The sequence below is a fragment of the Pseudonocardia sp. Ae717_Ps2 genome (genome assembly GCF_001932475.1).
In the GTDB taxonomy this organism is placed as follows: Bacteria; Actinomycetota; Actinomycetes; order Mycobacteriales; family Pseudonocardiaceae; genus Pseudonocardia.
The window spans coordinates 278958-500965 of sequence record NZ_MCIS01000001.1; the positions used below are offsets into that span (position 1 = coordinate 278958).

Sequence of the window (222008 nt, forward strand, 5' to 3'; positions counted from 1 at the left end):
GCTGGAGCTCGGCGTGAGCCCGCTGCTCGGGACCCGGGCCGGGCCGCTCTTCGGGGTCGGCCCGGTGCTGCCCGCGCCGGTCTGGCTCGCACTCGGCGCGGTGATGGGGCTGGCGGCGCTGGCCCTCGTCGTCGGGTGGAACGCGCGGGTGGCGGCCCTGGTGGTCGCGTCGTGCACCGCGGGCTTCGTCTGGGGCGCGGGCTACTACTCCAACCACACCTACCTGCTGTTCACCGTGGCTGTGCTGCTGTCGTTCACCGACTCCGACGCGGCCTGGTCGGTCCGCTCGTGGCGTGACCAGGGGACCTGCCGGGTGTGGGCGGCGCCGGTGCTGGTGCTCCGGGCGCAGATCACGATCGTCTACGTCTACGCCGCGCTCTCGAAGATCCGCCCGGACTTCCTGTCCGGCAACGGGCTGGCGTCCTGGGCGTGGGACTCGGTGCTGGTCCCGGCGGCGATCCTGACCCCGCTGTTCCTGGTGCCGATGGCCTTCGGTGCGGTGCTCACCGAGCTGTTCGTGGCGTTCGGCCTGTGGTCGTCGCGGCTGCGGCCGGTCGCCGTCGTCGCCGGGCTCGGGCTGCACCTCGGCATGATCGTGATGCTGTCCGACGGGGTGCACGCCGCGGTCGAGCTCGGGCTGTTCGCCACCCTCACCTGCGGCGGCTACCTGCTGTTCGTCGACCGTGTCCCGGTCGTCGACGGGCTCACCGGCCCGGTCGTGGTGCCCCGGCAGCGCCGGTCGGAACCGGCGCTGCCGAGCACGGTCACCCGGCGCTGACGCCCATCGCCTCGGCCAGCCGCAGGTGCGGTGCGGCCTCGTCGTGACGCGAACGGCGCTGCAGGGTGCGCCCCAGGAGCAGGTGGGCGTAACCGTCGGCGGGCTCGCGCTCCACCAGCTCGCGGAGCTCGGTCTCGGCCCGGCCGAGCTGCGCGGAGTGGTAGTACGCGCGGGCCAGCAGCAGCCGGACCGCGGTGGCCTCGGGCTGCTCGGCGACGAGCTCGGCGAGCACCGTCGCGGCCCCCGCGGGGTCGCCGGAGTCGAACAGGTACCCGGCGTGCTCCCACCGGTCGGCAGGCCCTGCTTCCGTCCCGGTCATCCAGGACAGCGCGTCGATCCTCATCGGTGCGGCCTCCTTCCGGCCCGTTCGGTTGATACGTCAACCACAACCGCGGCGCCGGTCGTTCTGTTCCCGGCTCAGGCCAGGGAGGCGCGGACCAGCTCGGGCATCCCGGTCGCCGGACGGCCGAGCAGCGCCGCGAGGTCGTCCGACGGCTCGGCGAACAGCCCCGACGAGATGAGTCCGCCCAGGAACGCGAGGTCGCCGGCCTCGTCGAGCGGGATCCGGCGGTGGGTCACCGGCCGCCCGGACTCCGCGGCGATGGTCGCGGCCAGCTCGTCGTAGGTCCACAGCGGACCGCGCAGCTCGTAGGCGCGCCCGGCGTGCTCGCCCGGCCCACCCGCCACGACGACGGCGGCCGCCCGCGCCAGGTCCGCGATCGTGGCCGTGTTCAGCGCCCGGCCGCCGTCCGCGGCGACCGTCTCCCCGGCCTCGATCGCCGCTCCGACCACGGCCGGGTTGACGAACATGTCGGAGTAGAAGGTGTTGCGCAGCGGTGTCGCCGGCAGCCCGGAGTCGCGCAGCAGGCCCTCGGTGACGGTGTGGTCGGCGAGGAAGCCGGGCGCGTCGGGCCGGTCGGCCCCGACGGCGCTGGTGTAGACGACGTGCCCGACGCCGGCCTCGGCCGCGGCCCGGACCACGTTGCCGTGCTGGCGCTCGCGCACCCCGGGGGTCACGTCCGAGCCGGACACGAAGAGCAGACCGTCGGCACCGGCGAACGCCGCCTTCAGCGAGGCCGGGTCCTCGTAGTCGCCGACATGCACCCGGACCCCGGCCGCTGCCAGGTCGGCGACCTTCTCCGCGGACCGGGCGAGCACGCCCACCTGCTCCGTCGGCACGGTCTCCAGCAGCGCCCGCACGGCCGCGCCCCCCAGCTTCCCGCTCGCCCCGGTCACGATGATCATTGCTGTCTCCCCATCTCGTTGTGGACGGTGGCCACACTGCCGGATAAGCTTTCGATCGGTAAGTACGTACCTAGGGGTAAGTAGGTGGTTGCACGGTGAGCACGCAGGTGGAACGGCGCACGGGGCTGTTCTCGGGTGACGCGTTCAACAGCAGCTGCCCGTCGCGGTCCGTCCTCGACCACGTGACGTCGAAGTGGGCGGTGCTCGTCCTCGTCGTCCTGTCCCGTGGGGACCACCGGTTCTCCGCGCTCCGCCGGGCCGTCGGCGGGATCAGCGAGAAGATGCTGGCGCAGACCCTGCGCACCCTGGAGAGCGACGGGTTCGTGCACCGTGAGGTCGTGCCGACCACCCCGCCGCAGGTCAGCTACGGCCTGACCGAGCTCGGCCACGGCGTGACCGGTCACCTCGCGGGGCTCGTCGGCTGGATCGAGGACCGGATCCCCGAGGTGCTGGCGGCGCGCGGGCGCTCCTAGGCCCCGGCCTCGGGGCTCGTGGCGGGTCTGCGGCACCGGGCGGGGCCCCGTCCGGGGTGGCGCGCCCCACACTCCGTGGTCCCCACAGGTCGGTCTCAGCGTCGTCACAGCGACGGTGAGCAGGATGGGGCTCATGGCGACGACTCCCGACGTACCGACCTGGGTGGGTGAGCTCGACCGGCTCGCCCCGGCCCGCGACCTCGAGGTCGATCCGCGGTTCGCCGCGGCACGGCTGCTGGTCACCGTCGGCGGCACCCCGCAGGGCCAGGTCACGGTGCCGCTGAGCGGCGGCCGGGCGACGGCCGCGGAGCTCGCGCTCGCCGTGGGCGGGCTGCCCGCGGCCGACACCGTCGCCGCCGCGCCGTCCGCGACCGACCCGGTCACCGTGGTCGTCGCGACGCGCAACCGCCCCGAGTCGCTGGCCCGCTGCTTGCGCGCGGTCCTCGCCTCCGATCACCCGGCGCTGTCAGTCGTCGTCGTCGACAACGACCCGGACGACGAGCGGACCGAGCTGGTCGTGCGTACCGCGGGCTCCGACCGGGTCCGCTACGTCCGCGAGCCGCGTCGCGGCGCGTCCATCGGGCGCAACCGGGGTCTGGCCGAGGCGCGCACCGAGATCGTCGCCTTCACCGACGACGACACCGAGGTCGACCCCGCCTGGGCCTCCCGCATCGCCGGCGCCTTCGCCGCCGACCCCGAACTCGCCTGCGTCTCCGGCCCCGTCCTGGCCGCCCGCCTCGCCAGCCCCGAGGAACGCGCCGCCGACGTCGCCCTGGCCTGGAACAAGGGCTTCACCCCGCGCCGGTTCACCCTCGCCGAACCCCCCGCGGACTCCCCGATCTTCCCCTTCGCCCCCGGCCTGTTCGGCATCGGCGCCAACCTCGCCGTCCGCGCCAGCGCCGCCCGCGCCGTCGGCGGCTTCGACGAGGCCATGGGCCCCGGCACCCCCACCCACGGCGGCGAGGACTGCGAGTTCCTCGTCCGCATGATCCTCGCCGGCCACGTCCTGGGCTACGCACCCGGCGCCTACCTGTGGCACCACCACCGACCCGACCAGGCGGCGCTGACCGCCCAGCTCGAGGGCTACGCGATCGGGCTGGGCAGCTTCCTGGCGAAGGTGGCGCTGTCCCCGCAGGGCCGGTCGGTCGCACTGCGCCGACTCCCCGCCGCGGTCGCCCGGCTGCGCCACATCTCCGACCGCGAGGCCGGTGCCGGCGACGCGATGCCCGACAGCGGGTTGGTCGAGCGCGGCAGCCGGCTCGCCCGTGGCGGCTGGGCCTACCTGCAGCGGTCCCGTGAGGTGCGCCGCAACGGTGGCGCGGTGCCGCCGATGCGGCTGCCCGAGCGGTCTGCGCTCGTCCCGGCGCACATCCGCCGTGCCGCCGAGGCCGCGCGGGTACGCGCCGAGGCGGCCGCCCACGTCGGCCCGACGGCCGTCCCCGCCCCGCGCCCCGACCAGCAGGCCGAGGCGGACGACGACCGCGGGGCCGCGGAGCTCACCCGGAACTCCGCGGCCTGAGGCCTACAGCCCGTAGGACTTGCCGATGATGTCGCGTTGGATCTCGCTGGTCCCGCCGTACACCGTCGAGACCACGCTCTGGCGCAGCAGCCGCTCCATGCCGTACTCGGTGGCGTAGCCGTAGCCGCCGAGCATCTGCATTCCCTCCAGGGACAGGTGCTTGGCGAGTTCGGTGGCCTTGAGCTTGGCCATCGAGGCCTCGCGCGGGAACAGCGCTCCGGCCGGGGCCTCGTCGATCACCCGCGCGGTGTCGTGCACCAGGAGCCGGGTCGCCTCCAGCTCGGTGGCGTTGTCGGCGATGCGGTGGCGCAGCGCCTGGAAGGTGCCGACCGGACGGCCGAACTGCTTGCGCTCCTTGACGTAGGCGACGGTGTCGTCGAAGGCGCGGCGGGCGAGCCCGAGCATCAGCCCGGCGAGCATCATCCGCTCCAGGTTCAGGCCGGCCATGAGCTGGCGCCAGCCCTGCCCCTCGGTGCCGACGACGGCGTCGGCGGGCAGCTCACAGGCGTCGAAGTAGAGGTCGTTGACCTCCTTGCCGCCCATCGTCTCGATACCGCGCACGGTCAGCCCCGCGGCGTCGGCGGGGACGACGAACATGGTGAGGCCGTCGTGCTTGCCGCCCTCGGTGGAGGTGCGGGCGACCAGCAGGATGTGCGACGCGATGTGCGCGTTGGAGCACCAGGTCTTCTGCCCGTCGATCCGCCAGCCGGTCTCGGTCTTGGTCGCCTTGCACTTCAGACCGCCGACGTCGGAGCCGGCCTCGGGCTCGGACATCGAGATCGCCAGGACGTTGCCCCGGCACATCCCGCCGAGCAGCTCCTGCTTCTGGTCCTCGGTGCCGAACTTCTCGATCGCGGCCGCGGTGATGGCGGTCGTGCCGAACCCGGCGATGGGGGCCTGGCCGTAGGCGGTCTCCTCCAGGAACACGAGCAGCTCCCGCATGCCCTGGCCCGCGCCGCCGTAGGCCTCCGGGGCCGCGATGCCGACCCAGCCCAGCTCGGCCATCTTCCGGTACAGCTCGTCGGAGTGGGCGTGCCGGCCGCCGTCGGTCAGCTCGTCGCGGCGCTCCTTGGAGCCGACCTCGCGGCGGCAGAACTCACCGATCGCGGTGGCCAGGGCGGCCTGCTCCTCGGTCAGGGTGACGGGCATCAGATGACTCCTTCGTCGTGGTGGGTCCACATTCCGGTGCGGTCCAGGTGTGCGAGCAACAGGTCGCGGCCGTCGAGGACGTGGCGGCGCATCGCAGCCCGTGCCGCGTCCGGGTCGGCGGCGCCCAGTGCGTCCAGCAGGACGACGTGCGCGTCGACCGCGCCGGTCCGCCAGGCGGGCGAACCGGTGTAGAAGTGCGCCGGTAGGTAGTGCGACGAGCGCCCCACCAGCCAGGCGAGCTTGCGCGACCCCGCCGACCGGTTGATCTCGGCGTGCAGCCGGTGCTCGGCGGACACGAGCGGGTCCAGCTCGGCCGGGTCGTGGGTCTCGGGGGTGTGTTCGCACAGCCGGGCGATCCGGTCGGCGAGCTCGCGCAGCGGTGCGAGGTCGGCGGGGGACAGCCGCTGCGCGGCACGCGCGGCCAGCGTCCCGGTCAGGTCGGCCTGCACCTCGAACAAATCCGCGACGTCGTCGCGGGTCAGCTCGGCGACGACGAACCCGCGCCGCGGCACCGCGTGGACCATGTCCTCGGCGCGCAGCGACTGGAGCGCCTCGCGGACCGGGGTGTGGCTGACGCCGAGGTCGGCGGCGATCCGGTCCATCCGCAGGAAGGTGCCCGGTCGGAGCTCGCCGGACAGGATGCGGTCCCGCAGGACGAGCGCGATCCGGTCGGGCAGCTGGGGGGGGCGACCCGGTGAGAGGTCGAGCACGGAGTCGGCCGTCGACACGGCGACTATCATATACGATTCCGTCGAACCTGCGTCACCGACGACCGAGGGAGAACGACGTGCCAGGTCAGAGCTCTGCCGAGGACTTCCGGCTCACCGACATCCTGGCCGATCCGGCCCGCGCGGACCTCGTCGCGCTGTCGGTCGACGGCGTCGCCACGACCTACGGTGAGCTGGAGCAGCGGGCCGGGCGGACCGCGGCGGCGCTGCGCGACCTCGGTCTCGGCGCGGGGGACCGCGTCGTGTGGATCGGGAAGAACCGGCCGGAGTTCCTGGAGCTGCTCTTCGCCGCCCCGCGGATCGGCGCCGTGTCGGTCCCGCTCAACACCCGGCTCACCGAGGCCGACCTGCTGGCGCTGGTCGACGACGCCCGCGCCGGGCTGGTGGTGCTCGGCCCGGACTTCGCCGGGCTGCGCGCGGCGTTCGGAGAGCGGCCGGTCGTCGTCGTGGGGGAGGACCACGCGGCCTGGCGCGATGCCGCGACCACCGTCCTGCCGCCGTCGCCGCCTGCCGGATCCGGCCCGGACGACACGGTGCTGCAGCTCTACACGTCCGGCACCACCGGCCTGCCCAAGGGTGTGCTGCTCGCGCACCGGCAGTTCAGCGCGCTGCTGCTCGCCGCCGGGCACTGGTCGATCGACCACACGTCGTCGGCGCTGGTCGCGATGCCGCTGTTCCACATCGGCGGGGTCGGCTATGCGCTGGTGTGCCTGGCCGCCGGCGCGCGCTGTGTGCTGGTCGCCGACATCGTCCCCGGCCCGCTGCTCGACACGATGACCGACGAGCGTGTCACGAACGCCTTCCTCGTCCCCGCCGTGCTGCAGATGTTGTCCGCGGTGCCCGGTGCCGCCGACCGGGACTGGTCGGCGCTGCGGTCGATCGCCTACGGCGCCTCGCCGATCACGGTCGGCGCGCTGCGTGCGGTCGTCGAGACCTTCCGGGCGCCGCTGTTCCAGGTCTACGGCGCGACGGAGACCACCGGTGCGATCACCCAGCTCGACCCGGCCGACCACGACCCGGACGGCCCGCGGGCACACCTCATGCGCTCGGCCGGGCGGCCCTACCCGTGGGTCGAGCTGACGATCGTCGACCCGGCGACCGGCCGCGTACTCGGCCCGGGCGAGGTGGGGGAGGTACGGATCCGCTCCGACCAGGTCACCGCCGGCTACTGGAACCGGCCGGAGGACACCGCGGCCGCACTCGGCGACGACGCCACGCTGCGCACCGGCGACGGTGGCTACCTCGACGCCGAGGGTTACCTGTTCCTCACCGACCGGATCAAGGACATGATCGTCACCGGCGCGGAGAACGTGTACCCGATCGAGGTGGAGAACGTGCTGTCTGAGCATCCCGACGTCGCCGACGTCGCGGTGATCGGGGTGCCCGACGAACGCTGGGGCGAGGCGGTGAAGGCCGTCGTCGTGCCGCGGCCGGGGGCGACGGTCGATCCGCAGGAGATCATCGAATGGTTGCGCCCACGGATCGCGGGCTTCAAACGGCCCCGCTCGGTCGACGTCGTGGAGGCGTTGCCGCGCAACCCCAGCGGCAAGATCCTCAAGCGCGAGCTGCGCGAGACCTACCGCAAGGCCTTCACCTGACCGAGATCATCGGTTAGCCTCGCCTCAGTCCCGGTGAGGGAGGGCTTCATGTCTCTGCGTCTGCCGACCGGCAGCATCACGGTGCTGCTCGGACCGTCGGTGCAGCGTCGCCGCACGATGAACCGGCTCGACGACGCGAGTGGTCGGTGCGCGGACGGGCACGATGCCGTGGTGCGCAGGCTCGGCGCGCGGGCGACCGAGTCGGCGGCCGACCGGCTGGCGTCGGTGGAGGCGGTCCGGCGGGGTCCGACCGCGATGGTCCTCGCCGACCGCCTGACCGACGGCCTCGACGCGCACGACCGCAGCACGGTGCTCTTCGCACTGCGGGCGGTCGCCGCGGACGGGGTCGCCGTCCTCGTCGACGACATCGACCCCGTCGCGGCCCTCGCCGTCGCCGACGGCGCGTTGCGCGTCGACGAGCGCGGCGAGGTCCGGATGGAGGAGCTGGCCTACTTGGCCTCGTAGGTGAGGCAGTCGGCGGCGTCGGCGCCCGCGCCGATGTTCACCGACGACGCGGTGCACTCGAGCTTCTCGTTGAACCGACAGTCCGAGCGGTGACAGGCACCGACGAGACCGTTGCCGCTGCCGCCGCGGAACGAGATCTCGACGAAGGTGCCGCAGTGGGCGTGCTCACCGGAGATCGTGATCGCCCCCGCACCGCAGCTGGAGTCGGAGTTGTAGGAGCAGCTGGTGGCGGCGCACTGCTGAACCTGGGGCATGTCCTGAGCCGTGGTCATGGCGCTCAGGTTGTCGGGGTCGCGTGACGCGCGCCAGGCAACAGAGGCTCGCCTGACCGGCGGTGCGGGCCGCCTCACTTGCGCCCCCGACCTGGGCGTCTGTTGCGGCACACCTCTCAGTTGAGTGGTGTGAATCACATTGCGCACCCGTCGGATGGGTGATTCGCGGTGGTCGTGAAGATGGCCGGGCGATGGCGCGCGCCTGTCGGCCGGCCTGCGCCGATCCACGGACGCGACACCGTGGCGCGGCGCCGACCGCGGTCAGGCTGTCGCCGGGCGTGGAGCGGTCCGTCCGGTGCCGTAGGTGAGGCGGCGCAGGAGGGCCTCGGCGGGGCCTCGTCGGCCGGCGCGGTCCAGGGCAGCGGCGATGACCACGGTGGCCACCCACGTGGCGACGGCGACGGCGGCGGCCGTCGCGGCGCCGAGCCGGCCGCCGAGGTCGAGCAGTGCCGGCTCGGTGGCGACGAACCAGACCGGTGACTGCGCGATGTAGAAGGTCATCGACCGGCGACCGCAGGCGACCAGTGCGTTCGTGATCGGTCCGCGCCGCTGGCCGAGCCGGTCCGCGACGAGGGCGACCGCGGCCATGTAGGCGAGCCCCCCGGCGATCCCGGTCGCCGCGAACGTGGCCTCGGCCAGTGCGCCGGCCGCGCTCGAGTCCGGGGTCCACACGCCCACCGCCTGCAGCGCGACCGGCTGTGCGCCCAGAACCGCGATCGGGAAGCCGAGCAGTACGACCCGGGTCAGGAGCCGCCGGTAGCGGGCGGGTTGCTCGAGCAGTCGCATCCGGCCGGCCCAGACCCCGATCAGTACCGCGGGTGCGACGCTCAACCCGGCCAGGGGCAGCACGGCGAGTGCGGACGTGCGCAGCGCCATGCTGTCGAGCAGGGTCGGCCCGACTGCGAGCGGGGCATCCGCGGTGACCAGCTGCAGGGCGGTGGCTGCGGCGATCCCGAATGCGAGCGTGATCGCGAACACGGTCCACAGTCGGCCGCTCGACCAGGTCACCACCCCGGCGAACAGCAGGGCGAACACGCCGTAGGAGCCGATGATGTCCCCGCTGTAGAGCAGGACGACGTGGGCGATGCCGAACACGATCAGCCAGGCACCGCGGCGGCGGATCAGCCGTCGTGCGTTGGCCGGGTCTGCGCCGGGTCCGGTCTGTCGTCGGGTCATCTGCACGAGGCCGTAGCCGAACAGGAGTCCGAAAAGGGGTGCGGCCCGCCCGTCGACGAAGGAGGTCAGGAGCCACTGGACGGCGACGTCCACCGGGCCGCCACCGGCAGGTCTGGCGAGCAGGTTGCCGCCCGCGTGCAGCATCCGGGAGTGGGCGAGGGCGATGAGCAGCAACATCACCCCCCGCGCCAGGTCCGGCGCCAGCAGGCGCTCGGAGACCGGTGTCGGCGAGACCCCACCGACCGCGGGCCGACCACGTCGCGACATGGAACGGAACGGTATGCACCCGGCCGGTTCCGCACATCGGTCCGCAGGAGGGCTCCGCTCCTCCGGAGGGCGGAGCCGCGTCACCGTTCGACCCGTCCTCCGGAGGACGGAGCCGTGCGCGACGGTCGAGCGGTGGTGGGCGATGATCCTGTCTCCGGACCCGGTGGACCGGGCCCGGAGAGGGAGGCGACGTGGACGAGGACCTGATGGGCCGGCTGATCCGGTTCGCCGACCTGACCGCCTGGCCGGCGTTCGCGGCGCTCGGGGTGCAGGAGGAGTCGATCGACCGGTTGCTCGCGACGACCGCGGGCCTGGACCCGTCGGCCGTCGCCGGGGTGCGTGCCGGGCTCGCTGCACGGGTCCGGTCCGCGGCGCGGGCACTGCGGAACGAGCCGCCGGTCGCCGACGGGCTGCACCGGATGGGGCTGCGTCCGGGCGAGCGGGTCGTGGTCGTCGGGGACTCCCTGTCCGCCGACCGGCTGAGCTGGGCACGATTGCTCGCCGAGCTGGTCCCGATGGTCGAACCGGAGACGACGGTCGAGGTGCTCGCGCTGTCCGGCCGGACCAGCTCCGAGGCGCTCGCGCTCGGCCCGGTCCTGGTCTCCCGGGTACCGACCCGGGTGCTGGTCATGCTGGGCACGAACGACATCCGCCGGGAGGGCACGACCACCGGGATCCGGATGGTGTCGATCAGCGAGACGGCACGGAACCTGCGGGCGCTGCGCCTGCTGCTGGAGACCGAGAGCGGCGCCCGGGTGCGGTTCGTCGTCCCGCCGCCGGTCGACCCCCGTCGGGTGGCCGCCACCCGCGAGCTCACCGGCGAGTGGTGGGACCCGGCCGACGTCCCCGGACTCGTCGCGACGGTCCTGGAGGTCGACCCGGATGCGGTCGACCTGTCCGGGATGCCGGTGCGGCCCGACTTCTGGGAGGACGACGGCCTGCACCCCAGCCCGATCGGCCAGGTCGCGATCCTGCGGGCGGTGCTCGCCCGGATCTGACCGGCGCGCCCGGCCGCGGTGCCGCCCTGGCCCCGACCCCGGCCGGACCTCGGTGTCCGGCCGGGTCGGGTGCGCCGTCGGATCAGCCGCGCAGCGCGGCGACGGCGGCGCGGGCCGCGGCGGCGACGGCGGCCTCCCCGCGCGGCTTGTCGGCCGGGTCGGCCGGGACGGTGAACACCGTCAGGACCAGCGGTGCGCCGTCCGGCGGGTAGAGCACCCCGGAGTCGTTGCGTTCCCCGAGCGGTCCGGAGCCGGTCTTGTCGCCCACGACCCAGCCCGCCGGGACCGCCGCGCGGATCTGCCGGTCGCCGGTGGTGTTCGCGCGCAGCCAGCCGGCCAGCCGGTCGCGCTGCGGGGCCGGGAGCGCGTCGCCGAGGACCAGGGCGCGCAGCGTGGATGCCAGCGCGGCCGGGGTCGAGGTGTCACGCTCGCCGTCGCGGTCGTTCAGCGCGGTCTCCGCGCGGTCGGAGCGGGTGACGGTGTCGCCGGTGGTGCGGAGCCAGGCGGTCAGCTCGGCGGGGGAGCCGACCTCGCGCAGCAGCAGGTTGTGGGCGGTGTTGTCCGAGACGGTGACGGCGGCCTCGCACAGCTGGGCCACCGTCATCCCGGTCGCGAGGTTCCGAGTGGTGACGGGCGCGTACTCCAGCAGGTCCGCGCGTCCGTAGCGGACCGGGCGGGCGAGCAGGCCGGGGTCGGACAGCGAGCGGTGCAGCGTGAACCCGGCCATGAGCGCCTTGGTCACCGAGCACATCAGGAAGCGGTCGCCGTCGCGGTGTCCGGCGCTGCGGCCGGTGCCGGTGTCGAGCACGTGCACCCCGATCGTGCGGGCGTAGGTGCGCTCGACGTCGGCCATCGCGGGGATCGGCGCGGTCCCGGTGTCCGGGACCGGCGGAGCGGCTGCGGGAGGAACGGGTGCGGGCGGTGCACAACCGGTCAGCGCGGTGCCGCCGAGTGCGGTGCCGCCGAGTGCTGCGCCGGCGAGGAGCAGGGAGCGACGGGAGATCGTCATGGGCGCACCGTGGCCGATCCGCGGCGATAGCGCGAATACAATCGAGCTGCGCGTGTGATACCCGTTCGATATGAGGCGAGGCCGGTGGACCTGCTACGGCACCTGAGCTTCTTCGTCGCCGTCGCCGAGGAACGGCACTTCGGCCGCGCGGCCGCCCGGCTCGGCATGGCGCAGCCGCCGCTGTCGCAGGGACTGCGCCGGCTCGAGATCCGGCTCGGGGTGGTGCTGTTCGACCGCGGACCCGGTGGCGTCGCGCCGACGGCGGCCGGGCGCGACCTGCTGCCCCGCGCCCGTGCGCTGCTGGAGGACTCCGATGCGCTCGTCCTGGCCGCCGTCCGACACGCCGAGGCCGCCCGGGTGCTGCGGCTCGGGGCCGTCGCCGACCTCGGGCCGGCCGCGACCGCACGGCTGGCGGCCCGCGCGGCGGCGGTGACCGGGTTGCGGGTCGCGCCCACCGTCGCCACCACGGTGGCCCTGGTCGACGCGGTGTCGGACGGGACGCTCGACGTCGCCGTCGTCGCGCACCCGGCGGTGCTGGAGTCCGCGCGCGCCGGTCCGGTCGTGGCGTTGCCGACCACGCTGCTGCTGCCCGCCGGGCACCCGGCCGCCGCGGGGCCCGGGCCGGTCGTGCTGCGGACGCTGCGCGGCCTGGAGCTCGCGACCACACCGCGGGCGCACGCCCCGGCCGCCCACGACCTGCTGCTCGACACCCTCGACGTCCGTGGCTGCCCGGTCACCGCGGCCGGGGCCGCGTCGCCGTCGGAGGCGCTCGCGCTGGTCGCGACGGGTGCCGCGTTCGCGCTCACCCCCGATCCCGGCCTGGGTGCCGAGGGCGTCGCTCGCCGGTCGACGGCGGGGGAGCCGGTGCCGTTCCGGGTCCGGGTGGTGCACCGCACCGAGACACCGGAGGGCGTCGTCGACGCGCTCGTCGCCGCGTTGCGGGAGCCCGGGTGAGCCCCGCCGACGAGGTCCGCGCGGTGTTCCGCGACGCCGGGGTGCGCGGCTGGCTGCACGCCCGCCCGGTCTCCGGGGACGGCCCGCACCACTCCGCCCGCGACGTCGACGCCGGTGCCCACGCCCCTGTCGTGATGGCCTCGGTCTACAAGCTGTTCGTGCTGGTCGCCTACTGCCGGGAGGTCGACGCGGGCACGGTCGACCCGCGGGAGCCTGTCGTCGTCCCGGTGCCGCGCACGCCAGGGCTCACCGGCATCTCCGCCCTCGCCGACCCGGTGACGATGAGCTGGCGGGACCTGGTCACGTCGATGGTGACGGCCTCGGACAACGCCGCGGCCGACGTCGTGCACAGCCGGGTCGGCCGGGACCGGGTCGCCGCGCTGCCCGCCGAGCTGGGCCTGTCCGGGACCCGCATCCGCGGCGGCACCGACGACGTGTTCGCCGACCTGCTCGCCGACACCGGCACCGACGACGTCGCCGCGGCCTTCGGGGTGCTCGCCGACAACGACGTCCCGGTCGAGGTCCGCGCGCTCAGCCCGGTCTACGGGTCGGCGACCACCGCCGCGGACGTCACCGCGCTGCTCGCGCTGCTGTGGCGGGGCGAGCTCGCGTCCGAGGCGTCGACGGCGTTCGCCCGCCTGCTGCTCGGGGCCCAGATCTGGCCGCACCGGTTGCGTGCCGGGTTCCCCGCACCGACGCAGGTGGCGGGCAAGACGGGCACGGTCGGCGCGGTGCGCAACGACGTCGGGGTGGTGACCTACCCGGGCGAGCACCCGGTCGCCGTCGCCGTGTTCACCCACTCCGCCCGCAGCGACACCACCGTGCCGCGCGCGGACGCCGCGATCGGCGCCGCCGCGCGGGTCGCGGTGCACGCGCTGCGGGCCCCCGCGCTCTGAGCCGCCGCCTCAGTTCACCGGCAGCCACTCCCGCGCCGCCGCGACCAGCGCCGCGACCCCGACCGACAACGTCGGCTCGATCACCGGCGCGTAGCGGGGGGAGTGGTTCGACGGCAGCGATGCGCTCCGCTCCCGGATCTCCGCGACGCCGGCCGCGCCCTCGAACGCGCCCGGGTCGGCCCCGCCGAGCAGCCAGAACACGCACGGGACCCCGGCGGCGACGGCGAACCGCCCGACGTCCTCGCTCCCGGTCACCGGCCCCGGGTCGACGACCGGGAGCGGGGTGACGGTGGCCAGCGCGGCCCGGGTGCGTTCCGCCGCGTCGGCGTCGTTGACCACCGGCGGGAACGACTCCAGCAGCCGGACCTCGGGGTCCCTCGGTGCCCCGGAGGCCGCGGCCTCGCCGCGCACGGTCCGCTCGATCCCGGCGAGCACCCGCCCGCGCACCGACGGGGTGTACGAGCGCACGGTCAGCCCCAGCTCGGCGGAGTCGGGGATGACGTTATCCTTGGTGCCCGCCCGCAGCATCCCGACGCTGAGCACCGCGGTCTCGGTCGCGGCGATCTCGCGCGGGACGACGGTGTGCAGCCGCAGCGTCGTCGCGGCGGCGAGCAGCACCGGGTCGACGGTGGTCTCCGGGCGCGCCCCGTGCCCGCCCACGCCGTGCAGGGTGATCCGCAGGCTGTCGCTGCCCGCGAAGGCCGGCCCGGCGGCGACGGCGAGGAGCCCGGCGGGCAGCGGCGCGACGTGCTGGCCGAGCACGACGTCGGGTGTGCCGAACCGGTCGTAGAGGCCGTCGTCGAGCATCGCGTCGGCCCCGGCGCCGAACTCCTCGGCGGGCTGGAACACCACGAGCAGCGTGCCCCGCCAGGTGTCGCGGGCCGCGGCGAGCTCGGCGGCGGCACCGACCAGACAGGTCACGTGCATGTCGTGCCCGCAGGCGTGCGCGACGGCGGTCTCCTCACCGTCGCGGCCGACGGCGCGGACGGTGCTGGCGTAGTCGAGGCCGGTGTCCTCGGCGACGGGCAGTGCGTCCATGTCGGCGCGCAGCAGCGCGGTGGGGCCGTCGCCGTTGCGCAGCACGCCGACGACGCCGGTCCGCCCCACGCCCTCGGTCACCTCGTAGCCGCACCGGCGCAGCCGTTCCGCGGCGATCCCCGCGGTGCGGGTCTCGGCGAAGGAGAGCTCGGGATGGCGGTGGAGGTCGCGGTACAGGTCGGCGAGGTCGTCGAGGTTGGCGAGGTCGTCGTCGAGGTCGTCGAGGCCGGCGCCGGGGTGACTGTCGCTCACACCCGGCGAACGTAGTCCGGAACCCGTTCGAGCGACACGGGCGGCGCAGTGGAGTGATGGCGACACCCTCACCCGATGTGGTGAAACCGCCATCCCGGGGACAACCGGATGACCGGTCGGGTTAACGGTTTGTTCAAGTTCGCCCTAGGATCAGCCCATGACGCAACCGGCTGGAGCGCCTCGATGACCCTGGAACAGGTCCGTCCGACCGGTCCGGACACCGGTGACCGGTGGCGCGGCCTGGCCGTGTTCGTGGTCCGCTCCGCGGCCGCTCCGCTGCTCGACGAGGCCGTCGCGGGGGTGGCCCGCGGGCTGGAGATCCTCGACGTCGTCGTCCTCGACGACCAGCAGGTCACCCGGGTCCGGGGCCAGGTGCCCGCACCGCCCGCCCGGCCGGTCCCGGCCGGCGCGCCGTACGCGCTCGTGGTCGCCTGCGACGTGGTCGCCCCGGTCGGCACCTCCGGGGTGCGGGCCACCCAGGACCGGGTCGCCGCCGTCCTCGACTACACCGAGAAGCGGGTGCTGCGCCGCGTCCCGCCGCGCGAGCACTACCTGCCGGTGCAGGCGTCGTCGTCGCCGGAGCACGCCCTCGCCCTGCTCGACGCGCTCGGGGACCCGGGGATCCTGCACCGCATCGCCGGCCCGGTCGCCGATCTCGGCCGCCGGTGCGCGATGCCCTTCCCGGTCGTGCGGATGCTCGGCGGCACCTCGCCCGGGTTCCGCGCCCGTGTCGCACTGGTCCGCCACCCGGTGCACGGGCCGTCGGTGTGCAAGGTGTTCCGTCCCGGGGCGCGCGAGGCGTTCGAGCGCGAGCTGCGTGCCCGCCTCGAGCTCGGTGACCTCCCGGAGGTCCCGGAGCTGCTCGAGCGCGGGGAGAACTGGCTGCTCACCCCGTTCTACGGCGACACCGGCCGGCACGTCGTGCGCCGGCTGCCGGGCGAGCTCGCACAGCTGCGCCCGGAGGTCGTGCGGACGCTGCTGCGGTTCTGCCGCGACCTGCACGAGCGCGGCCGTTTCGTGCTCGACCTGTCCCCGCACAACCTGGTGTGGGACGAGCGCGCCGGGCTGAAGGTCCTCGACCTGGAGTTCGTCCTCGACTACCCGGGCGAGCCGCCGTCGTGGTCGGACTGCTGGAGCCTGCGCGGCGTGCCCGCGGAGTACCGCGCGTCGGTGGAGGGACTGCCCGACCTGGTGCTGACCCGCGGCGTCGGGAACTCGGTGTTCCATCCGGCGATCTCCGGGATGAACCGCGCCCGGCTGCTCGCCGAGCCCCCTCGCGGCGACGCCGCGCACAGCGGGGCCACCCAGCTCGCCTGGTACAGCGCGCTCGGTACCGTCGGCCGGTTGCATCCCGCACTCCGCGGGAAGCGGCACTGACGGCGCGCCCTCCGACGCGCCGACCCGCCCCGACGACCGGAGGACCCGCGTGACCGGACCCGGCGGCGACCTGCCCGACGACCCGACCCGGCCCCTGCGGCCCGTCCCGGCCGACCCACCGCCCCCGGGCGGTCCGCCGTCGTCGCCGGACCGGGCGACGGGCGGACCCTCGCTCACGACGCGGACCGCGCGCGGCTTCGCCTGGGCGTTCACCGGCACCGTCGGCCAGGCGGTCCTGCAGATCGGCGCCACCGTCGCGCTCGCCCGGCTGCTGACCCCGGACGAGTTCGGTGCCGCCGCGGCCGCGCTGCTCGTCGTCGGGCTGACCCAGCTCGGCGTCGCCGCGTCGCTGGTGCACCGCGAACGTCTCGACGACCGCGACGTGACGGCCGCGTTCTGGTTCTCGGTGCTGGTCGCCGCGGTGTTCGCGGCCGTGCTCGCGGCCGGCTCTCCAGTGCTCAGCCCGCTCGTCGGGCTGCCCGCCGACTCCGGGCTGCTGCCGCTGCTGTCGGTGGCGCTGTTGTTCGCAGGTGCCGCCGCGACGCCGCTCGGGCTGCTGCAACGCGACCTGCGGTTCCGCTCGATGGCCACCGTCGACCTCGTCGCGGCCGGGCCGGCGCTGATCGGGGTGAGCGTGGCGCTGGCCGCGGCCGGGTTCGGTGCCACCGCGCTCGCCTACGGCGAGATCGCCGCCGCCGTCGCCAAGTGCGTCGGCTACCTGGTGCTGACCCGGCCCCGGTTCCGGCCCGAGGGCCCTGCCGCGAGCTGGGCCCGGCTGCGTCCGCTGCTCGGCTACGGCGCCGGTTTCTCCCTCGCCCAGCTCGGCAACTGGTTCGCGCTCAACGCCGACAAGCTCGTCGTCGCCAACGCCCTGGGCACCGGCCCGCTGGGTGTCTACGGCCGTGCCTACAACCTGCTCTCCGAGCCGGCCAACATCATCGGCGGGGCCGCGGACAAGGCGCTGTTCCCGGCGATGGCCCGGGTCCGCGACGACGGCCCCCGGCTGCGCGCCGCCTACGTCCGCAGCGCCAGCCTCGTCGCGCTGGTCACCGTCCCGGCCGCGGTCCTGCTGTGCGTGCTCGCGCCCGAGGTCGTGCACGTGCTGCTCGGCGACCAGTGGGACGCCGTCGTGCCGCTCGTGCAGCTGTTCGCGCTGGTGCTGCTGCCGCGCACCTCCTACAAGATCAGCACCTCGCTGACCCGGGCCACCGGCGCGGTCTACCGGGCGGCCTGGCGGCAGTGGCTCTACGCCGGCTACGTCGTCGTGCTGACCGTGACGGGTGGGCTGCTGTGGGGCCTGGTCGGCGTCGCGGCGGGGGCCTCGCTCGCCATCGTGATCCACTTCCTGGTGATGCTGCAGTTCTCCGCACGGGTCTCACCCGGCCTGATGGGCGCGGTCCTGCGGATGTACCTCAAGCACGTCCCGGCGCTGGTGCTGACCGTCGCGGCGACCTGGGGCGTCGCGACGCTGGTCCGCCCGCTCGGGATCGACCTGGTCACGCTCGCCGTCGCCGCCCTGGCCGGCGGGATCGCCACGCTCGGGACGCTGGTCGTGCTGCGCGGACGGTTCGCCGCCGAGCTCGGCGTGGTGCGCAGCCTGCGCGGGGGCGGGGCTCCCCGCGGGCCGCGCCCGGCCGGCTCCGGATCCGGCCCCGTCGTTCCCACAGCCCCCACAGCCCCCGCGGTGCCTGCCGGACCCGCGCTCCCGACCGGGCCCGCCGCTCCCGCGGCCCCGGTGGACGACTCCACCGTGCAGCTGCCCGCCGTCGGCCGCGGTGACGCGCCGCGGACGGTCGGGACGCCCGCCGACCGCCGCTGAGCCGACGCCCCGCGTGCGCCCGGACACGCCCTGCGGGCAGGGTTGTGCACGGTCCGACGACGACGGAGGTCGTCGACCGTCGGTGTCCCGGAGATCCCGGGACGCGTGCGAGGGAACGAGGTGCTCATGGAGCGCGTAGGCGTCGTCGGCTGCGGCCAGATGGGATCCGGGATCGCGGAGGTCGCGGCACGGGCCGGGTACGGCGTGCGGGTCGTGGAGACCTCCGCCGCCGCCGTGGAGGCCGGCCGGGCGCGGCTGGAGTCGTCGCTGGCCCGGGCGGAGAAGCGCGGCCGGATCGACTCGGCGGAGGAGGTCCTGGCCCGCATCGAGGTGATCGAGGGCCTGGACGCGCTGGCCGACCGGGAGCTCGTCGTCGAGGCGATCGCCGAGGACGAGGCCCTCAAGACCGGCGTCTTCCGGGAGCTGGACCGGCTCGTCACCGACACCGGCGCGGTGCTGGCGTCGAACACGTCGTCCATCCCGATCATGAAGCTGGCAGTGGCGACGAAGCGGCCGGAGAAGGTCGTCGGCATCCACTTCTTCAACCCGGTGCCGGTGCTGTCGCTGGTCGAGCTCGTCCCGAGCCTGATGACCGCCGACGACACGCTCGCCGCCGCCCGCACCTTCGTCGAGGAGGGGCTCGGCAAGAAGGCGATCGACTGCCAGGACCGCGCCGGGTTCGTCGTCAACGCGCTGCTGGTGCCGTTCCTGCTGTCGGCGATCCGGATGATGGAGTCCGGCTTCGCCACCGCCGAGGACATCGACGAGGGACTGGTCCGCGGCTGCGCGCACCCGCAGGGCCCGCTCGCGCTGTCCGACCTGATCGGCCTGGACACCGTGCAGGCCGTCGCCGAGTCGATGTACGCGGAGTTCAAGGAGCCGCTGTACGCGCCGCCGCCGCTGCTGGCCCGCATGGTCGACGCCGGGCTGCTCGGCAAGAAGGCCGGGCGCGGCTTCTACACCTACTCCTGAGCCACCTGCTCCACAGCCCCGGACCCGGGGAGCGCGGTTGTGCTCCCCGGGACAACGGGTGTGCTCCCCGGGCCAAGACCGCAGGTCGTCGGACGGCCAGTCTCGTGGGCGACGCCATCCCACCACGAGGCGAGGAGCATCCATGACCGCGACGCACGAGGCCCCGGCGACCACCGTGACGGAGAAGGTGGTCAAGGCCGCCTGTCCGCAGGACTGCCCGGACACCTGCGCGATGCTGGTGACCGTCGACCGCGAGGGGAAGGCCACCTCGGTCGTCGGAGACCCGGACCACCCGTACACCAACGGCGGTCTGTGCGTGAAGGTCAACAACTACCTGGACCGGGTCTACGACCCGGGCCGCGTGCTGTTCCCGATGCGCAGGACCGGACCGAAGGGCAGCGGCCGCTTCGAGCGGATCAGCTGGGACGACGCCGTCACCGAGATCGCGACCCGGTTCCGGGCGATCGCCGACGAGCACGGCCCCGAGGCCATCATGCCGGTGAGCTACCTGGGCACCCAGGGCATCCTCAACGGCCTGAACGTCGGTGACCCGTTCTTCGCCAAGCTGGGTGCCACCGTCGCCGAGCGCACCTACTGCGACTCCGGCTCCTGCACCGCCTACGCCATGACCATCGGCGACACCGCCGGCGTGGACCCGGAGAGCCTCGTGCACTCCAAGTTCATCCTGGTGTGGGCGTGCAACATCATGAGCACCAACCTGCACCTGTGGCCCTACATCGCGAAGGCGAAGAAGAACGGGGCGAAGGTCGTCGTCGTCGACCCGGTCCGCACCCGCACCGCGGCCGCCGCCGACCAGCACATCGCGATCCGCCCCGGCACCGACGGCGCCCTCGCACTGGCCATGGCGAACGTGATCATCGCCGAGGGCCTGACCGACGACGACTACATCGCGAACCACACCGTCGGCTACGACGAGTTCGCCGAGCGCGTGTCCCGCTACACCCCCGAGTGGGCCGAGTCCGAGACCGGCGTGCCCGCCGAGACGATCCGCACGCTGGCCCGCGAGTACGCCGGCGCCCAGCCGTCGGTGATCCGGATCGGCGTCGCCGTCGAGCGGCACGCGGGCGGCGGCCAGACCGTGCGCGCGCTGTCCTGCCTGCCCGGCCTCGTCGGCGCCTGGCGCAAGCCCGGCGGTGGGATCCTGCAGCTGCCGCTGTGGGCGTTCCCGGTCAACTGGGGCGCCTTCATGCACCCGGAGATGCTGACCCCGGGCACCCGCGTCATCAACCAGTACCGGCTCGGTGCCGCGCTGTCCGGTGACCTGCCGGCCGGGCCGCCGATCAAGGGCCTGTTCGTCTACAACTCCAACCCGGTCGTCACCACCCCCGACCAGGACCGGTTGATCGCGGGGCTGCAGCGCGAGGACCTGTTCACGGTGGTGTCGGAGCAGTTCATGACCGACACCGCGGAGTACGCCGACATCGTCCTGCCGGCCACGACGCAGCTCGAGCAGGACGACATCATGTTCTCCTGGGGCCACCTCTACGTGACCTACAACCACCAGTCGATCGAGCCGCTCGGCGAGGCCGTCCCGAACACCGAGATGTTCCGCCGGATCGCGGCCGCGATGGGCTTCGACGACCCGGTCTTCCGCCGCACCGACGCCGAGATGATCGCCGAGGCGTTCGACTGGTCCCACCCGCACATGGAGGGGATCACCGTCGAGTCGCTGAAGGAGCAGGGCTGGCAGCGGCTCAACGTCCCCGCCCCGGACGCCTACGCCCCGCACGCGGAGGGCGGTTTCCCGACGCCGTCGGGCAAGGTCGAGTTCGTCTCCTCCGCCGCGGCGGGCGGCAACTTCGTCGTCCCGCTGTTCCGGCAGGGCTCCAACGACCACCAGCCCGGCGAGCCGGTCGACCCGCTGCCGCACTACATCCCGCCGCGCGAGTCCGCCGCGGCGGACCCGGAGCTGGCGGCGCGCTACCCGCTGAACCTGCTCACGCCCAAGTCGCACGCGTTCGTGAACTCCAGCTTCGGCAGCCACGAGTTCCACCGCCGCGTCGCGAACGAGCACACCCTGATCGTGCACCCGGACGACGCCGCCGCCCGCGGCATCACCGACGGCTCCCCGGTGCGGGTGTTCAACGACCGCGGTGAGTTCACCGTCCTCGCGTCGCTGCAGGACACCGTGTCCCCCGGCGTGGTCGTCAGCCCGATGGGCGGCTGGCGGAAGAACTCCAAGGCGGGTTCCACCCTGGCCGCCGTCAACCCGACGGTGTTCGGCGACCTGGGCAACGCGCCCACGTTCTCCGACACCCTCGTCGAGGTCGAGACCGCCTGAGCCACGCGGCCCGGCCGGAGCCCCCCTCTCCGGCCGGGTCGCCCACCCACCTGCCACCACCGTCCACATCGGAGGAAAGACCCCGTGGCCTACGTCGTCACCGAAGCCTGCATCGACGTGCAGGACCGTGCCTGCATGGAGGAGTGCCCGGTCGATTGCATCTACCCGGGGGAGCGGATGATGTACATCCATCCCGACGAGTGCGTCGACTGCGGCAAGTGCATGCCCGCCTGCCCCAGCGAGGCCATCCACTGGGAGCACAAGATGCCCGCCGAACAGCTCGACTTCGTCGAGGCGAACGCGCTGTTCGTACGCGAGCAGGGCTTCTCCGGCGGTGGCGAGGACGCCGACGCCGCCGACGGCGACCACCCGATCGTCGCTGCGCGGAAGCCCCGGTGAGCGGCGAGCTCAGCGCGGACCTGGTCGTCGTCGGTGCCGGACCGACCGGGCTCTACGCCACCTACTACGCCGGCTTCCGCGGGCTGTCGGTGGTCGTGGTCGACGCCCTGGACCAGCTCGGCGGGCAGATGTCGGTGCTCTACCCGGAGAAGCCGGTCTTCGACGTCGCCGGCTTCCCCCGGGTCCGCGCCCAGGACCTGGTCGACTCCCTGATCGAGCAGGCCGCCCTGGCCGATCCGACCTACCTGCTCGGGCACGACGCCGTCGGGCTGGAGCAGTTCGACGACGGCGTCGCCGTCACCACCGACCGCGGCGTGCGGATCCGGGCGGGCGCGTTGCTGGTCACCGGCGGGATGGGCCGGTTCACGCCGCGCCCGCTGCCCGCGGGCGGCGACTACGTCGGACGCGGGCTGCGCTACGCGGTGCCGCGCCCGGCCGAGCTGACCGGCAGGGACGTGCTGATCGTCGGCGGCGGGGACTCCGCGGTCGACTGGGCGCTGTGCCTGGAGCCGCTGGCCGCGTCGGTCACCCTGGTGCACCGGCGCGACGCCTTCCGCGCGCACGAGCGCAGTGTCACCGAGCTGCGTGCCTCCTCGGTGCGGATCCTGACCCCCTACGAGGTCGCCGACGTCCGCGGCGACGACCGGGTGGCCGAGGTCGACGTCGCCGGCCCGGACGGCGTCGAGACGCTGGAGGTCGACGAGCTCGTGGCCGCGCTCGGCTTCAAGGCCGACCTGGCCGCGCTGTCGAGCTGGGGGATCGGGATGAGCCGGCGCCACATCGCCGTCGACCGGTCCATGCGCACCACGCTGCCGCGGGTGTTCGCGGCCGGGGACATCACCGACTTCGAGGGCAAGGTCCGGCTCATCTCGGTCGGGTTCGGCGAGGCCGCGCTGGCGGTCAACAACCTCGTCCCGCTGGTGCGACCGGACCTGCCGGTCGTGCCCGGCCACTCGAGCGACGCGGCATGAGCGCCCCGGTCGCGGGGCCCGGCGGCGGGTGGTCGCCGGGCACGGTCGGGCGGGCGATGATCGGCTGCCCGAAGACCTGCGGGCGCACCACCACGGTGCACCAGGCACGCGAGGCCCTGCGCGACGGACACGTGCACGCGCTGCTCGTCGTCGACCGGGGGGTGCTGCTCACCGTCGTCGAGCGGGCCGACCTGGAGGGGCGCCCCGCCGCCGCGCCGGTGCGCTGGCTCGGTGGGCTCTCCGGCCGGACCGTCGCCCCGGCCGCCGACGCCGAGTCCGTACGGGGCGCGATGGCCGCGGCCGGCCGGCGGCGCCTGGCCGTCGTCGACGACCGGGGCCGGCTGCTGGGCCTGCTCTGTCTCAAGCGCTCCGGGGCCGGGTTCTGCACGGAGGAAGGGGTTCGGGCGCGCGCCGCGGAACGCGTTCCTCACATCGGAGCTACACGATCGTGACGTGCGCGTGCGATGCTCGGGTATGGCTTTGGTCACGCTCGACACCACCACCGTGGCCGAGACCGACCGGTTGGACTTCTGGCGCTCGACGGTCTGCGACCAGTTCGTGCCCCTCGACGTCAGGCCCTCCACCGGCGGCCTGGTCTCCGGACGAGTGACGGCGGCGTCCGTCGCGGGTACTCACCTGCGGCGGATAGCCTCGGTTCCGCACCGCTTCGACAGGACTGTACGGCAAGTTCGTTCCGCAGACGAGGACTTCCTCCAGATCGCGCTCGCCCGCCGTGGACGCACCCTGGTCGTCCAGGACGGGCGGGAGGCGGTGATCGGCCCCGGCGAGTTCGTGATCTACGACAGCAGCCGGCCGTTCACCTTCGTCACCTCGGACTGCTTCGAGTACCAGGTCTGCCTGCACCCGAAGGGCGCCCTGCCGCTGTCGGCCGCCGAGACCGCCGCCGTCACCGCGATCACCTTCGACGGCCGGCGCGGCATCGGCGCGATGCTCCCGCCGCTGCTGTCGTCGCTGAACCGCGCGATCGGCGACGACGTGCCCGAGGCCGCCCAGGAGGCCGTCGCCCGCACCATCGGGGATGTGTTCGTCGCGCTGGTGCGCAGCACCGTACCGGCGGCCGCCCCGGAGAACCTGCACGTCACCCGGGCCCGCGGGTTCATCCGCGAGCACATCGCCGACCGGGACCTCGACCCCGCCGGGGTGGCGGCCGCCTGTGCGATCTCGGTCAGCTACCTGCACAAGCTGTTCGCCGAGGAGGGGACCACGGTGGCCGGGGCGATCCGGGAGGAAAGGCTCCAGGGCGCCTGGGCCGACCTGCGCCGCCCCGAGCTCGCGCACGTCGGGGTCGGCGCGATCGGCGCCCGATGGGGCATGCCGGACCCGGCGGCGTTCAGCCGGGCCTTCCGGACCCGGTTCGGGCGGTCCCCGAAGGCGCACCGCGAGTCCTGAGGGCAGGCCGGGCGGGGAGGCCCGCCCGGCCGCTCCGCTCAGATCCGCTGTTCGCCGAGGAACCCGGTGACCAGCTTCGTCAGGTCCTCGGGCCGCTCCAGGTGCATGCAGTGGCTGGACCCCGGCCCGGTCACCAGCTCGAAGCGGGCGCCCGGGATGCGCTCGGCCACCGCACGGGACTGCCATGGCGGGGTCAGCAGGTCCTGCTCGCCCACCGCGACCAGCGTCGGTGCCGTGATCGCGTCCAGCCGGTCGAGGGTGTCGTGGCCGAGGTCGGCGGCCCACTGCTCGACGGTCACCTGCATCTGTGCTTCGTCCTGCGGGAACGCCGGCAGCAGGGCCTCCAGCAGCGCGCCCACGTTCGGGTCGTCGAGTGCCTGCGGGGAGAACGCGAGCCCCGACGCGGTCAGCGCGGACTCCATGTCGCGGTGCACGTAGGGCAGGCGCAGCGCGCTCAGCACCGCGCGCTGGAAGCCGTCGGTGCGGCCCCAGGTGCCGTAGAGGACCTGCGCGGCGACCTGCCCGGGGCGGGTCAGCGCGATCTCCTGCGCGACGGCCGAGCCCAGCGACCAGCCGAGCAGGTGCGCGCGCGGGATCTCCAGGGCGTCGAGCAGCGCGGAGGTATCGGCGGCCATCGACCCGACCGTGATCGGCCCGGACCCGCGGTCGCTGCCGCCCAGCCCCCGGTTGTCGAAGGTGATGACCCGGTGGGTCTGGGCCAGCCGGTGCGCGAGTTCGCCCCAGAGCGGGATCGCGCCGGACGTCCCCATGATCATGAGCAGCGGGTCGCCGTCGCCTGCGGTCTCGTAGTGCAGCTCGACGCCGGTGGACACGGTGATGCGGGGCACGGTGGGTCTCCTCGGGGGTGTGCGGTCGGGTCGGCGGTGCTCAGGGGTGCTCGGCGGTGCTCAGCGGTGCTCAGCGGTACTGGAGGCCGTCGTCGAGGTCGGCCTTCGGCAGCTCGACCCGGTCGACGTCGTGCTCGTGCATGTGGGTCCACGGTTCGCGGTCGCCCTGGCCGAACATCCGGTGCGCGGACCGCCCGATGTAGCCGGGGTTGAAGTTCTCCTCCGAGACCCACGGCAGGCGCGGCATGTCGGCGTCCTGTGGTGCGACGGTGGGGACGACGACCTGGTGGCCGCGCTCGTCCATGCGCGCGAGGATGCGGCCGATCAGGTCGTTGACCAGGTCGATCCGCAGCGTCCAGCTGTGCCGGAAGTAGCCGAAGGCGTAGGCCATGTTCGGGATGCCCTCGATCATCAGCCCGCGCCAGGTGACATGGCGGGTGAAGTCGACCGGCTCGCCGTCGACGGTGAAGGGGATGTCGCCGAACACGGCCAGGTCGAACCCGGTCGCGGTGACGACGACGTCGGCCTCGATGACCTCCCCGGAGTCCAGCTCGACGCCCTTCTCGGTGAACCGGGCGATGGTGTCGGTGACGACCGACGCCTTCCCCTCGCGCATCGCGGCGAAGAAGTCGCCGTCGGGTACGAACGCGATGCGCTGCTGCCAGGGGCGGTAGCGGGGGACGAAGTGCTTCTCGATGTCGGTGCCCTCGGGGAGCAGTGGCCGGATCGACTCGATCAGGAACTCGTGCAGCGCGTCCGGGTCGTCGCGGCCGGTGGTGGCCAGCCAGTCGAGCTGCTGGACGTAGGTGCGGCGCAGGATCTCGTGGGTCCACTCGGCGGGCAGGTCGAGGGGCTCCAGCATCGTCGCGAGGTCGTGCACGGTCGGCGCGGGGAACCAGTACGACGGCGAGCGCTGCAGCATCGTCACGTGCTCGGCGGTCGCCGCCGTCGCCGGGACGACCGTCGCCGCGGTGGCGCCGGACCCGATGACCAGCACCTTCTTGCCCGTGACGTCGAGGTCCGACGGCCAGGACTGCGGGTGCACGACGGTCCCCGCGTACTGCTCGAGGCCGGGCCACTGCGGGGTGTAGGGCTCGTCGTGGTTGTAGTAGCCCTGGCACATCCACAGGAACGACGCGGTCATCGACAGGGTCTCGCCGGTGTCGGTGCGCGTCACCTCCGCGGTCCACCGGTTCTCCGCCGACGACCAGCTCAGCGCGGTGACGCGGTGGTGGTACCGGATGTGCCCGGCCAGGTCGTCCTCATCGATGACCTCGTCGAGGTAGGCCAGGATCTCTGCGCCCGCAGCGATCGACGGCCCCGTCCACGGCTTGTGCCGGTAGCCGTAGGTGAACAGGTCGCTGTCGGAGCGGGCCCCGGGGAAGCGGTGGGTCCACCAGGTCCCACCGGGGGCGTCCTGGGCCTCCAGCAGCACGAAGCTCCGGTCCGGGAACTCCTCGCGGAGCCGGTGGGCGGCGCCGATGCCGGACACCCCGGCCCCGACGATCAGGACGTCGACGTGCTCGCTGGTCGTGGCGGCCATGGGTCCTCCGGGTGCAGGTGTGACGGCGGTCTCTCGACGCTAGGGCGGCCGGCCCGGTCCCCGGGTGTCCGAACTTCGGACACCGGGGGGTGTTGACCGGTGCCGCATCATGTGATGACGAGCACAGAGAGGTGCGTCGATGGGGGATCTGCTCGCACGCCGTCGCGAGCTCGTGTCCGCGCGGGCCGAGCTGCTCGACCGGCCCGACGCCGCACCGCCCGGCGTGCCCGGTCACGTCGTCGCGTCCTGGCGGCGCAGCATCGCGGGTGGGGTGGACCCCGCGACGATCGCGAACCGCTTCCACCCCGACCTCGACACCGGTTCCCGGCTGGTCCGGTGCGCGCGCCCGGTCATGGAGCAGCTGGCCGAGCAGGTCGCCGGGATCGGGGTGTGCGTCGCGCTCACCGACGACCGTGCCCGGCTGCTGGTGCGCCTCGACACCGACGCGGTGATCGCGCGGTCCGCGGACGTCAACGCGTTCGCCGCGGGCTTCGGCTACGCCGAGGGCGCGGTCGGGACCAACGGGGTCGGGACCGTGCTGGAGTCCGGCCGGCCGGTGCACATCGTCGGCGCCGAGCACTTCGTCGAGCAGCTGCACGACTACGCCTGCGCCGGCGCCCCCGTTCGTGACCCGGCGACCGGGCGGGTCGAGGCGGTGCTGGACCTGTCCTGCCGCGCGGAGTACTCCTCGCCGCTGCTGCTGTCGCTGGTGCGCTCCGCGGCCGCCCGCATCTCCGACGCCCTGCTGCACGACCGCGACCCCGCCCAGCAGGCCCTGTTCGACGCCTACGCCCGCACCGAGTCCCGCACCCGGCGGGCGGTGCTCGCCGTCGGGCGCCGCACGGTGCTGGCGAACACCGCGATGCAGACGTTGCTCGACGCGGACGACCACGCCGCGCTCACCGACCACGCCAGGTTCCTGCTGCTGCGCGGCCCCGGCGTCGACGACCGGGTGGAGCTGCCGTCGGGGACCCGGGCGCGGCTGCGCGGCGCGGTCGTCCCGGCAGGCGGGTCGGTCGCCGGCCTGGTGGCGGTGGTGACGCTGCTGCGCGAGCCCGACGGCGGCGACCCCACCGGACCGGTCCCGGTGACCCCCCGGCCCGCCGCCGACGGGGCGAGCCCGGCCTGGCGGACGGCGCGGGCCGCCGTCGTCGCGGCGCTGGGGGCGGGGGCGCCGCTGCTGGTCACCGGCGAGCCCGGCTCCGGGCGGGCGCGGCTGGTCACCGACTCCTGGCCCGGCCCGGTCGTCGAGGTCGGGCCGGACGACGACGGCGCCGACCTCGACGACCGCGTCGGGCGGGCCGGGGAGCGGGTGCTGGTGCTGCTGCGCGACCTCGACCGGCGCGACGCCGGTGTGCCGCCCGCCGTCGCGCGCGGGGACCTGCCGATCGCCGGCACCCGCGCGGACGCCGCCGTCCCCGATCCCGTCCGGGACGCCGTGCTGGCCCGGTTCCGGGTGTCGGTGCCGGTCCCGCCGCTGCGCGGCCGCCCCGGTGACCTCCCCGGTCTGGTCGCCGCGCTGCTCGCCGAGCTCGCGCCCGGCCGCGACGTGCGGCTGTCCGCCGGGGCGCTGCGGACGGTGAGCAGGCACCCGTGGCCGGGGAACGTGACCGAGCTGCACGACGCGCTGACCGTCGCCCTCGGCCGGCGGCCGGTGGGTGTGGTCGAGGCGACCGACCTGCCCGAGTCCTGCCAGAGCGCGCCGTCCGCGACGCTGCGGGCGGTGGACCGGGCCGAGCGGGACGCGATCGTCGCCGCGCTGCGGGACACCGACGGGAACCGGGCCGCGGCGGCCGCGGTGCTGGGCGTGGCCCGGTCGACGCTCTACCGGAAGATCGCGCAGTACCGGATCACGGACTGACCCCCCGCACCGGTCACCGGGTCAGGAACGCCGCCAGCTCGCGCGCCACCTCCTCCGGCCGCTCCTCGGGGAGGTAGTGGTCGGCGTCCAGGGCCGTCCCACGCACGTCCGTGGCGTAGCCGGCCCACACCGCGGGCACGTCGTAGGACCGCCCGACGAAGGAGTGCGCGCCCCACAGGGCCAACAGCGGTGCGGTGACCCGGCGGCCCGCGTCGGCCTCGTCGTCGACGCGGTCGATCCCGGCCGCGGCCCGGTAGTCGGCGCACGACGCGGCGATCGCGGCCGGGTCGGCGAAGCAGCGGACGTACTCGGCGACGGCACGCTCGTCGAACGGGGTGCCGCCGTGGTGGCGCGACCGCACCCGGGCGGTGACCCAGAACTCCGGGTCGCCCGCGATGAGGCGCTCCGGGATCCCGGCCGGGGCGGTCAGGAAGAACCAGTGCCAGTAGCCGAGCCCGAAGGTGGCGTCGGCGGTGTCGAACGCGTGCCGGGTCGGGACGATGTCGAGCACCGCCAGCGCCGACACCGCGTCCGGCGCGTCCAGGGCCAGCCGGTGCGCGACCCGTCCGCCGCGGTCGTGCCCGGCGACGGCGAACCGGTCGAACCCGAGCACCCGCATGACGGCGAGCTGGTCGGCGGCCATGGCGCGCTTGGCGTAGGCGGCGTCGCCAGGGCCCGGGGCGGGTTTGGCGCTGTCGCCGTAGCCGCGCAGATCGGTCGCGACGACGGTGAACCGGTCGGCGAGCAGCGGGGCGACCCGGTGCCAGATCGCGTGGGTCTGCGGGTAGCCGTGCAGGAGCAGCAGCGGAGGTCCGGCACCGCCGACGACGGTGTGCACCGCGGTCCCCGCGGCGTCGACCGTGCGGGCGGTGAACGGGGCGGGCAGCAGGGTTCGTGGGCTCATCGCGCCGGACCTCCGTGGACTGGGGTAGGACGGATCCCGTGCCGACCGACCCCGTGCGACCCGACGCCGCGCTGCCGGACACCGTCCTGCTCTGGGACGCCGACGAGGTCGCCGACCCGCCCCAGGAGCCCTGCTGCCTGGCCGGGACCGCGCCGGGCGACCGGGCCGTGGTCTACCGGACCGGGCCGGGCGGCGGCGTGACGGCGCTGTTCGCGTTCACCGGTCCCGCCGAGCCGCACCCCGGCGGACGGCACGCGGCGGGCGTCGTCGTGCCGGTCGGACGGCCGGTACCGCGGGCCGAGCTGCTGGCCGACCCGGTGCTCGCGCCGGTGTTCCGGCACCTGCGCGGCCGTCGCAGGCTGCCGCCCGACGCGGCCCGTCGCCTGGTCGCACTCCTCGCAAGCTGAGCCGCGCCGCCCGGTCGCCGGGGCGCGCAGGCCAGGGCCCGACGGGCTCATCCCCGCACGACCGCGGCGATCGCCGCACCCAGCTCGGCGGTCGTCGCGGTGCCGCCCAGGTCCGGGGTGACGGTCGCGCCGCCCCGCCCGACGACGTCCTCGACCGCGGCCAGCACGGCCGCCGCGGCCTCGTGCTCGCCGAGGTGCTCCAGCATCATCGACCCGCACCAGATCTGGCCGACCGGGTTCGCGACGCCCTTCCCGGCGATGTCCGGTGCCGACCCGTGCACGGGTTCGAACAGGCTCGGGAACTCCCGCTCCGGGTTGATGTTCGCGCTCGGCGCGATGCCGATCGTGCCGGTGCAGGCCGGGCCGAGGTCGGACAGGATGTCGCCGAACAGGTTGCTGGCCACGACGACGTCGAAGCGTTCCGGGCTCATCACGAACCGCGCCGCGAGGATGTCGATGTGGGCGGAGTCGACATCGACGTCGGGGTACTGCGCCGCCATCGCGGCCACCCGCTCGTCCCAGTACGGCATGGTGATCGCGATGCCGTTGGACTTGGTCGCCGAGGTGAGGTGCCGGTTCGGGTGGCGGCGCGCGAGCTCGAAGGCGTAGCGCAGGATCCGGTCGACCCCGATACGGGTCATCACGGTCTCCTGGATCACCACCTCCCGGTCGGTGCCGGAGAACATCCGCCCGCCCACCGAGGAGTACTCGCCCTCGGTGTTCTCCCGGACGATCAGCATGTCGATGTCGCCGGGTGCGCGGTCGGCCAGCGGCGCGGCGACGCCCGGCAGCAGCCGGGCCGGGCGCAGGTTGACGTACTGGTCGAAGCGGCGCCGGAACTGCAGCAGGCTGCCCCACAGCGACACGTGGTCGGGCACCACCTCCGGCCACCCGACGGCACCGAAGAACAGCGCGTCGAAACCGGACAGCTGCTCGAACCAGTCCTCGGGCAGCATCGTGCCGTGCTCGAGCCAGTGGTCGGCGCTCGCGAAGCCGAACTCGGTGAACTCCAGCCCGATCCCGAACCGCTCCGCGGCCGCGGTCAGCACCCGGACGCCCTCCGGGACGACCTCCTTGCCGATCCCGTCCCCGGGGATGACGGCGATGCGGTGCGCGGTCATGTCATGTCCTCCTCGACTCGGTTGCTTCTATCCTGATCGGCGAACCGGATGCGGTGAACCGTCGTCCTGGCCGGACAGTCTTTCCGCAGGGGAAAGGAGCAGGTGTGGAGCTGCCCGAGTTCGACGACCTGAGCTTCTTCGCCGGGGTCGCCGCCGCAGGCACACTGACGGAGGTGGCGCGCCAGTGGGGTGTGTCGGTGTCGGCGGTCAGCAAGCGGCTCGCCCGCCTGGAACGACGTCTGGGCGTCCGCCTGGTCAACCGGTCCACCCGCCGGCTCACCCTGACCGACGAGGGCCGCCGCTATGCCGAGGGCGCCCGCGACGTGCTGGGCCGGATCGACGACCTGGAGGACGAGATCGGCCGTCGTCGCTCGGGACTGCACGGACGGATCGCGGTGCACTCGTCGATGGGGTTCGGCCGGGCGCACGTCGCGCCGCTGCTCGGCACCTTCGAGGCGGCCAACCCGGACCTGCGCATCGATCTGGAGCTGTCGCACCTGCCGGTCGCGGTCGGCGGCTCCGGCTACGACTTCGCGGTGCGCGTCGGACCGCTGCCCGACTCGCGGCTGCACGCCCGGGTGCTGCACCGCAACCGGCGCGTGGTGTGCGCGGCGCCGTCGTACCTGGGCCGCCGCGGCGTCCCGCGCACCCCCGCCGACCTGGGCGGACACGACTGCATCGTGATCCGGGAGAACGACACCGCCTATGCCCATTGGCGCTTCGGGACCGACGCCGACGCCGTCGGGGTCCGCGTGACGGGCGCGATGACCTGCAACGACGGCGAGGTCGCGACGGCGTGGTGCCGGGCCGGGCGTGGGCTGGTGATGCGCTCGCTGTGGCAGGTCGCGCCGCTTCTCGTGTCGGGGGAGCTGGTGCAGGTGCTGGCGGACATCCCGACGCCGTCGGCGGACCTGCTGGCCGTGCACGGGGCGGACCCGCCCCGGCGGGTCCGCGCAGTGCTCGACCACCTCGTCGACGGGCTGGCGCGGCGGCTGCCGGTCAGGCCGGCTCCCGCTCCCGCTCCCGCCGCCGCGTCCACGGCCACGTGATCACCGCCCACCCCACCGCCACCAGCACGAACTCGACCACCAGGTAGATCGGCCACGGCCCCAGCAGGTCCAGCGCGGAGGCGTTGGTCGGCTTGTGGGCGAGGAAGCCGTAGTTGGTTCCCGCGGCCAGGTTGAACGGCAGCACCACCGCCGCCCAGGCGATCGTCGCCGCCAGCGTCACGCCCATCCCGCGCCAGCTCGGCCGCACCCCGGCACCCCAGGTCAGGTACACCGCCGCCCAGGTCACCAGCAGGTGCAGCGCCCAGAAGTGCAGGAACGCCACGTGCGGGAAGTCGGGGGAGTCGGTGGCCGGGGTGAGCAGCGCCTGCGGGGTCAGCGTGAGACCCCAGTAGTACAGCGGGCCGCACGCCCACCAGCGACGCGTCCACAGGGCGACGGCGGCGGTGACCCAGGACAGGTCCGACAGCTGCAGCGGCAGCGAGATGTGGACGTCGAAGGTCTGCGGGGTCAGCAGCCGCAGCTGCAGCGGGACCAGCAGCACGACGACCACCACGGCGAACGCCCGGGAGACGCGCAGCTCGGCCGGGGTGCCGCGCAGTCGACGTCCGAGCACCACCAGCGCGACGCCGCCGAGGACGCCGACGGTCAGCGCGGCCCAGTGGGTCGCGCCGTAGGGCACGAAGACGCCGGTGTCTCCCATCGCCCGATGATGACCGACCCCGCCCGACCCCGCCCGATCGTGGCGGACCGGGGATCAGGCGTCGGCGGTCCCGGCGGCGTCGTCCTTCTTCCTCCGCTTCGGGATCAGGTGCGCCACGGCGACGATCACCGCGCCGACCACGACCCCGAGGATCGCCGAGCCGACGGTGTTGGTGAGCCAGCCCAGGAACCCGCCCAGCACGCCGGTCGCGTCGGCGACGGCCACCTCCAGGTGGTGCACCAGGTCGTAGATCGGGGAGAAGCCCAGCTCGTCCGTCCCGACGAGCAGGATGTGCCCACCGACCCACAGCATCGCCGCGACGCCGACGACCGAGAGCGTCGTCAGCACGATCGGCATGGCCTTCACCAGCCCGCGCCCGAACGACGCGACGGGGCCGGACCCGCGTTCGGCCAGTGCCAGGCCCACGTCGTCCATCTTCACGATGAGCGCGACGGCGCCGTAGACGAGCGCGGTGATCGCGACGGCGACCACGGCCAGGATGATCGCCCGGGCCACGATGCCCTCGGACGCCACCTCGTTCAGCGCGATGACCATGATCTCGGCCGAGAGGATGAAGTCGGTGCGCACGGCGCCGGAGACGACCCGGCGCTCGTTCTCCGCCGGGTCCGCGGCGACCTTCTCGTCGCGCTCCTCGGGGTGCTCGGAGTGCCCGGAGAAGTACTCCCAGAGCTTCTCCGCGCCCTCGTAGGCCAGGTAGCAGCCGCCGACCATCAGGATCGGGGTCAGCAGCCACGGCGCGAACTGGGAGAGGATCAGCGCGACCGGCAGGATGAAGACGATCTTGTTGCGCAGCGAGCCCTTGGCGATCCGCCAGATGATCGACAGCTCGCGCTCGGGCTTGAGGCCCTGGACGTAGCGGGGGGTGACGGCGGCGTCGTCGACGACCACGCCGGCGGCCTTGGCCCCGGCCCGCCCGGCCGCGCCCGCGATGTCGTCCAGCGACGCCGTCGTGAGGCGGGCCAGGGCCGCGATGTCGTCGAGCAGGGCGAAGAGTCCGCTCATCGGGTCACCGTCCGTTGCAGGGCCGAATCCGTGCGCACGCGCGGAGCCTACGGCCCGGAGCGGACGAACGGGACCGAACCCGCACCGATGTCGGGCTTGACCGTGCCGCGACGGCACGGTGTCCACTCGGGCGCATGGACGAGGACACCAGCGCCCCCACCAGCGCCCCCACCACCGCCCCGGCCGTCGACCCGGCCGACCCGGTCGCCGCCTTCTCCGGGCTGCGCGAGGTGGCCGCGGTCGTCGACATCCCGCTGGAGGTGCCCGGCCGACCCACCCAGCAGGGGCTGCTCGTGACCCGGGACGCCGAGGTCCGGGCGCTGCTGACCGACGACCGCTTCCGGCTCGACGCGGCCGCGGTGCCGCAGGCCGAGAACTTCCTGCGCAACGCCCAGACCGGGATCATCGGGCTGCCCGAGGACCTGGAGCTGCTGCGTCGCCCGATGCTGTCCCGGGACGGCGAGGACCACGCGCGGCTGCGCCGGCTCGTCTCCCGGGCGTTCACCGTGCGCCGGGTCGCCGGGCTGCGTCCGCGGGTCGAGGCGATCGTGTCCGGTCTGCTCGACGACATCGCCGCCGCCGGCGCCGACGGCAGCCCGGTCGACCTGGTGGAGACGCTGGCCTACCCGGTGCCGATCACCGTGATCTGCGAGCTCGTCGGGGTGCCCGAGGACGACCGCGACCGCTGGCGGGAGTTCGCCCGGCTGCTGATCCAGCCCGACCCCGGACGGATGCCGGACGTCGCGCGGGGGATGGTCGCCCACGTCCGCGCGCTGATCGAGGCCCGTCGCCGCGAGCCCGCCGACGACCTGCTGTCCGCGCTCGTGACCGTGCACGACGACGACGGCGACCGGCTCTCGGAGCAGGAGCTGCTCGACATGACGGTGAACCTCACCGTCGCCGGGTTCGAGACGACCGCGCACGTCCTGGCCAAGGGCACCCTCGCGCTGCTCAGCCGGCCGGACCGGCTCGACGCCCTGCGCGCCGACCCGCAGCTGTGGCCGACGGCGGTGCACGAGCTGGTCCGCACCTGCGGCCCGGTCCCGGCCGGCGCGCCCCGGTACGCGGCCGAGGACACCGAGATCGCCGGTACCCCGGTCCCGGCGGGGACGGCGGTGCTGCCCGGTCTGCTCTCCGCCAACTTCGACCCCCGCGTCGTCGACCGGCCCGACGAGCTCGACGTCCGCCGTCGCCCCGCCCGCGGCGAGGGGCACCTCGGGTTCGGGCACGGCGCGCACTACTGCCTGGGTGCCGCGCTGGCCCGGCAGGAGGTCGAGGTCGTGCTGTCGGCGCTGGTCACGCGCTTTCCGGGCCTGCGGCTCGCTGAGCCGGCGGACGGCCCGTCGCGGCTGGGTTTCGCGCGGCTGCCCGCTCTGCCCGTCCACGTGGACCGCCCGCCGGCGGAGCGGAGCCCCTCAGCGTGCGGCGCGGTTCTCGTAGAGCCGGCGTGACCACAGCAGGCTCCCGACGGTGATCAGCAGGCACCAGCCGACGGCGAGTGCGGCGTCGGTGCCGAGCCCGGCGCCGCTGCCCGGGCCGGCGCCGAGCAGCCCGCGCAGGGTGTCGATGACCGGGGTGAACGGCTGGTACGCCGCGAACCACCGGAGGGCGGTCGGCATCGACTCCACCGGCACGAACCCGCTGCCCAGGAACGGCAGCAGCATCATGAACATCGGGGTGTTGCTCGCCGTCTCCACACTGTCCGCGGCCAGCCCGAGCGCGACGGTCAGCCAGGTCAGCGCGACGGTGAGCAGCGCCAGCATCCCGGCGACGCCGAGCCAGGCCAGCGGCCCGGCGTCGCTGCGGAACCCCAGCGCCAACGCCACGCCGAGCACGACGACCAGGCCCAGCACGGTCTGCACGAACGCCCCGGCGACGTGCCCGGTGAGCACGCTGGAGCGGGCGATCGCCATCGTCCGGAAGCGGGCGACGACGCCCTCGGTCATGTCGGTGGCGACCCCGATGGCGGTGCCCATCGCGACGCTCGCGACGGTCAGCAGCAGCACGGCCGGGGTGACGTAGGCCAGGTAGTCGTCACGGTCCCCGCCCAGCCCGGCGCCCATCGTGCCGCCCAGGACGTAGACGAACAGCAGCAGGAACACCAGCGGCTGGGCGATCAGCATGATCGTCAGCGAGGGGTAGCGGCGCAGGTGCCGGATGCGGCGGCGCAGCATCGTCGTCGAGTCGGCGAACAGCCGGGGGCGGTCGGCCGGGACGAGGGTCGCGGTGCTCATGCCGCCACCTCCGCGGTGCCCGGGTGCCCGGTGAGGGCGAGGAAGACGTCGTCGAGGTCGGGGGTGTGGGTGGTCAGCCCCTCGGGGTCGACGCCGGCGTGGTCGAGCCGGTCGAGCAGCGCCCGCAGGTCGCGCGGACCGGTGGCGGGCAGCTGCAGCGTCAGCACCGCCGGGTCGGCGACGGCGTCGGGCAGCGCGGCGTGCGCGGCGGCCAGGGCGTCCTCGTCGGCGAGGTGCAGCAGCACGTGCCCGCCGGGCACCCGGGCCTTGAGCTGCGCGGGCGTGCCGCGGGCGACCAGGCGTCCGCCGTCGAGGACGGCGACGGAGTCCGCGAGCTGGTCGGCCTCCTCCAGGTACTGGGTGGTCAGCAGCACGGTGACGCCGCGGCCGACGAGCTCGCGCACCGCGGCCCACAGGTCGCGGCGGCTGCGGGGGTCCAGCCCGGTGGTCGGCTCGTCGAGGAACAGCACGTCCGGGTCCGCGACCAGGGTCATGGCCAGGTCGAGGCGGCGCCGCATCCCGCCGGAGTAGGTGCCGGCGCGGCGGTCGGCGGCGTCGGCGAGGTCGAAGCGCTCCAGCAGCTCCCGGGTGCGGGCGCGGCCGGTGCCGCGGGGCAGGTGGTGCAGGTCGGCCATCAGCCGCAGGTTCTCCGCGCCGGTGAGCAGGCCGTCGACGGCGGAGAACTGGCCGGTCACCCCGATCGCGGCCCGGACGCCGTCGGGGTCGGTCGCCGGGTCCCTCCCGGCGATCCGGATGCGTCCCGAGTCCGGCCGCAGCAGGGTGGACAGGATGCGGACCAGCGTCGTCTTGCCGGCGCCGTTCGGGCCGAGCAGGGCGAGCACGGTCCCGGCGGGGACATCGAGGTCGATGCCGCGGAGCACGGCGTGGCCGCCGTAGGACTTGTGCAGGGCGGCGACGGCGATCGCGGGCGGGGGTGTGGGCACGGTGGTTCCTCTCGTGGACGGGATCGCGGACGGTGGGTGTCAGGCGCGGCGGACGACGATGTCGCCCTCGCGGGAGCGGGCGTGGACGGTGACGGTGTCGCCGCCGTCCGGGGCCTCGCGCGGGTCCAGGTCGTTGCCGATCCGGCCGGTGGTGTCGAGGTCGAGCCAGGCGGCGCTGCCCTCGGCGACACCGACCTCCAGGCGGCCGTGCGTGCTGGTCAGCGACAGCTCACCGCGGCGCACCCGGCCGAGGCGGACGTCGCCGTAGGCGGTCCGGACGCGGGCGCCCGCACCGAGCTCGTCGACGTCGATCGGGCCGTGGGTGCTGGTCACCTCGACGTCGCCGGTCAGCTCGTCGGCGCGGACGACGCCGTGCTTGCTGCTCAGCGTCGCGCTGCCGCCGACGCGGTGGATCTGCATGCCGCCGTGGTCGGAGCGGACCGTCGCGTCACCGGTGACGGTGCCACCGATCCGGACGTGGCCGTAGGCGGTGCTCAGGTCGGCGGAGGCCGCGTCGTCGATGCGGATGTCGCCGTAGCGGGTCGTCGCGGTGCACTCGCCGAGGGCGCCTTCGGCGACGACCGAGCCGTGGCCGGTGCTCGCGGTCAGGGCGGAGCCTGCCGGGAGCGCGATCTCGACCTCGACGGTGCGGCCGGGGGTGCCCGGGGTGAACCGTTGCAGCAGCCCGAGTCGCGGGCCGGTGACACGCAGCTCGCGGCCGGTCAGCTCGACCCGGACCTGGTCCGCGTGGGCGCGGTCGGCCGCGGAGCTGTGGACCTCGACGACGGTGTCGGCGCGGTCCGAGGCGGTCACGCGCAGGTCACCGATCGCGAGGTCGACGATCGCGGTGACGGGCTCGGGGGTGTCGTAGCTGGGCATGGGGCATCGCCTCCTCGGCGTCGCGGTGACGCCGTGGGTCAGGTGTGGGTCGGTCAGGTGTGGGTCGGTCAGGTGTGGGTCGGTCGGGTGTGGGAGAAGGGGATCGGTCGCGGCTCAGCCGAACCAGCCGACGCGGCCACGGCGGGCGGCGTCGGGACGGTCGGACGTCGCGGCCGGGCGGTCCAGCGCGGCGGCGGCCACGCGGGTCAGCCAGGTGTTCACACTGAGGCCGTCCCGCCCGGCGGCCTCCTCGATCCGGGTCTTGAGCGTCTCCGGCGGCCGGAAGTTGATCCGGGCTACCGGCCCGGACTCGCCGTCGGTGACCGCCGGCGCCGATGGCGCCACGGGTGGCGCCTCCGTTGCCGCCGGGGGTGCCGACGGCGCGGCAGGTGCCCCGGTGACGACGAACTCGGGATCGCTGCCGCGCAGCCGCACGTGCACCGACCCCGGAGCGAGCTCGAGGGTGATCTCGTCGGCCGCCTCGGCCAGCGCCTCCAGCAGGATCAGGCGGGTCGTCGAGTGCAGGGGGGCGAGCAGCCGCTCCGCGACCGCCCGGGTCTCCTCGCCCGCTGCCTCGCCCAGGGCGGAGAACTCGGTGCGCAGGCGGTCGACATATCCGTCCAACTCCATGGCGCAACTATGGCGCATGATGGCGCCATCGTCAACCGGGTGGCGCCAGTTCTTGACCGTGCCGCGACGGCAGGGTGTCCGCTGGGTCCGGCGAGCCACCCGTCACGAGAGGAGAACGACGTGGACCGGACCACCGAACGCCGCACGACCGGGGAGGGCTGCCCCGTCGCGCGACTGGGGCGGCTGCGGGAGGAGGGACCCGTGGTGCCGTTCGACGACACCCCGATGGGGCCCGCGATGCTGGTCACCCGGCACGACGACGTCCACGCCGCGCTGCTCGACCCGCGCCTGCGCAGCGATCCTGCCGCGGTACCCGGCGCCGGGCGGGGCATCGCGGGGGTGTTCGCGACGCTCGGGTTCCCCGACGAGCTCGCCCACCTCGGGCGGGGTCTGCTCGTCCGTGACGGCGAGGACCACACCCGGCTGCGTCGGCTGGTCTCGCGCGCGTTCACCGTGCGCCGGGTCCGCGAGCTGCGTCCGCGGATCGAGGCGCTCACCGACGGTCTGCTCGACGACATCGCCGCCGCCGGTGCCGACGGCACCCCGGTCGACCTCGTCGCCGCGCTGTGCCACCCGCTGCCGATCGCGGTGATCTGCGAGCTGGTCGGCGTGCCGGAGGAGAGCCGGGAGGTCTGGCGGGCCCTGGCCCGGCTGCTCGTGGCCCCCGACCCCGCGCGGATGCCCGCGGCGGCCCACGCCGTGCACGACCAGGTGCACGAGCTGATCGCGGCCCGGCGCGCGGACCCGGCCGACGACCTGGTCAGCGCCCTGGTCGCGGTGCACGACGACGGCGACCGGCTCGACTCCGACGAGCTCGCGGTTCTGCTGTTCGACCTGGTGCTGGCCGGGTTCGAGACGACCGCGCACGTCCTGTCCCGGGCCGCGCTGGTCCTGCTCACCCGCCCCGAGCAGCTCGCCGTGCTGCGGGACGAGCCGGAGCGCTGGCCGGTCGCGGTGCACGAGATCGTGCGGACCTGCGGCGCGGTGCCGATGTCCACGCCGCGCTTCGCCGCCGCCGACCTCGACATCGGTGGCACGACGGTCCCGGCGGGCAGCACGGTCGTCGCTGGGCTGGTGACGGCCAACTTCGACCCGCGCCGTCACGACCGGCCCGAGGAGTTCGACGTGACCCGCGACCCGGGCCGCGGCGAGGGGCACCTCGGCTTCGGGCAGGGCGCGCACTACTGCCTGGGCGCGGCCCTCGCCCGCACCGAGCTCGAGATCGGGCTGCGGGCACTGGTCACCCGGTTCCCCGCCCTGCGCCTCGCCGAGGTCGTCGAGGGTCCCGCCGACCTGGGGTTCGTGCGGGCGGACGCGGTGGAGGTGCGGGTGGACGCGCTCCCCGCCCACCACCACTCTGCCGGAATGGGCGGTGTGGGCCAGGATGTCCGGTGTGACCCGTGATCGCATCGCCTCCCGTGTCCGCCGCGCCGGGACGGCGGTGGCGGCGGTCGTCCTGATGGGCGTGGCGGGCTGCGGCGCCGCGGCGCCCGCGGCACCGGCCCCCGCACCGCCCGCGCCGTCCCCGGCCCGGACCGGGGACGGCGGTCTGCGGGTCACTCCCGTCGCGGGCGGGTTCTCCCACGTCTGGAGCGTCGGTGTGCTGCCCGACGGGCGCGCGCTGGTCACCGAGCGGTCCGGGCGCCTCTCGCTGCTCGCCTCGCTCGACCCGGGCACCGCGGTCACCCCGGTCGCCGCCGACCTCGGCGACGTGTTCGCCCGCGGCGAGGGCGGGCTGATGGGGCTGGCCGTGCACGCCGACTTCGCGACGTCGAACCGGTTCACCACCTGCCAGACCCACGCCGAGAACGGGAACCCGGTGGACGTCCGGCTGGTCACCTGGACGCTGTCCCCGGACGGCGCCACCGCGACCCGGGTCGCGGACCCGCTGGTCGGCGGGCTGCCGATCGCCTCGGGCGGACGCCACTCGGGCTGCCGGGTCGCCGTCGACGACACCGGGGCGCTCGTCGTGGGGACCGGAGACGCGGCGATGCCCGCCACCCCGCAGGACCTCACCTCGCTCGGCGGCAAGACGCTGCGGGTCGACCCGGCCACCGGTGGGCCCGCGGCGGGCAATCCCTTCGCCGACGCCGCCGACCCGGCCCAGCGGCTCGTCCACACCTCCGGACACCGCAACGTGCAGGGCGTCGCGGTCGAGCCGGGCACCGGGCGGATCTTCACCGCCGAGCACGGCCCCACCCGCGATGACGAGGTGAACCTGCTGCGCCCGGGCGCCAACTACGGCTGGGACCCCTCGCAGGGCGGCACGGTGGCCAGCTACGACGAGTCGGTCCCGATGACCGACCGGGACCGCTTCCCCGACGCCGTCCCCGCCGCGTGGTCCTCCGGCAGTCCGCCCGAGGCCCCGGCCGGCGCCGCGTTCCTCGACGGCGACGCATGGGGTCCGCGGAACGGGATGCTCGCCGTCGCCGCGTTGCGCGGGCAGAAGCTGCTGCTGATGCGCGTCGGCCCGGCGGGCACCGACGGCGCGGTCTCCGACGTCGAGATCCCGACGGAGCTCGACGGGGAGTTCGGGCGGCTGCGCGGGGTCCACTCCGCGCCGGACGGGGCCCTGCTGGTCACGACGTCCAACGGCGACGACGACCGGGTCCTCCGGGTCGACCCGAGCTGACCCGCGCCGGGGCCGGCCCGGTCCGGGGGAGGACGCGACCGGGTCCGAGGTCTGAACCGTCCGGGACCGGGTACGCGGCGCGGATGGTCGTGTTCGAGGAACCCGTCCCGGTGTCGCTCCCGGTATCGCTCCCGGTGGCGGCGGCGCTGTCCGGGCTGTCCGCCTACGACGTCTGGGTCCGCTACGCCGGACTCGGCGGCACCGGCACCGAGCACGACGTCGCCGCCATGCTGGTCGACCCGGCCGTGACCGCCCCGGCCGACCGGGTCCTGCTCGCCCGGGTGCTCGACGCGCACCTGGTGGTGCTCGGGTGCCGTCGCCGGGTCCGTCCGGACACCGGCGACGACGCGGCCCCGCCCGCGGTGCCCTGAACCGGCCGGGTCAGCCGCGCACCGACCGGGCGAAACCGACGACGTCGCGCACGGCGTGGGCGTAGACGTCGGGCATGGCGTCGCGGAACAGGATCATGCCGACGTGGCAGAGCCCGGGGTACACCAGCCCGACCGAGGGGACCCCGGCGGCGAGCAGTCGCCGGTGGTGGGCAAGCCCCTCGTCGCGCAGCGGGTCCAGCTCCGCGCAGGCGATCACGTGCGGCGGGAGCCCGTGCAGGTCCTCGGGCCGGGCGGCCGCGGCCCAGCAGGTCGGGTCCTCGGCGTGCGTGGAACCCGGGTCGTAGACCTCGGCGAGCAGCGGGAACAGCTCCCGGTTGAGCCAGTAGCGGTCGTTCTCCCACAGCGACGCCAGGTCCGCGGGCGCCCGGTCCCAGGACCCCAGTACGTACGGGCACTGGGCGTACACCCCGGCGATCCGCCCGGCCCAGCCTTCGCGGCGGGCCCGGACCGCCAGCCCGAGCGCGAGGTTCGCGCCGCCGGAGTCCCCGGTGACCACGACGTGCGTCCCGCCCAGCTCCGTGAGGTGCTCGTGCACCCAGTGCAGGCCGGTGACGCAGTCGTCGAGACCCGCCGGGAACGGGTGCGACCCGAGCCGCCCGCCGCCGTTGCGGTACTCCACCCCCACGACGACGGCGCCCTCCGCGGCCAGCTCGTCGCGCCACCGCACGTACAGCGGACCCTCGGCGGCCAGCATGACCATCCCGCCGCCGTGCACCTGGTAGATCACCGGCAGCGGCCCGTCCACGCCGGTCGGGCGGTGGACGTGCAGGCTGATCTCGTGGCCGTCGGCCCCGGGCACGGTCCGGGTCGTACGGTCGATGCCCGACATCGGCGCCCAGCCCGTGGACAGCGCGGTGAAGAACCCCTCGAAGCCCTCCTCGGCGGCGTCGACGAAGCCGAGCAGCGCCGGGCGGCCCGCGGTGCGGTCCAGCGGGGCGTCGTCGGCATGCCCGGTCAGTCCGAAGCCCTCCAGTACCGCGACCATCCGCGGGTCGGCCCGCGGGTCGTCGCCGATCGTCATCGACGGGTTCCCGAGCCGGCCGGGTGCGCGGGTGGGGACGACGGCGTCGGTGCTCACGTGGGCTCCTCGGGCGGTGGGTGACGTCGATCGTGTCCTGAGTCACACCCGTCCGTCAACCGAGTCGTCGCTGCGCGCCGGGACCGCAGGTTCGAGCAGGTGGACCTCGCGTTCGAGGTCGCCCATCCGGTCCCGCTTCACCGGCGGCGGCTCGGGCACGGGGCCGCCCTCGCGCAGGACCCGCACGGTGTCGGCGAGCCGGTCCACCCGGCGCAGGATGCCGTTGCGGTGCAGGAACCAGGCCAGGAACCGGGTCAGCACGGCGACCGCGAGCGCGATGCCGACCGACAGGTAGTCGCGGACGCGGATCTGGTTGATCTCGGCGATGCGGTCGTCGAGCAGCTGCCGCTCGCCGGTCCGCATCTGGTCGACGCGGCTGCGGATGCCGTCCATGAGGTTCTTGCCGTAGGCCAGGTCCCCGCGGATCTCGCCGCCGGTGTTCCCGCCGTCGGCGACGACGTCACGCTGGCGGGCCAGGTCGGTCATCTGCTTCGACGTCAGGTCCCGCAGTTCGGCGATCCGGGCCAGCTTGTCCGTGCGCGGCTTCTCGCCGGGCTCCGCCGCGGCCAGCGACTCCAGATGCCCCAGGACCGTCGGGAGCTCCGCCGACGCGTCGGTGAAGGGCTCCAGGTACTCGGTGCGCCCGGTGAGCTGGTAGCCGCGGACGCCGGTCTCGGCGTCGACCATGAGCGTGGTGAGGTCACCGAGCGTGCCGGTCATCTCGAACTTGCGCTGGATGTCGGTCTCGATGTCGACGCGCTGCAGGTTCCCGGTCAGGGCCAGCCCGGCCGAGACCAGCACGGCCAGCAGCGGCAGCCCGATGGTGATGCGGCTCTGCACCCGCATGGGCAGGCCGTCCCAGTACCGCAGGGCGGGTCGCGCCGGAGCGCTCAGGGTGTCGCGAAGGCTCCTGGCCACCGACGGAGTGTACGGAGGGGCCACCCCGGCCTGCCCGTCCGAGCGGTCGCGGCCGGACCGTCGTCCCGAACCAGGTTCGTCGGCCTACGGCTCCGGGGTGCGGTCCACGGCGTCGGGGGCCGGGGTGGCGAGGACGACCGCCAGGACGGCGTCGACCAGCCGCGCGGTGTCGTGCTCGGGGTCGAGGGGCGCGCCGAGCTGGGCCCACAGGTACGCGGGGGCGATCACGAGCTCGACGAGCTGCATCCCGCTCACGCCCGTGACACCGGCCGCCTCCAGCATCGCCCGGAAGTCGTCGACCCGCGGCTGCACGATCGCCATGACGTCGTGCGGGTCCGTCGACGCGCGGGTGGCGGCGAGCAGCGCCCGGAGCATCCCGAGCGCGTGCGGGCCGCTCAGGCTCGTCAGGAGCCCGCCGACGTACTCGGTGAGGTCGGCACGCAGGTCGCCGCTGGCCGGCACCGGCGACGAGGTCCGCACGTCGCCGACCACGACCTCCAGCAGCAGCGACTCGATGGTCCGCCACCGTCGATAGACGGTGGTGGGGTGCACCCCGGCGCGCTGGGCGACCGCGGGGATGGTGAGTTCCGCGCCCGGTTCGCCGAGCGTCTCCCGGACGGCGGCGAGCACGGCCTCCCGGGTCCGCGCGGTGCGTCCACCCGGGCGTATCGATCCTGCGGTCTCGGGCACCCGCACATCTTAACGCATTGATAGTTGCGTTTGTCGACGCCGTCGGCCTACGGTTAACGCAATTCGAGTTGCATGAGTGAGGAGCACGCTGATGGCACACGCACTCGTCGTCGGGGCCGGGATCGCCGGCGAAGCACTGGCGGTCACCCTGGCCAGGGACGGATGGCGGGTCACCGTGGTCGAGGTCGCGCCCGAGCTCCGTACCGGCGGTCAGACGGTCGACCTGCGCGGTGACTCCCGTCAGGTCCTGGTCGATCTGGGGCTGATCGACGAGGTGCTGGCGCACCTCGTGCCGCAGCGGGGGATCGCGTGGATCAGGGCCGACGGCAGCCGGATGGCCGAGATGCCGGTCGAGGCCTTCGGCGGCCGGGGGCTGATCTCGTCCGAGGAGCTGCTCCGGTCCGATCTCGCCCGGGTGCTCCACGGGGCGGCGGGTGCCGCGGGTGTCGAGTACCGGTTCGCCGACACCGTCGAGCAGCTGACCGACACGGCGGAGGGCGTGGAGGTCCGGTTCCGCTCGGGGCCGGTGGAGGTGTTCGACGTCGTCGTCGGGGCGGACGGGTCGCACTCCCGCACCCGTTCCCTGCGGTTCGGCCCGGAGTCCGCCTACCGGAAGCCGCTGGGCCTGGCCCACGCCTGGTTCACCCTGCGGGAGGGTCCCGGGACACCGCCGCTGGACGGGTGGGCGCTGTCGTACAACGAGCCGGGGCGTCGCGGACTGACCGCGCGCCCCGGGCATCCGGGACAGCAGGAGATCGGGATGACGTTCGCCGCCTCGACCGTCCCCCGTGCGCACGACGCGCGCCTCGCCGTGCTCGACGACGCCTTCCACGGCGCCGGGTGGCGTGCCGCGGAGTTCCTCGCCGCGGCGCGCACCGCCCCTGACCTCGCACTCGACACCTACGACCAGATCCACATCGACCGAGGGCGGTCCGACGGGCGGGTCGTGCTCGTGGGCGACGCCGCCTGGTGCGCGAGCCCGCTGAGCGGACTCGGTACCGCGCTGGGGCTGCGGGGAGCCGCGGAGCTCGCGGAGGCGCTGCGACGGCACGGGGTGTCGGCGGAGCCGACCGCGGAGCGGATCCGGGCGGCCTTCTCGAGCTTCGAGCAGGTGATGCGCCCCCGCGCGGCCGCGGCGCAGAAGCTCCTTCCCGGACGGGTCCGCATGGTGGCGCCGAAGACCCGGTGGGGCATCCGGGCCAACGCCGTGGTGATGCGCGTCGTGCAGGCGCCCGCCTTCCTGCGCGTCGTGCGGTTCCTCGCCGGTGGTCGTGGCCACGGCGACGGCGCCGGTCCCGAGCCGTCCCACGCCGAGCGGTCCCGCCAGGCGGGGTGAGGGGTCTCAGACCCGGCGGTCCGCGAACGCCCCCGCGACGAGTGAGACGGCCCGGTCGGGGTCGGCGGCGAGCCGGCGCAGCGCGTCCCGCGGGCCCGGTCCGGGCAGCTCGACCAGTGCCTGCGCGACCCGGATGCGGGTCGCGGGGTCGGTCCCGTCCAGGTCGCCGGTGAGGGCGCCGAGGATCCGGCCTGCGCTCGCCGGGTCCGTGCGCGACAGCTCCGCGAGGACCTCCGCGGCCTCGACGTCGTCGTCCCCCGCCCGCACCATCGTGACCAGCTCCGGGACGGCGGCCACGGCCCCGGCCCGTCCTGCGGCCACCGCGGCGCGGCGGCGGACCCGGGGGTCCGGGTCGGCCAGCGCGTCGAGCAGCGCCGCGGTCGCCGACGGGACCGGTGCGGCGTCGGCGAGCGCGTCGACCGCGCGTCGCCGGACGGCCGGGTCGTCCGAGCCCAGACCGGCCGCGAGCGCGGCCGCGGCCGCGGCGTCCGGGTCGCCCGCCCGATCCAGCGCCGAGCGCAGCGCCCACCGCAGCGCCCCCGCGACGTGCGGGTCGGACTCGGCGAGGAACGAGCGGGCCAGCAGCTCCGCGGGCAGCGCCGGGCCGTCGGCCGTGGCCAGCGCGGCCTGCTGTCGGCGCCCCGCGGCCGGCGACCCGAGTGCCCGCAGCAGCCCGACGACGTCGACGACCTCGGTCCAGGTCCCCGCCCCGGCGGCGTCGACGGCGCGCAGCCGCGCGAGCAGCTCCCGTTCCCCTTCCAGGCGTTGTTCGGTGGCCCGGACCAGGTCCGCGACCAGCCCGGACGGGTCGAACCCCGGGTCGCGCAGGGCGTCGGCGACCTGGGCCAGGGACAGCCCGAGCGTCCGCAGGCCCTCCACGTGGAAGAGCCTGCGGACGTCGTCGGGGGAGTACTCGCGGTAGCCGCCGACGGTCCGCCCGGTCGGCCGGAGCAGACCGACGGCGTCGTAGTGGCGCAGCATCCGCACGCTCACCCCGCTGCGGCGCGCGACCTCACCGATCAGCACGCGGCCGCCTCGTGCCCCGGGCCGAGCGCGACCACCCGGCGCGCCTGTGCCACGGCGTCGTCGAACCCGGTGGTCGGGTCCTCGCGCAGCACCATCGTCGCCCTGGCGTGCGTGGCGACGTCCGGGTCGGGCCCTGCCGCGGCCCGGTCGAGGACGGTGTCGGCCGCCGCGCCGAGGTCGGCCAGCGCCCGGGACAGGCTCAGCCGCACCGCCCGGTCGCCGCGGCCCAGCTGCCGGCCGAGCTCCTCGGCGAGCCCGGCGCGACCGGCCTCGGGAACGAGCACGACGGCGGTGCGCCACGCGGTGCGGGCCACCTCGTCGTCGGGGTCGTGCAGCAGGGCGGGCGTGACCCGGTCCGCGGTCGCCGGGTCGGCGATCTTGGACAGGGTGTGCAGCGCCTGGGCCCTGGCCTGCGACGACGACGAGCCGAGCTCGGCATCGAGCCGGGGCAGCACGTCCGCGGCCGGGAGCCGGGTCAGCGCCCAGGACAGCATGTCCCGGACGAAGAAGTCCGGCTCCTCCCCGCAGCGGCGCACCAGGGTGTCGAGCAGGGCGGGGTCGGGGGCCGACCCGGCGGCGAGCGCGGCCCGCAGCCGGACCGACGGGTCGGCGGCGGACAGGGACGCGGTGATCTCCGGTGGTGTCATGACCACCACCCCAGTGCCTGTCACGGTGTCAGGGTCAAGTCCGTCGCTCCGTGGGCGCAAGGGGTGGCGACGACGACCACCGCGCGGGGCCCCGGCGCGGGCGGGGCCCCGGGAGCGACGTCAGGCCGGGGTGATGACCACCTTGAGCGCCTGGTTGGCCGCGGCGTTCTTGAACACGTCGTAGGCCTCGTCCATCTGGTCGAAGGTGAACGAGTGGGTGCCCATCTTCTCCGCCGGGATCCGCCCGCCCGCGACCATCTTGAGCAGCGTCGGGATGGACACGGTGTCGACCAGGCCCATCGTGAGCGTGACGTTGGAGATCCACATGTCCTGCATCGGCAGCTCCACCGGGGTGCCGTGGACACCCACGTTGGCGATCGTGCCGCCCGGGCGCACCAGCGACGCCGCGGTCAGCAGCGTCTCCGGGTAGCCGACGGCCTCGATCGCGACGTCCACGCCGAGTCCGTCGGTCAGCGCGGTCACGTCCGCGACGGTGCCCGGCCCCACCTCGACGCTGTCGGTGGCGCCGAACTCGATGGCCTTCTCCAACCGGAACTTGTTGGAGTCGATCGCGATGACCTTCGACGCGCCCCACAGGCCGGTCGTGAGGATCGCCGAGAGCCCGACCGCACCCGCGCCGACGACCGCGACGGTGTCGCCCGGCCGCACGTTCCCGGCGAGCACACCGACCTCGTAGCCGGTCGGCAGCGAGTCGGCGAGGAAGATCGCCTGCTCGTCGGTGACCGACTCCGGCACCGCGTAGAGCGAGGTGTCGGCGTAGGGGACCCGTACGTACTCGGCCTGGGTACCGTCGATGAGGTGGCCGAAGATCCAGCCGATCCCGCCGACGGTCTGGCAGTGCGACGGCATGCCGCGCTGGCAGTAGTCGCAGCGGCCGCACTTGGTGATCGCCGGGACGAGGACGCGGTCGCCGACGGCGAAGCCGGACACGGCGTCTCCGACGGCGGTGATCGTGCCGACGGCCTCGTGGCCGAGGATGCGGCCGTCGGTGACGGCCGGGACGTCGCCCTGCAGGATGTGCAGGTCGGTGCCGCAGATCGTGGTGGTGTCGACCTTGACGATCACGTCGGTGGGGTCCTGGATCGTCGGGTCCGGGACCTCCTCCCAGGACTTGGCGTCCGGTCCGTGGTAGACGAGTGCCTTCATCTGCTCACTCCGTTGGTCGCAGGGGGTGCCGAGGGCGTCGGCGGACCCGACGCTAATGCGGGAGTGCGCATGTGACTGTCCCGTTCTGGGACGACTCCGCGGGCGGCACGAGCCCCGGCGACGGCCGTGTGTCCCGCGCCCGGGACACCTCAGCCGATGTAGCTGATCCCGAACGCGTCGATCTTGCGGTAGAGCGAGGACCGGGCGATCCCCAGCAGCTCGGCGGCCTGGTAGCGGTTGCCGCGCGCCTCGTAGAGGGCCTGGATGATCACGTCGCACTGCGCCGCCTCCAGCATCGACATCCGCGGTGCGCCGCCGGTGAAGCACGACGACGGCAGGTCCGGTGCCTGCACGACGCCGACCGGCTTGCGGGCGATGACGTAGCGCAGGACGTCCTCCAGCTCGCGCAGGTTCCCCGGCCAGGCGTAGCCCTCCAGGACCCGCACCACCTGCATGCTCAGGCTCAGCGACCGGCCGCCGGACAGTGAGTGCAGCACCGACCGCGCGAGCTCCCCGAGCTCGTCGGCCCGGTAGCGCAGTGCGGGCACCCGGACCGTGTCGTGGAAGTGCCGCAGCAGCAGCCCGTAGGGCCGGGTGGCGTCGACCGATGGCGTGTCGATGCAGCCGACGACGGTCGGTGCCGCGGGCGTGGACACCAGGAGCCGCAGCGACTCGTCGAGGCGCCGCGCGGCGACCGACCCGAGCATCGCGAGCCGGCGCAGGACGAGCAGCCGTGGCCGGTCCTCGTCGGTGCCGCGGACCGTCGGCAGGAGGGGGCCACCGGACTCCGCGATCCGCGCGCAGTCGAGCACCTGCACCGTCCCGGTCGGGTGGCTGCGGCGGAACTGTTCGACGGCGAGGGTCTGCTTCCCGACGCCCGGCTCGCCGACGAGGAGCAGGTGCCTGGTCCGGGCGGCGACGGCGGTCGCGACGTCGCGGCGGGCGCGCAGGTAGGGGCTGAGGAGCTCCCGGTTCGCGCGTCGCCGCACCTCGGCGGCGGCGCCGTCGGCGTGCGCGTCCCGGAAGTCGGCCGCGAAGTCCCGGCGCGCGGTCGGCGCGACGTGTGACCCCTGGCGACGCATCGCGTCCGTCGTCCGGGAACCGGCCGGTACGCCGACGCAGCGCCGCCCGGCGCTGACGTGGCCCACGACGGCGCCGCCGTCCCGGACGACGGAGGTGGCGACGTCGTCGCGGCGGCCCGACGGCAGGTCGGCGGTGGACCCGGCGGGCGGCGGCTCGGCGAGGGCGGCGTCGGCGAGCGCCCGGTCGAGGAGGTGGTCCCGGTCCTCGCGGGGCAGGGCCCGGAACCCGGGACTGCACAGGGTCGCCCGGCCGTCGGTCGCGACGACCCACTCCGCCCCGGACCGTTCGCAGACGTCGTCGAAGCGGGCGTGCAGCAGCCGCCCGGCCCGGTGCGCGCGGTCCCGGACGTGCTCGCCGATCTGGCGGGCCAGCTCCGCGGCGACGGCCGCGCGCAGCGCCGAGCCGCCGCCCGGCGCCGACAGGTGCGCCACGACCACCACCGTCTGCGGGTCCGCGTCGCTGTCCGACGGCACCGGTGCGGCGGCCTCGGCCAGGCAGGCGAGGTCGGGGTGCAGGTGCTCGGGACCGTCCACCCGGGCGGCGCGACCGGTGGCCCGCACCAGCGCGGACGCCGTCGTCGCCACGTCCTGCTCGGCGATCCGGAAGCCCGGCGCGACCAGGACGGCGTCGAGCAGCGTGGCGAGGTCCGGGCAGGCGTCGCGGCGGACGCGGACCACCCCGTCGCCGTCGACGAGCAGCACCGAGCAGCCCAGGTCGTCGGCGCCGGCGAGGAAGCGGTCGAAGACCTCGTCGGCCTCGGCGACGGCGGCGTGCCCCGGCTCGTGCCCGACGTAGGTCGCGGACCGGGCCAGGTCGACGCCCAGGTCGAGCGCCCGCTGCCAGGACTCCGCGACGACCGGGCGGACGTGGGCGCCCGCGGCACCGACGTGCCGGGTGTGCCGCGCCCGCCGGGCGGCGGCCTCGACCCCGGCGCCGGTATCCACGGATCGAGCCTAGCCAGCCGGCGCCACGCTCCGCGAGGACCGCCGGCAGCCGGCGTCCGTCGGCCACGCTCACCGACCCCGGCAGTACGACCTCGTGGGGCAGCCCGGCTACACAGGGAAATCGGCGCTGCGCGACAGGTCTTCGTTCCTCCGGATCTCGGCCAGATCCTTCTCCAGAGTCTCGACCACGGCGTCGTATCCGCTGTTGCCCAGGACCAGCCGGCGGGGCGGCGGATCCTGCGACATCGCCGTGATCACCGCACGGGCGCCGCGGTGCGGGTCGCCGGGCTGCACGCCGTCCATCCCGACGAAGACGGCCCGGACCTGCTCCAACATCTCGTGGTAGACCGGGATAGCCTCCTCGACGGCTTCGTCGGCGAACCCGGTGTAGGCGTTGGTGCGGAACGCTCCCGGTTCGACGGTCAGTACGGAGACGCCCTGGGCGGCGACCTCGTCGCGCAGCGCGTCGGTGACGGCTTCGACGGCGAACTTCGTCGCGCTGTAGTAGCCGAATCCGGGCGCCGAGACGAGTCCGGCCACCGAGGACACGTTGACGATCCACCCGTCGCCGCGGGCACGCATCCCCGGCAGCACGGCACGCGTCACGGAGAGCACGGCGAAGAAGTTCAGCTCGAACATCGCCCGCATCGCGGACTCGTCCATCGCCTCGATGGATCCGTACCAGCCGCGGCCGGCGTTGTTGACCAGCACGTCGATACCGCCGAAGTGCTCCTCGGCCGTGCGAACGGCGCGCTGCACCTGTGCCGCGTCGGTGAGCTCCAGCGGCACGACGAGAACGCGGTTGCCGTACCGCTCCGCCCAGGTCGCCAACTCCGTGGGGCGGCGGGAGGTCAGCACCACGCGGTCACCGGTGTCGAGCGCGGCCTCGGCGAAGGCCATCCCGAAGTTGCCGGGTGTGCCACCGGTGATGAACCATCGCCGGGTCACGGCTCGATCACCAGCCGACGGATCGCCGCACCGTCGAGGGTGAAGCGGTAGTTCAGGTCGACGACCCCGCCCGGGAAGTCGCCCTCCAGGTGCTGTCCGACGTCGACGCCCGTGGCGGTCGTGGACGCACCGGTGAACTCGGCGGTGTAGGTGTACTCGGTGACCGCGGTCGCCAGCCAGGCCCTGATCTCGTCGGTGCCCGCGTGGTCGTGGCCGTCATCGGTCACCACGGCGTCGGGGGTGAAGGTGGCGAGCGCCCGATCGAACTCCCGGGAGTCGAGTGCGCCCATGAACGTTCTCACGGTCTCGGGGAGTGTTTCCCATTCTGCTGTGGACATGGCGCCACGATGGAGCTTCCCGTGAGGGGAAGGTCAACCCGTGATCGCGGGAATGCCGCGACGTTGACCTTCCCCCAGGGGGAGGGCCCAGGGTTGTCCCGCTCGACGCAGGTGACGCCACGCAGAGGAGGACGCCATGGGAGCCCAGGTCTCGATCGGTGACTTCGCGCTGATGAGCGGCCTGAGCCGCAAGGCGCTACGCCACTACCACGACATCGGGATCCTCGAACCGGCCCACATCGACCCCGACACCGGCTACCGCTTCTACGACACCGGCCAGGTCGACCACGCCCACATCATCCGCCGGTTCCGCTCCCTGGGCATGTCCATTCCGGACATCAAGGCGCTCCTGAGCACCGACGACGCCGGGGCCCGCACCGAGATCATCACCACCCATCTCGAACAGATGGAGGCTGCGCTCGCCCAGACCCGTGACACCGTGGGGGCCCTGCGTGAACTGCTCACCCCGGCGAGACCTCCCACCGACGTCACGTTGCGCCACGAGCCGGCGCTTCCCGTGTGGGCCATCAGCGCCGTCATCGACGTCTCCGAGATCGACGACTGGTTCACAGCGTCGCTGCGGACACTGCACCAGGCCGTCGCCACGGCACCGGGCGCGCCTGACGCGATGGTGCCGGGCGGCCTCTACGAGAGAGCACTGTTCCTCGAACAGCAGGGCCGCGCCACCATGTTCGTCCCCGCGCCACCGTCCATCGATCCGCCCGAAGCGGTCCAGGCCGAGGTCCTCCCCAGGACCGAGTTCGCGGTGCTCACCCATCCCGGCGGGCACGACGGCATCGACCGCAGCTACGCGGCCCTGGGGATCTATGTCAACGAGCATCTGATCAGCAGCCAGGGACCCATCCGCGAACACTACGTCGGCGGCACTCCCACGGATCCGGCCCGATTCACCGCCACCGAGATCTGCTGGCCGATCTTCGGCACCACCGCATCATCGGAATGAGCGGAGACCGCTGAGCGTCGTCCACTCGTACCCGCCGCCGTGAACCACCGGGGTCAGCCGGTGCTCGGCAGGTCCCGCACGAAGGTCAGGACGGCCTGCGCGAGCCGCTCCGGCTGGTCGAACGGGAGACCGTGCCCGGCGTCGTCGACCTGGTGGACCCGCAGGAGCGGGTTGAGCTCGCACAGCTCGGTGGCCACGCCGAGGGTGACCACGGGCTTGTCGCCGATGACGAGCAGCGTCGGCACGTCGAGCGCGCTGACCAGCTCACGGTACGGCGGGTTGGGCGGCGTCAGGACGTCGAACGCGGCCGGGCTCGTGCTCAGTCGCGCGTCCACCTGCAGCTCGACGAGCTCCGGTGAGCGATGTGCGTGCCGCGCGAGCGCGTCGTCCAGGAGCGCCGACCTCCCCTGGTGCAGGGCGTGGCGGTGCTGCTCTGCGACGTCGCTCTCGTACACCTGCTGTTGCCACTCGCTGCTCAGGAAGGTGGGATCCACGAGGACGAGCCCGCGCACCAGGTGACCGATCCGGGTCGCGGCCAGCGCTGCCGTCATGCCGCCCATCGAGTGACCGACGAGCACCGGGCGACGAAGGCCCAGCTCCTGGATCAAGCCGCCCACGTCAGCGGCGAGATCCGGGTAGCGGTAGCCGGAGTCCGGAGCACTCGAGCGCCCGTGTCCGCGCGCGTCGGGCATGATCACGTCCAGCTCCGCCTCGAGCACGCGAGCCACCGGCGTCCAGCCTGCTCCACTGCCCACCAGGCCGTGGAGCAGCAGGGCGGGAGGCTTGTCCTGACCGGTCCGGAGGTAGGAGATCGTCACGCCGTTCACCTCGGCGTCGTAGGTGGGCCAGGACGGCATGACGGGGATGCTACGCAGCGAGTGGCCGGCCCTGCGGCACGAGCTCGCCGAGTGCCTGTGGTGGCTCTTCGTGCTCGCCGACCGGCTCGACGTCGACCTCCCCGAGGCCTACGGCGCCACGATGCAGCGCATCGGGGACGGGCTGTGGCGCGCGGTCGCCGACGGGGCCGGATGACGCCGCGCCCGCGACTGCAGGCGAGGTGCGCGACGGGCCCTCAGCCCCCGGGGCGGCCGAGCCGGTGGTGCCGGATGCGCGCCTTCATCTCGGCGACGCCGTCGGCGAACCGCTGTGCATAGATCACTTCGACGACGGCGGCACCGGCCGCCGTGACCGCACCGTCGGCGTCGATCAGCCCGCGGTCGTGCAGCTGCCGGGCCACCGGGGCCCGCAGCTGGTCGACCCGGGCGTCCCGGCCGTCGAGCAGCTCCAGCGCCCGTGCCTGCTCGGTGGACAGGTACATCGGCTCACCCCCTGCCCTGGGTTCGTACCGGGGCCGGGGCAGGTTCACGCCGAAGCGCCGGACGGTCAGATCAGCCCTGCCGAGCGGGCCGCGATGACCGCCCGCGCCCGGTTCTGGGCGTCGAGCTTGCGCATGGCGCTGTGCAGGTAGGCCTTGACCGTCCCCACGGTGATCCCCAGCTGCGCCGCGATCTCGGCGTTGGTCGCGCCCACCGCGACGTGCTGCAGTGCCTCGATCTCCCGCGGTGAGAGGGCGGGAGCCTCTCCGCCCGTCCGGCCCGGCGCCGGGCGCGCCCCGGCGAGGCCGTCGTGGATCCGGCTCAGCCGTGTGCGCAGCTCCGGGTCGTCGGTGCTCTCGATCAGCGCGGCGAGCTCCAGCAGCGCACCGGCCCGGCTCTCGGCGTCCGCGACGACCGCGACGGTGGGCGGAGAGTGCTGGTCGAGCAAGGCCGTGGCGTCCCGGGCGATGGTGGCGGCCACGATGCCCGCGTTGCGGACCGCGACGTCGCCGATCGGCCGGTGCTCGCGCATCGCCCCGTACACCACGCCACGGACCGAGCCGTGGACGATGATCGGATAGGCCAGGATCGACGCGAGCCGCTCGTTCTCGACGACGACGTGATCGTAGTCGTGGGTGATCCCCGGGGTCGAGGCGTAGTCGCTCACCCGGCACGGGATGCGGCGGGCCATCGCGGCGCCGCCGAGGCCGCGCCCGGACAGGACGCTGAGCAGCCGCAGCGAGTCGCCGAAGGTGCCGATCAGCTGGTTGATCGTGAGCTGCAGGCCGTCGCGCACCGTCCGGGTCGTCCCACCGAAGACGACCGGCAGACCGGTCGTCGAGCTGAGCTCGTGGAGCCGGCGGGGCATGACCCGGTCCAGCGCACGGGCGACCGCGTCGTCGTCCAGCACGAGTGCTCCTCCCTGTCCCGTCGGCGTCCTCGCCGGCCCGGGCGGCCTCGTCGTGTGCAACGAGTCACGACTGGTGGGGTTCTCCCAGAGATCGCCGGGTCCGTCAACCGGATCCGAACACTGACTTCGGTTGGTAGCGGGCGGTGGGCCGGCGCGGCGAGTCTCGGTCCGTCCGCCAGGCCGCGCCCGACGAGGAGCCCGCATGCCCTTCCGTCACGACGTTCGCGGTGGCGTTCTCCGCCCGCCCGGTGACCGCCCCGACGGCGGTCCGACCGCCCCACCGACCCCGAGGACGTCCGCCCCATGGGCAACCACGACATCTACCGCGACGCCCGCGACCGGCTCGTCGCGCTGCACGGCGAGCACGAGAAGGCCGTCGCCGACTTCACCTGGCCGCAGTTCGACGGCGCCTTCCAGTGGGCGCACGACTGGTTCGACGTCATCGCCGACGGCGAGACGCGGACCGCGCTGCGCATCGTGGAGGAGGACGGCGCGGAGGGCGCCTGGACCTTCGACGAGCTGCGCCGCCGCTCCAATCAGGTGGCCCGCTGGCTGGCATCGCACGGGGTCGGGCGCGGGGACAGCGTGCTGGTCATGCTGGGCAACCGCGTCGAGCTGTGGGAGTCGATGCTCGCGGTGATGAAGCTCGGCGCGGTGATCATGCCGACGACCACCGCGCTCGGCGCCGTCGACCTGCCGGACCGGCTGGAGCGCGGCCGCGCCCGGTTCGTGATCGCCGACGCGTCCTGCACGGGCAAGTTCGAGGGACTCCTCGACGGGCGCACCGCGATCTCGGTCGGCGGCACCGCCGAGGGCTGGCTGGACCTCGCCGACTCCCGCGACGTGGACGACGCACCCGTCGAGCACCCGGGCACCACCGCCGACGACCGGCTGCTGCTGTACTTCACCTCCGGCACCACCAGCCGGCCGAAGCTGGTCGAGCACACCCAGGCGTCGTACCCGGTCGGACATCTGTCCACGATGTACTGGCTGGGCATCACCCCTGGCGACGTGCACCTCAACATCAGCTCGCCGGGCTGGGCCAAGCACGCGTGGAGCTGCTTCTTCGCGCCGTGGATCGCCGGGGCGACGATCTTCCTCTACAACTACAGCCGCTTCGACGCGGCGTCGCTGCTCGGCCAGATCCGGGACAAGGGCGTCACCACGTTCTGCGCGCCGCCGACGGTGTGGCGGATGCTGATCAAGGCCGACCTGTCCGGCGGGCCCGGCTCGCTGCGCGAGGTCATCGCGGCGGGCGAGCCGCTCAACCCGGAGATCATCGAGCAGGTCCGGGCGCAGTGGGGACTGACCCTGCGCGACGGGTTCGGCCAGACCGAGACGACGGCGTCGGTGGGCAACACGCCCGGCTCGGTCGTGAAGCCAGGGTCGATGGGCCGCCCGTTGCCCGGCGTCCCGGTGGTGCTGGTCGACGAGCTCACCGGGGAGGTCTCCGACACCGAGGGCGAGATCTGCATCGACCTCGCCCGGCGCCCCACCAGCCTGATGGTCGGGTACCTGGACATGCCGGAGAAGACCGCCGACGCCATGGCAGGCGGCTTCTACCACACCGGCGACACCGCGACCCGCGACTCCGACGGCTACCTGTTCTACGTCGGCCGCACCGACGACGTGTTCAAGGCCAGCGACTACAAGATCTCGCCGTTCGAGCTGGAGAGCGTGCTCGTCGAGCACCCGGCGGTGCTGGAGGCGGCCGTGGTGCCGCAGCCCGACCCGGTGCGGCTCGCCGTGCCGAAGGCCTACATCGCGCTCGCCCCCGGCCACGAGCCGACCCGGGAGACCGCGGTGTCGATCTTCGCCCACGCCCGGGACCACCTCGCGCCCTACCTGCGGGTGCGGCGCATCGAGTTCTTCGAGCTGCCGAAGACGATCTCCGGCAAGATCCGCCGCGTGGAGCTGCGGGCCCGCGAGCGCGACGAGGCGGGGGCGGCTGCGGGCGGGGAGTGGCGTTACGAGGACCTCCCGGAGCTGAGGGCCTGACCGGTCGTCCAGGAGTCCTCCGGACGGATCCGCCGTGCCGCCCGGGACCGGACGGCCGGCCCGTCTCCGGCGCGATGCCGAGACGGGCCGGTCGACTCGTGACCGGGTCGCGCCGCGACGTCACAGGTCCAGCTGCACCTCGGACCCCGCGGCCCGGGAGACGCACACGCAGAGCCGGTCCCCGGCGGCCCGCTCGTCGTCGGTCAGGTAGGTGTCGCGGTGGTCGACTGCGCCCCCGAGCACCGGTGTCACGCAGGTACCGCAGATGCCCTGTTCACACGAGGAGGGCACGTCGACGCCGGCGGCGGTGAGCGCCTCCAGCAGGGTGTGGTCCTCGCCGACCTCGACGGTCCGCCCGCTGCGCCCGAGCACGGCCTTGAACCGCCGGGCGCCCGCCGGGGCGGTCCCGGTGGCGACGAAGCGCTCGTCGTGCACCGTGCCCGCCGGCCAGCCGTGCGCCCGGGCCCGGTCGTGGACCGCGTCGATCAGTCCGGCCGGGCCGCAGACGTAGACGTGGTCCCCGGCTCCCGGTGAGGCCAGCACCCGGTCGAGGACGGCGCCGGTGCCGGCCGGGTCGAGCCCGAGGTGGTGGGTGGTGGCGGGGTCGGCGGAGAGCTCGTCGAGGAACGGCAGGTGCGCCTCGGAGCGGGCGAAGTGGTGCAGCTCGACGGACTCTCCCGCGGCGCGCAGCGCCCGCAGCATGGCGATCAGCGGGGTGACCCCGATGCCACCCGCGACGAGCACGTGCCGGGTCGCCCCGTCGGCGAGCGGGAAGGTGTTGCGGGGTGCGGAGACGGCGACCGGGTCGCCGGGCCGCAGTGCGTGTACCGCGGCCGAACCGCCCCGGGACGGCTCCTCGCGCTGGACTGCCAGCGTGTAGCGGCCGTCGCGGGAGTCGTCGCACAGCGAGTACTGGCGGACGATGCCGCCGGCGAGCCGCAGGTCGACGTGGCCGCCCGGCTCGCCCGGGGGCAGCGGGCTCCCGTCGGCGGCGGCGAGGTGCAGCACCCGGATGCCCACCGCGGCCTCGGTGATCCCGGCGACGACGGCCGGGGCCCACCGGGGCCGGGGCGCCGGGCCCCGGTCCTCGGCGATCAGCCGCTCCATGATCCGCCGCCAGCGTACGACGCCGGAGTCGGTCTCCAGCAGCACCGGCTCCGGCGCGGTGTCCTCGCAGCGGGCGAACGCGGCGATCGTCGCGTGCTGCGCGCGGATCATCGGCTCGTCCTGCTCCTCGAACGCGAACCGGCGCAGGTCGGAGATCTTCAGCCGCATCTGCGGGGTCTCGGTGCCCGGCCGCACGCCCCAGCGCGACGCCGTCGTGAAGTAGTGCGTGGTGCTCGCCGTCTCCGGGGTGAGGATGTGGGTACCGAGGTAGCCGACGCCCTCGGAACGCGGCCGTCCCGGCGTCGTGACGCCGACGTCGAGCAGCAGGTGCGACGGCGCGTTCCACCGGAAGTCGGTCCAGGTGTCGACCGGGGCGCCGTCGTCGTGGAACAGCATGTCGAACATGCCGGGGGGAGGCACCGACGCGGACTCCCGCACGACGTTGACCGTGTCGCCGTCCTGCCGCACGGTTGTCGCGGTGTCCAGCATGGCGCTGTTCCCGAGGATCCCGTCGTGCAGGAAGCTGGTGTGGCTGCAGTCGAGCAGGTTGTCGACGATCAGGTCGTACGGCACGTCCATGACCAGGTGGTCGCGCCGGGTCGTGGTGTCCTCGGCGTCGAGGGTGCCGAAGTCGGGCAGCAGACCGTGATCGGGCTCCCGGTCACCGGCCCACCACCAGACCGCACCGTGCCGCTCCACCACGGTGTGCGCGGTGACCGCGGCGGCCCGCGGGACCACCCCGGCGCCGTGCGGGTTGCGCACGCACGCACCCGAGGTGTCGAACTCCAGGCCGTGGTAGCCGCAGGTGATCGTCCGACCGTCGAAACGGCCGCGCGACAACGGCGCGAACCGGTGCGGACAGCGGTCGTCGAGGGCGACCGGTCGGCCGTCGGCGTCGCGGGTGAGCAGCAGCGGGCGTTCGAGCACCGTCCGCGACAGCATCGTGTCCGGGGTCAGCTCGCACGACCAGGCCACCAGGTACCAGGTGTTGCGCAGGAACTCCACGATGCGTCCGCCCTCTCCGTCGACGACGTTTCTGAACTCACTCGTTCATGAATGTGCGGCGACGGGTGTGCCGGGTCAAGGGGCGCGGCGATCCGGAGGCGATGTGTCCCGGTCCGGATGCGGCGCGTCAGGAGCGGGGGAGGAAACCCGGCAGGACGGCGTCGACGACGTCGGCCGCCCAGGTGTCGTCGAGGTCGCGGCCGGCGAGGTGGTCCGCGTAGAGGTTCCCGACCAGGGTGCTGACCAGCCGTTCGACGTCGACAGTGGGGTCGAGGTCGCCGCGTTCGACCCCGGCCCGGACCACGGCGGCGATGCCCGCCCGGCGGGGCAGCAGCGTGCTCCGCCGGATCGTCGCGAGCAGCTCGCCGGAGACGGGCTCGTCGGCCAGGCAGTTGCCGACGACGGCCATCCCGCCGACGTCGTCGTACTGGCGCCGCATGGCGTCGAGGTGGGCCACGAGATCCTCGCGCAGCAGACCGGTCGACGGCGGCACGTGGTCGACCTGCAGATGCTGCAGTGCTGCGGCGAGCAGCTCGGAGCGGCTGCGCCACCGGGTGTAGACGGTCACCTTCGACACCCCGGCCTCGGCGGCCACCCGGTCCATGGTCATCCGGGCCAGGCCCTCGGCGGCCAGCAGCCGGACCGTCGCCTCCAGCACCGCGACGTCCTTGGAGCGGTCCCGTGGGCGTCCCCGCGGTCGGTCGGTCACCGATTCAGGGTAGGTCCGGACGGGAGCGGTGGATGTCCCGGACGTCACCGTCCCCGTCGCTTGACCTTGATGGTGTCCAGGTCGGTGCAGACGGACCGCAGATCGCGCACGTCGGCGCCGAGGTCGCGGACGGCGGCCGTGGCCAGTTTCTCCGCCGCGACGACGACGTCGTCGATCGTGTCCTCGGCATCGGCCTTCACGACACAACGGAACGTGAAGGTGCGCAGGGACCGTTCGTAGGTGACGGTGCCCTCCTCGGTGAACTTCGACCGGAGCAGATCGTGGTCGTCGGCCATGGCCAGCAGCTCGGCTCGCTGGTCGTCGTCGAGTGTCGCGAACGTGCCATAGACGATGACCTGGTAGTTCTTGCGCGGCAAGGTGTGCTCCTCGGATGTCGGGGGACGGGGACGGTCAGGACGTGCCCGGTCGCCGCGGTTGCCGCGGCAGGAGGAACAGCAGGCAGATCACCGCGGCCGGGCTTGCGGACGCCCAGCAGAGCGCTTCGCTGAAGTGGCGGTGAACCTCGCGGAGTCGATGTCGGCCAGAGCGTTGCCGATTGCCTCCCGCGCGGCGGGGTCATCGGTGCCGGGGGCGCGGCAGGTCTCGGGCGCGCCGGTGAGGTCGGCCTGACTGTGGGCGTCGACGGCCGAGAGTCGCCTCCGCCGTCGTCGGCTTCACGTCCTCGCTCATGGGCTGTGGTCCAGTTCTTCGATGTGGCGGGCCGTCAGGCGGATCCGGCCATCGGCTCAGGGAGTGGTGCCGTTCTCCGGGGCGGGTGGTTCGGCGGGTTCGGCGGCGCTGCTGCGGGCCAGTGCGCTCCACGACCGCATCAGCAGATCCACCACGTCCATGACTCCTCCGGCCGGTCCGGCATCGGCCGAGAGCACGCGCTGGATGGAGAGTCCGTCGTCCAGGGCGTGCACGATCAGGGCGAGCAGCTCCACCGGTGCGGGCGGCGTGACCGACCGGGCGGCGAACCCCTGTGCGAGGGCCTGGGCCATCGCCTCCCGGGAACGGCGCTCGCGGTCGGCCAGTACCGACAGCACAGCCGGATCACGCATGCCGTGGAGCCACAGTTCGGTGCGCAGGGCCAGCCAGCTCGCGAAGTTCTCGTCCCGCTCGCGGTGCCAGTCACGCAGGTTCTCGATCGTCTCCTCGAACGAGCCGGCATCGGCGCTGAGTGCCTGCACCTCGGCCAGCTCGCGCTCGGTGCGCTGCTCCAGGAGGGCCAGGACCAGCTGCTGCTTGCCGTCGAAGTTGCCGTAGAAGGCGCCCCGGGTGTACCCGGCGCGTTCCACGATCTGTTCGACCGAGGTGCCGTTGACGCCGCGTTCGGCGAACAGGTCGGCCGCCGCCTGCAGCAGCTCCTGGCGCGTGATCTCCCGGCGCTCCTGCCGGGTGAGTCGTCTGCTGATGATGGCCTCCTTCCGGGTTCTCAGATACGGTACCGTATCCGGATGCAAGATCGTATCTGAATAGCCCAGGGTCGGCGGGTGGGCGATTCACGCCTCGTCAGCCGGGCCGGGTTGCTTATTTCTAATTCGGTTTCTAATCTGCGAACGTCCGGCCGTTCCCCGGCCCACGCAACGTCGCGGTGAGGAGTCCCGGTGATGCCCCGTCCCGACGGATCACGGCCGGACAGCCCTCGCCAGGGTGCGGCGTGACGGCGCCCCCGGCCCCGCCGGCGTTCACGGGCTGGCTCGGCGACCGCGTCCCCGGGCTCACCCCGCCGTTGCGGCTCGCCCGCGTCGGCGCGGGTCAGTCCAACATCACCTCTCTGGTCACCGACGCCGACGGGCGGGAGTGGGTCCTGCGCCACCCGCCTGCCGGCGCCCCGGCCGGGGCGCACGACGTGCACCGTGAGGCCCGTGTCCTGCGCGCCCTCGCCGGGTCGGGCGTGCCGGTGCCGACGGTGGTCGCCGAGGGAGCCGACGCCGGGGGGATCGACGGCCCGTTCTACGTCATGGACCGGGCGCCGGGCGCCCCACTGGTCGACGAGTCCGACGCCTCGGCCTGCACCGCGCGCCGGCGACGGGAGCTGTCGGTCGAGACGGTCGAGGTGCTCGCCCGCCTGCACGCGCTCGACCCGGCCGCCGTCGGTCTGGAGGGACTCGGCCGTCCGACGGGCTTCCTGGAACGCCAGACCGCCCGGACCGTCCGGAACTGGGCGGCGTGGGGGGAGGGCTCCGCGGCGACGCCCGCGTGGGAGGAGTGCCGCCGTCGCATCACCGCCACGGTGCCTCGCCAGCAGCGCACGGTGATCACCCACGGCGACTACCGGCTGTCCAACCTGCTCGTGCGGGACGGCCGGATCACCGCCGTGCTCGACTGGGAGCTCTGCACCCTCGGCGACCCCCTGGCCGACCTGGCGTGGCTGCTCGACGACTGGCGCTCCCCGCAGGAGCCCGCGATCGTCATCCCCCGTCCCACCCGGGCCGGCGGGTTCGCCACCCGCACCGAGATCGTCGACGCCTACGCGGCCCGTACCGGCCTGGACGTCGGCGACCTCGACCACTACTGCGCCTTCACTCACTGGAAGGCCGCGACCCTGCTGCAGGGGGTCCTCGTCCGCCGACGCTCCGGGAGCATGGGCGAGCACGGGGCCCTCGACCTGCGTTCGCTGCAGGACTCCGTCGAGCACCTGCTCGACGGGGCACTGCGCCTGCTGGGCCGCTGAACCGACACCCGAGACGCGGAGAGGACACCGTGCGCCCCGAGGACGACTACACCCACCCGGTTGGGCCCGAGCCCCACTTCAACGAGTCCATGTACGTGCACTTCAACGACCCGGTGGCGCGCCTCGGCGGCTTCCTGCGGATCGCGAACCGGCCCAACGAGGGCCGGGGCGAGGTCACCGTCTGCCTGTTCCTCCCCGACGGCCGCCTCGGCTTCTCCTACGCCCGCCCCGAGGTGACGTCGAACGAGGCGTTCGACAGCGCCGGGATGGCCTTCCGTGTCCGCGAGCCCTTGCGTCACCTCGACGTCTCCTACGCCGGGCCGCTCACGCTCGTCGCCGATCCGGCGGCGATGGACGACCCGCGCACGGCGCTGGGCGGCAGCCCGACGGTCGAGGCCGTCGTCGAGCTGGCGGTGCACGGCATCGCGCCCGTGTTCGACCACAGCTTCGACACCGACGGGGGCTCCTTCGCCCCCAACCACTACGAGCAGCCGCTGTCGGCGCAGGGCCGGATCGTGGTCGACGGGGTCGAGACCGCGGTCGGCGGCCACGGCCTGCGCGACCACTCGTGGGGCCCGCGGTCCTGGCAGGCACCGTGGTTCTACCGCTGGCTGCACGGAACCACCGACGGGTTCGCGTTCATGGGGGCGTGGTTCGGCAGCCCGGACGGTTCGTCGGTGCACGGCGGCTTCGTCTGGGACGGCGGGACGGTGCACGAGGTCGACGGGATGGAGATCGTCACCGACCGTGACGGCCGGGACGAGCAGACCGGCATCGGCCTGGTCCTGCGTTCCGGCGGGCGGGAGTGGCGCCTGCGCGGCCGCGCGGAGGCGACCGTGCCGCTGCGGAACCGGCGCACCACCGAGGGCGGCGACCCGGCGGTGACCCGGCTCGTGGAGAGCCTGATGACCTGGACCGGTGAGGACGGCCGCACCCTGGGTGGCATGTCGGAGTACCTGGACCAGATGGTCGGGGGCAGGCCGGTCGGCCTGGCGGTCTGACCGGCCACCTGCCGCGGTGCGGCGCCGGACGTGCGGTGCGCAGCGGTCGGGGTCACAGCAGTCGTGGTCACAGCGGCTCTGCGGCATCGGCGTCGAAGGCGTTCCGCAGCCGGCGTACGAACCGTGGGTCAGGGGCGAGCTCCCGGTGCCCGATCCCGGTGATCGGCACGGCGGGCGTCCAGGAGTTCATGACGACGGCGGACAGGCCGCCGAGGTCCGACGGGCGGACCTCCCGCTCGTCCTGCGGGACGCCGGCGAGGTGGAGCTGTCGGCGCACGATCTGCATCGTGGTCCCGACGAGCAGGTCGGCCCGAGGCCAGATCACGGTGTCGCCGTCGGAGAACGCCAGGTTCCAGATGGTGCCCTCGCTGATCCGGCCGGCCCGGTCGAGGAACACGGCGTCGTCGAACCCGCGCTGCCGTGCCCGGCGCAGGTGATGGGTCTTCGCGCCCTCCCCGACGTGCTTGATGTGCGGCAGGAACCGTTCGTGCTCGACGGCGTCGAGCAGGAACGGCCCGCGCGGTCCGTCCGAGGGGGCATCGGTCCGCACGGTCACGTCCAGCGGACGGTCGTCGTCGGCGGGCACGAACTCGCCCTCGGCCGGCCGGATGGTCACCACCATCGACAGGGACCGGGGACCGGCGGCGACCGCCTGACGCATCCGGTCACGGAGAAGCCCGTCGTCGACCGCGCGGCCGAACAGGTCGTGCGAGGCACGCTGCAGGCGGGCCAGGTGCAGGTCGAGCCCGCGCACCGCGCCGTCGGAGTTAGAAGGCCGGCCGTTCCGCCAGAGTCTCGCTGCCATGGACCCGACCGTAGAATCTGACATCGTTGTCAGGTTCAACCCGCGCGACGGAGAGGTGCATCACGTGCGGATCGGGGAGCTGTCCCGTGCGACCGGAGCCAGTCCCCGGTCGCTGCGGTACTACGAGGAGCAGGGACTGCTGCGCCCTCGTCGCGACGACTGCGGGTACGGGCACCGCCGGTACGACGCCGACGCGGTCGACACCGTCCATGCGATCAGAGCCCTTCTCGCCGCGGGAGTGCCGACCGGACTGATCTACGACCTGCTGCCCTGTGCGCAGGGGCCGGGACCGCAGCTGGAGCGGTGCGCCGAGCCGATGGTGCGGGAGCAGCTCGCCCGGGTCGACGCTCAGGTCGCGGCGCTGACCGAGGCCCGCGACCGGCTGCGCGCGGTCCTCGACATGGTCGGATAGCTCATCCCCGGAACCCGCCCGTCGGCCGCAGTACCGCCGCGGCGGCGGTCGCGAGCGTGCCGGCCTCGAACGGGAGGCGCGTCCGGTCGCCCGGCAGAGCGCGTTCGGTCAGCAGGCCGGAGAGCACGGTCAGGAGGAAGCGGGCATGGTGCTCGAGCCCGCCCGGGGCGAGCTGGCCCTCCTCCTGCAGGACGGCCAGCCACTTCTCCATGCGGTGCACGGCGAGCCGCTCGAGGGCCAGGTAGGTGTGGGTGGCGTCCTCGGACGGCGGGGTCGCGATGTAGGCCTCGTACTGGGCGCGCCAGTGTGCTCGCGCCTGTTCGCCCGTCCCGACCTGCGACACCATCAGTTGCAGGCAGGCCACCAGACGTTCGGCGGGCGTCCGGGTGGCGTCCTGCATCGGGTCCTCGGGCAGGTCGATGTCGTGGATCCCGGCGACCACGGTGTCGATCAGCTCGCGCTGGGTCGGGAAGAAGTGCCGCAGCGACCCGGTGCTGACCCCGGCCCGGGCGGCGACCGCCCGCACGCTCAACCTGGCCGTCGGGTCCTCGCCGAGCATGCTCGCCGCTGCGATGAGGATCTTGTCCCGCGTGCTCCGGGCCATCGGCCTCCTCGCTCCGTCCGGTGGTCGTCGACGCTTGTCTATCACACTGTGCTAGCTTCGATCGCGACTAGTACAGCGTGATAGTCGCGAACGGCGGCGATGCAGGAGCTCCCAGCGGGAGCTCCTGGCCCCTCGGCCGGATGTGTCGATCGCGTACCGGACGACGAGGAGTAGACGGATGACCACCCCCGACCGACCCTGGCTGCTCCAGGAGGACCGGCCCGCACCGACTCCCGGCGTGCCGGCCGGGGTCGAGTACCACCGTGTCCACACGGGCGAGAGACGACGCGTCCTGCGCGGGCTCGTCGCGATCGGGCTGCTCGTGGCCGGGTTCGTCGGGTTCGCGGTCCTGTTCCGGAGCCTGTCGGAGATCGTCGACGCGGCGCTGTTCGACCGCTCCGGACCGTCCACCCCGCTGCGCCAGGCCGCCGGTGCGCTGGCGCTGGCGTTGTTGATCCCGTACAGCATGCTGATCGAGCGTGTCCTCTACGGCGTCCCCGCCCGGTCGCTGCACTCGGTGGCGGGGCGATTCCGGTTCGGGGTACTCGGTCGCGCACTGCTGGTGTTCGGTCCGCCGCTGCTGCTCGTGATCGCGCTCGGGATGCCGGCCTCGGTGGACTCCGCGCCGTGGACGACCGCCGATCTGGTCTGGTACTTCGTCATCGGGATGCTGCTGACCCCGCTCGGTGCGGCGGGGGAGGAGTACGGGTTCCGCGGGCTGATGTTCCGGGTGCTCGGGGGCTGGACCCGCGGGGCCCGCTCCGGTGCGGTCCTCGGCATCGTCGTGACCACCGTCCTGTTCTCGCTCGCGCACGGAACGCTCGACCCGTTCCTGTTCGGCTCCTACCTCGTGCTGTTCTCCACGATGGCGATCGTGACCTGGCGGACGGGTGGGCTCGAGGTCGCCGTCGTGCTGCACGGGGTCTACAACGTGACCTTCCTCGTCCTCGGCACGACCTTGCACCTCGACGTCGGGGCGGAGCTCGCGAGCCGGGCGGAGGCGGTCGGCTCATGGGCGAACCTGGTCCCCAGCGCCATGCTGGCCGTCATCACGGCGGTCGTCTGGTGGACGACCCGCAGGGACGGACCCGCGCGGACGCCGGTGACCGGGTGGCCGGCGCGTGGTTCCCGCGCGGTCGAACCGCCCGGAACCCTGCCGGCGGCCACGACCGGGACGCAGCAGCGGTGAGCCCGAGTTGGAACGAACGCCGGCTGACCAGGCGGGCGAAGCCGGGCGACGGGAGACCGCTGAAGCCGTTCCGCTGGTGGCAGATGGTGCGACGCTCGGTGCTGTCGACCACCCTGACCGTCGACGGCCGGCCGGTCGTGCACACCGTCGAGGTCAAGCACGGCGGGGACGCCCACGACGGTGTGGTCCGTGCGCGGCTCTACCTCGACGGCCGTCTCCGGCTGGAGTCCGCGCTCCCGGCGCGCTTTCCCGTCGCGGGCGGTCACATCGAGGTCCGACGGAGCGAGGCGGGGATGCGTCGCTGCCACTTCGTCGGCGACGACGGCACCGTGCAGCGCCTCGTACCCGACCCCCGATCCGCCGAGGGGCGCCGCATGCGGTTCGCGCGGGAACGCCCCGCCGCGAGCGCACTCATCGGAGCCGTGTCCGTCCTGATGCTGCTCATCGGCGTCGGCCTGAACCTGCTGCAGATCGCGGAGCCGATCTCCCGGATCCCACCGATCGCCGCGACCGTCGGCACCTTCGTGTCCCCGGTGCAGCTGCCGCTGTGGCTCAACCTCACCCTCGGCCTCGGCGCGGCCGTCGGCGCCGTCGAACGCGCGATGCGCATGCGTTACCACTGGCTCCTCGACAGCGGCGCCGGCACCTGAGGGCCCACGTGGACGGGGCCGTGGCCCGCACCGCCGGACAACGACACGACGGCCCTCGGGAACAGGAGGAGTCCCGAGGGCCGTCGCCACTGCCGCGGCCTGGTGGCCGGTGCGTCGTGGCTCAGTCGACGCTGTCGCCGGCGCCGCCGGCCTGCGCGCAGGTGTCGGACTGGTCGGTGACCGAGTCGCCGGACTTGGCCTTGGCCTCGCCCAGGATGCCCAGGGCGCCGGTGAGGCCGTTGGCCGCGCCGAGGTCCTCGACCGGGACCTGCACGCCCAGCACGTTGACCGGGATGTTGTTGTTGCAGAACTGGATCGGGACATCGGCGTTGTTGCCGTTCAGGCCCGCGATCAGGCCCTTGGCGTCCTTGTCGATGCCGTCGCCGTGGTGGTGGCCCTCGGCGGCGAACGCCATCGGGGAGATGGCCATCAGGCCCGCCGCGGACGCGGCGACGATGAGCCCAGCCTTCTTCAGCACGTGTTCTCCTGGTGGGTTCGGGCCGCGCCGCCTGTCGTGAGGTCGACGCAACCTGTCCGTGCCGGCACTCGGAAGGGTGGGAGCCCGTACCGGCTACCAGTGAGAATGCGGCACCACGGAAGGTCATCTCAATTCCTGTCACACCATTGTGTGCCGGAACTACGGGGCGTGTGGATACTCGCCAAAACGGCGGAAGAACCGCGATTCGAAACCGGCGACGACGCGCGGCGGCGGTGACGCTGTGCGGCCGCGGACACTCGGCTGGGACGCTGATTGCAGACGCAATGGTGTCTGCGTGCTCGGTGGCGTGAATTCTCGCCGAGAACTGCTACCGACGGTGTTGTAGCCGTATTGCCATATCGGCGGCTATCAGGCGCTCCTCGGCCCGCTGGTAGGTCGCGTCGAACAGGGCCTGTCGCAGGTGGCCGGGCAGGGTGTCGGGAATGCGTGGTGGCCGGTGGAGCCGGTCCATGGCGGATTCCATGGTGTCGCCGGGGTACTCGCGACGCCCGGTGTGGGCTTCGAGCAGGACCAGGGCCAGGGCGTAGACGTCGACGGCGGGTGTGACGGCCTCGCCGGTGACCTGTTCGGGCGCGAGGTAGCTCGCGGCGCCGAGGAGCGTGTTGAGCTGGGTCAGTGCGGTGTAGCCCATGACGCGGGCGCTGCCGAAGTCCGCCAGGCGTGCCCGCCCGGTGCGGGAGCAGAGGAAGATGTTGGCGGGCTTGATGTTGCGGTGTACGACGCCGCGGGCGTGCAGGTGCGCCAGCCCCGACGCGATGTCGACCCCGACCTGTGCCGTCTCCTGCACGGTGAGGGGGCCCTGGTCGAGTCGTGCGGCCAGGGTCCGGCCCTCGACGAGCTCGGAGACCAGGTAGGGGTGGCCGGTGTCGACGCCTCCGTCCAGCAGTCGCACGAGGCTCGGATGGGACAGGTGCTGCATGGCGCGCAGCTCGCGGCGTTGCCGGTTCAACCCGGTGACGTCGCACCTGTCGAGGAGCAGTTTGACCGCGACGGCCCGATTCCCCGGTGGGTCCCAGGCTCGATAGACCGTCGCGGTGGACCCGCTACCGATGTGGGTCGCGAGGATGTAGCGCCCGGCGACCACATCGGTCGCCGGGACCGGTGACTCCGTCACTGCCATGGCACACTGTGCAGGCGACGTGCCCCGCAGTGTCCAGACCCTCGGCAGAAGTTCACGCTAGCGAGCGGAGAACTGCGTCCCGGATTCCAGCGCCGCGGTGCCGGTCTCGGTCACGGTGATCACATGAGTGGTGTCGCATTCGCTGCAGCTCGGTGGTTCGAGAGCGGGGCGGCCCTTTTCCCCGGCTCGGCGGAATGGATCGGGACGTCGACATGGCGAACGACGGCGGGTTCGGCCGCAGGCGGGCTCGACGGGCCAACGCTCCGGCCGGACCGGCTCGGGTCAGACGCGGTGGGCGGTGATGGCGTCGGTGTAGAGCTGCTGAGCGGTCGAGGCCGCGGTGGGGTAGTCGTCGGCGAGGAGCGCGACGAGGATGTCGACGACGGCGAGGTGGACGAGGCGGCTGGCCGTCGCTTCCAGGCCGTGTCGTTCGGGGGCACCGGCGACGACCGCGTGGCGGCAGAGCTCGGTGAACGGGGAACGCAGGTAGCTGGTGACCCCGATGGTGACGGCCCCGCTCTCGGTGGCAGCGCGCAGTGCGGTGAGGGTCTCCTGGGTCTGACCGGTGTGGCTGATCGCGAGACAGCATCCCCGGGGGCCCAGTGTGCGGGCGGCGAGGTGCTGCTGGTGCGGGTCGGTCAGTACTTCCGTGCGCACGCCGAGCATGCGTAGCCGGTATCCGGCATCGGCCGCGATCGGCGCGGACGTGCCCACCCCGGCGACGAGGACCCGCTCGGCCCCGCGCAGCAGGCGGACGATCTCGGCCAGCACGGCGTAGTCGAGGGAGCCGGGCAGCTGCTCGAGCCCTGCGGTCGCCGCGGCGAGGACGGCGCGCACCGTGTCGGTCGGGGTGCCGGGGGCCCGCACGCCTGCGTCGGCACTCGATGCGGTCTCGGCCGCCAGGCGGAGCTTCAGGTCGTGGAAGCCCTTCAGGCCGAGGTTGTCCTGGCAGAACCGCACGACACTCCCGACGGAGGTGTCGGTGCGGTCGGCCAGCTCGCTCACGGTCAGCCCCACGATCTCGGCCGGAGCGGCGAGCACGGCGTCACCGATCCGGGCTCCGGTCGGCGACAGGCTCGGCCGCAGCGCGCGGATGCGGGCCGTGACCGTGCCCACCAGGGCGAGTGCCGGACGCGCGTCGGTGTCCGGGGCGACGGGGGGAGGAACCGGTCGGGCCATGACTCGACCCTATGCGGACCGTCGCCCGACTTCCGCGGGTTCCACCGAAACCGGTGGGAAGTTCCATCCATCGTTCACCTCCGCTGAGGACGGAGTTTCATCGCGGTCCCTAGCTTCGGAGGGCGTGATGACGAGCCGCACAGACCGTGTTCTGACCACCCACACCGGCGGTGGATTCGACCCGATGCACTTCGTCGCGAAGCTGCGCGGTGAGGACCACACGGCACTGCCCGCGTACACCCTCGCCGAGGGTCCCCTGGCCCTGGGAGCGGTCGTGCTCGACATCGACCCCACTGGCGCGACCACGGCGATCACCCGCATCAGCTGAGCCCGCAGGCCGCGGAGCCCCTCGGGGCCGGGTCCGGGGCGGGGTGGAGGTGTGCTCCGGCGCGGGCCGGTCAGCCCACCAGGAGCCTGGGGAGCAGGTACACCACCGAGAACGCCTCGTAGTAGGCCCCGATCACGAGAATGACGATCGTCGGAAGCGCCAGCCAGGCGAGGCGCTGGAGGCCGATCACGTACGCGCGACGACGTGTGTCCACTCCGAGATAGCTCGGACGGATCCACCCGCGACCGAGCTGGTACACCCCGAACATGACGACGGCGTACCCGAGGAGCTCGATGAGGAGGGTCAGCGAGTGCGGGATGAGCACGGTCGCGGTCGTCGCATCGGTCGGTGCGATCGAGACGCCGACGTTGAACATGTACAGCGTGATGACGGGGATGCCGAGGAACGGCACGATCAGCGAGGGGATCACGATGCCGCCGACGGCGGCCACGAAGAGGTTGATCAGAAGGATCGTGGTCCCGAAGAGCCAGGGGTTCGTGATCATCGTGTTGACGAGCTCGTCGGACACCCCGCCGGCGACCAGCGTGGGCAGCTCGAGGCCGGGGAACAGGATTCCGGTTCCCATGCCGAGCAGCAGTGCTGCGAAGATCAGCACGACGAGCAGCGTCAGCCCGCGCGGGTCCGAGCGCAGGATCTCGATCGGTCTGCGGATCAGGTTCATGACGTCCTCTCACAGTGGTGGATGGTGCGATCGCAGCCCGGGCGCGTCTCGGTGCGGTGCCCGGTCCGGCGGAGGCCGATGAGGGGCTAGAAGCGGCGCACCGCGCTGCCCTGGTCCACCGGGAGCACGGCGCCGCTGATCCAGCGCGAGGCCGGGCTCGCAAGATAGAGGACGGCGTCGGCGACATCGGCGGGTTCGACCCAGGGTTCACCCATGGGCATGAGGGCACGGAACACGTCCGTGCAGTCGTCGAGGGACGGGGCGGCCAGGTCGGGCCGGAACACCCGGAGCTGTCCGGTGTTCTCGGTGACCATCGGGGTGTTCACGATCGAGGGGGCGATCACGTTGACCCGGATGTGGTCGGACGCGACCTCGTTGGCGACGGACGCGGCGAACGCGACGACGGCGCCCTTCGTCGCGACGTAGTCCGAGAGGCCGGGAGCGTTCTTCAACGCGGCCGCGGAGCTGGTGATGATCACCGATCCACCGCGTCCTCCGGCCTTCAGATGGGGGAGGGCGGCGGCGACCGTGTGGAAGACCCCGGTGAGGTTGATCCCGATGACGTCCGCCCACCGGTCGTCGGAGATGGACGAGACGTCGCCTGCCGGTGGGGAGACGCCGGCGTTCGCGACCACGATGTCGAGTCGCCCCCACTCCGAGACCGCGCGGGCCAGCAGGGATTCCACACCCGCGCGATCGCGGACGTCGATCGCGGACACCATGACTCGTCGTCCGAGTGCCTCGATCTCGCGACGCACGTCGTCGAGGTCCGCCGTCCCGCTCATCGGGTAGTCCATCGTGTCGACCGGCGCCGCGCGGTCGAGGCCGACGATGTCGGCCCCGTGCGCGGCGAGGGCGAGGGCGTGTGCGCGGCCCTGTCCACGCGCGATCCCGGTCACGAATGCCACGGATCCTGCGAGCATGTCTGTCGTCTCCGTTCATGGGGAGGTCTAGGGGTGTGTGCGGGTGTCCCCGGGCCCGCTCCGCGGGCGATCGCGGACGACGGTGGCCTGGCCACCGTGCTCAGCTGCCGCAGTGCGAGTCCTGCGGCGGGGTCGTGAGGTCGATGAGGTGGTCGGTGACGGCCGTGTCGACGCAGGCGTTGCCGCCGTAGAGGGCGATGCCGTGCTGCGCCGCATCGACGGTCAGCAGGCTGCTGCCCAGTCGGCGGGCCAGAGTGACGCCGCCCTGGTAGGGGGTGCCCGGGTCGTCGGTCAGCGAGACGACCAGCGTGGGTGGCACCCCGGCCGGGTCGGTGAGCCACGGGGTGGGTCGGCTCGGCGGCTCGGGCCACCCCTCGCACTCGTAGTGGGTCGGTCCGCCGGGGCGGCCGGGGTCGAGGAACGGGGCGGCTCGTCGCGCCTGGTCCCGCAGCTCGGTCTGCTCGGCGGGGCTGCGGGGGTTGTCCATGCAGCGGATGGCGAGGTTGGCGTCGATGTGGGTGGATCCGCCGTAGTGGCCGTCGGGGCCGCGCCCGAGTGAGGAGTCCCGCAGGGCGAGCAGCGTGTCGCCGCGGCCCGCGGCCAGTTCACGGAGCCCCTGGAGGATCTGCGGTCGTTGGGCGGGGGAGAACAGCGAGCTGTACACGGCCTGGGTCATGTCGGCGTAGGTGAGCCCGCGGCCGGCGGCGGTGGGGGCGGGTCGGTCGAGCAGGGGGCGGGTGAGGTCATGGAAGACCTCGGTCGCGCGGGCCGGGTCCGTGCCCAGCGGGCAGTCCGGCTCGGTGGCGCAGGCGGCGGCGATGTCGTCGAAGGCCTTCTGCCAGGCCTCGAACTGGGTCAGCCGGAACTGCGGTTCGGACTTCTCGGGGTCGACGGCCCCGTCGATGACCATCGCGCGCAGGTTCTGCGGGAACGCCTGGGCGTACATCGCACCGAGCTCGCTGCCGTAGCTGTAGCCGAGGTAGGTGAGCTTCTCGTCGCCCAGCGCGGCGCGCAGGACGTCCATGTCCTGGACGACGTTGCTGCTCCCGACACTGGTCAGCTTCTCCACACCACCGGTGGCCTCGGTGCACCGGACGGCGATGTCCCGGGCCCTCTCGCTGTCGGGGACGTCGAAGAGGTAGGTCGAGGGCGGTACGCCGCGGTCGGTCTCGGCGTCGGTGAAGCAGTCCACCCGCGGTGTCGACGCGCCGACCCCGCGCGGGTCGAATCCGATGACGTCGAAGCGCTCCCCGACCGGGACGTTGTCCCAGACCGGCCCCAGGGACGCCACGAAACTCGCCCCGGATCCGCCCGGCCCGCCCGGGTTGACCAGCAGTGATCCGATCTTCTCGCCGCGTGCCTTCGCCCGGAGCAGGGCGACCTGTCCGCGCGGGCCGTCGGGGTCGGCGTAGTCCAGCGGGACCTCGACGCGCGCGCAGTCGAAGCGGTCGTTCGCGTAGACGGCCCGGTCGGCCGCCGAGGTCGCGAAGGAGTCGCAGGGCTGCCAGGTGATCTGCTGGTCGTGGAAGGCGGCCAGCTCCGGCGCCGGTGCGGTCGCGGCCGTGGTGGCTGCGCCCGGTGGGGCGGGGGCGCCGCAGGCGGCGAGCGCCGTCAGCGACACGACCCCCAGGGCGAGCCGGAGCAGGTGCGAGCGGAACATGCCGTCTCCTCGGGTCGAGAATGTCGGCTTCCATCGCACCTGCCCACGCGCCGGTGGCACAGTGGCACGAGGTCACCGCAGCACATGACGCCGTGTCACTACCGTTGCCGAGGAGCGTGCCGGACCGTTGACGACCATGAAGCTGCTGGACCTGATCCTCACCGCTCTGACCATCGTCTCCGTGACCGTCGTCGTCGCCTACTTCGGACTGGCCTACGACACCGGGCTGTTCACCGTGCTGCCGGAGTCGATCACCGGGTTCTTCCTGCGTAACGACGCCCTCCAGTGGGTGGCGGTGGTCGTGCTCGTCGTGGGGCTGGTGGGCAAGCTCCTGGTCGGGCGCATCCTGAAGCGCCGCCGCCTGGAGCCGACGCGGGCGTGAGCGACATCAGCACGGGGAGCCCCATGACCGAGCCCGAGACCGAGACCGGCGGGACCGGCCCTGCCGGTGTCGACCCGGCCGGGACCGACAGGGGCGCCGGTGCGGACGTGGGTACCGCGGCCGCCCGGGTGCGGCGGGCCGCGATGTTCACCGCGCTCGCCGCGATCGCTCCGCTGTGCGTCGTCGGTGTCGCGCTCACGGCCAGCACCCGGTTGGAAGGTCTCATCGTCGCCGTCGGGCTGGTCCTGGCCCTCGGCGTGCTCCGGGAGTGGAGCCTCGACGGCTACACGCGCACCGCCGTGTTCACCCTGGCCTTCACGGGTGTGAACTGGCTCGTCGCCGCCCTGACCGCCGCCAGCCCGATCACCTTCGTGCCCTTCGCCCTCATCGGGTCACTGCTGGCGTCCGGCCGCCGGCGACACCGGAAGCTGTGGGTCGGTGCGCTCGCCGTGGTCGTCGCGGCATCGGGTGCCACGGCGCTCCTTCCCCGGCCGCCCACGGTGCCCCTCGTCGGCCAGTACGTGCTCCTGCCTCTGCTCGGCACGCTGTTCGTCGCCGGTGTCATCGTGGTCTGCGAGTACGGGTGGACCGTCGTTCGACGTCTGGAGCGGGCCCGGGAGACCGAGCGCGAGCTGGCGATCGCCCACGAGCGGATGCGCTTCGCAGGCGACCTGCACGACATCCACGGGCACTCGCTGCACGTCATCAAGCTCAAGGCCGCGTACGCGCAGACCCTCGTCCGCAGCGGTGACACCGCGGCGGCCGAGGCCGAGCTCGCCGAGATCCGTGGACTCGCCGCCGACGCCATCACGAGCACCCGCGAGCTCGCCCACGCACGCCACCAGCTCAACCTGCCCGCCGAGCTGGAGAACACCCGCCGCCTCGGCGAGGCCGCCGGCATCGCGGTCGAGATCCGGTACGACCCCGACGCCGACCGGGCCCACCCGCTCCTGGCGCAGGTGCTGCGCGAGGCCACGACCAACCTGCTCCGCCACGCCCACCCGCGCACCGTCGGCATCACCGCATCCAGCACTCGGATCGAGATCACCAACGACGGCCTCACCGCGGACGCGGACCCCGAACCCGAGCTGAGCGGGCTCGCCCGTCTGCGGGACCGTCTCGTCGCCGCCGGCGGCGACCTGCACGTGAGCACCACGCGGACGACGTTCTCCGTCGCCGCCCACCTCGACCGGTCCGCCGTCGGCGACCACCGCGACACGGGCCCGGGGACGGAGTCCCGATGACCGACCCGGCGATCGCCCGCATCGTTCTGGCCGACGACGAGAAGCTGCTGCGCAGCGCGATGGCGGCGCTGCTGCCCCTGGACGGGACGATCACGGTCGTCGCGCAGGCGGAGGACGGCGAGCAGGCGGTGCGCGAGACACTGGACCACCGTCCCGACGTTCTCGTCATCGATCTCGAGATGCCCGGTACCAACGGCCTCGACGCCGTCGCCCGCATCCGGGAGCACCACCCCGACCAGCCCGTCCTGATGCTCACCCGCCACGCCCGCCCGGGAGTCCTGCGCCGTGCGCTCAAGCTCGGGGTGCAGGGGTTCATGAGCAAGAGCGCCGACCCCGAGGACATCGTCCGGGTGATCCACGAACTCCGCGCCGGACGGCGCTGGATCGCCCACGAGGTCCTCGAGGCCTCCGTCATCGACGACTGCCCCCTCACCGACCGCGAGATCGAGGCACTGACCGAGACACGCGAGGGCTACTCCGTCGCGCACATCGCCCGCCGCCTCCACCTCGCCCAGGGGACCGTGCGCAACTATCTGTCCAGCGCGATGCAGAAGACCGGCACCCACACCCGCCACGACGCCGCCCGCCACGCCCATGAACACGGCTGGCTGTGACGGCCGAGGCCCTCGGCCCCGCTGTCGGGGCCGCGTCGGGCAGGCAGACGGTCTGCCGCTGACGGCTCGGTCAGCGAGTGCTCCTACGACCGTCGATCACGCCCCTCGCGGCTCGCGGAGCTCACGCTTGAGGATCTTGCCGGTGGGGTTGCGGGGCAGTGCGTCGATCAGTTCGACGATGGAGGGGCACTTGTAGTGCGCCAGCCTGTCGCGGCAGTAGGCGATGAGCTCGGCGGGATCCGGGGTGCTGCCCGGCTGCGCCACCACCACGGCCTTCACCGTCTCACCCCACTTCTCGTGCGGTGCGCCGATCACGGCGACCTCGGCCACCTGCGGGTGTGTGGCCAGCACCCGCTCGACCTCCGCGGGGTACACGTTCTCCCCGCCGGAGATGATCATGTCCTTGACGCGGTCCTCCAGGAACAGGTACCCGCTCTCGTCGACCCGCCCGGCATCGCCGGTCCGCAGCCAGCCGTCGACGAAGACGTCCGCGGTGGCGTCGGGCTTGTTCCAGTAACCGGCCATCGCCTGGTCCGACCGGACCCAGAACTCTCCGACCTGTCCGTCGTCGACGTCCTCGCCCGTCGCCGGGTCGACCACCCGGACGACGCTGCCCGGCAGCGGGCTGCCGGCCGAGGCGAGCAGGTGGGTGCGCTCGGGATCGCGGTGCTCATCCGGCCCGAGCACGCAGAACACCCCGGACAGCTCCGTCATCCCGTAGACCGAGTACAGGGGAGTGTCGAGCGTGGCGAGGGTCTTCTGCATGAGGGACGCCGGCATCGGCGACCCGCCGTAACCGAGGACCCTCAGCGAGGACAGGGCGGTCCGTGCCCGGTCCGGTTCGGCGAGGAGCATCCCGACCACCGCCGGGACGAAGAAGGCGTGGGTCGCGCGGCGCCGTTCGACGAGGTCGAGAATGGCGTCGGGGATCATCTCGCGTACGACGATCGTGCGGCTGCCCGTGTACATGCTGCCGAGCGCCCAGCTGGTGCCGCCGACGTGGAACAGCGGCATCGCGACGACGTTGACCGTGGACTCGTCCATGTCGTAGGCACGACCGACGGCCACGGTGTGGGCGGTCATGCTGCGCTGGGTGAGCAGGGCGCCCTTCGGCCAGCCGGTCGTCCCCGAGGTGTAGAGCTGCAGGAAGCAGTCGTCGTCGGTCGCGGGATGGCGGTCGGCGTCGGCGAGTGGCGTGGCCGCGGCGAGCCACTGCTCGTACTCGTCGGACTCGCCGCCGAGCACCACGACCGTGGCCAGACGCGGCAGCGTGTCGCGCAGGGCGGCCACCGTGTCGGCGAACTCGGCACCGACGACGGCGAGCACCGCACGCGAGTCGTCCACCACGTAGGCCAGCTCCTCGGGTGCGAGCCGGAAGTTGACGACCGCGTTCGCGGCACCGATCAGGGACGCCGCCAGGGTCAGCTCGAGACAGGCCGGGTGGTTCTTGTCGACCACAGCGATCCGGTCTCCGGGGGCGACCCCGGCCGAGCGCAGCGCGCCCGCGGCCCGGCGGACGCGCTCGTCGAGCTCCGACCACGTCCAGGAGCGGTCACCGAAGGCGAGTGCCTCCGTGTCCGGGGCCTTGGCGAGCCAGCGCTCGACGATGCCGTAGATGTGCGGCAGCTCCGCGGTCATGGGGCCTCCTCGGTGAGGTCAATCGGACGGACCGTACGTGCGGTCGATCTGGCGGTGGGGCAGTGCCACACGACGTCGGGAGCCGAGTCGGCGGCGGAAGGCGGGCACCGGCGCGCTCGTCGCCTGCCCGGATCGGGGCTCGCCGCCGGTCAGGCGGCCGGCCCGAGCATCACGGGCAGCTCGCGGTAGCCGTTGATGAAGTGGGAGCGGAACCGGGTGGGCTCACCGGCCACGCGCAGCTCGGGGAAGCGGGCGAACAGGCGCCCGAGCAGCACCCGCGCCTCCATCCGCGCGAGGCTGCTGCCCAGGCAGAAGTGGGCGCCCACTCCGAAGGCCAGGTGCTGGGTGGGGTTGCGGTCGATGTCGAAGCGCTCCGGGTTCGGGAAGACGGCCTCGTCCCGGTTGGCGGAGGCGTAGAAGATCACGACCTTGTCCCCGGCCGTGATCTCCTGCCCGCCGAGCCGGGCGTCGGCCACCGCCGTGCGCCGGAACTGGATCACCGGCGGATGGAAGCGCAGGATCTCCTCGATCGCCGGCTTGAGCAGGTCGGGCTCCGCGCGCAGCCGGGCCCACTGGTCGGGGTGCGCGTCGAGGGTGAGGACGGCCCCGGTGAGCAGGTTCCGGGTGGTCTCGTTGCCGGCGATCATCAGGAGCTGGAAGAAGCGCTGCAGCTCGTCGAGGGTGAGCCGCTCTCCGTCGACCTCGGCGTTGACGATCAGGCTCCACACGTCGTCGCCCGGATGCGCTCGCCGGATCTCCGTCTGCCTCTCGGCGTAGGCGAACATCTCCATGAACGCGGCGAGGAAGGCCGGCCGCCCGCCGTAGGCCGGGTCGTCCAGGCCGACCATCCGGTTGGTCCAGCTGTAGAGCAGGTGACGATCCTCGGCCGGCACGCCCAGCAGCTCGGCCAGGACGAACAGCGGCAACTCCGACGACACCTGCTCGACGAGGTCGATCTCGGTGTCGGGCGCCAGCCCGTCGACGATCTGCGCGGCGTAGCGGTCCATGGACTCGAACATCCCGTTGACCATTCTCGGGGTGAAGACCTTGCTGACGATCTTGCGCAGCTTCGAGTGGTCCGGCGGGTCGATGTTGAGCATCATCTGCTGCAGCGCAGCGAGATCGCGCGGGCGCTGATCGCGCAGGAACGTGGCGCCGGCGTGCGAGGAGTAGATCTCCGGGTGCCGGGAGACCTCGACGACGTCGGCGTGTCGGGTCACCGCCCAGAAGCCGGGACCGCCGTCGAAGCCCTCGTAGGCGGGCTCTTCGACCCACGCGACCGGTGCCTCGCGCCGGAGTCGGGCGAACTCCGGGTAGGGCAGCCCGGCGGCGTAGGTGTCGGGATGGCCGAGGTCGACATCCGCGGTCGGCACCGCTGTCTTCGTTGACGCCACGTGGTACTCCAGAAATTGACCGTCCGTACGGTCACTTTATGGTGCGACATCGGTGATCGGAAGGCAAGCTGTACCTCGTCGGCGGTTCAGGCGGTCGGTGAATCCCGGTCGGAGTTCGACGCCGGGTGTTCGCGGATCCGGGCCAGGGTGCTGCGCGCAGGTCTCAGGAGGCCTGTGCGGAATCCTCCGGCACGACCGCGTCGCGGACCGCCTCGCGCATGGATCGCGCGGCCGTTCCCTCGGCGGAGGCCAGGTCGGGCAGGGCGCTGCGGTCGACGAGCAGGCCCCCGAGCGCCAGGTCCACCAGGGCCGTCCCGATCTCCTCCACCGACTTGCTGCCCTCCGGGGTGAACCAGGTCCAGGCCCACTGTGCGGACCCGAACATCAGCAGGGCGTCGACTCCGGCGTCCACCGGGCGGAACACCTGGGAGTCGACGCCCGCCTGGATCACCCCGCGCACCCGGGCGAGGTAGCGCTCTCGCAGCTCCCGGCCCTTCGCCATCGCCGGCTCGTCCGCGAGACGGGCGATCTCTCGCTGGAACGCGACCGTCGCTGTCCGGTCCTCCACCTGGTAGTAGACGAAGGCGTGCAGGATCGCCGCGAGTTGGGTCTCCGGCTGGTTCAGGCGCTTCAGGATGAGCTCCAGCTCGGCGATCCTGCGCTCCATGTAGGACTCGTGCAGGGCGGCGAGAATGCGTTCCTTGGTGCGGAAGTGGTGCACGATCGTGCCCTTCGACACCCCGATCTCGGCGGCCACGGTGCCGAAGTTCGTGCCGTCGTACCCGACCTCCGCGATGTGCCGCGTGAAGGCGTCGAGGATCTCCGCGTAGCGGCCTGCGCATCGAGGCATGTGTCGCGTCTCCCGCCGTCATGTGTCGCCGTGCGCAGGGCGCGCTCGGGTCTCCCGAGCTTAACCGTACGAGCGGTCGGGTCGGGTTCGCCGACGTGTCCCGACGACGCGGGCTCGCTGCTCGTCATGCCGCGTGGTCGGTGCGAACCGTGCGCCCGTGCAGGGGCGCACGGCGGGCGTCACGCGACGTCGCCGGACCGGGCGTCGATGCCGGTGAGCAGGGTGACGAGCTGCCCGATGGCGGTGTCGCGGTCCATCGGGTGCCGCAGCGGTACGTCCGGGTGCAGCCGGTAGCGGTTGCCCCGTCCCTGGCGCGTGCGCTCCAGGTAACCCGCCTCGACCAGGTCGGCCACGATGCGCTGCGCCGCCCGCTCGGTGATGCCCACCATGTCGGCCACGTCGCGCAGTCGCGCCTCCGGGTCCCGCACCACGCACAGCAGTACGTGGGCGTGGTTTGTCAGAAACGTCCACCCCTGCATGGCATCCACTGTACCGACCCCGAGGTAACGCTTGTCACGCTTCCCAATACGCGTCATCTGTGTCGTACTAACCATGTCGCGTATTAGAACACGTGTAAACGACAGCGTGCTTGGGAGGTGGGTGTCATGGGCGACGACGAGATGGCGCACCTGTGCGGGACCGTGCCGGGGGCGTCCGGTCGGGTGGCTGACGCCGAGACGGCGCGCTCGGATCGGGAAGGTGCGCGGGGATGACGGGGATGATGCTGCTCGCCGTCGTGGCCGTACCCGCCGTCGCGGCCGCGGCCGGGTCGTTCCGGTGGCTGCGGGGTCGGGCACCCGTGCTGGGCGCCGCAGCGGCGCTGGTGGCCACCGCACTGGCGGGAGTGCTGGCCGTGACGGTGATGGTCGGCGGGCCGGTCGACATGGTGCTGGCCGACCCCGACGGGCAGGCACGGGCCGGGCTGGTCGTCGACCACGTCGGCGCGGTCGTGCTGTTGCTGGTGTGCACGGTCAGCGCCGTGGTCCAGGCCTTCGCCCGCCGCTACCTGCACGGTGACCCGGCTGCGGCCCGCTTCGTCGTCGCGGCGGGGGCACTGACCGCTGCGACCGCGGCGATGGTGACCGCGGCGACCCTGGTCACCCTCGCGGTGGCGTGGACGCTGAGCGGGGCGATCCTGTGCCGGCTGGTGGGCATGTACCGCCCGGCGCCCTCGGCCGTCGAGGCCACCCGCCGCACCGCACGCGCGTTCCTCGTGGGGGACGTCGTGCTGTGGCTCGGGGTCGGTCTCGCGGTCCTGTCGTGGGGGGATCTCGATCTGCGTCACCAGGACGACGCCGCCGTCGGCGGCGTGGTGGGCACGGTGGTGGCCTGTTCGCTGGTGATCGCCGCGGCCGTGCGGTGCGCGCAGATGCCCTGGCACCGCTGGCTGCCCGCGACCCTGGCGGCGCCGACCCCGGTGTCGGCGATGCTGCACGCCGGTGTGGTCAACGCCGGCGGGGTGCTGCTGGTGAAGCTGTCGCCGATCGTCGGCGCGTCGCCGGTCGCGACGCACCTGGCGTTCGCCTTCGGAGCCGTCAGCGTCGTGGCCGCCACCACGATCATGCTCGCTCGCCCCGACATCAAGGGTGCGCTGGTGCACTCCACGATCGGCCAGATGGGGTTCATGCTCGTCACCTGCGGGCTCGGCCTCTACGCCGCGACGGTGGTGCACCTGGTGGCACACGGGCTGTTCAAGGCGGCACTGTTCCTCGGCTCGGGGACCGCGGTGCAGCGCCATGTGACCCACACCCTGGCTCCACCCGCGCCTCGGCTGACTCGTGCGCGGACGGTGCAGGTCGCAGTGGTCGCCGGGGCCGTCGCCGTCGCGGCGGTGGGGGTCGCGGCCTGGTTGCTCCCGCTGCATGCCGGCAGCGCGGCGTTGCTGGTCTTCGCCGCGGTCACCGCCGCGCGGCTGGCGTGGGGCTGGCTGCGTCGTCACCCGACCCCCGGTGCCCTGGTCGCGGCCATGATCGTGGTGCCGGGTGCGGCCGTGGCATACCTGGCCGTGGTGGACGCGGTCACCGTGATCCTCGCGCCGAGCCTGCCCGCGATGGAGCCCGCCGCGGTGTCGGCCTGGGCCCTGGTGGCCGTGCTCGCCGTGCTGGTGACGGCGGCGCTGCTGTTCCAGCTGGCGCCCGCGATCGGTCTCGGCCCCTGGCGCGATCGCCTGTACGTGGCGGCGCTGTCCGCCGGCCAGCAGCGCACGCCGACCACCGCCCCGACGCACCTGCCGCGGCCGGTACCGGTCCCACGACCGGCGCCTCGGCCGGAAGGGGCGCGGGCATGACCCGCCGTTCACCGGCCGCTGGGCGCAGACGGCGCTTCCGGTTCCCCACGCCCGCACAGATCGCCGACGGTCCCGTCGTGCTCGCTCAGAAGGGTTCGCAGCCATGACCACCAGCCCCGCCACCGATCTGGACCTCGATGCGGTGACCGACGTCGTCACGCGGGCGGAAGCAGTGCGTGCCGAGATCGCCGACGCGGCCGCGTTCCTGGCCTCGACCTGGCCATTGGCCGACTTCATCGCCGTCAACCCGTTGTTCGGCCTGCTGGACCGCCCGTTCACCGAGGCGGCCACCCACGCCGGGGACCTGCTGGGCGCGCGAGCCACCCCGGACGAGACCTGGCTGCGGGCCGCGTGGCAGCGCGGCCGGATCACCGACGACGACCTGCGCGCTGCGCTGACCCGCCGCCACCCCGCGGTGCTGCGGCGGAGGCCGCTCACCCTCGGAGACCGTGTCCACGACCCGGTCGACCTGCTGCTGGCCGACCTGCAGCGGGGCATCGCCTGCCCCCCGCCGCACCGGCGGGCACGCACCGCCGCAGAGGCACTGGCCCCCGACCTCGCCGGTCTGCTCGACACCCACACGATCCAGTGGTGCTCGGCCTTCCTGGACGAGGGCCAGGCCACCTGGCGGATGCCGGGCCGTGACCGCGGCTTCTACCCCGCGTGGCGAGCACTGGCCGCCCATGACACGACCCTGCCCCGGCCGGTGCGGGAGCGGCTGCGGCACCTGCCCGAGCGCGCCGAGGAAGCGATCCTGGAGGCGCTGGCCGCGCTCGGTGTCCCGGACGACCGGAGGACCCACTACCTGCAGGCCCACCTGACCCGTCTCCCCGGCTTCGCCGCCCACGTCCGGTGGCGCGGGGAGCAGGCGGACGAGGGCATCGACCTCGTCGACTACCTCGCGCTGCGGTTGAGCGCCGAAGCCGCGATGCTCGCCAGCACCCATTCCCACGGCACCGCCTGGGCCCTGGCCCGCACCGACCGGTCCGAGGTCGGGCAGGCCACCGTCGATCCGCTCGGCCGGGCCCAGCACCTGCTGTCGGCGTTGGAGATCACGGGTACCGACGCCGCCCAGCGCACCGCGCTGGCGGAGCTCCTCGACGAGCTGCCGGTGCGTCAGCGGGCACTCGTCTGGCTGGACGCCTACGAGGACCACTACCGCAGCCGGCTGCTGCGCCTCCTCGACCGCCCCCTGCCCGAGCAGCCCGACGCCCGGCCGCAGGCGCAGGTGGTGTGCTGCATCGACCCTCGTTCCGAAGGGCTGCGCCGGCACCTGGAGACCCTCGGGAACTACCGGACCCTGGGCTTCGCCGGGTTCTTCGCCGTCGCCATGCGGTACCGCGACCTCGCCGGGGGCACCGCGCGGGCCCAGTGCCCCGGCCCGATCGCTCCCCGGCACACCGTCACCGAGCTTCCCTCTCCCGGCCGGCAGCGGGCGGCCGAACGGTCACTGGCCGGGCGGCGGGTCCTCGCCGCGGCCGAGAACTCCCTGCACGCCGCCAAGGACGACCTGGTGGCGCCGTTCGTGCTCGCCGAAGCCGCCGGGTGGCTGGCCGGACCACTGGCCGCGGCCAAGACCTTCGCCCCCGGTGCCGCCGGTGCCGCCCGCTCGTGGTGGGCCCGCCGCATCGCTCCCGCCCCGCAGACCGAGATCTCGGTCGCCGACGACCTCACCGTCGCCGAACGGGCCGCGACCGCCGAGACGATGCTGACGTTGATGGGCCTGACCGGCGGCTTCGCACGGCTGGTGGTGCTCTGCGGGCACGGTGCGCACACCGACAACAACCCGTACCAGGCGGCACTGGACTGCGGCGCCTGCGGCGGCCACCCCGGAGGCCCCAACGCCCGCACCGCCGCAGCCCTGCTGAACGATCCGCAGGTCCGCCTGCACCTGGCCGACCACGGCATCTCCGTCCCCGGTGACACCTGGTTCGTCGCGGCCGAGCACGACACCACCACCGACACCGTCCGCCTGCTCGACACCCACCTCCTGCCCGACACCCACCGCCCCGACGTCGACGCACTCACCGCCGACCTCCGCACGGCCGGTGCCTGGCTGGCCGCGGAACGGTGCGCCGTCCTGCCGGGAGCCCCGGTGCGCGCCCAGCCCCGGCGCGCGGCACGCCACACCCGTGCCAGGGCCCGGGACTGGGCCCAGGTCTTCCCGGAGTGGGGGCTCGCCGACAACGCCGCCTTCATGATCGCGCCCCGCGCTCGCACCCGCGGCGTCGATCTGCGGAGCCGGGTGTTCCTCCACGACTACGACGCCGACCTCGACCCGACCGGCTCCGTCCTGGAGACCATCCTCACCGCGCCGCTGGTCGTCGCGCACTGGATCAACAGCCAGTACTACTTCGCCGCCGTCGACCAGGACGCCTTCGGCGCGGGCAGCAAGGCCCTGCACAACGTCGTCGGCGGTGGCCTGGGGGTGATGTCCGGTCCCACCAGCGACCTCCGCGCCGGCTTGCCCTGGCAGTCCCTGACCGACGGACACCACGTCCGGCACGAGCCGCAACGTCTGCTCGCCCTCGTGCAGGCGCCGTTGTCCAGGCTGGACACCCTCATCGCCCGCCACACGGTGCTGCGCCAGATGTTCGGCAACGACTGGGTCGCCCTCGCCGCACAGGAGCACGCCGACGGCCCGTGGCACCGCTACACCCCCGGTGGGTGGCAGCCCTGGCATCCCGGTACCGACGCCCCGGCCGCGACGCCCCGCGCAGCCCACCCGTAGCCGCCGCGCCCGGGCTCCCTCGGGCCGCGCCGTCCGCGATGCCCGGCGCGGCCCGTCCCGGGGCTCGAGTGACCGAACGACATGAAGGAAGAGAGGGTCCGATGACCGCGCTTCTCCTGATCCCGAGCGTGGCCCATGCGGAGACCGCCGTCGAGCAGGCGAGTGAGTACTGGGTCCACCAGCGGCGCTACCGCGGTGACCCGGCCCGCAACGACGCCCTGCTCGGCATCTGGGTCCGCCGCGAGCTCGACGCCGACCTGCCGGCGCTGTGTCCCGGCGACGACTGCGGGACCGACACCGTCGAGGGCTCCTCGGCAGGGGATCCGTCCGTGGTGCCGGTGGGAATCCGCACGTCCTCCGCGGTGTCGGGGCTGTGGTCGATGTGCTGGCTGGACGGCCCCGCCCTGCGCGATGCGCACGACCCCCATCAGCGACGGCGCCGGATCCTCGATCTCCTGGTGCAGCCGGCCGCAGCCGTGTGCAGCACGCCGGGAGAGTTCTTCCCGGTCTTCGCACGGACCGACTCCCGGGAGTGCATCGACGCCCATCTCACCGAACTCGGCAGCCGCTATCCGTACCTGATCGCGTCGCAGTGGTACGTGGACGACCCGGAGCAGGGCATCAGCGCCCGATGAACCAGTGTGATGCGCTGCCACGACGAGCAGTCATCGGGCCGGCGGCCTGCCAGGAGCTGGTCAGGAGGGGTCTCGCCGATCGGCGAACGCCGTTTCGATCGTCTCCTTCATGAGTGCCACGGTGGTACGCATGGTGCTGGTGGCGTAGTCGACGACCGACGCGGGCGCGAACTCGGTGGTCCAGACGAGATGCACTCCCTCCTCGTCCTCGCGCACGGTCTGTGACCCCAGGTGGTGCGTCAGCGGCCCGCCCTCGGTCGCTCGGTAGGTGAGCCTTCGTGCGCCATCGTCGACCTCGACGATGCGCTCGGTGATCTTCATGTCATCGGCGAACGTCACCGTCCTGCTGTCCGGTTCCCTTTCCACGTGCAGAGCGAATCCCGGGAGGAGCCGGGTGTCCACTGCATAGACATCGCGCACGGCATCCCACGCGAACTCCGCGCTGGCATCGACGACGACATCGACCGTCACCGAACTCACGCCGGCTTCTTCGTAACGAACCTCCATGAGCAAGGTCATGGTGTTCCTCCTTCTCTCTTCTGATCGTCTGCTGCGGTGCGGGCCGTCACCGGCCCGGGTCGGTGCGGCTGGTGCTCCCCGGGGAACGTCAGGGCACCATCACGACCCGGCCGATTCGGCCGCGCTGCTCGGCGTAGCGGTGCGCGGCCGCAGCGTCGGCCAAGGGGAAGACGCGGTCGATCACGGCTTCCAGCTCGCCGTTCGCGATGCGGCGGACGAGGTCCGCCATGTACGCGTGGACCCGGGGCTCATGGAGAAGGGAGGCGAGCCCTACTCCGTGGAGCGTCGTGTTGCTGCGGATCAGGTTCACGACGTCGACCGTGCTCTCTTCGCGGGAAGCCGTGCCCAGCGGGACGATGTGCCCGCCGTGACGGGTGGCCTCGATCAGCTGCTGGAGCAGCGATCCCCCCACACAGTCGACGGCCAGGTCGACACCGCGACCGCCGGTCAGGGCCAGGACACGGTCACGGACGTTCTCGCCTCGGTAGTCGATTCCCTCGTCGAGGCCGTAACGACGCAGCTCCTCGAACCGCGCCGGGTTCGACGCGCTCCCGATCACGCGGGCACCCGCCGTCTTGGCGAGCTGCATCGCTGCCAGCCCGACCCCGCTGGCCGCCCCCTGCACCAGCACGGTGTCGCCGCTCGTGAGACGGCCGCGCTCGAACAGCGCCTCGTAGGCGGTCGAGAAGGTGACCGGCACCACGGCCGCCGCCTTCGGATCGACACCGTCCGGCAGTACCCAGCAGTGCTCGGGACGTACGACGCGCAGTTCGGCGTGGGAACCGGCCGGCAGTCCATGGGCCTGCCCGAAAGCGCAGACCTTCTGGCCGACCTCCAAGCCCGTGACCGCGGAGCCCACCGCCACGACCTCACCGGCACTGCTGTAACCGAGGACGAACCCGTCCGCCGGAGGGGGGACGAGGAGACGGCACATCAGGTCGCCGCCCTCGATGCTGATGGCCTCCGTCCTGACCAGAACCTCGTCGGTGCCGGGGACGGGGTCCGGCACGTCCTCGCAACTGAGCACTTCGGGGCCGCCGTTGCGGCGGTAGACAGCTGCCTTCACTCTTCAGGGCCTCTCTGGGGGTTGGGACGGCCGGCGGCAACGCCCTGCGGCGAATGCCGTGTCGGTCGACTACGGGTGGCCGTGGGCGCGCTCGGAGACGGGGGCCCATGCATCCCAGGTGGACAGGCGCGCGGCGTAGTGGCTGCGGACCTTGGGCAGGGCCGACTTGCCCAGAATCAGCCGGAGCGGGGGCTCGGCGGCATCGACCGCTGCCAGCACGGCCGGCGGCGTGGCGGCGGGGTCGCCGACGGCCGCGGGGTCGAAGTCCGCGTACAGGGCCTGGCGGGCCTCGTCGTAGGCGGGGTTCTCGGGTGACGCCTTGAGGGAGGTGGGGGACGAGAACTCGGTGGCATAGGGCCCGGGTTCGATGATGGTGACCTTGATGCCGAGGTGGGCGACTTCCTTCGACAGGGCCTCCATCATCCCTTCCAGCGCCCACTTGGGGGCGTTGTACAGACCGAGGGTCGCCTCACCCATCAGTCCGCCCTGGCTGGACACCGCCAGGACATGGCCGCCTCCCTGCGCGCGCAGGAAGGGAAGCGCCGCCTGCGTCACCCAGAGCGTCCCGAGCAGGTTGGTGTCGAGCAGCTCCCGCACATCGGCCTCCTGGACCTCCTCGAGGGCACCGCGGAGGCCGTGACCGGCGTTGTTGACGATCACGTCGAGTCGTCCGAAGTGGTCGTGGGCGGCGGCCACGGCGTCGAACACGGCGCCGCGCCGGGTGACGTCCAGCGGCAGGACCAGCAAGGAGCTGGGGTACGCCGCGGCCAGCGCCTCGAGCCTGCTGTCGTCGCGCGCGGTCGCGGCGACCTTGTCGCCCCGCTGTAGCGCGGCCTCTGCCCACAGCCGGCCGAAGCCGCGTGAGCAACCGGTGATGAACCAGACCTTCTCGGTCATGTGTGTCTCCTGTTCTTGTAGCGGGGTCCCGTCGGTGCCGGCCGCGTCGAACCCCTCCGGACCGGTGTTGGCGCTCATGCCGCCGCTCCTCCCAGGACGGACGGGGGGTTCGAGAGGGGCGAGGGCATGGCCGTTCCTCTCCACCGTCGACTAACAGTGTTAGTCGTTCTGCTCGTTAGACTAACACTGTTAACCGAAAGATGTGGAGGGGCATCCTCCCGGCGCTGCGGCGCCGGGCCATACGGCAGGAGCCCGGGCGGGCACATACGGTGCACACGGCGAGGAGGTGGCCATGGAGCAACAGGTCAGACGGGTGCCCAATGTGCGGGGCGAGGGGGAACGGCTACGGCAGGAGATCCTCGACGCGGCGACCCGCATCCTGGAGGAGACGGGACGCGAGGACGCGCTCTCCCTGCGAGGAGTGGCCCGCGAGGTCGGCATCTCAGCGCCCAGCGTCTATCTGCACTTCAAGGACAAGACCGAACTGGTCGCCACCGTGCTCGACGCCGCCTACTGGGCGCTGGCCGCAGCGATGGGCGAGGCGGGGAAAGCGGCCGCCGCGGCCGGCGCCGCCCCGTGGGAGCGGATAGGCGCCACCGCCGCCGCCTACCGCAGATTCGCCATCGACAAGCCCCGTCGGTACCGGCTGATGTTCAGCCTGGAATACGAACCCGAGCGTCAGTCCTCCGCCGACACCCCTCTCGGCACCGTGCTCCAGGCGTGGACCCACGCCGTGGACACCTATCTCGCGGCGATCGCGCCCGGCCGGCGATCGGAGGCGGAGACCATCGGCATCCACCTGTGGACCGCCTCGCACGGCCAACTGGTCCTCTGGCACACCCTGCCAGGTCACCACACCAGCAGCGAGGACATCCTGATCGAACTGGAACAGTCGTTGCTGCACCGGCTGCTGCCCATACCGGCCCCTCAGCCCTCGACCCCGACGCTCGACGCCGCACACAGCCGGCAAGGCAGTTGAGAACGCCGCACCGGACTGCGATGCGGTCCTCGTCACCCGGCGCTCCGGCGTCAGGTGTGATGGGGGAGGGGTACGAGCACGCCTTTCGCCAGCTGGGCGGTCCTCGCAGCGGTCGGAGGATCCCGGGGATGCCGCATCTCGGCGGCCCGGAGTCGGCTTCCGTGCGCAGCCATCAGGCTCGAACGGCAGCCCCGGGTGCTTCGGGCATGGCTACCGGCGTGCGGACGCATGCCACATCGGAACAGGGCTACGCGTCGTTGCTCGGCTTCGGGGGGACGTGGCGGTGCAGGAACTCCACCTGGTCTGCGACGACGGTGCTGAACAGGGGTTCGACGTAGGGGTCGAAATGGCCCCCGTCGTAGATGCGAACGGTCGAGTTCGGGATCCGGGCCGCTGCGCTCTCGGCGACTCGTCGGGGGGTGATCGTGTCCTGCGCGACGATCTGGACCAGGACCGGGCACTCGATGTTCCCGGCCCAGCGCCGGGGCGAGTAGAAGCCGATCTTCAGCGCGATGCGGGCTGCGACGGTGGCCGGGTAGTCGTCCTCGGTCAGCCCCGACTCGCGCAGGAGCGTGAGCATGCCGGGGCGGGCGTCGGGGGAGGTCATCATCGCCGTGTGGCCAGGAGGGCCGACACTGTCGATGAGGACGGGCTCACGACCCAGCCGAGCGGCAACCGCGTCACGGACGCCCGCTGCCGCTGCCCGGAGGGCGGCTCGGGGCTCTGCTGATCTCACCGCTGCCGGGCCGCTGACGTGCGGTACCTGGGCGATCACGGCAGCGAGCGGTTCTCCCCGGCCGGCGATGGTGATGACGTGGCCACCGGCGAACGAGGTCCCCCATGCCACGACGCGGTCGCGGTCGACTCCGTCGAGAGAACGGGCGAAGCGGAGAGCGGCGCGCCAGTCCTCGTGCTGCATGCCGATGTCGAGGAGCTGGCGTGGTTCGCCCCCGCTCTCGCCGAAGCCCCGGTAGTCGAAGACCACGACGACGTACCCGGCGGCGGCGAAGCGTTCGGCGTAGGCGTAGAGGCGCAGCGCGCGTGGTGAACCGAATCCGTGCGCCATGACGACGACGGGCGGTTCGTGGTCGGCGGTGGTCGGCCGGTAGACGCGGGCCGCGCACCGTGTGCCACCGGAGTCGAACCACTCGTCCGACGTTGTGAACGTGGCGCCGAACGGCTCAGTCACGGTGTTCCCCTCGACCGGTCGACAGCCTTGTTGATCAGTGATCACGAACGTAGCCAGCTCGAGAACGCCGTGCAAGATCAGGTGTCCTGTGCCGTGTAGCCGCTGTTCTCGCGATCGTGGGACCAAGCCCTCCGAGATCATCGAAGGAACGGCAGCACCAGACACGATCAGCTCCTCGCCAGGTTGCTCCTGGTGAGGGGCTGGTTCTGCTAGTGCCCCCGGCAGGATTCGAACCTGCGGCACCCGCTTTAGGAGCAGGGGAGCGTGTGCAGCTCCGTTGCTGCTCTGACTTGCGGAGACGGCCTCTCTCGCCCGCCATGGGGTCCTTCGTAGGCACGTATTGGGCACAGATGCTGTCCGGGGCCAGTTCAGTCTGAGTGACTGTCACCCGGCTGTCACTCCGACTGTCACTGCCGTTTCAGCAGGTCAGGTAGGCACTTGTGACATAGTGACAAGAAGAGTGTGGGGGTGAGTCACCGCCACTGGACGTACGCAGCCGTCGCATCATCACTGTTCTTGAGGCGCGGCCACCGCGCACCGTTCGGGTCATCGTGCTCGATCGTGCGAACCGTGTTGATCAGCTCGTCCGGTCCTTTCTCGTGCATGAGGTCGAGTGCTTCACGCCAGGTGCGAGCGTGGAATGTGTCGACGACGCGGCTGGCTCCATCGCTGAGTAGAGCTGCCCGGATTACTGAGTCCGCTGGGACCGAGCCTACGACCGCTTGACTCGCGGCTCGTGGATCCCCACCTGCTATCCAGTAGCCGCCATCGGCGTTACGAAGCGGCTTCTGCGCGGCGATGAGGTTCGATACTGCATGTTTTTGTTCGGGAGACCCCAAGGGGTGTCGCAGCGCCTCCTTGTGCTCTTTTCGAGAGAAGTGATCCACTCTGTCATCTGTGTGAAATTCAATACCTACAGTCGTCTCTATGGCTATCCGAGCGTCGGCCAGTACGAGGAATTGCACTTCCTGTGTGGAGCTGTGGTAGTGAAGTATTGCGACGGTTGCAGAAGGTGAACCGGGATGCTCGGTATTGCACCCTGGATGCCTGGATGCGACGTCAGTAATAGCGATAGAGAGGGCACTTCTCAGGTCGCGCTCGTCACTGCTGACGATTTCGAGCAAGCGGGAGCCAAGCTGATTGACGAACCACGGCGTTCCGTGCTTGCAGCCTGAGCGGGCGCCAGCTGCGGAGCTGAGGCCGTCGAGCAGGACGACGCTGTTCAGCGAAGCGCCCACCCAGTCTTCGTTCTCGCGTCCCGGGTCCCCCTGTTGGGTAGCCATTGACGCGCGCATCAGGCTTGGCCTCGGTCGCCGCGGTACAGGGGTGAGACCTGCTCGCTGGCTGTGATCGCCAGTGTCTTCGGGGCGAAGGTGCATTCGATCAGAGTGGAGAACCGCCCCTTCCTGACTTCGCGGTAGAGCTGAGCCATGTTGTGCTCAAGATAGTGGACAACGCCGGGAGCGCCGACGGCATGGATTCCGGCGATGTAGAGGAAGTGTCCGTTCCCGTCCAGGCGTGGTAGCCGGCCGAGGTAGGCGACATCCCGGGGTTCACCTGAGTCCATTGGTGAGCGATAGGTTTTTCCTGAGGCCAGGTCGACGAGATGCCACCCCTTTTCGTCCTCGCGGAACTTTAGATTCGGGTCAGACTCAAGAAGTTGGTTGATGATCGGCGACAGTCGAGGCCCGCAGACGACAATCAAATTGTCCCGGTTTAGATCGAGGAAGCCGGGCGGCTCGATTACCTCAGACTCTGCGCTCAGCTCCATCCCTGCGGCCATCTTGTGGAGTGCGTTGTATGCCGCAAGGTCTTCCTGGGCTAGAACTCGTCCAGAGCCGCGCTTGTTGGCCTCCTGCTTTCCTCCAAGCGCAATTGTGAGAGGACCGGATCCGAGGAACGCTCGCTCGGCTGGTGGTCCGGCCTTGACGATCTGGCCGATGCGGGCCCGGGTTGTTCCGAGAAGTTCGGCCACCTCCTTCTGGAGCATGCCGCCGGCGAGAAGTTCCTCGACCGCTTCACGCCGAATGCGCCCTGCTTCCTTCTGGGCGTCGTTGAACTCGGTCACGAGTCGACTCGCGACCGTGGCCCGTTCTCTTGGGTCGGCGATCTCGCCGGCCCGAACGACCTCGCTGTGCATCGTGGCCACCTCCGGGGCTAGGGGTCTTGCCTAGCGTAGCGCGAGAGGGGTTGCGCTCGGCGTGGTCGTCCGTCTACCTTCTGTGAGGCAAGTCCTCTTGCCTCGACGTAAGGGGGGTTGCATAAGGCGGAAGCGAGGAGCGGAGCGAGATGACAAAGCGTCCCGTTGAGCTGGCGGACTGCACGGTGCCGCTGGCCGAGGAGGAGGTCAGTGCGCTGCACGCGTACTGGGAGCAGGTTCTGGCGGAGGTATGGGGCGTGTCGCCCGAGGTGCCGGCGGCTCGTCGTTCGGTGGCGCCGGTCGTCGAGCTGCGTAGGCAGTCGATGGCCGGCGCTGTTCTGCGTGGAGGTGAGGCGGCGTGATCACGGTGGTGAATGCGCGGGAGCGGCGGGTTCTGGATCGGGTTCGTTCGGAGGTGCTCTACAGCGGGGTGCTCGCCCTGGTGCTGGCCGGGACGGCCGTGTTGGCGGGACTGGTGGTGGCGTCGGGTTCGGTCTCGTTCGGCTCGTGGGTCGTCGAGTCGTGGGCGTGGCTGGTGCCGGGGTTCCTGCTCGGTGGGGTCTACGACTTCGCTGGTGAGGCGGTCTCTGGGCTGCGGGAGCTGCGCCGGTTGCGTCGGGACTCGGCGTATCTGACGGCGATGGTCGCGGTCGACGCGGTCGACGCGGCCGAGGAGCGGGCGGAGTTCGTCCGCCTCGGCGGCCGGGACGACGAGGACGAGCAGCCGCCGGCGGGTGGTCGGTCGTGACCGGGCGGCTGGACCGCGAGGTCGAGCGGGCGGCGGCGAAGGCGTCGCGTGAGCGTCGGGCCCGGACCGTGCGGCCGGGGTGGTGGGTCTACAGCCCCGCGTTCGTCGGCTGGTCGTGGCGTCAGGTCACGAAGGTCTCGCTGTTCGGTGACCACGAGCGCTTGCAGGTGCGGCTGGACCTGGTCGACCTGGCGGGCAAGACCTCGTACGTGAAGACCTCCGCGAACGCGCCGGCGTGGTGCGTGTCGCCGTCGGTAGCCGAGCGGGTCGGGCTCGTGGCGGGTGAGCGCCGGCGCTGACCGGCCCCCGGTGGGGTGTGGCGGGGTCGTCCCGGTGAGACGTAATCGAAAGATCCACTTTGGACAGACAGGAGAACGGTGATGGGTTGGTTGTCGAGCACGGCGAAGGGCGGCGCCCGGATGGGTCGTGAGGCCGTGCGCCGGGAGGTGGAGGCGGCACAGCACGCCAAGCACCACAAGCGGGGCCGCCACACCGACCGGCCTGCGGGGACGGTCTGGTGCCGGTTCTGCGGGGTCAAGGTCCGTTCGGCGCTGGGCGATGTGTGCTCGCATCGCCGCTGCCAGCAGCGGGCGGCCCTGTGATGGGCGCGCCGGGGATGCGGGTGCGGGCCCGCTGCACCGTCTGCCGGCGGGCGTTCGAGCTGTCGGGCGATGGCGGTCCGGAGCCGCGGACGTGTCACCGGCACGGGTGCCGGCGCCGTTCAGGTGGGTCGCGGTGAGCGCGTTGAGCCGGCCGCCGCGGGCTCGGGCGGCGTACTCGCACCGGTTGTGCCCGGGGCGGGCCTACTACCGGACCCGGGACCAGGCCGACGAGGCCAGGCAGTGGATGGGTGGGGTCCCGACCGCGTGCAGCCGCTGCGGCGGGTTCCACCTGCCGATCCCGCGTCCGGGGCGATAGCTGCGCCTGGCCCGGCGGGACCACTCCGGGAAGAGATCACCCCGCCGGGCCAGGCAGTGCCCCTTCATCCAGCAAGCCAGACGAAAGGAGAGCGTGATGCTAGTCGACCTCGACGACACCGGCCGGTGCCCGACCGCGGCGACGTGCGCCGGGTGCGGTACCGGGCAGGGCGAGTTGACGGTGGTGACCGCCGGGAGCGGGGCCGGGGTGCTGTGCGTGTCACTGTGCCCGGACTGCCTGACCGACGACCTGGCCGTGCCCGGTCCGGCGGCGGCGCGCGGGGTGGCCGAGCACTGCGGCCACCTCGACATCGCCCTGTCCGACATGGACGCCGTGCTGGAGTCGGGGTGGTCGTGGTGAGTCGGGCGACGGCCCGGGACCGGGTGGCGCAGGCCCGGGCCGAGGGGATCAGCAGTGAGGTCTTGGCGGTCGCGGCGCACGAGGTCGGGCACGGGGTCGCGTTCGCTGCTGCCGGCTACGTCGCGGGGCCGGCGCGGATGAGATTCGGTTGGTTGCTCGGCTCGCCCTACGACGCCGGATGCAAGGTCGGGCCTCCGTCGACGACCAAGCGCACCGCGCCGGGGCTGCTGGTCGGCTACGCCGCTGGCAACGCTGCGCAGCGGCTGTTCACTGACCGCTACCTGGGCTGGTTCGGCGGAGCGGGGAACGGTTCGTATGGCGACCGTTCCCTGTTTGCCGAGACCGAGTCCTACTGGGAGAGCGGGCTCTCTTGGGAGCAGGCCGAACGGCGCGCGAAGACGCTGCTGCGGCCCCGCCTGGACCGGATCGCCGTTCTGGCTGTCGACCTCGCCCGCACCGGGCATCTACCCCGCGGCTCGTTCCGCTGACCCTCTGACCAGGGAGGAGACTGATCGTGTCTGGCACCAACGACTACGCACAGCGGCGCCGCGACGACCGCGCCGTGGCCGCCGAGCAGGCCCGTAAGGATGCCGCTGCGGCGGCGGATCGGGCCCTGCGCGCGGAGGCCGTGCGCGCCGAGCTCGCCGAGCGACGCCGCACCGAGCAGGCTGCCCGCCGCGCCGAGGCCAAGGCCGCCGCCGGTGCCCGGGCCGCGGCCCGCCGGGCCGCGGCCGGCGCCTGGATCGCCGCCCACCGGGTGGACCTGCTGATCTACCCGCTTGCTGTCGCGTCGGCGGCGATGGCGATCCCGGCCATGGCCACCTACGGCATGCAGCTCTACGGCGGCCCGACCGGCGCGGTCCTGCCGGTGCTGTCCGAGTTGGGGATGTGGGCGTTCGCTCTGGCCGTCCAGTCGCGGCGCCGGCAGGACCCGGCGGCGCCGGTGTGGTCGTTGCAGGTCGGGGTCTGGTCGTTCGCTGCGGTCGCGGCCGGGTTGAACCTCGCTCACGGCCTGGACGCCGGCCTGTCGGCCGGCCTGGTCATGGGTGTCGTGTCGGTGGCCGGGGTGGTCGCTCACCAGCTCGTCACCGCCGGCCCCCGCCGGCCGCGCCGAGCGCGTCGGACTCGCGAGCAGCGGGCCGCGGACCGTAAGACGCGTCGTGCGCGCCGTGCCGCGCTGGATGCCGCGGTCGCGGAGATCGACGCCGACGGCGGTGCCCGGCTGGTCATTGCTCCGGGCACCTACCGGATCCAGCGCGGCCGGTTTGGGCGGGTGCGGCTGGCCCCGCACACCACCCCCGGGCTCCCGGTCGCTGATGGTGGGGCTGCGGAGGATCTGGCGGCGGAGATCGGTGCCTGGCTCGCCGAGCAGCCGAGCGTCCCGGGCCCGTCGGTTGACGACGCCGCCGGCGGGCCCGGGAACCAGACCGAGGAGCACCGCGAGGACGGCGACCGGCCGGAGGGGCACGGCGTCGGCACGCTCGACCGCCCCGCGGGACGACCCGCCCGGCGCCGTACCCATCGGGTGCCGCGGGCCCGGTCGCTGGATCAGCTCCGCGCGGAGCTGGCCGCCGCGATCGCTTCCGGAGAGGTCGATCCGTCCTCGGCGGAGTCGATCCGCACCACCCTGCGCTGTGCCCCCGCACGGGCTCGCGCACTGCGCGACGAGCACACCACCACCACCACCGACACGACGACCGATCAGGACGGTGACCAGCGATGATCGAGGGGAATCGAGACATGAACACCGACCCGGACCACGACGAGCACGCCGAGGCGATCGAGGGGGTTCGACCCCGCCACACCAGTGCCGATGAGCACGGGCGCCGGCCCCCGGCCGGACGCCGCCGCGGCGCGGACGCCCCGACCGTGGTCGACGGTGAGGTTGTCGACGGCGAGCCCATCGAGCGCGACGACGGTGGTGTTGGGTCGGCTGAGGTGGTCTCGGCCGAGCGGGGTCCGCGGCGGGCGGCTCGTCGGGCTGGCGGGGTGGTGCGCGCCGGGACGCACGTGATCACCACCGCGGCCGGTGGGCCGGTGCGCCGCGTCGGTGCGGCGACGGTCGCGGGGGCGAAGGCCGCGCCGAAGGTGACCGCGCGGGCGGCGGTGACCACGGTGGCCGGGTACGGCTCGTTGACCCGGCGGGCGGTCGCGGCGGCGACCCACGGCGGGGCGCGTGAGCAGATCCGGGCCGCTCGCGCCGCCGGGGACGCCACGGCGGCGGCGGAGTGGATCGAGCGCCTGGACACGCTCAAGGACCACCGTGCGCAGCGGTTGCGGGACCTTCCCCGACAGGTACTGGCCGTGTTGCAGGTGGCCGGGATCGCACTGGCCGTGCTCGGTCTGCTGCTGGTGTCCGGTGGGGTCGTGTCGTGGTTGGCCCCAGGCGGGTTCGGTTGGACCTCGTGGTGGGACATGGTCGGGGCGGTCATCCGGTTCGCCACCGCCGCGGTCACCGTCGCAGCGACGGCCGCGCTGTGGGCGGCGATCCCCGCGCTGGTGCTGGCCGGCTGGTGGGAGGGCCGCCGACACACCGCCGGCCCGACCTGGCTGGCCACTGCCGGCGACGCCGAGGTGGACGCGATGATCGATGAGACCACGATCGCCCGCGCCCTGGACGCGCTGCGCATCGCCCAGATCAGCGCGTACCTCAAGGCCGGCACGCCGTTGCAGTTCCTGACCCCGACCCGGGTGGACGGGCGCGGCACCCACGCGGTGATCCGGTTGCCTGCCGGGGTCCCCGCCGAGCGGATCGCGCGGCGCCGCGCGGACCTGGCCACCGGGTTGCACCGGCTGGCGAAGGAAGTGTGGCCGACCACCGGCGCCGAAGCCGGGATCCTGGACCTGTGGGTCGCCGACAAGGGCGCACTGGCCGAGGGTGCCGGGGCATACCCGCTGCTCGACGACGCCGGCACGGTGGACGTGTTCAAGGGCGTCCCGTTCGGCCGGAACCTGCGTGGCACCCCGGTCGTGGCGCCGCTGATGGAGCGCAACACCCTTACCGGCGGGATGCCCGGACAGGGCAAGTCCTCGGCCGCGCGGGTCATGATGGCCGGCGCCGCCCTGGACCCCACCGCTGAGCTGCGGATCTGGGTGCCCGATGCCAACTTCGACTTCGAGGCGTTCCGCCCCCGCTGCTCGCGCTACGTCATGGGCGCCGAGGACGAGCGCATCGCCGAGATCGCCGAGCACCTGCGCGAGCTGCATGCCGAGGTCCAGACCCGCGGTGAGCTGCTGGTCCGCTACGAGATCCCCGCGGTGACCCGCGAGTACGCCTCCAAGGGCGTCGGTCTGCACCCGCTGTTCTGCCTGCTGGAGGAGGCCCACGTCGCGATCCAGCACCCTACCCACGGGGCGGAGGTGGCGAAGCTGATCGTCGACATCATGCGCCTGGGCCGTAAGCGCGGGATCCACCTGATCCTGTCCACCCAGGCCCCGACGAAGGACTCCATGCCCCGCGACGCGACCCGCAACGCCTCGAACGGCATCGCCTTCGCCGTCGGTGACCACGTCGCCAACGACGCCCTGCTCGGCCAGGGCGCCTACACCGCCGGGCACCGCGCCACCGAGCTGATCCCTGGCGTGGACCGGGGGACGGCGGTGGTCAAGGGGTTCTCCGGGCAGCGCTCGGAGATCGTGCAGGTCTACTTCCTGTCCGTGGACAAGGACACCCCGGTCGGGGACCAGGTCACCCCGCTGATCGAACGCGCCCTCGACGCGATCGAGCGCCGCGGCAAGGGCCTGCCCGGCGCCGGCCGCCCCGGTCCGCAGGTCCAGGTGCAGCAGCCGCGGGACCTGCTCGACGACCTCGACGCTGTCCTCGGTGAGGAGCCCGTGCGCACCGCCGACGTGCCTGCGCTGCTGGCCCGTCACGCACCCGGCCACCAGCCCTACCAGGCCATGACCGGAAAGGCCCTGCGCGAGGCCCTGGCGGCCGAGTTTGGGATCAAGGTGCCCTCCACCGGGAACCGCTGGCCCCTCGATCCCATCACCGTCCGTGATGCCCAGGTGCGGCGGGCGACCGCTGACCTCGACGACGACCAGGACCTCGACCGCAGCCACGAGTGAACCGGGCCCGGTCCGGGCTGACAGCGCCCCAGGCGGGCCACCCGGGCCGGGACACGGACCGGGTTAACCCGGCTAACTCGATAACTCGTCGCAGGTCAGCAGGTCAGAGCTGCATCGTCGGGCAGGAGTGAAAAACCTAACCCGCCGGGCGCCACCTCACCCACCGACCTCACTACCCGATCAGCACCCCGACACCGAGCCATCGGGCCGGTGCCGCGACCCCCTCCATGCCGAGAACAGGAGCACCCATGTCGACGCACAGTAACCGAGGCAACGGGCAGGGCCCGCCCACCACGAGCGAGGTCGTCGCCCTGCTGCGCCGCCTCGACGAGATCAAGGCCGCCGGGCACGACCCCGCCGAGCGGACCCGGTGGCTCGCCGACAAGGCCGACCTGATCGCCCGTATCGAGACCGCCAAGGCGAAGGGGGAGCTGTGAAGTTCCGCGCCCGTAAGACGTTCCAGTTCGGCCCGTTGCGAGCCACGGTCAACCAGTCCGGCCGCTGGTCGTTTGCCATCAAGATCGGCCCGGTCACCCACAACCTGACCCGGCGGACGACCTCGATCGACACCCCCGGCCCCGGCGGGTTCCACCACCAACACGGTCGTGGCCGCCGCCGTCGCCGCGCCGGTGATCAGCAGTGAGCGGGGTGCTGACCGAGCGGTGGGGCTGGCAACCCACCGCCCGCATGCACGAGGGGCTGCCGACGTGGCGGTGGCGTTCCGCCCCGCCCGGGCTGGTCACCCGCCGGCAGATGCGGGCCGCCGGCCGCGCCCCGGCCGGGGCCGTCCCGGTGGGGCGGATCGAGTGCCGGCGCGGTCGGCGGTGGGCGCTGCTGTGGGACCCCGCCGACCTCGGCCCGAAACGGGTTCCGACCCCGGCACAGCGAGCCGCGCTCGCCCGAGCCTTGGCCGCCCGCCGGTGGTGCCCGGTCTGTCGGCGCGACGTCGGCTACTGCATCCCGCGCTCGCTGGGGTGCTGCGTCGACTGCCATGAGGTGGAGCGGTGAACGCCGGGCGGGGTGAGCTGTGCTTGGTGGCGCTCGCGCTGGCTGAGCGGGGGTGGCCGGTGTTCCCGTTGCGTCCGGGCAGCAAGCGCCCGGCCCTGCACGGGCTCACGAGCTGCCGCGGTGTCGGGCCGTGCGCCGACGGGCACCGGGGGTGGGAGCAGCGGGCGACGACCGATCCGGGCCGGATCCGGGCGGCGTGGACGGCGGGTGCGTTCAACGTCGGCGTGCCGACCGGGCGGGCCGGGCTGGTGGTGGTCGACCTCGACACCTGCGACGACGGCGAGAACGCGCCGCCTGAGTGGGCCGTGCGCGGCGTCGTTGACGGCGCCGGGGTGCTGTCCGCGCTGCTCGCCGAGTGGGGCCGGAGGCTCCCGGCGACCTACGGGGTCGCCACGCCCTCGGGCGGCCGGCACCTGTACTTCCGGGCGCCGACCGGGGTCGAGCTGCGCAACACCGCCGGCGACACCGGCCGCGGCCTGGGTTGGAAGATCGACACCCGAGCCCACGGTGGCTACGTCGTCGCGGCCGGTTCACGGGTCCCGGCCGGGCTCTACGAGGCCAGGGGCGAGGCGGAACCGGCCGAGCTGCCGGGGTGGCTGGCCGACCGGCTTACCCCGCCACCACCCCCGGCTGTTCCAGCGGGTCCGATCCGGACCGGGGCGGGCCGCCGTGACCGCTATCTCGACGTCGCACTACGGGCTGAAACAGCACGGGTGACCGGGGCGCCGAAGTCCCAGCGCAACGCGTCGTTGTACGTGGCGGCGGTCGCGCTCGGCCAGCTCGTTGCCGGCGGGGCGCTCCCGGAGAGCGAGGCGTGGTCGACGCTGCGCAGCGCGTGCGCAGGGCATGTCGCGCTCGGCGCCTACAGCGCCGCTCAGGCCGACAAGACGATCACCTCGGGCCTGCGGGCCGGGGCGAAGCGACCCCGACGGATCGAGGACGCCGCATGAACTCCCCACCATCCCCAGCCCCACACACCAGCAGCCCCGCGAACGGGCCGCAGGCGGCGACTCAGGGCCCGCTGAGTGCCCCGCACAGCCCGGCCGACCGGCCCGGGTTCCCGCCGCTCGGGGCGGTGTCGGCGCCGCCACACACGGCCTGGACCGCACAGGAGTTGATGGGCATGGAGTTCCCGACCCCGCGATGGGCTGTGCCCGGGGTGATCTGCGAGGGCGTGACGCTGCTGGCCGGCCCGCCCAAGGTCGGCAAGTCCTGGATGAGCCTGGGTCTGGCGCTCGACATCGCCGCGGGGCGTCCGGCGTTCGGCCGCATCACCACCGAGCCCGGTTCGGTGCTCTACCTCGCGTTGGAGGACACCCCGCGCCGGTTGAAGTCGCGGATGGAGATCGCCCTCGGAGACCGGCCCGCACCGGCCGGGTTGACGTTGTCGATCGCCTGCCCACCGATGCCCTCCGGCGGGGATGTCCAGGTCGCCGAGTGGCTGGAATCCCACCCCGACGCCCGGCTGGTCGTGATCGACGTGTTCGCCAAGGTCCGCGGCACCCCCGCACCCGGGGTGTCGGCCTACGACGCCGACTACGCCGCGATGGCCCGGATCAAGCGCGTCGCCGACCACTACGGCGTGGCCGTGGTGCTGGTCCACCACGTCCGCAAGGCCGCCGCCGAGGACTTCCTGGCCACCGTGTCAGGAACCAACGGCCTCGCCGGCGCCGCCGACGCCGTCCTGGTCCTCGAACGCGCCCGCGCCCAAGCCGACGGGGTCCTGCACGTCACCGGCCGCGACGTCGACGAAACCGACTACCCACTCGCGTTCGACCCGGGCGCGGGCGCGTGGTCGCTGCTCGACGGCAACGCCGCTGACTACCAGATGCGCGACACCCGCTCCCTGGTCATCCGCTACCTGCGCGACTACCCCGGCCGCCGTCCGAAGGAGATCGCCGAAGCGCTGCGCCTCGACGCCGGGACCGTGCGCCAGACCTGCCGCCGGATGCAGAACGACGGCCAGCTCCGAGCCAACGCTGGCGGGGCCTACTGGGCCGCCGACAGCCCCGGGTCCGGTGACACGAGCGACAGCAGTGACATACACGCGACGGAACCGGTGTCACTGCTGTCACTGCGTCACTCCGACCCGGCTGACCTCGGAGAACACCAGTGACCCGGCCAACCAGGCACGGTGACACCCGGGCTCCACCATCACGGTCTCACCACTGTCACTGCGTCACTTCATGCGCTCTGACCTGCATCAACCGCTGTGACACCCCGAGTGACACCACGACCCCGGTGTCACTCCCGCCCCGGATGGAGACCCCATGAGCCGGCCGGCCGCCCGCCTCACCGTCACCGACCTCTGCGCTGAACTCGGCATCTCCCGGTCCACCTTCTACGACTGGCGCGCCAAGGGCCGCGCCCCCCGCTGCATCAAGCTCCCCAACGGCGAGATCCGCATCCGCCGCACCGACTTCGACGACTGGATCACCAGCCTCGAAGAACCGGAGGTCGCCGCCTGATGAACACCACCTACGACGTTCGTATATGGAAGATCAGCACGTACGAGGGCAAGCGTGGAACGACCTACATGGTGCGCTGGCAGATTGCGGGCCGCCGGAAGAAGGAGACGTTCAAGACGAGGGCGCTCGCGGACAGCTACCGCTCCGATCTGGTGAGCGCAGCCCGCCGCGGTGAGGCGTTCGATACCGGCACCGGCCTACCGATCTCCGCCGTCAAGCCCACCCAGGCGGTCAACTGGCTGGATTTTGCCTGTGACTACATCGATATGAAGTGGCCGGCCGCCGCGGCTACCTACCGGCGAGGCCTATCCGAGGCGCTGACGGCCGTAACTGTGGCGATGCTCGATGGCGAGCGGAACCGTCCGACGTCGGCAGCTCTGAGACGGGCCCTGCACCGATGGGCGTTCAACACCGCGCGACGTGGAGGCCCCAGTCAGTCGGCAGAAGTCGTGGAAGCTCTGGCGTGGGCCCGGCGGCACAGCCTGCCGGTCAGTGCACTTACTGATCCGGGGGTCCTCCGGTCGGTCCTGAATACGATCAGTACAAGGCTCGACGGGAAGCCTGCGGCCGCGACGGTGGTCAACCAACGTCGCCGGGTGCTCTACAACGCTGCGGAGTACGCGGTCGAACGGGGGCACCTCTCGGCGAACCCGCTCGTGGGATTGAAGTGGAAGGCCCCTAAGCCATCGGGGGCGGTCGACCGGCGGACTGTGGTGAACCCGATCCAGGCACGGACGCTGCTCGCTGCGGTGCGGGAGACGAGGCGCAGCGGGCCTCGTCTGGTGGCGTTCTTCGGGCTCATGTATTTCGCCGCGCTGCGGCCGGAGGAGGCAGTCAACGTGCGCGCCGTCAACCTGACGCTGCCCAACGGGAACGGGTGGGGTGAGATCCACCTACAAGAAGCGACGCCGCACGCCGGGACCGAGTGGACCGACGACGGGGAGCAACGGGACCGGCGGCAGTTGAAGGGCCGTGCCCGTGGCGAGCACCGTGCTGTTCCAGCGTCTCCCGAACTCGTAGAGCTGCTGAAACAGCATGTGGCGGAGTTCGGGCTAGGAGAAGACGGCAGGCTGTTTCCTGGGGGGCGGGTGGTCGAGCTGCCGAAGATCACCTATATACGAGCCTGGAAGGTCGCGCGGTCCATCGCCTTCACTCCCGAGGTCGTCGCGTCCCCACTCGCCGCGACGCCGTACTCACTGCGACACGCGTGCGTGTCGACCTGGCTCAACGCTGGCGTCCCGGCGACGCAGGTCGCGGAGTGGGCGGGCCACTCGGTCGAGGTGCTGTTGAAGGTCTACGCGAAGTGCATCGAGGGACAGGACTACGAGGCGCGCCGCCGCGTCCTACTGGCTCTGGGCTCTGATCGGTCGAGCTACGCGACGTAGGCACGTATTAGGCACAGAGACCCGCTCACAGCCGCTGACGGCCGGTACGAGTCGGACAGAACAAGATCAGCCCCTCACCGGGTTCTGCCTGGTGAGGGGCTGATTCTGTGGGTGCCCCCGGCAGGATTCGAACCTGCGGCACCCGCTTTAGGAGAGCGGTGCTCTATCCCCTGAGCTACGAGGGCGCGAGTGCAGGTTACCCGGAAGCCCCGGGCTCCACCTCGCCGCCGTCATCGCCCGGGACGGCGCCGGGGTGAGAACGCCGAACCGGAGCGGAGACCCCGTTTCCTTCGGGGGGGCGCGGAATCGCGGCGGCGCCCATTCGTGATATCGGCCACTACGACATCGGAAGGCTCCTGCGAGCGTGCGGCGACAGCGATTCGCTCGCAGCTCGTGCGCCCGTTCATGGGACGCTGACCAGCGGATTCGTGCGCAGTCGACGCGCCGGGCCGCTGTCGCCGAAAAGTCGCAGATCGCGTTGTCCGGCTGATGCTCCGCGCCGGCAACTGCTCCGTGGGGGCGATGGGGAAATCGTTCTAGGGTCCCCGCAGTCGACAGGGGAGGGTCAGTGCGATCGCTGTTCCGGAACACGCGGTTCCGTCGGTTGTTCACGGCCCAGGTCGTCGCGCTGGTCGGGACCGGGCTCACGACGGTCGCGCTCGGGCTCCTCGCCTACGACCTCGCCGGCGAGCGGGCCGCTCTCGTCCTGGGATCGGCGCTGACGATCAAGATGGCGGCCTACGTCGTCGTGGGGCCGGTGGTCGGCGCGGTCGCCGACCGGGCCCCGCGGCGGATGCTGATGGTCGGTGCGGATGTCGTCCGCGCTGCGGTCGTGCTCGTCCTGCCCTGGGTGAGCGAGATCTGGCAGGTGTTCGCCCTGGTCGGGGTGCTGCAGGTCGCCTCGGCGACGTTCACGCCGGTGTTCCAGTCGGTCATCCCCGACGTCGTGCCCGACGAGCAGGACTATGCCGGAGCACTGTCGGCCGCACAGCTCGCGAGTAGCGCGGAGACGGTGCTGAGTCCGTTGCTGGCCGCGGCGGCGGTCGCGGTGACGAGCTACTCGACGTTGTTCGTCGGCACCTGCGCCGGGTTCGTCCTCTCCGCGGTCCTCGTGGCGTCGACGGTCGTCCCGCCGGTTGCGGGTCGTGCCCAGGGTGACTTCGCGACCCGGCTGCTGCTCGGGGTCCGGCTGTTCCGGGCGGTCCCGCAGCTGCGGGGGCTGCTGGCGCTGAACGTCGTCGTCGCCGCGGTCGGGGTGGTGTCGCTCGTGACGACGGTGAACGTCGTCCGCGACCTGCTCGGGGGCACCGAGGCCGACGTCGGGCTGCTGCTCGCGGTGTCCGGCGCGGGGACGGCCGCGGCGGCGCTGACCTCCCCGTGGCTCGCCCGACGGCTGCCGGTCCGGACGGTGATGCTGGCCGGCGCGACGCTCTCCTGCCTGGCGGCCGGGGCGACCCTGCTGCTGGCGGCAACGCCGTCGTGGACGACCGCGACGCTCGCGTGGGCGCTGATCGGCTTCGGCCCGGGGTGGATCATGGTCAACACCGGTCGCCTGCTGCGCACCTCGGCGGGGCCCGGTCAGCGGCCAGCCCTGTTCAGCGCGCAGTTCTCGCTCTCGCACGCCTGCTGGTTGGTCACCTACCCGCTCACCGGCTGGCTGGCGGTCTCGGCCGGCTGGACGGTGACCTGGTCGGTTCTCGCCGCGCTCGCCGTCGTCGCGCTCGGGGTGGCGGTGACGGTCTGGCCGACGGCCGGCGCCGATCTCGTCCGGCACCGTCACGACCACGACGCCGATCGCGCCCATGTCGTCACCGCGCGCCGGTCGGTGCACGGCTGGACGCACGCGCACCGGCTCGTCGTCGACGACCAGCACCCGCACGGACCCGTCCCGGTGTGACCGTTCAGGCCGCCGGGAGCAGACCGTCGGCCACCTCCCGGGCCGCGCGGATCGGCCCCGGCCCGCGCTCGACCACCGCCGTCGCGACCGCGCCCTCCAGGAGGATCATCAGGGTCCCGGCGAGCGCGGCCGGTTCAGCCGTGCCCAGCCGCTCGACCTGGGCCTGCAGGTAGCTGCGCAGCGCGGTCTTGTGGTGCCGGACGACCTCGCGGGCCGGGTGGTCGAGCCGCGGCAGCTCCGAGGCCGCGTTGAGGAACGCGCAGCCGCGGAAGTCCTCCCGGGACTGCCAGGTCTCGTAGGCGTCGAAGACGGCGAGGATCCGGTCCCGCGGCGACGCGTGGTCGGCGGTGATCCGGTCGATGTCGGACTGCCATCGGCGGTCGCGGTCCCGCAGGTAGGCGACGACGAGCCGGTCCTTCGAGCCGAAGTTCGTGTACAGCGCCGTCTTGGTGACGCCCGCCTCCGCGGCGACGGTGTCCACCCCGACCGCGTTGATGCCGTCCCGGTAGAAGAGCCGGGACGCGGCGTCGAGCACCTTGGCCCCGGCGTCGCCACGCCGTGTGCGTGCCATGCGGCCCCCTCGGACAACCGAACGGTCTGTTCTATTCGCCGATCCTACCAGCGGCGACCGCTGCATCGGGCAGTTCGAGTTGCAAACAAACAGACAGGTCTGTTCACTAGCGGCATGACGGCGACCTGCGAACGCTCCGCGCCCACGACCGACCGGCCCTGGTGGACGATCGCGCTGCTCGGCGCGGGGGTGATCGCGCTCTGCTACGGCGTCGCTCGCTACGCCTACGGGCTGTTCGTGCCTCGCTTCACCGAGACGTTCGGCCTGACCCCGGCCGCGGTCGGCGTGCTCGGCGGGCTCTCCACGGCCGGCTACGTCCTCGGGCTGCTCGCCGCTCCGGCGCTGTCGGCGCGGTCGGCGCGCGGTGCCACGGTCGCGGCCGCCGTCTCCGCGACGGTGGGACTGCTGCTCATGGCCCTCGCCCCGGGAGTGGTGGTGTTCGCTGTCGCGATCGTGGTGGCGGGAGCTGGGGCCGGCATCGCCACCCCGGGGGTGGCGCAGCTCGTCGTCGAGACGGTCGGTGTCGCCGCGCGCACCCGGGCGCAGTCCTGGGCGAACACCGGCACCGGGGCGGGGCTCGCGCTGACCGCGTTCACGCCGCTGCTGCCGGGGGACTGGCGGGCCGTCTGGCTCGGGTTCGGCCTGGTCGCGGTCGTCGTCACCGTTGCCGCCGCATGGCTGCTGCCGCGGGGCGTTCCCGAGGCGGCGCCCACGGAGCGGGGGCGCGGCCGGGTGCTCCCGCTGCTGGTCGTCGCCGGGTTGCTGGGGGTGGTCAGCGCGCCGTACTGGACCTTCTCGACCGCGCGGCTCGACGAGGTCGGGGCCGGGCCGGTCCTCGGCACCGTCGCGTGGTGTGCGATCGGTGTGGTCGGCGTGCTCGGCGGCGCGGTGGGACGGGCGGCGCAGCGGCACGGCCTGCGGGCGGTCGGGCTCGTCGTCTGGACCCTGTTCTCGGCCGGGATCGCCCTGCTCGCCCTGCCGGAGCCGGGCCTTCTCGGCGCGGTCGTCTCGGCGGGCCTGTTCGGCGCGGGCTACATCGGGCTGACCGGGCTGTGCATCCTGTGGGCCGCCCACATCGTCCCGGGTGCTCCCGCACGTGCGGTGACCTGGGCGTGCCTCGCCCTGGGTGTCGGTCAGACGGTGGGCTCGCCGCTGGCCGGGGCCCTGGCCGGCCGGATCGGGACGGCGGGGACGCTCGCCGTCGCTGCCGCGCTGGGGCTGCTGGCCTGGGCGCAGCTGCACCCGCGGCTGGCGCCGCCGGACGCGTACCGGGCCTGAACGACGACGTCCCCCGGTGCGGACGTGCCGCACCGGGGGACGGGATCAGGCCGGGATCAGCGACGGCTCGGGGTGCGGCCGTGTGTGACGGCGTTCCAGGTGTCGATGCCCACCCAGATCTCGCGGAGCACGTTCCCGGTGCGCTGGGCGGCGTCCCGCAGGGTCTCGGGCCAGGACGGCGTCGGGGTCTCGTGGGTGGTCATCGGCTACCTCCTCGTAGTGGTCGACTCGGAAGCTGGTCTGTCCGATTCGCACCACGAGAGTAGCGAATGAGACTCCGATGTCTCAAGGGTTACGATCGTGTGTCACGCCTCATCCGCTCGGCGCAGCGGTCTCCACGACCCCGGCCAGCAGGGTCCGCTCGGTGACCCCGACGATCTCCTGCCGGGCGAGCCTGCCGTCGTGGGCGGCGAGCACCGACCGGGTCAGCAGGGCGTAGAGCGCCTCGGTCATCCACGTCGCGGACAGGGTCACGCAGAAGACCCCGCTCCGCTGGCCGCGCTGGAACAGCTCGACGAGCAGGGTGTCCATCTCGGCGTAGCGGGCCAGGACCTCGTCGCTGGACTGGATGCGCTCGGCGAGCACCCACAGGTCCACCGAGGGCAACAGGCCGACGATGACCCGGCGCACCGCCTCGATCGGGTCGCCCTCGTCGGTCCGGGCCTCCCGGATCGCGGTGATCCCGCGCTCCACGCCCATCTCGCTGAGCTCCTCGAGGAGCGCCTCCCGGCCGTCGACGAGCCGGTGCAGGGTCGCCCGGCTGATGCCGGCGCCGGTCGCGATCTCCGACATCGACGCGGCCGGGTTCTGCACGAGCACGGTCGCGGCCGCGAGGAGCACGTCGTTCCGCTCGATGGCCACGCCGGAGACGGTAGACCTCCGTGCGTCAGACCATCGCAGCCGTTCCGACCTGCGGATTCTCCCGGAAGAAGCGGACCATCGCGTCGACGTGCTCCTCGAAGGGCGGGCAGTGCACGCCCAGCGGGCCCAGCATCGCGGTTGTCGCGTCGGTGTCGTAGTGCGACGGGTGGGTCAGGTACTCCAGCGTGCTGGAGGGGACCTTGAACAGCCGTCCGACGCCGGGCACGTGGTCGATGGAGAACGCGGCGAGCCCGACCGGCATCGGCACCACGCGCAGGTGCTTGCCGAGCCGGTCGGCGAACACCTCGCACATCTCGGTCACCGTCGGCGGGGCCGGCTGGGCCAGCGCGAACGTCCGGTTCACCGCCGGACCGTGCCCGGCCAGCGCGGCGATCCCGTCGACGACGTAGTCCGAGGGCACCAGGTTGAACCGGGTCCGCGCCGCCGCCCGGGGGAGCGGGACGAACGCGGTCCGGCCCTGCCGGGCCATCAGCTGCAGCAGGTAGTACGGGCCGTCGAACTTCTGCGTCGCCCCGGTGACCGAGTCCCCGACGACGACCGACGGCCGGTAGATCGACACCGGCAGGCCGGCGTCGCGGGCCTTGACCACGACGCGCTCGGCCTCGTGCTTGGTGTGGTCGTAGTGGTTGGCGAAGGGCTGGCCGAGCTCCAGGTCGGTCTCGGAGAAGATGCCGTCGTAGCGGCCCGAGACGTAGCAGGTCGACACGTACTGCAGCCGGACCAGCTCCGACGCGGCCTCGGCGAACCGCACGACGTGCCGGGTGCCCTCGACGTTCACCGACCACGCGATGTCCGCCGGCACCGAGAGGTCGTAGACCGCGGCCAGGTGGAAGATCTCCAGCGGCCCACCGAGCAGGCGCTCCCGGTCGGCCTGCTCCAGCCCCAGCCCGTCGACGGTGATGTCCCCGACGACGAGGTCGGTGCGCCCGGCGATCTCCGGCGCCTCGCGCTCGATCCGCGCCAGGGTCGTGCGGGCCTGGCCCAGGAACTTGGCCTGCACCAGGGCGACCGCGCGCGAGTCCGGCGCGCGGCGCAGTGTCCGCGGCAGCAGGGCCGACCCGAGGAAACCGGGGAACCCGGTGAACAGCACGACACTCATCCCGGCACCGCCCTTCCGCGCGGCGTCCGTGCCGCGCCGTCGCTCCGCGGGACGGTATCCGGTACCGCCCGTACCAACCGGGTGACTGTGACCGACATCAGCCGACCGGGGCAGCCGACCGGGATATGCCCGCCGGGATCGGCCGTCCGGGATCAGTCGGCCCGGATCAGCGACGCGGCGTGGTCGGGCACGTCGCGCTGCACCTCGCGCGGCGGACGCTCGTAGCCCGTCGACGGCACCCGGTCCGGCAGGGTCAGCACCCGTCGCTCCACCGGCTCCCAGGGGATCGAGCCCAGCAGGTGGTGGATCATGTTGATCCGCGCGTTGCGCTTCTCCTCGGCCTCGACGATCCACCACGGCGCGTGGTCGGTGTCGGTGTGGATCAGCATGTCGTCGCGGGCGCGGGAGTAGTCGTCCCACCGGGTCATGGACTCGAGGTCCATCGGCGAGAGCTTCCACTGCTTGAGCGGGTTCTCCAGTCGCTCCGCGAACCGCCGCGCCTGCTCCTTTGCGCTGACCGAGAACCAGTACTTGCGCAGGTGGATGCCGTCCTCGACGAGCATGTTCTCGAACACCGGCGCCTGGCGCAGGAAGCGGCGGTACTCGGCCTCGGTGCAGAACCCCATCACCCGCTCGACGCCGGCGCGGTTGTACCAGGACCGGTCCATCAGCACGATCTCGCCCGCCGCGGGCAGCTGCTCGACGTAGCGCTGGAAGTACCACTGCCCCTTCTGCCGCTCGGTCGGAGCGGGCAGCGCGACGATCCGCGCGAACCGCGGGTTGAGGTACTGGGTGACGCGCTGGATCGCACCGCCCTTGCCGGCGGCGTCGCGCCCCTCGAAGACCACGACGACCCGTGCGCCCGAGGCCCGGACCCACTCCTGCATCTGCAGCAGCTCGCCCTGCAGGCGGAGGAGCTCGGCGTCGTAGATCTTGCGCGGCAGTTTCCTGGTCGCCATCGGGACACCCAACCAGATCGATGCACCCGTCCCTAGCGACCCGCCCGGCGCAGCGCCTCGGAGAACACCTCGGCGATGGCGGCGTAGCCACGGTCGTTGGGATGGAACCGGTCGGAGGCCAGCTTGCCGCGCCAGTGCCGGGTCCGCGGATCCCGCAGCTCGGCCAGAACGAGCCCACGGTGCCGCACGGCGTCGTCGATCAGGCCGTTGACCTGCAGTGCGGCCGCGAACGTTCCCGGTTGGTTCCCGATGACGGTGCCCGGGGGAAGCCGGTCGACCAGCGCCGCGTACCGGTGCCCGACGCCGTCCTGGTGCCGTGGCTGCATCAGGTCGTTGGACCCGACCAGGCACAGCAGCAGCTCGGGGTGCAGTCCCTCGGCGACGGGGAGCTGGGCGTCGAGGACGTCGTCGACGCGGGCGCCGTACTGGGACAGGTTCACCAGCCGCCACCCGGGCAGCCGCCCGATCAGCTGCCCGGCCCACCCGCGCTCGGGGTGCGAGGCGCCGATGCCCTGGGCCATCGAGTCGCCGAGGACGACGCAGAGCGGGCCGGTCCGGGACAGCTCGGTGCGGTTGCGTTCCTCCCAGTGCGCCGCGTACGGCTCGATCTGCTGCTGCACGCGGCGGATCCCGGGCACGAACCGGGAGACCGCGGTGATGATCCGGCCCGGCGGGCGCCCGGTCCGGTTGGAGAAGACGGGCTCACCCGTGTCGGCCACGGCCCCAGTGAAGCAGGTTCCGCGGCGACGGTGACCCCGGCGGGACCACCGTCGCGGATCTACCGTGGACGCCATGACGACCGTCGCACTGCTGGGGACCGGGATCATGGGCGCCGGGATGGGGCACAACATCCTCGCTGCCGGGCTGGACCTGCGGGTCTGGAACCGGACCGCGGCCAAGGCGCAGCCGCTCGCCGACGCGGGCGCGGCCCTGCACACCGACCCGGCCGACGCCGTCCGCGGCGCCGACGTCGTCGTGACGATGCTGGGGAACGCCGACGACGTGACCGCCGTCCTGGAGCAGGCCGCCGACGGTCTCGCGCCGGGCCAGGTGTGGCTGCAGACCACCACCGTCGGCGTCGAGCCGTTCGACGGGCTCCGCGCGATCGCTGCGCGCCACGGCCTGACCCTGCTCGACGCGCCGGTGCTCGGCACCCGCGCGCCCGCCGAGGCCGGGCAGCTGACCGTGTTCGTCGCCGGCGACCCCGCGGCGCGCCCGGTCGTCGACCCGGTGCTCGACGCCGTCGGCCGGCAGACCGTCTGGGTGGCCGAGGACTGCGGGTCCGCGCAGGCGAGCCGGCTCAAGCTCGTCGCCAACAGCTGGGTGCTGGCGATCACCGCCGCGACCGGGGAGTCCGTCGCGCTCGCCCAGGGGCTCGGGGTGGACCCGCAGGCCTTCCTCGACGCCGTCGCCGGCGGCCCGCTGGACCTGCCCTACCTGCAGAACAAGGCGAGGGCGATCCTCGACGACGACTTCACCCCCAGCTTCACGGTGGACAACGCGGCCAAGGACGCGGGGCTGATCGTCGCCGCGGCCCAGGCCTCGGGCACCCGGCTCGACGTCGCGCCCGCGGTGCGGGACCGGCTGCTGCGGGCGTCGGAGCGCGGCCACGGCGGCGAGGACATGGCCGCCGCCTACAAGGCGTCCTGACCGCCGGGCCCTGATCACCATCCGCCGATCAGGGCCTGCTCAGGTTCCTCTCAGAGCCGTCGGCGAGACTGGCGCCCATGCGCATTCTGGTCGTCGACGACGACAAGGCGGTCCGGGACTCGCTGCGTCGTTCGCTGGCCTTCAACGGCTACCAGGTCGACCTCGCCGAGGACGGCCAGGTCGCGCTGGACAAGATGCTCACCGACCGGCCCGACGCGCTCGTCCTGGACGTGATGATGCCGCGCGTCGACGGTCTGGAGGTGTGCCGGCGGCTGCGCAGTGCCGGTGACGCGCTCCCGATCCTCGTGCTGACCGCCCGCGACGCGGTGTCCGACCGGGTCGCCGGGCTCGACGCCGGCGCCGACGACTACCTGCCCAAGCCGTTCGCGCTGGAGGAGCTGCTGGCCCGGCTGCGCGCGCTGCTGCGCCGCCGCACCCCCGACACCGACGACGACGCCGGCACCAGCCCCGCGCTCACCTTCGGCGACCTGTCGCTGGACCCCGACACCCGTGAGGTGACCCGCGGCGGACGGTCGATCAGCCTCACCCGCACCGAGTTCTCCCTGCTGGAGCTGCTGCTCGCGCACCCGCGCCGGGTGCTGACCCGCGCCCAGATCCTCGAGCAGGTGTGGGGGTACGACTTCCCGACCAGCGGCAACGCCCTGGAGGTCTACGTCGGCTACCTGCGCCGCAAGACCGAGGCCGAGGGCGAGCCGCGGCTGATCCACACGGTGCGCGGCGTCGGCTACGTCCTGCGGGACACCCCGCCGTGACCCAGCCGCTCCCGCTCGACGAGGAGCGGGCCGAGCGCTGGTGGCGCCGCGGGCCCGCGGCCGAGCCGGACCGCGAGCGGTTCACGCTGCGCGCCCGGATCGGGGTGCTGGCCGCACTCGTCGCCGCCGCGATGGTGCTGCTCGTGTCCGCCGCCGCGTTTCTCGTGGTGCGCCAGAACCTCACCAGCTCGCTGGACGAGACGCTGTGCCAGCGTGCCTACGCCGCCGCGCAGAGCGACCTGATCGACCCGCGGCTGCTCGCGGCGCTCCCGCCCGACGTGCTCGGCGCCGCCGACCTGCACATCGCGCTCGTCTACTCCTCCGGCATTGCGACCTCGGCCGACGAGTCGTCGCGGCCGCCGCTGGGGGAGCCGGAGGTCGCCGTCGCCCAGGGCGGGCCGACCCAACCGGGGCGCACCGCCGATCTGGACGGCGTGCCGTACCGGATCGTCGCCGTCCGGGCCGGGGACGGTCGTGCGCTGGTGCTGGCCCAGCGGCTCGACACGATGACCCGGGTGGTGACCCGGATGGGCACCGCGCTGCCGATCGTCGGGCTCGGCGGTGTCGTGCTGGCCGCGCTCGCCGGGGTCGCGGTCGCCCGGACCGGGCTGCGGCCGGTGCTGCGGCTCACCGCGGCGACCGAACGCGTCGCCAAGACCGGTGACCTGCGCCCGATCCCGGTCTCCGGGTCCGACGAGCTGGCCCGGCTCACCCAGTCGTTCAACACGATGCTCGGCGCGCTGGCCGCGTCGCGGGAACAGCAGCGCCGGCTCGTCGCCGACGCCGGGCACGAGCTGCGCACCCCGCTGACCTCGCTGCGCACCAACCTGGAGCTGCTCGCCTCCGCCGACCGGCCGGACACCCCCGACCTGCCGGCCCAGGACCGCACCGAGCTGCTCGACGACGTCCGCGCCCAGGTCGAGGAGCTGTCCCACCTCGTCGGGGACCTCGTCGAGCTCGCCCGCGACGACGCCCCGACCATGACGAGCGAGGCACTGGAGCTCACCGAGATCGTCGACCGCGCCCTGGACCGGGTGAAGCGACGGGCGGGGGAGGTCGAGTTCGAGGTCCACCGGACCCCGTGGATCCTCGACGGCGACGCCAGCGCGCTCGAACGTGCCGTCCTCAACCTGCTCGACAACGCCGTGAAGTGGAGCCCGCCCGGCGGCACCGTGCGGCTGTCGATGGTGCCGATCTCACCGGAGTGGCTGGTCATCGAGGTCGCCGACGAGGGCGACGGGATCGCCGCCGAGGACCTGCCGCACGTGTTCGACCGCTTCTACCGGGCCGACACCTCGCGCACCATGCCCGGCTCCGGGCTGGGGCTGTCCATCGTCGCGCAGGCGGCGGCGCGGCACGGGGGAGAGGTGCGGGCCGGGCGCGCCCCGGAGGGCGGCGCGCTGCTCTCGATGGCCCTGCCGGGCCGGTACGTGGCGGAGCCGGACAGCCCATAACCTGGTGCGACACCCCGTGACGGGGTGGTGCTCCTGTGAGACGACGGACGGTGGACGCATGACCCAGGACAACCCGCCCGACGAGCCGACCCGCACCGGAGCGGGGACGTCCGGCGGGGACTCCGGGGACGGATCCGGCCGCGACGGCAGGGCCCCCGCCCCCGCGGGACCGGCGGGGCCCTCCGGCGACACCGACACCGAGCAGGACCGACCGCGGCCCTCCTCGTCCGGGGCCCCCGGTGACGGATCTGCGTCGGACGGGTCCGCCGACGGCCCGGCCACCGGCTCACCGGGCGCTGCCGGGGAGGGTGCCGACGCGGGCCCGGCCGGTGACATCGCCGCGGCCGGTCCGGGTGAGGAGTCCGCGACGGCACCTGCGGCCGCCGACGGCGGCGCGTCCACCGGCTCCGGCGCGACCGCCGCGTCGACGGCCGGCGCGACCGGTGTCTCCGGGACGGCCCCCGCGTCACCCGGCACCCCGGCCGACGAGGACGCCGGCCCCCAGCCCGACCACGGCCCCGACACCGAGGCCGTCTCCACCCAGGACCCGCCCACCGACCGCTGGGCCGTGCCCGCCAACCCGTGGGCCCGCCCCGGCTCCACCGCCGCCGACGCGCCCGCCGCGGGCTCCGGAGGTGCCGCGCCCGACGCGGACACCCGGGACAGCCCGACGGACACGACGCCGGTGCCGGCGGACGGCACCCGGGAGCTCCCGGCGCACCCGGACGCGACCGGCACACCCGCCCCCGGCGGGCCCACCCCGCCCCCGTGGGCGGTCGGCGCCCCACCCGCCCCGCCGCGTCCGCCCGGCCGCGGACGCCGGGGAGTCGTCCTGGTCGCGGCCGGGCTGCTCATCGCGCTGGTCGCGGGTGCCCTCGGCGGGCTGGTCGGCGCGCGCATCGCGGGCGGGTCCGGGGGTGCGGCACCGGCCGGATCGATCGAGGCCGTCGCCGAGAAGGTGCTGCCCGCCGTCGTCCAGATCAGGGTCGACGGCGGTGCGGGCAACGTCGGTGACCGCGGCGAGGGCTCCGGCATGATCGTCGGCAACGACGGCCTGATCCTCACCAACAACCACGTCGTCGCCCCGGCGTCGCAGGGCGGGACGCTGCGCGTGGTCCTGCAGGACGGCCGCTCCGCCATCGGGTCGATCGTCGGGCAGGACCCGCAGTCCGACATCGCGCTCGTGCGCACCGACCTGCCGGGCCTGAAGACGGTCGAGCTCGGCGACTCCGACCGCGTCCGGGTCGGTCAGCAGGTCACCGCGTTCGGGTCGCCGCTCGGGCTCGGCGGTTCGGTCACCACCGGCATCGTCTCGGCCGTCGACCGGGCCGTCGGCATCCCCGCCGAGTCCGGTGCGCCGGGGGCCAGCGACACGGTGCTGAACGCGATCCAGACCGACGCCGCCATCAACCCCGGCAACTCCGGGGGCCCGCTGGTGGACGCCGACGGCCGGGTCGTCGGCATCAACTCCGCGATCGCGACGGCCGGGCCGGGCGGTGGCTCGATCGGCGTCGGCTTCTCGATCCCGATCAACCAGGCCCGCCGCATCGCCGACCAGCTGCGTTCCGGAGGCAAGGCCACGCACGCCGTGCTCGGCGTGACCGTCGGCAACGACCCGCAGCTGCGCGGCGCGGTGATCCAGGAGGTCACCCCGGACGGCGCGGCCGCGAAGGCCGGGCTGCGGTTGCAGGAGATCGTCGCCCGGCTGGGTGACCAACGGGTCACCACCGGCACGGACCTGCAGGCCGCGGTGCGGTCGCAGCCGCCGGGCAGCGTCGTCCAGCTGGAGGTCCTCGACGCGGGCGGGGCGACCCGGACCGTCGAGGTGACGCTGGGCGAGCAGTGACGGCCCGCCCGGGTGGACGTCGTCCGACCGGACGGGGCCGTGCGGGTGGTGCGAACGGCAGGTCGTTGACGGGTGAAGAACCGTCGTGATGGGGTGGTTCGGCATTCGGTGGTGCCCCATCGAATGCGCCCGGAGTGTCGTGCCGGTGCCGGTCCCCCCTCCCGGCACCGGCACGGCCTCCCCCGGCGTGGCCCCGGGCCGGCGCTAGGGTGACGGCATGGAGATGTCGGGTCCGCAGATCGGCCGTGCTCTCGTGGTGATCGTCGACGACCGGGTCAGCGCGGGTGAGCGGTCCGACGGCACCGGTCCGCTGGTCACCGAGCTGCTGGAGGAGGCCAACTTCCTCGTCGACGGCGTGGTCTCGGCCCCCGGCGACGTGGTGGCCATCCGCAGCGCGCTGAACACCGCCGTGATCGGCGGCGTCGACCTGGTCGTGACCGTCGGCGGAACGGGCGTGTCCCCCCGCGACGTCACCCCGGACGCCACCACCGGTGTGCTCGACCGGCCGGTGCCGGGCATCGCCGAGGCCATCCGCGCCTCCGGTCTCGCCGCCGGAGCGGTCGACGCCGGAGTGTCCCGTGGCGTCGTCGGCGTCTCGGGCAGCACGCTGGTGGTCAACCTGGCCGCGTCCCGCGCGGCCGTCCGCGACGGCATGGCCACACTGACCCCGCTCGTCCCGCACGTCATCTCGGAGCTGTCCGGCCTCGACGACTGACCCGGTCACACGGCCGGTCCCACGACGGGAACGGGCCCCGGCGGATGCCGGGGCCCGTTCGTCGTGTGGTCAGCTCGCCGGGGGCACCGGCGGGACGCCGCCGTCGTCCTTGCGCTCCGGCGGGACCGGCGGCACGGCCGGCGGCTGCTGCGACGCGGCCGGGTTGCCCTGCGGCTTCAACGCGTCACCGCCGGGCGGGGCGGGCGGCACCGGCGGGACGGCGTCGCCGTGCGTGCCGGCGCCGGGAGCGGCCGGGTCGTGGTGCCCGAGCGCGCCCTCGACCTTGCCCTTCACCCCGTCGATCTGCTCCGAGTACTTGCCGCCCGTGGCCTGGTCGACCTTCTCCGCGGCCTTCCCGACGAGCGGGCCCGCCTTCTCCTTGGCCTTCTCCAGGTGCGGGCCCGCCTGCTCCAATGCCTTGTCCAGGTGCGGCTTCGCCTTCTCGATCGCGTTCTCGGCAGCCTCGCGTGCCTTGTCCAGGAACCCCATGAGCGGTCCACCTCTCCTGTCGCCGCCCGGGGACCCCGGGCGGATGCGTACGGCTGCCTCCATGGTGGCACCCGGACGCGTCGTCGTGGGGCCCCGCGAGCCCGGCACGGCACGGTGACGCGGGATCGGTGTCCACCCGCGCCGCCCGCGCACGGCACCATGGAGCCATGAGCGAGCCCGCGGACCGGATGCGCCGACGGATCGAGGAGATCTTCGGCGACGACCCCTCGACCACCGCCGACGAGCGGGCCGACTACGGCGCCGCCGACGAGCGCGACTCCGCGGACCCCGACCGCTGGTTCACCGAGAACCGCCCCCCGCACCACGGCGGCTGACCCGCCGGGCCCGGCGGGTCAGAGACCGAGCGCGGCCCGCACCGCCGGGACGGCGCGGCGCGACACCGGGATCCGTTCGGCACCGGCCCGGTCGGTGGCCACCGTCATGCCGTCCGGTCCGCGGTGCACGCTCCGGATCCGCGCGGCGTTCACCAGGTGTCCACGGTGCACCCGGAGGAACCCGGCGGGCTCCAGCTCGCGGGCCAACCGGTCGATCCCGCGGTGCGCCGCCCGCAGCACGCCGACGTCGGTGACCAGCCAGACGTCGTGGCCGTCGGCGCGGGCGTGCCGGACGTCGTCGCAGGCCAGCAGGTGCAGCCGCCCACCCCGCCCGACCGCGGCGACCCGGTCCGGCGTGTCCCCGGCGGGAGTGGGAGCCGGGACCGGCAGCACGTCGTCGGTGCCCGCCCCGGCGCCGTCGGCGACGGCGACGGCGAGGAAGCCGACCGGACCCGCGTCACCGGGCACCGGGCGCAGCCGGAACACCAGCGGGTCAGCGCCGCCGGCGCCGCCGGCGCCGCCCGTGTCACCCGCGGCGCCGACGACGACCGTCCCCGACCAGGTGTCGCCCCCGCAGGCCCGGACCAGCGCAGGTGCGACGGCCCGGCCGAGCGCCCGGCCACCGTCGGAGCGGGGGAGCAGGCCCCGCCTGCGGGCCGCCGAGTTCGCCGCGACGACCCGGCCGCCGCCGTCGAGCGCGAGCAGCGGTCGCCGTTCGCGCCGGTCCAGGTCGACGAAGGCACCCGCCAGCACGGCGCTGGAGCGGGCCGCGGCGTCGCACAGCACACGGAGCGCGGGGCCGGTGGCGAGGAGCAGGTCGTCGGGGCGGACCGGCAGGCAGTGACCCCGGGTGGAGACGGTCAGCGCCGCCACCGCCGTGCCGAGCACCGGGTCGCACACCGCCGTCGACACACAGCTGTGGTCGTGCAGTGCCGAGCTCCAGTGCTCCGGCCCCCGCACGCAGACCGCCCGCGGGTGGGCGAGCGCCGTCCCGGCACCGTTGGTCCCGGCCCGCGCCTCGGCCCAGACGCTGCCCGGGGCCGGGGCGCACTCGCCCGAACCGCGTGCCGCCCACGAGGCCAGCACCCGGCCGTCGCCGTCGGTGACCGCGGCGACGCACCCGTCGTACCTGCCGGCGATCCCCGCCGCGACGGCGCCGAGCATCGTGAACACCGAGGCGTGCTCCCGGCGGTAGACCACGTCGTCCCGCACGGGGGCCTGCACCGGCGCCAGCGGGTCGAGCCGGTGGCGGTCCCGGCAGCGCAGCCAGGACAGCGCGATCGACAACGGCACGTCCGCGGGCACCTCGTCGCCCGCCGCGAAGCGCTCCCACGCGTCCCGGGTGCGGGTGAAGGCCGATGAGCCGTCCCGGTCGGGCATCAGCGCACCCCCGGAACGGTGCCGATGCCCTCCATGGATCGGGTGAAGGGGAGCGGGTCGCCGTCGGCGAAGACGTCGGGGTCGTAGCCGGGGTCGGCCATGACGCCCCAGGTGCGACGGCGCTGCATGGCCAGGTTGCCGGCGTCGTAGAGGGGGAAGACGGCGGCCTCGCGGTAGAAGCGCTCCATCGGGAACCGGCGGTCCAGGACGTTCACCCCGACCACCCGCATGCAGTCGTTCACCACCTGGCTGACGAGCTCGGTGCAGAACGTCTTCGACATCCCGGCGAGCGCCTGGCCCTGCCCGTCGTGCCGGTCCAGGTAGTGCGCGGCCTTCCAGCACAGGTAGCGGGCCGCCTCGATCCGCGCCGCGACGTCGGCGAGCAGGTTCCCGACCGCCTGGTGCTCGATCACCGGCGCCGAGCCGCCGCCGGTGAAGGTCCGCGCCCACTTGAGCGTGAACTCGAAGGCGGCCCGAGCGACGCCGACCGCGGCGATCCCGGCGATCGGGCCCGACCAGGTGAAGGCCCGGTTGATGAGCAGGTCCCCGTCGCCGTGGGCGAAGACGTTCTCCTCGGGGACACGGACGCCGCGGAAGGTCATCGTCACGTTCTGGCAGGTGCGGTGGGCCATCTTGTCGATCACCTCGAACGACAGCCCCGGCGTGCCCCGCTCGACGACGACGGCGCTCAGCGCCGAGGTCCCGCCCGCGGTGCGGTCGGTCCGCACGATGCAGACGCTCAGGTCGGCGCCCCGCAGGTCCCAGCCGCCCGCGTTGCACGGCCAGTGCTTCTCCCCCTGCAGGACGTACTCGCCGCGGGCGCGGTCGTGGGTGGCGACGAGCTGGATGCCGGCCCGCCGGTCGGGGTGGTCGAAGTTCGCGGTCCCGCCCCGCTCGCTCACCGCCCACCCGGCCAGGAAGCGGCCGGTGGGGTCACCGGTGGCGCGCCGGATCCACCGGTCGCGCAGCTCCTCGGGGGCGGCCCAGAGCAGCGGCTTCAGGGCGAGGCCGTTGACCAGCAGGGTCGTCGCGAAGCCGGGGTCGACCGCGCACAGCTCCTCGACCGCGATCAGGAAGTCCACCTGGGACAGCCCGCCGCCGCCGAGCTCACGGGGCAGGAACAGCGTGGTCAGCCCCGCGGCGTAGGCGGCCTCGTAGGCGGGTCGGGTCGCCCGGAACGCCTCCTGCGGGTCGGGCAGCGACTCGGCCCGCTCGACGACCGGGCGCAGCACCTCCCGGGCGAACTCACGAGCCCGGCGCTTCAGGTCGCGTTGGGAACGGGAGAGCGTGAAGTCGACGGCCATCGGTCACCTCCTGCGGCTCCGGTCACCGGGGGGAGCCGGGTCCGTGGCCGCGGAAGCCGGTCCCGGTGAGCTCGAGGGCTCCGCGCAGCCCGATGTCGTTGTCCGCGATGTCATCGAGGGTCGCGGCGTCGAGCACCGCGAAGTAGGCGTCCAGCGCGTCGGAGAAGACGTTCCGGGCCCCGCACACCCCCGCGATCCGGCAGTAGCGCGCCGGCCCCAGGCACTCGACGACGGCGAAGTCGCTCTCCATCGCCCGCATCACCGCCCCGACCGTGATCGACGACGGCCGCGCGGCCAGTCGCACACCGCCGCCCCGCCCGCGGGAGGTCGCGACGAGCCCGGCGGCGGCGAGCCGCTGGACGACCTTCTCCAGGTGGTGGCGGGAGACGCGGTGGGCGTCGGCCATCTCGCCGACCGAGCCCCGCCCGCCCGGGGCGACCCGGAGGTACATGAGGACACGGAGGGCGTAGTCGGCGTGGCTGGTGTGTTTCACGGGCGCGTGTGCTCCTCGTCGCCGGGGATGAAAGCAGTATTCGATCTACCGGTTACCGCTGTGTTTCCCCAGGTGAAGCTCGTGTGGCGGCCCTCGGACCGGTGCCGTCGACGCCGCCGTGGCACTCCCGGGCGTTGCACGAGGGTGTCGCGACACCGCACGTGACCGGGGTGGCGCCGCTCGTGACACGGACCTTCCGTCGACGGTGCCGCGGGCCCGATGGTCGGCGGCCACCGAGCCAGTTCCGAACCGGTACGCCGGGTACCGGTTCCGGCTCGGTGCCGTCCCCGATCCCGATGCGAAGGGAAGCGCCATGCCTGTCGACTTCACCTTGTCCGACGAGCAGCGCAAGCTGCAGCACGACGTCCGTGCGTTCTCCGAGAACGTCCTTCAGCCGGTCGTCGCGGCGGCGGACGCCGAGCCCGACCCGCTCGAGGGCTTCCGGATGACCAAGGGCGCCTACGTCGAGGCGTACAAGGCGGGCATCGCCATGTGCATGCTGCCCGCCGAGTACGGCGGCGGAGGGGTCTCCTGCGTCGACCTGGTCATCGCCGCCGAGGAGATCTGCGCGGTCGACCCCGGCTTCGCCTGCACCGTGCTCTGCAACGGCCTCGGCCTCATGCCCATCGCCTGGTACGGCAGCGACGAGCAGAAGGAACGCATCCTGCGGGCCGCCACCTCCGACCCGACCGGCACCTACCTGGGCGGGTGGACCGCGAGCGAGCCGCCCGGCAACCCGGCCGGCACCGCGAACTTCGACATCCCGCTGCCGCGCCCGGCCGGCGTCGGACTCACCGCCGTCCGCGACGGCGACCACTTCGTCGTCAACGGGCGCAAGTACTGGCCGTCCTCGGCGGGGTGGGACGAAACCGGCGTGAACGCCGGGACCCTCATCGTCCGGACCGACTCCGAGGCGGGTGGCACCGAGGGACTGTCCGCGCTGATCCTGGAGGGCGGCACGCCGGGCGTCACCTTCCGCCACCTCGACAAGATCGGTCACCGGCTCGCGTCGAACGCCGAGATCGTGTTCACCGACGCCCGGATCCCGGTGGAGAACCTCCTCCCCGGCGCCGAGGGCAACGGCGACCTCGTGATCAACCGGAACTTCGCCTGGTCCGGGCCGGTGGCGGCGATCGCGGCGGTGGGCATGGCCCGCACCGCCTACGAGACTGCCCTGGACTTCGCCCGCAACAACACCGCGGGCGCCCTGAAGCCGATCATCGAGTTCCAGAACGTCGGCTACGTGCTCGGCGACGTCGCGTCGAAGATCGAGATGGCGCGCTACTTCTGCTGGCGGGCCGCCGACTACCTGGACAAGCACGACCAGCACGCCGAGCTGGTCGGCGCGATGAACAAGATCCAGGTGACCGAGATGATGATCGACTGCGTGTACAAGTGCATGCAGATCGTCGGCGTCAACAGCCTGGAGACCGCCAACGGCTTCGGCAAGCTGCTGCGCGAGGTCGCGGTGCTCCCGATCTACGACGGCGGCAACATGGGCATGCAGCGCCGCCGCGTCCACGGCATCCTCGCCGACCCGCTGTTCAACCCCCGGGCGATCATGGACGACGACATGGTCGTCTTCGGCAAGCAGCACGAGTCGATCGGCACGATCGCCGGCTGACCGACCGGGTGCCCGGCCGCGTGCCGGGCACCCGACGCCGGCGGCCCGCGGTGCCGCCGCGGTCATCGCAGGGTCACCGTGACCTCGCCGGTCAGCGTCGCCGCCGCCACCGCGGTCGCCTCCGCCTCGGGCAGCGCGACCAGCACCAGCGGCCCCGGGTCCGCCCGCGCTCCGGCCGCCCCTGCGGCGGGCGGCAGCACCGCCACCACCCCGGCCCGGGCGGCCAGCACACGCGCGCCGTCCGGGCCGCCCGCCACGACGTCCACCCGGGAGCCGGGGGACAACAGCGCGGCCACCGCCGGGTCGGCCGGGCGCAGCGGCACCGCCGAGGCGCCCGGCCCTCCGGTGACGACGGCGAGCGCGGACCCGACCAGCCGCAGCTCACCGATCGGCTCGCCCGCGGCCACCGGTCCGGCGAGCAGCCGCCCGGCCACGGCGGCGGGCGCGGTCAGCGCACCGGCGGGGGCGAGGGCGGGCGGCCAGGCGGCCACGACCACGTCGCCCGGGCCCAGCGCCGTGCCGGGGGCGAGGTCGCGCGCCGCGACCAGCACCGGGACCCGCTCGTCACCCGCGGCGGGGAGCAGCGCCACCACCACGGCCGCGACCGTGAGGGCAGCGGCCAGCACGCGGCGGGCCAGCAACGCCCGTGACCAGGAGGGCCGCCGCAGCAACCGCTCCCACGGGCGGTCCGCCCGCTGTGTCTCCTCCGCCATGACCGTCCCTCCGCCGTCGTGGTTCCGACGCTAGGGCGGGACGCGGCTCAGAACGGGCCGATCCACCGGCCTGTGGACAACTCGGCCGGTTGTGGACGGATCAGGAGGCGGCGGCCTTCGAGGACGAGGCGCTGGACGACGTCGAGGACGACGAGCCGGCCGAGTCCGAGGAGGACGAGGAGCCCGACGAACCCGACGAGGAGGAGTCCGAGGACGAGCTCGACGAGGAGCTGTCGGACTTCGTCGACTCGGAGGAGGACCCGCTGCTGACCGAACCCGAACGGGAGTCGGTGCGGTAGAAGCCGCTGCCCTTGAAGACGATGCCCACCGAGGAGAAGACCTTGCGCAGCTTCCCGCCGCAGTTCGGGCAGGTGCTGAGGGCATCGTCGGAGAACGACTGCACCGCCTCGAAGCGGTGGTCACACGCGGTGCATGCGTACTGGTAGGTCGGCACAACATCCTCCGGACGAACTGGGGCGGTGCCCGCCCATGGGCTGGCACTCGACGAGAGCGAGTGCCAGCATACTCCGCGGCGACGGGCGGGCCGACCCGTCCACACGGTCAGGGCGAGAGATGCACCACCCCGTCACCGGGCAGGACGACCGCTCCCACCGCCACGTCGTGGTCCTCGGCCGGGACCTCGTCGTGCAGCTCGCCGTCGTACAGCGGGACGACCAGCAGGGCGCCGGGCGCGGCGAGCACGAGCGTCCGGTCGTAGAAGCCGCCGCCGCGGCCCAGTCGTCGTCCGCGCCGGTCGACGGCCAGCGCGGGCACCACGACCAGGCCCGCCGTCGCGAGCGCGGCGGGTCCGAGCCGGGGACCGGTCGGTTCGACGACCCCGAGCGGCCCGGGCGCCAGGTCGTCCGGGCCCCGGTAGACGGTCCAGTCCAGCGGCCCCGGCTCGTCCGGCACCACCGGGGCGAGGACCTCGTGGCCGGCGGCGACCAGGGCGTCGGGCAGTGACGGCACCCCCGATCCCGCACCGCCGGGTTCGGTGCCGATCGGCAGGTAGCAGGCCACCGGGCCGGGCGTCGCGGCGGCGAGCGCGCACAGGTGCACCGACAGCGCGGCGGTCGCCGCCGCCCGGTCGGTGACCGGGCGCCCGCGACGCTCCGCCAGCAGCAGCCGCCGCAGTGCCCGCTTGGCCTCACCGGGTCGTCCACCCTGATCAGGCGACGATCCACCCCCGTCCCCCGCGCGAGCCGTCACGGCTCCAGGCTAGAGCTGTGGCTAGGCTCGCCGACCATGAGCGTGCAGACGTCCAGCGGCACCGGGGCCTTCCGCACCGCCGTCGTCCCGGCGGCGGGTCTGGGCACCCGGTTCCTGCCGACGACCAAGGCCGTGCCGAAGGAGCTGCTCCCCGTCGTCGACACGCCCGGGATCGAGCTCGTCGCCGCGGAGGCCGCCGAGGCCGGCGCACAGCGGCTGCTGGTCGTGACCTCTCCGGGCAAGGACTCGGTCGCGGCCTACTTCCGCACCGACGACGAGCTGGTCAAGACTCTGGAGGGCCGGGGCAAGGGCGAGCTGGCCGACAAGGTCCGCCGCGCCCCCGGCCTGCTCGAGGTCGAGTCGGTGTACCAGTACGAGCCGAAGGGCCTCGGCCACGCCGTCGCCCAGGCCGGCCCGGCGCTGGCCGACGACGAGCAGGCCGTCGCCGTCCTCCTGCCCGACGACCTGGTCCTCCCGACCGGGGTCCTCGCCCGGATGGCGCAGGTCCGCGAGGAGCACGGCGGCAGCGTGCTCTGCGCCTTCGACGTGCCGCGCGAGCAGATCTCGGCCTACGGCGTCTTCGAGGTCTCCGACACCGGCGCCGACGACGTCAAGCAGGTCCACGGGATGGTCGAGAAGCCAGCCCCGGACGAGGCGCCGTCGACCCTGGCCGCGGCCGGTCGCTACCTGCTCGACCGCGCGATCTTCGACGCACTGGACCGGATCACCCCCGGCGCGGGCGGTGAGCTGCAGCTGACCGACGCCGTCGCGCTGCTGATCTCCGAGGGGCACCCGGTGCACGTCGTCGTGCACCGCGGCGGGCGCCACGACCTGGGCAACCCCGCCGGGTACGCGCGGGCCTACGTCGACTTCATGCTGCAGCACCCGGAGTACGGCGAGGATCTGCGGACCTGGCTGAACGAGCGACTGAAGGACTGAGAGTGCGCACGGTCACCGATCACCTGTCCCGGATCCTGGACGTGGCGGTGCGCCCGGCCCCGGTGCGCGTCGCGATCACCGACGCGCAGGGGCTGCGCAGCGCCGAGGAGGTCGTCGCGGCGCGTCCGCTGCCGGTCTTCGACCAGGCGGCGATCGACGGCTACGCGGTGCGCAGCGTCGACGTCGCCGGGGCCAGCGACGCCTCCCCGGTCACCGTGCCGGTGGTGGGCGAGATCGCCGCCGGGTCGCGCCAGCCGCTGCGGCTGCAGCCCGGCCAGGCCGTCCGTGTCGCGGCGGGGGCGCCGCTGCCGACCCTCGCCGACGCCGTCGCCCCGCTGGGGTGGACCGATGGCGGTGCCGCGCGCCTCACGATCCGCCGCGGCGTGCCGTCGGCGGGCTTCGTGCGCCGGGTGGGGGAGGACGTCCAGTCCGGTGACGTCGCCGTCCGCGAGGGTGACGTCGTCGGCTCGGCCCAGGTCGCGATGCTCGCCGCCGCGGGCCGGGACAAGCTGCTCGTGCACCCGCGGCCGCGGGTCTCGGTCGTCTCGGTCGGCGACGAGCTGGTGGAGGTGAGCCGCTCGGCGGCGTCCGGGCAGGTCGCCGACGTCTGCTCGCACGCGGTGGTCGCCGCCGCCCGTGAGGCGGGCGCGGAGACCAACCGGCCCCGGACCGTCGGCGGCAGCGCCGCGGAGATCCGCGGTGCGGTCGAGGACCTGCTGCCGGCATCGGAGATCGTCGTGGTCTGCGGGGCGGGCGGCGGGACGACCGCGGCCGAGGCCAAGAGCGGGCTGGCCGACCTCGGCGGCATCGACGACACCCGCGTCGCGATGCACCCCGGTTCCGCGCAGGGCTACGGCCGGCTCGGCCCGGACGCGGTGCCGGTGTTCCTGTTCCCGTCGCACCCGGCGACGGCGCTGGTGCTGTTCGAGGTGTTCGTCCGGCCGCTGATCCGGCTGGCGCTGGGCCAGGAGCCGCTGCGGCGCACCTGGACCGCGCGGCTGACCTCGCCGATCGTCTCGCCGGCCGGGCGGCGGTCCTACATCCCGGCACGGCTGCTGCGGTCCGACGACGACGGCGAGCTGCTCGCCCAGCCGCTCGGCGCGTCGGGTACCCACCTGCTGGCCGTGCTGTCCGAGGTCAACGCCCTGGCGGTCATCGACGAGGACGTCACCGAGATGACCGTCGGTGAGCACGTCGAGCTCGTCCCCCGCGGGCGGAACTGAGCCGAGTGCCGCCGCCCGTCGTCCCCGAACCGCCTGGCGGCCACCCCGGCTGGCCCGCCGTGCTCGGGCCGCTGCGGGTGCGCGGGCACGAGGTGGGGCTGCGCCCGGTCCGGCTGCGCGACGGCGGTGACTGGGCCCGGATCCGGGTGCGGGACGAGCACTTCCTGCGCCCCTGGGAGCCGACGACCTACGGCGGGTGGGCCCGCCGCAACTCCGGTGTGGAGTGGCCCGGCCGGTGGTGGCTGCTGCGTGGGGCCGCCCGGCGCGGGTTGTCGCTGCCGTTCGCGATCACCGTCGACGGGGCGATGGCCGGGCACGTCATGGTCGGCAACGTCGTGCGGGAACCGCTGTTGTCGGGCTACGTCGGCTACTGGCTGGACTCGACGCTGGGCGGGCGCGGGATCACCACCGCGGCCGTCGCGCTCGTCCTGGACCACTGCTTCGGCCCGGTCCGGCTGCACCGCGTCGAGGCCACGGTCCGCCCGGAGAACGCGGCCAGCATCGCCGTGCTCGCCCGGCTCGGGCTGCGCCGCGAGGGACTGCTCCAGCGCTACCTCGACGTCGACGGCGCCTGGCGCGACCACTACGCCTACGCCGTGACCGCCGAGGAGGTCCCGCCGGGCGGTTTCGCGGCCCGGCTGGTGCGCCACGGCCGCGCGTCGCGGTCCTGACCCTGCGCAGCCCCCGCACCTCGTTCGATCACTCACCGGAGTCACACGTGTACCGCACGTCTCTGGTTTCGCACCGTCCGTCCGGGGGACCACGGCGCGTCGCGGCCCGGGTACGGGCACACGCCCGATTACGGTGATCAGTGGTGGCGCGGGTCGGGGCCGTTCCACCGGGTGGACTGCGCCGGTCGGGGAGGAGGCAGCCGTGCCCAGCTCTGTGATCTTCGTGGGTCTGGTCGTGCTCTGGCTGCTGATCCTCGTTCCGACCGTCGCCCGGCGCCAGCAGGAAGTGGCCCGGCTCAGCCCGGCGCTGCTGTCCGGGCGGGTGCTGGAACGTCCCGCGCGGCATCGACACCCGGAGGTTCTTGTGACACAGCGATCCGGTCCGACCACGGTCGGCGAGCTGGCGGAGGCGCGGGACGACGTCCCCGCTCCCCGTGGGCGCTCCGACGAGGCCGACCAGTACGCCTACGACGACGCCGAGGACGTCTACGACGACGCGGAGATCGACGACGACGGCCGGGTCCGCGGGCCCGGGGGCGCCGATCTCGACGACCGCGACCTCGACGACCTCGACGATCGCGATGACGATCTCGACCGCGCCGATCTCGACCACGACCTCGTGGACCACGACGACGCCGGCCTTGACGAGCGGGTCCGGTCGGACCGGGAGCGCGACCCCCGGTCCGACGAGGACCACGCACCCGCCGACCTCGTCGACGCCGACGACGAGCACGGGATCGACGCCGACGGGATCGGCGAGGTCGACGAGGACGGCTGGTCCCGCCCGCCGGCCCGCTACCGGCCCGGCCGCGGGGGCTTCGACCCGGAGGCCGCCGCCGCGGCCGCGCACGCCAAGTACGCGTTCCGCCAGCGCGTCGTCCTCGGTCTGCTCGTGCTGCTGCTCGCCGCCGGCGCGGCCGCGCTGCTGGTCTCGACGGTGTTCTGGTGGGTCACCGGCGCCGTCGGCGTCGGCCTGGTCGGCTACCTGACCTACCTGCGTCGCCAGGTCCGCATCGAGGAGGGCATCCGGGCCCGCCGTGCCGCACGCCTGGCCGGCACCCGGCAGTCCCCGGCCGCCGACGACCCCGAGCTCGACGAGTGGGCCCACCGCGGCCGTGAGGCCTCCACCGGACGGGCCGACGACGAGATCCGCGCGACCGCCGCCCCCGACACCGCGGGCGCCGACGAGGACGACGACTGGACCGCCGACGACGGCGAGCCCACCCGCGTCCGCGGCACCGGCGAGCCGCTGGGCGTGCTCCCGGCCCGCGGACGCACCGTCGAGGGCCCCGTCGGGACCGAGCACGAGTCGTCGCTCCCGCGCCTCGCCGCGGCCCCGCCGCCGCCCGTCCCGGCCGGGACGTCGCTGGTCGACGTGGACGCCGAGGAGGAGCCCGACGAGTTCGACGCGGGTACCCCCCACCGGCGTGCGGTGGGGGAGTAGGGGTCTGTTAGGGTTCTTCAGGTCGGCCCGCGAGGGCGGGCCTGATACACCTGGGGCTGTAGCGCAGTTGGTAGCGCGTCTCGTTCGCATCGAGAAGGTCAGGGGTTCGATTCCCCTCAGCTCCACCAAAGCTAGATTATGCGAACCCTGACCGTCGTCATCCCCGTCCGGATGGCGACGGTTTTCGTTTGCATCTGTTGCCTCTGACACCCAGGTGTCAGACGCCAGCAGCACCCGGAACGGCTCGGTCAGCTCGGCTTTCTCGACGGCACCGTCCTGTCCAATCCAGAGCTTTTCGAAGAAGCCTTGGTTGATCTGTTGCCGCACGAACGGCGGGGCGGCCTCGTAGTGCTGGTAGCAGCTACCGGCCACGATGAGCGCTTGCTCCAGGATCTTCTCGACGTCGGCCAGTTCGGCGTTCGCGAAGGCGACCTCCTGCTCGGTGGCAGAGATGGCTCGGGGGAGCCGGTTCATCTCGGCCTTGAGCATCTCGAGGGAGATGGCCTCGGCGTAGTGGGCCTGCATGAGCTTGGCGCGCACTTCGCCGAGGGCAGCCAGGCGGCGGTTGGCCTGGGCGGCGTGCCGCTGGGAGTCGGCCGACTGTCCGGCCATTTCGGCATGCGCGGCGGTGCGTAGCCGCTGGACCTCGTCGGCCGGGAGTTGGAGGCGGCGGTACAGGTTGGCGATGCCGTCCTCGATCTTGTCCAGCCGCACGATCTTGCTCGCGCAGTTGCGCGAGGCCGGCGCTTCTTGCCACAGCCGTAGTAGCGGTAGCACCCGTCTCGGCCGTTGCGTTGGGTGTAGACGAGCCGCTCGCCGCAGTGTCCGCAGTAGATGGTGCCGCGCAGGTAGTGCGGGTGCTTGCGCTCCTTCCCGCTGCGTAGAGGCTGGGTGTTCGCCAAGTCCGGCGTGGCGTTCGTGTAGGTGCTGGAGGACGAGGTGACACCAGACGCGGGCCAGGAGCGAGGCGCCGCGTAGATGGCCGTCGCCGGAACTGTCGGTGCCGTGCGGGAGGATATCGGGGTAGCCGCGGTCCAGCCCGAGAGGATCTTCGTCTGTGCAGGTCGATTACGTGTCATCGCAGCCCGAGCCGGAACAGGAATTCCTGTCATGTGGGCAGGGGAACACGTCGCGACGCATCTGCCTCGGGATGTCGTGATGCTGGAGCCCACGACGCTAGACGAGCGGCAAGAGCGTGTTGCCAAGTGCCTGGAAGAGCGGGGCTCCAGATTGGCAGGCATGTATCGGTCAGCGCTGCACTTGCTCCGGGGCAAGCCGGAAGTCGGCTTTGAAGTAGCACGGGTATCCATGATTTGCCATTGCATACGCGAACTAATGATCAACCTTCCAGTGCTGATCCTGGACAAGCTTGAGCCGCGACCAGATCCTTCCTCGGGTTCTCTAACTAGGAAGTTGCCGCGCTTGCTTGCGGAGCATCCGGATCTGGATCTGTCTGCGGATCAGGATATTCTCCCCGTCCCAAGGGCCGTCGCGCAGGCGTTTGACTCTCTGATCAAAACTGCGGCGAAAGAGGATGGGCGCAACACGCGAAATGCGGCCGCTCTGCTGGCCGGGGATGAAACCGCCAAGGTACCCGTGCTGAAGCAATGGAATGCTACCTATGGCTTCTTTGTTTCGTGGGCCCATCTCGACCGCGACTCCGAAAATCATCGAGATCTGCCAAGCGATGAGGACCTGCTTACCAAGATTCGCATTGTGGAGGACGTAATCGAGGTGCGGGCGGGTGTGTTCTTTGAGAATGTTCGTACTGTGCGAGATCTTCTTGATGATATTAACTATACCGGTGAGGAGCGCAGCTAAATGGAGAAATACCGAGAACCAACCGACGAGCAACTGAAGGAGGTGCTTCGGCGCATCCCCACCCTCCAGCTCAGACGTGCATTCTTCGAGGGCCTGAAAAATCCTCTATGGGTGAAGGCTCTCGCGAAGCAGGGCGCCTTCGCCAATCCCCCTGAGCCAAAAGTGCTTGACGACGGGAGTGTCCGGGACATCTACTGGCCAGAGATCGACTATCTTGTCCGCGTCTCCAATGAGGTGCCAGTTGATGTCGTCGACGTGCTGGTGAAGCTCACTAAGAGTAATAATGCTTGGGTGAAGCGGGCCGTGTTCGAGGTCGGATCTTCGATCCCGGCCGATCAGGCGGTGAGGCTGCGCCCTCTGATTAATTTCTGGGTGTCGACTGGCTTCGGCTGGAGAACCGACCCGAGACATCTGGTCGGCTTCGCCACGAATCTCCTGAGCGGCGGCCAACGCGAGGCGGGGATATGGTTTGCCAATCTGCTCTTTAAGCCTATGAAGACCAAGCGCCTCGACAAGACTGGCACAGCTTTGGAGGAATATTGGTACGCGCACGAGTTGCCCCGGCTCGTCGAGAAGCTCGGCGGTGGGGGCCTTGCTGTCGTACTGCCCTGGCTCGTGGTGTTCGAGCGTAGCAATGGACACTTTAGTAAGAAGTCGGATATATCCTACTTCGCGAGAGATTCCATACGGGTAAGTGACCGCGAGTACGAAGATGTCGAGCAAGCGCTTATCGATGCAGTTCGCGATTTGGCAATAACGGCAATGAAGCAGGACCCGCAGAAGTCGAGGTCGCTGCTTCTCGATACGAAGATGATTCTGGCTAGAAAGATTGCACTGTTCTCGCTAAGCGAGGCAATCGAGCAGGACGTTGACGAATCCGGCATGGCTCCCCTGTTGGATGTAGCGTACGAGCTTCTCCTAGACGAACCGTCCCTATCTGAAGGATGCCGAATCGACTACGCCGATCTTGCACGGGCATTCGCTAAGCGACGTCCCGACTCTCTTGAGAAGCTTGCCACTGCGCTCGACTTGGCTTGTGCGCGACTAGACGACGAACGTCTCCGTGAGTGGCTCGCACGCGAGACCGACGATCCGGCCGCCATCAACAAGAGCGTCTTGCAGTACCAAGACGCTTGGATGCACCGGTGGCTTGCGGCGATAGGCAGCGACGCATTACCTGCTGAGTTGCGTGACAGGCTAGCTGAGCTGGACGCTCGGCTTGGAGTAATTGAGTCGCCACGAGAGCCGTCGAGCACGATCACTTCTTGGACGGGGCCAAATAGTCCGATCACTCAGGACGAGATGTCGTTAATGAGTCCCAACGAGCTGGTGGCTCATCTGGAAAGCTGGCACGATACTGGCAATGGGTTTGGGCCTGAGCCGTCGCATGAGGGTCAAGGCCGGAGTGTCGCCGCGCTCTTGACTACGAGCCCAGACGCGATCGCTGGCGTTGAGGGTCTCGTAGATCGGCTACGCCCTACGTACCTGCGGAGCATTATGCAGGGCTGGGAAGCGGCAGTTAAAGCGGGTCTGACGCTGAATTGGGAGCAAGTGCTCTTGACGGCGCGCCAGATTCTTGCACACAGTGATGAGTCTGGATTTCCGGCCGAAGGGGGAAGATTTGATGAGGATCTGGACTTTCGGCCAGCGAAGGAAGCCGTTGTGGGGCTTCTTGAGGAGCTCGCAAAGAAGCGAGATGAAGGCAGCAACGTACTGGTACCGGTAAGTATTCTGAATCAGGTTGCTGAGCTTCTTCTTGGGGCCGCCAACGATAAGACGGAATTCTCGCGGTATGTCGTCGGCGCTAAAGACAGCAGCATGGATGCGCTGACCCTATCGCTCAACTGGCGCTGGCCAGTCTGGCTGCGTGGTCTCACTCATCTAATAGCGCATGGGTCTGAGACGGGCTGGTTCGAGGCAGCTCGTTCCGCGTTTGAGGACGAGCTCGCCAGAGATGACCCGTACGGGGCATCCCGCGCCGTGCTGGGTGAGGGGTTGGCCCGACTCTTCATTGCTGACCAGGAGTGGGTCGAGTTGCGGCGCGGGGATTGGTTTGGCGCTGAGGAAGACTCAAGCAGGAATCAGCAATTTGCACTCAGCGTTGCAGTAGCGACTCATCGGCACCACAAGCAGTTGCTCGAATTGCTTGGTCCTGCCATGATCGGAGCAATCAGGTCGACTGAGGCAGTCGCAGTGGGATGGCGAACGGAAACCGATCCGCTTCAGGAAATTGGGGGCTGGCTCGTCGAAGCAGTCATTCGTGGCGAACAGACTCTTGACGATCCAGTAGTGACGGTCTTCTTCTCCGAGGCGCCAGTTGACGTGCGGGGTGGAGCGATGGGACATGTAGCCTGGCGTTTCATGCGTGCAGACGAGGTTTCGTCGGGAATTCGTGACAAATTCGCCACCTTGTGGGACAACAGGCTTGAACATGTGCGGGAGCATCCTGCCGACAAGGAGGAGCTGAGCGGCTTCTACTGGGTGGTCAAGAGCGGGAAGTTTGAAACTGGCTGGTGGCTGCCAAGACTCAAGGAAGTGGCGTCGCTCGATCCTACGCTTGGTAGGCAGCGATACATGATCAGCGAGGAGCTGGGGTCCTCGGCGTCCCTAGATCCCCATGCGGCTTTCGATGTGCTTCGCTTGCTGCTCGCTGTCCAGGACGAGGATGGTCTCACGAGCTATGGTCTTATGCGTGACGCGGTTCCGCAGATATTGGCTGCTGCTATCACATCTGGTGACGCGAACTTGAAAGCGGACGCGGAGCGGTACATGAACCAGCTTGGTGAGCAAGGAAACCTACAGCTCGAATCGGAAGTCCGGGCGTTGACATCGTGAGTACGGATGAGTCCGCCGGGTCTCCGTCTGATCGAAGGCTAAAGGTCTATGGCGTCAACGACTACGGTGCGTATTGTCAGGTGGAAGACCCTGTCGAGCTTCCTGAAGGTTTCGGACGTACTGAAGTAATATCGTCGTGACTGACGTAATTGAGCTCTACAATGCCCAGTAGTTTATCAAGCACGGCCTCTTCCCTGCGTCGTTCACGGAGCGACGTGCAGCACTCCACGCCGCAGTCCCTCAGGTGCGCCAAGTCGTGGCGAAGTTCTTGAACAGCATTGATGATGCCAGCCTTGAGAGCTCGATCATCTGCCGTACGACTACCATTCGGATCTGATCACTGGCTCCCGTCGCTCAAGGCGTACAGCTCGTGGAACGCCGACGGGAGCTCGCGGTGAATCGCGTGTTCCACCGCGGCCACTCGGTCGTGCGGGGCAGGCGGGTTCGGGGCGTGCATGTCATCGCTTGCGGCCCACGCGCTCAGGACGCTGGAAATGCGGAGTGACACGACGAGACCCTAGCTGGTCGTGACCGGACCCCGTCCTGATCGGATGACGACATCGGTGATGCCGACCCGGCCGCCGCGCACCAGGACACGGTGGCGCTCACGAGTCGGGACGGTCTCCCGGTCGGCAACCCGCGAATCGCGTCCTGTCCGTGGCGGCTCGCCCGGTGGTCATCGTCCGGCCGTCGCGGCGCGTTCGCGGTTGGCGCGGATCTCGTCGTGGTGGTCGGCAGCCCAGCCGATCAGCGACGTGACGATCTCGTGGAGGCCGTGCCCCAGCGGGGCGAGGGCGTACTCGACGCGCGGGGGGACCTCGGCGTAGGCGGTGCGGGTGATCAGGCCGTCCTGGTGGAGCTGGCGCAGGGTGAGGGTGAGCATGCGCTGGGAGATGCCGGGGACCTGTCGTTGCAGGTCGGTGTAGCGCAGTGGTCCTGACTGCAGGACCGCGATGATCAGCAGGCTCCACTTGTCGCCGACGCGGTCGAGGGTCTGGCGGATGAAGTCCATGTGTTCGGCAGGAATGGCCGCACACGGCCCGATCGCCGCCGCTCCTGCCGCCGTCTCTCGTTCCGCGGTCGTCTCCATGACGCACATTCCTCTCCGGCACGCACACCGATGTGCCTTTTGTATCGCCTCCCATGCTGGTCCATCATGGCGTTACGCACAAGTCGTAAGTAATGGAGGCGCGTGATGAAGGTGGAGATCTGGTCCGATGTGACCTGCCCGTGGTGCGGGCTGGGGAACCACCGGGTGGCCAGGGCCATCGAGCGGTTCGAACACGCGGACGAGGTGGACCTGGTCCATCACTCGTTCCCGCTCGGCGGCAGCTTCCCGGAGGGGCGCACCTTCTCCGTCCGTGAGGCCCTGCTCCGCCAGCACGGTATCGGCGGCGACCGGGCCGAGGCCTCGACCCGGCGGATCGAGAAGCTCGCCGAGAGCGAGGGCCTGACCCCCTACCGGGTGTTGGACAACGAGGTCGGCAACACCGATCTGGCGCACGAGTTCCTCGCCCACGCCAGCGCCCAGGGCTGCAACCGCGAGGCCTGGGACCTGATCTTCGGGACCTACTTCGGCAGGGCCGAGCCGGTCTTCTCCCTGGAGGACCTGCTGGGTCTGTCCGACGAGCTCGGCCTGGACCGCGAGCAGACCCGCCAGGCCCTGACCGACCGCCGCTACCGCCGGCAGGTCCGCGACGACGCGGCCCGCGCCCAGCGCCTGGGGGCGACCGGTGCGCCGTTCATCGTCGTCGACGGCCGTTACGGCGTGCCCGGCGCCCAGGACAGCGACAGCCTCCTCGAGCTGCTGCGCACGGCCTGGGACGACAGCCACCCCCTGACCCTCGCCACCGCCGGCGGCGATGCCCCGGTCTGCGGGCCGGACGGCTGCGCCGTCCCCGAGCGCGCCTGATCCACCCCTGAACTCCACCCCTGCACTCCTCGAAAGGCACTGCGATCACCATGAGCACCCTGCTGGTCCTCGGCGGCAGCGGCCGCACCGGCGCCCACGTGCTGGAGCACGCGGCCCGGCGCGGCCACCTCGTCCGCGCGCTGGTCCGCAACCCCGACGCGGTGCGGGCGCCGGCCGGCGTCGAGCTGGTCCAGGGCACCCCCGCGAACATCGACGACATCCGCCGGGCCGCGAAAGGCACCGAGGCGGTGATCAGCGTGCTGAACAACGCCCGCGCGTCCGACAACCCGTGGGCCAAGCCGGTCAGCCCGCCGACGTTCATGACCGACGCCGCCCGCGACACCCTCACCGTCATGGGCGAGCAGGGCATCCGCCGCATCGTGCTGACCTCCACCCAGGGCGCGGGCGACGACTGGGCCCGGCTCAACCCGCTGGTCAAGGCGTTCATCACGCTGTCGAACGTCAAGGTGGGCTTCGACGACCACACCGGCGTCGACCAGGTCGTGCGCGCCTCGTCCGACGTCGACTGGACCCTGGCTCGCGCCGTCGCCCTGACCGACAAGCCCGCCTCCGGTCCCGTGCGAGCGGCCGAGGCCGGCACCGAGAAGCCCGGCACGACGATCAACCGCGCCGACCTCGCCCGGTTCCTCGTCCAGACCGTCGAGGACGACGCCTGGATCCGCCAGGCGCCCCTGGTCTGGAACGCACGCCGCTGACCCACTCCGTGATCCACATCCGCCTCATGCGCAACAGCGCTCCGAGCTCGGATGCGCCGTCCGTCGATCGCGACGCCGGACCGGAGTGACCTGACAGCAACCGGCACCCCACCTCCCGAGGACCGCGAGGACACCAGCATGACCAGCACGCTCAGCGGCAAGACCGCCCTCGTCACCGGATCCAGTCGCGGCATCGGCCGGGCCATCGCCCTCGGCCTCGGCCGGGAGGGGGCCCTGGTTCTCCGCGATCGGCTTCAACGCCGTCCTGCTGGTCCTCGCCGTGCTGGTGGCCTGGAGCCGCTTCGGCCCGTACGGCCTCTGAAGCCGCCCGTCACGAGAAAGAGAGTTCCCTGGATGAATGCCGGACGGGTCAACGCCGATCGATCCTCGAAGAAGGCTCGGTTCATCAAGCTCGGGCCGGGCGAGGCCCTGGAGACCCGCGTCGACATCGCACCGCTCTACCTGCTCAAGGCGGGCGCGGCTCACACCGACGGCCAGTACTCGGTCCTCGAGGTGTCGGTGGGTCACGAACTCCCGCTCCACATCCATGAGACCGCCGACGAACTCTTCTTCCTGTTGGACGGCACCCTCCGGGTGACCTTCGACGACGAGCGGCACGAGGTCGGCCCGGGCAGCTTCATGTTCCTGCCGGCCGGGGTTCCCCATGCGATCAAGCCGGTGGGGGAGACCGTGCCGCGTGTTCTGCAGATCTCGGTTCCCGGAGGTTTCGAGCACTTCATCGAAGACATGGTCGAGCTCCAGGCCAAGGGTGACGCGATGGAAATCGATTCCGAGGAGTTCCGGGAGTTCGCGCGCAAGCACGACTGGACCCTGATCGGGTCGACCGGAAGCGCCGATCCCGACCCCGACCGACCGCAGGCCTCGTAGCCGCGGACGACGACCCACCGCCAGAAGGCCGGGCCCGACGGGGTCCGGCCGTACGGCGTCGCGGGCTACGGTCGCCGCATGGTCGCCCCGTCCGCACCCACCGTCCGTGCCGCCGTGCCGGCCGACGCTCCCGGCATCGCCGACGTGTGCACCCGGGCCTACCGGGCCACCTACCGGGACCTGCTGCCGGAGTCGTTCGTCGACGACGTCGTCGCCCGCTTCTACGACGAGGCGCGGGTCCGCGCCGAGACGGTCCCGGCCCCGCCGCACTGGCTGGGCTACGTGGTCGCCGAGGAGACCGGCTCCGTGGTCGGCGCGGCAGGCGGAGCGGTCACGGGCGAGTGGGTCGGCGAGCTCTACGTCCTCTACCTCGACCCGGACCGCCGGGGCGAGGGGATCGGCACCCGGCTGCTCGACCACGTCACCGGGCAGCTGCGCGGCCACGGCGCGACCGAGATGTGGGTGAGCGTCGCCGAGGGCAACGACCTGGGCATCCCGTTCTACCGGGCCCGTGGCTTCGTCGAGCACGACCGCGTCCCGATGCACACCTCCGACGTGGCCGACGGGCTGTGGTCGCTGCGCATGCGCAGGGACATCACCCGCCCGGACTATTGATGAGCCTAACCTCACCTGATGGGGTACGACGGCGCCGGCGAGGGACGCCGCCGTGGAGGTGGCGCAATGGTGCGGGCACGGGCACGACTGGGCGGACTGATCGCGACGGTGCTGGTCGCCGTCGTCCTGGCGGGGTGCGGTGGACCCGCCGCACCCGCCGCGGCACCCACCGGGGCGACGATCGAGCACCGCTACGGCACCACGACGGTTCCGGCGCAGGCCGAGCGCGTCGCCACGGTCGGCTGGAACGACCAGGACTTCGTGCTGGGGCTCGGGGTCGTCCCCGTCATGACCCGCTCGTGGTTCGACGCCTACTGGAGCTTCCCGTGGGTGCGGGCCGTGACGAAGGGGGCCGAGGTCCCGCGGTCCGGTGAGGACGGCATCGACCTGGAGGCCGTCGCCGCGAGCCGGCCGGACGTCATCATCGCGATCTACGAGGACATCGACGAGGACATGTACCGGAAGCTGTCCGCGATCGCGCCGACCGTCGTGCAGTCCTCCGCGTACCCGCCGGAGAAGACCCCGTGGGACGTGCAGCTGCTCACCACGGGCAAGGCCATCGGCCGGGAGGACCTCGCCGAGCGGCGTGCGGCCGGAATTCGTGACCGGATCGCCGCGGTCCGCGCGGCCCACCCGTCGTTCGCCGGGAAGGTGCTCGTCGAGGACTTCGGGCCGGAGAACGGCGGGCACTACCTGATCCCGGCCGGCGACCCGCGGCGCGCGCTGTTCGACGCGCTCGGCTTCGCGACGCAGGAGCACTCCGGGGACGTCAGCGAGGAGCGGCTGGACCTGCTCGACCGCGACGTGCTGTTCGTCAACGGCGCGACCGAGCAGCAGATGACGGCGTCGGTGCCGTTCGCCCGACTCGACGTCGTCCGCGAGGGCCGCACGCTCTACACGACGTTCTCCGACCCGCTGGGCGGCGCGTTGTCCTACGGCGGCCCGGACGCGTTGCTGTACGCGATCGACCAGCTGGAGCCGCAGCTCGCCGCCGCGACGACCCGCTGACCGCTCAGGCGGTGTGGGTGAGCGTGGCGGCCACCCCGGTCGCCCCGGCCAGCACCAGCACCTCCACTGCGGCCCACACCAGCACCGGGAGCCGCCCTGCCCGCAGCCGGGACCGGGTGATGCCACCGAGCGCGGCGGCGACCGCGAGCAACACGACCTTGGTGGCCACGACCGCGCCGTAGGCGGTCGTGACCAGCTCGACGGGTGCGGAGAGCCGTGCGGTGGCGGCCAGCGCCCCGGACACCCCCAACGCCACCACGGCGCCGAGCGCGAGCCGGGAGAACCGCGGCAGCGCGACCGCGAGCACGTCCGTGTCGCGAGCGGTGACCAGCACCGCGCCCAGCCCGCCGAGCCACAGCAGCGCCGCCGCGACGTGCACGACGACCGCGGGCACCGCGAACCAGGCGACCGTGGACGCCGCGGTGTGCCCGGTCGCCACCGGGGCCGCCGCTGCGACGACGACCAGCACCAGCGCGAGCGCGGCGGGCCCCGGCCCGGTGCCCGGCCGCGCGGGCCGCGACCCGGCGACCCCGGCCAACGCCAGCGCCGCGGCCACCGCGACGAGCTGACCGGTCCCGGCGCGGGGCCCGGTCAGGAACTCCAGCACGTCCGGTCCGCGGACCTCGGTGAGCCTCCGACCGGACACCAGCGCGCCGCGGACGAACGTCTCCGCCACCAGCACGGCCGACCACAGCGGGGCGGCGGCGGTCAGCACCCGGTCGGCACCCGGCGTCCGGCCGGGGGCGAGCAGCACGGCCAGTGCCGCCCCCGCCGCGACGACTGCGAGGAGGTCGGCCGCGGCCCGTGCCAGGGTCTGCGCGAGGTCCGCGGCGACCCCGTCCGGCCCGATCCCGCGGGTGACCACGGCGACGACGACCGCAGCCCCGAGCAGCACGGCACCCCACCCGGCGACGGCCGGAGCGGGCTCGCGCACCCGGCCGCCCGGCGTCCCGGCGCCACCGTCGCCCGGCACACCGTCGCCCGGCACACCGTCTGGCGGGATGCCGTCGGCCGGGACGCCGTCGCCGTGGACGGAACCGGCGATGGTCAGCCCCGCGACCGGCGCAGCGCGAACGCCGCCCCGGCCCCGATCACCACGACGGCCGCCACGCCCCACGGCCAGACCGGCGGGCCGCCGTCGTCGGCCGCGGTGGGGACGGTCTGCGGCGCGGCCTCGGGCTCGGCGGCGGTCGCAGCCGCGGAGGTGCGCCCCGGGGTCGCGGCGGCCGCGCCCGGCCCGGGGGAGGTGAGGGTGAACGGCACCGTGCCCGAGACGGGGTGGCCGTCGTCGGAGACCACCCGGTAGGTGATCGTGTAGCCGCCGGCCGCACCGAGCGGGCGCAGCGGCACGGTGAGGGTGGCGCCGTCGCCGGTGGCGGGGCCCGCCGCGTAGTCGGTGCCGCCGGGGCCGGTCACCGAGACGGTGGCGTCGGCGGCCGCGATCTCCTCGGAGAAGGTCAGCGACACCGATGTCGGCGCGGTGCCGACCTGCGCGTTCGCGGCGGGACTGCTGGACTCGAGCTCGGTGTGCGCCCAGGCCGGCGAGGCCCCGACGAGGAGGGCGAGCAGCACGGCGGGGAGGGCGACCGCGAGGCGGCGGAGTACGGGGCTCACGCCGGGTTGGTCGTCGCGCGGTCGGCGCGGGTTCCGGAGGTCACCCGCACGGAGCAGCCGTCAGCGCCAGGACGGGAGCCACAGCTCGGCCTGCCAGTGCGCCGCGGTGATCGGGTCACCGACCAGGATCGGCCACAGCCACACGAAGTTGACCCCGATCAGCGCCACCCACGTCGCGACGACGAGCAACCCGTTCCGCCGCCGGCGTGCGCTCATCCGGGAGTGGCCCAGCATCTGCCCCATCGCCAGCACGACGCCCAGGACCAGGAACGGCACCACCGGCATCATGTAGAAGAAGTACATCTGCCGGTCGAGGTTGAGGAACCACGGGAGGAACCCGGCGCCGTAGCCGACGAGCACCGCCGTCCAGCGCCAGTCGACCCGGGTCACCGCCCGCCACAGCCCCCACAGCAGCACCGGGATCGCCGGCCACCACAGCGCCGGGGTGCCGATCAGCATGACCGCCGAGACGCACTCGGTCTCCCCGCAGCCGGTGGCGTCGTCGGCGTAGCGGTAGAGCATCGGGCGCAGCCCCATCGGCCACGTCCAGGGCTTCGACTCCCAGGGGTGCGCCCCCGCGGACCGGGTCGTCAGGTTCTCGTGGAAGGCCAGGGCCTGGCCGTGGTAGTACCAGAGCGAGCGGAGCGCGTCGGGCACCCAGGCGAACGCGCCGCCGGTCCCGATCTCCCGGCCGACCTGGTGCCGGTCGATCCCGGTCTCGCTGCCGAACCACGCCCACCAGGACCCGACGTAGGTCAGCACCGGGATCAGCACGAGCGCCCACAGCGCAGGGGCGACGTCGCGGACCATCGTGCCCACCCACGGACGGGCGACCCCCGCACGGCGGCGCACCGACACGTCCCACAGCACACAGAGCAGCCCGAACGCGGCGACGTAGTAGGCGCCGTTCCACTTCACCGCCGACGCCAGGCCGAGCGAGACGCCCGCGGCGAGCCGCCACCAGCGCACCCCCCACCGCGGGCCCCAGACGGTCTCGGCGACCCGCCCCTCGGCGACGACCCGCGCCATCCGGGAGCGGACGTCGTCGCGGTCGGCGAGCAGCGCGGCGAACGCGGCCACCACGAACAGCGCGGAGAAGACGTCGAGCATCCCCATCCGCGACTGCACGTGCGACAGCCCGTCCGCGCACAGCAGCAGCCCCGCCAGCCCACCGAGCGCGGTCGAGCGGGTCAGCCGACGGCCTGCGCGGACGACCAGCAGGACCGTGAGCACCCCGGCCAGCGCGGCCGAGACCCGCCAGCCGACGCCGTCGTAGCCGAACACCATCTGACCCAGCGCGATCAGCTGTTTCGCCAGCGGTGGGTGGACGATCTTCTCGTAGCCGGGGTTGCTCTCCACCCCGCCGTTGCGGACCATGTCCCACGCCTGCGGGACGTAGTGCTTCTCGTCGAAGACGGGCGTCCCGCGGTCGGTGGGCTCGCCGAGGTCGTAGAAGCGCAGCAGCGCCGCGACCAGCACGACCCCCGCGGTGACCAGCCATCCACGCAGCCGGTCCGACGGCGGCGGCGCACCGAGCCGCGCGGCCGGGCCGGGATCGGCGCGGCGCAGCGTGGGCGGGGTGCCCCGCGGGATCAGGCCGGGCTCGGGTGCCGCTCCGGCGACCCGGCTCCCGGGATCGGCGCTCGTGGTGGCCATCGCGTCCGATCGTAGGCTGGCCCGCGTGACTCCCGCCCCCGACTCCACGCCCGACACGGCCCCGACGACCGGTCGTCTGGTCCTGGCCGCGACCCCGCTGGGCGATCCGCGGGACGCGTCGCCGCGGCTGCGGGAGCTCATCGCCACCGCGGACGTGATCGCCGCCGAGGACACCCGCCGGTTCCGGCACCTCGCCGCGGCGCTGCCGGTCACCTACACGGGCCGGATCGTGAGCCACTACGACGCCGTCGAGGCCGAGCGGCTGCCCGGCCTGCTGTCCGCGGTCCGCGACGGCGCCACCGTGCTCGTCGTCTCCGACGCCGGGATGCCCGCGGTCTCCGATCCCGGATACCGGCTGGTCGCCGCGGCCGCCGCCGAGGACCTGCCGGTCACCTGCGCCCCCGGACCGTCCGCGGTGACGACGGCGCTGGTGCTGTCCGGGCTGCCGTGCGAGCGGTTCTGCTTCGACGGCTTCCCCCCGCGGCGCTCCGGTGAGCGCCGGCGCTGGCTGGAGACCCTGCGCGACGAGCGCCGTGCGGTGGTGTTCTTCGAGTCGCCGCGGCGCACCGCGGACACCCTCGCCGACGCCGTCGCGGTGCTGGGCGCCGACCGCCGCGCCGCGGTCTGCCGGGAGCTGACCAAGACCCACGAGCAGGTCGTCCGCGGCACGCTGGGCGAGCTGCACGAGTGGGCGGTCTCCGGGGACGTGCTCGGTGAGGTGACCGTGGTGCTGGCCGGTGCCGAGGCCCGCGAGGCCCCGCCGGTGGAGTCCCTGGTCGACGCCGTGCGCGAGCGCACCGACGACGGCGAGCGCCTCAAGGACGCCGTGGCCGCCGTGGCGGAGGCCGCGGGGGTGCCCAAGCGCGACCTCTACAACGCCACCCTCGCCGCACGGGACTGACGCCGCACCCCGCGGGCGGCCGTCGCACCCGTCGCGGCCGGTGCGAGGACGCCCGTCCGGGGTGCGCCGGCGGGCCGGGACGGGCGCGCCGTCAGGCGGTCGCGGGCGTGCGCGTCGGGAGCGCCCGCATGACGGGCTCGACGCAGCGCGCGGCGATCGGGCCCAGCACCGCCATGATCAGCACGTACGCCGTGGCCAGCGCGGACAGCTCGGCGGGCACGGCGGCGTAGCCGACGGCGAGCCCGGCGATGACGATGGAGAACTCCCCGCGCGCGATCAGTGCCGCCCCGGCGCGCGCCCGGCCCATCCGGCCGATCCGCGCCCGCTTCGCCGCCCACCAGCCCGTGGCGTACTTGGTCGCGGTGGTCGAGACGACGAGCACCAGCGCCCAGCCGAGCACCGGCGGGATCGCCCGCGGGTCGGTCGAGAGCCCGAACACCACGAAGAACACCGCGGCGAACAGGTCGCGCAGCGGCTCCAGCAGCTTGGTGGCGTTCTCCGCGGTGGACCCGGAGATCGCGATGCCCAGCAGGAACGCCCCGACCGCGGCGGAGACCTGCATGGCCTGGGCGAACCCGGCGACGAGCAGCGCGGCACCGAGCACCTTGAGCAGGAAGACCTCGCGGTCGTCGGAGTCGACGACCGCCGAGACGTAGCGGCCGTAGCGCAGCGCGACGACGAGCACCACCGAGATCACCGCGAGCGACACCGCGACCGCACCGACCCCGCCCCACAGCGTCACGCCGAGCAGCAGCGCGGTGAGGATCGGCAGGTACAGCGCCATGACGAGGTCCTCGAACACGAGCACCGACAGCACCACCGGCGTCTCCCGGTTGCCGAGCCTGCCCAGGTCGGACAGGACCTTCGCGACGATCCCGGAGGAGGAGATGTAGGTGACTCCGCCCAGCACCATCGCCCCGACCGCGCCCCACCCCAGGACCAGCGCGACCGCGACGCCGGGTGCCGCGTTGAGCACGATGTCGACGATCCCCGCGGTCCAGGACCGGCGCAGCCCGGTGACGAGCTCGACCGCGGAGTACTCCAGCCCGAGCAGCAGGAGCAACAGCACGACGCCGACCTCGCCTGCCAGCGAGGTGAAGTCGCCGATGTCGCCCAGCGGGACGACCCCGCCCGCCCCGAACGCGAGTCCGCCGAGCAGGTAGAGCGGGATGGGGGACAGACCGATCCGCTGGGCGAGCCTGCCGAGCAGTCCGAGCCCGAAGAAGACGGCGCCGAGTTCGAGCAGTTCGAGTGCGGTGTGGTCCACGGCTACCGGGGCGGCCTCAGCCGCGCGCGAGGATGTCGGCGGCCTGCTCCAGCTTCTCGGCCGTCCCGACGGCGATCACGATGTCCCCGGCCGCCAGCACGTGGGCCGGCGTCGGCGACGGGATCACCTGGCCCGCGCGCATGATCGCGACGACCGAGACCTGGGTGCGGGTGCGCAGCGCGGTGTCGCCGAGCGGACGGCCGTCGAACGGGCTGTTGAGCTTGATCGGCATCTTGCGGGTGGTGATGCCCGGCAGGTCCGCGTGCTCGTCCTTGAGCTGGTTGACCAGCTGCGGGGCGCCGAGCAGGTTCGCCAGTGCGCCCGCCTCCTCGGTGGTCAGCGGCAGCTCCGCGACGCAGGCGTCCGGGTCGTCGGCACGGGAGAGGATCAGGTCGATCTTCCCGTCGCGGTGCGCGATGACCCCGACCCGGCGGCCGCTGCGCAGCTCGATCTCCTTCCGCACCCCGATCCCGGGCAGCGGCGTCACGTCGACGTTCACCCCCGCAACGGTACGCCGCGCACGCCTGCCGGTGGAAACACGCTCGTGACCGGCACCGCCGAATGAGCGGGTCCGGCCGGGGGTAGCCGGAGACCATGCCTTCGGACCTGCCCCCGCACGTGATCGTGCTGTTCGGCGCCACCGGCGACCTGGCGAAGCGCAAGCTCTTCCCGGGCCTGCTCCACCTGCGCAACGAGGGACTGCTGCCCGAGGACTTCCGGGTGATCGGGTCCGGGCGGCACTCGCCCGGTTCCGACGACGAGTTCCGCGACCGCATCCGCGACGCCCTGCCCGACGACACCGGCTGGGACGCGTTCGCCCCGCGGCTGAGCTTCGTCGTCTCCGACGCCGAGGACGGTGCCGACCTGGCCGACGCCGTGCGCGCCGCGGAGAAGGAGCTCGGCGGCGACGACGCCGACGTGCGCCGGCTCGTCTACCTCTCCGTCCCGCCGGCCGCGATGACCCCGATGGTCGCGATGCTCGGGGAGACCGGGATCGCCGAGCGCTCCCGGCTGGTGCTGGAGAAGCCGTTCGGCACCGACCTGGAGTCGGCCCGGGAGCTCAACGCGGGCCTCAAGGAGGTCTACGACGAGCAGGACATCTTCCGCATCGACCACTTCCTGGGCAAGGAGTCGCTGCAGAACGTGCTCGCCCTGCGCTTCGCCAACGGCCTGTTCGAGCCGGTGTGGAACCGGCAGAACATCCGCTACGTGCAGATCGACGTGCCCGAGGAGATCGGGATCGAGGGCCGGGCGTCGTTCATAGAGTCCACCGGCACGTTCCGGGACATGATCTCCACCCACCTGTTCCAGATCCTGGGCTTCGTGGCGCTGGAGCCGCCGTACGAGATCGCGCCGGACGCGCTGCACGCGGAGAAGGCGAAGGTCTTCCACTCGATCCGCCCGCTCGACCCGTCGCGGGTGGTGTTCGGCCAGTACGCCTCCTACCGCGACGAGGAGGGCGTCGCCGACGACTCGACCGCCGAGACCTTCGTCGCGCTGGAGACCTACGTGGACAACTGGCGCTGGTTCGGGGTCCCGTTCTTCCTGCGCACCGGGAAGCGGATGGGGGCGACCCGGCGCACCGTCACCATCGGTTTCGACGAGCCGGCGCTGACGATGTTCCCGGGCGGCTCGTTCACCGGCGCCGCCACCGGCAGCGCGCCGACCGAGCTGGTCGTCGAGCTGGCCGACCAGGTCACCGCCGAGCTCGACGTGCGGGCGAAGGTCCCCGGCCCGGAGCTGAAGGTCGGACGCGGGCGGATGCGGCTCGACCTCGACGGGATCGGCGACCCCGACGACGCGCTGGAGGCCTACGAGCGGCTGCTCCTGGACGTCATGAAGGGCGACCGCACGCTGTTCACCTCGACCGAGGAGGTCGAGCGGCTCTGGGAGCTGTGCGACCCGGTGCTCGCCGACCCGCCGCGGACGCAGACCTACGCCGACGGGTCCTGGGGCCCGCAGGACGCGCTCGACCTGCCCGGCCCGCGCGGCTGGCGGGTGCCGGAGTGAGCCCCACCCGTTCCGACGACTACCTGCCGATCGCCGAGCACGGCATCGTCGGGGACCTGCGTTCGGCGGCGCTGGTCGGCACCGACGGCACGGTCGACTGGTTCTGCCCCGGCCGGTTCGACGCACCCAGCGTGTTCGCCTCGCTGCTCGACGCCGGCCGCGGTGGGCACTGGCGGCTCGCGCCGTGCGTCGACGGGACCGAGCTCGCCAGCCAGCAGCAGTTCTACTACCCCGACTCCAACATCCTCATCACCCGCTTCCTCACCTCCGACGGCATCGTCGAGGTGCAGGACTTCATGTCGTTGCTGGGCCCGCACGACCCGGACCACCGCCAGCGCCTGGTCCGCCGGGTCACCGGCGTCCGCGGCTCGGTGCCGATGACGGTCGAGGTCGTGCCCCGGCCCGACTACGCCCGGGAGACACCGAAGGTGGAGACCGCCGGGGCGGGCATCCGGTTCACCGGCAGCGGCGTGACGCTGGACCTGACGTCGTCGGTGGAGCTGGAGGTCACCGACCACGCGGCGGGCGCGGAGTTCCGCACCGCCGAGGGCCGCACCGAGGTGTTCGTGCTGGAGGTCGACGCGACCGACGAGCCCACGGCCTGCGACGACGCCGCGGAGGAGCTGTTCACCGGGACGGTCGCGTTCTGGAAGGACTGGCTGGCGCACTCGTCGTACACGGGGCGGTGGCGCGAACGGGTGCACCGCTCGGCGCTCACCCTGAAGCTGCTCACCCACGAGCCGACCGGGGCGGTGATCGCGTCGCCGACGATGGGGCTGCCCGAGCAGCTCGGCGGCGAGCGCAACTGGGACTACCGCTACGTGTGGATGCGCGACGCCGCGTTCACCCTCTACGCCCTGCTGCGGCTCGGGTTCACCGAGGAGGCCGGGGCGTTCATCGGGTGGCTGTCCGGGCGGTTCGGCTCCACCCGCGACGGTGAGCAGGGCCCGCTGCGCGTGATGTACACGATCGACGGCGACGAGACCCCCGACGAGGTGGAGCTCGACCACCTCGAGGGCTACCGCGGCTCGCGCCCGGTGCTGGCCGGCAACGGCGCGTCCGCGCAGCTGCAGCTCGACATCTACGGCGAGATCATCGACTCGGTCTACCTCTACGACAAGTACGGCGACGGCGTCGGTCACGCGGACTGGTCCCACCTGTGCACGATCCTGGACTGGCTGCGCGAGCACTGGGACTCACCCGACGAGGGGATCTGGGAGACCCGGGCGGGACGCCAGGACCACGTGTTCCCCCGGCTGATGTGCTGGGTCGCGGTCGAGCGGATGATCCGGATGGCGCGCCGGCGGGGACTGCCCGGCGACGTGGGGGCCTGGACCACCACCCGCGACGAGATCTACCACCAGATCATGGACCGCGGCTGGGACCCGGACGTGGGACCGCGCGGGTCGTTCGTGCAGCGCTACGGCGCCCGCACGCTGGACGCGTCGGTCCTGCTCATGCCGATGGTGAAGTTCTGCGCACCCACCGAACCGCGGTTCCTCGCCACCCTGGACGCGATCAACGACGACCTCGTGGTCGACACCCTGGTGTTCCGCTATGACGTCGAGGACTCGCCCGACGGCCTCGACGGCGAGGAGGGGACGTTCTCGATGTGCTCGTTCTGGAACGTCGAGGCGATGACCAGGGCCGGGTGGCTGGAGCAGGCCCGGATCGCGCTGGAGAAGATGTTCTCCTACGGCAACCACCTGGGCCTCTACGCCGAGGAGATCGGCCTGACCGGGGAGCAGCTGGGCAACTTCCCGCAGGCGTTCACGCACCTGTCGCTGATCAGCTCGGCGATCAACCTGGACCGGGCGCTGGGGTGAGGCTCAGCGGGTGAACAGGCACGCCTCGTAGAGCCGGGCCCCGTGCTCCAGGGCCTGCTCCCGGGTGACCGGGCTCTCCGGGTCCAGCCAGGCGAGCACGGTCTCGCCCATCCCACCGAGGCAGAAGTGCCCGGCGACGCGCAGGTCGTCGGGCTCGATCCGGCTGTCGGCGGCGCCGGCGACCATGAGTTCGGCGAAGCCGCGGTTGGCGCTGCGCCGGCGCGCCACCAGCTCCGGGCAGCCGACCGCGTCGATCAGCGCGACCACCCGTCGCGGGTCGCGGTCGACGTCGTCGAACCACGCGGTGAGGGCGGCCCGGATCTGGGCGGCCGGGTTCGGGGCCGCCGACTGCACCGCGGCCATCGTGGCGGCGGCGCGCTCGTCGACGACGTGGTCGAACACCGCACACCCGAGCTCGACGCCCGAGGCGAACTCCGCCGCGGCCGAGGCGGGCAGCCCGGCCCGCTCCGCGGCGGCTCCGGGGTCGACGGCGGACCAGCCGCCGTCCACCCACTGCTGCAGGGCCGCGTCGAGGAGGGCCTCGCGGTCCCGTTCACCCCGCTCCATGGGCGTCACTATGGCACCGGCCGGGCGGGTGGCCCCGGTTTCCGGGCCCTATCACCATCTTTGGTGATGTGCCGCCGCAGAAGGCGTTGGCGGCGATGAATACGCTGGAGGGCATGAGCAAAGCCGTGCTGACCGCCGTGGCGTGGCCCTACGCCAACGGCCCCCGGCACATCGGCCACGTGTCCGGCTTCGGTGTGCCCTCCGACGTGTTCGCCCGGTACCGGCGGATGGCGGGGGACCGGGTGCTGATGGTGTCCGGCACCGACGAGCACGGCACCCCGATCCAGGTCCAGGCCGACGCCGAGGGGCTGACCCCGCGCCAGCTCGCCGACAAGTACAACGACGTGATCACCGACGACCTGCAGGGTCTCGGGCTGAGCTACGACCTGTTCACCCGCACCACGACGTCGAACCACTACCGCGTGGTGCAGGACATGTTCACCGCGCTGTACAAGAACGGCTACGTCGTCCCGAAGACCCAGCTGGGCGCGATCAGCCCGTCCACCGGCCGCACGCTGCCCGACCGCTACATCGAGGGCACCTGCCCGATCTGCGGCTACGACGGCGCCCGCGGCGACCAGTGCGACAACTGCGGCAACCAGCTCGACCCGGCCGACCTCAAGAACCCGCGCTCGCGGATCAACGGGGAGACCCCGAAGTTCGTCGAGACCGAGCACTTCTTCCTCGACCTGCCCGCCTTCTCCGAGGCGCTCGGCAGCTGGCTGTCGACCCGCACCGACTGGCGGCCCAACGTGCTCAGGTTCTCCGCGAACCTGGTGGAGAACCTCAAGCCGCGCGCCATCACGCGGGACCTGGAGTGGGGCGTGCCCGTCCCGCTCGACGTCTGGTCGGACAACCCGCTCAAGAAGATCTACGTCTGGTTCGACGCCGTCATCGGCTACCTGTCCGCCTCGGTGGAGTGGGCCCGCCGCGGCCCGGACCCGGACGCGTGGAAGCAGTGGTGGACCGACCCGGCCGCCGAGGCCTTCTACTTCATGGGCAAGGACAACATCACCTTCCACTCGGTGATGTGGCCGGCGATCCTGCTCGGGCAGAACGGCGCGGGCGACCGCGGCGGCGAGCCCGGGCCCTACGGGACGCTGGACCTGCCCAGCGAGGTCGTGTCCTCGGAGTACCTGACGATGAGCGGGTCGAAGTTCTCGACCAGCCGCGGGACCGTGATCTACGTCGGGGACTTCCTGCGCGAGTTCGGTCCGGACGCATTGCGCTACCACATCGCCGTCGCCGGGCCGGAGAGCCAGGACGTCGACTTCACCTGGGACGAGTTCGTCCGCCGGGTCAACTTCGAACTGGCCAACGAGTGGGGCAACCTGGTCAACCGCTCCATCTCGATGGCCCACAAGAACGTGGGTGCGATCCCGACCCCGACGGCGCCCCGGCAGGCCGACGCCGAGCTGCTCGCGTACTCCCGGGCCGGGTTCGACACCGTCGGCGGGCTGCTCGCCCGGAACCGGTTCAAGCAGGCCGCGGGCGAGGCGATGCGCGTGGTCACCGCGGCGAACCGGTACCTGTCCGACCAGGAGCCGTGGAAGCGCAAGGACGACCCGGAGCGCCGGGACACGATCCTGCACACCGCGCTGCAGGTCGTGCAGGACGCCAACACGCTGCTCACCCCGTTCCTGCCGCACGCCGCGCAGAAGGTGCACGAGGCGCTCGGCGGCACCGGGGTGTGGGCCGCGCAGCCGGAGAAGACGACCGTCGACGACCTCGGCGACGGCCCCGCCTACCCGGTCCTCACCGGTGACTACGCGGCCGAGCAGGCCCACTGGGGCTCCTCGCCGATCGAGGTGGGGCGTCCGCTGGCCAAGCCGTCGCCGATCATCGCCAAGCTCGCGCCCGAGCTGGGGGAGACCGGGCCGGAGTGGGCCCCGGTCCAGAAGTGAGCTCCGCGACGGGCGGGGACGCGGACCGGCCACCGGCGGGCCGGCGTCCCCGCCCCGAGCCGCCCGAACCGCTCGCCGCACCCACGATCGACAGCCACACCCACCTCGACGCCTGCGGCTGCGAGACCGACGCCGACGTCGTCGCCGCGATGGACCGGGCAGCGGCGGTCGGCGTCGTCGGCGCGGTCACCGTCGCCGACGACCTCGACGGCGCCCGGTCCGCGGTCCGGGCCGCGCACGCCGACGACCGGGTGTGGGCGGCCGTCGCGCTGCACCCCACCCGGACGGCGCGGGTCACCGCCGGAGATCTCGCCGAGATCGAGCGGCTGGCCGCCGACGAGCGTGTCGTGTCGATCGGCGAGACCGGCCTGGACTACTACTGGGACCACAGCCCGCCCGCCGCGCAGCAGGACGCGTTCCGCTGGCACATCGGGCTGGCCAAGCGCACCGGCAAGCCGCTGATGATCCACGACCGGGACGCCCACACCGACGTCCTGCGGATCCTGCGCGAGGAGGGCGCCCCGGAGACGGTGGTCTTCCACTGCTTCTCCGGGGACGCCGCGATGGCGCGGGAGTGCGCCGACGCCGGGTACGTCCTGTCCTTCGCCGGCCCGGTCACCTTCAAGCGCAACGACGAGCTGCGCGCCGCGGCGGCCCTCGTCCCCGCCGGTCAGTACCTCGTGGAGACCGACGCGCCGTTCCTCACCCCGCACCCGCACCGCGGCCGGGCCAACGAGCCCTACGTGCTGCCGTGGACCGTGCGCGGGGTCGCCGCGACCCGCGGGGAGCCCGAGGCACTGGTCGCCGAGACGGCCCGCCGCAACGCCGAACGGATCTTCCGGCTGCGCACGACCGATTGACGCCGTCCGCCGTGATGAGCGGCGGGGTTGTCGTCACTCACCGTCGATCCCCGGCCGCTCGTCGCCACGCGCGCGTCGGACACGCTGCTCCGGGTCACGGTCCGCTAACGTCCGTCGTCGTACCCGCCGGGACGGGGTCGCTCCCCCGACCCGCGGGACGACGACCGGTCCGCTCCCCAGCGACGGTTCCGCTCCCCGGCACCGCGCCGGTCGTCGTTCCCGCAGGTCATGACTCCTTCCCGGACAGCCGAGACCCCGGGAAGTCATGTCTTCGCGTCACGCCGCACCGCTCGCCGACGACGAGCTCACGCGACCGTTCCCCGCCGTCGCGCCCGCCGGTCTCGCCGGCGACGAGGCCGGGTTCGTCACCTACGAGGGCCGTCACCGCCCGGCCGCCGCCCGCTCCCGGGCCGGGGTCCGGACCGCCGCCGCGGCCGCGCTGTTCTCGGTCCCGACCGGTGGGCTCGCCGCCGCGGTGCTCTCCGCCCCCGCCGAGCAGCCCGCCCAGGAGCTCCATGCGGGGCTCGCCGCGAACGCCACCGATCTCGGCACGGCGTCGATGAACCTCGACCGGGCGTCCTCCCCGGCGTCGTTCGCCCCGGTCACCGCCCCGACCACCGGCTCGGACATCGTGAACGCCCAGATCGTCGAGTCCCAGAAGCTCCCGGTGCCGGAGCAGGAGGTGCAGGACCCGTCGCTCGACGAGGGCACCCGCACCGTCGTCGACCCGGGCCGCGAGGGCGCCCGCAGCATCATCTGGCGGGTCACCTACGACCAGGGCCGCGAGGTCGCCCGCGAGCGCATCGGCGCCGGTCAGGACACCCCGGCCCTGCCGCGCGTGGTGAAGGTCGGCACCAAGAAGAAGGTCGAGGAGATCGTCGAGAAGGCCGGCGCGAAGGCGACGTCCTCGGCGCCCGCCGTCTCCAACGGCGCGACCTGGGACAAGCTCGCCAAGTGCGAGTCCGGCGGGAACTGGAGCATCAACACCGGCAACGGCTACCAGGGCGGGCTGCAGTTCAACAAGCAGACCTGGCAGGCCTACGGCGGCGGGCAGTACGCCCCGACCGCGGACAAGGCCTCCCGCGAGGAGCAGATCGCGGTCGCCGAGAAGGTCAAGGACGACCGCGGCGGGTACAGCGCCTGGCCGTCCTGCTCGTCCAAGCTCGGCCTGAGCTGATCCCGCACGCATCCCGCCCGGGGTGCCCCGCGAGAATGGTTCCGTGAGCGACCACGGGACCGACGGCGGCCGGAGCCGCAGCATCGACGCCGACGGCGACCGGAGCACCACCACCGCACGCCTGCTGGGCCCGGCCGACGTCCGGGTGCTGGCCGAGCGGCTCGGTCTGCGTCCCACCAAGAAGCTCGGGCAGAACTTCGTCCACGACGCCAACACGGTCCGCCGGATCGTGAAGTCCGCCGGCGTCGACGGTGACGACGTGGTCCTCGAGGTCGGCCCCGGGCTGGGCTCGCTCACCCTGGCGCTGCTGCCGGTCGCGGCCCGGGTGCACGTCGTCGAGATCGACCCGGTGCTGGCGGGGCTGCTGCCCGAGACCGTCGCCGAGCGTGCCCCCGGGCTGGCCGGTCGCCTCACCGTGACCGGGGCCGACGCCATGCGGGTCGGCGCGGACCGGCTGGCGGCCGACGCCGGGCCCGGGGCGTCGCCGCCCACCGCGATCGTCGCGAACCTGCCCTACAACGTCGCGGTGCCGGTGATCCTGCACCTGCTCGCCGAGCTGCCGTCGCTGCGGACCGGGCTGGTCATGGTGCAGGCCGAGGTCGCCGACCGGCTCGCCGCGGGACCCGGCTCGCGCGAGTACGGCGCCCCCAGCGCCAAGCTCGCCTGGTACGCGGCGGCCCGCCGCGCCGGGCCGGTGCCGCGCGCGGTGTTCTGGCCGGTCCCCGGCGTCGACTCCGGACTGCTGGCCTTCACCCGGCACGACCCGCCCGCCGACGCCGACCGGGCGGCGACCTTCGCGGTCGTCGACGCGGCGTTCGCCCAGCGTCGCAAGGTGCTGCGCGGGGCGCTGTCGGGCTGGGCGGGTTCGGCCGCGGCGGCCGAGCAGGCCCTGCGCGCCGCCGGCGTCGACCCGACCGCGCGCGCGGAGACCCTCGCGGTGTCCGACTTCGCCCGGATCGCCCGGAACCGCCCGGCAGGGGACCCTCCCGCCTGAACCGACCGGCCCCGGGGCAGCGCATGATGGCGTGGTGACACGGTCGAGGGAACAGGTGGTCAGCGCCGACGGGACGAGCCCGTGGCCCGCGTTGTGGGCCCTGGTGATCGGGTTCTTCATGATCCTGGTCGACGCCACAATCGTCACCGTCGCGACGCCCGCGCTGCTGACGTCGCTGGACGCCGACGTCAACTCCGTGGTCTGGGTGACCAGCGCCTACCTGCTCGCCTATGTCGTCCCGCTGCTGGTCACCGGCCGGCTGGGGGACCGGTTCGGGCCCAAGCGCGTCTATCTCTGCGGGCTCGCGGTGTTCACCCTGGCCTCGCTGTGGTGCGGGCTCACGTCGACCGTCGGCGCCCTGATCGTCGCGCGGATCGCCCAGGGTCTCGGCGCCGCGATGATGACGCCGCAGACCATGGCCGTCATCACCCGGACCTTCCCGGCGGCCCAGCGCGGACGCGCGATGAGCCTGTGGGGCGCCGTCGCCGGCGTCGCGACCCTCACCGGGCCGATCGTCGGCGGGCTCCTCGTCGGCGGCCTCGGCTGGGAGTGGATCTTCTTCGTGAACGTGCCGGTCGGGGTGATCGCCTTCGTCGCCGCCTGGCGGCTGGTCCCCTCGCTCGAGACCTCGCGCCGCCGGTTCGACGTGGTCGGCGTGGTGTTGTCCGCCGTGGGCATGTTCCTGCTGGTCTTCGGAATCCAGGAGGGGCAGAAGTTCGGCTGGAGCGTCGGCATCTGGGCGCTGATCGGCAGCGGGGTCGTCGTGCTGGTCGCGTTCGTGTGGTGGCAGCGGGTCACCACCAGCGAGCCGCTGGTCACGCTGCGTCTGTTCCGAGACCGGAACTTCTCGCTGGCCAACATCGCGATCTGCACCGTCGGCTTCGCGATCACCGCGCAGGGCTTCCCGCTGATGATCTACGCGCAGAGCGTGCGCGGCTTCAGCCCCACCGAGGCGGCACTGCTGCTCGCACCGCTGGCGATCTTCTCCGGCGCACTCGCCCCGTACACCGGGCGGTTGACCGACCGTGTCCACCCGCGGCTGATCGGCGGATTCGGGATGTCGACGTTCGTCATCGCGCTGGTCTGGCTGGCGGGGGTGATGGGCCCGGACACCCCGGTCTGGCAGCTGCTGCTGCCGCTCACCCTGCTCGGGATCTCCAACTCCTGCGTCTGGGCGCCGATCTCCACCAGCGCCACCCGCAACCTGCCGATGGACCAGGCCGGATCCGGGTCGGGCGTCTACAACACGACCCGTCAGGTCGGCGCGGTGCTCGGCAGCGCGGGCATCGCGGTGCTCATGGAGTCGCGGATCGCCGCGCTCGTCCCGGGCGCGTCGACGACCGGCGGTTCCCCGGAGGTCGCCGCGGCCGGCGGGCCTCTGCCCGAGGCGCTGCGCGATCCCTTCGCGACGGCGATGGCCCAGTCGATGCTGCTGCCCGCGGCCGTGCTGGTCATCGGTGTCGTGGCCGTCGCCTGCTTCGCGACGCCGCGCCACCTGTCCGAGCGCCGCGCCGCCGCCGCGGAGCGTGCTGTCTCGGAGGACTCCCTCACCCGGTAGGCGCAGGCAGCACCGTCGTGCCACTCGCCGGGAACGGGCGTCGGCGTGGGCCGGGCGTCGGTCCTACCGGGTGCCGGTCGTACGGATTCGCTTACCCGGTAAGCGAGTTCGCACGAGAGGCGGTGTCGGTGTCGGCGGCGTCAGGTGGGGCGGTGGCCGGCCTCCCGGTTGTCGCGGGTGCCGGTCGTACGGATTCGCTTACCCGGTAAGCGAGTTCGCACGAGAGGCGGTGTCGGTGTCGGCGGCGTCAGGTGGGGCGGCGGTGGCCGGCCTCCCGGTCGTCGCGGGTGCCGGTCCTCCGAGTTCGCTTACCGGGTAAGCGAGTTCGCCGGAAAGGGGTGCTCGTGGCGGGCCGGCCCGCCCCTGCCGCCGGGTCGGGGGCGCGTCGCCCGGAACCGGTGAGCCCGGCCACCCCGAGCGCCGGGCGGCGGCGGTCCGTCCCGTGCTGCCCGTAGGGTTGAGCAGTGCTGTCCGCCGTGCCGCGACCGGTCACCGTCCGGGTTCCCGCGAAGATCAACCTGCACCTCGCCGTGGGCGGGGTGCGGCCGGACGGCTTCCACGACCTGGTGACGGTCTTCCACGCCGTCAGCCTGTTCGACGAGATCTCGGTCGAGCCGGCGCAGGAGCCCGCGTTGGAGGTGCACGGCGACGGCGTGGCCGAGGTGCCGCTGGACGCCACCAACCTGGCCTGGCGGGCGGTCGAGCTGCTCGCGGAGCGGGCCGGGCGCGCCCCGGACGTGCGGGTGACCCTGCGCAAGGGCATCCCGGTCGCGGGCGGGATGGCGGGCGGCTCCGCCGACGCTGCGGGCACGCTCGTCGCGCTGTCGTCGCTGTGGCGGCTGGAGCTGGGCCGCGACGATCTCTCCGAGCTGGCCGCCGAGCTCGGATCGGACGTCACGTTCGGTCTGCACGGCGGCACCGCGCTCGGCACCGGCCGTGGCGAGAAGATCATCCCGGTGCTCGCCCGGCACCGGCTGCACTGGGTGATCGCGCTGGCCCGCGGTGGGCTGTCCACCCCGGCGGTGTTCGCCGAGCTGGACCGGCTGCGCGGCGACGGCCCGATCACCGAGCGGCCGGTCGAGCCCGTCCTGGAGGCACTGTCCTCGGGTGACCCGCGCCGGCTCGCGCTGAACCTGGGCAACGACCTGCAGGTCGCCGCCGTCTCGATGGCCCCGGACCTGCGCCGCACCCTGCGCGCCGGGGTCAACGCCGGAGCGCTCGCCGGTCTGGTGTCCGGCTCCGGGCCGACGTGCGCGTTCCTGTGCGCCGACGCCGACTCCGCCGTCGAGGTGGCGACCGAGCTCGCCGGCATGGGGGTGTGCCGCACGGTGCGGGTCGCCCACGGCCCGGCCGGCGGCGCCCGCATCGTCGACACCTCGGAGACGGGCGGCGACCACCCCCCCGACCGCGGCGGCCCCTCGAGCTCCGGCTCATGGCCCCCGGTCCGTGCCTGACCTTCCCGACGGTGGAGACGTAGTTGCCCGAGAACCTGCTCAACCTGGAGAACGTCACCGCACACGTGCCCGGTGACGCCTCCCGCGTCCTGCTCGACGGCGTCTCGCTCGGCGTCGAGCGCGGCGACCGGATCGGCGTCGTCGGCCTCAACGGCGGCGGGAAGTCGACCCTGCTCGACGTGATCACCGGCGACCGCCCGGTCGAGGGCGGCCGGGTCAGCCGCCTCGGCGGCCTGCGGATGGCGCACCTGGTGCAGCACGACCGCTCCCCCGCCGGGTCGACGGTGCGTGACATCGTCCTCGCCGAGTACGGCGCCGACCACGAGTGGGCCGCCGACGCCCGGGTCCGCGACGTCCTCGACGGGCTCGCCATCTCCGACATCGAGCGGCCCACCGACGGCCTGTCCGGTGGCGAGAAGCGCCGGGTCGCGCTCGCCGCGGCGCTGATCGGGGAGCTCGACCTCGTCGTCCTCGACGAGCCGACCAACCACCTCGACGTCGAGGGCATCGGCTGGCTCGCGACGCACCTGACGTCGCGGCGGATCGCACTCGTCGTCGTCACCCACGACCGCTGGTTCCTCGACACCGTCTGCACCCGCACCTGGGAGGTCGCGAACGGCCGGGTCGAGTCCTACACCGGTGGCTACGCCGACTGGGTCTACGCCCGCGCCGAGCGCGGCAGGCAGGCCGACGCCGCCGAGCAGCGCCGCCGCAACCTGGCCCGCAAGGAGCTGGCCTGGCTGCGCCGCGGCCCGCCCGCCCGGACGTCGAAGCCCCGGTACCGGATCGAGGCCGCCGAGGCCCTGATCGCCGACGTGCCCGCGCCGCGCGACACCGTCGAGCTGATGGCGTTCGCGACGAACCGGCTCGGCCGCACCGTGCTGGAGCTGGAGGACGTGACCGTCTCCGTCGCCGGGCGCACCCTGCTCGACGGCGTGACCTGGCGGCTCGGCCCGGGCGACCGGGTCGGCATCGTCGGGATCAACGGCTCCGGCAAGACGACGCTGCTGCGCGCACTGTCCGGGGAACGCGCGCTCGACTCGGGCAGGCGCATCCAGGGCAGCACCGTGAAGATGGCGCAGCTGTCCCAGGAGCTCGTCGACCTGCCCGCCGAGATGCGCGTGCTGGAGGCCACCGAGGCCGTCGCCAAGTACGTGCGGTTCGGCAAGCAGGAGATGACCGCGTCGCAGGTGCTGGAGCGGCTCGGCTTCCCCGCGGCCCGCCAGTGGACCCCGGTCGGACGCCTGTCCGGTGGCGAGCGCCGGCGGCTGCAGCTGACCCGGCTGCTGATGGACGAGCCCAACGTCCTGCTGCTCGACGAGCCCACCAACGACCTCGACGTCGACACCCTCGCCGGGCTGGAGGACCTCCTCGACGGCTGGCCGGGCACTCTGGTGGTCGTCAGCCACGACCGGTACCTCACCGAGCGTGTCTGTGACCAGGTCGTCGCCCTGTTCGGCGACGGCCGCCTCACCCACCTGCCCGGCGGGATCGGCGAGTACCTGACCCGCCGCGCCGCCATGGGCCGTGGGCCGGCCGGGGCCGCACCGACCGCGCCGGTGCCGGCGGGAGCGCCCGTCGCGCAGGCGGCCGGGCCGAAGGCGAGCGCCGCGGAACAGCGGGCCGCCCGCAAGGACGCCCAGCGCCTGGAGCGGCGGATGGGGCAGCTCACCGCGCAGGAGGAGAAGCTGCACGCCAAGCTCGCCGAGGCCGCGACCGAGCCCGGCCGGCTGATGGAGCTGGACCGGGAGCTGAAGGCCGTCGTCGCCGAGCGCGAGAGCGTCGAGCTGGAGTGGCTCGAGGCCGCCGAGCGCGCCGAGGGGTGAGGGGTCTCTCCTACCCTGGTAGGAGAGACCCCGGGTAAGAGATCGGTAGTTCGACCGATCCGCGGCCCCTGGCGCGCCGATACCGTCGTACTCGCGTCACGGCGGGCTGGGGAGCCTCGCCGGAGGCGCGGGGGGATGGACGGGCCGGTTCCGTCGCCACGGTCGGGGGGTGGCGACGGGACCGGGCCCGTGCCGACACCACCCGCAGCCCAGGGTCCGCGGCCGTCGCCGCGATGCCACGGTTCTCTGCCGCCGCCTCTCTGCCGCCGACGCGGTGCCACAGCCGTGCCAGCGCCGTGCCAGGGCCGTGTCAGCGCCCGGGCGCACGCTCGGCGGCATGAACACTCCCGCAATCGAGGTCGACGGCCTGGTCCGGACCTTCGGTGAGGTCCGCGCCGTCGACGGGATCTCCTTCTCCGCCGGGCGCGGACAGGTCCTGGGCCTGCTCGGCCCCAACGGCTCCGGCAAGACGACGACCGTCCGCATGCTGGCCACGCTGCTCCCGCCGTCGGCCGGCCGGGCCGCGGTGCTCGGCCGCGACGTCGTCGGCGACGCCGCCGGGGTCCGCTCCCTGATCGGCCTCACCGGCCAGTACGCCGCCGTCGACGAGGCCCTGACCGGCCGCGACAACCTCTACCTGATCGGCAGGCTGCTCGACCTGCCACGGTCGGCCGCCCGGGCCCGCGCCGCCGAGCTGATCGACCGCTTCGGGCTCACCGACGCCGCCGGGCGCCGCGCTGGCACCTACTCCGGCGGCATGCGCCGCCGGCTCGACCTGGCAGCGAGCCTCGTCGGACGCCCCGAGGTGCTGTTCCTCGACGAGCCCACCACCGGGCTGGACCCGCTGCACCGCAACGAGGTCTGGGACGCCGTGCGGCGACTCGCCGAGGACGGTGTCACCGTCCTGCTCACCACCCAGTACCTGGAGGAGGCCGACCAGCTCGCGCACGACCTCGTCGTCCTGGACCAGGGGCGGGTCATCGCCTCCGGCACGGCCGCCCAGCTGAAGTCCCGGGCCGGCGGCCGGCGCCTGCACGTCCGCGCCGAGCTGCCACGCGAGGTGCCGCTGGTCGCCGCCGTCGTCGCCCAGGAGACCGGCGCCGAGCCGACGGTCGAGCCGTCCGGGGAGGTCACCGCGGCCGTTGCCGACCACGGCGCGCTGCGCCGCACCGAGGACCGGCTGGTCGCCGAGGGCGTCGCCGTCGCCGAGATCGGCCTGCGGCTCCCCAGCCTCGACGACGTCTTCCTCTCCCTCACCGGCCACGCGGCCGAGACCACCTCCGGAGGCCCCCGATGACCGCCACCCTCGACACCCCGCCCACCACCCCGAGCTCCGGCCGGGCGTCCACCTCGGCCCCGCTGCTGCCCTCGACGCTGAGGCACGGGCTGTCGCTGGCCCGCCGCGGGATCGTGAAGACGATCCACTCGCCGGAGGCACTGATCGACGTCACCCTGCAGCCGGTGATCTTCCTGCTGCTGTTCGTCTACGTCTTCGGCGGCGCGATCGCCGGCAACAGCACGGAGTACCTGCACTACGCCCTGCCCGGTGTGCTGCTCCAGACGGTGGTGTTCGCCTCCGCGGGCACCGGCGTGGGATTGGCCGAGGACCTCAAGACCGGGATCTTCGACCGTTTCCGCAGCCTGCCGATCTCCCGCGCCGCCCCACTGGTCGGCGCGATCGGCGCGGACCTCGTCCGCTACCTGACCTCGGGGGTGATCATGCTGGCGTTCGGGTTCGCGCTCGGCTACCGCACCCCGGCGGGTCCGCTCGGGATTCTCGCCGCGTTCGGGCTGGTCGTCGCGTTCGCGTTCGGCCTCTGCTGGGTGTTCACCGCACTCGCGATGGTCGTGAAGCAGCCCCGCTCGGTGCAGGGGCTGTCCGCGCTGATCATGCTGCCGCTGACCTTCGCCAGCTCGGTGTTCGTCCCGACGCAGACGATGCCCGGCTGGCTGCAGGGCTTCGTCGCGGTCAACCCGGTCTCGCGGACCGCGGACGCCGTGCGAGCCCTGCTCGACGGCGCGCCGGCGGGAGGCGCGGCGACGGTGTCGCTGCTGACCTCCGCGGGCCTGGTCGTGGTCTTCGCGCCGCTGGCCGTGGCGCTCTACCGGCGCCGCACCTGAGCGCTCACGGCACCGGGGGCGCGTCCCGGCTCCAGGCCCGGCCACGGTCGACCGCAGCGTCGGCCGCGGCCGGGCCCAGCCGCGCGCGGACCCCCTCCAGCGTCGCGACGACCTCGGGCAGCCCCAGGTGCAGCGCCCCACGGCGGGCCAGGGCGACGCCGAGCAGCTCACCGGCCCGCTCCGCGTCCCCCGCGTCCAGGGCCCACCGGGCGGAGGTCTCGGCGACCACGCCGAGGACCGGCCCGTCGTCGGCGGCGACGGCGGCCTTCCCGGCATGCTCCAGCCGCTCGCGGGCCTCGTCCGGGCGGCCGAGGGCCATCAGTGCCGACGCGATGAGCGTGTGGGTCGCGGCCTCCCGCTGGAACCGTCCGGGACCGGGCAGGACCGGCACGTCGCACTCGCGGAGCAGCTCCAGGGCCCCGTCCGGGTTCCCGAGCCGCAGCTCGACCTCGGCCCGTCCCCACCGCAGGGCGAAGCTCGCCCGGAGGTCGTCGGGGATGTCCTGGGCGAAGGCCAGGCGCAGGTGCTCGCGGGCCACGATCTCGTCGCCGCGGCGGGCGGCGAGCCGGGCCAGCTGCAGGTTGAACTGCGGGACGTCGTCGGCGTTGCCGAGCTCCGCGGACAGCGCCACCGCCGCGGACCAGGCCCGGCGAGCGGCATCGGTGTCCCCGGCGTAGTCCTCCAGCTCGCCGAGTGCGAACGTCGTCATCCCGAGCCCGAAGCGGTCCCCGGCCCGGGCGAACAGGTCGCGTGCGGCCCGCAGCCGGACTCGCTGCACCCCGAGGTCGCCGGCGTTCTCGGCGTGCGCGGCGATGATCTGCGACGCCGCCGCCCGCAGCCAGGTGTCGCCGTCGCCGTCGGCGATGGCCGCGAGTGCGGAGCGGTCCCCCTCGCCGAACAGCAGCCCGGTGGGCGGGGCGAGCTCGACCACCGGGTGCCGTGGTTCGGGCAGCTCCGGCCACAGCGCGACGACGGCGTCCAGCTCCGCCTGGGCGGCACCCTGATCGTCGCCGAACCCGATGTGGACCATCGCGCGGATCGTGCGGGTGACCGCGACCGCGGCGGCCGGCGCTGCCGCCGGGACCGTCGCGACCCGGTCGGACCAGGGCTTCAGCGAGCCGAGGTCGCCGCGGACCATCCAGCTCCAGGCCAGGGCCGCGAACAACCGGTGCGCCCGGGGGCCGTCGCCGGCGTCGACGGCGCGGTCCAGCGCGCGGACGGCCTCGCCCTCCACCCGCCGCACGACGGCGAGCTGGTCGAGCTGGTCACCGCCGCGCAGCCGCGGCTCCCCGGGCTCCAGCACCGCGAGCAGGTGGTCGGCGTGCGCCGCGGTCACGGCGTCGTGGTCCGGCGCGTCGGCCAGCCGCGCGGCCGCGTACTCGCGGATCGTCTCCAGCATCCGGTAGCGGGTCGCACCGTCCTCCGCCCCGTCCACGGGGACGACCAGCGACTTCTCCACCAGCGCCGGGAGCAGGTCGAACGCGTCGTCGCCGCAGACGGCCTCGACGGTGGCGGCGTCGACCGGGCCGGCGAACACCCCGAACCGGGTCGCGAGCGCACGCTCGGCGGGGGAGAGCAGGTCCCAGCTCCAGTCGACGACCGCCCGCAGCGTCTGGTGGCGGGGCAGCACGGTCCGGGCACCGGAGACCAGCAACCGGAAGCGGTCGGCGAGCCGGTCGGCGATCTCGGCCGGGCTCATGCTGCGCACCCGGGCCGCCGCGAGCTCGATGGGCAGCGGCTGACCGTCGAGACGACGGCAGATCTCGGCGACGGCCGGGGCGTGGTCGGCCGGGTCGAAGTCCGGCCGGACGGCGACGGCGCGCTCGGCGAACAGCCGCGTCGCCTGCGCCGGATCCAGCGACCCGAGCGGGTGCAGGACCTCGCCCGGTACGCCGAGGGGCTCCCGGCTGGTCGTCAGCACCCGCAGCCCGGGAAGCCGGGCGAGCAGCTCGTGGACCAGGCCCGCGACGTCGTCGACCAGGTGCTCGCAGTTGTCCAGCAGCAGCACCAGCTCGCGACCGGTCAGCGCGGACACCAACCGCGCCAGGGCGTCCGGCCCGTCCCGGTCCGCGACCGACAGCTCCGGCCCGCCGACGGCGTGCAGCGCGGCCGGAACGACCTGGTCACCGCCGGTCAGCGCGGCCAGCTCGACCACGGCGACGGCCGGGCCGACGTCGCGGACGGCCTCCTGCGACAGGCGGGTCTTCCCGGCCCCGCCCGGCCCGACCACGGTGACCAGCCGCGCCGAGCCGAGCAGCGACCGTACCCGGGCCAGGTCCGTCTCGCGGCCGACGAACGAGGTGAGCGCCACCGGCCGGGGCCGGTCCGGCGGGGGAGCCGGTCGCCGTACGGGGATCGCGGTGGCGGGCGGGTCGTCGCGCAGCAGCTCGGTGCGGGTCCGCAGCAGCTCCGGGCCCGGGTCGACGCCGAGCTCCTCGGCCAGCGCGGCCCGGGTCCGGTCCAGCACGGCCAGCGCGTCGGCCCGCCGCCCGGACCCGTGCAGCCCGCGGGCGAGCGCGACGGCGGTGGTCTCCCGCAGCGGCTGCTCGGCGAGGACCGCGGTCAGCGCGTCCAGACCCGCGGTGGGGGTCCCTGCCGCGAGCCCGCGGGCGGCCAGCTCCTCGGCGGCGCCCGCGCGGGCGTCTGCGAGCCGGGTGGCGGCCGGCCCGGTGAACGCGAGCCCGTTCAGCCCGCCCAGCGGCGGACCGTGCCACAGGCCCAGGGCCTCGGTGAGCAGGGCGCCGGCGCGGCCGTCGTCGGGTTCGGCCGCCGCGGCCCGGCGGAGCGCGGCGAACCGCAGCGCGCCGACCTCGTCCGGGTCGACGGCGAGCAGGTAGCCGCCGGTCGCGGTCCGCACCCGCTCGGCGCCGATCGCGCGGCGCAGCCGGGTCGCCAGTGACTGGAGCGCGTTCGCCGTCGACGGTGGGTCGTCGCCCCACAGCGCGTCGACCAGCGTCGCGGTGTCGACGGGGTGCCCGGCGTCGAGCGCGAGCCGGGCGAGCAGACCCCGTACCCGGGCGCCGGCGGGCAGCAGATCACGCCCGCCGGCGTCGGTGACGGAGACGGGGCCGAGCAGCCGGATCGACATCACCGGCCATTCTGCCCCGCGACGGCGACCGGGTCTCCGCCGATCGGGTCAGCTCGACCGCCGGACCACCTGCGCCAGTTCGTCGAGCTTCGTGAGGGTCTCGGACTCCGGCAGGGTCGGGAGCAGGAAGGTGACCCGCTCGACGCCCGCCTCGGCGTACCCGGCGACGACGTCGGGGTCGGGCTTCCCGCCGAACACCGTCGTCGGCACGTCCGGCTTGCCACGCTCGGCCAGGTCGGCGCGGACCCGGCGGATCTCGTCGACGGAGGTGTGGGAGCGCGGCAGCCAGGCGTCGCCGACCTCGGCGAGCCGGTTCAGCGCGGCCTCGCTCTCGCCGCCCAGGTAGATCGGCGGGGTCCGGACCGGCTTCGGCCAGCAGTACGAGCGCGCGATGTCGACGTGCTCGCCGTGGAACTCGGCCTCGTCCTCGGTCCACAGTGCCCGCAGCGCGTGGAGCTGCTCGGTCATGAGCGGCCCGCGGACCCGGGGGTCGACGCCGTGGTTGCGCATCTCCTCGCGGTTCCACCCGGCCCCGACGCCGAACAGCAGCCGCCCGCCCGACACCAGGTCCAGGCTCGCGGTCTGCTTGGCGGTGTGGATGACGTCGCGCTGGGGCAGCAGCGCGATGCCGGTCCCGAGGAGCAGGTCGGTGGTCGTCCCGGCCATCGCGGTGAGCGCGACGAACGGGTCGAGCGTGCGGTAGTAGACCCGCGGCAGGTCACCGCCGCCGGGGTAGGGGGACTCGCGGCTGGTGGGGATGTGCGAGTGCTCGGCGAGGAACACCGAGTCGAAGCCGCGCTCCTCCAGCGCACGGCCCAGCGGTCCGGGGCGGATGCCCTCGTCGGTCACGAACGTGGCGATGCCGAACTTCATGACCGCGGGTACCCGCCCGGCGCGGCCCGCACGCGGGGCGCGCCCCTCAGCCCGACGACGCGGCCGATGGACCGCTCCCGCCGAGCCGGGCGGAGAGCTCGTCGGACGCCTCGCGGAGCATCGGGACGAACCCGACGAGCTCGTCGCGCCCGGCCCGCACGGCCGGCACCGACACCGACAGCGCGGCGACCGCCCCGGTGTGGTCGAAGACCGGCACGGCCACGGCCACGACCCCGGGGACGCGCTCCTCCAGCGAGATCGCGTAGCCGTCGTGGCGCACCTGCTCGATCTGCCGGTCCAGCCGTTCCTGCGCGGACGGGTCCCCGGCGAGCCGGCCGCGGGCCGCGGCGAGCCGGCCGGGGTCGACGTGGGCGAGCAGCGCCTTGCCGGGCGCGCCCTCGTGCGGGGGCCGCGGAGCACCGAGGTCGGTGTAGATGCGGCGCAGCGGTTGCTGGGACTCCACCTGGGCGATGGTCCGGCGGCTGGGCTCGGCGTCGAGCACGTGCAGCCCGACGGTCTCCCCGGTCCGGTCGCGGAGCCTCGTCATGATCGGGACGGCCTGTGACTCCAGCGACAGCTGCTCGCGGGCGACCTCGCCGAGTCCGAGCAGCCGCGGGCCGAGGGAGTAGGCGGTCGACCCCGGCGCCTGGGCCATGAAGCCGTGGCTGGCGAGCGCGCTCACCAGGCGGTGGGTCGTGCCCCGGGTCAGTCCCGTGAGCCGGGCGATCTCGGTGATCCCGGCGATCGGCCGGGCACGGGAGAAGACGGACAGGATCGCGACGGCCCGGTCGATCGACTGGACCCCGCCCCCGGTGGCCTGCTCCCCGGCGTCGTCGCGTCGTGCCTCCACGGGGCCGGAGCTTAACGACGTCCCGCAGGACCGACCGTTGCCCGGGCGCCCACCCGTCGTCTACGGTGCCTGTATTACGAGACATCGTTCCGGAAGCTGGGCACTATGGCAGTGCAGTCAGGGCCTCGCGCCGATGCGGCGGAGGCACCCGAGGCGGACCGGTCGACCGGGACCAGCCGTTTCGACACCGTGCGCGCCCGGATCGGGCTGCCCGTCGGGCCGCTCGGGTTCCTCGCGGTCCTCCTGCTCGCGGACGGGCTCGTCTGGCCCCAGCGGGCACTCGCGGCGGTGTTCGTGCTGGTCATGGTCTGGTGGGTCACCGAGGCGCTGCCGCTGGCGGTGACGGCGGTCTTCGCGGTCCTGCTGTGCGTCTTCCTCGGCGTCGCCGACGAGGAGACCGTGCTCGGGGCCTTCGGGACCGACACGATCTTCGTGTTCCTGGGCGGCTTCGTGATCGCCCGGGCGATGAGCGTGCACGGGCTCGACCGCCGGATCGCCCTCCGTGCGCTCTCGGTCCCGGGCATCGCCGGGTCCCCGGTGCGGACCATGATCGCGTTCGGCGTGCTGGCGGCGGCGATCTCGGCGTTCGTGTCCAACACCGCGACGGTGGCGATGCTGCTGCCGATCGGGATCGGCATCGTCCGCTCGGTGAGCACGGTCAGCACCCGCGAGGGCGGCCCGGACCTGTCGCGCTCGCGCTGGGCGACGTCGGTGATGCTGATGATCGCCTACGGGGCGTCGATCGGGGGTCTCATCACGCCGGTGGGTGCGCCGCACCAGCTGATCGGCCGCGACCTGATCGAGTCGCAGACCGGCCGCACCATCGGCTTCGTCGAGTGGGTGACGATGTTCCTGCCCATCGTGCTGGTCATGTTCGTGGTGCTGGCCGTGCTGCTGCTCCTGCTCAACCGGCCCGAGGTCACCCGGCTGGAGGGCGCCGCCGAGTTCGTCGCCGAGCAGCGGGCGTCGCTGGGCGGTGTGACCCGCGGGGAGAAGAACACCGTCGTCGCGTTCGGTGTCGCCGTCGTGCTCTGGACCACCCCGGGTGTCCTCGGGGCCGTGATCGGCGAGGACACCGCGCCCGTGCTCTGGCTCACCGAGCACGTGACCGAGGGGGTCGCGGCCGTCTTCGCGGCCACCCTGCTGTTCCTCCTGCCGGCGCGGTCCGCGAACGGTGGTGGCCTCGTCCCGACGCTCACCTGGGCCGAGGCGGTGAAGATCGACTGGGGCGTGATCCTGCTCTTCGGCGCCGGCACCGTGCTCGGGTCGATGTCCTCGGAGACCGGCCTCGCGCGGACCTTCGGCGACGGCATCGCCACCGGGCTCGGGGTGTCGTCGCTGGTGGCGGTGACGGTGCTGGCGGCCGTCATGGCCCTGCTCGTGTCCGAGACGACCAGCAACACCGCGAGCGCCGGGATCGTCGTGCCGATCGTGGTCCCGATCGCGGTCGCCATCGGTGTCGACCCGCTGATCCCCGGGCTCGTCGCGACCGCGGCGGCCGGGTACGGGTTCATGCTCCCGGTCTCGACCCCGCCCAACGCCATCGTCTACGGCTCCGGCCTCGTCCCCCTCACGAAGATGATCCGCAGCGGCGTCGTCTTCGACGTCGTCGGCGTGGCGGTGCTCGTCGTCGGAGTCCTGCTCATGGCCCCGCTGGTCGGACTGTGACCGGCCGCCCCACCCCGCACCCCACGACCCAGGAGAGAACCGTGTCCCACCCCCTGCAGACCCTCGTCCGGCGGATCCTCGACCGGACCGGTCCGCTGCCGGACGAGGTGCTCGCCGCCGCCCGGCGCACCATCGCCAACGTCGCCGCCACCGCTGTCGGCGCGGCCGGCGCCCCGGCCGTGAACGCGGTCGTCGCGGCGTCCACCGCGATGGCGCCGGGCGGCGACGCGGTCGTCCCCGGCCGTCCCGAGCGGCTGCACCCGCTCGACGCCGCCCTGGCCACCGGGCTCGCCGCGCACCTCGACGACTTCGACGACACCCACCTGCGCACCGTGATCCACCCCGGCGCCGTCGAGCTGGCGACGCTGGTCGCCCTGCAGGACGGGCCGGCAGCCGGCGACGCCGACGAGGTGCTCACCGCCGTCGCCTGGGGCGTCGAGGCGCAGCTGCGGCTGGGCAACGCGATCTCGCCCGAGCACTACGACGCCGGCTGGCACATCACCGGCACCTGCGGCCCGGTCGGCGCCGCGGTCACGGCGGGCCTGCTGCGGGGGCTCGACGCGGACCGCCTCGCCGTCGCGGTGGCGCTCGCGGCGGGCGGCCCCGTCGGCAACCGGGAGGGCTTCGGGTCGATGACCAAGCCGTTCCGCCCCGGGCAGGCGGCCGTCGTCGGGCTGCGTGCGGTGCAGGCCGCCCTCGACGACGCACCGTGGCCGGGTGACGTCCTCACCGGCCCGGCGGGACTCGCGACCCGGCTCGCCGCCGGGGTGTTCCGGCCCGGCGAGCTCCTCGACGACCTCGGCATCCGGTGGGAGCTGTGCGCGAACACCTTCAAGCCCTACCCCTGCGGCATCGTGACCCACCCGGCGATCGAGGCCGCCGAGGCGCTGCACGCCGGGCTCCCGGGCGGTGACACCCGCGTGATCGAGGAGATCGAGCTCGTCTGCCACCCGCTCGTCCCCGAGCTCACCGGCAACCCCGACCCCGCCGACGGGCTGCAGGCTCGCTTCTCGACCGCGCACGGCATCGCGGCCGGTCTCCTCCTCGGGCAGGTCGGCCTCCCCGCCTACGACGACGACCTGGTGCGCAGCGACGAGGCCGTCCGGCTCCGCTCGCTGGTCCGCTTCGACGCCGTCGACGACTGCGCCCGCGACGCCGCCCGCCTGCGGATCCGGATCGGGGACGCATGGCGCCACCACGACGTCGAGCACGTCCGGGGGAGCCTGGCCCGCCCGATGACCGACGACGACCTGGCGACGAAGGCCCGCGCGCTGGTCGAGCCGGTTCTGCCCGGGCGCGCCGCGGAGCTGGAGCGGGCGTGCGGGGCCACCGGCCCCGGCTGGGTGCCCGCGCTGCTGGCCGCGACCACGCCCGACCGGGAGCTGCCCCGCCGGGCACCGGAGTCCGTGGTCCCGGTCGTCGGGGCCGACCCGGCGCTGGCGCAGCTCGTCGCGGAGCGCGCGGTCCGGCCCGGCCCGCGGGCCGCGGAGCTGCTGGGTCACCTGGCCGACCGGGGACGGTCCGCCCTGGACGACACCGAGCACGAGGCCGACCCGCGTCGCCGGGCCCTGGTGGTCGCGCGTGCGCTGGGGAGCGAGCACGACCCGGCGGTCACCGCGGCGGTTGCCGCCGCCCTGGCCTGCGGGGACGGCACCGACGCGGTGGCACCCGCCGTCGCCGGGGCCGGCGTCGCCCTCGACCTGGCGCGGGTGCTGGAGGTGCCCTCCCGCGCGGTCGTCCGGGTGGCCGCGGCGCTGGCCGCCGCCGTCGCGGCAGGCTCGTCGCCCCGGGTGGTGCTGCACGCCCTCGGGCTGTCCGCCACCCAGGTCACCGGGGTGGCGGGCGATGCCGGGGGCGACGCGCTGCACGCACGGTCCCAGGCCGACGCGGTGGTCGACGGCGTCGCCGCGGCCCGACTGGCCGCGGCCGGGGTCACCGGCCCGGCGCAGCCGTTGCACGGCAGGCGCGGCGTGCTCGCCCTGCTGGGCGCCGGGGACGCGGGGCGGTGGGAGTCGACCGCGGCGACCGCGTCGGCGGCGCTGGAGGAGGCGGCGTCGCCGGTCGCGGCCCCGCTGTGACGGGTCCGGGCGCGGCTCTCAGCCGCGCCCGCCCAGCCGCGCCAGCAGCAGTGCCTCGGCCAGCACCCCGCGCCCGAACATGCCCAGGTGCAGGCTCTCGTCGATCCCGTGCCAGCGGCTGGCCGGGTCCCCGACGCCGGTGACCAGCACCGCCGCGCCCGGGAACGTCCTGGCGAACTCGGCGATGAACGGGATGGACCCGCCGATGCCGGTCTCGACCGCGTCGTTGCCGTAGGCGGCCGAGAACGCGGCGCGGGCGTGGTCGTAGACCTCACCGGTCGAGGACAGGCTGAACGGCTCCGCGACCCCGCCGCCCGGGGTCACCGACACGTGCGCGCCCCACGGCACGTTGCGCTCCAGGTGCCCGGCGAGGGCCTGCTGTGCCTCGCGGGCGTCCTGGCCGGGGGCCAGCCGCATGCTGACCATCGCCCGGGCCCGGGGGAGCAGCACGTTGGAGGCCTCGGCGACCTTCGGCGCGTCGATCCCCAGCACCGCGACGGCGGGGGCGTGGTTGACCCGGTCCGGGATCGACCCGGTGCCGAGCAGCTCGACACCGTCGAGCAGGCCGGCGTCGGAACGGTAGGTGGCCTCGTCCGGCTCGGGGGCGTCGGAGCTGCCGCGCACCAGGCCGGGGACGGCGACCTCGCCCTTGTCGTCGTGCAGGGTGGCCAGGGTGCGGCACAGCGCGGTGAGCGCGTCGCCGATCGGGCCGCCGTAGACCCCGGAGTGCACCGGTCGTTCCAGCATCGAGACCTCGACGACGACGTCGACCAGGCCGCGCAGGCTCGTGGTCAGCGCGGGGACGTCGACGGCCGGGTTCGCGGCGTCGGCGATCACGATGACGTCGGCCGCGAGCTTCTCGTGGTGCTCGGCGAGCAGCGCGGTCAGGGTGGGGGAGCCGGACTCCTCCTCGCCCTCGATGAACAGCACGACCCCGACCGGGGGCTTCCCGTCGTAGGCGCGCAGCACGGCGAGGTGGGTCATCACGCCGGCCTTGTCGTCGGCGGCGCCGCGACCGTAGAGCCGGCCGTCGCGCTCGGTCGGGGTGAACGGCGGGCTGGTCCACTCGTCGTCGCCGCCGGTGGGCTGGACGTCGTGGTGGGCGTAGAGCATCACCGTGGGCGCGCCCTCGGGCGCGGGCCAGTGCGCGACGACGGCCGGGGCCCCGCCGTCGGCGGACAGGATCTCGACCGAGGCGGCACCGGCGTCGCGGGCCAGCGCGGCGACCGCGTCCGCCGAGCGCCGGGTGTCCTCGGCGTGTGCCGGGTCGGCCCAGATGCTCGGGATGCGGACCAGCGCCTCGAGATCCGTGCGCGCGCCCGGCAGGACGGCGTCGACGGCAGCGGAGAGCGCTGCGGGAGCGGGGTCGGTCTGCGGCTCGGCCATGCGTTCGGATGCTACGCGGGCCCGGCGGGGCCGCACCGGTCGCCGATCGTGCCGCCACGCACGGGCGGTTCGTCGCTACATTCGGGCGCATGTCCCGATTCCTGGCGACGTTGCTGGAGTCCGCGACCGGTCCCGACGGGTCCGCCCGCGGGATGACGACGGGGGAGCCGCGCGAACCCGTGCGGCGTTCCTGGGCGGAGGTGCACGGGACGGCCCGCGGGATCGCGGACGCCCTGCGACGCCCCGGCGACGACGGTGGCCCGGCCCTCCCGTTCGGCGGCGCGGTCGGGGTGCTGGCGGGGGAGCCCGCGGCGATCGCCCCGGCCGCGCAGGCGGTGTGGCTGTGCGGCGGCAGCGTGACGATGCTGCACCAGCCGACCCCGCGCACCGACCTGGCCGAGTGGGCCGCCGACACCGTCGCCACGCTGACGATGATCGACGCCGCGATGGTGCTGCTCGGCCCGCCCTTCGACGCCCTCGCCCCGGTCCTGACCGAGCGCGGCATCCCGTTCCGGATGCTCGACTCGTTGACCGGCGACCCGACCGCGTTCGTCGCGGACGCCGCCGTCGCCGACGAGGGCGACACCGCGTTGCTGCAGCTCACGAGCGGTTCCACCGCGGCCCCGAAGGCCGTGCGGATCACCCATGCGAACCTGCACGCCAACATCGGGGCGATGGTGACCGCGTCGGCGCTGGACGTCGCGACCGACCGGATGGTGTCGTGGCTGCCGCTGTTCCACGACATGGGCATGGTCGGGTTCCTGACCGTCCCGATGACGGTCGGGCTGGACCTGGTCACCGTCACACCCGCGGACTTCCTGGGTCGCCCGCGACTGTGGGCCGAGCTGATCTCGTCCTACCGCGGCACCGTCACCGCGGCCCCGAACTTCGCCTACGCCGTGCTGGCCCGCCAGCTCGCCCGGGTCGACGACGGCGCGCTCGACCTGTCCACGTTGCGCATCGCCCTCAACGGCGCCGAGCCGGTCGACCCGGCCGCGGTGGCGGCGTTCACCGACGCCGGCGCCCGCTTCGGACTCCGGCCGGAGTCGGTGCTGTGCGCCTACGGGATGGCCGAGACCGCGCTCGGGGTGTCCTTCGCGCCCGTCCACACCGGACTGACGGTCGACCGGGTCGACGCCGAGTCGCTGGAGTCGCACCGGCGTGCCGAGCCCGCGGGCGCCGGTCCGGTGCGGGAGTTCCCCGAGCTCGGACCGCCGCTGCCCGGGATCGAGGTGAAGGTCGTCGGCAGCGGTGGTCGCGTGCTGGGACCCCGGGAGGTCGGGGTGATGCACCTGCGCGGCGACGCCGTGACGCCCGGCTACCTCACCGTCGACGGCCCGGTGCCCACCCAGGACCGGGACGGCTGGTTCGACACCGGTGACGAGGGCTACCTGACACCCGAGGGCGCCGTCGTCGTGTGCGGCCGCACCAAGGACGTGATCATCATGGGTGGGCGCAACATCTACCCGACCGACATCGAACGGGCCGCCGGTGCGGCCGAGGGCGTGCGCGCGGGCAACGTCGTCGCGGTCCGGATGGCCGCGGGGCAGGGGCGGCACCGGGAGTCGTTCGCCGTCGCCGTCGAGGCCCGTGGGGACACCGATGCCGACACCGTGCGCAGGATCCGCGACGACGTGATCCGCCGTGTCGTCTCCGCGGTGGGGGTGCGACCCGCCGAGGTCGCGGTCCTGGCTCCGGGAAGCCTGCCCAAGACCCCGTCCGGGAAGCTCCGCCGCGCCGCGACGGCGGACCTGCTCACCGCCCGCCGCTGACCCGGACGCACGAGAGCCCCGGTCCCAGCGGGACCGAGGCTCTCGTGGAGGACGGGCTCAGCCCGACAGCGGGTGGAACCGGTTCTGCGCCGGCTCCAGGCCCTCGGACAGCAGGGCCTCGGCGGCGTCCGCGGCGAGGTCCAGACCGAGGTCGAGCTCCTTGTTCTCCACACCGGAGAACCGCTTGAGCACGTAGTCCGCCGGGTCCTGACGACCCGGTGGGCGACCGATGCCGAACCGCACGCGCAGGTAGTCCTTCGTGCCGAGCGCCTTGCTGATCGAGCGCAGGCCGTTGTGCCCGCCCTCGCCGCCGCCGCGCTTGAGGCGGATCACGCCGAAGTCGAGGTCCAGCTCGTCGTGGACGACGATCACCTCGGTCGGCGGGATCGAGAAGTACTGCACCAGCCCGGCGACCGGGCCCCCGGAGAGGTTCATGTACGTCCGCGGGACGGCCACGGTCACCGGGCGACCGGCCAGCCGGCCCTGCGCGATGTCGGCGTTCGACCGCTTGTGCGCGGAGAACCGGCCGGCGCCGGCCCGCGTCGCCAGCAGCGCGGCGACGCGGGTACCGACGTTGTGCCGGGTGCCCTCGTACTCCGGACCCGGGTTCCCGAGTCCGACGACGAGGGCCGGCCCCGGCACGGGGCTCACTTGTCGGAGGACTCGGAGTCGCCCTCGGAGTCCGCGGAGCCCTCGGCGGAGTCGCTCTCGCCCTCGGCGGCCTGCTCCTCGTCGGACGGCTCCTCGACCACGCCGGCACCCTCGGTGTCGACCTCGGCCTCGAGGTCCTCCTCGGTCGGGGCCGCGACGACCTGCACGACGAGGTACTCCTCGTCGGTGCGCAGCTCGACGCCGCCGGGGAGCTTCAGGTCCTTGGCGAAGTACTGGGTGCCGATCTCGGCGTCCTCCACGGAGATCTCGATGTTCTCCGGGATGTTCAGCACGTCGGCCTCGACCAGGACGGTGTTGAGGTCCTGGGTGACCAGCGAGCCGGGGGCGGCCTCGCCGGTGACGACGACGTCGAGCTCGACCTCGACCTTCTCGCCACGCTTGATGACGAGCAGGTCGACGTGCTCGATGTAGGGGCGCAGCGGGTGCACGACCACGGTCTTGGTCAGCGCGAGCTGCGGCTGCGCACCGTCGACGTCGAGCTCCAGCACCGCGTTGCGGCCCTGCTCGCGGACGACCGCGGCGAACTGCAGCGACGGCAGCGACAGGTGGACGGGGTCGGTCCCGTGGCCGTAGAGGACGGCGGGGATCTTGCCGGCACGACGGGTGCGACGGGCGGCGCCCTTGCCGAACTCGGTCCGGGTCTCGGCGGGAATGCGGGTCTGGGCCACGGCTGCTTGCTCCTCGAAAGACGTTCTGCGACAGGTGCGCGCGGCGAGGAGCCGACCGGGATCGGCCCACGTCGATCACGGCGGGTCTAGGTGCACCCGCCCTCGCCGCGGAGATGCCGAGAAGAGTACGCCAGGCCCGTGGGCGTCCCGGGGTCAGCCCCCCCGCGACGACCACGGGCCCCGCTGGTCAGGCCACCGAGTGGGGGACTCCCGGACCCGGGTCGATGCGGTGTGGGCCGTTCTTGCCGGGCTTGACGTCGAAGTCGAAGATCCCGGTCGGGAGGTAGACCGTGGAGCAGGAGTTCGGGATGTCGACGACGCCGGAGAGCCTGCCCTCGATCGGTGCGGCCCCGAGGATCATGTACGCCTGGATCGGGGAGTAGCCGAAGTTCGTCAGGTAGTCGATCGCGTGCAGGCAGGCCCGCTGGTAGGACAGGTGCGAGTCGAGGTAGCGCTGCTCGCCGTCGAGGGTGACCGAGGTGCCGGAGAACGCGATCCACTCGCTGTACTGCGGGTCGGTGTTGCCGGGCACGAAGATCGCGTTCTCGCTCACGCCGTAGGTCGCCATCCCGCCCTTGATGACGTCGACGTGCAGGTCGATGAAGCCGCCCATCTCGATGGCGCCGCAGAAGGTGATCTCACCGTCGCCCTGGGAGAAGTGCAGGTCGCCCATCGACAGGTTCGCGCCGTCGACGAACACCGGGTAGAAGACCCGGCTGCCCTTGGTGAGGTTCTTGATGTCCTGGTTGCCGCCGTTCTCCCGGGGCGGTGCGGTGCGCGCGGCCTCTGCGGCGGCCCGGTCGAAGTCGGCTCCGGTCAGCGAGCCGAGGATCGCCGAGCCGGGGTTGGGCGGCAGGGCCAGCGGCGGCACCCGGTCCGGGTCGGTGTCGATCAGCGCCTGCTCGCGGGCGTTCCAGCGGCCGAGCAGCTCGGGCGAGGGCGCGGTCCCCATCAGTCCGGGGTGGACGATCCCGGTGAACGACACCCCCGGGACGTGCCGGGAGGTGGCCGTCCCGCCCCGGAAGTCCCAGATGACCTTGTAGGCGTCGGGGAACTGCTCGGTGAGGAAGCCGCCGCCGTTGCGGGTGGCGAACACGCCGGTGTAGCCCCAGCCCTGCCCGGCCAGTGGTCCGGAGTCCTCCTGGGGGATCGGGCCGACGTCGAGGATGTCGACGATCAGCAGGTCACCCGGCTGCGCCCCCTCGACGGCGATCGGCCCGGACAGCACGTGCACCCCGTCGAGCGGGGCGTCGAGGATGTCGTCGGCGGAGTCGTCGTTGTGGATGGCGCCGTCGAACCACTCGCGGCAGTCGACGCGGAAGGTGTCCCCGGGCTTGACGTGGACCTGCGCCGGGATGTCGGGGTGCCACCGGTTGTGGCCGGTCAGCTGCTGGTCGGTGAAGGACCTGGTGCTGTCGAGGGGGAAGACGTTCCTGGGCATCGGGCACTCCCGGGGTCGGTGCGGACGCGGGCGGGGCGGTCAGGGTCGCGGCAGGCCGCGGGTGGCCGGGTGCAGCGGCGGCCCGCCGGGGCGCAGCGGACGCGGCGGCGGGGCGGAGACGACCTGGGGCTCGTGGGCCGTCGCCGTCGTGCGGTCGATCAGGGCGACGCGGCCGCGGTCGGCGAGGCCGAGCATCGGCGCGGTGATGACGCGCGGGGACGCCTCCCCGCAGGTGGGGCAGCGCGCCGTCGCGGGGGCGCTGCCGATCGGGTGCCGTTCCTCGACGGGGCCGTCGGCCCCGCACCGGTAGACGTAGAGCGCCACGGTCGTACCTCCCGGCACGTCGGGCGACCCGACATGCATCCGAGGAAATAATTTCCTGGGAAAGTACGACCGACGGGCCGGGGTGTCAACGCGGGCGTCAGAGTTGCTGGACGACGTCCCACGCCACCCCGTCGGCGACGGCGAGGAACACCTGCTGGCGCAGGTGCCGGCCGTGCACCTCGACGGTCCCGCGCGGGCTCTCGTAGGCCAGCCCCTCGGCGACCGCGGTCATCGCCGGCACCTCCGGCGACCCGGCCCGGCGCATGAGCTCGGTCAGCAGCCGGACACCCTCGTAGCAGGACTCGCCGAGGCTGTTGAGCACCGGTGCGTCCGGGCCGAAGCGGTGGGCGTGCGCGGCCGCGAAGTCCAGCCCCGACGCCGTCGCCAGGTCCTCGAAGTAGCCGGTCGAGGTGAGCAGGCCGCGGGTGTTCTCCGGGCCCGAGGCGAGCAGCACGTTCTCCTCGATCAGCGAGCTGAAGCGCAGGATCTCCCGGTCCAGCCCGACGGCCCCGAAGGCCCGGTTGAACTCGACGGCGTCGTTGCCGATCAGGAGCATCAGGACCGCGTCGCAGCCGCTCGCCTCGACCCGGTGCAGCACGCGGGAGAAGTCCTCGGTGCCGAGCGGGACGTACATCTCGTCGCAGACCGTCCCGCCGATCCGGCGCAGGTGCTCGGTCGCGACCCGCGCGGACCGGCGGGGCCACACGTAGTCGTCGCCGACGATCGTCCAGCGGCGCACCCCGGCGGCCGCGGCGAACCAGCTCAGCGACGGGCCCAGCTGCAGGTCCGGGGTCTCCCCGGTCAGGAACAGCCCCGGCCGCTGCTCGCCGCCCTCGTACAGCGCCGTGTAGGCGTAGGGCACGCGCCCGCGGATCCGGGGTGCGACGGCCTCGCGGACCGCCGAGATGTGCCAGCCGGTGACCGCGTCCACGGCCCCCGCGCTGACCAGTGCGTCGAGCTCCGCGGCGACGACGGCGGGTGGCGCACCGCCGTCGACCGGCACCAGGTTCAGCTCCCGGCCGAGCACCCCGCCCGCGGCGTTGACCTCCTCGGCCGCGAGCGTCGCGCAGGACTCGCACGACGGGCCGAAGATGCCGGCCGGACCCTGGAGCGGGACGACCAGCGCCACGTTGAGCACCTCGCTCCCGCGCGCCGGCACCGCCGTCGCGCGCCCGGGGGCCGGGGTCGGAGTCATGCAGGTGACGCTATCCATCGTGGCCTCGCCCACCCACCCCCTCGGGCGAAAACGTCCGGTTACGATGCGCTCATGGCGGAGCCCGCGGAGCACGTGCGGCCGTCCGGGGACGAGTCGCTGCGGCTGCTCTGCGCGGTGGGCCGGGCCCTGGACCAGGAGCTCGACGACGCGCTGCAGGCCTGTGGCTCCGAGGTCGAGCAGTGGCGGGTCCTGGGGTTCGTGGCGCGGGGCGGCGCGACGATGAGCGCGCTCGCCGAGCACGCACTGCTGCTGGCGCCGCGGGCGACCAAGCTCGTGGACCGGATGACCGCGGCGAACCTCGTGCACCGCAGGCCGGACGCCGTCGACCGGCGCCGGGTGCTGGTCGTCGCCACCGAGCGGGGCCGCGCGGCGCTCGCGGAGTGGGACGCGGCGGCGGCCGGGGTGCTGGAGCGCTACCGGGACCTGCTGGGCCCCGACGCCGCCCTGTTCGACGACGTCCTGGGCCGCCTGCAGGGCGCGACCGGGCGGCCCGGTGTGCCGGGGCAGGCCGGGCTCGTCGCGACCGAGCGCTGACCCGGACGACCGACGGCGCCCCACCCGGAGGCGGAGCGCCGTCGGCGGACGCGCGGGGTGCTCAGGCGTTGCCGTCGAACAGGCTCGTGACCGAGCCGTCCTCGAACACCTGGTGGATCGCCTCGGCCAGCAGCGGGGCGATCGGGAGCACGGTCATGCTGTCGAAGCGCTTCTCGTCCGGGATCGGCAGCGAGTCGGTGAAGATGACCTCCGACGCGCCGCAGTTGGCCAGGCGCTCGGTGGCCGGGCCGGACAGCACACCGTGGGTGGCGGCCACGATCACGTCCGAGGCGCCCTCCTTGAGCAGCACCTCGACCGCCTTCGCGACGGTGCCACCGGTGTCGATCATGTCGTCGATGACCACGCAGCAGCGGCCCTCGATCTCACCGACCACCCGGTTCGCGACGGCCTCGTTCGGCTTGCGCGGGTCCCGGGTCTTGTGGATGAACGCCAGCGGGGTCCCGCCGAGGGTCTCGGCCCAGCGCTCGGCCAGGCGCACCCGGCCGGAGTCGGGGGAGACGACGGCGAAGTTCCCGTTCGGCCGGGTGCTCTTGATGTGCTGGGCGAGCACCGGCAGCGCGAACAGGTGGTCGACGGGGCCGTCGAAGAAGCCCTGGATCTGCGACGTGTGCAGGTCCACGGTCAGGATCCGGTCGGCACCGGCGGTCTTGAACATGTCCGCGACGAGGCGGGCCGAGATGGGCTCGCGACCGCGGTGCTTCTTGTCCTGACGGGCGTAGCCCCAGAACGGCATGACCGCGGTGATCCGCTTGGCCGACCCGCGCTTGAGCGCGTCGACCATGATCAGCTGCTCCATGATCGCGTCGTTGATCGGGGCGGAGTGCGCCTGGATCACGAACGCGTCGCTCCCGCGGACCGACTCCTCGAAGCGGCAGAAGATCTCACCGTTCGCGAAGGAGTAGGCGGACTGCGGGGTGACCGTGACGTCGAGCTCCTTCGCCACGTGCTCGGCGAGCTCCGGGTGCGCCCTCCCCGAGAACAGCATCATGTTCTTCTTGGGAGTGCCTGCGATCGCGCTCACCGTGCGGTGCCTCCTCGGCTGAGGTCTCTCGGGTCTGTCGTACCGGCGGAGGTGGTGTGACCTGCGCCGTCGCTGCTGGTCGTGCCGTTCGTGGACGGGTCGCTGCCCGCCCGCTGTGCCGCCTCGGCGGCGGGGGTGCCGGGCCGCTTGCGCGGCACCCACCCCTCGATGGTGCGCTGTGGCCCACCGGACACCGCGAGCGCCCCCGGTGGGACGTCGGCGCGGAGCACGGTCCCGGCGCCGGTGTACGCGCCGTCCCCGACCGTGACGGGGGCGATGAACATGGTGTCCGACCCCGTCCGCACGTGGGATCCGATGACGGTCCGCTGCTTGCGGACGCCGTCGTAGTTGACGAACACCGACGAGGCGCCGATGTTGCTCATCTCGCCGATCGTGGCGTCGCCGACGTAGGTCAGGTGCGGGACCTTGGTGCCCGCGCCGATGTCGGAGTTCTTGACCTCGACGAACGTGCCGATCTTGCCGCGCTCGCCGAGGACGGCGCCCGGGCGGAGGTAGGCGAACGGCCCGACCGAGGCGCCGGGGCCGATCCGGGCCTCCGACCCGTGGGTGCGGACGACGCTCGCGCCGGCCCCGACGACGGTGTCGGTGAGCGTCGTGTCGGGACCGATGACCGCGGCCTCGCCGACCTCGCACGCACCGTGCAGCTGGGTGCCCGGGTGCAGCACGACGTCGGGTGCCAGCCGCACGTCGACGTCGACCCGGGTGGTGGCGGGGTCGACCACGGTGACCCCGGCCAGCATCCACTCACGCAGCACGCGGCGGTTCAGCTCGGCGCCGAGCTCGGCGAGCTGGACGCGGTCGTTCACGCCGCGCACGCGCCACTCGTCGTCGCAGCGGAGGGCGTGCACCGTCCGGCCCGCGGCGACGGCGGCGGCGACCAGGTCGGTGAGGTAGAGCTCCTGCTGGGCGTTGTGCGCGGCCAGGCCCGTGATGCCCGCGCGCAGGAACTCCGCGTCGAAGGCGTAGACCCCGGAGTTGATCTCGTTGATCGCGCGCTGTTCCGGGGTCGCGTCGGCGTGCTCGACGATGCCGGTGACGGAGCCCCCGCTCCCGCGCACGATCCGGCCGTAGCCGGTGGGGTCGGGGACCTCGCAGGTCAGCAGGGTGACCGCGGCGCCGTGGTCGGTGTGCTCGGTGACCAGCGCGGACAGGGTCGCGGTGTCGAGCAGCGGGACGTCGCCGTAGGTGACCAGGACGGTGCCGGTCAGGTCCGCGGGGAGCGGGGTGAGGCCGCTGCGGACCGCGTCGCCGGTGCCGAGGCGCTGCTCCTGGACGGCGGTGGTGGCGGTGCGTCCGAGGGTGGCGGAGATGTCGCGGACGGCCCGCTCCACCCGTTCACGCTCGTGTCCGACGACGACCACGAGGTGCTCGGGTGCGGTACCGGCCAGTGCGTGCGCGGCGTGGCCGAGCATGCTGCGCCCGCCCAGCTCGTGGAGCACCTTCGGCGTCGACGACCGCATCCGCGAACCCGCACCCGCCGCGAGGACGATGCCGGCCGCGACCGCCGCCGTTCCGGGGGCCGGTCGGTCACCGGTGCCGGCCCGGTCGGGTTCGGGCATGTTCGGTTCCTCCTGCCGGACTCGCCGCCCGTGCCGGGCGGTGGACGCGGGACGCGCCGTGCCGGTACGGCATCGTACGGGGACGGCCCCGGGGAACCCGGCGGGCCCGTCGCCCGGTGGTGACGGCGTCCAAACCCAAGATCAACCCTTCGGGTGGTAACCGGTCGGTCGCCGGTCTCGTTCCACGGTTCAGACGACGGCGACCGACCGGTCACCGTCCGCGATGCGGATGAGCGGAGTGCGATGACGCGCGAGGTCGAGGGACGCCGTCGGCGGCCCCGGGTGATGACGGTCCTGGCCACGGTGGTGGCCCTGGTGCTGGCCGGGCTGACCGCCGGGATGATCGGGACCGCGTCCGCGGCGCCGACGGAGTCCGACGCCGGGCCGGGCCGCACCGAGGGCACGCCGTGCTCGGCGGCCGCGCGCGCCTGCGTCGACCTCGCGAACAGCACGGCATGGCTGATCCGCGACGGGAAGATCGAGGCGGGACCGGTGCCCGCGTCGTTCGGCAAGAAGGGGCAGCGCACCCCGGCGGGGGTCTTCCAGGTCCAGTGGAAGAACAAGGACCACCGCAGCCGGGAGTTCAACAACGCGCCGATGCCGTTCGCGGTCTTCTTCGCCCCCGGCGGCATCGCCTTCCACGAGGGCAATACCGAGACCGAGTCCGCGGGCTGCGTCCGGCTGTCGCGGGAGAACGCCGAGCGCTGGTTCAACTCGCTGCAGGTCGGCGACCGGGTCGAGGTCACCAACATTCCGCAGTGACGTGTGGCGTTGTTTCCGCCCCAGGGGTGGCGGGAACGGCTCGGGCGGAGAACACTTCCGACTGATCGGTTGTGCAAAACCGATTCTGACGACACGGAGGACTCATGCCCACGCGCAGCGCCCGCACCGCCTGGAACGGCACCCTGGAGCAGGGATCCGGCCAGGTGGAGCTGTCCAGCTCCAAGGTCGGCACCTACGAGGTCAGCTTCCCGAAGCGTGCCGCCGACGAGGCCGGCGGCACGACCAGCCCGGAGGAGCTCATCGCGGCGGCCCACTCGGCCTGCTTCGCGATGCAGCTCTCGGCGAACATCGCCGAGGCCGGCGGGACCCCGGAGTCGCTGGAGGTGTCGGCCGACGTCTCGCTCGGCCCGGACAAGGACAACGGCGGCTTCAAGCTGACCGGCATCACCCTGAAGGTGCGCGGTGAGGTCTCCGGCCTCGACGCCGACGGCTTCGCCAAGGCCGCCGACGCCGCGAAGGCCGGCTGCCCGGTCTCCAAGGCACTGACCGGCGTCGACATCACGCTGGACGCCGCTCTCGAGAGCTGAGAACACCCCCGCGACGCCCCCGCCCGGACCTCGGACGGGGGCGTCGTCGTGCCCGGGGCGGTCGCCGTCGGACATCCGCCGCAGCACGGCGACCGCGCAGGCGGGCTCCCCGGGGCGGGCTCAGCGACTACGCAGCAGCCGGTCCAGCGTGCGCAGGCCCAACCTGCTCAGCGCCGGGGCGGAGGTCCGGTAGTACCAGCCCAGGCCCATCGCCTGCGCGAACGCCCAGGCCCGTCCCCGCGCCCACTCGACGGGGCCGCAGCCCAGCTCCGTGCGCAGCAGCTCCCGCGGCCCGTCGTCGAGCAGGTGCCACGCCGCGACGAGGTCGAGCGCAGGGTCGGCCGGGCCGAATCCGCCGCCGTCGAGGAGGCCGGTGAGCCGGCCGTCGGCGACGACCACGTTGCCGGGGATCAGGTCGCCGTGGGACATCACGTCCGGCCCGGCGCGGGGCAGCACCCGGAACTCCGCCCACATCCGACGGAGCGGGCCGACGTCGAGCAGGTCGGCGGACTCGGCGAGACACGTCGCCATCCAGGCGTCCTGGTCCGGCAGATGCCCGCCGCGGCCGTCACCCGCGAACCGGCGCCCGCGGGTGTCGGCGGCGCGCAGGCGGCGCAGCAGACCGGCCAGGTCGACGGCGAATGCGGCCGACCGGCCGGGGTCGTCGGCGTCGGCGGTGCGGCCCGGCACCCAGGTCTGGACCGACCACGGCAGCGGGTAGCCCCGTGTCCGGGGTTGCCGATCCCGACCGGCTCGGGCGTCGGGACCGGGCTGCAGGCGGCGAGCTCCCGGGCCGCGGTGGCCTCGGCCACCAGCCGCTCGCGCACCGCCGCGGTGTCGTGGCCCTGCAGCGGGAACCGGGCCGCGAGGCCGTCCCCGACCCGGTGTATGGCGTGCACGGTGCCGCTGCCGGGGGCCGGGCGCACGGGCAGGTGGCGCAGCGCGGGGAACGAATCGTCGACCAGACGGCGGGCGGTGGTGGCGTCCACCCGCGCCTCGTCGATGTGCATCATCGCGGGGGAGTGCACCACCGGGACGGTGCGGCGGGCGAGCGGATTACGTCCGCGGGCGGAGGTGTGGGTGCGCGGCTTGCTCCGCCGCCAGGATTCGAACCTGGACCATCGGAACCAAAATCCGAGGTGCTGCCGTTACACCACGGCGGATCGTGGGCCCCGCCATCGTGACACGTGCGCGACGGCGTCCTCGCAGCGCACCCGCCCCGCGCAAAGCCTGTGCATGGTCCTGATCACGGACAAACACCCACGAATGGGTGACATTCACCCCGGGCGTGCCGCCCGCGCGTCGAGTTGTCAGACTCGCTGCGTGCTGAACACGGATGCCTCCGGGACGACGTCGTCGATCGGGTCCGGAACCGCGTTGACGTGCCGCCTCTGCGGCACGACCGACCTGCGCAGCTTCTGCGACCTGGGTGCCACGCCGCCCTGCGAGCTGTTCCTCACCGAGGAGACGGCACAGCAGCCCGAGCAAACCTTCCCGCTGCACGTGCGGGTGTGCAACTCGTGTCTGCTCGCCCAGCTGCCGCCGGAGATCAGCCCGGAGGAGACGTTCTCCGAGTACGCGTACTTCTCCTCGTTCAGCTCGTCGTGGGTGGAGCACGCCCGGCGCTTCGTCGACTCCGCGCAGCAGCGGGCCGGGCTGGACTCGGGTTCGTTCGTCGTCGAGGTCGCGTCGAACGACGGCTACCTGCTGCAGCACGTCGTCGCGAAGGGCATCCGCTGCCTGGGGGTCGAGCCGAGCGTGAACGTCGGGGAGGCCGCCAGGGAGAAGGGCGTGCCGACGCTCACCGCGTTCCTCACCCCGGAGACCGGCGCCCGGGTGCGTGCCGAGCACGGCCCGGCGGACCTGGTCTGCGGCAACAACGTGTTCGCCCACATCCCCGACGTCGTCGGCTTCGCGCAGGGACTGCGCGCCATGGTCGCCGACGACGGCTGGGTCTCCATCGAGGTCCAGCACCTGCTCACGCTCGTCGAGCGCAAGCAGTTCGACACGATCTACCACGAGCACTTCCAGTACTACACGCTGCTCACCGGGCAGCGGGCGCTCGCCGCGGGCGGGCTGACCCTGGTCGACGTCGAGCTGCTCGACACCCACGGCGGCTCGATCCGCATGTGGGCGCGCCCGGCCGAGATCGCCGGCGAGCCGAGTGCGAAGGTCAGCGAGGTCCTGGCTGCCGAGGCAGCGGCCGGGCTGCACACGCCGGAGGGCCACGACGGGTTCGCCGAGGCCGTCTCCACCATCCGCGACGACCTCGTCGCCTTCCTCATCGACGCCCGCCGCCAGGGCAAGCGCGTCGTCGGCTACGGCGCCCCGGGCAAGGGGAACACCCTGCTCAACTACTGCGGCATCCGGCCCGACCTGGTCGAGTACACCGTCGACCGCAACCCGTACAAGCACGGGCGGCTAACGCCGGGGACCCGGATTCCGATCTCTGCCCCGGAGCGGATCGCGCAGGACCGCCCCGACCACGTCCTGATCCTGCCCTGGAACCTGCGCACCGAGCTGATCGAGCAGCTGTCCTACGTCCGTGAGTGGGGCGGCACGCTGGTCTTCCCGATCCCGTCGCTCGAGGTGGTCTGACGTGAAGGTCGTCCTGTTCTGCGGTGGATACGGCATGCGGATGCGTGACGGCGCCTCCGACCTCCCGAAGCCGATGCACCCGGTGGGCCCGCGGCCGCTGATCTGGCACGTGATGCGCTACTACGCCCACTTCGGCTACACGGACTTCGTCCTGTGCCTGGGCTACGGCGCGCACCACATCAAGAACTACTTCCTCCACTACGACGAGACCGAGTCCAACGACTTCGTGCTGCACCAGGGCGAGGTCGAGCTCATGGGCAGCGACGTCCAGGACTGGAACATCACGTTCGTCCACACCGGTCTGGACTCGCCGATCGGTGAGCGCCTGCGCCGGGTGAAGGCGCTGGTCAAGGACGAGGAGATGTTCCACGCGAACTACGCCGACGTCCTCACCGACGCCCCGCTTGACCGGATGGTCGAGCAGTTCGCCGGCACCGACGCCGTCGGGCAGCTGATGGCGGTGCCGCCGCAGTCGGCGTTCCACTGCGTCGACGTCGACGACAACGGCAGGCTCGAGTCGATCACCACGCTGCAGGAGATGCCGATCTGGGAGAACGGCGGCTATCTCATGTTCCGGCCGGAGATCTTCGACTACCTGGAGAAGGACTGCGACCTGATCGCCGACGCCGCCGCCCCGCTCGCGCGCAAGGGACGCATGTCGGCCTACCGGCACCGCGGCTTCTGGCAGCCCGCCGACACCGTCAAGGAGCGCAACGCGCTGGAGGCGGCGTACCAGAGCGGTGCGCGGCCGTGGATGCTGTGGGAGTCCTACGAGGCCGACCAGGACCCGCTGCAGGCAGCCATCGCCCAGATGCACCGCAGCAGCCACCAGCGCGACTGAGCGAGCCGTCGGTACGAACGACCACTGCTCGCGGAACTCCGGGGGGAACGAGAGACCGTGCTGAACCTGCTGCCCGAGCGGTTGGACCGCATCCTGCTGCTCGGCGCCCACTGTGACGACATCCCGATCGGGGCCGGCGGGATGCTCCTGGAGCTGTGCCGTGCCTACCCGGGGGTGCACGTCACCGCGCTGGTCCTGACCGGTGCGGGGTCGCTGCGCGAGGAGGAGGAACGGGCCGCGCTGGCCGCGTTCACCCCCGGCGCGCACCTCGACGTCATCGTCATGGACCTGCCCGACGGCCGCGTCCCGCAGCACTGGGAGCGGGCGAAGATGGCGCTGGAGGACCTGCGCAGCCGCAGCGAGCCGGACCTGGTGATCGGCCCGTCGCCGCACGACGCCCACCAGGACCACCGGACGCTGTCGCAGATGATCCCGACCGCGTTCCGCGACCACCTGACGCTCGGCTACGAGATCCTCAAGTGGGAGAGTGACCTCGCCCAGCCGACCGTCTTCCTCCCGCTGTCGGAGCCGGTGCTCACCGAGAAGATCGCCAAGCTCCACGAGCACTACGGCAGCCAGCGCGACCGGACCTGGTTCGACGACGAGACCTTCCGCGGCCTGGCCAGGGTGCGTGGCGTGCAGTGCCATGCCCGCTACGCCGAGGGCTTCCACGTCCAGAAGCTGACGCTGTCGCCGGCGCCGATGGTCGGCTCCGAACCCGGCGGCTTCTGACCCCGCACACACTCCGAGAAAGGGACATACATGCGCGTACTGCTCACCGGGCACCAGGGCTACCTCGGGACCGTGATGGCGCCCCTGCTGGCGGCCGCGGGTCACGAGGTGACCGGCCTGGACTCCGGGCTGTTCGCCGACTGCGTGCTGGGTTCGCTGGACACCCCCGACGTCGAGGGCTTCAGCACCGACCTCCGCGACGTGACCGTGGAGCAGCTCTCCGGGTTCGACGCCGTCGTCCACATGGCCGCGCTGTCGAACGACCCGCTGGGCTCGCTCGCGCCGGAGATCACCTACGACATCAACCACCACGCGTCGACCCGGCTGGCCCGGCTGTCGAAGGAGGCAGGCGTCGGCCGCTTCGTCTACGCCTCCACCTGCTCGGTCTACGGCGCCCAGTCCGGCGACGACCTCGTCGACGAGGACGCCCCGCTCAAGCCGGTCACCCCGTACGCGATCTCCAAGGTCCGCGTCGAGGACGACCTGGCCGAGCTCGCCGACGCCGACTTCGTGCCGGTCTCGATGCGCAACGCGACCGCGTTCGGGTTCTCGCCGCGGCTGCGCGCCGACATCGTGCTGAACAACCTGGTCGGCCGCGCGATCCTGACGAACGAGGTCACGGTGCTCTCCGACGGCACCCCGTGGCGCCCGCTCGCGCACGCCGAGGACATCGCCGGCGCGGTGGTCGCCGCGCTGGCGGCTCCGGCGGACGTCGTCCGGGCCCGGGCCTACAACGTCGGCACCGAGCGGAACAACCGGACCGTCGCCGAGATCGCGCAGGCCGTGATCGACGCCGTCCCCGGCTCGACGCTCAACATCACCGGCGAGGCCGGCAACGACCCGCGCAGCTACCGGGTCGACTTCGCCCGGGCCCGCAAGGAGCTCGGCTTCGAGGCGTCCTGGACGATCCCGGCCGGTGCCGAGCAGCTCGCCACCGAGTACCGGAACCGCGGCCTCACCCAGGACGCGTTCGACAAGTCCTTCACCCGGCTCGCGGTGCTCAACCGTCGTCAGGCGGCGGGGGAGCTCGACGGGTCGATGCACGTCGTGAAGTAGGACCGCTCGGCCGACGGCCCGTTCCGCGCTACGGTCGCGGGGCGGGCCGTCGACGTCTCCAGGAGCCGGGTCTTCAGGGGCCCGCGGCCCGGCTCACGTCTCCGGATCGATCAGGATGACGCGGGTACTCACGCCCCCACGTGCAGGTCGACGACGATGCCGGTCTCGTACCGCCCCGGCTGTGGCACCCCTGCGAAGAACCGCTGTCCCGACCGGGCCGGGGCGCCCACTCGCGGCGCGGGCCGGGCGAACCAGCGCGGGCTCGCGTCGACGTCCCGGACGGCCACGCTGCCGGGGACGGGGCTCAGCGCGTACGTGCCCCCGGGATCGGCTGCGAGCTCGTAAGAAAGGACCCGGAGACGGCGCACCCGGCCGGTCACCGGGGGGAGGTCCTCGGGGAACACGTGAGCGGCACCGGACAGGTGGCCGCGCAGGCGGTGCTCACCGGGTGGCGGTGCCGCAGCGGTGTGGCCGCCGCCCCAGGCCGCGACCACGCCGTCGCGGTGCAGTCGGGGCGCGGGATCGTGCGGCACGACGGACCACAGGTGTTCGGCGGAGAAGGGGTGATCGGTGGACGGGACGAAGAGCACCCGCCAGGTGGCCTGCTCACCCACCACGGGCGGTGGGGCGCAGCACTCGATCTCCCAGGACTCGACGACGATCTCGATGACAGGGTCGGACATCGGTGAGAAGCCGGCGCACTCGACGAGCCGGGGCGCGACGGCCCCGGGCACCGGGGCCACGACGGTAACCCGGCCGGTGCCCCCGTGGCACCCCGGTTACTGCGTCGACCGGCCGCCGCGCGCTACCGTCGCGGGGCGGGCCGTCGACGTCTCCAGGGGGAGCCATGTGCCGCAACATCCGGACCCTGCACAACTTCGAGCCGCCGGCCACACCCGACGAGGTGGATGCCGCCGCGCTGCAGTACGTCCGCAAGATCTCGGGGGCGGCGAAGCCCTCACAGGCCAACGCCGAGGCGTTCGAGAGGGCGGTCGCCGCCGTCGCCGAGGCGACGAGGGAGCTGCTCGACGGGCTCACCACCACCGCCCCGCCGAAGGACCGCGAGGTGGAGGCGGCGAAGGCCCGGGCGCGGGCGGAGCTGCGTTACGCGCGCTGATCCAGCGCGAGGTCGAGCAGCAGGCCCGTCTCCGTGCGGCCGGGGCCGGTCGTCCACGCGAACCGGTCCGGTCCCTCGGCGACGTCGCGCAGCTCGACCGATCCCGGGACGCGCTCGAAGGCGTTCGTGCCGTGCCACGGGGCCCGGCGCATCTCGTGCGACATGACCCGGATTCGCTCGATCCGGCCGCGCACCGCGCCCGGGTCCTCGGGACGGCGACCCCCGTGCGCGGTCGCGAACAGCGCACCGTGCAGCAGTCGGATCCCCGGGGCGGGTGGCGGTTCGTACTCGGACAGCCAGCGGGCGTGGAGGCCGTCGCCGCCGTCGAGCCAGATCTGACCGCCCCGGGCCGGGGTGTCGTGGGTGACGGTCCAGAGCAGCTCGCATGCCGGGTCGTAGCCGGGGCAGAGGTCGAGCCACCACTCGGAGAGGTCCCCGAGCCGCGGAGGCGGCAGGCAGCAGCCGTACTCCCACTCGCTGACCTGGACCTCGACGACGTGACGCGGCACGTGTGGAGCCTCGCACGCGACGGACCACCGCTCGACACCCACCGAGACGCACGTTTCCGCCCTGCCGGGGGCGAGAACGTGCGTCTCCACGAGCCCTACGCGGCGGGAGCGGCCAGGGCGTCGATCTCCACCAGCATCTCGGCGTGGGGCAGGCCCACGAAGACCGTCGTCCGTGCGGGGAGCGCGGCGCCCTCCGGGACGTAGCGGGAGACGAACTCGCCGTAGGCCTCGTTCATCGCGGTGAAGTGCTCCCGCTCGGTGAGGTACACCCGGAACATCAGGACGTCGCCGACGGACGCGCCGCCCGCCTCCAGGATGGCGCGGACGTTCTCCAGGGTGCGCAGGGTCTGGACGTGCACGTCGCCGGGCGCGATGTACTGCTTCGTGGCCGGGTCCATCGGGCCCTGGCCCGAGACCTGCAGCAGCCCGCCCCGGCGGACGCCCTGGCTGAAGGTGTGCGCCGGCGCGGGCGCGTCGGGGGTGGAGACGGCGCCGTCGGCGGTCGTGCTCATACGGGGGGTTCCTCTCGGGTCGGGCGCCAGCCGAGGTCGCGGGAGATCGTCCCGGTGACGGCCAGCAGTGACGGGACCAGCTCCATCAGCTGGTCGTAGCCGGCGACGATGGTCGGTACGGACACCGACACCGCCGCGACGACGGTTCCGGCCGGTCCGCGGACCGGCGCCCCGATGCAGTTGATCGAGGCCTCGTTCTCCTCGCGGTCCTGCGCCCAGCCCTGCTCGCGCACGCGGGCGAGCTCGGCCAGGTAGGTCTCGCGGTCGGTGATCGTGTTCGGGGTGCGGGTGGGGAAGTCGATCTCGTCGAGCACCCGGTTCCGCTCGGCGGCGGGCAGGTCGGCGAGCAGCACCTTCCCGGCGGCGGTGGAGTGCACGGGTCCGCGCAGACCGACCCGCGACGCCATGCGCACGTTGTCGAGGGACTCCAGCTTGTCGATGTAGACGATCTCGTCGCCGTCGCGCTCGGACAGGTGCACGGTGTGGCCGTGGGCCCGGTTGAACGCCTGCAGGTGCGGTGCGGCGACCGTGCGCACCTCGCGCTGGTCCAGCCCGCGCGAGGACAGCTCGAACAGCCGCGAGCCGAGCCGGTAGCGGTGGTGGTCGTCGCGGTGCACGAAGTGCTCGTCGGCCAGGGTGCGCAGCAGGCGCAGGACGGTCGTCTTGTGCACCTCGAGCGCCGTGGCGAGCTCGTCGAGCGAGGCCGGGCCCTCGCCGAGGAGCACCAGGATCCGCAGCGCCTTGGTCAGGCTGGTGCTCACCCGGCCCACCGGTCGGCGGTCACGCGCAGGGCCGCCCAGGCGTCGTCGTCGAGGTCGAGCAGATGCTCGGGCAGTGGAGCGGCGGAGTCCCCGGGGACGACGAGCACCGCGGCGGCGCCGAGGTGGCCGCGGCGCAGGCAGCGGCCCACGTCCTCGCCGCGGACCAGGCCGGTGAGCAGACCGGCGGCGAACGCGTCGCCCGCCCCCACCGGCTCGACGACGTCGACGACCAGCGCCGCGCGCTCGGTGACCGCGCCGTCGCGGTGCACGGCCAGCGCGCGCCGAGGACCGTCCTTGACCACGACCAGCTCCGGATCGGGCAGCAGTGCGCGCAGCCGCGCCGGGTCGTCGGTGCCGAACACCCGTTGCGCCTCGTCCGCGCCGACCAGGAGGACGTCGGCCCGGCCGGCCAGCGCGACCACCGGGGCGGGGTCGCCGTCGGGCCACATCTGCTCGCGCCAGTTCACGTCGAACGACACCCGGTACCGGCGCGGGTGGGCCAGCAGCGTCTCCAGCGTCGCGGCACAGGACGGCGACACCGCGGCGGTGATCCCGCCGACGTGCACCCAGTCCGCGTCGGCGATCCGGTCGCGCACCGCGGGCGTCTCCAGCAGCTCGGGGCCGGCCGCCGAGGCCGCCGACCCGGCCCGCCGGTAGGTCATGACGGTGCTGCCGTCGGGGCCGGGGGACTTGGCGTAGCGGCCGGTCGGGTGGTCCGGGTCGACGCCGATCCCGCCGGTGTCGACCCCGGCGGCGGCGAGCGTGCGCGCCACCAGGTCGCCGTGCGGGTCGGCGCCGAGGCGACCGACCCATGCCACCGTGACTCCGGCGGCGGCCAGGTCGAGCGCGGCGTTGACCTCCGCGCCCGCGGCCTGTGCGGGGGCCCGTGGGTCGTCGACGGCGGCCGCGTCGGGGACCAGGGCGAGGGCCTCGCCGAAGCACACCACGGCGCTCCGGCCCGGGATGTCCACTGCTGGGTTCTCCTCCGCCGTCGTTGACCGATCCGTCGCGGCGATGCTAGAACAGCCCGACCAGAATACGCAACTAGCGCTGCGAAATACGCAACGCTCCTGCTCGTAGGGGGGAGAACGGGATGCTCCGGTACGCGTCGCTCGGCGCCGAACGGCCCGGACCGTACGCCAAGTCCGTCCCGCCGCTGCCCGGCACCGTCGACGAGTGGCTCGCCGGTGGGCCGCGGCTGTCGGACCTGGCGACACCCGTCCTCACCCTCGACCGGGCGGCCCTGCACGCCAACGCCGAGCGGATGGCCGGCTGGTGTGCCGCGCACGGCGTCGACCTCGCCCCGCACGGCAAGACGACGATGGCCCCGGCCCTGTGGGACCTGCAGCTGCGCCACGGCGCCTGGGGGATCACCGTCGCCACGCCGTGGCAGGCGCGGATCGCGATCGACGCCGGCGTGCGACGGGTGCTGCTGGCGAACGCGCTCGTCGACCCGGCCGGGGTGCGCGCCGTGGCCGCAGCCCGTGACGCCGACCCGGACCTGGAGGTCCTCAGCTGGGTCGACTCGGTCGACGCCGTCGCCGCGATGACCGCCGCGGCGGGATCACCGGCACGGCCGCTCGCGGTCGCCGTCGAGCTGGGGGCCCCTGGCGGGCGGACCGGTGCGCGGACCCTCGACGAGGCCGAGCGGGTCGCCGCGGCCGTCGTCGCGAGCCCGGCGCTGGTGCTGGCCGGGGTCGGCGGCTACGAGGGGGCACTCGCGCACGACCCGTCCGCGGAGTCGCTGGCGACCGTCCGCGCCTACCTCGAGGACCTCGCCACGCTGCACCGGCGGCTCACCCCGTCCTACGGGACCGACGAGGTCGTGGTCACCGCGGGCGGCAGTGCCTACTTCGACCAGGTCGTCGCCGCGCTGGCCGGGCTCGCCGACGCGCGCACCCGCGTCGTGCTGCGCTCGGGCGCCTACCTCGTCCACGACGACGGCTTCTACCGCGGCATCTCCCCGCTGGCCCGCGACGACGAGCAGCGCCCGTTCCGCTCGGCGATGCACGTGACCGCCCGGGTGGTGTCCACCCCCGAGCCCGGCCTGGCGCTGCTCGACGCGGGCAAGCGCGACGTCCCGTTCGACGAGGGGCTGCCCGAGCCGCAACGCATCGCCGACGACCTCGGGGCGCCGTCGCGGCCGCTGACCGGCACCGTCACCGCCGTCAACGACCAGCACGCGTTCCTGCGCACCGAGGAGCCGGTCCGGATCGGGCAGGTCGTCCGGCTCGGACTCTCGCACCCGTGCACCGCGTTCGACAAGTGGCGCTGGATCCCGGTGCTGGACGGTGCGGATCCCGACCCGCAGGTCGTCGAGCTCGTCCGGACGTTCTTCTGATGGGCACACTGCTGCGCGGCGGCACCGTCGTCGACGGGACGGGTGGGCCCCGGTACACCGCGGACGTGCTCGTCGAGGGTGACCGGATCGCCGCCGTCGGACCGGACGCGGCCGGGCGGGCCGGGCGGGCCGACCGGGTCGTCGACGTGGCCGGACTGGTCGTCGCCCCCGGGTTCGTCGACATGCACGCCCACTCCGACCTGCGCCTGCTCACCGAGCCCGCGCACCTCGCGAAGGTCTCGCAGGGCGTGACCACCGAGGTCCTCGGCCAGGACGGGCTGTCCTACGCCCCCGTCGACGACGCCGTGCTGCCCGTGCTGCGCCGCGCGATCGCCGGCTGGAACGGCGATCCCGGCGCGGACTTCCTCACCTGGCGCACCGTCGCCGAGTACCTGGACCGGCTCGACGAGGGCATCGCCGGCAACGCCGCCTACCTGGTCCCGCACGGCACGGTCCGTGCGCTGGTCTGCGGCTGGGACGACCGGCCCGCCACGCAGGCGGAGATCGCCCGGATGGCCGACGTCGTCCGCACCGGCATGGCCCAGGGCGCGGTCGGTCTCTCGGCCGGGCTCACCTACACCCCCGGTATGTACGCCGACGGCGCCGAGCTCGCCGCCCTGTGCGCAGCGGTGGGGGAGCTGGGCGGCTTCTTCTCCCCGCACCACCGCAGCTACGGCGCGGGCGCGCTGGAGGCCTACGCCGAGATGGTCGACGTCGCCGAGCGGTCCGGGTGCGCGCTGCACCTGGCCCACGCCACGCTCAACTTCGGCCCCAACAAGGGCCGGGCCGGGGAGCTGATCGCGCTGCTCGACGCCGCCGTCGCCCGCGGCGTCGACATCACCCTCGACACCTACCCCTACCTGCCCGGCGCGACGACGTTGTCGGCGATCCTGCCCAGCTGGTGCCAGTCCGGTGGTGTCGACGCGGCCCGTGAGCGGCTGCGCGACCCGGCGGCGCTCGCCCGGATCCGGGAGGACCTGGAGGTCCACGGCTCCGACGGCTGCCACGGCGTCGTCGCGGAGTGGGAGACGATCGAGATCAGCGGGGTCACGAACCCCGAGCTCGCCGGGCTGGTCGGGCGGACGATCGCCGACATCGCGGCCGCTGCCGGACGGGACCCCTTCGACACCTGCGTGGACGTCCTGCTCCGCGACGACTTCGGGACCGGGATCCTGCAGCACGTCGGACACGAGGAGAACGTCCGCGCGATCATGCGCCACCCGCGGCACACCGGCGGCAGCGACGGCCTGCTCGTCGGCGCGAAGCCGCACCCGCGGGCCTGGGGGACCTTCCCCCGCTACCTCGGCCACTACTGCCGCGAGCTGGGGCTGTTCTCCCTGGAGGAGTGCGTCCACCACCTCACCGGACGCGCCGCCGACCGGCTGCGCCTCGCCGACCGCGGCCGCGTCCGGCCGGGCCTGGCCGCCGACCTGGTGGTGTTCGACCCGGACACCGTCACCGACACCGCCACCTTCGCCGAGCCGGCCCAGCAGGCGGCAGGCATCCCGTACGTGCTGGTCAACGGGGCCTTCGCGATCGACGGCGGGGAGCGCACCGACGCGCTGGCCGGCCGCGCGCTGCGCCGCCGGGCCGACGGCCGGACAGCACCGGGCACCCATCTCACCGGAGGACACCGATGGCCTTCCTGAACTGGCTGCAGAACGACACGGCCGGCCTGTTCACCCTCGCCGCCGTCAGCGTCGCGCTGCTCCTGGTGCTGATCATGCGGCTGCGCCTGGAGCCGTTCATCGCGCTGATCGTGACCGGCGTGCTGGTCGCCCTGGTCGCGGGCGTGTCGGTCACCGAGCTCGTCGGCACCCCGATCAAGGCGTCGGACTCGCTGTTCGAGAAGGGGTTCGCCGGGATCCTCGGCCACATCGCCCCGATCATCGGCCTGGGCACCGTGCTCGGCGCGATCATGGAACGCTCCGGTGGGGCGGACGCCCTGACCGAGCGGCTGCTCCGGCTGTTCGGGCCGAAGGGCGCGCCGCTCGCGATGGGCATCACCGGGCTCGTGCTCGGCATCCCGGTGTTCTTCGACATCGGCATCTTCGTGCTCGCGCCGCTGGTCTACGTGGCCGCGCGCCGTGGCGGTCGCTCGCTGGTGCTCTACGCGATGCCCATGCTCGCGGGCCTGTCGATGACCCACGCGTTCCTGCCGCCGCACCCCGGGCCGGTCACCGCGGGCGGGCTGCTCGGCGTCGGCATGGGCTGGGTGATCGCGATGGGCCTGCTCTGCGGCATCCCCGCATGGCTGGCCGGCGGCGTCTGGTGGGGCTCGTTCATCGGGCGGCGGGTCCAGGTCGACGTGCCCGAGGACCTGCCCGGCGGGAGCGGTCCGGCCGCCGGCCCGTCCGGTCCCGCCGGTACCGCGGTCGCGGTGACCGCGCCCCCGTCGGTAGCGCTCATCTCCTCGATCATCGCGGTCCCGCTGGTGCTCATCCTCGCCGCGACCGTCGCGGGGGTGGCGCTGCCCGAGGGCACGGTGCTCCGTGACGTGCTCGTGCTGCTCGGCACCCCGGCCATCGCGCTGACGCTGTCGGTGCTGCTCGCGCTGTACCTGCTCGGCATCCGGCGCGGGACGTCGATGGCCGAGCTCGGCCGCATCTCCGGCGAGTCGCTGCGCCCGGTCGGGATGATCCTGCTCGTCGTCGGAGCGGGGGCGTTCTTCGGCAAGGTCCTGCAGACCACCGGCGTCGGCGACGCACTGGCCGGCTCGATGACCGCGATCGGGCTGCCGGTGATCGCCTCGGCGTACCTGATCAGTGCGGCGCTGCGGATCGCCCAGGGCTCGGCGACCGTCGCCATCGTGACGACGGCGGGCATCATCGGCCCGACCGTCGCCGCGGGCGGCTACAGCCAGCCGCAGCTCGCGCTGATCGTCGTCGCCGTGTCGGCCGGGTCGATCATCGCCAGCCACGTCAACGACGGTGGGTTCTGGATCGTCGCCAAGTACTTCAACATGACGGTGAAGCAGACCCTGATGACCTGGACGGTGCTGGAGACGATCCTGTCCGTCGTCGGGTTCGCCGCGGCCGCGCTGGTGTGGGCGCTCGTCTAGGGGCCCAGCGGGTCGGCGTCGAGCGTGACCGGCGCGCCGTGCGGGGTCGCGACGGCGGCGCGCAGCCAGGCGCCGGTCCGCTCGTCGACCGTGTCGCGGTCGGCGACGCCGAGCCCGTCGAGCAGGTGCTCCAGCGCGGCGAGCCAGGCGTCCCAGTAGTCCAGGCCGGTGTCCAGCTCGGCCCCCAGGGTCTCGGCGAACTCCTGCCGGTCCAGCGTTCCGGTGTCCTGCAGGGCCACGGCCAGCGCGAACGCGTTCGCCTGCCAGGGCTCGTCGAAGACCGGGCCGTCAGACGGGCTCAAGGTAGGACTCCCAGGCGTCGACGGAGACGGTCGTGGTGGGGTCGGCGTCCGGGCCCCACAGCTCGGGACCGGTGAACACCACGGTGTAGAGCGGCTCCGGGCACTCGCCGAGGCCGTGCGCGCGGGCGTCGGGCAGCACGTGGGTCCCGCGGTGCGCCTCGACGGTCCCGCTGCGGCCGCGGACGTAGCGGGGGAGCCGGGTGTGCCCGCGCGGGTGCATCACCCGGGCCCGCACCCGGTCGCCGGGGGCGAACCGCGGCGTGCCGGCGGCGTCGCGTTCGGTGGGGGCGCCGGTCGCCAGCACCCGGGCGACGGACCCGGCGTCCAGTGCGGCGGGCGCGTCGGCCCGCGGGCGCAGCGGGCGGCCGGCCTCGAGCTCGTCGGCACCGACCAGGCCGTGGGTGACCAGCAGCTTCTCGGTCGCCGCGAGCCAGATCTCGTAGTAGGTCAGCGTCAGGTAGACCGGCGGGGGGAGCGACTCGCGGGCGTGCCGGGACTCGTCGATCGACCAGCAGCCCGGGCGGGCCGCGGCGAGGGTCAGCGCCAGCACCAGCGGTTCCCAGCCGGCGTGGAACCGGACGTCCTCCGGCTCGGGCTCGACGGGCCCGAAGCCCATCGCGCCGCCGAGGTCGTGCGCGCCGTTCACGCCGACACCAGCCGGGTTCCGATCATGGCGTCCCGGGAGACGATCGCGGCGAGCTCGTCGACCGACCAGCCGTCGGTCCCGGCCGGGCGCTGCGGGACGACCAGGTAGCGCAGCTCGGAGGTGGAGTCGTGGACCCGGATCGCGACGTCGTCGCCGAGGGTGGTCCCGAAGTCGGCGAGCACCCCGCGCGGGTCCAGCACCGCCCGCGACCGGTAGGCCGGCGACTTGTACCAGACCGGCGGCAGACCGAGGACCGGCCACGGGTAGCAGGAGCACAGCGTGCAGACGACGAGGTGGTGCTCGCCCGGTGCGTTGAACACCGCCGCGAGGTGCTCGCCGCCCCGGCCGCCGTAGCCGAGTTCGGCGACCGCAGCGGTCGCGTCCTCGGCGAGCCGGGCCGCGAAGTCCGGGTCGGTCCACGCCCGGGCGACGACGTGCGCGCCGTTCCGCGGGCCCACCCGGTGCTGGTAGGTCTCGATGATCTCGTCGAGCGCGGCCGGGTCGACGTAGCCCTTCTCGACCAGGATCGACTCCAGGGCCCGGACGCGGGCGTCCACCGGCCGCAGCTCACCGCTCATCGGGCCGACGGTAGCCAGACCCGGTCCGGCCGTCGAGAGCACGACGGCCCGGCACCCACGCGGGGCACCGGGCCGTCGGACGGGCGGGGTCAGGCGTTCGTGAGCGCGTCCTCGAACTCCTCGACCTTCAGCGGGGCCAGGTCGGAGACCCGCAGGAAGTCGCCCAGCGTGGTGCCGGTCGCGCCGGAGTCGACGTTCTTCGGTCCGCGGCCGGCGCGCACGTCGTCGAGGTTGATCGTGCGCAGGTCGTAGGAGAACCGGGTGACGTCGGAGGTGTTCGGCGCCGACGCGTGCAGGTGGTTCGAGGAGAACATGAAGACGTCACCGGACTGCGCGGCGATCCGGATCTCGCCGCGGGACTCGAAGTCCTCCAGCGGGAGGGGGTGCGGACGGGTGTCGGTGGTCTTCTCACCGGCGGCCGCGGTGCGGTGCTTGGCGACCCACTCGTCGTAGTCGTACTGGTTCGAGCCGTTCTTCACCGGGCGGTCGAAGTAGTCGGTGTACATGCTCATGACGTTCTCGCCGACGACGTCGTACACCGGGGTCCAGTAGTTCACGAGCTGCTGCGGGTGGCCGTACCACATGTCGCGGTGCGCCTTGTAGTTGTAGGACACGCCGGCGGTGAGGAACTGGTCGGCCGGGATGACGCGCAGCCGCGGGATGTCGAAGTAGGTCCGCTCGGGGTCGACACCGAAGTCGACGGCGAACTGCTGGCAGAGCGACTTGGTCTTCTCACCGTTGGTGAACTCGTGCTTGAGCGGCTCGACGCGGCGGATGAACTCGTCGACGTCCATCTCGTACTGGGCGCGCTCCGGGTCCATGCCCTCGAAGGCCTGACCGATGAGGTCCTTGGCGTGGTCGGCGAGGGCGTTCGCGCCACCGATCCCGGTGTAGAGATGGAAGTCGCCCCGGAACAGGGACTCGCGGCGCGCGTCGTCGTCGATCCGGCGGTTCAGGTAGACCGTGATCACCGCTTGCTCCTCCGTGCTGACTCGGGTTCGACACCCGTCTGACACCTGCTGACGCTAGCGGACACGATCGGGTGGTTGTCCACTATGCAACGTAGTAGAAGGGACTCTGCGACACCGTGACCGAAAGGTCCGGTTGATGCCGCCCTCCTCTCCGTGATTAGGTGAGCCTCACCTATGGGGAGGTGGCGATGTCGGTCGTGACCGAGGACCGCGCGGCGGTCCGTGTGGTGGGCCTGCAGCGGGTCTCGGACGTCTTCGTCCGGGCCCGGCTGGAGGGGGAGGCGTTGGCCGGTCTCGACCTGCCCGGCGTCCCCGACGAGGCCTGCGTCTTCCACTTCCCGCTGCCCGACGGCGGCCGCGACGACCACGGTCGCTGGTACACCCTGCGCGAGGTCAGCCCCTGCCGCACCCGGGTGTCCATCGACCTGGTCTGCCACCCCGGCGGGGTCGGCGCGGGCTGGGCGCGGCGGGCCCGCGTCGGCGACGAGATCGAGGTCTCGCACACGAACAGCTGGTTCAAGCGCCCGGCCGGGGTCGGCTGGCAGATCCTCGTCGGCGACGCGGCGGCCCTCCCGGCGCTCGCCCGGATCGTCACCGAGACCCCCGAGGGCATCGACACCGAGGTCGTCCTGGAGATCGACGAGGTGCCGGCCGACTTCCCCGCGCGGGCCCGGGTGCGTCGCGAGCCCGCGAGCGAGACCGGCAGCCGGCTGGCGGAGATCGTCGCCGGGCTCGTGCTGCCGGAGGGGCCCGGCTACGTCTACGTCGGCGGTGAGGCGTCCGCGACCCGGGCTGCCCGCAAGCACCTGCGCCACGAGCGCGGCCTGCCGCCCGGCGCCTACGGCGTGCTCGGCTACTGGCGGCGCGACGCCGACACCTTCCGTCGCACCTGGCGGGCCAACCAGGAGCGCTTCGAGAAGGCCTACGCCGACGCGGCCGCCGCCGCCGAGGGCGACGACGAGCGGATGCTCGACCTCTACGAGGCGACCCTGGAGCGCGACGGGCTGATCTGAGCCGGGCTCACCCCTGGGCCGTCGGCCGGACGACGAGCTGGTTGACGTCGACCCCGGCGGGCTGTTCGAGCGCGAAGACCACCGCGCGGGCGATCGCGGCCGGGTCGAGGGCGATCTCGTCGCGCTGTGCCCGGTAGTCCGCGCGCAACCGCTCGTCGCCGATGCCCTCGACGAAGTCGGTCGCGACGAACCCCGGCGAGACCTCGGTGACCCGCAGCGCGGGTCCCGCCTCCTGGCGCAGCCCCTCGCAGAGGGTCCGGACGGCGTTCTTCGTCGCGGCGTAGACGACCTGACCGGGGACGACCCGCAGGCCGGACGTGGAGGCGACCACGACGAGGTGGCCCGCCTCCTGGGCGCGGAAGACCGGCAGCGCCGCGGCGAGCCCGTACAGGACGCCGCGCAGGTTGACGTCGATCATCTCGTCCCACTCCTCGACCGGGAGCTCGTCGAGCGGACGGACCCGGCCCACCCCCGCGTTCGCCACCAGCACGTCGAGCCTGCCGAACTCGGCCCGTGCGCGGTCGACCAGCGCGGTGTGGTCGGCCCGGTCGCGTACGTCCATCGGCACGGTGACCGCCGTCCCGCCCGCGGCGCGCACCCGGTCGGTCACGGCCTCCAGCCGGTCCGCCCGACGCGCCCCCAGGATCAGGCGCGCCCCGCGGGCCCCGAGCTCGACCGCGGTCGCCGCGCCGATGCCCCCGCTCGCGCCGGTGACGGCGACGACCCTGCCGGTGATGGTTTCCTGCGTGTCCACGGTGTCTCCCGACTCGAAGTGATAACCCACTTACACGCTAATGTGATAGCCCGATCACAGCAAGGAGGGCGCATGGCTCGGCGGGCGAGGTTCCATCACGGCGACCTGCCGGGCGCACTCGTGCGTGCCGGCGTCGACCTGCTGGCCGAGGTGGGCGTGCGCGGGTTCTCGGTCGCGGTGCTGGCCCGCAGGCTGGGGGTGAGCACGGCCGCGCCGTACCGGCACTTCGCCGACCGCGACCGGCTGCTGGCCGCGGTGGTGACCGCGGCGGCCGGCGAGCTGGCGGAGCAGATGGAGACCGCGGCCGCGCGGGCCGGGGACGACCCGGTATCGCGACTCGCCGCCGCCGGCGGGGCCTACGCCGGGTTCCTCACCGGGCGCCGGGTCGGGCTGGACCTCGTCTACGGCGCCGAGCTGCGGGCACTGGGCGACCGCGACCTCGCGGCCGTGGGACGGCGGATCGGGGACGTCCTGCTCGCCCCGGCCCTGGAGCTCGCCGACCCGGCCGCGGCGGTGTCGCTGATGGAGCGGGTGGTCACGACCGCCCACGGCTACGGCGCCCTCGACGTCGACGGCTTTCTCGCCGGCGCCGCGGTCGGCGGCGGCACGGTCGCCGAGCGTGCGGAGGCGGCCGTCGCGGCCGTGGTCCGCGGCACGGTGGGCACCCCGGGACCGGCGGCGGGCGGTCCGTGAGGCGGGCCCGCGCCAGCGTGCCGTGGCACACCGACGGTGCGGTCGGCGGCCGCGCGGGCCAGGCGTAAAGTCGAGGGTCGGCACCCCGACCGGGTCGGGAGCCCTACCGCGACCCGGGCAGGGGTCTGCCCTGCCCGCGGTCGGCCCCCGCCGCCGCGCGCACCGCCAGCCCACCTCCACCGAGGAGCCAGCGCCGTCGTGGCCATCCTGTCCGGTCTGCTCACCTCCGCCCTGTCCGACGCCGGTCTCCGTGCCGCCGTCGATGCCGCCCGCGCCGCGGACACCCGCGCCGGTGAGACCCCTGCCGTGCAGGTCGAGGGGCCCTCCGCGGTTCGCCCCCTGCTCGCCGCCGGGCTCGCCGAGACCTCCACGGTGCTCGCCGTGACCGCCACCGACCGGGAGGCCGAGGACCTCGCGGCCGCGGTGTCGGACCTGCTCGGCCACGGCGAGGCGCCGGGCGCCGCCGCCGACACCGTGCACGACTGCGCGGGCGCACCCGTCGTCGTGCTGCCGAGCTGGGAGACGCTGCCGCACGAGAAGCTGTCCCCGCGCCCGGACACCGTCGCCCGCCGGCTGACGATCTTCCGCCGGCTCGCCTCGGCCGAGACCGCCCCGCGGGTGGTCGTGACCGCGGCGCGCAGCCTGATCCAGCCCGTCGCGCCCGGGCTGGGCACGCTCGACCCGGTCTCGCTGGCCGTCGGCGAGGAGCACGACTTCGAGCAGCTCCTCGTGCGGCTGGTCGAGCTGGCCTACAACCGCGCCGAGATGGTGACCACCCGTGGCGAGTTCGCCGTGCGCGGCGGCATCCTCGACATCTTCCCGCCGACCGCCGAGCATCCGGTGCGCGTCGAGTTCTGGGGCGACGAGGTCTCCGAGGTGCGGTCGTTCTCCGTCGCCGACCAGCGTTCGGTCGGCGAGGTCACCCGGATCGACGTCCCGCCGTGTCGCGAGCTGTTGCTCACCACCCCGGTGCGCGAGCGGGCCGCCGAGCTGGCCCTCGAACAGCCCGAGACCGCCGGGCTCAACCGCAACCCGCTGCGCGAGCTGCTGGAGAAGCTGTCCGAGGGCATCCCCGGGGAGGGCATGGAGTCGCTGATCCCGGCGCTGGTCGGCGGGGAGATGCAGACGCTCACCGACCTGCTGCCGGACGGGACGCGGGTGCTGCTCGCCGACCCCGAGCGCATCCGGACCCGCTGCGCCGACCTCGTGCGCACCGGGCAGGAGTTCCTGGAGGCGTCCTGGCTGGCGTCCGGCTCCGGGGGCGAGGCCCCGATCGACGTCTCCGGGTCGGCCTACCGCGACCTGCGCGTCACGCTGGAGCACGCGACGGCGACCGGCCGCCCCGTGGTGTCGCTGTCGCCGTTGCTGTCGGGTGCCGACGACGTCGTCGTGGCGGGCGTGCACGAGATCGAGCCCTACCGGGGCGACACCGACCGCGCGCTGACCGACCTGCGCGCCCACGTCGCCACCGGCGGTGCCGCGGTGCTCGTGCTGGCCGGACAGGGCACCGCGGACCGCTCGCTGGAGCAGCTGCGCGAGGCGGAGGTCCCCGCCGCGGCCGTCCCGGTGCTGGCCGACGCCCCGGAGAAGGGGATCGTCACCGTCACCTGCGGGCGGGTGCTGAACGGGTTCACCGCGCCGGAGGTGGGGCTGGTCGTCGTCTCCGAACCCGACCTGACCGGCAGTCGCGCCGGGCTCGACACCGCGCCGCGCCGGACCACCCCGCGCAAGCGCAACGCCGTCGACCTGGCGGTGCTGCAGCCCGGCGACTTCGTCGTCCACAACCAGCACGGCATCGGGCGCTTCGTCGAGATGAAGGAACGCACCGTCCAGGGCGCCACCCGCGAGTACCTGGTGCTGGAGTACGCCAGCTCCAAGCGCGGCCAGCCCGCCGACCGGCTGTTCGTGCCGACCGACGCCCTCGACGAGATCAGCCGCTACGTGGGCGGCGAGCAGCCCGCGGTCAACAAGCTCGGCGGCGGGGACTGGGCCAAGACCAAGAGCCGCGCCCGCAAGGCGGTCAAGGACATCGCGGCCGGTCTGGTGCAGCTCTACGCGGCCCGCCAGGCCTCGCCGGGGCACGCGTTCGGCGCGGACACCCCGTGGCAGCGCGAGCTCGAGGACGCTTTCCCCTACACCGAGACCCCCGACCAGCTGTCGGCGATCGACGAGGTCAAGCGGGACATGGAGCGTCCGGTCCCGATGGACCGCGTCATCTCCGGCGACGTAGGGTTCGGCAAGACCGAGATCGCGGTGCGGGCGGCGTTCAAGGCGGTGCAGGACGGCAAGCAGGTCGCCGTGCTCGTCCCGACGACGCTGCTCGCCACCCAGCACCTGTCGACGTTCTCCGAGCGGATGCGTCAGTTCCCGGTGACCGTGCGCGGGCTGTCGCGGTTCACCGACCCGGCCGAGGCGCGGGAGACGATCGAGAAGCTCGCCGACGGGCAGGTCGACGTCGTCGTGGGCACGCACCGGCTGCTCCAGACCGGCATCCGCTGGAAGGACCTCGGCCTCGTGATCGTCGACGAGGAGCAGCGCTTCGGTGTCGAGCACAAGGAGCACATCACCGCGCTGCGCGCGCACGTCGACGTGCTGACCCTGTCCGCGACACCGATCCCGCGGACCCTGGAGATGAGCCTGGCCGGCATCCGCGAGATGTCGGCGATCACCACCCCGCCGGAGGAGCGGCACCCGACCCTGACCTACGTCGGTGCCTACGACGACAAGCAGGTCGCCGCCGCCGTGCGCCGCGAGCTGCTGCGCGACGGCCAGGTGTTCTACGTCCACAACCGGGTCAGCTCGATCGACCGCGCGGCCAAGAAGATCCAGGACCTCGTCCCCGAGGCCCGGGTCGCCGTCGCGCACGGGCAGATGAACGAGGACCTGCTGGAGCGGACCGTCAGCGCGTTCTGGCACCGCGAGTTCGACGTGCTGATCTGCACCACGATCGTCGAGAACGGCCTGGACATCTCCAACGCCAACACCCTGATCGTCGAGCGCTCCGACACCCTGGGGCTGTCCCAGCTCCACCAGCTGCGCGGCCGGGTCGGGCGTGGCCGCGACCGTGGCTACGCCTACTTCCTCTACCCGGCCGACCACCCGCTCACCGAGACCGCGCACGACCGGCTCGCCACCATCGCCCAGCACTCCGAGCTGGGCTCCGGCGCGGCCGTCGCGATGAAGGACCTGGAGATCCGCGGAGCGGGCAACATCCTGGGCGCCGAACAGTCCGGCCACATCGCCGGCGTCGGATTCGACCTCTACATCCGCCTGGTCGGGGAGGCCGTCGCCGCGTTCCGCAAGCAGGCGGGCGGGGAGATCGGGGCCGAGCCGGAGGAGCTGCAGGAGGTCCGGGTCGACCTGCCGGTCGACGCACACGTCCCGCACGACTACGTCGACGGCGAGCGGCTGCGTCTGGAGGTCTACCGCAAGATCGCCGAAGCGCCCGACGACGCCGCGCTCACCGCGATCGTCGAGGAGCTGACCGACCGCTACGGCGAGCCACCGACCCCGGTGCGGAACCTGCTGGAGGTCGCCCGGTTCCGCCAGCTGTGCCGGCGCCTCGGCATCCGTGAGGTCGCCTCGGCGGGCACCCAGCTGCGGATCGGGCCGATGCAGCTGCCCGACTCCGCCCAGCTGCGGCTGCGCCGGCTCTACCCGAAGGCGCAGTACAAGGCGGCCGCGCAGATCGTCACGGTGCCCAAGCCGATGCAGGGCAACCGGATCGGCGGGGCGGCGCTGCGCGACGTCGAGCTGCTCGGCTGGTGCGCGGAGCTGCTGCTGCAGATCGTGCCGACCTCCACCCCGGTGCACAGCTCGGCCTCCTCCTGACGCGGTCCTGACGCGATCCTGATGAACACCCGGTGTACCGCCGGGGAACTTCGGGTGTCGGCGTCCGTGCTGTTTCCGGGACGTAACGGGACGGACTCCGGCGAACCGGTCGTCGGAGTTGTCGGGATCAATCGCGCGACGTGGGTTCCCATTTTTTCCGGTGATCCACAGCACTTCGCGGACGCGATCCACACTGTTTTACGATCAGGTCAACGGCGCGTGAGAAGGCCGTTTCCGTCGTGGGCTCCCCGTTTCTGGGAAAGAGGTGTGTCCGATGTCCGATCGCCGGCCAGACTCCACCGATTCCGCCGATTTCTGCACTCCGTGCCTGGTGTTGGACATGGACACCGTCCGAGAACGGTATGCCGAATTCGGTGACGCCCTCCCCGGTGTGGACCTGTTCTATGCGGTCAAGGCGAATCCTGACCCGCGGCTCGTCGCATTCCTGGTCGGTCTCGGCGCACGATTCGACGTCGCCAGTCGGCCGGAGCTGGAACTGTGCCTGGCGGCCGGTGCCCGGCCCGCGGACATCTCCTACGGCAGCACCGTCAAGAAGGAACGCGACATCGCGTTCGCGCACCGCAGCGGCGTGCGCCGGTTCGCCGTCGACTCGGCCGCCGAGCTGGCGAAGATCGCCCGGTGCGCGCCGGGAGCCGAGGTGTTCGTCCGGGTCGCCTGCAGCGGCGCGGGCTCCTGCTTCCCGCTGGACCGCAAGTTCGGGTGCTCGCCCGCCGCGGCCGCGTCGCTGCTGCTCGACGCCGACGCGGCCGGGCTGCGCGCGGCGGGTGTGTCGTTCCACGTCGGCTCCCAGCAGCTCGACCCGGGAGCGTGGCGCGCCGGGATCGCCGACGCCGCGGAGGTGTTCCGCAGGGTCCGCGCCCGTGGTCTGCGGCCGTACCTGCTCAACCTCGGTGGCGGCTTCCCCGCGCACTACGACGCGCACGTCCTCCCCCTGGCGGACTACGGCGTCGCGATCCGGGACGCGGTCGCCGCGGAGTTCGGCGACGACCGGCCGGAGCTGATGATCGAGCCGGGCCGGGGCCTCGTCGCCGGCGCGGGGACGCTCTACAGCGAGGTCGTGCTCGTGTCCGACCGGGACGGCGACGCCGGTCCGCGCTGGGTCTACCTCGACATCGGCCGCTTCGGCGGGCTCGCCGAGACCGAGGGCGAGCTGGTCCGCTACCCGATCCGCACCGCACACGACGACGGTCCCCGCTCGCCGGTCGTCCTGGCCGGACCGACCTGCGACAGCGCCGACGTGCTCTACCGCAGGCATCCCTACCTGCTCCCCGACGACCTGTGCGCCGGTGACGTGGTCCGGCTGCTGCACACCGGCGCCTACACCACCAGCTACTCCTCGGTCGGCTTCAACGGGTTCGCCCCGCTGCGCTGCGTCTGCACCGGGGACCCCGCCACGGGCGGGTCCGGAACGTCGGTGCGTGCGGCTAACGTCGCCGTGTGAGCTTCCTGCGCCATCCCCACCTGTCGGGTGACACACTCGTCCTGGTCGCGGAGGACGATCTGTGGACGGCTCCGGTCGCGGGCGGGCGGGCCCACCGCCTGACCGCGGACGGGGTGCCGGTCACCGCGCCGCGCTTCTCACCCGACGGCGGGTCGATCGCCTTCGGGTCCCGGCGAGACGGTGCGCCCGAGGTGTACCGGGTCGACGCCGAGGGCGGCACGCCCACCCGGCTCACCTGGTGGGGCGAGGCGACGACCCGCGCGGCGGGCTGGACCCCCGACGGGGCGGTGGTCGCGTTGTCGGCGCACGGGGACGCGACCTCCCGGCTGTGGGCGTACGCGGTCCCGGCGACCGGCGGCACACCGGAGCTGCTGCCGCACGGCACGCTCTCCGCGCTCGCCCACCAGCCCGGCGGCCCCGCCGTGCTCACCCAGGTCGAGGGCGGGCGGGACGCGGCCCACTGGAAGCGCTACCGCGGCGGGCGCGCGGGCCGGCTCTGGCTCGACGCCACCGGGACCGGGGAGTTCACCCGGGTCCTCGCCGGTCTGGCCGGGCAACTGGAGTGCCCCATGATCGTCGACGACGGGTCGGGCCCGCGGCTGGCGTTCGTCTCCGACCACGAGGGCTGGGGGAACGTCTACTCCGTCCCGCTCGCCGACCCCGGCACCGACCTGCGCCGGCACACCGACCACGGCTCCGGGGGCGGCACCGACTTCTACGTCCGGCACGCGAGCACCGACGGGCGCCGGGTGGTCTACGAGTCGGCAGGGGAGATCTTCCTGCTCGACGACCTGTCCGCCGCCTCGCAGCCGCGCCGGATCGACGTCCGGCCCGGCGGGCCGCGGCGCGCCCGCGAGCCCTTCCGCGCGTCGCTGCCCGCCGACCTGGGCCCGGTCCGGCCGGACCGCACCGGACGGGCGAGCATCGTGTCGGTGCTCGGCACCGTGCACCGGCTCACCCACCGCGACGGCCCCGCCCGCGCACTGCTCGCCGAGCCCGGCGTGCGCGCCCGGCTCGCGCACCCGCTCGGCACGGACCGCGCCGTGTGGGTGGACGACGCGACCGGCGAGGACGCCGTGGTCGTGGCCCCGCTCGACGCGCACGCCCCGGCCGCCCCGGAGCGGGCGCGGTACGCCGCGGGCAGGCTCGGCCGGGTGCTGGAGCTGGCCCCGGCGCCGGACGGTTCCGCCGTCGCGCTCACCACGCACGACGGCAGGCTGCTGGTGCTGCACACCGGCGCCGAACCCGTGCCGGACCCGGTGTCCGGCCCCGACGAGCGACCCGACGACGGCGTGGTCGACGAGGCCGCCCCGGCCCGGCCGGCGGGGGAGCTGCGCGAGCTGCACCGCGGCACCGCGGGCGAGCCGTCGGACGTGTCCTGGTCCCCGGACTCCGCCTGGCTGGCCTGGTGCGACCCGACGCCCGAGGGGCTCTCGCGGATCGTGCTCACCCGGGTCGCCGACGGCGAGCACGCCGAGGTCACCCCGGCCCGCTTCCACGACAGCGACCCGGTCTTCACCGCCGACGGCAGGCACCTGGCGTTCCTGTCCCGGCGGGTGTTCGACCCCAGCTACGACGAGCACTCCTTCGACCTGACCTTCGGCACCGGATGGAAGCCGTTCCTGGTGCCCCTGGCCGCGCGGACGCCGTCGCCGTTCGGGGCGGGGCCGGACGGCCGCCCGGTGGACCCGGCCGACGAGGGCCCGGACGACCAACCCGCCACCCCACCGACACCCCCGGCCCCGCCGGAGCCCGGCGACGAGCCCGAGCCGCCCGGCGATGCCGCGGTCGGTGCCGCGGTCGACGGGGCGGTCGAGGGGGCGGTCGACGGGGCCGCCGACGGCGCGCGCCGCGCGGTGGCCGCGGCGACCGGGGCCGGGGCACCGGCCCGGGGAGGTGCGCGCGGCGGCCGTCGCGGGTCCGGGCGGGACGCCGACGAGGGGCCGCCGGAGGTCCTGGTCGACGTCGACGGGCTGGCCGACCGGGTCGTCGGTGTACCGGTCGAGGCCGCCCGCTACACCCGGCTCGCCGCGGTCCGGGGCGGCCTGGTGTGGCTGCGGCTGCCCAGCGGCACCGGCGTGCTCGGCGACAGCCTCCCCGACGACGACGCCGAGCCCGACCGCGCCGTGCTGGAGCGGTTCGACCTGGCCCGGCGCGCGGTCACCGTCGTCGCCGACCCGGCGTCGTCGTTCGCGGTGAGCGGTGACGGCACCCGGCTCGTCGTCCGGGACCGGGGCACGGTCCGGCTGCTGCGCGCCGACCGCGGCGGGTCCGCCGCCCCGGAGGACGACGCCGGCGGCGACGAGTTCACGATCGACACCCGTCGGCTCGTGGTCACCGTCGACCCGGTCGCCCAGTGGCGGCAGATGTTCGACGAGACCGCCCGCCTGATGCGCGACCACTTCTGGGTCGAGGACATGGCCGGGGTCGACTGGGCCGCCGAGACCGCCCGGTACCGGCCGCTGGTCGACCGGGTCGGGAGCCACGACGACCTGCTCGACGTGCTGTGGGAGCTGCACGGCGAGCTCGGCACCTCGCACGCCTACGTCATCGGCGGCCGCGCGGGCGGCGACCCGACCGGGCGGCCCGGGCTGCTCGGCGCCGACCTCGGGCCGGAACCCGACGGCGGCCCGGGATGGCGGGTCCGGCGTGTCCTGCCGCCGGAGACCTCCGCGCCCGCCGCACGCAGCCCGCTGTCCGGGCCCGGCGTCGACGTGCGGGCCGGTGACGTGCTGCTGGAGGTGAACGGGCGCCCGCTCGACCCGCACTGGGGGCCCGCGCCGCTGCTCGTCGCGACGGCCGGGAGCACGGTGGAGCTCACCGTCCGCTCCGGACCCGACCGGCCCGACGCGGGCACCGTCCGCCGCGTGGCGGTGCGCCCGCTGCACTCCGAGGACGAGCTGCGCTACCAGGACCGGGTGGCCCGGCTGCGCGCCGAGGTCGCCGAGCGGTCCGCGGGGCGGCTGGGCTACCTGCACGTGCCGGACATGATGGGTTACGGCTGGGCCCAGCTGCACCGCGACCTCGCCCGCGAGACCGCGAAGGACGGCCTCCTGCTCGACGTGCGCGGCAACCGCGGCGGACACACCTCGCAGCTGGTGGTGGAGAAGCTCGCCCGCCGCGTCATCGGGTGGGACCTGCCCCGGCACGGCGCACCCGCGACCTACCCCGAGCAGGCGCCGCGCGGCCCGGTGGTGACCCTGGCCGACGAGCGCTCCGGCTCCGACGGCGACATCGTCACCGCCGCGATCAAGCGGCTCGGGGTCGGCCCGGTCGTCGGGACCCGCACCTGGGGCGGGGTGATCGGCATCGACAGCCGCTACCGGCTCGTCGACGGCACCCTGGTCACCCAGCCCCGCTACGCCACCTGGTTCGACGACGTCGGCTGGACGATGGAGAACCACGGGGTGGACCCCGACGTGGAGGTGGTCGTGACCCCGCAGGACCGGGCGGCCGGACGGGACCCGCAGCTGGACCGGGCGATCGAGATCGCCATGGCCCGGCTCGCCGAGCACCCGCCCGCGCGGCCGCCGGACCTCGCCGGGCGGCCGTCGGTGGCCCGGCCCGCGCTGCCGGGTCGGCCGGGTGGGGGAGATCGGCACCACATCGCGTGAGAGGCTGACCGCCGTGCGCACTCGCAGGATCACCGCCGCCCTGCTGATCGTCGGGGCCGTCGCTGTCACCGGGGCCGGCTGCGGTGCCGGGCCGAGCCGGGTCGACTCCGCCGCGATCGTCGGCGAGAGGTCGATCCCGCTCGCCACCGTGCAGCCCGCGATCACCTCCGTGCTCACCCGGCCCGGGCTGGTCGACGGTCTGAAGGCCCAGGGCGGCTCCCAGGCCGACATCGGCCGGGCCGTGGTGTCCCAGCTGGTGATCCGCGACCTGATCGGCCTGACTGCCCCGGAGCAGGGTGTCACCGTGACCGACCAGCAGGTCACCGCGGCGATCGCCCGGCAGGGCGGCGAGCAGGCGGTGCAGGAGTCGTCGCTGGCGGTCGGCGGTGTGCAGGCCGCGACCCGGGACGAGCTGACCCTGACCGAGCTCGCCCGGCGTGAGCTGCCGCGGCTGTCGGTGACCGCGGACGTCGCGGTCGCCCAGGACCGGGCCCAGGCCACGACGCTGGCCCGCGAGGTCGCCGCCGGTGGGCAGCGGGCCGAGGCGGCGCTGGCCGGTGCCGGCACCACCCAGCGCGGGCTCGCGATCCGCCCGGCCGAGACCCCGCAGGCCGCGCTCACCCCGCTGATCGGCATCCCGGCCGGCTGGGTCGCGGCGTTCCCGCTGGGCAGCGGCCAGGGCTGGGTCGTGGTCCGGGTGACCGAGCGCGACCTCGGCGCCCCTGCCCCGGGCAATGCGGTCGGCCAGTTGGACCAGCGGTCGCTGTCCGAGGCCGGGATCCGGATGCTCACCCCCACCGCGCTGCGCACCGGGGTGCAGCTCAACCCCCGCTACGGCGTGTGGGACCCGATCCAGATGCTCGCCGTGCCGACCGCCGAGGACGCCTCCGTGGTGTTCCCGGTCGCCGCCGGCAACCCGACCCCGCCCGCCCCCTGATGGCCGCGACGATCGTCGTCTGTCCCCGTCGCGGGGCCGCACTCCCGGCCGCGGCGCTGTCGGTGCTGCGCTCCGCGACCGAGGTGCTCGCCGTGCCCGGTCTCGACGCCGGTGCCGCCGCCGGGGCCGTCGACTGGACCGGCACCGACCCCGCCGAGCTCGCCGACGGCACGGTGCTGCTCGTACCGGCGGGCCACCCCGCCGCCGCGCACCCCTGCGCGGTACCGCCGCCGACCGGGCACGCGGTGCTGGACGCCGTCGCGGTGATGGACCGGCTCCGCTCACCCGGCGGCTGCCCGTGGGACGCCGAGCAGACCCACACGTCGCTGCTGCGCTACCTCGTCGAGGAGTGCTACGAGCTGTACCAGTCCATCGAGGACGGTGACCGCACCGAGCTGCGCGAGGAGCTCGGCGACGTCCTGCTGCAAGTGCTGTTCCACGCCCGCGTCGCCACCGAGCACCCCGACGCCCCGTTCGGGATCGACGAGGTCGCGACCGGGCTGGTCGACAAGCTCGTCGGTCGCCACCCGCACGTGTTCGCCGCGGGGGAGCAGGTCGCCACGGCCGCCGACCAGGACCGCCGCTGGGACGAGCTCAAGCGCGCCGAGAAGCAGCGCGAGTCCAGTGTCGACGGCGTCGCGACGGTCCAGCCGGCCGTCGCGCTCGCCGCGAAGCTGACCTCCCGCACGGCGAAGGCCGGGCTGCCCGTGGACCTGCTGCCCGCCGGCGACGACGCCGGTGCGGCACTGTTCCGGCTGGCCGCGGCCGCGCAGCTCGGCGGCGGCGACCCCGAGGCCGCGCTGCGCACGGCCGCCCGCGAGTTCGAGGCACGGGTGCGGTCGGCGGAGAAGGCCGCCGCCGCGGACGGGCTCGATCCGCACACGCTGACCGCGCAGGACTGGCGTCGCTACTGGGCAGGCCCATGACCCAATCCCCGATCGGGTGATACCCGTCGGTAACGTGTGAGCGTGCGCACTCAGTCGCTCCTCGTGGCCATCGGCGGCATCGTGGCCCTGATCGTGGTCGTCTCGCTGGCGACCGGCCCGGACTTCGGGCCGTCGCTGCCCCGGACCCCGGTCGACCGGCAGTCCGCCCCGCCCGCGTCCGCGCCGCTGCCCGCGGACACCGACGTCGTCGCATGGGCCAGGGCCACCGCGGCCGAGGCGGACATCCCCGAACGGACCCTGCAGGCCTACGCGAACGCCGAGCTGCGCCAGCGCGAGCGCACCCCGGCCTGCCGGTTGAGCTGGGCGACGCTGGCCGGGGTCGGCCGGATCGAGTCCGGGCACGCCACCTTCCGCGGCGCCGAGCCCGGCCCGGACGGCCGCGTCGACCCGCCGATCATCGGCATCCCGCTCGACGGCACCAATGGCACCCGCCGGGTCGCCGACACCGACGGCGGCCGCCTCGACGGCGACCCGGTGCTGGACCGCGCGGTCGGGCCGATGCAGTTCCTGCCCGGGACCTGGGCGCGCTACGGCGCGGACGGCAACGACGACGGCGTCGCCGACCCCCAACAGGTCGACGACGCCGCGCTCGCCGCGGCCGGCTACCTGTGCGCGAACGGGCGCGACGTCGCCGAGGCGGGGGACTGGTGGCGCGGGGTGCTCGCCTACAACGCCTCCCGCGAGTACGCCGGCGACGTGTGGGCCGCCGCCGCGGACTACGCGCAGCGCACCGCCGCCCCCGCACCGCCCGCCCCCTAACGGGGCCGGCCCCGGCGTCGCAGGGTCAGGCGAGCAGCGCGCGGCCCCAGTGGTCGTCGCCCTCGGCGAGGCCGGGCGGGACCGCGAACAGCGCCGAGCCGCTGTGCTCCAGGTACTCGCTGAGCGCGTCGGAGCGGGCCAGCCTGCGCTGCATCGGCACGTACTGGCGCTGCGGGTCGCGCACGAACGCGATGAAGAACAGGCCGGCGTCGAGGTGCCCGTGCCCGTCGGAGCCGTCGACGAAGTTGTAGCCGCGCCGCAGGATCCGCGCCCCGCCGTTCTCCTGTTCGGAGGCGAGCCGGATGTGCGCGTCGTCCGGGATGACCGGCCCGGAGGCGTCGGTCGCGGCGAGGTCGGCGGTGTCGAACTCGGCCGTCCCGGTCAGCGGCGCGCCCTCGCCCTTGTCCCGTCCGATGGTGCGCTGCTGGTCGTCGAGGTTGGAGCGGTCCCACACCTCGATGTGCATCCGGATCCGACGCGCCACCAGGTAGGAGCCGCCGCGCAGCCACTCCGGGCCCTCGTCGCCGACCCACACGTGACGGTCCAGCAGGTCCGGTTCCTCGGCCTTGAGGTTGTTGGTGCCGTCCTTGAAGCCGAACAGGTTGCGCGGCGTGGCCTGCCCGGTGGACGTCGACGACGTCCGTCCGAACCCCAGCTGCGACCAGCGCACCTCGGTGACGCCGAAGCCCTCGCGGACCAGGTTGCGCACCGCGTGCACGGCGACCTGCGGGTCGTCGGCGCAGGCCTGGATGCAGAGGTCACCGCCGGAGCGGGCCGTGTCGAGCTGGTCGCGCTGGAACCGCGGCAGCGCGGCGAGCCCGGCCGGGCGCCGGTCGGTGATGCCGAGCCTGTCGAAGAACCCGGAGCCGACGCCGAAGGTCAGCGTCAGCGACGACGGCGGCAGCCCGAGCGCCTCGCCGGTGTCGGCCGGGGCGGTGTAGCGGTTGCCGGGCAGCGCGCCGCCCTCGGCGGTCTCCCGTCCGGCCGTCATCCGCTCGGCCGACGCCGTCCATCGGGCCAGCAGGTCGCGCACCGCGTCCCGGTCGGTGGTGGTGAGGTCCAGGGCCACGAAGTGCAGCCGGTCCTGGGCGGGGGTCACGATCCCGGCCTGGTGGGCGCCGCGGAAGGCGACGGTCCCGTCGCCCGCCGCGGCGCCGTTCCCGGACAGGCCGTACCCGGCGGCGACGCCCGCCCCGGCCAGGGCCACTCCGGCGCCGGTCAGGCCGAACAGTCCCCGCCGGGAGACGTGCAGCGGGCTCATGCGGTGACGGTGCCCGCGACCTTGCTGACCGGCTCGGCCAGCGCGTCGACGGCCGCGGCCATCTTCTTCGTGTCCTCGGGCGTCAGCTGGGTGTAGAGCTTGTAGCCGTCGCCGACGCGGTAGCCCTGCAGCAGCGTGTCGACGGCTTCGAAGCGCTGGTCGAGCAGCGGGCCCAGCGCAGGGTCCTTCTGGTCGATCACCGGGCGCAGCGCGGCGACGGCGGCCTGCGAACCCTCCACGTTGGCCTGGAAGTCCCACAGGTCGGTGTGGGAGTAGCGGTCCTCCTCACCGGTGATCTTGCCGGTGGCGACCTCGTCGAGCAGGCTCTTGGCGCCGTTGGCGAGCTCGGCCGGGGTGAGCTTCAGACCGGGGATGCGGCCCTGCAGGTCCTTGGTGTCGGTGACCAGGGTCGCGGCGATCTGCGGGGAGTCGGCCTTCAGGCCGTCGACCCAGAGGTCCTTCTCGAGCCGGTGGAACCCGGTCCAGGCGACGCCGGGGTCGCGCTCGTCGTCCTCACGGCCGTCCAGCTTCGGGTCGAGGTCGCCGAAGGACTCGGCGATCGGCTCGATCCGCTCGTAGTAGGTGCGGGCGACCGGGAACAGGGTCTTGGCCTTCGCGACGTCGCGGGCCGACACGGCGGCGGCGAACTCGGAGGTCTTGGTGACCAGCGCGTCGGACTGGGAGGACACGTAGCGCAGGTAGCCGGCGGTGGCGGCGGCGAGCTCGGCGTTGGTGTCGGTGGCGCGCTGTGCGGACCCGGTGACGGTGAACGGGGCGCGGATGCCGTCGCCGGACATACCGGGCTTGCACGCGGTGGTGTAGGTGCCGCCGTCGGGGACCTCGACGATCAGGTCGCGGGACAGGCCGGGGCCGATGTTCTCGACCTCGCCCATGATCCGGTCGCCGGTGGCGTAGAGGTAGAACTCAGTGACCTTGCTGCCGGCGTTGGTGATCCGGAAGGTGACGTTGCCGGCCGGGGCCTGCGGGGTCGACACCTCGCAGGCGGTGTCGGTGGCGTTCACGGTGATCGGGCCGCCGTCGCCGGGTCCCTGCGCCGCCGGGGCGGTCGAGGTGCAGCCGGCCAGCAGGGCGGCGGCGACGGTGAGCGACGCCAGGCCGGCAGCCGTGCGCGTGACGGGGGACATCGTGCGTACTCATCGAGGGACGGACACCGTGGACGGTGCAGGGTTCAGGCGCCGGTGGCGGCGGGGGTGCGCCGGCGGGCCGGGCGCAGGAACAGCGCCAGGACCACCACGACGTAGAGCGACCAGACGACGGCCTGCAGCACGGTCGTCTGCGGGGAGAAGTTGAAGATCCCCTTGAGGAGCGTGCCGTACCAGGAGTCGGCGGGGACGACGTCGCTGACGTCGAAGGCCAGGGTGTTCAGGCCGGGCAGGAGCCCGGCCTCCTGCAGGTCGTGGACGCCGTAGGCGAGGATCCCGGCGGCGACGAAGATCAGCAGGAAGCCGGTGACGGTGAAGAACCGCCCCAGGTCGATCTTCAGTGCGCCGCGGTAGATCGCGTACGCCAGCGCGACGGCGACCGCGATGCCGATCAGGAACCCGACCAGCGGTCCGGCGGTCTCGCCCGCGGCCTGCGCTGCGGCGAAGAAGAAGATCGCGGTCTCCAGGCCCTCGCGGCCCACGGCGAGCGCCGCCATCACGACGACGGCCCACGGCCCCATCGACACGGCCCGGTCCAGTGCACCCTCGAGCTCGCGGGACAGGGTCCGGCCGTGCGAGCGCATCCAGAAGATCATCCAGGTGACGAAGCCGACCGCGATGATCGAGAGGGAACCGCCGAGCGCCTCCTGCGCCTGGAACGTCAGCGCCTGCTGGGTCAGGGTCAGCCCGAGCGTGACACCGACGCTGACGGCGATGGCGAGCGCGACGCCGGCCCACACCCGGGGCAGCTCGGACCGACGCCCGGTGCGGACCAGGAAGGCCACCAGGATCGCCACGACGAGCGCGGCCTCGAGTCCTTCGCGCAGCCCGATGAGCGCGTTTCCCAGCATGCGACCTCCAGCGGCACGGACACCACGAGCAGTCGCCAGGTGAGGGTGAGCTGCCGGGCGGGAAGGCTAACCTCACCCGATCGAGGAGGGAAGTGTCGCGAGGCATTCGCCCCGGAAGATCCGTTTTCGCAGTTCAGGGGCGGTCGGGCGCGAGTGCGATGCGGGCCCGCACCTCACCCAGCGCCTCCTGGTACTCCGGGCGCGGGTCCATCGCCGAGGCGATCTTCAGCTGGGTCTCGGCCTCGCCGAGCCTGCCCTGCCGTTGCAGTGTCTTGCCGAGCGCGAAGCGCGCGTAGTGGTCGGCCGGATCCATCTCGACGACCCGCACGAACGCGGCCTCGGCCTTCCGCAGCTGCGCCGAGTCCAGGTAGGCGCGGCCGGCGAGCAGGTGCACCGAGGCGTCGCCGGGTTCGTCCGGACCGTGCGCGTCGAGGACGGGACGGAGCGCGTCGAGGGCCTCGAGCGGGCGGTGCCGGGAGAGCAGGCGGTCGGCACGGCGGAACGCGGCGACCGGGTCCTGGTGGTTCGCACGGGGACTGCTCATGGTCACCCCCACGTTAGGTGCGATCCGGGCGGGATGCGAGGCCTTGACAGACCACCGGTGCGGAGCAGGGTGACGCAAGCGTCCCCCGCCGGGGGCCGACCGGTGACTACGCTGACGCACCGGACGACACCCGCGATCAGAACAGGAGTCACGGTGGCGGTCATCGAGCAGGTCGGGGCACGCGAGATCCTCGATTCCCGGGGCAATCCCACGGTGGAGGTCGAGGTCGCGCTGGACGACGGCACGCTGGCGCGTGCCGCGGTCCCGTCGGGCGCCTCGACCGGTGAGCACGAGGCCGTCGAGCTCCGGGACGGCGACAAGAACCGCTACGGCGGCAAGGGCGTCGAGAAGGCCGTCGCGGCCGTCCTCGACGAGATCGGGCCGGAGCTCGTCGGCGTCGAGGCGGTGGACCAGCGACTGGTTGACCAGCGCCTCGTCGACCTCGACGGCACCCCGGACAAGTCGAAGTTCGGCGCGAACGCCCTGCTGGGCGTGTCGCTGGCCGTCGCGAAGGCCGGGGCGGAGTCCTCGGGCCTGGAGCTGTTCCGCTACGTCGGCGGCTCCAACGCGCACGTCCTGCCGGTGCCGATGATGAACATCCTCAACGGTGGTGCGCACGCCGACACCTCCGTCGATGTGCAGGAGTTCATGGTCGCGCCGATCGGTGCGGAGACCTTCCGCGAGGCGCTGCGCTGGGGCGCGGAGGTCTACCACGCGCTCAAGTCGGAGCTGAAGGACAAGGGCCTGTCGACCGGCCTCGGCGACGAGGGCGGCTTCGCCCCCGACGTCAAGGGCGGCACCCGCGGCGCGCTCGACCTGATCGCCGCCGCCGTGCAGCGCGCCGGCTACACGCTGGGCACCGACGTCGTGCTGGCGCTCGACGTCGCCGCGACCGAGTTCCACGAAGGCGGCAAGTACTCCTTCGAGGGCAAGAAGATCACCGCGGACAAGCTGTCCGAGGTGTGGGCCGAGCTGGTGGCCGCCTACCCGCTGGTCTCGATCGAGGACCCGCTGGACGAGAACGACTGGGACGGCTGGGTCGCGCTCACCGAGTCCATCGGCGACAAGGTGCAGCTGGTCGGCGACGACCTCTTCGTCACCAACCCGGAGCGGCTCGAGGACGGCATCGCCCGCGGCGCCGCGAACGCGCTGCTGGTGAAGGTCAACCAGATCGGCACCCTGTCCGAGACCCTCGACGCGGTCACGATGGCGCACAACGCGGGCTACCGCTGCATGATGAGCCACCGTTCCGGGGAGACCGAGGACGTCACCATCGCGGACCTCGCTGTCGCGACCGGCTGCGGCCAGATCAAGACCGGCGCCCCGGCCCGGTCCGAGCGGGTGGCGAAGTACAACCAGCTGCTGCGCATCGAGGAGCTGCTCGGTGACGCCGCCCGCTACAACGGCGAGCTGGCGTTCCCGCGGTACCAGGTGCCCGGCCAGAGCTGAGGCTCCGGTTGTTCCCTCGTCGGTGACGGCGGTGCCGCCCGGATCGTCTGCGGACGGTTCGGCGCGGCACCGTCACCGGTGCCCGATCGGGCGGCATGCTGGACGGGCCGCCACGCAGCGGCACCGAGCAGCACTGGCGGGTGAGGGAACCCGGTACGGACGGGAGGGTGCATGGCGGACCGTCGGGGACGTGGACGGGACGCTCGCGCCCGCACGACCGGCACGGGTCGTGGCCGGGCCGCGGCGAAGCCGCGGAGCACGACCGGGCGCTCGGCGCGGGCCCCCGCGTCGACGGGCGGCTCCGGTGCGCGGTCGCGTCCGGCCGGCCCCCAGGGCGCCCGGCCGCGTCTCACCCGTGCCCGGTCCCGCGCCGGCGAGGTCGTCGCCCGCACGACCGGCCTGCTGGGCCTGTCGTCGACGAAGCGGGCCGCCATCCTGGCGATCGTGGTCTGCGCACTCGCGCTGACCGTCGCGGTGCCGCTGCACAACTTCGTCGCCCAGCGCCAGGAGCTGTCCGACGTCTCGGACCGGCAGCAGGCGCTGGAGGCCGACGTCGCGCGGCTGGCCGCCGACCGTGCCCGGCTCTCGGACCCGGCCGAGGTCGAGGCCCAGGCCCGGGCCCGGCTCGGGATGGTCGAGCCGGGGGAGACGCCCTACGTGCCGCAGTTCCCGGCCCCGCCGGCGCCGGTCGTCGAGGACGGTCAGGCCGAGCCCGGCGTGCCCTGGTTCCACACCCTGTGGAACGACGTCGTGGGCGACCCGCGACGATGAGAGCGTGAGCAGCACTCGTTCCCGTCCGCCCGGTCTGGAGTCGGGCCCGGTCGCCCAGGCCGACCTCGACGCCGTCGCCGACCAGCTCGGTCGCGCCCCGCGCGGGGTCCTCGCGATCGCCTACCGCTGCCCCTCCGGGCACCCCGCGGTCGTGCAGACCGCCCCGCGGCTTCCCGACGGCACCCCGTTCCCGACGCTGTACTACCTGACGTGTGCCCGGCTCGCGTCGCGGATCGGGACGCTCGAGGCCGAGGGCCGGATGAAGGAGATGGAGGAACGGCTCGCCGTCGACGACGAGCTGGCCGCCGCCTACCGCCGCGCCCACGAGACCTACCTCGCCGAGCGCGACGCGATCGAACCGCTGTCCACGCACCCCGACGTCACCGCCGGGGGCATGCCGGACCGGGTGAAGTGTCTGCACGTGCACGTCGCGCACGCCCTGGCGGCCGGGTCCGGGGTGAACCCGTTCGGCGACGAGGCGCTCGAGGAGATCGGGGAGTGGTGGCGGTCCGGGCCACCCTGCCTCTAGTACTGCAACGGCAGTTGATCAGCTCGGGGGTCGTTCGCCGCGTCGGCGGTAGTGGCAGTCGCGGGCCTGTTGTTGGCGTTCACGGCGCCAGGTCGACCAGTGCATGACGTGGTCGATGCAGGTGAGCGGGGTGAAGGCGAGCGCGGCGAGGAGACGGCGGATCTCGTTGCCCGACAGCTGAATCAATGCGCGCCGGCTGGCTGAGGATCCCCCTTTTCGGCCTCGCGTGCGTGTTCGGCGGCGCGGGTGACGGCGAGGTAGGCCGCGGTGAGCATGGCCAGGGTGATGTGGGCGTGCCAGGCTCGGTAGGAGCGGACTTGGTAGTGGTCGAGGCCGGCCTCGTTCTTCGCGGTCTGGAAGCATTCCTCAATCGCCCACCGCGCCCCGGCGACTCGAACGAGGTCGCGCAGCGGCGTGTTCGCCGGGGCGGCGCAGCGGTAGAACGCCAGCTCACGGATGGTCTTGCCCTCTGCGGGCTCGGTCTGGCGGCGCACCAGCAGCCAGTGCCCCCAACCCGCCGGGAGGCCGTCGATGGCCAGCGCAACCGCGGTCCAGTCATAGACCCGCATCCCGTGCGCGCCCGGCCCGATCGCGCGGCGCTCCCACCCGTCGTGCCCGGTGTCGAGATCACGCGCCCCGGCGATCGTGGCCAGGGCCTTGGCCGGGCGACGATTCCCGTCCGGGCTGGTGAGCATGTCGTCATTGCGGGTGGCCAACACGAACGGGATCTCCCGCTCGGTGAGCCAGTCGCGAAAGCCCGGGTTCTGCCCGTAGACCTCGTCCGCGGTCACCCACGACCCGGACGTGAGTGCCCCAGCGGCGTACGTGCGGGCCAGCATCGCCGTCCCCAGCTGCGGTTTCGTGGCGAACTCGACGTCATCGGGGACATCCGCGCGCTCGCAGCGTTCGCGGTCCTCGGTCCACGAGGTCGGCAGGTAGAGCTCCCGGTCGATCAACGCCCGCCCCCGCTTCGAGGCGTAGGCCAGGAACACACCGAGCTGACAGTTGTCGATCTTCCCGCTGGTGCCGGTGTACTGGCGCTGCACCCCGGCCGAACACAGGCCCTTCTTGATGAACCCGGTCTCGTCCACGATGAACACCCCCGACGCGGTGTCGGTGAGATGTTGCAGGACGTAGCCGCGCAGGTCGTCGCGGACCCCGTCGACGTCCCAGTCCGCGGTGCGCAGCAGCCGCTGCATCCCGTCCGGCGACATCGCCCCGGCGTGTTCGGCGAGGGTCCAGCCGTTCTTCCGCTCGAGCCCCGCGAGCAGGCCTCGCAGGTAGGTTCCGACCCGCCGGCGCGGCTCGACCCTGCGGAAACGGCCAGAGATCAGCTCCACCACCGCATCCAACGAGGCCACCCACCCGGCAAGATCAACCACGCGGTGATCATCACCGCCGAACGGCCGTCAGCCTCTCACCACACGCCGAACTGCCGTTGCAGTACTAGACCGGCTGTTCACGGCCCGGGCCGGGGGCGCGGAGGGCATCGACCGCGAGCCGGGCGAAGCGGGCCGCGTCGCGTGCGCGGGTCGCCTCCGGTGCGAGGGCCAGGCCACGCCCGGCCCGGAGGATCAGGACCAGGTCGTCCAGGCCGAAGTCGGCCCGCAGCGCACCGGCCGCCCGCGCCCGTGACACGAGACCGTCGAGCATGCCGAGCAGCTCCCGCCGGTGGCCGACGAGCAGGTCCCGGGCGGGCTCCGCGCTCGTCAACGCGTCGACGAAGCCCCGGTTCCGCACGTTCAGCGCGAGGAGCCGGTGCACGACCGTCCGGAATCCGCGCCACGGGTCGTCGTCGGCGACTCCGTCGACGACGATCTGCCGGCACTCGTGCATCTCCTCGGTGAACGCCTCGCGGACCAGGTCGTCGCGGGTGGGGAAGCGGCGGTACAGGGTCGCGGGGCCGACCCCGGCCCGCCGGGCGATCGCGCGCATCCCGACGTCCAGTCCGTTCTCGGCGAACAGGGCGCGGGCGGCGACGAGGATCCGGTCGCGGTTGTCCTGCGCGTCGGCCCGCAGACGAGGCAGCTCGCGGTCCATCCGTCTCACTTCCGCCGAAGTGGACGGGTGCGTCCACTACCGTCGCCAGGGTAGCGGGACCAGGGAGGACCGGCGATGCAGGCAGTCAGGATCCGCGAGTTCGGTGGCCCGGACGGGCTGGAGATGGTCGACGTCGCCGTACCGGAACCCGGCGCGGGGCAGGTCGTCGTCCGGACCGAGGCGATCGGTGTCGGAGGTGTCGACGCGGTGATCCGGCGCGGTGGTCTCGGTACGCGCTTCCCGGCCGGGATGGTGCCGGGCAGCGAGGCGGCGGGAGTCGTGACCGCGACCGGGGAGGGGGTCGACCCGGCGTGGACGGGGCGCCGGGTCTGGGCCTTCACCGGTACCGGCGGCGCCTACGCCGAGCAGGTCGCGGCCGCGGTCGGCGACGTGGTGGCCCTCCCGGACGCCCTGTCCGCGACCCGTGCGGTGACGCTCGGCAGCGCCGGGCCCGTGGCGCACTTCGCCCTGGCCCACGCCCATCACGCACCCGGTGAGAGCGTCCTGGTCCGGGGTGCGGCGGGGAGCATCGGCATCGCGACGGTGGAGCTCGCCGTGCGGGGCGGCGCGAGCACGGTCGCGGTGACGACCTCCTCGCCGGAGCGCGGCCGCCGGCTGCGCGAGCTCGGGGCGACCCACGTCCTCGACCGGTCCGGTGCGGGTGGGCCGGACTCCTACGACGTGATCGTCGACGTCGTCGGGGGGCCGGACGTCCCGGCGTTCCTGGACCGGCTCGCGCCCAACGGCCGGCTCGTCCTCGTCGGTGCGGTGGCCGGGTTCCCGCCCGCCGACGTGGGGTCCGCGTTGATCCGGGCGTTCCAGCAGTCGCGCTCGCTCGCCACCTTCAGCCTGGACACCGTCCCCCGTGACCGGCGGGACGCGGTCCGCGCCGACCAGTTCGAGGACGCCGTGCGGGGTGGACTCAGCACCGTCGTCGACGGGGTGCTGCCCCTGCGGTCGGCGGCGCAGGCACACCGCCGGATGGACGCGGGCAGCGTGTTCGGGCGGCTCGTGCTCGTGCCCGGCGACGGTGCCGCCCGGGCCTGACCGGCCGGTGTGTCAGCCGACGGGCGTCGCCCGGTCCAGCAACACCCCGACGCTGTCCTTGCCCGGCCGGGTCCCCGCGGTGCGCAGCGGCCCGTCGGCGTCGAGCCGGGTCGTGAGGAAGACGTCCGCGACGGCCGTCGGGGCGTGGCGGACCAGCAGTGACCCCTGCAGCGCCAGCGCGGCCAGCTCCGCGAGACGGCGGGCCCGCCGTTCCTCCGGCGCGGCCAGCTCGGCGCGCAGCGCGGTGACCGTCGCGTCCAGCCGCGGGTCGGATCCCGCGGCCAGGTCGATCTCGGCGAGCAGCGCCTCGACGGCGTGCGGCTCGCGGGCGATGGCACGCAGGGCGTCGAGCGCGGTGACGTTGCCCGAGCCCTCCCAGATCGAGTTCAGCGGCGCCTCGCGGTAGAGCCGGGGCAGGTCGGACTCCTCGACGTAGCCGTTGCCGCCCAGGCACTCCAACGCCTCGGCGACGAGGGTCGAGGCCCGCTTGCACACCAGGTACTTCGACACGGGCAGGGCCAGGCGCAGCAGCGCCGTCTCACCCCGGTCGACGGCGCCGGCCAGCCGCAGCGCCAGGACCGTCGCGGCCTCGGTCTCGGCGGCGAGTTCGGCGAGGACCTCGCGCATCAGCGGCTGGTCGGCCAGCCGGGCGCCGAAGGCCGACCGGTGCGCGACGTGGTGCGCGGCCTCGGTGACCGCGGCCCGCGCGGTCGCCGCGGAGCCGAGCACGCAGTCGAGCCGGGTCATCGAGACCATCTCGATGATCGTGCGGACGCCCCGGCCCTCGTCGCCGACCCGCCACCCGACGGCGCCCGCGTACTCGATCTCCGACGAGGCGTTGGACCGGTTGCCCAGCTTGTCCTTGAGCCGCTGGAGCCGGATCGCGTTGCGGGTGCCGTCGGGCAGGACCCGGGGCAGGACCAGGCAGGTCAGCCCGCCGGGGGCCTGGGCGAGGGTGAGGAACAGGTCGTTCATCGGGGCGCTGGTGAACCACTTGTGCCCGGTCAGGCGGTAGCTGCCGTCGGGCTGCGGGGTGGCGACCGTGGTGCCCGCGCGGACGTCGGAGCCGCCCTGCTTCTCGGTCATCGACATCCCCGCGAGCAGCCCGTCCTTGTCCGCGGGGACGGCGAGCCCTGGCGCGTAGGTCCGCGCGGTCAGGCCGGGCTCGTAGGCGGCGGCGAGCTCCGGGGCGTGGCGCAGTGCCGGCACCGACGCGTAGGTCATCGAGATCGGGCACAGGTGGCCCTGCTCCACCTGCGAGGTCAGGTAGAAGCCCGCGGCCCGGGTGACGTGCGCGCCGGTGCCGGGTGCCGCGGCCCAGGGGGTGGCGGCGAGACCGTGCTCGACGCTCGTGCGCATCAACGCGTGCCAGGACGGGTGGAAGGCGACCTCGTCGACGCGGTGCCCGGTGCGGTCGTGCGTGCGCAGCTCCGGCTCGTGGGCGTTCGCGGCGCGGGCGTGCTCGCGGTGCTCCGCGGTCCCGACGGCCGCGGCCACCGCCTCCAGCGCCGCCGCGTCCCCGCCTTCGCGCGCGAGCGCCTCGGCGACGGCCGGGTCCGCGGAGAGCAGATCGCCGTCCGAACGCGGCGGGACCTGGTTGAGGACCTCGTGGGTGCCGAGGTCCGACACCGGGGCGGGGGTGTGCGTCGTCGCCATTACCGGAGGGTAACCCGGACCGGCGGCTCCACCGAGTGATCGCGACTACGGTGAGGTCCGACGGTCGCCGAGAACAGGGAGTGCCGATGTCGCGGGTCGCCGCCATCGACTGCGGAACCAATTCGATCCGGCTGCTGGTCGCCGACGTCACCGAGGCGTTCGACGGCCAGAAGGAGCTGCGCGACCTGCACCGCGAGATGCGGATCGTGCGGCTCGGCAAGGGCGTCGACGCGACCGGCCGGCTCGACCCGGAGGCGCTGGAGCGGACCCGGGTGGCACTCGTCGACTACGCGGTCGCCGCCCGCCGCAAGGGCGCCGAGCGGGTCCGGATGGTCGCGACGTCGGCGACCCGGGACGCGTCGAACCGCGAGGACTTCTTCGCGATGGTCCGCGACACCCTCGGCGTCGAGGCGGAGATCATCTCCGGCGACGAGGAGGCGCGCCTGTCGTTCGTCGGCGCCGTCGGCGACCTCGACCCCGACGACGGCCCGTTCGTCGTCACCGACGTCGGCGGCGGGTCCACCGAGGTCGTCGTGGGCGAGCTGCGCGACGGGGTCGCGGTGGTGACCGCGGCGAAGTCGGTCGACATGGGGTCGGTGCGGCTGACCGAGCGCTGCCTGCCCTCCGACCCGCCGTCGGAGGCCGAGATCGACTCCGCGCGTACGGTCGCCGGTGAGGTGCTGGCCGAGGCGTTCGCGTCGGTGCCGGTCGAGACCGCGAAGACCTGGGTCGGGGTGGCCGGGACGATCACCTCGCTCTCCGGGATCGCCCAGGAGCTGCCCGCCTACGACCGCGAGCAGGTGCACGGCTCGACGCTGACCCGCGAGGACCTGCACCGGGTCGCGGACCTGCTGATCCGGTCGTCGCGGTCGGAGCGGGAGAAGCACGGTTCGCTGCACCCGGGCCGCGTCGACGTCATCGGTGCCGGATCGCTGGTCGTGCAGGCCCTCGCCGACGAGCTGCACGCGCGCGCCGGGATCGACCGGGTCGTCGTGTCCGAGCACGACATCCTCGACGGGATCGCGCGATCGATCGCATGAACCTGGCGGTCCTG

General features: G+C 73.4%; 218 protein-coding genes and 3 tRNA genes (2 of these 221 cut by a window edge). 117 read left to right on the forward strand and 104 right to left on the reverse strand.

Annotation, left to right across the window (positions count from 1 at the left end; all coding sequences use genetic code 11):
* Window positions 1–778: the 3' portion of an HTTM domain-containing protein gene (locus Ae717Ps2_RS01385; protein ID WP_075308590.1), read on the forward strand. Its footprint begins 83 nt before the window's first position; only the last 778 of its 861 coding nucleotides appear in the window; its start codon lies off the left edge, out of view; it ends in the stop codon at window positions 776–778.
* On the opposite strand, the gene Ae717Ps2_RS01390 is transcribed toward Ae717Ps2_RS01385, so the two are convergent.
* Window positions 765–1121 (reverse strand): tetratricopeptide repeat protein, encoded by a 357-nt coding sequence (locus tag Ae717Ps2_RS01390; protein ID WP_020624570.1) that lies wholly within the window; start codon window positions 1119–1121, stop codon window positions 765–767. The two genes, Ae717Ps2_RS01385 and Ae717Ps2_RS01390, sit on opposite strands and share 14 nt — an antisense overlap.
* 74 nt (window positions 1122–1195) lie before the next feature.
* Window positions 1196–2023, reverse strand: a complete 828-nt coding sequence (locus Ae717Ps2_RS01395; protein ID WP_075308588.1) for an NmrA family NAD(P)-binding protein — start codon at window positions 2021–2023, stop codon at window positions 1196–1198.
* 95 nt (window positions 2024–2118) lie between these two features.
* Between Ae717Ps2_RS01395 and Ae717Ps2_RS01400 the strand changes: the two genes are divergently transcribed.
* On the forward strand, window positions 2119–2496 hold the full coding sequence (locus Ae717Ps2_RS01400; protein WP_075308586.1) for a helix-turn-helix domain-containing protein: 378 nt from the start codon (window positions 2119–2121) through the stop codon (window positions 2494–2496).
* A gap of 133 nt (window positions 2497–2629) precedes the next feature.
* Window positions 2630–4015, forward strand: a complete 1386-nt coding sequence (locus Ae717Ps2_RS01405) for a glycosyltransferase family 2 protein (protein WP_075332915.1) — start codon at window positions 2630–2632, stop codon at window positions 4013–4015.
* A gap of 3 nt (window positions 4016–4018) precedes the next feature.
* Here the strand turns inward: Ae717Ps2_RS01405 and Ae717Ps2_RS01410 are convergent, their stop codons facing one another.
* Window positions 4019–5164, reverse strand: a complete 1146-nt coding sequence (locus Ae717Ps2_RS01410) for an acyl-CoA dehydrogenase family protein (protein WP_075308564.1) — start codon at window positions 5162–5164, stop codon at window positions 4019–4021.
* Window positions 5164–5892 carry a GntR family transcriptional regulator gene (locus tag Ae717Ps2_RS01415; RefSeq protein ID WP_158071439.1) on the reverse strand — a complete coding sequence of 243 codons (729 nt, stop codon included), beginning with the start codon at window positions 5890–5892 and terminating at the stop codon, window positions 5164–5166. Before Ae717Ps2_RS01415 ends, Ae717Ps2_RS01410 begins: the two co-directional genes overlap by 1 nt.
* A gap of 59 nt (window positions 5893–5951) precedes the next feature.
* Between Ae717Ps2_RS01415 and Ae717Ps2_RS01420 the strand changes: the two genes are divergently transcribed.
* Window positions 5952–7490 carry a long-chain-fatty-acid--CoA ligase gene (locus Ae717Ps2_RS01420; RefSeq protein WP_075308560.1) on the forward strand — a complete coding sequence of 513 codons (1539 nt, stop codon included), beginning with the start codon at window positions 5952–5954 and terminating at the stop codon, window positions 7488–7490.
* Between the two features lie 48 nt (window positions 7491–7538).
* A complete protein-coding gene (locus Ae717Ps2_RS01425) occupies window positions 7539–7955 on the forward strand; it encodes a hypothetical protein (protein WP_020624913.1) in 417 nt (138 codons plus the stop codon).
* Here Ae717Ps2_RS01425 and Ae717Ps2_RS01430 read toward each other — a convergent pair.
* On the reverse strand, window positions 7940–8227 hold the full coding sequence (locus Ae717Ps2_RS01430) for a DUF1540 domain-containing protein (RefSeq protein WP_043279421.1): 288 nt from the start codon (window positions 8225–8227) through the stop codon (window positions 7940–7942). The genes Ae717Ps2_RS01425 and Ae717Ps2_RS01430 overlap by 16 nt on opposite strands.
* Window positions 8228–8488: 261 nt before the next feature.
* Entirely contained in the window at window positions 8489–9670 is a 1182-nt protein-coding gene (locus tag Ae717Ps2_RS01435; RefSeq protein WP_075308558.1) for a DUF418 domain-containing protein, read from the reverse strand.
* A gap of 191 nt (window positions 9671–9861) precedes the next feature.
* Between Ae717Ps2_RS01435 and Ae717Ps2_RS01440 the strand changes: the two genes are divergently transcribed.
* The gene (locus tag Ae717Ps2_RS01440; RefSeq protein WP_075308556.1) at window positions 9862–10668 is read left to right on the forward strand and encodes an SGNH/GDSL hydrolase family protein; all 807 of its coding nucleotides are present in this window, start codon (window positions 9862–9864) and stop codon (window positions 10666–10668) included.
* Between the two features lie 82 nt (window positions 10669–10750).
* Here Ae717Ps2_RS01440 and bla read toward each other — a convergent pair whose 3' ends face one another.
* Complete coding sequence (gene bla, locus Ae717Ps2_RS01445) at window positions 10751–11677, reverse strand: class A beta-lactamase (RefSeq protein ID WP_075308554.1); 927 nt, start codon at window positions 11675–11677, stop codon at window positions 10751–10753.
* A gap of 84 nt (window positions 11678–11761) precedes the next feature.
* Between bla and Ae717Ps2_RS01450 the strand changes: the two genes are divergently transcribed.
* Window positions 11762–12631, forward strand: coding sequence for a LysR family transcriptional regulator (locus tag Ae717Ps2_RS01450; RefSeq protein WP_075308552.1), 870 nt, complete (start codon window positions 11762–11764; stop codon window positions 12629–12631).
* Entirely contained in the window at window positions 12628–13527 is a 900-nt protein-coding gene (locus Ae717Ps2_RS01455) for a serine hydrolase (RefSeq protein ID WP_075308550.1), read from the forward strand. Before Ae717Ps2_RS01450 ends, Ae717Ps2_RS01455 begins: the two co-directional genes overlap by 4 nt.
* Window positions 13528–13536: 9 nt before the next feature.
* Here Ae717Ps2_RS01455 and Ae717Ps2_RS01460 read toward each other — a convergent pair whose 3' ends face one another.
* On the reverse strand, window positions 13537–14817 hold the full coding sequence (locus tag Ae717Ps2_RS01460) for an amidohydrolase (protein ID WP_369804804.1): 1281 nt from the start codon (window positions 14815–14817) through the stop codon (window positions 13537–13539).
* A gap of 183 nt (window positions 14818–15000) precedes the next feature.
* Between Ae717Ps2_RS01460 and Ae717Ps2_RS01465 the strand changes: the two genes are divergently transcribed.
* The 8 genes from Ae717Ps2_RS01465 to Ae717Ps2_RS01500 all read left to right on the forward strand — a co-directional run bounded on the left by Ae717Ps2_RS01465 (window position 15001) and on the right by Ae717Ps2_RS01500 (window position 24067).
* Window positions 15001–16194 (forward strand): hypothetical protein, encoded by a 1194-nt coding sequence (locus tag Ae717Ps2_RS01465; RefSeq protein WP_075332917.1) that lies wholly within the window; start codon window positions 15001–15003, stop codon window positions 16192–16194.
* A 49-nt stretch (window positions 16195–16243) separates the two neighbouring features.
* Window positions 16244–18013 carry a lipopolysaccharide biosynthesis protein gene (locus tag Ae717Ps2_RS01470; RefSeq protein WP_075332918.1) on the forward strand — a complete coding sequence of 590 codons (1770 nt, stop codon included), beginning with the start codon at window positions 16244–16246 and terminating at the stop codon, window positions 18011–18013.
* A gap of 126 nt (window positions 18014–18139) precedes the next feature.
* Window positions 18140–18985, forward strand: coding sequence for a 3-hydroxybutyryl-CoA dehydrogenase (locus tag Ae717Ps2_RS01475; protein ID WP_020626597.1), 846 nt, complete (start codon window positions 18140–18142; stop codon window positions 18983–18985).
* Window positions 18986–19127: 142 nt separating this feature from the next.
* Window positions 19128–21287 carry a molybdopterin-dependent oxidoreductase gene (locus Ae717Ps2_RS01480; RefSeq protein ID WP_075308546.1) on the forward strand — a complete coding sequence of 720 codons (2160 nt, stop codon included), beginning with the start codon at window positions 19128–19130 and terminating at the stop codon, window positions 21285–21287.
* An 84-nt stretch (window positions 21288–21371) separates the two neighbouring features.
* The gene (gene fdxA, locus Ae717Ps2_RS01485; protein WP_075332919.1) at window positions 21372–21686 is read left to right on the forward strand and encodes a ferredoxin; all 315 of its coding nucleotides are present in this window, start codon (window positions 21372–21374) and stop codon (window positions 21684–21686) included.
* Window positions 21683–22657 carry an NAD(P)/FAD-dependent oxidoreductase gene (locus Ae717Ps2_RS01490; protein WP_020622144.1) on the forward strand — a complete coding sequence of 325 codons (975 nt, stop codon included), beginning with the start codon at window positions 21683–21685 and terminating at the stop codon, window positions 22655–22657. The genes fdxA and Ae717Ps2_RS01490 overlap by 4 nt, the downstream gene beginning before the upstream one ends.
* The gene (locus Ae717Ps2_RS01495) at window positions 22654–23109 is read left to right on the forward strand and encodes a CBS domain-containing protein (protein ID WP_020622145.1); all 456 of its coding nucleotides are present in this window, start codon (window positions 22654–22656) and stop codon (window positions 23107–23109) included. The genes Ae717Ps2_RS01490 and Ae717Ps2_RS01495 overlap by 4 nt, the downstream gene beginning before the upstream one ends.
* Before the next feature lie 22 nt (window positions 23110–23131).
* A complete protein-coding gene (locus Ae717Ps2_RS01500; protein ID WP_075308544.1) occupies window positions 23132–24067 on the forward strand; it encodes a helix-turn-helix domain-containing protein in 936 nt (311 codons plus the stop codon).
* A gap of 38 nt (window positions 24068–24105) precedes the next feature.
* Here Ae717Ps2_RS01500 and Ae717Ps2_RS01505 read toward each other — a convergent pair whose 3' ends face one another.
* Complete coding sequence (locus Ae717Ps2_RS01505; RefSeq protein WP_075332920.1) at window positions 24106–24915, reverse strand: alpha/beta fold hydrolase; 810 nt, start codon at window positions 24913–24915, stop codon at window positions 24106–24108.
* 70 nt (window positions 24916–24985) lie between these two features.
* Window positions 24986–26458 carry an NAD(P)/FAD-dependent oxidoreductase gene (locus tag Ae717Ps2_RS01510; RefSeq protein WP_020622148.1) on the reverse strand — a complete coding sequence of 491 codons (1473 nt, stop codon included), beginning with the start codon at window positions 26456–26458 and terminating at the stop codon, window positions 24986–24988.
* A gap of 139 nt (window positions 26459–26597) precedes the next feature.
* Between Ae717Ps2_RS01510 and Ae717Ps2_RS01515 the strand changes: the two genes are divergently transcribed.
* Entirely contained in the window at window positions 26598–28319 is a 1722-nt protein-coding gene (locus tag Ae717Ps2_RS01515) for a sigma-54-dependent Fis family transcriptional regulator (RefSeq protein WP_075332921.1), read from the forward strand.
* Between the two features lie 13 nt (window positions 28320–28332).
* On the opposite strand, the gene Ae717Ps2_RS01520 is transcribed toward Ae717Ps2_RS01515, so the two are convergent.
* Window positions 28333–29223: an alpha/beta fold hydrolase gene (locus Ae717Ps2_RS01520; protein ID WP_075332922.1), complete on the reverse strand. Its 891-nt coding sequence runs from the start codon at window positions 29221–29223 to the stop codon at window positions 28333–28335.
* Window positions 29224–29261: 38 nt separating this feature from the next.
* Between Ae717Ps2_RS01520 and Ae717Ps2_RS01525 the strand changes: the two genes are divergently transcribed.
* A complete protein-coding gene (locus Ae717Ps2_RS01525; protein WP_075308540.1) occupies window positions 29262–29630 on the forward strand; it encodes a hypothetical protein in 369 nt (122 codons plus the stop codon).
* A gap of 47 nt (window positions 29631–29677) precedes the next feature.
* Here Ae717Ps2_RS01525 and Ae717Ps2_RS01530 read toward each other — a convergent pair whose 3' ends face one another.
* Complete coding sequence (locus Ae717Ps2_RS01530) at window positions 29678–30751, reverse strand: tartrate dehydrogenase (RefSeq protein ID WP_020623246.1); 1074 nt, start codon at window positions 30749–30751, stop codon at window positions 29678–29680.
* A 104-nt stretch (window positions 30752–30855) separates the two neighbouring features.
* Between Ae717Ps2_RS01530 and Ae717Ps2_RS01535 the strand changes: the two genes are divergently transcribed.
* A complete protein-coding gene (locus Ae717Ps2_RS01535) occupies window positions 30856–31800 on the forward strand; it encodes a LysR family transcriptional regulator (RefSeq protein WP_075308539.1) in 945 nt (314 codons plus the stop codon).
* Here Ae717Ps2_RS01535 and Ae717Ps2_RS01540 read toward each other — a convergent pair.
* Window positions 31751–32461, reverse strand: a complete 711-nt coding sequence (locus Ae717Ps2_RS01540) for a TIGR02206 family membrane protein (protein WP_075332923.1) — start codon at window positions 32459–32461, stop codon at window positions 31751–31753. The two genes, Ae717Ps2_RS01535 and Ae717Ps2_RS01540, sit on opposite strands and share 50 nt — an antisense overlap.
* A 54-nt stretch (window positions 32462–32515) precedes the next feature.
* Entirely contained in the window at window positions 32516–33484 is a 969-nt protein-coding gene (locus tag Ae717Ps2_RS01545; protein WP_020623244.1) for a DUF808 domain-containing protein, read from the reverse strand.
* A 134-nt stretch (window positions 33485–33618) separates the two neighbouring features.
* Between Ae717Ps2_RS01545 and Ae717Ps2_RS01550 the strand changes: the two genes are divergently transcribed.
* Window positions 33619–34935: a cytochrome P450 gene (locus Ae717Ps2_RS01550; RefSeq protein WP_075332924.1), complete on the forward strand. Its 1317-nt coding sequence runs from the start codon at window positions 33619–33621 to the stop codon at window positions 34933–34935.
* On the opposite strand, the gene Ae717Ps2_RS01555 is transcribed toward Ae717Ps2_RS01550, so the two are convergent.
* From Ae717Ps2_RS01555 to Ae717Ps2_RS01570, 4 genes are all read right to left on the reverse strand, one after another.
* Window positions 34900–35718, reverse strand: a complete 819-nt coding sequence (locus Ae717Ps2_RS01555) for an ABC transporter permease (RefSeq protein WP_075332925.1) — start codon at window positions 35716–35718, stop codon at window positions 34900–34902. The genes Ae717Ps2_RS01550 and Ae717Ps2_RS01555 overlap by 36 nt on opposite strands.
* Window positions 35715–36662 (reverse strand): ABC transporter ATP-binding protein, encoded by a 948-nt coding sequence (locus Ae717Ps2_RS01560; RefSeq protein WP_020623241.1) that lies wholly within the window; start codon window positions 36660–36662, stop codon window positions 35715–35717. The genes Ae717Ps2_RS01555 and Ae717Ps2_RS01560 overlap by 4 nt, the downstream gene beginning before the upstream one ends.
* A gap of 39 nt (window positions 36663–36701) precedes the next feature.
* Window positions 36702–37541, reverse strand: a complete 840-nt coding sequence (locus Ae717Ps2_RS01565) for a DUF4097 family beta strand repeat-containing protein (protein WP_075308532.1) — start codon at window positions 37539–37541, stop codon at window positions 36702–36704.
* 114 nt (window positions 37542–37655) lie between these two features.
* Complete coding sequence (locus tag Ae717Ps2_RS01570) at window positions 37656–38171, reverse strand: hypothetical protein (protein WP_020623239.1); 516 nt, start codon at window positions 38169–38171, stop codon at window positions 37656–37658.
* A gap of 120 nt (window positions 38172–38291) precedes the next feature.
* Here Ae717Ps2_RS01570 and Ae717Ps2_RS34960 point away from each other — a divergent pair, with 120 nt between their 5' ends.
* The 3 genes from Ae717Ps2_RS34960 (at window position 38292) to Ae717Ps2_RS01585 (ending at window position 41174) form a co-directional block, all read left to right on the forward strand.
* The gene (locus Ae717Ps2_RS34960; protein ID WP_075308530.1) at window positions 38292–39575 is read left to right on the forward strand and encodes a cytochrome P450; all 1284 of its coding nucleotides are present in this window, start codon (window positions 38292–38294) and stop codon (window positions 39573–39575) included.
* Entirely contained in the window at window positions 39556–40803 is a 1248-nt protein-coding gene (locus Ae717Ps2_RS01580) for a sorbosone dehydrogenase family protein (protein ID WP_075308528.1), read from the forward strand. Before Ae717Ps2_RS34960 ends, Ae717Ps2_RS01580 begins: the two co-directional genes overlap by 20 nt.
* 83 nt (window positions 40804–40886) lie before the next feature.
* The gene (locus Ae717Ps2_RS01585; RefSeq protein ID WP_075308527.1) at window positions 40887–41174 is read left to right on the forward strand and encodes a hypothetical protein; all 288 of its coding nucleotides are present in this window, start codon (window positions 40887–40889) and stop codon (window positions 41172–41174) included.
* Window positions 41175–41184: 10 nt separating this feature from the next.
* Here Ae717Ps2_RS01585 and Ae717Ps2_RS01590 read toward each other — a convergent pair whose 3' ends face one another.
* The 3 genes from Ae717Ps2_RS01590 to Ae717Ps2_RS01600 all read right to left on the reverse strand — a co-directional run bounded on the left by Ae717Ps2_RS01590 (window position 41185) and on the right by Ae717Ps2_RS01600 (window position 43881).
* Complete coding sequence (locus Ae717Ps2_RS01590; protein WP_198932123.1) at window positions 41185–42273, reverse strand: alpha/beta hydrolase fold domain-containing protein; 1089 nt, start codon at window positions 42271–42273, stop codon at window positions 41185–41187.
* A gap of 42 nt (window positions 42274–42315) precedes the next feature.
* A complete protein-coding gene (locus tag Ae717Ps2_RS01595; protein ID WP_139318832.1) occupies window positions 42316–43191 on the reverse strand; it encodes a CHASE3 domain-containing protein in 876 nt (291 codons plus the stop codon).
* A gap of 84 nt (window positions 43192–43275) precedes the next feature.
* On the reverse strand, window positions 43276–43881 hold the full coding sequence (locus tag Ae717Ps2_RS01600) for a TetR/AcrR family transcriptional regulator (protein ID WP_158071440.1): 606 nt from the start codon (window positions 43879–43881) through the stop codon (window positions 43276–43278).
* 91 nt (window positions 43882–43972) lie between these two features.
* On the opposite strand from Ae717Ps2_RS01600, the gene Ae717Ps2_RS01605 reads away from it, so the two are divergent.
* The gene (locus tag Ae717Ps2_RS01605; RefSeq protein ID WP_075332926.1) at window positions 43973–45217 is read left to right on the forward strand and encodes an FAD-dependent monooxygenase; all 1245 of its coding nucleotides are present in this window, start codon (window positions 43973–43975) and stop codon (window positions 45215–45217) included.
* A gap of 6 nt (window positions 45218–45223) precedes the next feature.
* Here Ae717Ps2_RS01605 and Ae717Ps2_RS01610 read toward each other — a convergent pair whose 3' ends face one another.
* The 6 genes from Ae717Ps2_RS01610 to Ae717Ps2_RS01635 all read right to left on the reverse strand — a co-directional run bounded on the left by Ae717Ps2_RS01610 (window position 45224) and on the right by Ae717Ps2_RS01635 (window position 51370).
* Entirely contained in the window at window positions 45224–46243 is a 1020-nt protein-coding gene (locus tag Ae717Ps2_RS01610) for a MerR family transcriptional regulator (protein ID WP_075332927.1), read from the reverse strand.
* On the reverse strand, window positions 46237–46890 hold the full coding sequence (locus tag Ae717Ps2_RS01615; protein WP_075312432.1) for a HEAT repeat domain-containing protein: 654 nt from the start codon (window positions 46888–46890) through the stop codon (window positions 46237–46239). The genes Ae717Ps2_RS01610 and Ae717Ps2_RS01615 overlap by 7 nt, the downstream gene beginning before the upstream one ends.
* Before the next feature lie 120 nt (window positions 46891–47010).
* Window positions 47011–48057 (reverse strand): alcohol dehydrogenase catalytic domain-containing protein, encoded by a 1047-nt coding sequence (locus Ae717Ps2_RS01620; protein ID WP_020622756.1) that lies wholly within the window; start codon window positions 48055–48057, stop codon window positions 47011–47013.
* Window positions 48058–48206: 149 nt separating this feature from the next.
* A complete protein-coding gene (locus tag Ae717Ps2_RS01625) occupies window positions 48207–50084 on the reverse strand; it encodes a helix-turn-helix domain-containing protein (protein ID WP_075332928.1) in 1878 nt (625 codons plus the stop codon).
* A gap of 108 nt (window positions 50085–50192) precedes the next feature.
* The gene (locus Ae717Ps2_RS01630; RefSeq protein WP_075332929.1) at window positions 50193–51032 is read right to left on the reverse strand and encodes an SDR family NAD(P)-dependent oxidoreductase; all 840 of its coding nucleotides are present in this window, start codon (window positions 51030–51032) and stop codon (window positions 50193–50195) included.
* Complete coding sequence (locus tag Ae717Ps2_RS01635; protein WP_043276433.1) at window positions 51029–51370, reverse strand: nuclear transport factor 2 family protein; 342 nt, start codon at window positions 51368–51370, stop codon at window positions 51029–51031. The genes Ae717Ps2_RS01630 and Ae717Ps2_RS01635 overlap by 4 nt, the downstream gene beginning before the upstream one ends.
* Window positions 51371–51506: 136 nt before the next feature.
* Here Ae717Ps2_RS01635 and Ae717Ps2_RS01640 point away from each other — a divergent pair, with 136 nt between their 5' ends.
* On the forward strand, window positions 51507–52334 hold the full coding sequence (locus Ae717Ps2_RS01640) for a MerR family transcriptional regulator (RefSeq protein WP_020622168.1): 828 nt from the start codon (window positions 51507–51509) through the stop codon (window positions 52332–52334).
* A gap of 53 nt (window positions 52335–52387) precedes the next feature.
* Here Ae717Ps2_RS01640 and Ae717Ps2_RS01645 read toward each other — a convergent pair whose 3' ends face one another.
* Window positions 52388–53191, reverse strand: a complete 804-nt coding sequence (locus Ae717Ps2_RS01645; RefSeq protein ID WP_075308520.1) for an alpha/beta fold hydrolase — start codon at window positions 53189–53191, stop codon at window positions 52388–52390.
* On the opposite strand from Ae717Ps2_RS01645, the gene Ae717Ps2_RS37195 reads away from it, so the two are divergent.
* Entirely contained in the window at window positions 53190–53366 is a 177-nt protein-coding gene (locus tag Ae717Ps2_RS37195) for a hypothetical protein (protein ID WP_158071441.1), read from the forward strand. The two genes, Ae717Ps2_RS01645 and Ae717Ps2_RS37195, sit on opposite strands and share 2 nt — an antisense overlap.
* A 40-nt stretch (window positions 53367–53406) precedes the next feature.
* Here the strand turns inward: Ae717Ps2_RS37195 and Ae717Ps2_RS01655 are convergent, their stop codons facing one another.
* Both Ae717Ps2_RS01655 and Ae717Ps2_RS01660 read right to left on the reverse strand, forming a co-directional pair.
* Window positions 53407–53652 carry a hypothetical protein gene (locus Ae717Ps2_RS01655; RefSeq protein ID WP_075308518.1) on the reverse strand — a complete coding sequence of 82 codons (246 nt, stop codon included), beginning with the start codon at window positions 53650–53652 and terminating at the stop codon, window positions 53407–53409.
* A gap of 65 nt (window positions 53653–53717) precedes the next feature.
* Complete coding sequence (locus Ae717Ps2_RS01660; RefSeq protein ID WP_158071442.1) at window positions 53718–54560, reverse strand: LuxR C-terminal-related transcriptional regulator; 843 nt, start codon at window positions 54558–54560, stop codon at window positions 53718–53720.
* A gap of 303 nt (window positions 54561–54863) precedes the next feature.
* On the opposite strand from Ae717Ps2_RS01660, the gene Ae717Ps2_RS01665 reads away from it, so the two are divergent.
* Window positions 54864–56558 carry an AMP-binding protein gene (locus Ae717Ps2_RS01665; RefSeq protein ID WP_075308516.1) on the forward strand — a complete coding sequence of 565 codons (1695 nt, stop codon included), beginning with the start codon at window positions 54864–54866 and terminating at the stop codon, window positions 56556–56558.
* 120 nt (window positions 56559–56678) lie between these two features.
* Here the strand turns inward: Ae717Ps2_RS01665 and Ae717Ps2_RS34965 are convergent, their stop codons facing one another.
* The 4 genes from Ae717Ps2_RS34965 to Ae717Ps2_RS01690 all read right to left on the reverse strand — a co-directional run bounded on the left by Ae717Ps2_RS34965 (window position 56679) and on the right by Ae717Ps2_RS01690 (window position 60842).
* Window positions 56679–58670, reverse strand: a complete 1992-nt coding sequence (locus Ae717Ps2_RS34965) for a Rieske 2Fe-2S domain-containing protein (RefSeq protein WP_083695539.1) — start codon at window positions 58668–58670, stop codon at window positions 56679–56681.
* A gap of 127 nt (window positions 58671–58797) precedes the next feature.
* The gene (locus Ae717Ps2_RS01680; protein ID WP_075332930.1) at window positions 58798–59379 is read right to left on the reverse strand and encodes a TetR/AcrR family transcriptional regulator; all 582 of its coding nucleotides are present in this window, start codon (window positions 59377–59379) and stop codon (window positions 58798–58800) included.
* Window positions 59380–59423: 44 nt separating this feature from the next.
* Window positions 59424–59756, reverse strand: a complete 333-nt coding sequence (locus Ae717Ps2_RS01685) for a DUF6204 family protein (RefSeq protein WP_075308512.1) — start codon at window positions 59754–59756, stop codon at window positions 59424–59426.
* Between the two features lie 369 nt (window positions 59757–60125).
* Window positions 60126–60842 (reverse strand): TetR/AcrR family transcriptional regulator, encoded by a 717-nt coding sequence (locus Ae717Ps2_RS01690; protein WP_233147407.1) that lies wholly within the window; start codon window positions 60840–60842, stop codon window positions 60126–60128.
* 197 nt (window positions 60843–61039) lie between these two features.
* Here Ae717Ps2_RS01690 and Ae717Ps2_RS01695 point away from each other — a divergent pair, with 197 nt between their 5' ends.
* On the forward strand, window positions 61040–62056 hold the full coding sequence (locus tag Ae717Ps2_RS01695) for a phosphotransferase family protein (protein ID WP_075308510.1): 1017 nt from the start codon (window positions 61040–61042) through the stop codon (window positions 62054–62056).
* 29 nt (window positions 62057–62085) lie between these two features.
* Entirely contained in the window at window positions 62086–63057 is a 972-nt protein-coding gene (locus Ae717Ps2_RS01700) for a hypothetical protein (protein WP_020624241.1), read from the forward strand.
* 67 nt (window positions 63058–63124) lie between these two features.
* On the opposite strand, the gene Ae717Ps2_RS01705 is transcribed toward Ae717Ps2_RS01700, so the two are convergent.
* The gene (locus Ae717Ps2_RS01705; RefSeq protein WP_158071443.1) at window positions 63125–63862 is read right to left on the reverse strand and encodes an aminotransferase class IV; all 738 of its coding nucleotides are present in this window, start codon (window positions 63860–63862) and stop codon (window positions 63125–63127) included.
* Window positions 63863–63926: 64 nt separating this feature from the next.
* On the opposite strand from Ae717Ps2_RS01705, the gene Ae717Ps2_RS01710 reads away from it, so the two are divergent.
* Window positions 63927–64274, forward strand: coding sequence for a MerR family transcriptional regulator (locus Ae717Ps2_RS01710; protein WP_020624239.1), 348 nt, complete (start codon window positions 63927–63929; stop codon window positions 64272–64274).
* A gap of 1 nt (window position 64275) precedes the next feature.
* On the opposite strand, the gene Ae717Ps2_RS01715 is transcribed toward Ae717Ps2_RS01710, so the two are convergent.
* Window positions 64276–64878, reverse strand: coding sequence for a TetR/AcrR family transcriptional regulator (locus Ae717Ps2_RS01715; RefSeq protein ID WP_075308506.1), 603 nt, complete (start codon window positions 64876–64878; stop codon window positions 64276–64278).
* A 178-nt stretch (window positions 64879–65056) separates the two neighbouring features.
* On the opposite strand from Ae717Ps2_RS01715, the gene Ae717Ps2_RS01720 reads away from it, so the two are divergent.
* Together Ae717Ps2_RS01720 and Ae717Ps2_RS01725 are read left to right on the forward strand one after the other, a co-directional pair.
* Entirely contained in the window at window positions 65057–66067 is a 1011-nt protein-coding gene (locus Ae717Ps2_RS01720) for a CPBP family intramembrane glutamic endopeptidase (RefSeq protein WP_075308504.1), read from the forward strand.
* Between the two features lie 83 nt (window positions 66068–66150).
* On the forward strand, window positions 66151–66717 hold the full coding sequence (locus Ae717Ps2_RS01725; RefSeq protein WP_233147408.1) for a hypothetical protein: 567 nt from the start codon (window positions 66151–66153) through the stop codon (window positions 66715–66717).
* Between the two features lie 121 nt (window positions 66718–66838).
* Here Ae717Ps2_RS01725 and Ae717Ps2_RS01730 read toward each other — a convergent pair whose 3' ends face one another.
* The 3 genes from Ae717Ps2_RS01730 to Ae717Ps2_RS01740 all read right to left on the reverse strand — a co-directional run bounded on the left by Ae717Ps2_RS01730 (window position 66839) and on the right by Ae717Ps2_RS01740 (window position 69515).
* Window positions 66839–67195: a hypothetical protein gene (locus Ae717Ps2_RS01730; RefSeq protein ID WP_020624235.1), complete on the reverse strand. Its 357-nt coding sequence runs from the start codon at window positions 67193–67195 to the stop codon at window positions 66839–66841.
* Between the two features lie 328 nt (window positions 67196–67523).
* The gene (locus Ae717Ps2_RS01735) at window positions 67524–68336 is read right to left on the reverse strand and encodes a serine/threonine-protein kinase (RefSeq protein ID WP_083702238.1); all 813 of its coding nucleotides are present in this window, start codon (window positions 68334–68336) and stop codon (window positions 67524–67526) included.
* A 282-nt stretch (window positions 68337–68618) separates the two neighbouring features.
* Entirely contained in the window at window positions 68619–69515 is an 897-nt protein-coding gene (locus Ae717Ps2_RS01740; RefSeq protein WP_075308500.1) for a MurR/RpiR family transcriptional regulator, read from the reverse strand.
* A gap of 127 nt (window positions 69516–69642) precedes the next feature.
* Between Ae717Ps2_RS01740 and Ae717Ps2_RS01745 the strand changes: the two genes are divergently transcribed.
* Complete coding sequence (locus Ae717Ps2_RS01745; protein WP_139318830.1) at window positions 69643–69843, forward strand: YmdB family metallophosphoesterase; 201 nt, start codon at window positions 69643–69645, stop codon at window positions 69841–69843.
* Window positions 69844–69913: 70 nt separating this feature from the next.
* Here Ae717Ps2_RS01745 and Ae717Ps2_RS01750 read toward each other — a convergent pair whose 3' ends face one another.
* The 3 genes from Ae717Ps2_RS01750 to Ae717Ps2_RS01760 form a co-directional block, all read right to left on the reverse strand.
* Window positions 69914–70525 (reverse strand): hypothetical protein, encoded by a 612-nt coding sequence (locus Ae717Ps2_RS01750; RefSeq protein WP_075308496.1) that lies wholly within the window; start codon window positions 70523–70525, stop codon window positions 69914–69916.
* Between the two features lie 86 nt (window positions 70526–70611).
* Entirely contained in the window at window positions 70612–71433 is an 822-nt protein-coding gene (locus Ae717Ps2_RS01755) for a mycofactocin-coupled SDR family oxidoreductase (protein ID WP_198932124.1), read from the reverse strand.
* A 115-nt stretch (window positions 71434–71548) separates the two neighbouring features.
* Window positions 71549–73108 carry an alpha/beta hydrolase gene (locus Ae717Ps2_RS01760; protein WP_075308492.1) on the reverse strand — a complete coding sequence of 520 codons (1560 nt, stop codon included), beginning with the start codon at window positions 73106–73108 and terminating at the stop codon, window positions 71549–71551.
* A 136-nt stretch (window positions 73109–73244) separates the two neighbouring features.
* Here Ae717Ps2_RS01760 and Ae717Ps2_RS01765 point away from each other — a divergent pair, with 136 nt between their 5' ends.
* Genes Ae717Ps2_RS01765 through Ae717Ps2_RS01775 form a run of 3 tightly spaced genes read left to right on the forward strand, consistent with a single transcriptional unit; the run spans window position 73245 to window position 75348 of the window.
* Complete coding sequence (locus tag Ae717Ps2_RS01765) at window positions 73245–73490, forward strand: hypothetical protein (RefSeq protein ID WP_020624227.1); 246 nt, start codon at window positions 73245–73247, stop codon at window positions 73488–73490.
* Window positions 73491–73513: 23 nt separating this feature from the next.
* Window positions 73514–74734, forward strand: coding sequence for a sensor histidine kinase (locus Ae717Ps2_RS01770; protein ID WP_075332933.1), 1221 nt, complete (start codon window positions 73514–73516; stop codon window positions 74732–74734).
* Window positions 74735–74745: 11 nt separating this feature from the next.
* Window positions 74746–75348, forward strand: a complete 603-nt coding sequence (locus Ae717Ps2_RS01775; protein WP_086002317.1) for a response regulator transcription factor — start codon at window positions 74746–74748, stop codon at window positions 75346–75348.
* 96 nt (window positions 75349–75444) lie between these two features.
* Here Ae717Ps2_RS01775 and Ae717Ps2_RS01780 read toward each other — a convergent pair whose 3' ends face one another.
* From Ae717Ps2_RS01780 to Ae717Ps2_RS01795, 4 genes are all read right to left on the reverse strand, one after another.
* Window positions 75445–76986, reverse strand: coding sequence for a long-chain-fatty-acid--CoA ligase (locus tag Ae717Ps2_RS01780; protein ID WP_075332934.1), 1542 nt, complete (start codon window positions 76984–76986; stop codon window positions 75445–75447).
* Window positions 76987–77135: 149 nt separating this feature from the next.
* Complete coding sequence (locus Ae717Ps2_RS01785; RefSeq protein ID WP_075308486.1) at window positions 77136–78380, reverse strand: cytochrome P450; 1245 nt, start codon at window positions 78378–78380, stop codon at window positions 77136–77138.
* A gap of 163 nt (window positions 78381–78543) precedes the next feature.
* Entirely contained in the window at window positions 78544–79230 is a 687-nt protein-coding gene (locus Ae717Ps2_RS01790) for a TetR/AcrR family transcriptional regulator (protein WP_075332935.1), read from the reverse strand.
* Between the two features lie 179 nt (window positions 79231–79409).
* Window positions 79410–79661 carry a winged helix DNA-binding protein gene (locus Ae717Ps2_RS01795; RefSeq protein WP_020624221.1) on the reverse strand — a complete coding sequence of 84 codons (252 nt, stop codon included), beginning with the start codon at window positions 79659–79661 and terminating at the stop codon, window positions 79410–79412.
* A 278-nt stretch (window positions 79662–79939) separates the two neighbouring features.
* On the opposite strand from Ae717Ps2_RS01795, the gene Ae717Ps2_RS01800 reads away from it, so the two are divergent.
* The 3 genes from Ae717Ps2_RS01800 to Ae717Ps2_RS01810 all read left to right on the forward strand — a co-directional run bounded on the left by Ae717Ps2_RS01800 (window position 79940) and on the right by Ae717Ps2_RS01810 (window position 84883).
* Complete coding sequence (locus tag Ae717Ps2_RS01800; protein WP_075308482.1) at window positions 79940–81517, forward strand: proton-conducting transporter membrane subunit; 1578 nt, start codon at window positions 79940–79942, stop codon at window positions 81515–81517.
* Between the two features lie 103 nt (window positions 81518–81620).
* Entirely contained in the window at window positions 81621–84248 is a 2628-nt protein-coding gene (locus tag Ae717Ps2_RS01805) for a DUF2309 domain-containing protein (protein WP_075332937.1), read from the forward strand.
* A 101-nt stretch (window positions 84249–84349) separates the two neighbouring features.
* Window positions 84350–84883 (forward strand): hypothetical protein, encoded by a 534-nt coding sequence (locus Ae717Ps2_RS01810; protein WP_075308480.1) that lies wholly within the window; start codon window positions 84350–84352, stop codon window positions 84881–84883.
* Window positions 84884–84943: 60 nt separating this feature from the next.
* Here the strand turns inward: Ae717Ps2_RS01810 and Ae717Ps2_RS01815 are convergent, their stop codons facing one another.
* The 3 genes from Ae717Ps2_RS01815 to Ae717Ps2_RS01825 form a co-directional block, all read right to left on the reverse strand.
* Window positions 84944–85402, reverse strand: coding sequence for an SRPBCC family protein (locus tag Ae717Ps2_RS01815; protein WP_075308479.1), 459 nt, complete (start codon window positions 85400–85402; stop codon window positions 84944–84946).
* Window positions 85403–85490: 88 nt separating this feature from the next.
* Complete coding sequence (locus tag Ae717Ps2_RS01820) at window positions 85491–86468, reverse strand: zinc-binding dehydrogenase (protein WP_075308478.1); 978 nt, start codon at window positions 86466–86468, stop codon at window positions 85491–85493.
* Between the two features lie 69 nt (window positions 86469–86537).
* Window positions 86538–87443 carry an SDR family NAD(P)-dependent oxidoreductase gene (locus Ae717Ps2_RS01825; RefSeq protein ID WP_233147409.1) on the reverse strand — a complete coding sequence of 302 codons (906 nt, stop codon included), beginning with the start codon at window positions 87441–87443 and terminating at the stop codon, window positions 86538–86540.
* Between the two features lie 214 nt (window positions 87444–87657).
* Here Ae717Ps2_RS01825 and Ae717Ps2_RS01830 point away from each other — a divergent pair, with 214 nt between their 5' ends.
* Window positions 87658–88344: a TetR/AcrR family transcriptional regulator gene (locus tag Ae717Ps2_RS01830; RefSeq protein WP_075312420.1), complete on the forward strand. Its 687-nt coding sequence runs from the start codon at window positions 87658–87660 to the stop codon at window positions 88342–88344.
* Window positions 88345–88591: 247 nt separating this feature from the next.
* Here the strand turns inward: Ae717Ps2_RS01830 and Ae717Ps2_RS01835 are convergent, their stop codons facing one another.
* The 3 genes from Ae717Ps2_RS01835 to Ae717Ps2_RS01845 form a co-directional block, all read right to left on the reverse strand.
* The gene (locus tag Ae717Ps2_RS01835) at window positions 88592–89533 is read right to left on the reverse strand and encodes an alpha/beta hydrolase (protein ID WP_075332938.1); all 942 of its coding nucleotides are present in this window, start codon (window positions 89531–89533) and stop codon (window positions 88592–88594) included.
* A 473-nt stretch (window positions 89534–90006) separates the two neighbouring features.
* Window positions 90007–90771: a hypothetical protein gene (locus tag Ae717Ps2_RS35885; RefSeq protein ID WP_139320156.1), complete on the reverse strand. Its 765-nt coding sequence runs from the start codon at window positions 90769–90771 to the stop codon at window positions 90007–90009.
* Window positions 90772–90827: 56 nt separating this feature from the next.
* A complete protein-coding gene (locus Ae717Ps2_RS01845; RefSeq protein ID WP_075332940.1) occupies window positions 90828–91673 on the reverse strand; it encodes a transcriptional regulator in 846 nt (281 codons plus the stop codon).
* 149 nt (window positions 91674–91822) lie between these two features.
* On the opposite strand from Ae717Ps2_RS01845, the gene Ae717Ps2_RS01850 reads away from it, so the two are divergent.
* The 15 genes from Ae717Ps2_RS01850 to Ae717Ps2_RS01925 all read left to right on the forward strand — a co-directional run bounded on the left by Ae717Ps2_RS01850 (window position 91823) and on the right by Ae717Ps2_RS01925 (window position 102628).
* Window positions 91823–92035, forward strand: a complete 213-nt coding sequence (locus tag Ae717Ps2_RS01850; protein ID WP_075332941.1) for a hypothetical protein — start codon at window positions 91823–91825, stop codon at window positions 92033–92035.
* Window positions 92032–92421 carry a hypothetical protein gene (locus Ae717Ps2_RS01855; protein ID WP_143510274.1) on the forward strand — a complete coding sequence of 130 codons (390 nt, stop codon included), beginning with the start codon at window positions 92032–92034 and terminating at the stop codon, window positions 92419–92421. The genes Ae717Ps2_RS01850 and Ae717Ps2_RS01855 overlap by 4 nt, the downstream gene beginning before the upstream one ends.
* Window positions 92418–92720: a hypothetical protein gene (locus Ae717Ps2_RS01860; protein ID WP_075332943.1), complete on the forward strand. Its 303-nt coding sequence runs from the start codon at window positions 92418–92420 to the stop codon at window positions 92718–92720. Before Ae717Ps2_RS01855 ends, Ae717Ps2_RS01860 begins: the two co-directional genes overlap by 4 nt.
* A gap of 81 nt (window positions 92721–92801) precedes the next feature.
* Complete coding sequence (locus Ae717Ps2_RS01865; RefSeq protein ID WP_075332944.1) at window positions 92802–93023, forward strand: hypothetical protein; 222 nt, start codon at window positions 92802–92804, stop codon at window positions 93021–93023.
* 412 nt (window positions 93024–93435) lie between these two features.
* Window positions 93436–93699, forward strand: a complete 264-nt coding sequence (locus Ae717Ps2_RS01875) for a hypothetical protein (protein ID WP_075332946.1) — start codon at window positions 93436–93438, stop codon at window positions 93697–93699.
* Window positions 93696–94187: a hypothetical protein gene (locus Ae717Ps2_RS01880; RefSeq protein WP_139320158.1), complete on the forward strand. Its 492-nt coding sequence runs from the start codon at window positions 93696–93698 to the stop codon at window positions 94185–94187. Before Ae717Ps2_RS01875 ends, Ae717Ps2_RS01880 begins: the two co-directional genes overlap by 4 nt.
* 26 nt (window positions 94188–94213) lie before the next feature.
* The gene (locus Ae717Ps2_RS01885) at window positions 94214–95422 is read left to right on the forward strand and encodes a hypothetical protein (RefSeq protein ID WP_075332948.1); all 1209 of its coding nucleotides are present in this window, start codon (window positions 94214–94216) and stop codon (window positions 95420–95422) included.
* Between the two features lie 17 nt (window positions 95423–95439).
* Window positions 95440–97767, forward strand: a complete 2328-nt coding sequence (locus tag Ae717Ps2_RS01890; protein WP_075332949.1) for a cell division protein FtsK — start codon at window positions 95440–95442, stop codon at window positions 97765–97767.
* 248 nt (window positions 97768–98015) lie between these two features.
* Window positions 98016–98204 (forward strand): hypothetical protein, encoded by a 189-nt coding sequence (locus Ae717Ps2_RS01895; protein WP_075332950.1) that lies wholly within the window; start codon window positions 98016–98018, stop codon window positions 98202–98204.
* Window positions 98201–98410, forward strand: a complete 210-nt coding sequence (locus Ae717Ps2_RS01900) for a hypothetical protein (protein WP_075332951.1) — start codon at window positions 98201–98203, stop codon at window positions 98408–98410. Before Ae717Ps2_RS01895 ends, Ae717Ps2_RS01900 begins: the two co-directional genes overlap by 4 nt.
* The gene (locus Ae717Ps2_RS01905; RefSeq protein WP_198932125.1) at window positions 98407–98775 is read left to right on the forward strand and encodes an RRQRL motif-containing zinc-binding protein; all 369 of its coding nucleotides are present in this window, start codon (window positions 98407–98409) and stop codon (window positions 98773–98775) included. Before Ae717Ps2_RS01900 ends, Ae717Ps2_RS01905 begins: the two co-directional genes overlap by 4 nt.
* Complete coding sequence (locus tag Ae717Ps2_RS01910) at window positions 98772–99725, forward strand: bifunctional DNA primase/polymerase (RefSeq protein WP_170917029.1); 954 nt, start codon at window positions 98772–98774, stop codon at window positions 99723–99725. Before Ae717Ps2_RS01905 ends, Ae717Ps2_RS01910 begins: the two co-directional genes overlap by 4 nt.
* Window positions 99722–100891: an AAA family ATPase gene (locus Ae717Ps2_RS01915; RefSeq protein ID WP_075332952.1), complete on the forward strand. Its 1170-nt coding sequence runs from the start codon at window positions 99722–99724 to the stop codon at window positions 100889–100891. Before Ae717Ps2_RS01910 ends, Ae717Ps2_RS01915 begins: the two co-directional genes overlap by 4 nt.
* 154 nt (window positions 100892–101045) lie before the next feature.
* Complete coding sequence (locus Ae717Ps2_RS01920) at window positions 101046–101243, forward strand: AlpA family transcriptional regulator (RefSeq protein WP_075332953.1); 198 nt, start codon at window positions 101046–101048, stop codon at window positions 101241–101243.
* The gene (locus tag Ae717Ps2_RS01925; protein WP_075332954.1) at window positions 101243–102628 is read left to right on the forward strand and encodes a tyrosine-type recombinase/integrase; all 1386 of its coding nucleotides are present in this window, start codon (window positions 101243–101245) and stop codon (window positions 102626–102628) included. Before Ae717Ps2_RS01920 ends, Ae717Ps2_RS01925 begins: the two co-directional genes overlap by 1 nt.
* Before the next feature lie 112 nt (window positions 102629–102740).
* On the opposite strand, the gene Ae717Ps2_RS01930 is transcribed toward Ae717Ps2_RS01925, so the two are convergent.
* Window positions 102741–102813, reverse strand: a tRNA-Arg gene (locus tag Ae717Ps2_RS01930).
* Between the two features lie 419 nt (window positions 102814–103232).
* On the opposite strand from Ae717Ps2_RS01930, the gene Ae717Ps2_RS01935 reads away from it, so the two are divergent.
* A complete protein-coding gene (locus Ae717Ps2_RS01935; RefSeq protein ID WP_233147411.1) occupies window positions 103233–104525 on the forward strand; it encodes an MFS transporter in 1293 nt (430 codons plus the stop codon).
* Between the two features lie 4 nt (window positions 104526–104529).
* On the opposite strand, the gene Ae717Ps2_RS01940 is transcribed toward Ae717Ps2_RS01935, so the two are convergent.
* Window positions 104530–105096 (reverse strand): TetR/AcrR family transcriptional regulator, encoded by a 567-nt coding sequence (locus Ae717Ps2_RS01940; RefSeq protein ID WP_020627238.1) that lies wholly within the window; start codon window positions 105094–105096, stop codon window positions 104530–104532.
* A 114-nt stretch (window positions 105097–105210) separates the two neighbouring features.
* Here Ae717Ps2_RS01940 and Ae717Ps2_RS01945 point away from each other — a divergent pair, with 114 nt between their 5' ends.
* Complete coding sequence (locus Ae717Ps2_RS01945; protein WP_075308448.1) at window positions 105211–106374, forward strand: YbfB/YjiJ family MFS transporter; 1164 nt, start codon at window positions 105211–105213, stop codon at window positions 106372–106374.
* 56 nt (window positions 106375–106430) lie between these two features.
* Here the strand turns inward: Ae717Ps2_RS01945 and Ae717Ps2_RS37200 are convergent, their stop codons facing one another.
* The 5 genes from Ae717Ps2_RS37200 to Ae717Ps2_RS01965 all read right to left on the reverse strand — a co-directional run bounded on the left by Ae717Ps2_RS37200 (window position 106431) and on the right by Ae717Ps2_RS01965 (window position 110033).
* Window positions 106431–106577 (reverse strand): hypothetical protein, encoded by a 147-nt coding sequence (locus tag Ae717Ps2_RS37200; RefSeq protein WP_020623819.1) that lies wholly within the window; start codon window positions 106575–106577, stop codon window positions 106431–106433.
* A 109-nt stretch (window positions 106578–106686) separates the two neighbouring features.
* Window positions 106687–107235, reverse strand: a complete 549-nt coding sequence (locus Ae717Ps2_RS01950; protein ID WP_075308446.1) for a TetR/AcrR family transcriptional regulator — start codon at window positions 107233–107235, stop codon at window positions 106687–106689.
* A 25-nt stretch (window positions 107236–107260) separates the two neighbouring features.
* On the reverse strand, window positions 107261–108355 hold the full coding sequence (locus Ae717Ps2_RS01955; protein WP_075332956.1) for an SDR family oxidoreductase: 1095 nt from the start codon (window positions 108353–108355) through the stop codon (window positions 107261–107263).
* A 152-nt stretch (window positions 108356–108507) separates the two neighbouring features.
* On the reverse strand, window positions 108508–109314 hold the full coding sequence (ppk2, locus tag Ae717Ps2_RS01960) for a polyphosphate kinase 2 (protein WP_075308442.1): 807 nt from the start codon (window positions 109312–109314) through the stop codon (window positions 108508–108510).
* A 32-nt stretch (window positions 109315–109346) separates the two neighbouring features.
* The gene (locus Ae717Ps2_RS01965; RefSeq protein WP_075308440.1) at window positions 109347–110033 is read right to left on the reverse strand and encodes an SGNH/GDSL hydrolase family protein; all 687 of its coding nucleotides are present in this window, start codon (window positions 110031–110033) and stop codon (window positions 109347–109349) included.
* Window positions 110034–110106: 73 nt separating this feature from the next.
* Between Ae717Ps2_RS01965 and Ae717Ps2_RS01970 the strand changes: the two genes are divergently transcribed.
* The 5 genes from Ae717Ps2_RS01970 to Ae717Ps2_RS01990 all read left to right on the forward strand — a co-directional run bounded on the left by Ae717Ps2_RS01970 (window position 110107) and on the right by Ae717Ps2_RS01990 (window position 115752).
* On the forward strand, window positions 110107–110964 hold the full coding sequence (locus Ae717Ps2_RS01970) for an NAD(P)-dependent oxidoreductase (RefSeq protein ID WP_043278231.1): 858 nt from the start codon (window positions 110107–110109) through the stop codon (window positions 110962–110964).
* A 77-nt stretch (window positions 110965–111041) separates the two neighbouring features.
* Window positions 111042–111737: a response regulator transcription factor gene (locus tag Ae717Ps2_RS01975; protein ID WP_075308438.1), complete on the forward strand. Its 696-nt coding sequence runs from the start codon at window positions 111042–111044 to the stop codon at window positions 111735–111737.
* Complete coding sequence (locus Ae717Ps2_RS01980; protein ID WP_075332957.1) at window positions 111734–113191, forward strand: cell wall metabolism sensor histidine kinase WalK; 1458 nt, start codon at window positions 111734–111736, stop codon at window positions 113189–113191. The genes Ae717Ps2_RS01975 and Ae717Ps2_RS01980 overlap by 4 nt, the downstream gene beginning before the upstream one ends.
* A gap of 58 nt (window positions 113192–113249) precedes the next feature.
* Window positions 113250–115037 (forward strand): trypsin-like peptidase domain-containing protein, encoded by a 1788-nt coding sequence (locus Ae717Ps2_RS38770; RefSeq protein ID WP_075332958.1) that lies wholly within the window; start codon window positions 113250–113252, stop codon window positions 115035–115037.
* Window positions 115038–115260: 223 nt separating this feature from the next.
* On the forward strand, window positions 115261–115752 hold the full coding sequence (locus Ae717Ps2_RS01990; RefSeq protein ID WP_369804864.1) for a molybdenum cofactor biosynthesis protein B: 492 nt from the start codon (window positions 115261–115263) through the stop codon (window positions 115750–115752).
* A gap of 69 nt (window positions 115753–115821) precedes the next feature.
* Here the strand turns inward: Ae717Ps2_RS01990 and Ae717Ps2_RS01995 are convergent, their stop codons facing one another.
* Entirely contained in the window at window positions 115822–116241 is a 420-nt protein-coding gene (locus Ae717Ps2_RS01995) for an antitoxin (RefSeq protein ID WP_075332959.1), read from the reverse strand.
* 167 nt (window positions 116242–116408) lie between these two features.
* On the opposite strand from Ae717Ps2_RS01995, the gene Ae717Ps2_RS38045 reads away from it, so the two are divergent.
* Window positions 116409–116576 carry a hypothetical protein gene (locus Ae717Ps2_RS38045; protein ID WP_020625817.1) on the forward strand — a complete coding sequence of 56 codons (168 nt, stop codon included), beginning with the start codon at window positions 116409–116411 and terminating at the stop codon, window positions 116574–116576.
* An 18-nt stretch (window positions 116577–116594) separates the two neighbouring features.
* On the opposite strand, the gene Ae717Ps2_RS02000 is transcribed toward Ae717Ps2_RS38045, so the two are convergent.
* The 3 genes from Ae717Ps2_RS02000 to Ae717Ps2_RS02010 are packed head-to-tail and all read right to left on the reverse strand — an operon-like array spanning window position 116595 to window position 119753.
* Window positions 116595–117956 carry a DNA-binding protein gene (locus Ae717Ps2_RS02000; RefSeq protein ID WP_075332960.1) on the reverse strand — a complete coding sequence of 454 codons (1362 nt, stop codon included), beginning with the start codon at window positions 117954–117956 and terminating at the stop codon, window positions 116595–116597.
* Window positions 117956–119260 carry an acyl-CoA dehydrogenase family protein gene (locus tag Ae717Ps2_RS02005; RefSeq protein WP_075332961.1) on the reverse strand — a complete coding sequence of 435 codons (1305 nt, stop codon included), beginning with the start codon at window positions 119258–119260 and terminating at the stop codon, window positions 117956–117958. Before Ae717Ps2_RS02005 ends, Ae717Ps2_RS02000 begins: the two co-directional genes overlap by 1 nt.
* 22 nt (window positions 119261–119282) lie before the next feature.
* The gene (locus tag Ae717Ps2_RS02010; protein WP_075308425.1) at window positions 119283–119753 is read right to left on the reverse strand and encodes an Rrf2 family transcriptional regulator; all 471 of its coding nucleotides are present in this window, start codon (window positions 119751–119753) and stop codon (window positions 119283–119285) included.
* Window positions 119754–120066: 313 nt separating this feature from the next.
* Between Ae717Ps2_RS02010 and Ae717Ps2_RS02015 the strand changes: the two genes are divergently transcribed.
* Entirely contained in the window at window positions 120067–121377 is a 1311-nt protein-coding gene (locus Ae717Ps2_RS02015; protein WP_020627356.1) for an acyl-CoA dehydrogenase family protein, read from the forward strand.
* 62 nt (window positions 121378–121439) lie between these two features.
* Here the strand turns inward: Ae717Ps2_RS02015 and Ae717Ps2_RS02020 are convergent, their stop codons facing one another.
* From Ae717Ps2_RS02020 to Ae717Ps2_RS02030, 3 genes are all read right to left on the reverse strand, one after another.
* Window positions 121440–122090: an SAF domain-containing protein gene (locus Ae717Ps2_RS02020; RefSeq protein WP_075308423.1), complete on the reverse strand. Its 651-nt coding sequence runs from the start codon at window positions 122088–122090 to the stop codon at window positions 121440–121442.
* 100 nt (window positions 122091–122190) lie between these two features.
* The gene (locus tag Ae717Ps2_RS02025) at window positions 122191–122544 is read right to left on the reverse strand and encodes an FmdB family zinc ribbon protein (protein WP_075308421.1); all 354 of its coding nucleotides are present in this window, start codon (window positions 122542–122544) and stop codon (window positions 122191–122193) included.
* Window positions 122545–122651: 107 nt separating this feature from the next.
* Window positions 122652–123299, reverse strand: a complete 648-nt coding sequence (locus tag Ae717Ps2_RS02030; protein ID WP_083695547.1) for a 5-formyltetrahydrofolate cyclo-ligase — start codon at window positions 123297–123299, stop codon at window positions 122652–122654.
* Window positions 123300–123335: 36 nt separating this feature from the next.
* Here Ae717Ps2_RS02030 and Ae717Ps2_RS02035 point away from each other — a divergent pair, with 36 nt between their 5' ends.
* The 8 genes from Ae717Ps2_RS02035 to Ae717Ps2_RS35895 all read left to right on the forward strand — a co-directional run bounded on the left by Ae717Ps2_RS02035 (window position 123336) and on the right by Ae717Ps2_RS35895 (window position 132232).
* Complete coding sequence (locus tag Ae717Ps2_RS02035; protein WP_020627027.1) at window positions 123336–124238, forward strand: UTP--glucose-1-phosphate uridylyltransferase; 903 nt, start codon at window positions 123336–123338, stop codon at window positions 124236–124238.
* Between the two features lie 2 nt (window positions 124239–124240).
* Window positions 124241–125461 (forward strand): gephyrin-like molybdotransferase Glp, encoded by a 1221-nt coding sequence (gene glp, locus Ae717Ps2_RS02040; protein WP_082375558.1) that lies wholly within the window; start codon window positions 124241–124243, stop codon window positions 125459–125461.
* Between the two features lie 5 nt (window positions 125462–125466).
* Window positions 125467–126132 carry a GNAT family N-acetyltransferase gene (locus Ae717Ps2_RS02045; RefSeq protein WP_075308419.1) on the forward strand — a complete coding sequence of 222 codons (666 nt, stop codon included), beginning with the start codon at window positions 125467–125469 and terminating at the stop codon, window positions 126130–126132.
* A 202-nt stretch (window positions 126133–126334) separates the two neighbouring features.
* Window positions 126335–127576, forward strand: coding sequence for a gephyrin-like molybdotransferase receptor GlpR (gene glpR / locus Ae717Ps2_RS40195; protein WP_139318825.1), 1242 nt, complete (start codon window positions 126335–126337; stop codon window positions 127574–127576).
* Window positions 127577–127628: 52 nt separating this feature from the next.
* Window positions 127629–127704 (forward strand) — tRNA-Ala (locus tag Ae717Ps2_RS02055).
* A 253-nt stretch (window positions 127705–127957) separates the two neighbouring features.
* Entirely contained in the window at window positions 127958–128212 is a 255-nt protein-coding gene (locus Ae717Ps2_RS02060; RefSeq protein WP_075550149.1) for a hypothetical protein, read from the forward strand.
* A 342-nt stretch (window positions 128213–128554) separates the two neighbouring features.
* Window positions 128555–129397, forward strand: a complete 843-nt coding sequence (locus Ae717Ps2_RS35890) for a hypothetical protein (protein WP_143510277.1) — start codon at window positions 128555–128557, stop codon at window positions 129395–129397.
* Window positions 129398–132232, forward strand: coding sequence for a hypothetical protein (locus tag Ae717Ps2_RS35895; protein ID WP_143510279.1), 2835 nt, complete (start codon window positions 129398–129400; stop codon window positions 132230–132232). It begins immediately after the preceding gene.
* Window positions 132233–132908: 676 nt separating this feature from the next.
* Here the strand turns inward: Ae717Ps2_RS35895 and Ae717Ps2_RS02070 are convergent.
* Entirely contained in the window at window positions 132909–133322 is a 414-nt protein-coding gene (locus tag Ae717Ps2_RS02070; protein WP_337819612.1) for a helix-turn-helix domain-containing protein, read from the reverse strand.
* Window positions 133323–133427: 105 nt separating this feature from the next.
* Between Ae717Ps2_RS02070 and Ae717Ps2_RS02075 the strand changes: the two genes are divergently transcribed.
* From Ae717Ps2_RS02075 to Ae717Ps2_RS02095, 5 genes are all read left to right on the forward strand, one after another.
* Entirely contained in the window at window positions 133428–134144 is a 717-nt protein-coding gene (locus Ae717Ps2_RS02075) for a DsbA family protein (protein ID WP_075332962.1), read from the forward strand.
* 50 nt (window positions 134145–134194) lie between these two features.
* On the forward strand, window positions 134195–134860 hold the full coding sequence (locus tag Ae717Ps2_RS02080) for an NAD(P)-dependent oxidoreductase (protein ID WP_075308407.1): 666 nt from the start codon (window positions 134195–134197) through the stop codon (window positions 134858–134860).
* Between the two features lie 138 nt (window positions 134861–134998).
* Entirely contained in the window at window positions 134999–135748 is a 750-nt protein-coding gene (locus tag Ae717Ps2_RS38050; RefSeq protein ID WP_170917033.1) for a cupin domain-containing protein, read from the forward strand.
* A gap of 78 nt (window positions 135749–135826) precedes the next feature.
* Window positions 135827–136363 carry a GNAT family N-acetyltransferase gene (locus tag Ae717Ps2_RS02090; RefSeq protein WP_075308404.1) on the forward strand — a complete coding sequence of 179 codons (537 nt, stop codon included), beginning with the start codon at window positions 135827–135829 and terminating at the stop codon, window positions 136361–136363.
* 18 nt (window positions 136364–136381) lie between these two features.
* Complete coding sequence (locus Ae717Ps2_RS02095; RefSeq protein ID WP_233147412.1) at window positions 136382–137371, forward strand: ABC transporter substrate-binding protein; 990 nt, start codon at window positions 136382–136384, stop codon at window positions 137369–137371.
* 4 nt (window positions 137372–137375) lie between these two features.
* Here Ae717Ps2_RS02095 and Ae717Ps2_RS02100 read toward each other — a convergent pair whose 3' ends face one another.
* The 3 genes from Ae717Ps2_RS02100 to Ae717Ps2_RS02110 all read right to left on the reverse strand — a co-directional run bounded on the left by Ae717Ps2_RS02100 (window position 137376) and on the right by Ae717Ps2_RS02110 (window position 140641).
* Window positions 137376–138344, reverse strand: a complete 969-nt coding sequence (locus Ae717Ps2_RS02100; protein ID WP_158071444.1) for a CopD family protein — start codon at window positions 138342–138344, stop codon at window positions 137376–137378.
* Window positions 138345–138418: 74 nt separating this feature from the next.
* Window positions 138419–138985 (reverse strand): copper resistance CopC family protein, encoded by a 567-nt coding sequence (locus Ae717Ps2_RS02105; protein ID WP_075308400.1) that lies wholly within the window; start codon window positions 138983–138985, stop codon window positions 138419–138421.
* A 60-nt stretch (window positions 138986–139045) separates the two neighbouring features.
* Window positions 139046–140641 carry a dolichyl-phosphate-mannose--protein mannosyltransferase gene (locus tag Ae717Ps2_RS02110; RefSeq protein ID WP_075308398.1) on the reverse strand — a complete coding sequence of 532 codons (1596 nt, stop codon included), beginning with the start codon at window positions 140639–140641 and terminating at the stop codon, window positions 139046–139048.
* A gap of 25 nt (window positions 140642–140666) precedes the next feature.
* On the opposite strand from Ae717Ps2_RS02110, the gene rsmI reads away from it, so the two are divergent.
* Complete coding sequence (rsmI, locus tag Ae717Ps2_RS02115; protein ID WP_075308396.1) at window positions 140667–141542, forward strand: 16S rRNA (cytidine(1402)-2'-O)-methyltransferase; 876 nt, start codon at window positions 140667–140669, stop codon at window positions 141540–141542.
* A gap of 91 nt (window positions 141543–141633) precedes the next feature.
* On the opposite strand, the gene Ae717Ps2_RS02120 is transcribed toward rsmI, so the two are convergent.
* Both Ae717Ps2_RS02120 and Ae717Ps2_RS02125 read right to left on the reverse strand, forming a co-directional pair.
* Complete coding sequence (locus tag Ae717Ps2_RS02120) at window positions 141634–142809, reverse strand: cation:proton antiporter (protein ID WP_075308394.1); 1176 nt, start codon at window positions 142807–142809, stop codon at window positions 141634–141636.
* A gap of 16 nt (window positions 142810–142825) precedes the next feature.
* On the reverse strand, window positions 142826–143308 hold the full coding sequence (locus Ae717Ps2_RS02125; RefSeq protein ID WP_075308392.1) for a cation:proton antiporter regulatory subunit: 483 nt from the start codon (window positions 143306–143308) through the stop codon (window positions 142826–142828).
* 95 nt (window positions 143309–143403) lie between these two features.
* Between Ae717Ps2_RS02125 and zwf the strand changes: the two genes are divergently transcribed.
* Window positions 143404–144819, forward strand: coding sequence for a glucose-6-phosphate dehydrogenase (gene zwf / locus Ae717Ps2_RS02130; protein WP_075332963.1), 1416 nt, complete (start codon window positions 143404–143406; stop codon window positions 144817–144819).
* Complete coding sequence (locus Ae717Ps2_RS02135) at window positions 144816–146645, forward strand: glycoside hydrolase family 15 protein (protein WP_075332964.1); 1830 nt, start codon at window positions 144816–144818, stop codon at window positions 146643–146645. Before zwf ends, Ae717Ps2_RS02135 begins: the two co-directional genes overlap by 4 nt.
* Before the next feature lie 3 nt (window positions 146646–146648).
* On the opposite strand, the gene Ae717Ps2_RS02140 is transcribed toward Ae717Ps2_RS02135, so the two are convergent.
* Window positions 146649–147212, reverse strand: a complete 564-nt coding sequence (locus tag Ae717Ps2_RS02140) for a TetR/AcrR family transcriptional regulator (protein ID WP_075332965.1) — start codon at window positions 147210–147212, stop codon at window positions 146649–146651.
* A gap of 113 nt (window positions 147213–147325) precedes the next feature.
* On the opposite strand from Ae717Ps2_RS02140, the gene metG reads away from it, so the two are divergent.
* The 9 genes from metG to Ae717Ps2_RS02185 all read left to right on the forward strand — a co-directional run bounded on the left by metG (window position 147326) and on the right by Ae717Ps2_RS02185 (window position 159106).
* Entirely contained in the window at window positions 147326–149116 is a 1791-nt protein-coding gene (metG, locus tag Ae717Ps2_RS02145) for a methionine--tRNA ligase (RefSeq protein ID WP_075308385.1), read from the forward strand.
* Window positions 149113–149976 (forward strand): TatD family hydrolase, encoded by an 864-nt coding sequence (locus Ae717Ps2_RS02150; protein WP_075308383.1) that lies wholly within the window; start codon window positions 149113–149115, stop codon window positions 149974–149976. The genes metG and Ae717Ps2_RS02150 overlap by 4 nt, the downstream gene beginning before the upstream one ends.
* Window positions 149977–150241: 265 nt before the next feature.
* A complete protein-coding gene (locus Ae717Ps2_RS40020; RefSeq protein ID WP_075332966.1) occupies window positions 150242–151153 on the forward strand; it encodes a resuscitation-promoting factor in 912 nt (303 codons plus the stop codon).
* A gap of 121 nt (window positions 151154–151274) precedes the next feature.
* Window positions 151275–152147 carry a 16S rRNA (adenine(1518)-N(6)/adenine(1519)-N(6))-dimethyltransferase RsmA gene (gene rsmA / locus Ae717Ps2_RS02160; protein ID WP_217695651.1) on the forward strand — a complete coding sequence of 291 codons (873 nt, stop codon included), beginning with the start codon at window positions 151275–151277 and terminating at the stop codon, window positions 152145–152147.
* 34 nt (window positions 152148–152181) lie between these two features.
* On the forward strand, window positions 152182–153705 hold the full coding sequence (locus Ae717Ps2_RS02165) for a DHA2 family efflux MFS transporter permease subunit (RefSeq protein ID WP_233147413.1): 1524 nt from the start codon (window positions 152182–152184) through the stop codon (window positions 153703–153705).
* Window positions 153706–154169: 464 nt separating this feature from the next.
* Entirely contained in the window at window positions 154170–155159 is a 990-nt protein-coding gene (locus Ae717Ps2_RS02170; protein WP_075332967.1) for a 4-(cytidine 5'-diphospho)-2-C-methyl-D-erythritol kinase, read from the forward strand.
* A 23-nt stretch (window positions 155160–155182) separates the two neighbouring features.
* Complete coding sequence (locus Ae717Ps2_RS02175; protein WP_075308375.1) at window positions 155183–156985, forward strand: ABC-F family ATP-binding cassette domain-containing protein; 1803 nt, start codon at window positions 155183–155185, stop codon at window positions 156983–156985.
* Window positions 156986–157322: 337 nt separating this feature from the next.
* Window positions 157323–158282 (forward strand): daunorubicin resistance protein DrrA family ABC transporter ATP-binding protein, encoded by a 960-nt coding sequence (locus Ae717Ps2_RS02180; RefSeq protein ID WP_020623370.1) that lies wholly within the window; start codon window positions 157323–157325, stop codon window positions 158280–158282.
* A complete protein-coding gene (locus Ae717Ps2_RS02185) occupies window positions 158279–159106 on the forward strand; it encodes an ABC transporter permease (RefSeq protein WP_020623369.1) in 828 nt (275 codons plus the stop codon). The genes Ae717Ps2_RS02180 and Ae717Ps2_RS02185 overlap by 4 nt, the downstream gene beginning before the upstream one ends.
* Window positions 159107–159110: 4 nt before the next feature.
* Here the strand turns inward: Ae717Ps2_RS02185 and Ae717Ps2_RS02190 are convergent, their stop codons facing one another.
* The 3 genes from Ae717Ps2_RS02190 to Ae717Ps2_RS02200 are packed head-to-tail and all read right to left on the reverse strand — an operon-like array spanning window position 159111 to window position 163917.
* Complete coding sequence (locus Ae717Ps2_RS02190; RefSeq protein WP_075334142.1) at window positions 159111–162194, reverse strand: BTAD domain-containing putative transcriptional regulator; 3084 nt, start codon at window positions 162192–162194, stop codon at window positions 159111–159113.
* A 48-nt stretch (window positions 162195–162242) separates the two neighbouring features.
* Window positions 162243–163067 carry an LLM class F420-dependent oxidoreductase gene (locus Ae717Ps2_RS02195; protein WP_020626945.1) on the reverse strand — a complete coding sequence of 275 codons (825 nt, stop codon included), beginning with the start codon at window positions 163065–163067 and terminating at the stop codon, window positions 162243–162245.
* A gap of 46 nt (window positions 163068–163113) precedes the next feature.
* On the reverse strand, window positions 163114–163917 hold the full coding sequence (locus tag Ae717Ps2_RS02200) for an IclR family transcriptional regulator (protein ID WP_075332968.1): 804 nt from the start codon (window positions 163915–163917) through the stop codon (window positions 163114–163116).
* A 105-nt stretch (window positions 163918–164022) separates the two neighbouring features.
* Here Ae717Ps2_RS02200 and Ae717Ps2_RS02205 point away from each other — a divergent pair, with 105 nt between their 5' ends.
* A complete protein-coding gene (locus tag Ae717Ps2_RS02205) occupies window positions 164023–165585 on the forward strand; it encodes a DASS family sodium-coupled anion symporter (RefSeq protein ID WP_075308371.1) in 1563 nt (520 codons plus the stop codon).
* A 41-nt stretch (window positions 165586–165626) separates the two neighbouring features.
* Window positions 165627–167663 carry an MmgE/PrpD family protein gene (locus tag Ae717Ps2_RS35905; protein WP_158071445.1) on the forward strand — a complete coding sequence of 679 codons (2037 nt, stop codon included), beginning with the start codon at window positions 165627–165629 and terminating at the stop codon, window positions 167661–167663.
* A gap of 18 nt (window positions 167664–167681) precedes the next feature.
* Here Ae717Ps2_RS35905 and Ae717Ps2_RS02215 read toward each other — a convergent pair whose 3' ends face one another.
* Window positions 167682–169049 (reverse strand): dipeptidase, encoded by a 1368-nt coding sequence (locus Ae717Ps2_RS02215; protein WP_075308367.1) that lies wholly within the window; start codon window positions 169047–169049, stop codon window positions 167682–167684.
* A gap of 89 nt (window positions 169050–169138) precedes the next feature.
* Between Ae717Ps2_RS02215 and Ae717Ps2_RS02220 the strand changes: the two genes are divergently transcribed.
* A complete protein-coding gene (locus Ae717Ps2_RS02220) occupies window positions 169139–170821 on the forward strand; it encodes a fatty acyl-AMP ligase (RefSeq protein WP_075332970.1) in 1683 nt (560 codons plus the stop codon).
* A 57-nt stretch (window positions 170822–170878) separates the two neighbouring features.
* Here Ae717Ps2_RS02220 and pth read toward each other — a convergent pair whose 3' ends face one another.
* From pth to Ae717Ps2_RS02245, 5 genes are all read right to left on the reverse strand, one after another.
* A complete protein-coding gene (gene pth, locus Ae717Ps2_RS02225) occupies window positions 170879–171472 on the reverse strand; it encodes an aminoacyl-tRNA hydrolase (protein WP_020623872.1) in 594 nt (197 codons plus the stop codon).
* Entirely contained in the window at window positions 171469–172161 is a 693-nt protein-coding gene (locus Ae717Ps2_RS02230; RefSeq protein WP_020623871.1) for a 50S ribosomal protein L25/general stress protein Ctc, read from the reverse strand. Before Ae717Ps2_RS02230 ends, pth begins: the two co-directional genes overlap by 4 nt.
* A gap of 187 nt (window positions 172162–172348) precedes the next feature.
* Window positions 172349–173602: a formamidase gene (fmdA, locus tag Ae717Ps2_RS02235; RefSeq protein WP_075332971.1), complete on the reverse strand. Its 1254-nt coding sequence runs from the start codon at window positions 173600–173602 to the stop codon at window positions 172349–172351.
* A gap of 39 nt (window positions 173603–173641) precedes the next feature.
* Window positions 173642–173926 carry a zinc ribbon domain-containing protein gene (locus tag Ae717Ps2_RS02240; RefSeq protein ID WP_083695556.1) on the reverse strand — a complete coding sequence of 95 codons (285 nt, stop codon included), beginning with the start codon at window positions 173924–173926 and terminating at the stop codon, window positions 173642–173644.
* A 97-nt stretch (window positions 173927–174023) separates the two neighbouring features.
* Window positions 174024–175121, reverse strand: a complete 1098-nt coding sequence (locus Ae717Ps2_RS02245; RefSeq protein WP_075332972.1) for a substrate-binding domain-containing protein — start codon at window positions 175119–175121, stop codon at window positions 174024–174026.
* Window positions 175122–175193: 72 nt separating this feature from the next.
* Between Ae717Ps2_RS02245 and Ae717Ps2_RS02250 the strand changes: the two genes are divergently transcribed.
* On the forward strand, window positions 175194–175676 hold the full coding sequence (locus tag Ae717Ps2_RS02250) for a MarR family winged helix-turn-helix transcriptional regulator (protein ID WP_075308355.1): 483 nt from the start codon (window positions 175194–175196) through the stop codon (window positions 175674–175676).
* A 61-nt stretch (window positions 175677–175737) separates the two neighbouring features.
* On the opposite strand, the gene Ae717Ps2_RS02255 is transcribed toward Ae717Ps2_RS02250, so the two are convergent.
* Both Ae717Ps2_RS02255 and glmU read right to left on the reverse strand, forming a co-directional pair.
* Window positions 175738–176718 (reverse strand): ribose-phosphate diphosphokinase, encoded by a 981-nt coding sequence (locus tag Ae717Ps2_RS02255; protein ID WP_020623866.1) that lies wholly within the window; start codon window positions 176716–176718, stop codon window positions 175738–175740.
* Window positions 176715–178199, reverse strand: a complete 1485-nt coding sequence (gene glmU, locus Ae717Ps2_RS02260; RefSeq protein ID WP_233147722.1) for a bifunctional UDP-N-acetylglucosamine diphosphorylase/glucosamine-1-phosphate N-acetyltransferase GlmU — start codon at window positions 178197–178199, stop codon at window positions 176715–176717. The genes Ae717Ps2_RS02255 and glmU overlap by 4 nt, the downstream gene beginning before the upstream one ends.
* Before the next feature lie 342 nt (window positions 178200–178541).
* On the opposite strand from glmU, the gene Ae717Ps2_RS02265 reads away from it, so the two are divergent.
* Together Ae717Ps2_RS02265 and Ae717Ps2_RS02270 are read left to right on the forward strand one after the other, a co-directional pair.
* The gene (locus Ae717Ps2_RS02265; protein WP_226363057.1) at window positions 178542–179060 is read left to right on the forward strand and encodes a L,D-transpeptidase; all 519 of its coding nucleotides are present in this window, start codon (window positions 178542–178544) and stop codon (window positions 179058–179060) included.
* Window positions 179061–179164: 104 nt separating this feature from the next.
* On the forward strand, window positions 179165–179608 hold the full coding sequence (locus Ae717Ps2_RS02270) for an OsmC family peroxiredoxin (RefSeq protein ID WP_075308353.1): 444 nt from the start codon (window positions 179165–179167) through the stop codon (window positions 179606–179608).
* 120 nt (window positions 179609–179728) lie between these two features.
* On the opposite strand, the gene Ae717Ps2_RS02275 is transcribed toward Ae717Ps2_RS02270, so the two are convergent.
* Entirely contained in the window at window positions 179729–180298 is a 570-nt protein-coding gene (locus tag Ae717Ps2_RS02275; RefSeq protein ID WP_233147414.1) for a phosphotransferase, read from the reverse strand.
* Window positions 180299–180700: 402 nt separating this feature from the next.
* Window positions 180701–180771 (reverse strand) — tRNA-Gln (locus Ae717Ps2_RS02280).
* A gap of 160 nt (window positions 180772–180931) precedes the next feature.
* Between Ae717Ps2_RS02280 and Ae717Ps2_RS02285 the strand changes: the two genes are divergently transcribed.
* Genes Ae717Ps2_RS02285 through Ae717Ps2_RS02300 form a run of 4 tightly spaced genes read left to right on the forward strand, consistent with a single transcriptional unit; the run spans window position 180932 to window position 184835 of the window.
* On the forward strand, window positions 180932–182206 hold the full coding sequence (locus Ae717Ps2_RS02285; RefSeq protein ID WP_233147415.1) for a class I SAM-dependent methyltransferase: 1275 nt from the start codon (window positions 180932–180934) through the stop codon (window positions 182204–182206).
* A gap of 1 nt (window position 182207) precedes the next feature.
* Entirely contained in the window at window positions 182208–183047 is an 840-nt protein-coding gene (locus Ae717Ps2_RS02290; protein ID WP_075332973.1) for a sugar phosphate nucleotidyltransferase, read from the forward strand.
* A 57-nt stretch (window positions 183048–183104) separates the two neighbouring features.
* The gene (locus Ae717Ps2_RS02295) at window positions 183105–183779 is read left to right on the forward strand and encodes a PIG-L deacetylase family protein (protein ID WP_075308349.1); all 675 of its coding nucleotides are present in this window, start codon (window positions 183105–183107) and stop codon (window positions 183777–183779) included.
* Window positions 183780–183809: 30 nt separating this feature from the next.
* Entirely contained in the window at window positions 183810–184835 is a 1026-nt protein-coding gene (locus Ae717Ps2_RS02300; protein ID WP_075308347.1) for an NAD(P)-dependent oxidoreductase, read from the forward strand.
* 128 nt (window positions 184836–184963) lie between these two features.
* On the opposite strand, the gene Ae717Ps2_RS02305 is transcribed toward Ae717Ps2_RS02300, so the two are convergent.
* Window positions 184964–185518, reverse strand: a complete 555-nt coding sequence (locus Ae717Ps2_RS02305; protein WP_139320165.1) for a DUF6578 domain-containing protein — start codon at window positions 185516–185518, stop codon at window positions 184964–184966.
* Between the two features lie 164 nt (window positions 185519–185682).
* On the opposite strand from Ae717Ps2_RS02305, the gene Ae717Ps2_RS02310 reads away from it, so the two are divergent.
* Window positions 185683–185952, forward strand: a complete 270-nt coding sequence (locus Ae717Ps2_RS02310; RefSeq protein ID WP_075308343.1) for a DUF2277 domain-containing protein — start codon at window positions 185683–185685, stop codon at window positions 185950–185952.
* Here the strand turns inward: Ae717Ps2_RS02310 and Ae717Ps2_RS02315 are convergent.
* The 4 genes from Ae717Ps2_RS02315 to Ae717Ps2_RS02330 form a co-directional block, all read right to left on the reverse strand.
* Window positions 185940–186461: a DUF6578 domain-containing protein gene (locus Ae717Ps2_RS02315; protein ID WP_139318819.1), complete on the reverse strand. Its 522-nt coding sequence runs from the start codon at window positions 186459–186461 to the stop codon at window positions 185940–185942. The genes Ae717Ps2_RS02310 and Ae717Ps2_RS02315 overlap by 13 nt on opposite strands.
* A gap of 95 nt (window positions 186462–186556) precedes the next feature.
* The gene (locus Ae717Ps2_RS02320; protein WP_075332975.1) at window positions 186557–186973 is read right to left on the reverse strand and encodes a RidA family protein; all 417 of its coding nucleotides are present in this window, start codon (window positions 186971–186973) and stop codon (window positions 186557–186559) included.
* Window positions 186970–187734, reverse strand: a complete 765-nt coding sequence (locus tag Ae717Ps2_RS02325; protein ID WP_075312388.1) for an IclR family transcriptional regulator — start codon at window positions 187732–187734, stop codon at window positions 186970–186972. Before Ae717Ps2_RS02325 ends, Ae717Ps2_RS02320 begins: the two co-directional genes overlap by 4 nt.
* The gene (locus Ae717Ps2_RS02330) at window positions 187731–188705 is read right to left on the reverse strand and encodes a sugar kinase (protein ID WP_198932126.1); all 975 of its coding nucleotides are present in this window, start codon (window positions 188703–188705) and stop codon (window positions 187731–187733) included. Before Ae717Ps2_RS02330 ends, Ae717Ps2_RS02325 begins: the two co-directional genes overlap by 4 nt.
* A 122-nt stretch (window positions 188706–188827) precedes the next feature.
* On the opposite strand from Ae717Ps2_RS02330, the gene Ae717Ps2_RS02335 reads away from it, so the two are divergent.
* The 3 genes from Ae717Ps2_RS02335 to Ae717Ps2_RS02345 are packed head-to-tail and all read left to right on the forward strand — an operon-like array spanning window position 188828 to window position 193136.
* On the forward strand, window positions 188828–190075 hold the full coding sequence (locus Ae717Ps2_RS02335; protein WP_075308337.1) for an alanine racemase: 1248 nt from the start codon (window positions 188828–188830) through the stop codon (window positions 190073–190075).
* Window positions 190075–191724, forward strand: a complete 1650-nt coding sequence (locus Ae717Ps2_RS02340; RefSeq protein ID WP_075332976.1) for an amidohydrolase family protein — start codon at window positions 190075–190077, stop codon at window positions 191722–191724. The genes Ae717Ps2_RS02335 and Ae717Ps2_RS02340 overlap by 1 nt, the downstream gene beginning before the upstream one ends.
* Entirely contained in the window at window positions 191712–193136 is a 1425-nt protein-coding gene (locus Ae717Ps2_RS02345) for a GntP family permease (RefSeq protein ID WP_075332977.1), read from the forward strand. The genes Ae717Ps2_RS02340 and Ae717Ps2_RS02345 overlap by 13 nt, the downstream gene beginning before the upstream one ends.
* On the opposite strand, the gene Ae717Ps2_RS02350 is transcribed toward Ae717Ps2_RS02345, so the two are convergent.
* From Ae717Ps2_RS02350 to Ae717Ps2_RS02365, 4 genes are all read right to left on the reverse strand, one after another.
* Window positions 193133–193438: a nitrile hydratase accessory protein gene (locus tag Ae717Ps2_RS02350; protein WP_075308331.1), complete on the reverse strand. Its 306-nt coding sequence runs from the start codon at window positions 193436–193438 to the stop codon at window positions 193133–193135. The genes Ae717Ps2_RS02345 and Ae717Ps2_RS02350 overlap by 4 nt on opposite strands.
* Window positions 193425–194084, reverse strand: a complete 660-nt coding sequence (gene nthB / locus Ae717Ps2_RS02355) for a nitrile hydratase subunit beta (RefSeq protein WP_075332978.1) — start codon at window positions 194082–194084, stop codon at window positions 193425–193427. The genes Ae717Ps2_RS02350 and nthB overlap by 14 nt, the downstream gene beginning before the upstream one ends.
* Window positions 194081–194662 (reverse strand): nitrile hydratase subunit alpha, encoded by a 582-nt coding sequence (gene nthA, locus Ae717Ps2_RS02360; protein WP_075332979.1) that lies wholly within the window; start codon window positions 194660–194662, stop codon window positions 194081–194083. Before nthA ends, nthB begins: the two co-directional genes overlap by 4 nt.
* An 89-nt stretch (window positions 194663–194751) precedes the next feature.
* The gene (locus tag Ae717Ps2_RS02365; RefSeq protein WP_020623847.1) at window positions 194752–195633 is read right to left on the reverse strand and encodes a hypothetical protein; all 882 of its coding nucleotides are present in this window, start codon (window positions 195631–195633) and stop codon (window positions 194752–194754) included.
* 188 nt (window positions 195634–195821) lie between these two features.
* Here Ae717Ps2_RS02365 and Ae717Ps2_RS02370 point away from each other — a divergent pair, with 188 nt between their 5' ends.
* Entirely contained in the window at window positions 195822–196646 is an 825-nt protein-coding gene (locus tag Ae717Ps2_RS02370) for a siderophore-interacting protein (RefSeq protein WP_075329741.1), read from the forward strand.
* 7 nt (window positions 196647–196653) lie between these two features.
* On the opposite strand, the gene Ae717Ps2_RS02375 is transcribed toward Ae717Ps2_RS02370, so the two are convergent.
* A complete protein-coding gene (locus Ae717Ps2_RS02375; RefSeq protein ID WP_233147416.1) occupies window positions 196654–197400 on the reverse strand; it encodes an SDR family oxidoreductase in 747 nt (248 codons plus the stop codon).
* 72 nt (window positions 197401–197472) lie between these two features.
* On the opposite strand from Ae717Ps2_RS02375, the gene Ae717Ps2_RS02380 reads away from it, so the two are divergent.
* From Ae717Ps2_RS02380 to Ae717Ps2_RS02410, 7 genes are all read left to right on the forward strand, one after another.
* The gene (locus tag Ae717Ps2_RS02380; protein WP_075308323.1) at window positions 197473–198093 is read left to right on the forward strand and encodes a TetR/AcrR family transcriptional regulator; all 621 of its coding nucleotides are present in this window, start codon (window positions 197473–197475) and stop codon (window positions 198091–198093) included.
* A gap of 207 nt (window positions 198094–198300) precedes the next feature.
* Entirely contained in the window at window positions 198301–201924 is a 3624-nt protein-coding gene (mfd, locus tag Ae717Ps2_RS02385; protein WP_075334145.1) for a transcription-repair coupling factor, read from the forward strand.
* Window positions 201925–202198: 274 nt separating this feature from the next.
* Window positions 202199–203386, forward strand: coding sequence for a type III PLP-dependent enzyme (locus Ae717Ps2_RS02390; RefSeq protein ID WP_083702243.1), 1188 nt, complete (start codon window positions 202199–202201; stop codon window positions 203384–203386).
* Window positions 203383–207000 (forward strand): S41 family peptidase, encoded by a 3618-nt coding sequence (locus Ae717Ps2_RS02395; RefSeq protein ID WP_075332981.1) that lies wholly within the window; start codon window positions 203383–203385, stop codon window positions 206998–207000. Before Ae717Ps2_RS02390 ends, Ae717Ps2_RS02395 begins: the two co-directional genes overlap by 4 nt.
* Before the next feature lie 13 nt (window positions 207001–207013).
* Window positions 207014–207937, forward strand: coding sequence for a SurA N-terminal domain-containing protein (locus Ae717Ps2_RS02400; protein WP_158071447.1), 924 nt, complete (start codon window positions 207014–207016; stop codon window positions 207935–207937).
* Window positions 207937–208863 carry a MazG family protein gene (locus tag Ae717Ps2_RS02405; RefSeq protein WP_075308317.1) on the forward strand — a complete coding sequence of 309 codons (927 nt, stop codon included), beginning with the start codon at window positions 207937–207939 and terminating at the stop codon, window positions 208861–208863. The genes Ae717Ps2_RS02400 and Ae717Ps2_RS02405 overlap by 1 nt, the downstream gene beginning before the upstream one ends.
* 42 nt (window positions 208864–208905) lie before the next feature.
* The gene (locus tag Ae717Ps2_RS02410) at window positions 208906–209643 is read left to right on the forward strand and encodes a lytic transglycosylase domain-containing protein (protein WP_233147418.1); all 738 of its coding nucleotides are present in this window, start codon (window positions 208906–208908) and stop codon (window positions 209641–209643) included.
* Window positions 209644–209668: 25 nt separating this feature from the next.
* Here the strand turns inward: Ae717Ps2_RS02410 and efeB are convergent, their stop codons facing one another.
* The 4 genes from efeB to Ae717Ps2_RS02430 form a co-directional block, all read right to left on the reverse strand.
* Window positions 209669–210904 carry an iron uptake transporter deferrochelatase/peroxidase subunit gene (gene efeB / locus Ae717Ps2_RS02415; protein ID WP_075308313.1) on the reverse strand — a complete coding sequence of 412 codons (1236 nt, stop codon included), beginning with the start codon at window positions 210902–210904 and terminating at the stop codon, window positions 209669–209671.
* The gene (gene efeO, locus Ae717Ps2_RS02420) at window positions 210901–212049 is read right to left on the reverse strand and encodes an iron uptake system protein EfeO (protein WP_075308311.1); all 1149 of its coding nucleotides are present in this window, start codon (window positions 212047–212049) and stop codon (window positions 210901–210903) included. The genes efeB and efeO overlap by 4 nt, the downstream gene beginning before the upstream one ends.
* Window positions 212050–212093: 44 nt before the next feature.
* Window positions 212094–212918: an iron uptake transporter permease EfeU gene (gene efeU / locus Ae717Ps2_RS02425; RefSeq protein ID WP_075308309.1), complete on the reverse strand. Its 825-nt coding sequence runs from the start codon at window positions 212916–212918 to the stop codon at window positions 212094–212096.
* Window positions 212919–213051: 133 nt separating this feature from the next.
* Window positions 213052–213462, reverse strand: coding sequence for a tetratricopeptide repeat protein (locus tag Ae717Ps2_RS02430; protein WP_043279643.1), 411 nt, complete (start codon window positions 213460–213462; stop codon window positions 213052–213054).
* A gap of 153 nt (window positions 213463–213615) precedes the next feature.
* Here Ae717Ps2_RS02430 and eno point away from each other — a divergent pair, with 153 nt between their 5' ends.
* The 3 genes from eno (at window position 213616) to Ae717Ps2_RS02445 (ending at window position 216211) form a co-directional block, all read left to right on the forward strand.
* A complete protein-coding gene (gene eno, locus Ae717Ps2_RS02435) occupies window positions 213616–214911 on the forward strand; it encodes a phosphopyruvate hydratase (protein ID WP_020625110.1) in 1296 nt (431 codons plus the stop codon).
* A 171-nt stretch (window positions 214912–215082) separates the two neighbouring features.
* Entirely contained in the window at window positions 215083–215682 is a 600-nt protein-coding gene (locus tag Ae717Ps2_RS02440; protein ID WP_075308307.1) for a septum formation initiator family protein, read from the forward strand.
* A gap of 4 nt (window positions 215683–215686) precedes the next feature.
* On the forward strand, window positions 215687–216211 hold the full coding sequence (locus tag Ae717Ps2_RS02445) for a DUF501 domain-containing protein (protein ID WP_075308305.1): 525 nt from the start codon (window positions 215687–215689) through the stop codon (window positions 216209–216211).
* A gap of 18 nt (window positions 216212–216229) precedes the next feature.
* Here Ae717Ps2_RS02445 and Ae717Ps2_RS38055 read toward each other — a convergent pair whose 3' ends face one another.
* From Ae717Ps2_RS38055 to Ae717Ps2_RS02455, 3 genes are all read right to left on the reverse strand, one after another.
* A complete protein-coding gene (locus tag Ae717Ps2_RS38055) occupies window positions 216230–216397 on the reverse strand; it encodes a hypothetical protein (RefSeq protein WP_170917006.1) in 168 nt (55 codons plus the stop codon).
* Window positions 216394–217593: an IS701 family transposase gene (locus tag Ae717Ps2_RS02450; protein WP_075332982.1), complete on the reverse strand. Its 1200-nt coding sequence runs from the start codon at window positions 217591–217593 to the stop codon at window positions 216394–216396. The genes Ae717Ps2_RS38055 and Ae717Ps2_RS02450 overlap by 4 nt, the downstream gene beginning before the upstream one ends.
* Before the next feature lie 64 nt (window positions 217594–217657).
* Window positions 217658–218251, reverse strand: a complete 594-nt coding sequence (locus tag Ae717Ps2_RS02455) for a TetR/AcrR family transcriptional regulator (RefSeq protein WP_020623101.1) — start codon at window positions 218249–218251, stop codon at window positions 217658–217660.
* Window positions 218252–218326: 75 nt separating this feature from the next.
* Here Ae717Ps2_RS02455 and Ae717Ps2_RS02460 point away from each other — a divergent pair, with 75 nt between their 5' ends.
* A complete protein-coding gene (locus tag Ae717Ps2_RS02460; RefSeq protein WP_075308303.1) occupies window positions 218327–219298 on the forward strand; it encodes a zinc-binding dehydrogenase in 972 nt (323 codons plus the stop codon).
* A gap of 12 nt (window positions 219299–219310) precedes the next feature.
* Here Ae717Ps2_RS02460 and Ae717Ps2_RS02465 read toward each other — a convergent pair whose 3' ends face one another.
* Complete coding sequence (locus Ae717Ps2_RS02465) at window positions 219311–220954, reverse strand: acyl-CoA dehydrogenase family protein (RefSeq protein WP_075308302.1); 1644 nt, start codon at window positions 220952–220954, stop codon at window positions 219311–219313.
* An 86-nt stretch (window positions 220955–221040) separates the two neighbouring features.
* Between Ae717Ps2_RS02465 and Ae717Ps2_RS02470 the strand changes: the two genes are divergently transcribed.
* Both Ae717Ps2_RS02470 and Ae717Ps2_RS02475 read left to right on the forward strand, forming a co-directional pair.
* Window positions 221041–221994 (forward strand): Ppx/GppA phosphatase family protein, encoded by a 954-nt coding sequence (locus tag Ae717Ps2_RS02470; protein ID WP_043280876.1) that lies wholly within the window; start codon window positions 221041–221043, stop codon window positions 221992–221994.
* Window positions 221991–222008: the start of a uracil-DNA glycosylase gene (locus Ae717Ps2_RS02475; RefSeq protein WP_020626456.1), read on the forward strand. The gene runs 699 nt beyond the window's last position; 18 of the gene's 717 nt are visible here — the first part of the coding sequence; its start codon is at window positions 221991–221993; its stop codon lies beyond the right edge, outside the window. The genes Ae717Ps2_RS02470 and Ae717Ps2_RS02475 overlap by 4 nt, the downstream gene beginning before the upstream one ends.

Bases quoted from the DNA above. Each gene is read 5' to 3' on its own strand.
- Ae717Ps2_RS01390 (WP_020624570.1), bottom strand. From the start codon at position 1,121: ATGAGGATCGACGCGCTGTCCTGGATGACCGGGACGGAAGCAGGGCCT.
- Ae717Ps2_RS01395 (WP_075308588.1), bottom strand. From the start codon at position 2,023: ATGATCATCGTGACCGGGGCGAGCGGGAAGCTGGGGGGCGCGGCCGTG.
- Ae717Ps2_RS01405 (WP_075332915.1), top strand. From the start codon at position 2,630: ATGGCGACGACTCCCGACGTACCGACCTGGGTGGGTGAGCTCGACCGG.
- Ae717Ps2_RS01410 (WP_075308564.1), bottom strand. From the start codon at position 5,164: ATGCCCGTCACCCTGACCGAGGAGCAGGCCGCCCTGGCCACCGCGATC.
- Ae717Ps2_RS01425 (WP_020624913.1), top strand. From the start codon at position 7,539: ATGTCTCTGCGTCTGCCGACCGGCAGCATCACGGTGCTGCTCGGACCG.
- Ae717Ps2_RS01430 (WP_043279421.1), bottom strand. From the start codon at position 8,227: ATGACCACGGCTCAGGACATGCCCCAGGTTCAGCAGTGCGCCGCCACC.
- Ae717Ps2_RS01435 (WP_075308558.1), bottom strand. From the start codon at position 9,670: ATGTCGCGACGTGGTCGGCCCGCGGTCGGTGGGGTCTCGCCGACACCG.
- bla (WP_075308554.1), bottom strand. From the start codon at position 11,677: ATGACGATCTCCCGTCGCTCCCTGCTCCTCGCCGGCGCAGCACTCGGC.
- Ae717Ps2_RS01465 (WP_075332917.1), top strand. From the start codon at position 15,001: ATGACCCTGGAACAGGTCCGTCCGACCGGTCCGGACACCGGTGACCGG.
- Ae717Ps2_RS01475 (WP_020626597.1), top strand. From the start codon at position 18,140: ATGGAGCGCGTAGGCGTCGTCGGCTGCGGCCAGATGGGATCCGGGATC.
- Ae717Ps2_RS01480 (WP_075308546.1), top strand. From the start codon at position 19,128: ATGACCGCGACGCACGAGGCCCCGGCGACCACCGTGACGGAGAAGGTG.
- Ae717Ps2_RS01495 (WP_020622145.1), top strand. From the start codon at position 22,654: ATGAGCGCCCCGGTCGCGGGGCCCGGCGGCGGGTGGTCGCCGGGCACG.
- Ae717Ps2_RS01500 (WP_075308544.1), top strand. From the start codon at position 23,132: ATGGCTTTGGTCACGCTCGACACCACCACCGTGGCCGAGACCGACCGG.
- Ae717Ps2_RS01510 (WP_020622148.1), bottom strand. From the start codon at position 26,458: ATGGCCGCCACGACCAGCGAGCACGTCGACGTCCTGATCGTCGGGGCC.
- Ae717Ps2_RS01515 (WP_075332921.1), top strand. From the start codon at position 26,598: ATGGGGGATCTGCTCGCACGCCGTCGCGAGCTCGTGTCCGCGCGGGCC.
- Ae717Ps2_RS01520 (WP_075332922.1), bottom strand. From the start codon at position 29,223: ATGAGCCCACGAACCCTGCTGCCCGCCCCGTTCACCGCCCGCACGGTC.
- Ae717Ps2_RS01530 (WP_020623246.1), bottom strand. From the start codon at position 30,751: ATGACCGCGCACCGCATCGCCGTCATCCCCGGGGACGGGATCGGCAAG.
- Ae717Ps2_RS01540 (WP_075332923.1), bottom strand. From the start codon at position 32,461: ATGGGAGACACCGGCGTCTTCGTGCCCTACGGCGCGACCCACTGGGCC.
- Ae717Ps2_RS01545 (WP_020623244.1), bottom strand. From the start codon at position 33,484: ATGAGCGGACTCTTCGCCCTGCTCGACGACATCGCGGCCCTGGCCCGC.
- Ae717Ps2_RS01550 (WP_075332924.1), top strand. From the start codon at position 33,619: ATGGACGAGGACACCAGCGCCCCCACCAGCGCCCCCACCACCGCCCCG.
- Ae717Ps2_RS01555 (WP_075332925.1), bottom strand. From the start codon at position 35,718: ATGAGCACCGCGACCCTCGTCCCGGCCGACCGCCCCCGGCTGTTCGCC.
- Ae717Ps2_RS01565 (WP_075308532.1), bottom strand. From the start codon at position 37,541: ATGCCCAGCTACGACACCCCCGAGCCCGTCACCGCGATCGTCGACCTC.
- Ae717Ps2_RS01570 (WP_020623239.1), bottom strand. From the start codon at position 38,171: ATGGAGTTGGACGGATATGTCGACCGCCTGCGCACCGAGTTCTCCGCC.
- Ae717Ps2_RS01580 (WP_075308528.1), top strand. From the start codon at position 39,556: ATGTCCGGTGTGACCCGTGATCGCATCGCCTCCCGTGTCCGCCGCGCC.
- Ae717Ps2_RS01585 (WP_075308527.1), top strand. From the start codon at position 40,887: ATGGTCGTGTTCGAGGAACCCGTCCCGGTGTCGCTCCCGGTATCGCTC.
- Ae717Ps2_RS01605 (WP_075332926.1), top strand. From the start codon at position 43,973: ATGGCACACGCACTCGTCGTCGGGGCCGGGATCGCCGGCGAAGCACTG.
- Ae717Ps2_RS01615 (WP_075312432.1), bottom strand. From the start codon at position 46,890: ATGACACCACCGGAGATCACCGCGTCCCTGTCCGCCGCCGACCCGTCG.
- Ae717Ps2_RS01620 (WP_020622756.1), bottom strand. From the start codon at position 48,057: ATGAAGGCACTCGTCTACCACGGACCGGACGCCAAGTCCTGGGAGGAG.
- Ae717Ps2_RS01635 (WP_043276433.1), bottom strand. From the start codon at position 51,370: ATGTCCACAGCAGAATGGGAAACACTCCCCGAGACCGTGAGAACGTTC.
- Ae717Ps2_RS01640 (WP_020622168.1), top strand. From the start codon at position 51,507: ATGGGAGCCCAGGTCTCGATCGGTGACTTCGCGCTGATGAGCGGCCTG.
- Ae717Ps2_RS37195 (WP_158071441.1), top strand. From the start codon at position 53,190: ATGACGGGGATGCTACGCAGCGAGTGGCCGGCCCTGCGGCACGAGCTC.
- Ae717Ps2_RS01645 (WP_075308520.1), bottom strand. From the start codon at position 53,191: ATGCCGTCCTGGCCCACCTACGACGCCGAGGTGAACGGCGTGACGATC.
- Ae717Ps2_RS01655 (WP_075308518.1), bottom strand. From the start codon at position 53,652: ATGTACCTGTCCACCGAGCAGGCACGGGCGCTGGAGCTGCTCGACGGC.
- Ae717Ps2_RS01665 (WP_075308516.1), top strand. From the start codon at position 54,864: ATGGGCAACCACGACATCTACCGCGACGCCCGCGACCGGCTCGTCGCG.
- Ae717Ps2_RS01705 (WP_158071443.1), bottom strand. From the start codon at position 63,862: ATGGCAGCGAGACTCTGGCGGAACGGCCGGCCTTCTAACTCCGACGGC.
- Ae717Ps2_RS01715 (WP_075308506.1), bottom strand. From the start codon at position 64,878: ATGGCCCGGAGCACGCGGGACAAGATCCTCATCGCAGCGGCGAGCATG.
- Ae717Ps2_RS01720 (WP_075308504.1), top strand. From the start codon at position 65,057: ATGACCACCCCCGACCGACCCTGGCTGCTCCAGGAGGACCGGCCCGCA.
- Ae717Ps2_RS01725 (WP_233147408.1), top strand. From the start codon at position 66,151: ATGGTGCGACGCTCGGTGCTGTCGACCACCCTGACCGTCGACGGCCGG.
- Ae717Ps2_RS01735 (WP_083702238.1), bottom strand. From the start codon at position 68,336: ATGGCAGTGACGGAGTCACCGGTCCCGGCGACCGATGTGGTCGCCGGG.
- Ae717Ps2_RS01740 (WP_075308500.1), bottom strand. From the start codon at position 69,515: ATGGCCCGACCGGTTCCTCCCCCCGTCGCCCCGGACACCGACGCGCGT.
- Ae717Ps2_RS01745 (WP_139318830.1), top strand. From the start codon at position 69,643: ATGACGAGCCGCACAGACCGTGTTCTGACCACCCACACCGGCGGTGGA.
- Ae717Ps2_RS01750 (WP_075308496.1), bottom strand. From the start codon at position 70,525: ATGAACCTGATCCGCAGACCGATCGAGATCCTGCGCTCGGACCCGCGC.
- Ae717Ps2_RS01760 (WP_075308492.1), bottom strand. From the start codon at position 73,108: ATGTTCCGCTCGCACCTGCTCCGGCTCGCCCTGGGGGTCGTGTCGCTG.
- Ae717Ps2_RS01765 (WP_020624227.1), top strand. From the start codon at position 73,245: ATGAAGCTGCTGGACCTGATCCTCACCGCTCTGACCATCGTCTCCGTG.
- Ae717Ps2_RS01770 (WP_075332933.1), top strand. From the start codon at position 73,514: ATGACCGAGCCCGAGACCGAGACCGGCGGGACCGGCCCTGCCGGTGTC.
- Ae717Ps2_RS01780 (WP_075332934.1), bottom strand. From the start codon at position 76,986: ATGACCGCGGAGCTGCCGCACATCTACGGCATCGTCGAGCGCTGGCTC.
- Ae717Ps2_RS01790 (WP_075332935.1), bottom strand. From the start codon at position 79,230: ATGCCTCGATGCGCAGGCCGCTACGCGGAGATCCTCGACGCCTTCACG.
- Ae717Ps2_RS01800 (WP_075308482.1), top strand. From the start codon at position 79,940: ATGACGGGGATGATGCTGCTCGCCGTCGTGGCCGTACCCGCCGTCGCG.
- Ae717Ps2_RS01805 (WP_075332937.1), top strand. From the start codon at position 81,621: ATGACCACCAGCCCCGCCACCGATCTGGACCTCGATGCGGTGACCGAC.
- Ae717Ps2_RS01810 (WP_075308480.1), top strand. From the start codon at position 84,350: ATGACCGCGCTTCTCCTGATCCCGAGCGTGGCCCATGCGGAGACCGCC.
- Ae717Ps2_RS01815 (WP_075308479.1), bottom strand. From the start codon at position 85,402: ATGACCTTGCTCATGGAGGTTCGTTACGAAGAAGCCGGCGTGAGTTCG.
- Ae717Ps2_RS01825 (WP_233147409.1), bottom strand. From the start codon at position 87,443: ATGAGCGCCAACACCGGTCCGGAGGGGTTCGACGCGGCCGGCACCGAC.
- Ae717Ps2_RS01830 (WP_075312420.1), top strand. From the start codon at position 87,658: ATGGAGCAACAGGTCAGACGGGTGCCCAATGTGCGGGGCGAGGGGGAA.
- Ae717Ps2_RS01845 (WP_075332940.1), bottom strand. From the start codon at position 91,673: ATGCACAGCGAGGTCGTTCGGGCCGGCGAGATCGCCGACCCAAGAGAA.
- Ae717Ps2_RS01850 (WP_075332941.1), top strand. From the start codon at position 91,823: ATGACAAAGCGTCCCGTTGAGCTGGCGGACTGCACGGTGCCGCTGGCC.
- Ae717Ps2_RS01865 (WP_075332944.1), top strand. From the start codon at position 92,802: ATGGGTTGGTTGTCGAGCACGGCGAAGGGCGGCGCCCGGATGGGTCGT.
- Ae717Ps2_RS01875 (WP_075332946.1), top strand. From the start codon at position 93,436: ATGCTAGTCGACCTCGACGACACCGGCCGGTGCCCGACCGCGGCGACG.
- Ae717Ps2_RS01890 (WP_075332949.1), top strand. From the start codon at position 95,440: ATGAACACCGACCCGGACCACGACGAGCACGCCGAGGCGATCGAGGGG.
- Ae717Ps2_RS01895 (WP_075332950.1), top strand. From the start codon at position 98,016: ATGTCGACGCACAGTAACCGAGGCAACGGGCAGGGCCCGCCCACCACG.
- Ae717Ps2_RS01915 (WP_075332952.1), top strand. From the start codon at position 99,722: ATGAACTCCCCACCATCCCCAGCCCCACACACCAGCAGCCCCGCGAAC.
- Ae717Ps2_RS01920 (WP_075332953.1), top strand. From the start codon at position 101,046: ATGAGCCGGCCGGCCGCCCGCCTCACCGTCACCGACCTCTGCGCTGAA.
- Ae717Ps2_RS01925 (WP_075332954.1), top strand. From the start codon at position 101,243: ATGAACACCACCTACGACGTTCGTATATGGAAGATCAGCACGTACGAG.
- Ae717Ps2_RS01940 (WP_020627238.1), bottom strand. From the start codon at position 105,096: ATGGCACGCACACGGCGTGGCGACGCCGGGGCCAAGGTGCTCGACGCC.
- Ae717Ps2_RS01945 (WP_075308448.1), top strand. From the start codon at position 105,211: ATGACGGCGACCTGCGAACGCTCCGCGCCCACGACCGACCGGCCCTGG.
- Ae717Ps2_RS37200 (WP_020623819.1), bottom strand. From the start codon at position 106,577: ATGACCACCCACGAGACCCCGACGCCGTCCTGGCCCGAGACCCTGCGG.
- Ae717Ps2_RS01955 (WP_075332956.1), bottom strand. From the start codon at position 108,355: ATGAGTGTCGTGCTGTTCACCGGGTTCCCCGGTTTCCTCGGGTCGGCC.
- ppk2 (WP_075308442.1), bottom strand. From the start codon at position 109,314: ATGGCGACCAGGAAACTGCCGCGCAAGATCTACGACGCCGAGCTCCTC.
- Ae717Ps2_RS01970 (WP_043278231.1), top strand. From the start codon at position 110,107: ATGACGACCGTCGCACTGCTGGGGACCGGGATCATGGGCGCCGGGATG.
- Ae717Ps2_RS01975 (WP_075308438.1), top strand. From the start codon at position 111,042: ATGCGCATTCTGGTCGTCGACGACGACAAGGCGGTCCGGGACTCGCTG.
- Ae717Ps2_RS38770 (WP_075332958.1), top strand. From the start codon at position 113,250: ATGACCCAGGACAACCCGCCCGACGAGCCGACCCGCACCGGAGCGGGG.
- Ae717Ps2_RS01990 (WP_369804864.1), top strand. From the start codon at position 115,261: ATGTCGGGTCCGCAGATCGGCCGTGCTCTCGTGGTGATCGTCGACGAC.
- Ae717Ps2_RS01995 (WP_075332959.1), bottom strand. From the start codon at position 116,241: ATGGGGTTCCTGGACAAGGCACGCGAGGCTGCCGAGAACGCGATCGAG.
- Ae717Ps2_RS38045 (WP_020625817.1), top strand. From the start codon at position 116,409: ATGAGCGAGCCCGCGGACCGGATGCGCCGACGGATCGAGGAGATCTTC.
- Ae717Ps2_RS02000 (WP_075332960.1), bottom strand. From the start codon at position 117,956: ATGCCCGACCGGGACGGCTCATCGGCCTTCACCCGCACCCGGGACGCG.
- Ae717Ps2_RS02005 (WP_075332961.1), bottom strand. From the start codon at position 119,260: ATGGCCGTCGACTTCACGCTCTCCCGTTCCCAACGCGACCTGAAGCGC.
- Ae717Ps2_RS02015 (WP_020627356.1), top strand. From the start codon at position 120,067: ATGCCTGTCGACTTCACCTTGTCCGACGAGCAGCGCAAGCTGCAGCAC.
- Ae717Ps2_RS02020 (WP_075308423.1), bottom strand. From the start codon at position 122,090: ATGGCGGAGGAGACACAGCGGGCGGACCGCCCGTGGGAGCGGTTGCTG.
- Ae717Ps2_RS02035 (WP_020627027.1), top strand. From the start codon at position 123,336: ATGAGCGTGCAGACGTCCAGCGGCACCGGGGCCTTCCGCACCGCCGTC.
- Ae717Ps2_RS35890 (WP_143510277.1), top strand. From the start codon at position 128,555: ATGGCCGTCGCCGGAACTGTCGGTGCCGTGCGGGAGGATATCGGGGTA.
- Ae717Ps2_RS35895 (WP_143510279.1), top strand. From the start codon at position 129,398: ATGGAGAAATACCGAGAACCAACCGACGAGCAACTGAAGGAGGTGCTT.
- Ae717Ps2_RS02070 (WP_337819612.1), bottom strand. From the start codon at position 133,322: ATGGAGACGACCGCGGAACGAGAGACGGCGGCAGGAGCGGCGGCGATC.
- Ae717Ps2_RS02075 (WP_075332962.1), top strand. From the start codon at position 133,428: ATGAAGGTGGAGATCTGGTCCGATGTGACCTGCCCGTGGTGCGGGCTG.
- Ae717Ps2_RS02080 (WP_075308407.1), top strand. From the start codon at position 134,195: ATGAGCACCCTGCTGGTCCTCGGCGGCAGCGGCCGCACCGGCGCCCAC.
- Ae717Ps2_RS38050 (WP_170917033.1), top strand. From the start codon at position 134,999: ATGACCAGCACGCTCAGCGGCAAGACCGCCCTCGTCACCGGATCCAGT.
- Ae717Ps2_RS02090 (WP_075308404.1), top strand. From the start codon at position 135,827: ATGGTCGCCCCGTCCGCACCCACCGTCCGTGCCGCCGTGCCGGCCGAC.
- Ae717Ps2_RS02095 (WP_233147412.1), top strand. From the start codon at position 136,382: ATGGGGTACGACGGCGCCGGCGAGGGACGCCGCCGTGGAGGTGGCGCA.
- Ae717Ps2_RS02110 (WP_075308398.1), bottom strand. From the start codon at position 140,641: ATGGCCACCACGAGCGCCGATCCCGGGAGCCGGGTCGCCGGAGCGGCA.
- zwf (WP_075332963.1), top strand. From the start codon at position 143,404: ATGCCTTCGGACCTGCCCCCGCACGTGATCGTGCTGTTCGGCGCCACC.
- Ae717Ps2_RS02140 (WP_075332965.1), bottom strand. From the start codon at position 147,212: ATGGAGCGGGGTGAACGGGACCGCGAGGCCCTCCTCGACGCGGCCCTG.
- metG (WP_075308385.1), top strand. From the start codon at position 147,326: ATGAGCAAAGCCGTGCTGACCGCCGTGGCGTGGCCCTACGCCAACGGC.
- Ae717Ps2_RS40020 (WP_075332966.1), top strand. From the start codon at position 150,242: ATGTCTTCGCGTCACGCCGCACCGCTCGCCGACGACGAGCTCACGCGA.
- Ae717Ps2_RS02180 (WP_020623370.1), top strand. From the start codon at position 157,323: ATGAACACTCCCGCAATCGAGGTCGACGGCCTGGTCCGGACCTTCGGT.
- Ae717Ps2_RS02185 (WP_020623369.1), top strand. From the start codon at position 158,279: ATGACCGCCACCCTCGACACCCCGCCCACCACCCCGAGCTCCGGCCGG.
- Ae717Ps2_RS02190 (WP_075334142.1), bottom strand. From the start codon at position 162,194: ATGTCGATCCGGCTGCTCGGCCCCGTCTCCGTCACCGACGCCGGCGGG.
- Ae717Ps2_RS02195 (WP_020626945.1), bottom strand. From the start codon at position 163,067: ATGAAGTTCGGCATCGCCACGTTCGTGACCGACGAGGGCATCCGCCCC.
- Ae717Ps2_RS02205 (WP_075308371.1), top strand. From the start codon at position 164,023: ATGGCAGTGCAGTCAGGGCCTCGCGCCGATGCGGCGGAGGCACCCGAG.
- Ae717Ps2_RS02215 (WP_075308367.1), bottom strand. From the start codon at position 169,049: ATGGCCGAGCCGCAGACCGACCCCGCTCCCGCAGCGCTCTCCGCTGCC.
- Ae717Ps2_RS02220 (WP_075332970.1), top strand. From the start codon at position 169,139: ATGTCCCGATTCCTGGCGACGTTGCTGGAGTCCGCGACCGGTCCCGAC.
- fmdA (WP_075332971.1), bottom strand. From the start codon at position 173,602: ATGCCCAGGAACGTCTTCCCCCTCGACAGCACCAGGTCCTTCACCGAC.
- Ae717Ps2_RS02245 (WP_075332972.1), bottom strand. From the start codon at position 175,121: ATGACTCCGACCCCGGCCCCCGGGCGCGCGACGGCGGTGCCGGCGCGC.
- Ae717Ps2_RS02250 (WP_075308355.1), top strand. From the start codon at position 175,194: ATGGCGGAGCCCGCGGAGCACGTGCGGCCGTCCGGGGACGAGTCGCTG.
- glmU (WP_233147722.1), bottom strand. From the start codon at position 178,199: ATGCGGTCGTCGACGCCGAAGGTGCTCCACGAGCTGGGCGGGCGCAGC.
- Ae717Ps2_RS02265 (WP_226363057.1), top strand. From the start codon at position 178,542: ATGACGCGCGAGGTCGAGGGACGCCGTCGGCGGCCCCGGGTGATGACG.
- Ae717Ps2_RS02270 (WP_075308353.1), top strand. From the start codon at position 179,165: ATGCCCACGCGCAGCGCCCGCACCGCCTGGAACGGCACCCTGGAGCAG.
- Ae717Ps2_RS02300 (WP_075308347.1), top strand. From the start codon at position 183,810: ATGCGCGTACTGCTCACCGGGCACCAGGGCTACCTCGGGACCGTGATG.
- Ae717Ps2_RS02305 (WP_139320165.1), bottom strand. From the start codon at position 185,518: ATGTCCGACCCTGTCATCGAGATCGTCGTCGAGTCCTGGGAGATCGAG.
- Ae717Ps2_RS02310 (WP_075308343.1), top strand. From the start codon at position 185,683: ATGTGCCGCAACATCCGGACCCTGCACAACTTCGAGCCGCCGGCCACA.
- Ae717Ps2_RS02320 (WP_075332975.1), bottom strand. From the start codon at position 186,973: ATGAGCACGACCGCCGACGGCGCCGTCTCCACCCCCGACGCGCCCGCG.
- Ae717Ps2_RS02335 (WP_075308337.1), top strand. From the start codon at position 188,828: ATGCTCCGGTACGCGTCGCTCGGCGCCGAACGGCCCGGACCGTACGCC.
- Ae717Ps2_RS02340 (WP_075332976.1), top strand. From the start codon at position 190,075: ATGGGCACACTGCTGCGCGGCGGCACCGTCGTCGACGGGACGGGTGGG.
- Ae717Ps2_RS02345 (WP_075332977.1), top strand. From the start codon at position 191,712: ATGGCCTTCCTGAACTGGCTGCAGAACGACACGGCCGGCCTGTTCACC.
- nthA (WP_075332979.1), bottom strand. From the start codon at position 194,662: ATGAGCGGTGAGCTGCGGCCGGTGGACGCCCGCGTCCGGGCCCTGGAG.
- Ae717Ps2_RS02370 (WP_075329741.1), top strand. From the start codon at position 195,822: ATGTCGGTCGTGACCGAGGACCGCGCGGCGGTCCGTGTGGTGGGCCTG.
- Ae717Ps2_RS02380 (WP_075308323.1), top strand. From the start codon at position 197,473: ATGGCTCGGCGGGCGAGGTTCCATCACGGCGACCTGCCGGGCGCACTC.
- Ae717Ps2_RS02390 (WP_083702243.1), top strand. From the start codon at position 202,199: ATGTCCGATCGCCGGCCAGACTCCACCGATTCCGCCGATTTCTGCACT.
- Ae717Ps2_RS02405 (WP_075308317.1), top strand. From the start codon at position 207,937: ATGGCCGCGACGATCGTCGTCTGTCCCCGTCGCGGGGCCGCACTCCCG.
- efeB (WP_075308313.1), bottom strand. From the start codon at position 210,904: ATGAGCCCGCTGCACGTCTCCCGGCGGGGACTGTTCGGCCTGACCGGC.
- efeO (WP_075308311.1), bottom strand. From the start codon at position 212,049: ATGTCCCCCGTCACGCGCACGGCTGCCGGCCTGGCGTCGCTCACCGTC.
- efeU (WP_075308309.1), bottom strand. From the start codon at position 212,918: ATGCTGGGAAACGCGCTCATCGGGCTGCGCGAAGGACTCGAGGCCGCG.
- Ae717Ps2_RS02430 (WP_043279643.1), bottom strand. From the start codon at position 213,462: ATGAGCAGTCCCCGTGCGAACCACCAGGACCCGGTCGCCGCGTTCCGC.
- Ae717Ps2_RS02440 (WP_075308307.1), top strand. From the start codon at position 215,083: ATGGCGGACCGTCGGGGACGTGGACGGGACGCTCGCGCCCGCACGACC.
- Ae717Ps2_RS02455 (WP_020623101.1), bottom strand. From the start codon at position 218,251: ATGGACCGCGAGCTGCCTCGTCTGCGGGCCGACGCGCAGGACAACCGC.
- Ae717Ps2_RS02460 (WP_075308303.1), top strand. From the start codon at position 218,327: ATGCAGGCAGTCAGGATCCGCGAGTTCGGTGGCCCGGACGGGCTGGAG.
- Ae717Ps2_RS02465 (WP_075308302.1), bottom strand. From the start codon at position 220,954: ATGGCGACGACGCACACCCCCGCCCCGGTGTCGGACCTCGGCACCCAC.
- Ae717Ps2_RS02470 (WP_043280876.1), top strand. From the start codon at position 221,041: ATGTCGCGGGTCGCCGCCATCGACTGCGGAACCAATTCGATCCGGCTG.